This is a genomic window from Microbulbifer sp. JSM ZJ756 (genome assembly GCF_044383805.1).
Lineage (GTDB): Bacteria > Pseudomonadota > Gammaproteobacteria > Pseudomonadales > Cellvibrionaceae > Microbulbifer > Microbulbifer zhoushanensis.
The window spans coordinates 599144-829829 of record NZ_JBISER010000001.1 but is presented as its reverse complement, the minus strand read 5'-3'; the positions used below and the strand labels follow the sequence as shown (position 1 = coordinate 829829).

Here is a 230686-nt window from a genome sequence, read left to right as displayed (position 1 = left end):
TGCCGGGCTCGATGAGCAGTGGAGCGGGTTTATCCGGGTGATTACCGGTTACCGGGATGCAATTCTCTACCCGCTCAGCAATGGAGAATTTGAATGATCAGCGCCGATTGGGGACCCCTGCTGGAACAGGTGGTGGAAAAGCTCGAGCAGGACAGGGCCGCCGGCAATCGAGACAGTCGCCGGCTTTTCCACGGGCGCGGCCGTCGCTGGCCTGGGCTGGAGCAGGTGTGTGTGGACAGCTTCCACCCGGCAATGCTGGTGACCTTCTTTGAGCCCCATGAGAGCGAGGAGGCGCTCTGCCAGGCGTTATGGGCGCTGGCTGGGCCCCATGGCTACCGCGGTGTGGCCGCCCAGCGGCGCTACCAGCAGGGTGCGCCGGTAGAGTGGCCCTGTGGCCTGCCGGTGGCCGAGCCTGTGGCCCGGCGCGGCGAACTGGCTTTCCCACTCACCTTTGCACGCCAGAACGTAGGGTTTTTCCTCGATATCGAGCCCGGCCGGCAGTGGTTGGAGCAGCAGGTGCGGGAGCAGCTTGCGGCAGGCGCTGACCTGAAGATGCTCAACCTGTTCGCGTTTACCTGTGCTTTCTCGGTGGTGGCGCGGGCCTGCGGTGAACTGAAAGTGGTGAATGTGGACCTGAACGGCGGTGTCCTCAAGCGGGGCCGGCAGAACCATGCCTTCAATGACCTGCCGCAGAAAGGGATCCAGTTCCTGAAAATGGATGCGCTGCGGGAGTTCGATCGCTTTGACCGGCGCGGCCCATTCCAGCTGGCGGTGGTGGACCCGCCCACGCGCCAGAAGGGCCGCTTCGACGTCAATGAGCACTATGCAGAGCTGTTGCCCTTGCTGCCCGCATGCCTGGCAGACGAAGCCGATCTGTTGCTGGTGATGAATTCGCCCGGGCACAGCGAGCAGCTGTTCCGTGAGATGATCGAGCGTGCCGACGCACGCTACGAGATCGTGCGGCGTTTGCCACAGAATCCCGACTTCCCTGATCGCGATCCGGATGCGGCACTGAAAATGCTGCATGTGCGTTTTCGCCGCTGACCTTCCCTGTTGGCTTTCCCCTGAAGCCGGCCCCGCGTCAGAGCAGGGCCATCTCACGCATCAGGTGTTCCATCAACTCCTGTAGCTGGGGGGAGGAACCGCTGCGCACCACCTGGTCCAGGCGCTGTGCGTTGCTGATCCCGTCGCCGTCGCGGCGCACCAGCAGCAGGAAAGCGCTGTGGGTGAGACTCGCCTCCTCCACTGCCTCCTGGCGCACCAGCTGGGTGAAATGGATATAGCCACTCTGCTTCAGCCAGGTCATGGCACCCAGGCAGGCCAGGTGGCGCGGTGAGTGCAGGCCGAATTCGTCCGGGGTATCGGGCCCCGCAATATCCTCCACATACACCGTCGACGGTGCGGGAAACTGCAGGAACAGTGCCAGCAGGGTGCGGCCGGCATCGCGGTAAAAATCGTGTATGTGCAGGTCGTCCAGCATATCCAGGCTTCGGTTTATCCCGTGTAACGCTCGAGGAAGTTGCCCAGCCGGCCAATGGCGTCGGACAGGTCGTCGACGCGGGGCAGGAAGACAATGCGCAGGTGGTCGGGTGCGTCCCAGTGAAAGGCGCTGCCCTGTACCAGCAGGATTTTCTCCTGGCGCAGGAATTCCAGCACCAGTTGCTCGTCATCCTTGATGCGGTGGCGGTCCAGGTGTATCCGCGGGAAGAGGTAAATGGCTCCCTTCGGCTTTACGCAGCTGACCCCGGGGATGTCGTTCAGCATATTCCAGGCCAGGTCACGCTGCTGGCGCAGGCGGCCGCCGGGCAGTACCAGGTCGTTGATGCTCTGGTAGCCCCCCAGGGCGGTCTGCACGGCGAACATCGCCGGCACGTTGCCGCACAGCCGCATGGAGGAGAGGATATCCATGCCCTCGATAAAGCCCCCGGCCCGGTGGCGGGCACCGCTGACAATCATCCAGCCAGAGCGGAACCCGGCCAGGCGGTAGGACTTGGACAGGCCATTGAAGCTCAGGCACAGCACATCCTCGGCCAGGCTGGCCATGGGGGTGAACTCGGTGTCGTCGTACAGGATCTTGCTATAGATCTCGTCGGCGAAGATCACCAGGTCGTGCTGGCGCGCCAGTTCCACTATTTCTTCCAGCAATGCGCGCGGGTAGACGGCTCCGGTGGGGTTGTTGGGATTGATGACTACAATTCCCCGGGTACGCGGTGTTATCTTTGCCCTGATGTCGTCGATGTCGGGTAACCAGTCCGCCTGTTCGTCACAGCGGTACAGGACCGGGTTGGCGCCGGTGAGATTGGTGGCTGCCATCCACAGGGGGTAGTTGGGCATAGGCAGCAGGAGTTCATCGCCATCATTGAGCAGAGCCTGGGTGGCCATGGAAATCAGTTCGGATACACCATTGCCCAGGTAGATATCATCGATATCGACATTCGGGATCCCCAGGGTCTGGCATTCCTGCATGATGGCCTTGCGGGCGGCAAACAGCCCCTTGGATTCCACATAGCCCTGGGCGAGGGACAGGTTGTGAATGACATCCTGGATAATTTCATCGGGCGCGTCGAAACCGAACGGGGCCGGGTTGCCGATATTCAGCTTGAGGATGCGATGGCCTTCCTCTTCCATCCGGTAGGCGTGCTCCATGACCGGGCCACGGATTTCGTAACAGACGCCGTGCAGCTTTTCCGATTTCAGAATGTCCTTCATGGTGAGTCAGGTAATCCTTGGCAAGGTGCTAAACGTAGGATGTTGCTCACAGGCGATGATGATGGCCGGGGGGGCCGGCATCACCCGTATGCGGGGTTCCCACTGCGGTAACTGATTAGGGACAGGAGAGTATGTCAAAAGAGAAAGACGATAACTACTGGCGCGAGCGACTCACCGATGAAGAGTTCCATGTCTGCCGCAAGGCGGGCACGGAGCGGCCCTTCTCCGGTGAATACTGGGACTGTTTCGAGGACGGCACCTACCGCTGCCGCTGTTGCGGCGAAGTGCTGTTTCACTCGGAATCCAAGTTCGATGCCGGTTGCGGCTGGCCGAGTTTCGATGCCGCGATTCGCAGTGGGGCGGTCGAGGAGCGTCCGGACAATTCCCTGGGGATGCAGCGTATCGAAATTCTCTGCGCGAGCTGCAACTCCCACCTGGGACATGTATTCCCGGATGGGCCCACGGAAACCGGGTTGCGCTACTGCGTCAATTCGTTGTCGGTGAAACTGGACCCGGACAAGGGGGGCAAGGAATGAAACATACCCATTGGAGTCGTTGGCTGGTAAGGATCCAGCTACTCCTGATCGCCATCATCTTTATGGCCGGCCTGGCACTACGGCTGGAGCTGGTACATTTCCGGCCGGTGTTCCAGGTATTCAAGTATGCCGGCCTGGGGGCCCTGGGAATGGCGCTGGTCAGTATGCTGGTGTTTATCTGGGGTCTGGTGAAGCGCCACGCCGATGCCAGGCGGGCAGCACTTTGGGGGGTGGTGCTTGGCCTGCTGCCGGTGGCCGTGCCATTGCTGACAGTGGGCAAGGGCAACTTCGATGTGCCCCCGATCCACGATATCACCACCGACCTCAGTAACCCGCCGGAATACCAGGCAATCCTGTCGTTGCGTGAGGAAGGTGATAACAGCGCCGCCTACGATGGTGAGGCGGTAGCGCAGCAACAGCGGGAGGCCGATATCTACGAGGACATCAGGCCGCTGGAGCTGGACTTGCCGGTCGCAAAAGTGACCGGGATGGCGGCGCAGGTGGCGGAGGACCTGGGCTGGCGCATCGTGGCCAGGGACGACGAGACCGGTCACCTGGAAGCGGTCGATCGCACCGCCCTGCTGGGATTCAGTGACGACGTGGTGGTGCGGGTGACCCCGGCGGAGGATGGTTCGCGGGTGGATATTCGCTCCAGTTCCCGTGTCGGGGTCAGTGACCTGGGGGCCAATGCCCGGCGTATCCGGGAGTTCCTGGTGGAGCTGGAAGAACTCGCGGCAGAGCAGGGCCAGCAAGAAGGGTAGGGCGCCGCGGGGCCGCGGATCTGTGATTCGGGTAAGTGCCTGACTATAAAAGAAAAAAACAGGAAATTTTTTTCAATCGGGTGTTGACAGCTTCCCGGGTGCTCCATAGAATGCGCCCCACTTCTGAAGCACAGCGGATCACTGAGACGCCAAGAGTGCTGAAGAAGAAAGTTCTTGGGTCCCCTTCGTCTAGAGGCCTAGGACACCGCCCTTTCACGGCGGTAACAGGGGTTCGACTCCCCTAGGGGACGCCATTGCGGGAATAGCTCAGTTGGTAGAGCGCAACCTTGCCAAGGTTGAGGTCGCCGGTTCGAACCCGGTTTCCCGCTCCAGTTTCTTTCGTGGCGATGTGGTGCAATACCCTGTCGATGCGAAGTATACCAAGGGGCAACCCGAGGTAATGCCACGGCAGTGTGGTAGCGCATGGTGTAATAGCCTGTGCAAGTTTTCTGTCCCCATCGTCTAGAGGCCTAGGACACCGCCCTTTCACGGCGGTAACAGGGGTTCGACTCCCCTTGGGGATGCCAATACCGCGGGGTTGCAAATGCAGCCCCGCGTTACAGGATCGCGGGAATAGCTCAGTTGGTAGAGCGCAACCTTGCCAAGGTTGAGGTCGCCGGTTCGAACCCGGTTTCCCGCTCCAGATAGAAAAGCCGCTCATTTGAGCGGCTTTTTTATTTTCCGCTCCTTCCTTTCTTCATTCCGCCATCACTCCCTTTCCGGATACTGGAAACGAGCACCGCGCCAGCGGGAGCCATGCCTATACTTGCAGCCGGAGACGACCGCCCGGCGGTATTCACAAGGCCATGGAGGAAGGAGTGACAGTGCGCAGGGATGTTTCGGTCGCAGTGGTACGTATTCTGGTCGCCGGCCTCTTGCTGGCGTGTACGGCCTGTTCCTATATGCCTGAACAGGCAGTTCCGCTGGCGCGCTGGTCGCCGGAGCGGAATGCGGCGGCACGCGAGAAAATGACCGGTGACCGGTCCACCGAGATTGCCGTGCTGCTGGCCTTCTCCGGTGGTGGGACACGGGCTGCGGCGCTGTCCTATGGGGTCCTCAGGGAGCTGGACCGGACCCCGGTGCGAACCTCTGCCGGGGAGCGCACGATGCTGCAGGAGGTGGACATGATTTCCTCGGTATCCGGCGGCAGTTTCACCGCAGCCTATTACGGCCTGTACGGCGAACGCATCTTTGCCGATTACGAGGAGCGCTTCCTGCGCCGGGACGTGCAGGGGGAGCTGGTCCGGCGGGCCCTGAGCCCCTCCAACTGGCAGCGCCTCGCCAGCCCGACTTTCGGCCGCATCGACCTGGCGGCGGAATACTATGATGAGCTGCTGTTTGACGATGCCCCCCTGGGCGCACTGGTCAGGCCCGGTGTACCCAGGGTGGTGATCAACAGCACGGACCTTGCCACCGGTGAGCGCGTGCCATTCGTGCAGGAAATGTTCGACCTTTTCTGCCTGGACCTGGAAAGCTACCCGCTGTCCCGGGCGGTGGCCGCGTCATCGGCGGTGCCACTGGTGTTCTCACCTGTGGCAGTCCAGAGCCACGCCGGCAGCTGTGGTTTCCGGCAGCCCGCCTGGGTGGACCTGGCGCTGGAGGACGACCAGCTCACCTCCAGGAAGATTGCCGCGCGCAGTGTGAAGGCATACCTGGATCGGGAGCGGCGGCCGTGGCTGCACCTGGTGGATGGGGGGATCTCCGACAACCTGGGGCTGCGCAGTTATTACCGCACCATTACCCTCACCGCGGACCCGGCAATCGACTCCAGCCTGCTACCCCACCTCAACGCCCGCCATATCCTTGTGATACTGGTCAATGCCAATTCGCATCCCCATCGAGAGTGGGCGCAGGAGCCGCATTCACCTCCCTTCCTGGAGGTGGCGGGCAGTGTCAGCGGCAGCCAGATACAGCGCTTCAGCGACGACACCATACTGATCACCCGCAAGATGTTTGAGCAGTGGGTGGATGAGAGCTCGACACCGGATCGGCCGCTGACCTTCCACTTTGTGGAGGTGAGTTTTGACCGGGTGCGTAACGATGCTGACCGGCAGTACCTCAACAATATCGGCACCACATTCCGCCTGACGGATACAGAAGTTGACCGCCTGATCGCAGCTGGCCAGCAGGTCCTGGCCGATTCCCCGGCCTACCGGGATTTCGTGCGGCTGGTGCAGGGCGCCAGGTAGGGATCCCGGCCCTGCAGCAGTCTGGGCGGGCAGGCCGCTTGCCCCGGTCCCCCGTGGTAGGAAAAACCCCCATAGTTTGTCCGGTTGCAATATGGCAGCTAAGGGCGTTGAATATGCGCCCTTATCCGCAGGAGGATTCAATGACAGCTGCGCTTTCCATTCGCAACCTCGAAAAGACCTACGACAACGGCTTCCAGGCCCTGAAGGGCATCAGTTTCGATGTCCAGCCGGGGGATTTCTTTGCCCTGCTGGGGCCCAATGGCGCGGGCAAGTCCACCACAATCGGTATTATCTGCTCGCTGGTGCGTAAGACCGCCGGCAGTGTGTCGATATTCGGGGTGGATATCGACAAGGATTTTGCAGCGGCCAAGCAACTCCTCGGCGTGGTGCCGCAGGAATTCAATTTCAGCCAGTTCGAGAAAGTGTATGACATTGTCTGCACCCAGGGCGGCTTCTACGGCATGCCACGAAAACTGGCAGAAGAGCGCACCGAGAAGTACCTGAAGCAGCTGGGCCTGTGGGACAAACGCAGTGTGCAGGCACGTATGCTGTCGGGCGGCATGAAGCGCCGGCTGATGATCGCCCGCGCGCTGATTCACGAGCCGCGACTGCTGATCCTGGATGAGCCCACCGCGGGCGTGGACATCGAGCTGCGCCGTTCCATGTGGACCTTCCTGCAGCAGATCAACGCCGAGGGCACCACGATTATCCTCACGACCCACTACCTGGAGGAGGCGGAGAGCCTGTGTCGCAATATCGCCATTATCGACCAGGGTGACATTATCGAGAACACTTCCATCCGCTCCCTGTTGAAAACACTGAACCGGGAAGTCTTTATCCTGGATGTGCGGGAGCCGCTCGCTGAGTGCCCCGACCTGGGAGGCTTCGAAGGCCGGCTGCAGGACGAGACGAGCCTGGAAGTGACGGTTGAGAAGGGGCAGTCACTCAATGACCTGTTTACCCGGTTGGGGGAGCAGGATGTCGCTGTGGTGAGTATGCGCAACCGGGCCAACCGGCTGGAAGAGCTGTTTGTATCGCTGCTGGCGGATGCGAAGCAGGAGGGAGAGGGGTAATGTATTCAACCGCAATCTGGACTTCATTCTCCACCATCCTGCGTCGCGAGGTGCGCCGCTTCACCCGGATCTGGCCGCAGACACTGGTGCCGCCGGTGATTACCATGTCGCTGTACTTTGTGATCTTCGGCTCCCTGATCGGCAGCCGTATCGGCCAGATGGGTGGCTTCTCCTATATGGAATTCGTGGTGCCCGGCCTGATCATGATGGCGGTGATCACCAATTCCTACTCCAATGTGGCCTCGTCTTTTTACAGTGCCAAGTTCCAGCGCAACGTTGAGGAACTGCTGGTATCGCCGACCCCCAACTGGGTGATTATGGCCGGCTATGTGCTGGGCGGCGTATCGCGCGGGCTGATTGTTGGTTTTGTGGTGACATTGATCGCGTTGTTCTTCACTGACCTGGGTGTGCAGCATTTGGGTATGACAGTGGCGATCGTCTTCCTGGCCGCAGTACTGTTCTCACTCGCCGGGTTCATCAACGCCATTTTCGCCAACAGCTTTGACGATATCTCGATTATCCCCACGTTTGTGCTGACACCGTTGACTTACCTCGGTGGGGTTTTCTACTCCATCGACCTACTGTCACCGTTTTTCCAGGGACTGTCGAAGCTCAACCCCGTGCTCTACATGGTGAACGCCTTCCGCTACGGCGTACTGGGCGTTTCCGATATCAATGTGGCCTGGGCTTTTGTTGGGGTTCTGGTATTTATTGCACTACTGTTTGGCTGGGGACTGCACCTGATGTCCCACGGCAAGCGCCTGCGTCACTGACGACAAACATTACCTGGTGGCCGGGCGATCCCGGTACGTTATTGGCTGCCTGCCCGCAGGCCACTACCCTGGGCTCTGAGAATCAATGGATAGAGAAGACTGGCAGAACCTGCCGCTGGGGCAGGAGACCGAGTACGAATCGCAGTACAACCCCGAGCTGCTGCACCCGATTCCCCGCCATGTGTCCCGGGCCCACCTGGGTATCACCGAGGGGGACCTGCCGTTCGTGGGATACGACGAATGGTGGGGTTTTGAGCTGTCATGGCTGAACCGCAGGGGCGTGCCACAGGTGGCGGTGGGCAGGTTTCATTTCCCGGCCAACAGCCCGCAGATGGTGGAGTCCAAGTCTTTCAAGCTGTATTTGAACTCCCTCAACCAGACCGAGTTCGGTTCCCGGGAAGAGGTGCGGGACACCCTGGCCGCGGACCTGTCCCGCGCTGCCGGGGAGCAGGTAGGCGTGACCCTGTACGATGTGGCGAGCGAGGAGCTTGCCGTACACCGGCCGAAGGGCTACTGCGTGGACCAGCTGGACATCGAAACCCACCGCTACCAGCCGGATGCCGCGCTGTTGCGCCTGGACGGGGATGCCGAGGGCCGGATCGTCGAGGAGACCCTCTACAGTCACCTGCTGCGCAGCAACTGCCCGGTGACCGGCCAGCCGGACTGGGCCACGGTCTTTGTCCACTACCATGGGCCTGCACTCGACCGGGAAGGGCTGCTGGCTTACGTGGTTTCCTTCCGGGAGCACCAGGATTTCCACGAGCACTGCGTGGAGCGCATCTTCTGCGACCTGGAGGGGCTGGCTGAATTCAAGGAACTCACGGTCTGCGCCCGCTATACCCGTCGCGGCGGGCTGGACATCAACCCCCTGCGCGCCAAGAGGGCGGGTGCGGAGCTGCCGGGACGCCTTGCCCGCCAGTGAGCCCTGGGCCGGGTCGCTGGACCCGGCCTCACCCCCCCTGCCGCCTGCTTCCCTGCCATCCTCGGCTCGAATTTCCGCACAATACGCCGGCAGTGACAAAAGAATGTGCGCAGTATCCCGCTGAGGGTCTTTACTACTGGTACATCCATTGAGCCTGTTGGCTCCGGGAGGTAACCATGAGCGACACTGCGAACCCCGGGAAATCAATGACGCTGCTCGGCGTGATTACGGTCATCCTGGGAATCCTTGCAATTCTGGCCCCCAGTTTTACCGGGTTTTCCATCGCACTGCTGATCGGGGGGCTGGTTTTGGTCGGCGGGCTGTTCCGCATGTTCTGGGCGTTTCGCGCCGGTAGTGTAGGCAAGGGACTGCTCGGTTTCGCACTCGGCGTGCTGACTGTCCTGGCCGGCATTATCCTGCTCGCCAATCCCATTATTCTCTCGGGCGCACTGACCATCATGCTGGCGCTGTATTTCCTGGCCGACGGTGTGGCGGAACTGGCGGCGGGGTTCAGTGCCGCGGGAGCCGGAAGCCGGGGATGGCTGATTTTCGGCGGGGCAGTATCCATATTGCTGGGCATCATGCTCTGGGCCCAGTTCCCGTTTTCCGGTGTCTGGGCGCTGGGGATCCTGTTCGGGATCAAGCTGTTTTTCGTCGGGATGATCATGATTGCGGGCGGCAGGGCAGTGCGTGCCTAGCAGTTGCGCGCGTATCCATGCTGACGGCAGCTGGCCCCCACCCGGTATGATGTCATGCTACTGGGCAGGGCTCTGAGGTTTCTCGTTTGCGCTGCCAGTGGCGTCCTGCTGGCGGCTGTGGTGGGGCTGGTGCTCTATATCCAGCGTCTGCCCGACCTGCAGGTCTGGCATACCGCTGAACTGGATGCCGAATTCACCCGGGCATCCCCGGTAGCCACTTTCGAGGAATACCTGGTACTGGAGAAGCGCCTGTTTGCGCAGCTCGAGCGGGAGGTATATGCGAAAACCCGGCCCGCTTCCCCCAACACGATCAATCGCTACCGCCGCGGCAGTATGGCGGACCCTGGCCGTTGGCCGAAAAACTGGAATCACAGTTACCTCCTGGAAGCCGAGGACCCCAGGGCGTCGGTACTCCTCCTGCATGGCCTGACGGATGCCCCCTACAGCCTGCGACACCTGGGCCGGCGCCTGCACGCTGCGGGGGCGAATGTGCTGGGGCTCCGTATCCCGGGGCACGGTACGGCACCGTCGGGCCTGGTTTCGGTGCACTGGCGGGATATGGCCGCCGCGGTGCAACTGGCCATGCACCACCTGGCCGATGCCGGCGGCGGGCACCCGATCCATATCGTCGGCTACTCCAACGGTGCGGCCCTCGCCGTGCACTACGCACTCGCCGCCCTGGACGATAGCGGGTTGCCGCCGGTGGCAAGCCTGGTGTTGATTTCGCCGGAGATCGGCGTATCGCGGATGGCGGCGCTGGCAATCTGGCAGGCACGCCTGGGATGGCTGCTGGGCATCGACAAGCTCCAGTGGGACAGCGTGCACCAGCTGGAGTACGAGCCATTCAAGTACGGGTCTTTTGCGGTCAATGGGGGCACGGTCACCCATGAGATCACCGTCGAAATTCAGCACCGGCTGCGCGAACTTGCCTCCGGGGACGGCTTGCAGGCAATGCCTCCTGTCCTGTCTTTCTCGTCGGTCGTGGATGCCACAGTGGAGGCTACTGCGGTTGTCAGCAACCTGTTCAACCTGCTGCCTGCCGGTGGGCATGAACTGGTGCTGTTTGACCTTAACCGGCAGGCGGATATCGAACACCTCCTTACCTGGGATCCCCAGCCCATGATCGCCGCCGTGCGGGATGTGCCGCGCCGGCGCTATACGCTGACCCTGGTCACCAACGCCGGCCCCGAAACCCGGGAGGCGGTGGCCCGGCAATGGCCACCGGGTGCGAACCGCGACCGCCGGTGGCCCCTCGGGCTCAGCTGGCCAGCGGGGGTATATTCACTGTCCCACGTGGCGCTGCCGTTCCCGCCGTCCGATTTTATCTATGGCGGCAGCCCGGCCGGCCCGGGGCCGGGTATCCAGTTGGGCAACCTGGCTCTGCGGGGGGAGCGCGGTGCCCTGGCGATTGGCGCTTCGACGCAATTGCGCCTGCGCTGGAATCCCTTTTACAGTTGGCTGGAGGACCGGGCAGTGCAGTTTATGCAACTGGATTGATGCTGCCGGGGGTGTGATGGGGGGGAGGAGCTCTCGGCGGCGGGCGGCCGCCACGACTAGATAATGACCTTGTTCTTCAGGGTGTTGGTGGCTTTCTCCAGCGCCTGCAACACTTTGTCCTTGTCGTAATTGCGGATCTTGTCCAGGTCCATATGGATGGAGAAGCCGGGGGCGTGGTCCTCCAGGTAACTCTGCTGCCCGCCCAGGTTCTTGCGCAGGTCGGTGACCTGGTAAACCTTCACCGGGGTACTGAAGCCCTTCACCGTTACATGGCCCTTGTCGCGGCACATTACCGATTGCTTGATCAGCGCCCAGGTCTCGTGGCTGATCAGGATCTCACCCGGCTGGGCGGCACCCTCGAGGCGCGCCGCCAGGTTTACATGGGTGCCCATCACTGTATAGGACTGGTGGTTGGCAGTGCCGAAAATACCCACGGTGCAGTAGCCGGTGTTGATACCCATGCGTACCTGCAGCGGACGGGCGATGCCCTTGTTGTACCACTCCTGCTTCATTTCCCGCACGCGCTTGCGCATCGCCAGTGCCATGGCCACGCAACGCAGGGCGTCGGACTTGGGTCCCTTGCTCTCGTCATCACCGAACACCACCATCACCGCGTCACCGATAAATTTGTCGATGGTGCCGCCGTACTGCCCGGCGATCCGCGCCATTTCCGACAGGTAGCTGTTGAGTAGCTGGGTGAGGGTATCGGCCTCCAGCTCCTCGGTGAGCTGGCTGAAGTCCTTGATATCGGAAAAGAATACGGTAAGCAGCTTGCGCTCGGTTACCAGCTCTTCCTCTTTGCCGGTGGTAACAGCGCGCCACAGACGCTGGGGGAGGTACTTGGACAGCTTGTAGGTGCGCATCTTGGCCAGGTGCTGGTCGGCGGTCAGCGAGCGATTGGCGCGCTTCAGGTGGTCAATCTGGGAATGGGTATAAAACGCATAGGCACAGAAATAGGTAAAGACGCCGATCAGGCTGGCAACACTGATACTCAGGTCAGCGTTGATCACCAGTGCCGGGCGGTGCAGCATGTAGCCCACCGCGACACCCAGCAACAGGCCGGTATTGTGCTCGAACCAGCGTCGCCCGCCGCCCTGGGTCAGGGCATTGAACTGCACCATGGTAACGAACAGCATGGTGGGGAGCAGGCTGAAGTCGGCAAGGGCAATGGCAACGCCGATCAGGGTGGTGTCACAGAAGGACAGGCAGCGGCCGACAAAATCCGCATTTTCCGGACCCGTCCGCCGGTTGATCTGGAAGGCGACGCCGGTATAGAGCAGCAATATCACTGCCACGCCCGTGACCAGCATCTTGTCCGGTGTCCACGGCGACGACCACTCGACAGCATTAAACAGGGTGCCGGCGGCGGCAAAGCAGATCAGGGTGCGGAAATAGACCGGATACAGGGACTCCAGGTCACGCCTGGCCCCGGCGGTGGTCTCTGACTGGTCCAGCATCGACATTATGGTTTTCTATATGCCCTTGAACGAAAAGTAGCCAGCATTGTGGCTGGCGTTGTTCTTATTATCCGGCTTGTTATGACGCTTATCCTGTCCCCCAAGGACAGGAGTGCAGTGTACTCCGGAACAGTGAATAATGTGAAATCTTGTTGCCGCATTCGGTGTGACAGGTATGTCAGTTTAGAATAATGAGTGCGTCAGGTGAATCCGTTAGAATAGCCGCCAGTACAACAAGTCCCAGATTTTCTTGAAGCAGGAGACAACCATGGATGCGCTCTACGCCCTCCACAACCGGGTATCCGTAGGCAAGCTGAGCGAACCCGCACCCCCGGTGGAGCAGCGCGAGCGGATATTCCGGGCCGCACTGCGCGCCGCCGACCACGGCTGCCTGCGTCCCTGGCGATTCCTCCAGGTAGAGGGACCGGCGCGCGAAAAACTGGGCCAGGTTTACCTGGAGGCGATGGAGCGGGCCGAAGGCCCGCTGTCCGAGGCGAAACGAGAGAAGACCCTCGCCATGCCCCTGCGGGCGCCGCTGGTGCTGGTGGCCATCACCACCCTGCAGGATCATCCCAAGGTGCCCCATATCGAGCAGCGCCAGTCCACCGCCGGCGCCGTGCAGGCGATGCTCACCGCTGCCTTTGCCGAGGGCGTCGGTGCCTACTGGCGCACCGGCCCGCTGGCCAGCGACCCACTGGTCGCCCGGGGCCTGGGGTTGGCCGACAATGAGCGTATCGAGGGCTTCATCTATCTGGGCACCCCGGCCAAGGCACCCCGCGAGGCTCCCGAGCTGGCAGTAGAGGACTATTTCGGTCATTGGCATGGCAACTGAGTGCATGATCGGGGCCCAGAGAGCTGAATTTTCACTCTTTTTGCCCCCAAGGCTTGCGTCCCGGCCTGCGTTTATGTAAAGTGCGCGCTCGCTGGACGGGAGCTATGTTCCTGATTAGCAAGACAATTTTCCAAGCAAATGCCCCAGGGCAAGGAAAGTTGATGCAGGCGTGCAGAGGCAGCAACCAGCGCCCAAAACGCAACAAGCAGTTTCGGTGAGGTGTCCGAGTGGCTGAAGGAGCACGCCTGGAAAGTGTGTATACCGAAAGGTATCGAGGGTTCGAATCCCTCCCTCACCGCCATATTTAAGCGTAAGGCCCTGATTTTTCAGGGCTTTTTCGTTTCTGGATGTGCTTTTCTACACCATCTTCTACGCATTGGGCCCGTGCCGTAATGCGATACGAGGACCGTGGGACTTTGCTTGCAGCTCAATCCACCAGAGCGTTGTAGATCTGACTAGCGACCTCCTCGTCGTCCAGGTAGCCGGCAATCCCGTGTCGGTTCTTCGTGTGATTCCGAACGTCTGTCTTGTTCTCAATTGGAGGTGCGACCGGGAACGAGTCTGCGGTGAGTGGGTAAAGAGCCACGACATCACGTTCGTCCATGGCGTTAAACCAGCGGTCGACGCACGCAGGAAATCCGATCGGGCTTAGTTTGCGTTTGATAACCTGGAGGGCCAGCGGCGATCCCAGTGTGACGTGCAGAGGGACGTTCCAGCCCAGCGACTGCCCCTCGCGCCGCAGTAGGCTGTAGGCGACGACGGTACCGAGGGAGTGGCTTACCACCACTGTCTCCACGCTCGAGTCGATCGCGCTCCGGACGCCGCTATCGATCACGCTTTGGAGGCCCGGATTGGCTAGGTACTCGTATACATCGTTGGTGAAGAGCGCCACCGTTGCGCCGCTAGCGCCCGGTACGTACTGGTCTATCGCCTTGAGTATCGTCTGTACCCTCTCCCAGTTAAGAAATCCCCTTTCGATGACGTCGTGGCCACCAACCTCGCGCAGTTGGCTGTCCGTGATGTCAAATCGCTGCCGGATCTCTTCGAACACCGCGCCGAGAAACTCTGTTTTCTCTTGATCGGCGTCTTCGCCCTTGACGATCACCCTGGCTACGTCTTCTGCGGATTGCCCGGTTACGAGATCGTGCAACGTCTGCCCGTAGTAGGGGAACCGGATGTTTGATTCCGGGATCGGCAGGTCAAGACCGTTTTTCTTTAGGCCTCTGCGGAAGGCGTCAACCCACTCGGATTTTAAGTCCGTCGGGTTCTTGAACTGCTGCGCACGGCCGTGGACGAATACTAATTCTTTCACTGTTACACCTCCTTGTTCTGCATTGCCGTCCGGATACGGGCGACCCCATCCGCGTCGTACAAAGTCCATAGCGAGTTGGAATTGACGTGTGCGCGCAAGTGTTCGAGCGAGGGTGGCAGATTGATTCCGTGGGCGGGGAGCAGGGACCAACCCTGTGACAGGAGCGGAGCGAAGGGCAATACTTGGTCTGTATTGCCTTGGGCCGGGTCGTCGAGCATCTGGGAGAGCATCGCCACGTCGAATAAGCAGATTCCAAGGTCCCCTTGTTGGTAACTGGCCATCTCTTGGATACGGCTGCGATTGCCTTGATCTCGATATGCATACGCGGCGTACACAGACAGGGAAGGGTCCAATGACTTTTCGACCTGCATCGCCCGCGCGATCCTTTCGGCCTCCTCGTCATTGTTAATTCGGAAGGACCCCATTGCCGAGGATGCCGCGACAACTGCGCGCAAATTCTGCAGTATCTGTTGTTGAGTCTCAAAGTTTTTCCAGCGCCACGATGTATCCACTGGGTCGTAGTTCACGCTCACTAGTTCGCCGTTAAGAAAGGTAAGTGCGCCGATAAAATCTTGAATCGCGGGCAGGACAACCCCCGTGCCGTTCTCGAAAATCAGCAAGATATTTTCCGGCGTACCGGACTGCAGTCCGATGTGGACGAGATGTGAGTTTTCGCTCAAGATTTTGGTGCTCGCGTTTACTGCGAAAGTGTCTTTCACCTTAGCCCCGGAAACCTTGAATCCGCATTGCGTTTCGAACTGTCGTGGTCCGAAGGTTCGTGCGCTCGTCTTTACAATTTCCTTGAACATCCGGACCTCAGGGGGATCCAAATCGGAAGCCCTTCCTAGTAAGGGCCGAAGCTTGCTGTGTTTTACCTTGGTCGCGTTCAGAAAAGCACGCGCGGATAGTGATTCCAGCTCTGAAGAATTGGCCGTTGTCCGGGCGGGTGCAGAAGCCGAGCTGCGGCTCGCCTTAAATAAGGGGAGCCTGATGAAGCCCCTATGCCACCTGCCGGGCCGAATGCGCATAGGGGTTGGCGCTCGATCCTCAGAAGCTGCGCCGGATGGCAGCGTGGAAATCCAAGCAGAGGATAACGATGTAATGCGGGCATCGGGTTGCTGGCTCTTCTTAGTCCTGGCAAAGACGCGTTTCGGGACCTCGTCTGTGAGAAAATCCTTGAGAGGTCTGGGGCGGATCACTTTCCTTCCTAGTTGTTGGTCCATTTCGGCGATGCTCACGTGGGCCCCACGCAGGGCTTCGAGCAGGGTGTCCGTGTAGACTGCCTGATATCGTCCAGCTGAGTCGGTGACGTCCTTGATCTCAAGGGATGGGTGCCCAAGTATCGTTGCGAAGAAGAGGTCGACGTGCTTTTCAAGGCCCGTGACGTCAAGGCTCGGGAATATGGTCCCTCCCCTGATCCCTTGCGCTCGGATTCCTTCGGCCGCGGTGCGGCATGCATCAGAGACGAACACAATATGTGGGATACCGCAGTGCCGCGCGAATTCCTCGCTGTAAGTCACATTGACGGCATCATCTGGGTCGGTGGTGGCATCCGATAGGAGCCAGTACTCGTTCCGAGCGTTGTTGATCCCGTGCCCAGAGAAATAGACAATCAATTGCTCGACAGTATTGCTAAAGACTAACTCGCGTACTGCTCGCTTGATTCGTCCGATGTTAGTCGGCTCGTCCTCGTCGGTTATGATCCGGATATCTTCTTTCGAGACCCCTTGGGACTGCATCCACTCTGCCATACGCTCCACGCAGTCCCAAACAGCTTGGAGCTCAGGTAGAGGTGGCACCTTTTTTACCCCGATCAGAACAGCTGCACGCCTCATCTTGTCTTCTCCTCTTTGTCAGCTGAGTCTACAGGCCGTAAACCTAGTACCGCGCCGGCAGCAACCCGCTGCACCGAAGCCGGCACGATCAAATAATCCTGCTCAAGGTCGGTAGCTCAATTCTCTGGCCGTGATCATGCGATATCTTCCGGTACTAATACCCAGATTGGTTTCAAGGGCAGCTCGGCCTGCAGGCTGTCAGGCAGGCTGTCGTAGTGCTCCTGGACGAACCTGACTACATCATCCGAGTCCCACAGGCGCACCTCGAAAAATACCTTGGCCGCCTCCTTGAGGGTGGTGGACTTGAAGCCACCCCAGGATACGATCAGCCCGTTGTCGGCGCCGAAATTCCGCATTACTCCCTGGAGCTCCCGCAGCACGGTGACGTCGAGGGCGGTGTCACTGGACTTTACCTGTACGGCTAGCCGAGGGGCATCGAACCCCATCGGGCCCTTGCCGGCGATGATGTCGATACCCCCGTCCGCACCAGGAGGGGATTCCTTGGTTTTGAATCCCTGAGCTTTCAGGATCTCGGCCACCAGGCGGGAGAAGTCGTGACCGCGGAATTTCTGCCCGATGTAGCTTCGGATCTGGTCCCGGGCTATCTGCTCCAGGTCTGGATTGGAAACTTCCGCTTCCTCCTCTTCATCACCCTCGAGGTCATCGACGGTGTTCGCCGCCGCGACGGGAGGAATCCATGTGGAGGAACCGCCGGAGAGGACTGCGTTGATGCGCTCTTCGGCATTATTCCGCTTAATCTGGCAGACGGTGAGGAAGGCGCCGAAGGAGTAGAGGATGTCCTGGTCAAATCTGGAGCGGGGGAGGTCGGTTTCCAGCCACTCTACCGGACGTTGGTGCTCTCCGTCAGGGCTGCGCCGATAGGATCCTGTCACCCGGCCGATTGCTATTGAGGAGCGGCTCTTCAGCGGTAAAACCACCAGGTCGCCAATATCTATTCGCATGCAGAAGGACCAGATTTGCCCGGCCCAGTTCCTAATCTTACCGGCACCTGCGTCGGGGTAATTGGCTACCAGTAACTCCTTGAGGGTCTCCTTGTCCTGCACCGATGACAGGTCAGGCAACCGGAGCCAGCCAATCACGACACAATTGTTTTCCAGCGCGAAATCTTCGCGTTCCCCGGCGCCCCCGGCGCGAACCAACCAAACAGCCATCTTGCCGCTCCTTAAAGTCCCTGCTTGATTACGGCCAGCAACATCTCTGTCACCTGCCGTGCAATCCTCTCACTGGAGAGGAACTGTGTAGATTGTTCGCTGTGCGCCGTCATGCTCTCGATCACCGCATCCTGCACCGCCTTCGGGTAATCGCCCAGCATCGCTTGCTCCGCGGTGTTGTTGCGGACCTGGTCCATGACGGTCTCGTTTTCCGAGACCTTGTCCTTGAGCGTGTTGAACCAGTTGATTCGGTCTTTATCCGTCAGGTGCTCACTGACGAACAGGTCATTGAGGCGCTCCAGGATTTGCGATAGCAGCTCGGTCTCCTGATCCTTCGGCGTGTGTGAACCTACCGAGGTGATACCCCTGAGCTTGTAGTCACCTTCCTTCTCCCGAAGGCTCAGGCGCTGCTGGCGGGCCTCGTAGAGCTTGTAGTGAGTCATCTGTAGCAGGCTGAGGTCAATCTCGTCGTCGGTCTGTTCGATCCGCAGCAAGGGGTACAAGTGCTTGCAGTAGACGGCCAGCTGCTCCAGTTCTTCATCGTCGAACTCGACGACCTGGCTGCAGAATTCATAGAAGCGCACGAAGGCGTTGAGGTTGCGCTTGAAGGTATCGAGGACATCCTTCATCGCCTTGGCTTCTTTCAGGCGGGCGAGGGCATTGGCCTGGTCGGCCTCGTTGCCATTGGCCTCGGCATCCTTGACTGCCGTCCGCGCCATACGGACGGATTCCATCACGTCCCTGTAGCGGTGCTGGTAGCGGTCCATCGCCGGCTTGCAGTGCCGTGTCAGCGTGTCTTGAGAGGCCTTGGGGTCGAAGAAGGCGTTGGCGAGTGCTTCGACCTCGTGCCACTGAAAAAGGCGCTCTTCCATCAGACTGGTCTGGATCTCGTAGATCAGGTTGGGGTCGGAGACATTCTCCAGCTCGGCGGTCTGGTAATACTTCTTGAACTCGCTCAGCACGTCCTCAGGGTCGTTGACAAAGTCGAGGACGTAGGTGTTTTCCTTGCCGGGGTAGGTGCGGTTCAGGCGTGACAGGGTCTGGATGCAGTCGACGCCGGAGAGCTTCTTGTCCACGTACATGGCTACCAGCTTGGGCTGGTCGAAACCGGTCTGGAACTTGTTGGCCACCAGCATTACCTGATACTCGTCGGTATCGAAGGCCTTGCGCATATCGCGACCCTTGAGGCCGGGGTTCATGTTGCGCTCGGTAAACGGCTCGGGGCCGGATTCCTTGTCGACTACCTCACCGGAGAAGGCCACCATGGCGTTGATATTCGGGCAACCCTTTTCCTGCACGTACTTGTCGAAGGCCAGCTTGTAGCGCACCGCTTCCTTGCGGCTGCCGGTAACCACCATGGCCTTGGCCTCGGCATTCAGTTCGCGAGCGACGGTGCGGTAGAAGTGCTCGACGATCACCTCCACCTTCTGCGCGATGTTGTAGGGGTGCAGGCGCACCCACTTGGCAACCTGGGTGGCGGCGCGCTTGCTCTCGACCTCTGTGTCTTTCTCCGGGTTGGCGTGGGCCAGCTTGTAGGCCTGGTTGTAGGTGATGTAGTTCTGCAGCACGTCGAGGATAAAGCCCTCCTCGATGGCCTGGCGCATACTGTAGATGTGGAAGGCCACCGGCTTGTTGTCATCCGCTGCTGGGCGCGACATGTCCGGCCGGCGCCCGAACAGTTCCAGGGTCTTGGCCTTGGGGGTGGCGGTAAAGGCGTAGTAGCTGATATTGGCAGAGCCCTTGCGCGCGGCCAACGTGGCCGCCAGCACGTCTTCACCGCTGATCTCGTTGGCGTCATCGAGTTGCTCGGCCATCAGCACCTCGCGCAGCTGTCGGGCGGTGGCGCCTGTCTGGGAGCTGTGTGCCTCGTCCGCGATTACGGCGAAGCGCCGGTCTTTGAGCCCGGTGGATTCCTGGATGGCCTTCAGCACGAAGGGGAAGGTCTGGATGGTGACGATTATGATCGGTGTGCCCGCCGCCAGTGCCGCTGCCAGCTGCTCCGATTTGCTGCCGTCCCCTTCCTCGCGGTTGATGCGCGCAACCACCCCCTCGGCGTGCTCGAACTGGTAGATTGTGTCCTGCAGCTGGGAATCGAGTACGGTGCGGTCGGTAATCACGATCACCGAGTCGAATACCTGGTTGCTCTCCGGGTCGTGAAGGGAAGCAAGCTGATGGGCCAGCCAGGCGATGGAGTTGGACTTGCCGGAACCGGCGGAGTGCTGGACCAGGTACTTGTGCCCGGTACCTTCTGCTGCCGTGGCCGCCAGCAGCGAGCGCACGGCATCGAGCTGGTGGTAGCGGGGGAAGATCATGGTTTCTTTCTTGATCTTCTTTCCCTGCCAGTCCTCCTTCCACTCCTCCTGCAGGTGCATGAAGCGGCCGAGGATATTGAGCAGGCTGTCTCGCTGCAGTACCTCCCGCCACAGGTAGCTGGTGGCATAGCCTTCAGCCGGCTGGTCGTTACCGGCGCCGCCGTCGCTGGTACCGCGGTTGAACGGCAGGAAGAAGGTACCCTTGCCGGCGAGCTTGGTGGTCATGGCTACTTCATACTGGCTCACCGCAAAGTGTACCAGTGCGCCGCGCTTGAAGGTCAGCAGCGGTTCGGGCTGTTTGCTGGTCGGGTCCTTGGGTTGGCGGTCGCGCATGTACTGGAGCTTGGCGTTTTCCAGGCTCTGTTTGAAGGCCGACTTCAGTTCCAGCGTGGCCACCGGCAGGCCATTGACGAATAGGGCCAGGTCAATGCGGCCGTCGTAGCCGTGGGGGCTGTAAATCAGCTCCGGCACCACGCGCAAGCGGTTCTGCGCGTAGAGGGCGAGGGTATCCGGATTCTTGTCGTGGTCAGGCTTGAAGGTGCACACCCGTAGCTTGGCGCCGCGGTCGCGGAGTCGGCCACGAAGCGTTTTCAGCGTTCCGTCTTTCTTCAGTGCCCGTTTGGTAGTATTCAGCAAGGCAGTGGCAGGATCATCGGGATAGTTGCGGGCGAACTTGGCCCACTGCTCCGGTTGTGTCTCCTGCACGTAGGCAAGCAGGTCCTCCGGGTATAGGGCGCGCTCGCGATCGTACTTGTCGGACGTACCCAGCAACCAGCCGGCGTCGTTGAGTTCGCGAATTATGTCCTGCTGGAACCGTGTTTCCCTGCTGTCAGCCAATGTCTTCCCCTTTTATTTCTTTCGTTTACCCGAACCAAAGCTGCCGGATACGCGCCTCACCAGTGCATCGGTCGGAGGCTTGCCTCCCCGGCTCCATTTCTCCCGGTCGACAATTGGCGCGCGGCAGTACCGGCACAAGATCTGGGTGTCCCCGATATCTCTCTTGAAGCGCCAGCCGTCGAGATGCTTTGTCTTGCAGCGGTCACAGTGCACTATGCCCTTGACCTTGCCAGTGAAGTGGCCGGCATCGCGCTTTTCCTTGGGGACCTTTCCCTGCTTCGGGCGTTTCGGTTTCGGTGAGGCCTTCTTTTTCGGGTTGCCACTGGTGGCTGGCGCCGAGCGCCGGCGCTCCTCCTCAACCAGCTCCCGTTCACGCTGGGCCTCCAGTTCGTCAAGCTGACTGATTCGGTCCTCTTGAGCTACTTGCCGGTAACCATAATCCTGAAGCCTTGACAGGATGCGAGTAAGGTCGGGGGCAACCCGCAGGTCGACCTCCTTGGACCAGCTCTCAAACTCCTTCAGAGTGCTCAGCCATTGGCGCCAGTTATCTTTGGTTACCTTAGCCATTGTTGTTGACCCTATACCGCCACGCTCTCTGTCTCGGCGGTTGGGCACTTCGATTGCCACTGCCGCACGTCGATCTTGCCGGTAACTGCGGCGGAGATCAGTGCGGAACGCCGCTCTGATAGGAGGTTAGTACTCTCCTCGGCGCGCAGCAGCAGCTGGTCAATTTTTGCCATTTTTAAAGAAATCTTATCAAGCAGTAATTCAAGCTCTTCTAATGGGGGTACGACAATGGGAATGTTGCCCAAATCTTCCATCGATAAGTTCGGTTGGGCAGACTGCACAGCTCCAGTCCAGATAATCCGTTGCGCAAACTCAGTTGAGAGCCATTGAGCTATTAGCCTTGCATAGATACTTTTTCTAGGTCGGATAAAGCTAACAGCCTGATTCGTGTTCGCGGGAAGCAATTCAGCCTGAAGTATTGAAGCCATCCCAGTAGTGGCTCCTGCAATGATTACCAAAACGTCATTCTCTTCCAGGCGGCTCCGTGATAGTTGTCGATCGACTTCTTTAGATATATAGAACTCGGGTGCCGGGCTTACCCGAAGCGACTTTCCTATGTTTTCACCCTTTAAGAATCTGACTCCTTCATTGGTCAAATCTGCTCCTATAGTGCTCGGCGTCGTCCCCTTGGAGATGCTGGTTGCTAGGTTCTTAATACGTGCTACGCCCCAGTGCTCCGGCACCTCACCCAGCCACTCCACGCCGCTGTCTTTCATCCTCGCGTCCGGGTCCAGGCCCTTGGTAACCGCATGGGTAATCACTGCCTGGCGCTTTTCCTTGAGCAGCTCGATCAGGCGCTCCTGCTTGGCGATCAGCTGGTCGATCTTGCCGGTTTCGTGATCGAGAAAGCGGGCGATGGCTTTTTGCTCTGTCTTGGGAGGTACCGGGAGCAGGATTTCTCCGAAAGCCTCATAAGATATAGCTTTGCCGTCCCGGAGGCTGTCCGTGGAGGTTTGCAGTGCGGAAATATATCCGTATGACTTAAACAGGCGCTTGAAGTACGGTGTGTGAATATCCTTGGCTGCTCGTAGCACGGTGTAAGCGGGGCTGACGCAGCCGCTATAAGCGCTATGCTCGATGCCCCCCTGAAAACTCCGCAGGCTGATAACGAAGTCGTTTTCGTCGACATGCCGAAAGCTCTCGGTGCCTTTTAGGGCCTGAACAACGCGGCGGTCAGAATTCGCCATCAGCAGCTTTTGTGGCACGACGCCTTGATCTTGGGTTGCGGACAACTGTTCGTCCTCTGCACGAGAAGCTTCTCGGATACTTTTAAACAGTCTACGCCCTTTTACGAGGTCCCAAGTCGACGGTATTGCCCCCACCCAGGGCACACCACTTTCCGACGAACCAATGTAGCTTCGGTAGCGATCGGTCATCAGGAGTGTACCTCCTGCAGCAGCTCCAGAATCTCCGCCGTCACCTTATCTAGGTCAGCGTCGATGGCCTCAAGCGAGCGCGGCGGCACGTATTGGTAGAAGTGTCGGTTAAACGGAATTTCATAGCCGACGACACCCACCTGACCATCCTGCGGGTCGGTCTTGCCGGTGTCGATCCAGGCATCGGGTACGTGCGGCAGCACCTCCCGGGCGAAATAGTCTTCCGGGCTCTCGGTCAGCGGCACATTCTCGTTGTCGCGCAGGTCCGGGTTGGGTTCCGGCTGGCCCTTGGTGGTGCAAACCTCGGCGTCTTCGTCCTGCTCACCCAGGTGCTTGCACAGTACCTTGAAGAGCTGAGCGGTCAGTTTGACACTCTTCTCCTTGAGCTTCCCGGTGAGTTCTTTCTTGAAGGTGTCACGGGACAGATATTTTTCTTCGGCCATTTCTTTCAGGGCTTCGAGTACATGGTGCTGGTCGTACCGCTCGAGCTTTTCCCAACCCTTGTCCGCCTGCAGCGTCGCCAGCCGCTCCTCGTCGTGCGGGTACAGTGCCAGTTTCAGTGGTCGCTCGACCGTGATGCGGCGGTAGCCGAACTCCCGGTAGTCGAAAATCTTGCTGTCCGGGCCGGCCTCGAACTGGCCGTAGGCCCGCACCACCGCCTCGATGGCCTCCTCGGTCAGGTAGTTGCGCTTGGAGCCCAGGGACTTGCGCATCTTGGCGAAGTAGCCGTCACCGGTGGCATTCACGAGCTGCACCTTGCCCTTGCGCTCGGCCGGCTTGTGGTTGGACAGCACCCATATATAGGTGGCGATGCCGGTGTTGTAGAACATGTCGGTGGGCAGGGCGATGATGGCCTCCAGCAGGTCGTGCTCGAGGATATAGCGGCGGATCTCGCTCTCGCCGCTGCCGGCGCCACCGGTAAACAGGGGGGAGCCGTTCAGGATGATGCCGATGCGGCTGCCACCCTCGTCCCTGGGGCGCATCTTGGAGATCAGGTGCAGTAGAAACAGCAGGGAGCCATCGGACACCCGCGGCAGGCCGGGGCCGAAGCGGCCGTCGTAACCCTTGACCTTGTGCTCATCCAGGATGGCCTTCTGCACCTTCTTCCACTCCACCCCGAAAGGCGGATTCGAGAGCATGTAGTCGAAGCGCTCCAGTGGCAGCTGGTCGTCGGACAGGGTGTTGCCCAGCTTGATGTTGGATACGTCCTGGCCCTTGATCAGCATGTCGCCCTTACAGATGGCGTAGGACTCGGGGTTCAGCTCCTGGCCGAATGTGGCCAGCCGCGCGCCCTCGTTGACTTCGTGCAGGTATTCCATGCCGGAGGACAGGAAGCCGCCGGTACCCGCAGTGGGGTCGTAGATGGAGCGCACCACGCCGGACTTGGCCAGGGCCTCGTCGTCACCAGCGAACACCAGCGAGGTGGTCAGGCGTACGATGTCGCGCGGGGTGAAGTGCTCACCGGCGGTCTCATTGGAGGATTCGGCGAAGCGACGGATCAGGTCCTCGAAGATCAGGCCCATCTCATGGTTGCTGATGTGCTCCGGGGACAGGTCGATGGTGGCGAATTTCTCGGACACCAGGTACAGCAGGTTAGCGTCGTTCAGCTTTTCCAGGAATTCGCTGAAGGAGAAGTAATCGAAGATCTCCCGTGCGGCGGGGCTGAAGGACTGCACGTAGCTCTCGAGGTTGTCGAGGATCTGGGTGGTACCCAGCGCGCCCAGGTCCATGGCCGAGGTGTTATAGAACGGCTGCCGGGCGGCGTGCAGCAGCAGCTTCTCCTGTGCCTCCTCGGGCATGGCCTTGACCTTCTCGAACTGCTCCAGCACCTCAGCCTTGGTGGGGGCCAGCACCCACTCCAGGCGGCGGAGCAGGGTGAAGGGAAGGATCACCCGGCCATACTGGGATTGCTTGAAGTCGCCGCGCAGCAGGTCGGCGACGGACCAGAGGAAGGCCCCCATCTGAGTGAAGCTTTTATCCATAAGTTGATCGTTATTTAACCTAAGTGGGGTGGGGTCGAGCGCCAACACCATTTTGTATGTTATTTGTACAGCCCGGCCGGGATGCTAGAGCCAGAATACACCTGATTCTACAGCCGGGGGATTCCGTGCCGCAATTCGCAGCCCCCGTGGGAATGGTGCTGCCCTTAACCTCCCTTAGGGGGCCGGGGCATGGTCACTGGGAGTTTCCTTTACGCAAGCCTCCAGATCATGATTTGAATCGAATCTAGGTGCGCAAAATCCGCACAATTCGCAGAAATGGGCTCGGGGTACTGTTACTGCGAATTTTGCGGATTTTGCTCAAGGAGATTGGAAGTATCTTGGTTGGATGAAGCTCTGCTGGCCCATGGCTGGGATCAAACGAGCTGCAGGAGATCGGTAGCCCTTTGCATAACAGACACAACCGCGGCGTCATGGAGTCGTTTCAAGCGGGTGTATGTCCGCCAGTGCATGCCTTTCGGCTTACCCATTTCGCTGCAACAGAGAATGCCGGCGGGCCATCCTAGGCGTCTTCGGATCGCTTCTGCTCTTCGTGCCAAGCGCTCGTGGTCCTGTTCCCTCTGGCTATCATAGGCCAGGTTATGGCAGCTGCGGCAGGCGAACACGCCTTGCCGGAGAAAGAGTAAAGCAGCTCGAGCACCGCAGTGATTGGCTGGACACCGGAACCAGGGACGGCTGCCACCGTAGTTGCACCTGGTCCAGGCGATGGGAATGTCGCAGCGCATGCTCTGCCAGTCGTATCCCGGGTGGCGTGCGCGGTAACCTAAACGGACGTAGTCTTCATCGATGCGAACTTGAATGGATGCCAGGACCGTACCATCAGACAGCCAGCGCCAGTCGAATGCGTTGCCCCGATCGAGCAAGCCGTCCCGTGACCAGCGGCGGATATCGATGAAGAGGTAGTCATCAGTGGTATGTTTGGTACTGTCCCGCGCGGCGGGGCCGCTGCCAATTCCACCCATCGGACTCTCCTTTTTGACGAAATCAATAGGGAAGTTGGAAGTTTTAGCCAGTAGTATTATTGCTCGAACGGATCTTCCATTCCCTACCCAGGTGAAGGAGGTGAATCCCCTTACCGATCCTGGGTCGGGTTATGTGGCCGGGGAATCGGTTTTCCTTCCAGGCGGTTTCTGCACCAGGGGCAGGCGCTGACCCGGCCCGGGCGCCAGGACCAGATAGGCCCGCATTGTTCACACTCACCGACAGCAATGTAGTGGTCAGGGGGCCGCCCCCTTTCCATTACGAGCTGCTGGTTCAATGACCTGGCGAAGGCCTCCAGTGTTTGCTGGTTGATTTGCCCCGCTTGCCAGTCCTCCAGGTCTTCGCTGGCGAGGTTGGCTAGGACCACTTCTGGGGAGACCTCTAGCCACTGGCAAGGGGAATCAAGGCTTGCGACAAGCTGGTTGCGCAGTGTTTTGTCCTGCTCCTCCGCAGTATCCGCACTATTCGCAGAAATAACCTCGGGGGGGGATTTTTGCGGATTCTGCGAATTTTGCGGAGGTGCTATCGTCTGATTCCCTCTCAGGATATCCCGCCAGCTCATCTGGCGGCACCGAAAAGCCCTGGGCGCACAGTGATGAGGGGGGAGGGCGGCCGGCCACGGCCTTCACGCACTAACGGGGTGACCTTCACATACCCACGCTCCTCCAAGGTGGCTATTGCCTTGCGGAGCATCTCGACACGGGGAAAGGTACCTTTCAACGCGTTAAAGGCTTCCCGGATGCGGAAGTTGTCAAGTTGCCGCCGCTCTATCCACCTCAGGACTGTCTGGGCAGCAGCGACAGAATCATCGGCTCCCATCATATCCATGGCCGCAAGGCTGTGACGCGAAATGACGCTGGTTATTTCGCACGCGGCACCCACCGTCTCGGCCGTTATCTCTTCCTCCCATGGAACTCCATGCGCATGGATGATGCCGTGTAGCACGCCACTGATACGGGCGGCTGCGCCGGGGGCTTTGGAAGCCCAGTCAGTGATGGACTCGAACTCGCCGCCGGGCTTCATCTGGCGTTCAACTTCCATGGCAAACTCGTGCCATAACTCAAGAGCGTCGCGGCTTAGCCGGACTGTCTTGAGGGTAGCTTCCCCCGATATGGCTGCCGCCTGGCTTTGGTTAAGCATTGCTGCCAGCCCGGCACGGTAGTTATTACTAACTGCCGCGGGTACCGGCCGGTTTTCAAGTGACCGATAGCCCAGTGGCGAAGGAGGCAGCAGGTACAGAAAACGGCCTAACAAACCGCGGCCACGGAAGCCTCGTATGGATGCCAGTCCCCGCAACACATCAGGTTGGGGGCTCAGGCCAATACTGAGTCGGGGCTTACGCAGGTATACCGGCGGGCGGCTTCCCCGGTCAACACGCTCGGCGTCGCCGCTATGTGACTTGAGGATCAGGTCCAGGTTGGGGATACCACCGGAGTATCTACCTTGAAGTAGGTCAAAGACGCCGCCCTCTGACGACAGCCAAGCCATGCACTCATCTTGGTCAGCGAGCAGGTTGCCGAGGCGTTCCGGAGTCGCATCGGAGGTCCAGATCTGCGGCGCCACAGGGACGTGCGGGAGTTTGGCCTCGAGATCAGCCGCCTCCTTGGCCAGTTGTTTTGCGGCTTCCAGGTCTTCTTCGTTCGCGGCCTTCCTGCGGAGGCGGTTGGCCCGCGCCTCCATAGTCTTCCTGTCGCTGGTAGCAGCGTCAATCTCCGGCTGAAGCCGTTTGGCTTGCTCCCTTTCCCATTCCACCAGTGGGTGGGTGGCTGCAGACTGAATAGCGCTCTTGCGGTTACCTGGGGGCAGCGCGGCGACGATCCACAGGTTGCAGGGCTCGTGATACCCGGGCTTGACCCGCACGTCAAAGCTGCGTGCTGCAGCCGCCGCGCAGGTAACCAGCACCATCCCCATAGCCAGTTCCGGTGGAGTCTCTGTCGCGGCTGATATCGCAGTGGCGAATTCCCCAGCCCAGGAGGACAGGAGCCCGACGTCCAGCCGAGGCAGATCGGGTCGGTCAAACGGTACCAGGTCAGGCCATTCGTAGTTATCAGGCGTTGCAGGCGTCATTATTGGGCCTCTTCAAGAGCTTGTCCCGCAGCTGAACGGGAGTCGGTGTCGGCGGTGAGCTGCTGCCGTCTGAGGGCTAAATACAGCTGCTGAGCGAGATCTTCACGTACGGCTGCCGGCAGTAGGAGCGTTCCCTCAGGGCGCCACAGGTCATGCTTCCCGGTCGACCAGTCGCCGTAGCAACCACCGGAAGTAAAGGGGAACAGGAAGCGCCACCCGTCCAATCCTTCTGCCTGATCCCTGGCACCGGGGAAGGTATGGAGGATGCCTGGATTTATCAGTGCCGGTGGTTCCAGTCCACACTGGCGGATGGCATGGCAGAACCGCTCTACGGTCGTGAGGTGGGTGACGCCGGTGCCATCGGCGGGGGTAATCACACTCATGGCTCCACCCCTTCATTGACGAGTTGCATGATGTCCTCCGAGCGCCAGGCAGTGATGTTGCCGTGCAGGCGAACCGGCTGGGGGAACCGGCCAGACTTGACTCCGTTCCACCAGGTCGATGCGCAGACGGGGATTAGCGGTGGTATCCGTGGCCGCGGGCGTCGCGGACCTTTGCCTCGCTTTCGGTTGGCCGCTGCTTCGGCTTCCGTGACTTCATCCTGGCCGATAATCTGCGGCAGGCGCAGTAGAGGGTTGCTGGTGGGGGTGTAGCTCGTGGGCATCTTGTACTCTCCGTGTTGTGCGTTACACGAGGAAAGATGCCGTTGCTTCGCGTCGGAGTGAGAGACCTGATTCGGGACAGGTTTGTGCCCAATATCGGCCTCTTGACAGGTCTGTTAACTTGTGGTTATCAGTTTTTGAATCCGGGATCTGGTGCCGGCGTTGGGCGGCAAGAGCCAGTCGGCGATCTTGAAAAACCTGCTCTCCGGTTGAGCTGAGATGATTATTCCCCTTGACTCGCACTCGGATGCCGCCATGGACAGTATGTTGTCAACCCGCTGTGACCAGGGGAGTAAACAGGTGGCAGTCTGTATTCGAAGCTGCTCGTCAACGAGTTGCTTGAGGCAGTCGGAAATCTGGTATCCCCACAGGGCTTCACCATTCAGATCATGTAAATGTGTGTACGCGGCAACCGCTGGGTCGCTACTCTCCCGGGTAACCCTAAAGGTCTCGGGGCTGACATCTACCGAGTAGTCGGGTGGAGCGTCAGCAATGAAGACGGCGGTAAGCCCCGACCAAGCCTCTTCAAACCTGGCGAGTGCCTTATGCGCGCTCTTTGCTTTCCTGTTCACCGCCTTCTTGTCAGCAGCAGGGGTGCTGATATGCTCCATTGCGTCTTTGTGCCTTGCCAGGATCGCTCCCAGTGCCCGGCGTTCTTTTTCCGGTAGGGGCTCCTGGAACCTGGACAGCAGCTCAAAAGCCTCATCAATTGCAGCGTGGAATTTTTGGGTGCGAAACATGGTTACCTCGATATACGGTTGCTTGGTTCAGTCAGCTGGCCACCGCGGCGGTGACGCTATCCGTGTGCTTGGAAGGGCGCTCGGTTGCCAGGAAATTCATCCATGCGTGCATGAGTTCACGACGCTGTTCAAGGAGGTTGCTGCGCTGGTAGGCCGCTTCAACCTTGTCCTTGAGCTGGTGGGCGAGCGCGTATTCGACGGCCCTGACCGGGAAGCTGGTTTCTTCGGCGGCCCAGTCGCGAAAAGTGGATCGGAAACCATGCACGGTGTAGTCCGGATACCCGAGGGTCTGCTTTAGTAGCTTCAGCATGGTCATGTTCGAGATCGGGCGGCCGGTGCGGGCGCCGGGAAACAGATAAGGTGTCTCCTCGAATCTCGGCAGTAGCGTCAGCAGCTCAACAGCCCGGTCAGGTAAGGGAACCACGTGCTGTTTCCCTGCTTTCATCCGTTCGGGTGGTACCGTCCAGGTCCGTGAGGCAAGGTCAATTTCATCCCACGTGGCGCCAATGACCTCTCCTGTGCGCGCGGCCGTCAGGATCGTAAACTCCATGGCCATTGCCGCGACGGAATTGAGGTCTCGTAGTCGAGCCATGAAGCGGGGCATATCCTTTACTGGCATGGCCCCGTGGTGCTTGACTTTCTTAACCTTGGTTGGCGTGGGAAGGACCTCCGAGAGGTTCCCCTTCCAGCGGGCCGGGTTGTCACCGTGGCGGATCTGCATGACTGTCGCCCAGTCCAGCACCGCCTCGATCCTCTGCCTGACCCGCGTGGCGGTCTCTGTCTTGGATCTCCAGATCGGCTCAAGTACCTTTACCACTTCGGTGATGCCGATATCCGCCGCGGGAAGGTGACCTAGGAGGGGGCTGGCATAGGTATGAAGGGTGTTGCGCCATTGCTGGCGATGTTTGGCGTTCCTCCACTCGCTTGACCGCGCCGCAAGGTAGCTGTCCACGCATTGATCGAATGTGCGGGCCCGGTTACGCTCCAGCGCCTGGGCCACACGCTCGGCGTCGCGCTTGACCTTAGGGTCAGTACCCTTGGCTACTAGCGCCCGGAATTCGGCGGCGATCTCACGGGCTTCAGCCAGCGTGAGCGATGTGGCGCTACCGATACCGATTTCCCGGGCTCTCCCGGCGAAGCGGTAGCGAAACGTCCAGGACCGCTGTCCGCCAGACTGGATCTTCAGCCATAAACCGCCACCGTCACCGACGGTCTTGGTTGCGCTCTTAACTTTCAGTGCGGTCAGTTTGTGAATAGCAGGCATCTGTAGTCCGAATTCTTATACGCAATCTTCTACACATGGCACCTGGATTTACCTGGATGCACTTACAGTGGGTTGGACAAGATACACGAAAAATGCCCTGTGCATAGTGCTATTTTGCATTGGCTTGGACGTGATTCGATGCCGGTTAGGCGGACTCCCTCACCGCCATTAAACAAAAAAGCCCGGCAAACGCCGGGCTTTTTTGTTTAACCGCGTTGCGGGGAGGGTGAGAACCCTCGCGGTTCGACCAGCTCGCGTACGCGAGTTGGGACCGAGGCGTCCCGCCGAGCCCGCAGGGTCAAAACACGCTCAGCGTGTTTTGAGTCCATCCCTCCCGTATTTTTACTCCGATCTTGTTTTCCGCCTACTCCGGGATTTTTGTTTACAGCGGCGAGGGGGATTTGGGGGAGAAACCCGTTCGAGCCGGAGGCGCGTAGCGCCGGAGACCAGCGAGCGCAGCGAAGCTAATCCCGTTGGGAGTGACTTTCTCGCGAAAAGCTTATTGAGGTTCTGTCTGAAGCCCGGCAAATGCCGGATTTTTTTGTTTAACCGTGCTGTGGGGAGAAAAGGGCTCTTCTTTAATCCGGTCTCAGTCCCGCTCCTGTCCCTTGTTTTATGCCTTATCCAGTTTGCCCTTCGGCAGGGTTATGCTCTGCAATACCCCATCACGCCGGACCAGGCCGTGGTGAAGCGCGGCCCCGATATGTATGAGAACCAATACCGCAAGGCTTGCTGCGAGCGCACAGTGGGTTTCGCGGAACAAACCGTAAAGCTCCTGGTTTACCGGAAAGGCGGTGGGAATGGTCAACCAGTCGAAAACGTGAATAGGGCGGCCCGCGGCGCTTTGCATCAGGTAACCGGACAATGGCTGGGCGATCATAAGCACATATAACAGCAAGTGGCTGGACCTGGCTGCTGCACGCTGCAGCGGGTGCATCGCCTGTGGCAGTCCAGGGCTGGCGCTGTCCAGGCGCGCAGAGAGCCTGGTGATGACCGCGATGAAAGCAATGGTCCCGAGGGATTTGTGCAATCCCAGCAATGCGGGTTGCCAGGGCTCGAGGCTGCGGACCATGGTAAGCCCGGCCAACAAGAGCGAGAGCAGCAGAACGGCCATCCCCCAGTGGATGATGCGCACGGTGAAGCTGTAAGTTGCCACAGTATTATCCGGTTTCATTCTCCAGCCTCCCCGGCACGGCCCAACCAGTGTTCCCTTGCGCGGCGGCGATATGACTCGGCGTAGGCTGCGGAGCGGGCGCGCAGGATGGGGTCCCGGGTCGGTTCCATACCGTGCGGAAGAACCAGGGGATCAAAGCTGATTCCCTCGCAGGCGCCGCCCGCCTGGGGTGTCGCGCTATTAATGACAAGCTGGCCAGCCACCAGCTGTCGGCGGGATTGCGGCCATGGCCGGGTGGGGTCATCCGCGTCATCTTCCGGGGCGGCGAGGGTAAATACCAGGTCAAATTTTACCGGGCCCTGCCCGAGCCTGCGGAAGAACTCCCGGTGCAGCGCGTCCCTGCCCGGGGCCGGGCGGATGCCTGTTTCCCGGGCGACCGGTCGCGCTTGCCAGCGGACTGCCTGCCGCTTTCCACCCGAATTAACGAGATAGAACGCATTGATGCTGTGGTACTTCTCCGTGGCCAGGCTGCCAGTGGGCTGGTAGTTCGAGGCCCAGTCGGTGAAGGCCTTGCTTTCAGGGTGCTCGTCGAAAAAACGGCTGATCTTGCCCGGGTCGCGCTTGCCAGTTTCCCGGTCAGGTGCCAGTGCCGAGAGCTGCAGGAAAAAGTCTTCCGGTGTGCGAACCGCCATCACCGGTGGGGTATTCATTGCTGTGCGCCAGGCCACGCCTTTGCCCGGGTTGAAACTCAGGGCCAGGCTTCTTACCGGGGCCTTCAGGTCGGGCGCGGTCGGGTTGCTGCCGGCGATGGAGAGCCGCCCCACAAAGGGCGTGGTTTGGCTGGCGAAGAGCGTCGCGGTTGTGTGGGGTTCCAGAGCCCCGCTGGAAACGAATTCACCGGCCACACAAAAGCCCTTGGCGTGTGCCCGGCGAAACCCCGCATGCACAGTGTGGCCCTGTTGCAGGTCGACGAATTCCTGTGCCGTGACACCGGTCCCTCCCAGACCGCCTGCGGCGAAGGTCAGCAGCGCGGCCAGTCCGCCGACAATCGCGATGATCAATGCATATCGTGCAACCAGGAAAGGCGGGTTTTCCGTATTCATTGCCCGGGATACCTCGAGTTCCGGATTTTACCTTGAATTCAAGATAATGCATGATTGTCTTGAGTTCAAGATAGTAGGGCGATACCGGTATGGATAACCTGGACCGCATTCAGGAGCTTTGGGCGGCAGAAATGCCCGGGCTGGACACTTCGTCGATGGCCCTGATCGGCCGTTTACAGCTGGTCAATAAACAGATGACGCAGGCAATGTCGGCGACATTTCGCCGTCACGGATTGACTGACGCCGGCTTCGATGTCCTCGCCACGTTATTGCGCAGCGGACCGCCGTACACGCTCACTCCCTCGCAGTTGCTCGACCAGATGCTGGTGACTTCCGGCTCGATGACGAGCCGCCTGGACTCCCTGGAGAGGGGAGGCTTTATTGAGCGGGTGGTGAGCCCCGGGGACAGGCGCAGCAGGCAGGTAAAATTAACCACCCGGGGGCGGGCGGTGATTAGAAAGGCGATTGTTGACCACGTTGCGACCCAGGACAGGCTCCTGTCAGTCCTTACGGATACAGAGAAGTCAGGCCTAATCAAGTTGCTGCGCCTGTACCTGGCCCGGTCGGCGGCCGGTAATGAGTGAGCCATAGCCGTGATCAGGTTGGTCGTGGGCGAGGGGGGGGCTGCGCCGGATGGCAGTGGCATTCGCACTATAGGAGGGTGTGTCGGCAGTGCCAGCCGGTAAAGATGCCCGTGTCAGTACTGCCGGGAGAGTCGGGTCCGGCATACTGCAGGGTTGCCGCCTGGCAGGACTGGCTCCTGAATGAACAGGCCCGGCATATTGCCGGGCCTGCTCATTCAGTGAAGTTTCAGGTGGAAACCGCGTCTGGTCGCGCTCCAGTGATGTTGGCTCAGTCGCTGGCGGTATCGGCGCTGTGGTTCGGGCCTGCCAGCAGGGACTTCACCCTGTCCCTGGCACGACCGGTTGCCGCACCAATATCCACGCCGACCCCATAGAGCGCCGGTACCAGCAGCAGTGTCACGAAGAAGGCCACAAATACCCCGAATGCCAGTGCCACCACGATCGGCTGCAGGAATGCCGCCTGGATGCTGCGTTCCATCATCATTGGCATCAGGCCGACAATGGTGGTGACGGTGGTCAGCAGGATGGGGCGGAAGCGGGCCACACCGGCTTCCACGATGGCCTTGAGTGGATGCATGCCCTGGTCACGCAGCCGGTTGCTGTGATCCATCAGCACCAGGTTGTCGTTGACCACCACACCCGCGGCAGCAGCGATACCGAAGTAGCTGAAGATCGCCATGGTCATGCCGGTAACGGCGTGCCCGAAGATGGCGCCGACAAAAGCAAACGGAATGGCAACCAGGATCAGGATCGGCTGGGAGTAGCTGCGGAAGGCCACTGCCAGCAGGCTGTACATGGCGAAGAAGGCCATGGTGTACAGGCCCAGCACTTCCTGGATAAAGCGCTTCTCGCCCTCTGCCTGGCCCACGGCACCGCGGATGATACCCGGGTAGCGCTTTTCCCAGGCGGGGAAGAAGTTCTCGTTCAGGTCCTTCATGATCTCGCCGCGCACATCGTCCTTAAGGTCCGCCATCACGCGCGCGGCGCGGTTGCCGTTCCAGCGCTGGATGCGCTTGATGCCCGGTGCGTATTCCAGTTCTGCCACCGCCAGCAGGGGCACTTCTCGGCCATCGGCGGTGCGCACGCGGAAGTCCTTGAGGCTCTCGATGGAGCGGCGGGATTCCAGCGGGTAGCGCACCATTACTTTCACGTCCTGGCCGGCGCGGGGCAGGCGCTGCACTTCCTCACCGAAGTAGGCCTGGCGCACCTGGCGGTTGACGTCTGCCAGGGTCAGGCCAAGCTTGGCAGCGCCGGGCTGCAGGTCGATGCGGATCTCCTCCGATGCGCCCTCCAGGTTGTTGCGCACATCGTAGAGGCTTTCATAGCTGCGCAGCTGGCCTTCCAGTTCGGCCGTGGCCGCGCGCAACACCTCCAGGTCCGGGTGGCGGATGGAAAGCTCGAAGCCGGGCCCGTTGTTACCCATGGAATACTGTACCGAGACTTCCTTGGCATCCGGAATCTCGCCCAGCAGTTCCCGCAGGCGCAGCGCCGCATCCTTGGCGGACATCTCGCGCACTTCCGGCGGTGCCAGCTTGACGATGGCCAGTACGCTGTCCCGGCGGGAGCGGGTATACCAGTTCTCGATCAATACGCCCTGGCCGTCGGTGCGCTGGTTGACCTCCTCCACGAGGCGCTTTTCCGCGTCCTGCAGCTGGGCCAGCACTTCGAGTGCGCGGCTATAGGGCGCGCCCTCGGGCATCACAACGTTGACAATGACTTCGTCGGACTCGATCTCGGGCATAAAGCTCTTCTTCACCCAGCCACTGCCGAACATGCCGAAGCCAATCATCAGCACTGCGATAAAAATGCTCAGGGTCAGGTAGCGGCGGTCCACCGCCCACTGGCCGATACGGCGGTAGTGGTTCTGTGCAAAGTAAACGATGCGGTCGGCAATACCTTTCTGCAGGCGCCCGAAGCGGCCCATCTCGGTGCGTGGCTTCAGCTGGCGCAGGTGCGCCGGCAGGATAAACAGGGACTCGATCAGGGAGAACAGCAGCGCCAGGATCACCACCCAGGTGATATGGCGGGTGAAATCGCTGGTGGAGCCACTGATAAACAGCCACGGCAGGAATGCCAGGACAGTGGTGACCACGGCAAAGACCACAGGCTTGGCGACCAGTTGTGTGCCGAGCACCGAAGCCTTGAGCCCGGCATCGGGATGCCGGTAGTCAACATTGTGGGACTGGGTATGGATACTCTCACCCACCACGATGGCATCGTCCACCACGATCCCCAGCACCAGCAGGAAGGCAAAGGTGGACAGCATGTTCAGGGACACACCCACGCTCGGCAGTAGCACGAAGGCACCGGCATAAGCGGTGGCAATACCAATGGCCACCCAGAAGGCCACCTTCGGGCGCAGGCTGAACACCAGTACCAGTAATACCAGTAACAGGCCCTGGAAGGCGGATGAGCCAATGGTATCCAGGCGACCCTTGAAGTCCTCGGCGTTATCGGTCCAGAGAGTAAGCTTGGCGCCCGCCGGCATGGTTTCCTGCCGCTCGGCAATCCATTTGCGAATGGACTGTGATGCGGTGATGATGTCCATGGTCTCGGTGCTCATCACCTGCAGCAATACCGCGGGCTCGCCGTTGAGGGTGGCGAGGATTTCGTTGTCCTCGAAGCCGTCCACCACTGTGGCCACATCGCCCACGCGAATGGTGCCGCCGTCCGCCGTCTGGCGCACGATAATATTGGCAAACTCCTGTTCGGTGTCGGCCTGGTTACGTACCTTCAGCTGGTAGGCGCCTACCTCGGTGCGCACGGTGCCGGCGGACTGGTTGATGGAGCTGGCACGGATGGCATCGGCCACTTCCTGGAAAGTAATGCCGTAGCGGCGCAGGTCCAGTTCACTGACCTCGATGGAGACTTCCTCCATGCGGGTGCCGAACAGCTCCACCACGGAAATTGCAGGCAGGGTAGCGGCCTCGCGCCGCAGTTGCTCCGCCAGTCGTTTCAGTTCACGCTCGCCCAGGTCACCGTGTACCGCCACACGGATATATTCCTGGCGATTCACCCACTGGTGGACCTGCGGCGGTTCTATGTCCCGGGGAAAGGACGAGATGCTGTCCACGCGGATCTTCACGTCGTTCATAAACCGGCTGAAGTCCACTGAGGTCTCTGCGAGGATGTAGACTTCACCGAAGCCCTCGGACGAGGTTGAGCGGACCCACTCGATATTATCGAGGTCGCTGACCGCCTCCTCGATCCGGGCGACGATCTGCTCTTCCACTTCCTCGGGGGCGGCGCCGGGCCAGGCGACGCGAATTTCCAGGCCCGGGAAGCGCACCTGCGGGTCCATCTCCCGTTCCATCAGGCCGAAGCCGATAATGCCGGCGACGAAGATACCCACCATGGCCAGGTTGGCGGCGACACTGTTGCGGGCCCACCATTCAATCAATTTGTTCATGCGCGCACTCCGTTACTTGCGGGCCAACTGGGTAATGGGCTGTACGGCCATGCCGTCCACCACATTGGCGACGGTGGAGGTCACCACCCGCTCGCCATCAGCGACGCCAGAGGCGACCACGACCCGGCTTTCAGAAGTGGACAGGACTTCCACCGTGCGGATATCCAGGCGATCCTCTTCGTCGATCACGTAGACTTTGTCGGCATTGCGCAGGGCCTCCCGGGGGAGCACCGTGGCGTGGCGCTCCTGCACGCTCTCTGTCTCGGCAGTGACAAACAGCCCGACAGCGAGCGGGACGCCGTCACTGGCGCCCGCCCCATAGGGATCTTTCACTTCGGCCACGGCATAGATCAGACGTGTCTGCTGGTCCACCGCAGCCTGGGTGCGGACGATGTGTCCCTGCCACTGGCGCTGTTGCCGGCCCACCTGGGCTGACAGGGTTACCTGCGGGCCCGGGTTGTCGTTGCTGGCGACAAAGCCCATGGGCAGCTCCAGTTCCTGTAGTTGTGCATCGGTGAGTGGCAGGCGCACCTCAACGCGGTCGGTGGCAAATACCCGGCCCAGGGGCATGCTGGCAGTGACATACTGGCCCACGCCGATATCGCGGCTGATCACCCGGCCACGGAAGGGCAGCTTGATGCGGGTGCGTGCCAGGTTCAGTTTCGCATCGGTGAGCTCTGCCCTGGCGGAACGTAACCTGGCCTCGGCTTCCGCTACCTGGGGCTGGTTAACCTGCAGTGGGGTGGGCTTTTTGTTGGGATTGATGGATTCCCATTGCTTGCGCTTGATGTCGGCAGCGGCTTTCGCCTGCATCAGCAGGACCTCGGCCTGTCTTACGCCGGTTTCGGCTCGGGCCACCGCCAGGCGATAGTCGGCATCATCAAGCTGGATCAGGGTCTCGCCGGACTCAAAGCCGGCGCCCTCGGCAAAGTTTTCCGAGATGGCAATAATGCGGCCGGAAACCTGTGGTGTCAGGTCGATCTCAGTGTGCGCCCGCACTTCCCCCTGGGTGCTCACCGCGAGGTGTACCGATTCCTCCCGGGCCTCGCTGAACAGCAGCGATACCGGGCGCTGCTCTTCCTCTTTCTTTTCCGGTGCCGGCTTGGCGGCGGACATGAATTGTACTACCCCGAACCCCAGCGCCAGCACCATTACTGGTGCGGCAGCTTTCAAAACTTTCTTCTTCATTTGTCTCATCTCGCCAGATTCGCCGAAATCCTTGCCGGCGTCAGTTGGTGTGAGTTGGTATGGACCGTGTGCGATAAGATCACGAAACCCCAAGAGCGGCTACAGGTGCGAAGCCGGGTTGAGCCGGTCGAGCGATGAATTCCTGTTGCCAACGATTCTATTGACGGGATGGGGGAGTAGTTTGGATGCAGCCGGTTACAGATTTTATTGATCGACCGGAAAAGAGGCGCAGCAGTATGTTTAATTTAGCGCCAGAAGGGCCGGTGCAATAGCCAGTGCCCGGCCCCCGGAAGCCGATGGTTCACCATGTTGGCATGGGGTGCCAAGTGCAGGCGCGCGGATACCGGGAGCGACTGGCGTGGCGCCGGACTGCCGGTCAGTCCTGTCGGCACCGCGGTGCTTGACCTGCTGGGGCTACCTGCCGAAAATACTGGATATGTGTACAGTATTTTCTAACCCTGTCCCGTTATTGCCAGTCGCCGTGTCCGCCGGCTTCCCGTCACCGGCGGCAGCCTATGCCGCCCGGCCTCTGGTGCTGGATGACTGGCTGTGGCCCAGCCGCGCCAGTTGCCAGCTGGTTCCCCTGGGCGGGCATGGCCGGGTGCACCTTGTGCTGGACCGGTCCCTGCAGCCGGTGGCGGGCGACCGGGTATGGGTCGGCGCCGATGCGGAGCCGCTGCAGTGGCCGCCGGCAGGCGCGGAAACAGGGGAGGGGACGGGGGTCGTGATCGCGGCCACCATCGCCCTTTACCGGCGGCGGCCCGATCCCGGCCCCGCGCCCGGCAGTATCCACGACTGGCTGATCCGGCGGCCCCACGCCAGTTACCTGGTGCGGGCCGAGGGGCATTCCATGACCGGCTTTGGTATTCACCACGGCAGCCTGCTGGTGGTGGATCGCAGCTGCGAGTTGCACGATGGTGACATTGTCATCGCCGGGTCCGAAGAGGGCTTCCTGGTCAAGCAATACCGGGGCAACCCGCCCCGGCTGTTGGCGGGCCACGGGGACTACCCGGATATTGTCCTGGCGCGCTCGCCGCAGTTCGACCTGGACGGGGTGGTGATTGCCAGCCTCACCCGGCACAGGGGGAAACCGTGAAGCGCTGGGACCAGCAGCCCGACCAGGTCGCCCTGGTGGACGTCAATAACTTCTATGTGTCCTCGGAGCGCGCCTTCGACCCCCGCATCCGCCACCGGCCGGTGGTGGTGTTTTCCAACAACGATGGCTGCGTGATCGCCCGTAGTGGCGAGGTCAAGGCGATGGGGGTGAAAATGGGCGTGCCGGTGTTCGAGGTGCGCCAGCTGTTCCGCGACCGCGGCGTGGTGGTGCGCAGCAGCAACTACGAGCTCTACCACGATATGTCCACCCGCTTTGTGGCGTCGCTGGAACAATTCTGCCCGGATGTGGAGCAGTACAGTATTGATGAGAGCTTCCTGCACTTTGCCGGTTTCGGTGAGGGGCTGGCGGCACATTGCCAGCAACTGGTGACGTCGGTACACCGGTGGACATCCATGCCCTGCTGCGCGGGGATTGCCCCCACCCGCACTCTGGCGAAGGCAGCCAACCATTTCGCCAAGACCCTGGATGTCCCCGGGGGTGTCCTGCAGATCGGTTCCGAGTACCACCGCCAGCAGCTGCTCAGGCAGATGCCGGCCGGTGAAGTGTGGGGCGTCGGCCGCCGGCTGGCAAAGCGGCTGGCGACGCTGGACATCCACACCGCCTGGGACCTGGCGTCGTCCCATGTCCCCACTATCCGCAAGGCATTTGGGGTAACGCTGGAGCGCACCGTGCGGGAACTGCAGGGGATTCCCTGTATTGAACTGGCGCCGCTGGCGCAGGCGAAAAACGAGATCGTCTCCGGGCGTATGTTCGGCCGTTTGCTCGTGTCGTTTGACGATGTAATGGCGGCGGTGGCCAACCATGTGCAGCTGGCGGGAGAGAAGCTTGCCGCCCAGGATGGCGTCACCGGCCGGCTCACCGTGTCGGTCCAGACCCGGGCTGCCGGGCAGGAGTGGCGGCATGTGTCGGGGCAGGCGGAATTCCGCCCGGCAACGAAAGACAGCAGGGCGCTCACGTCTGCCGCCAGGGGCTGCCTGGAGGAGATATATGTAGCCGGGCGCGACTATCGCCGCGCTTCGGTCTGTTTTTCGGCTCTGGAACCGGCGCAGGAACAACAGGACGACCTGTTCGGCAATACCGGCGACGACGACAATGAACGACTGTCGGCTTGCCTGTCGGAAATCAACCGCCGGTTCGGGCGGGGCGGGGCGGTGCTCGCCAGTGCCCGGCTGTCGGACGAATGGCAAATGAAACGCGAACACCTGTCACCGGCATATACCACTGACTTCCGGCAGCTGCCGGTGGCGCGGACGGGATAGCAGGCAATTACCGGAAGGTGGGGCGATGCGGGGGCGGCGTTGTTGGGAATATGCAGGAGGTGGGAGAGTAACCGAATCCTCTCGCACATTGAGAGACATGTGGGCGTGATCACCGTCCCGAGCTGGCTTTGGCTGGCCAGGTTCAGGAAACAGGCTAAAGATATTCCGTGCCATCCCAGTCAAGTACTGGCAAGTCCTGTCCCTGTGCAAACTTCTCAGAGAGCACTTCCTCCGCCCTTGTGCCATCGATGGGAATGCCACTCCTCCACAAGTCGCCCGCCACGCCGTACGGCTTGCCGCCAAAGCAGGTGCTGCAGGTGACTTTATAGTAGTAGCCTTCGGTTACTTCGGCTTCCCTTCCGCAAATGACACACTGATCCATAATGCTTTCCGGTAATGGCGCTGATTTAGATGGGCGGGCTGTTAGTTGCCGCTAACACGATCTGCTGGCCCGCATTGAATGCCCGGCTTCTACTCATGTCGTTTGTCCGCAGTTCGCCGGGGCGCGGCGGCCTGCCGCGTACTCCCGGCTGAAAGGTAGTGCAATAAACACCCTAGCGGCCATACCAGGGGCACTTCAGGGCGGATGGTACATTCCATGGTATGGCAAAGCCCCAGCCGCCCAAGCCCGCCAGCACAGTGGCCCTATACAGCGCTGACACCGCCCGATCCGATGGCGTTCGGTTTGCCTGCATGCTCAGTGGGCAGGCGGGTAGGGCGATAGTGTCATCTAGACTGAGGACAGCTTCCAGGTCCCTGCGCTGCCGTGGGTGGGCAATGGCTGGAACGCGCCACAAGGCTTGGGTTACCCATGAATTACCAGAATGTCTGTATCCTGGCGCTGTTTGTATTTCTCTACAGCGTCATCGGCGGTCGTGCGGACCGGACACCGATCAACGGTGCCCTGGTATACACCCTGTTCGGGTTCCTGATGGGGGCCCAGGGCCTGGGATTGCTGGATCTCAATGTTGACTCCGGGGGGATGCGTACGCTGGCGGAGCTGACCCTGGCCCTGGTGCTGTTCACCGATGCCGCCAACGCGGACCTGGGCGTGCTGCGGCAGACGATCAGGGTGCCGCGGCGCCTGCTACTTGTGGGCCTGCCCCTGACCATTGTGCTGGGTGTTGTCGTGGGTGCTTTCCTGTTCGACGGGCTGAGCCTGTTCGAAGTGGCGGTACTGGCGACGATGCTGGCACCGACGGACGCTGCGCTGGGCAAGGCGGTAGTGACCAACACCGCGGTACCTCCCTATATCCGCCAGGGGCTCAGTGCGGAGAGCGGGCTCAATGATGGTATTTGCGTCCCGATATTGTTTGTATTCCTGGCACTGGCCTCTGGTGCGGTGACACCGGAGGCCTCCAAAGGACTGGGGCTGATGCTCGTGCTGAAAGAGCTGGGCCTGGGCTTGCTGGTGGGGCTGGGATTGACGCTTTTGATGGCGCACCTCCTCCGGGCTGCGTCAGGGCGTGGCTGGGTCACAGAGACCTGGGGCCAGGTCCCGGTACTGGCCATGGCGTTGGGATGTTTTTCCGCCGCGCAGTGGCTTGGTGGCAGCGGCTTCATCGCAGCATTTTCCGGCGGGTTGCTGTTCGGCTGGCTGGCCCGGGCAGAGAAAGAACCGCTCCTGACGGCCGCGGAGGAGACCGGGGATACCCTGGCCCTCCTGACCTGGGTCGCCTTCGGGGCTGGGGTGGTCGGGAATTATCTTCACCTGCTCTCCTGGCAGGTGTTCTGCTATGCGGTCCTGAGCCTGACGGTGGTGCGCATGTTGCCGGTTTTCCTGTGCCTTGCTGGCGTCGGTTCCTCGACGTCGGAAAAGCTATTCATAGGCTGGTACGGCCCGCGCGGGCTAGCGAGCATTGTCTTCGGCGTAATTGTACTGAATGAGAGGCTGCCCGGCGGAGGGACGATCGCAGTGACAGTGGTGTGTACGATCCTGCTGAGCGTCATTGCCCACGGCCTCACCGCCAACTCCTTTGTCCGCCGGCTGGCCGCCGGTGAGCCCAGCCGGCTCGCGCGCAGTGAAACCGACCACCACGAACGGTGAGCGGGGCAGGGGAGGACTTACCTTGATGCTGAAATTGCCCCCACTGAGCGTCGCTACTCGCGAATCAATAAAGACCGCCCTGGCGATGGTGTCAGTCTATGGCATTACCCTCAGCCTCGACTGGGGTAAGGCGGCGTGGGCGGGACTCGCGGTGGCAGTGGTGAGCCAGTCGTCGCTCGGTATGTCGCTCAATAAGGCAGCATTACGAATGCTGGGCACGCTGATGGCTGTGGTGGCCGCGCTGGTGATAGTGGCGCATTTTCCCCAGGACCGGTGGCTGTTTATGGCTGCACTGTCATCGTGGCTGGGAGTGTGCACTTATCTCTCGCTGGGGGCAAAAGACTCCTACTTCTGGCAAATTGGCGGCTGGGTCAGTGTGATCATCTGCGTCAACGCAGCCACCAGTCACAGCGGCGCCTTTGAAATCGCGATGCTGCGTACCCAGCAGACGGGACTGGGTATCCTGGTGTACTCCCTGGTGGCCCTGCTGATATGGCCACGCAACAGCAGAGGGGATCTCCGGGAGGCTTTCGAGCGGTTACAGTCTGCCCAGCTGGCGCTTTTTCAGGAGTGCCGGGCAGTGCTTGCCGGCGCCGGGCGAACAACGGCACTGGTGAACGCGCGCAGCGACCTTGTCCACGCGCAGTCGGCGGTCAGTCCGTTGCTGGATGCGGCCATTGCAGACAGCCACTTGGTCCACGAGAGACGCCGCGAATGGCAACAGCTGCTGGCATCGTCGACAGAGCTGACCGAGTTACTGGAGCGGCTGAGCGAAAGTCTCTACCAGGTGGATGACAGACTGTTGCGGGAACTGCTACCCGGTATCGACAGTTACTGCTCCGGAGTTGAAAGGCGCTTGCAGGCGCTGACGGGGCCCGTCGGAGAAATGCAGCCCGGCGAGCCACAAGAATACGGCAAAATAGCTGTCGAGGCGGCGCGCATTCCCGATTCCCGGCTACTGGATTCGGCTGTGGTTACCGTCCTCAGGAGGCTGTTGCAGCGGGTTTCCGAGCAGGTGGATAGCGTAGCCCAGGCCGCATGCGCGATTAGTAATGAAGCTAAGAGTCGCGGTAGTAAATTCCCGGCCGTGGCCGACACGGGTGCGGCGTCGAGGATGTTGGGGAACCTGATGCCCGATCCAGACCGGCTCGGCGGGGTTGCCCGGGTAATATTCACCATCTGGCTGGCTTACCTGGGTTACCTGTACGTTGACGGCCTGCCGGCAGGGCCACTGATCCTCTCCCTGGCCGCTTCACTGTCGATTGCACTGGCGGCAATGCCCTTTGTTGCACCGCGCAAAATATTCCTGCCAGTGTTGGTGGCCATTCTCTGTTCCGGGGCCATCTACCTGCTGGTGCTGCCGCACTTATCAACTTTCTGGTCGCTGGGACCATTGATCTTCGGCGTGACATTCGCCCTCTGCCTGCTGTTTTCCGGTCCCCGCAGGGCTGCCGGGCGGTCCATAGCGCTGGCATTTTTCGTGTCCGTGATGGGTATCAGCAACTCACAGGTTTACAGCTTCAGCGCTGTCGCCAACATGCTGGTTGTTGTCACCCTCCTGCTGATACTACTGTCCTTTGCTGCCTATATACCCTTCTCGCCACGCCCTGAGCGCATGTTCCAGCGCCAACTCGGGCAGTTTATGTGCAGCTGCGCGTGGCTCCTCACGGGCCGACCCACCGGTTGGCGCAGCCGCTATCACCGCAACCTGGTCGCCCGGATTCCTGCCAGACTCTCCCTGTTAGCGGGGGTTATTGAGCGGCGCTACCTGCCAGGGGATAGTGAGGCTAACTTGCGGGCTGTGGTTGCCCGGTGCGAGGCACTGGCCGCGCGTATCAATGCGCTCGTGGAGGCGCGCCTGCACGCCGGCGATGTTGCGGGCAAAAACGCTACAGGGGCGGCACTGGAATCCTGGCAGGGGGCCGCGGCTGATGCGCTGGAGCGATTGGCGGCTGTTACCCGGAAGGGGGAGCGTCCAGCCCCCGCCAATTCCAGCGCACGGGAAGGTGCACAACTGCGGGAAATCGAAAACCTGCTGCGCCAGTACCATGGCGCGACAGGGGCGCCTGCCGGTAGTCAGCCGGACGGGCGTCAGCTGGAAGGGGCACTATTACTGCTGGGGGTGTCCCGGAGTGTCAGTGAGCTACTGGCCTCCCTCACCGAGCAGCTGCGCGGGATTGACTGGCGAAAATGGAGTGAACCGCGTTTTTTCTAGCAAGGAACAGCAATTGCCAGGGCACAGCAACTCACGGAGTGATATACACGATGTTGCCAATACCTCATGAAATATCCCTGGGAGGGATTTACCTGCCCCCCCTGCTGCTTGCCGCTGTCCTGGGGTTCGGGGCGGCCACGATGACGGCACGAGCATTCGATCATTATCGACTTACCCGGTATTTTGCCAGTCCCCCACTGGTCCTGATTGGCATGGTGATCATATACACCCTGCTGTTCGGCATTTTTTTTATTGGCATCTGAAACATGAATGCCGCGAGAAATTACCTGTTTTCCGGGCTGGTCCTGCTGCTTGCAATGCTGGTAGCACTCCTGGCCGTATGGAAGTTTCTCGAAAACCCATGGACCCGAAACGGCCAGGTGCGAGCCTGGGTTATTCAGGTGACGCCTAACGTGACCGGGCAGGTAGTGGATGTACCGGTGAGTGATAACCAGTATGTGCAGCGTGGCGCGCTCCTGTTCCAGATTGACCCGCGCCCCTTTGAGACGGAACTGGCGCGTGCCCGCGCAGAATACGACAAAACCGGTGATAGCTACCTGGCCACCGAGCAGCAGGTACAGGTTGCGGCGGCGCAGGTTGAGGCGGCCGAGGCTGCTGTCTGGCAGGCTGAGAGCGCTATAAAGGAAATTGATGCCGAGATCGAGAAGAGCCGTGCCGAACTCCAGCGGCAACGACAATTGTTGCCGCAGCGCGCCACGTCACGAAAATCGCTAGAGCGCGCGCAGGCGGAACACGCCATTGCGCGGGAAAAGCGAAAGGGGGCAGAGGCGAAACTGGCACAGGCGCGGGCTTCGCTCGACGGGGCCCGTGCTGACCTGGAAGAGGCCCGTGCACGGCTGGGTACTGTCGGCGAGGCAAATGCCAGTATCCGGGCTGCGCGAGCGGCCGTCCGGCAGGCGGAACTCAACCTGGAGTTTAGCCGGGTAACTGCGCCAGTGGATGGTTACATCACCAACCTGAGGCTGCGCGATGGGAGCCAGGCTGTCGCCAATAAGGCCGCCCTGGCAATTGTCGACGCCGGCAGCTTCTGGGTAGAGGGTTATTTCAAGGAAACCAGCATTGCACGGATTGCGCCGGGAGATCGTGCCGTCGTTACCCTGATGGCATATCCGGACCGGCCACTGGCGGGGCGGGTAGACAGTATCAGCCGCGGGATTTCACAGCAGGATGGCAGCACCGGCAACGAACTGTTGCCTGCGGTGAGCCCGACCTTCGACTGGATTCGCCTGGCGCAGCGCGTGCCGGTGAAAATCGTGTTGGACAATGTGCCCGACGATGTCGAGCTGCGGGTAGGAATCACCGGTTCGGTGATGGTGAAAAGCGGCACCGCCGCCCGGGAAGAGAATGGACCGATATCCCCTGGAAAGTAGGTCCTTGCCACAGGCCGTGAGGACGCTTGAGAGCCTGTGGACCCTACTGGTACTGGTCTGTTGCCTCGCGGGCTGCACCCTTGGGCCGGACTATCGGCCCCCGCCGGTGCCGCTCGAGGACAGCTGGAGTGAAGAGCGCAGTGCGCGCCTGGACAGCGGCCAGCCAGTCGATCCGCTCTGGTGGGAGCATGCATTCAGCGACCCGGTTCTGGACCAGCTGGTGGCTATATCGCTGGACCGGAATCTCACACTTCGCTCGGCTGCCTTGAGGGTAATGCAGGCACAGCAGCAACTGGCAATTGCCGTCGGTAACCAGTACCCACAGCTGCAGGAATTAGCCGGTTCTGTCTCGCGTACCAAGGAGAGCGAGCTGATCATCGAGGAATACGATATTGGCTTCAATCTCAGCTGGGAGCTGGATATGTGGGGGAGATTCCGGCGCCAGGTGGAGTCCGCCAGCGCCGACCTTGGCGCCAGTGTGGCCGATTACGACGGTGTCCTGGTTTCGCTGGTAGCGCAGGTTGCCCAGACGTATGTGGCGATCCGAACCACGCAGGCACGGCTGAAGGTGGCCAGGAATAATATCGACCTGCAGGAAGAGAGCCTGCGTATTGCCCGGGCGAAGTTCGAGGCCGGGGAGGTCAGTGCGCTCGATGCCGAGCAGGCCGAAGCGCTGTTGTATAACACCCGCGCGGCTGTACCCAGCCTGGAAACCACGCTGCAGCAATTGAAGAACACGCTGGCGGTGCTGCTGGGAATGCCGCCCACGGCAGCCACATCACTGGCGGGGATGCCGGGCGCGATTCCGGTTGTCCCAGCACAGATTGCCATCGGTATGCCCCAGGACCTGTTGCGCCAGCGGCCGGATGTGAGGGCGGCGGAGCGACGCCTGGCGGCACAGGGACCGCAGATTGGTGTCGCCGAGGCTGAGCTGTACCCGGCCTTTTCCATCGGTGGCTCGATCGGCTCGCGCGCGATGGAAGCCGGTAGGCTGTTCGAGGGGGAAAGTGAAGCCTGGAACCTGTTCGGGGGCTTCCAGTGGAACCTGTTTAATTACGGCCGGCTGCGTAGCAATGTTCGCTTGCAGGATGCGCGCTTCCAGCAATTGTTGGAGGACTACCGCCAGGCCGTGCTGCAGGCCCAGGCTGACGTGGAGAATGCGATTGTGGCGTACCTGAAATCCCACGAACAGTTGGAAAGCTATCGCCGCGCCGCGGCGGCGTCGAGCCGCTCGGTGGCACTGTCGTCCGCCCAGTACACCAACGGGCTGGTCGGTTTCAACACGGTGATCAGTACCCTGACCGCTGACGCACAGCAGCAGGACCTGCTCGCCCGGGCCCGGGGTGCAGTGGCTGCCAACCTGGTGCAGGTATACCGGTCACTGGGCGGCGGCTGGGAGGTACGTGAGAGCCGCAGCGTTGAGCAGCTGCTGCCGGTGCCGGTCCGGGATGAGATGCTCGATCGTACCGGTAAGTGGAAGAAGGTGCTGCAATAGGGAAGGCGGGAAAGTAATGCTCAAGGTGATCCTGATCGCATCGGTACTAATCATCCTGACAACCATGGTTCACGCGGTTGCCATGATAATTGCCATTCACTGGACTCGCGCCCTCAACCAGTTGCGCCCGGGGCATCCGGTTCTGGTGCCCGGCCGCCCCGCGGTGGTCTCACTCACTGTGCTGCTGATGTTCCTGACCTCGACATTCGAGGTCTGGATCTGGGCCACCGCCTACCGCATGCTGGGAGCGTTCCGGGAACTGGAACCGGCCATGTATTTTTCGATGGTTTCATTCACCACCCTGGGATACGGCGATATTGTGCTGGGGGAAGAGTGGCGCCTGCTCTCATCATTGCAGGCAGCCAGTGGCATCATCATTTTCGGCTGGACCACGGCAATCGTGATCATGGTGGTCCAGCGCCTGTATACGAAGGATTCACTGGGCTCCCCTCGCGACCCTGAATAAGCTGGAATTAACGACTGGATAAGCGCACCGCGCTGGTTACAGCCTGGATGGGTGGCTGTGGCCCCGCCCCCGCCTCCTTGTGCGGCTTGTCGGTGACAAAGGCCTTGGCCGTCGCCACCCAGGCCGCACCAGCCTCGGGGAAGATCACCAGGGGCAGGGTGAACGCCATCAGCAGGAACAGCGAGCCGAGAAAGGTCGGCTTGTCGATGATTTCATTCCAGCTGCTCGATGACACGCTTGCCTCCATGATCCCATGGACCAGAATGCAGGCATCCGTATCCGGCCAGGTGGTTCACTCTGTGAACCGTTTACCAGCCATATGTTGAATTAAGCGTAAACAATCCTGTGCGTTTCATCGCCGCGGGCCGCCCCGGGGTGGGATAAGCTTGCCGAATGTAGAAATCGCCGCCTCAGGGGCTGCCCTGATGAGGGACTTTTGTCATTTCCCGGCTGTCTGTGTCGGTATCCGCTGGAAATGTCGATGCGTGCCCCCGAGCCGGGCGGACAGCGGCCCGACACTGCGCGGTTTTTCCTTGTGAACGGGAAAGATCTTCGGCAGAATAAAATATTCCATCCAGAAAGCCGTAGAATAATGGATTATCTCCCGCGATGAAGATTCCCAGCCTGTCCAGAATTGCCCGGCCCGCGGCCCTGCTGGCCGCCTTGTTCTCACTTTCCGCGTGCGACGACACTGAGGTGGCAGCCGTATCGGACCTGGACCTGCGGCAGAAAATTGCCCAGAAGATCATGCTGGACCTGCGTTATTACTGTGGGACGACCAACCGCGGAGATGGCATGCGGGAGAACTGCCGGCAACCGGTCACCGAGCTGCCGCCGGAATTGGGGGACTTGATTGCCCGCAACAGCCTGGGGGGGGTGATCCTGTTTGCCGATAACCTGCGGGACAGTGGCCAGATGGTGCGGCTGAATCACGCATTGCAACGGGCGGCACTTGAATCTGCTACCGGCTGGCCGCTGCTGCTGGGGATAGACCAGGAAGGGGGGCGCGTGAATCGCCTGCCCCGCAATGAGAGTGCGGCATTTGCCGGCAATATGGCCATCGGTGCCACCTACCCGAAGCACGGTGATGTGTTCGCGCGCCAGACCGCCCTGGCCATGGCAGAGCAGCTGAAGGTACTGGGGTTCAATGTCAATTTTGCCCCCACGGTGGATGTGAACAGCAACCCGGATAACCCGGTGATCAATGTCCGTTCCTATTCCGAGGATCCACAGGTGGTGGCGGAGCTGGGGACTGCCAGCGTGCAGGCTTTCCAGCAGGGCGGTATTGCCGCAACCCTGAAGCATTTTCCCGGCCACGGTGATACCTCGGTCGACAGCCACACCGGGCTGCCGCGGGTTGAGCGCAGCCGGCAGCAGGCACGGGCCACGGACCTGCTGCCATTCCGGCATGTGATCGGCGCCGCTGCGCCGGCACTGACCATGACCGCGCATATCCAGTACCCGGCACTGGATGACAGCACTCTGGTTGCGAAAAGCGGTGAGGAAATCGTCGTGCCCGCCACCCTGTCACGGAAAATCCTCACCGGAATTCTTCGGGACGAATACGATTATCAGGGGCTCATCATTACCGATTCCCTGCATATGGCCGGTATCAGCCACTACTTCACCCCGGAAGAGGCGGTGGTGCGCACTTTCGCCGCCGGTGCGGATATTGCCCTGATGCCGATCAAGGTGCGTTTCCCTGAGGACCTGGAAAAGCTGGACCAGCTGATCACCGACGTGGTGGCGGCAGTGGAGCGGGGCGAGCTGTCCCTGGCGGAAATCGATGCTTCGATCGACCGCATTGCCGCCCTCAAGCAGCGTGTGATCGATCGCGACTGGATTGGTGCGGGGGAGCGGGAGAAAGTCGCCGCGGCGCGACAGGTAATGGCCAGCCCGGGGCACCGGACAATTGCCCGTGAGCTGGCCGGTGCGGCGCTCAGCGCCATTTACCCGGTCGAGGCCGGGACGCTGCCGGTGATCGACCAGGGGGTGCAGACCATCCAGGTTGTCGCCCCATCGGAGGAGGTGGGCCAGGCTTTCCGCCTTTCGCTGGAGGCGGTTACCCGTGCCCGGATCGAGATAGTGCCACCGCAGGAAGCAGCGGCGCGGATCGAGGACCAACCCGCCGACCTGGTGATTGTCGCCAGCATTGTTCCCGGCGAGAGTGCGGTGGAATGGGGTGGCATGGAAGACTTGCCGGGACTGCGCCGCGCGCGCCTGCCGGTGCACGCACTGTACCGCGAGTATCGCAAGACCCTGGAACGCGCACGGGCGCGGCAATGCAAGACCGTGTTTGTCAGCATGCGCTCGCCGTACGAGGCCGCGGGCTTCCGTGAACTGGCGGATATCCATATCGCCAGCTTTGACTACAAGGCGTTTATCGACAATGACAACCGACTACATGGGCCGATTTATATGGCCCTGGCCGAGGCGCTGACCCGGAAAACCCTGCCCGCTGGTGCGGTACCGGTGACGGTATTGCCAGTGGAATCGCCCTTGCCGGCCGGCTCCCCGGGTAACCCCGGTACCTGATATAGCGGATGGAATGCGGCGCAATTACCCGGCTCGCCGGTGCTGCGCCGGCGGGCTGTTTTGGGATAACCTGTAGGGGAATTCCAGGGGATATGTACGGCCGGTGCCCCGTTATCCCGGGGTGCGGCGAGAGCAGGGAGTGGCCTTATGTTGCGGATCGCTGATTCCAGCGACGAATCCCTCACACTCTACCTTTCCGATGATTATGACGAGCGGACGCTGGCGCGTATCGCGCGACTGACCGCGCTGGTGCGCCGCGAGATGGGTGACCGGGTCACCGATGTGGTGCCCTCTTACTGCAGTGTCACCGTCTTTTACGACCTGTTGCGCAGTGAATACCGCGAGGTTCACCGGAAACTTGAAGAGTGTGCGGAGCAGGTATTGCTGGAGCCGGATGAGGTAGAGGCAGCCCCGCAGGGCCGGATGGTGGAGTTGCCGGTCTATTACGGCGGGGAAGCTGCGCCGGACCTGGAACGGGTGGCGGAATTTGCCGGCCTCACCACCGGGGAAGTTATCGATATGCATGCGGCGGAAGAGTACCGCGTGTACGCACTCGGCTTTCGCCCGGGCTTTGCTTTTATGGGTAAAACGCCGCAACCCCTGCGAGTGCCCCGGCTGGATTCGCCCCGGCCCAGGGTGCCTGCCGGTGCCGTGGCCATTGCCGGTGCGCAGGCGGCGGTTTACCCGGACAGCTGCCCCGGTGGCTGGAACCTGATCGGCCGCTGTCCGGAGACGTTGTTTGACCGCAGCAGCAACCCACCGCGCGTCCTGCTGGCCGTGGGCGACCGGGTGCGCTTTGTGCCGGTGACCAGGAAAAAGTTCGAGCAGCTGGGGGGCGAACTCGATGGGTGAATTCGCCACGGTGGAGCGTGCCGGGCCCCTGACCCTGATCCAGGACAGCGGTCGCCATGGCCAGCGGCACCTGGGCGTCAGTCCCGGCGGTGCCCTCGATCGGCACGCGGCTGGCTGGGCCAATAGGTTACTGCGCAATGCACCGGGGTATGCCCTGCTGGAGATCACCCTGGGTCCCTTTGCCATGCGCTTTTCCCACGCCACCACATTTTCCCTGGCCGGTGCCGAGTGCAACTGGCGCCTCGACGGCAGGCCGGTTGCCAACTGGGCTGCACACCGTGCTGAAAGCGGCAGCCTGCTGGAGGCTGAGGTGGCCCGCAGTGGTGTCCGCAGTTACCTGGCCCTGGCCGGGGGAATCCAGGCTGAACCGGTCTGGGGCAGCAGGGCCACAACGGTGGGCGAGCGGATTGGCGGCATTGCCGGCAGGTCGTTGCGGTCCGGCGACCGGTTGCCCTATATCGCCGCTGCCGAGACGCTCTTGGCCGGGGTGCCGCGCGAGTATATTCGCGAGTACGGCGGCGATATCCCGCTGCGGCTGGTGCCTTCCAACCAGTTTGAGCTTTTCTCTTCCGCGCACCGGCAAACCCTGCTGTCGCAGGCTTACCGGGTGTCGCCCCTTTCAGACCGGATGGGGGTGCGCCTGGAGGGCTCACCCATGACCGGGTTGCCGGGAAGTATGATTTCGGAGGCAGTGGCGCCGGGCGCAGTCCAGGTGCCAAGTAACGGGCAGCCGATCGTTTTGATGGCAGATTGCCAGACGATCGGCGGTTACCCGAAAATCGGCCATGTTTACAGCGTGGACCTGGACCTGTTGGCGCAGGCGCGCCCGGGGGCGACGGTATTATTCAGCCTCGGCACGCTGGAAGGGGCGCAGCAGGCCCTGCGGCAGCAGCGGCGCTTTTTCGAGTGCGAAACCGGTTAGCGAGGGTGATGGAAACGGGCGCATGAAGCGAGATAAACCAGTTGGGAGGCCGGCATGAAACTGAACTGTGACCTGGGGGAAGGCTACGGCCGCTGGCAGGTGGCCGGGGAAGCCGCGGTAATGCCGCATATCGACATGGCCAATGTTGCCTGTGGTTTCCATGCGGGCGACCCGCTGACTATCCAGCGTACCCTGCGCCTGGCGGCGGATCACCAGGTACAGGTGGGTGCCCATCCGGCTTACCCGGACCTGGCGGGATTCGGCCGCCGCTCGCTGCAGTGCTCCCCGGATGAGATTTCCGCGATGGTGCTGTACCAGATTGGTGCCCTCGAGGGGCTGGCCAGGGCAGTGGGCACCCGGGTGGAGTACGTCAAGCCGCACGGGGCCCTGTACCACGATATGCTGCGGGACGAGTCGGTGTTACGCGCAATTCTCGCGGCCGTGGCCAGTCACGGGCGCAACCTGCCGCTGATGCTGATGGCAACACCGGATGCCGAACGGCACCGGCAGCTGGCGGCGGAATACGGGCTGGATGTGCTGCTGGAAGCCTTTGCCGACCGGCGCTATACCCCTGCCGGGCTGCTGGTGCCGCGTAGTGAGGAGGGGGCGGTGCTGCACCGGCGAGACGAGATACTGCGCCAGGTACAGGAAATTGCTGCCGGTAGTGTCACCACCAGTGACGGCCGGCAGTATGCCCTGCAGGCGGACACCATCTGTGTGCACGGGGATAACCCGGAAGGTGTCGCCACGATTGTGGACATCCGCCGGGCGCTGGGTGAGCGGCGCTAGCCCCGGCTCCTTTTCCTGGCATCAGTCTTCCCGGCATCAGTCCAGTGCGTATGCCACGGCCCTGTCTGTATGGATGGCGGTGGTATCGAACAGCGGCACCGGTGTATCGGGCTGTTGCACCAGCAGTGAAATCTCCGTGCAACCGAGGATAACGCCCTCTGCGCCGCGGCCTGCCAGCCCGGCGATAATTTCCAGGTAGCGCGCTTTTGAGTCGGGGTTGGCCCTACCCTGGCACAGCTCGGTATAGATCACCCGGTGTACCAGCTCCCGCTCACCCTCGTCGGGGACCAGCACCTCAATCCCCTGTTGCCGCAGGCGCTCGCGGTAAAAGTCCTGCTCCATGGTAAATCGCGTGCCCAGCAGGCCAACTTTCCCGATTCCATGCCGGCGCAGGCTGTCGGCTGTGGCATCGGCGATATGCAGGAGCGGTATGCCGACCTGCGCCTGCACCTGGTCTGCGACTTTGTGCATGGTGTTGGTGGCGATCAGCAGGAAATCGGCACCGGCCGCCTCTACTCCCTGCGCGGCGCGGGCCAGGATCTCGGCGGTGGCTTCCCAGTTACCCTCGTGCTGCAACTGTTCGATCTGGGCGAAGTCCACACTGTAAAGTGCGATCCGCGCCGAGTGCTGGCCACCCAGTGCCTCGCGTACACCCTGGTTGAGCAGGCGGTAATACTCCAGCGTGGATTCCCAGCTCATGCCGCCCAGGATGCCAATGGTTTTCATGGCGTCCCGCTCCGGTCAAAGGTGTAATCCCGCTCGACCCTGCAAATCCGCGTGCTGAAAGCGGTATACCATTTTTCGCGGCCCAGCCGGCGGGCCTCGCAGTGCTCCGTGTGGTGCTTCCAGCGCTGGATGGATTCCAGGTCCCGCCAGTAGGAAACCGTAATGCCCACACTCTCGCGGGCGCTGTCGGCGCCCAGGAAGCCGGGCTGGTCCGTGGCGAGTTCCAGCATCCGTGCGGCCATGGTGCCGTAGCCATCGTCGATGTCGCTGCGCAGGCTGGTGAAGATGACCGCGTAGTAGGGGGGCTGCGGGGTTCGGGCAATGGTGTCCATACTGGTTCAGGCTCCCGTGTTTCTCCTGCGGGAATTCTACCCCGTCCCGGGGCAGGGAAGACACCCGGCGCGCGGCGAGCTCGGGCGTCCGTCATTTGCCCGCGGATTATTCGCGTTCCAGTTCGGCCAGCACGCTGGTATTGATTTCGGGGTAGCCGCTCAGTTTGCGAGGGAAGTATTTTTCCAGCAGTGCCAGCAGGATCGCGCGGGACTGGTTGTCCACTTCGCCGTCCACTTTCCAGGGGCGGAAATGGTACTGGAAGGCACGGGTATAGAGGCTGATGTCCTCGTCGGTGGCGGACTCCGGGTCAATGCCGTAGCCGTAGTCCGCGAGCCACTGGGCAAACCGGCGACGCAGGCTTTCCCGGTCACTGGAAGTATTGCCCTGCAGGTGTTCCAGGTGACGCTGGACGGTTTCTTCTTCGTACCAGGCGCCGATGCCGGCCTCGGCCAGCTGTTGCCACGGGAAGCGAGGGCCCGGGTCGATCTTGTACTGGGGAATCACGTCGCCGTGGCCAATGATATTGGTAGGCGTGATGTCCGGGTAGCGGGCGAGGATATCCTTCGACAGGGCGATCAGCAGCTCGATCTGGGCCGGGTCGAACTCGGGGAAAAAGCAGTTTTCATCGCCGACGGCTACTTCGCCACTTTCCACTGGTGTGACGCAGTGGCTCTTGTTGACGATCTCGATACCAATCGACTGGTCATTGACCTGGGTGCGGTCTTTCCACTTGCCCGGCCCCGCGTGCCAGGCCCGGCGATTCTCGTCCACCAGCTGGTAGACACGCAGCTCGTCGTGGGGGTAACTGGGGTCGTCGCTTTCGGGAATCAGGTAATGGGAGCTGACCGGTGCGGAGCTGGGCTGGGTGAGGACCCGCAGGGAAGTGCCGAAGTCGATGGCGGTAAAGTGCATCACCAGGAAGCGCACCCGCTCACTGGCATTCTGCGATTCCACCGTCTCGATACGATAGTCACTGCCGGGGGTGTGATTCATTCCTGCGCTGCTGCAGCCGGCCAGTGCTGAAGCTGCGACAGCGGCGGCAAGGATTCGTCGCCAGCCCGGTATGGTGGAACCTCTTGCATGGCCGGTGCTGGTCATAGGGTGGGAAAACCTGCTGGACGACGGGTTCACTGAGTGGGGACAGCGGCTGTCTTTATTAGTCATTTGTTCTTCATCCTGGTCTTTGCGGGATTGCGCGTGTCGTCGCTGGCGCCATTCACTACATCGGAAGCTTTACCCCCAGCTCCCAAAGCTGCACCAGTGTGCAATCCTGCCTATTAAACATAAATAATTCTTGACCGTCCAACCCTCGATTAATATTTTATTCCTTGAGACAGCGTTGTCTTCAAGGCGGCAGTGGCAGCCGTCGATAGGTGCGGGTGGTAAGTCCTCTCTCTTATCTCCCTGGCATGTGGGCTGGAGGTTTGGCGTCGGTTCGCATGATTTTCTCGTCCTTGTCATTGGCCGGCGCTCTGCGCCGGTTTTTTTATTACGAGATTATTCTTTGTTGCTGTGGTTGATTGAATAATGTATTCTTCTACCATGTCGGTTGTTGTGGTGATGCGCGTCAGTCCTGTTGGGGCAGGTACAGGATCCGTTATCCAGGCCACCGAATAACCGGATAATAAAAACACGGGGCCGAGGCATCCGTGACGACAACAAGGTAAGGCAGCGTTGATTCTCAAGGTTTCCCTTCACATCCTGATCGCGGGGCTCGTTTTGACGGGCACCGCACATGCTGGCGACCGGGCAGGTCCCGGGGCCGGCGGGGCCTCTCCCGTCTTTGTCAGTGACGTCCCCGGTATCTCTGAACAGATGCTCTCTGCCGACTACTGGGTGCAGCGGCTCGACGGCGATCCGTTGCGCATGGGCTCTGAGCAGGTCCATTCATTCAATGCCCGCAATTTCGCCCGGGGCGAATATCTGCACGACCTGCAGGCGCTGGGCGAAACCATGCCGGGTGAGCAGGTGCGCGATCTGCTCGACGGTATCAGCCGGCCGGCTTCCTCGCCGCGCTACTACCGCGATGGCCGCCAGGTGAGTGAGGCCGACTACGGGCGGATGCAGGCAGCTGTTCAGCGCGAGCAGGTTCCTGACGTCGTCGAACTGCAGTGGGGCGTGGTGGTGGAGCGGGCCAGTATGCGCAGCTTCCCGACCGGCGAGCGTATTTTCAAGGCACCCGACGACCAGGACCTGGACCGCTTGCAGGAGACCGGCGTGTTTCCCGGCCAGCAGGTGGTGCTCCTGCACGAGAGTGCGGATGGCGAGTGGTGGTTTGCCGTCAATTACCACTATGCTGCCTGGCTGCCCAAGTCCGCGGTGGCGGTGGGTAAGCGTGGGCAGGTGGAGCAATGGCTGGGCATGGCACCTCGCCTGGTGGTGACCGGTGCGCAGGTCAGTACCAACTTCAACCCTGTCGATACGCGCACATCCGAAAAGGCGCTGGACATGGGTGTTTCGCTGCCGCTGCTGAGTGCTGCGGAGGTGGGGCACAATGTGAATGGCCAGAACCCGGTTGCCAGCCATATCGTCAGCCTGCCGGTGCGGGGAGAGGATGGCCGGCTCGAATTCGAGCCCACCCTGGTGGCGCGCAGCCGTGACGTCAATGTGGGGCACCTGGAATACCGGCCCTCGCTGGTTCTGGAACAGGCGTTCAAGTTCCTGGGTGAACGCTATGGCTGGGGACACGACTACAATGGCCGCGACTGCACCGGGTTCGTGGGCGAGGTTTACAAATCCTTCGGGATCCTGATGCCGCGCAATTCCGGCCAGCAGGGCAAGGGGGCCTTTGCGCCGACACAGTTTTTCGAGCCGGGGGATGACCGGAAGCGGCTGCAGGCCCTGGACAACCTGACCGTTGGCGACCTCATTTATATTCCCGGCCATGTGATGATGTATATCGGCCACGCCGGTGGCGAGCCGTATGTGATCCACGATGTAACCGGCTTGAGTTACTTTACCCGGGGTGACGAGCTATATCGCGGTACCCTGTCCGGCGTCTCGGTGACGCCCCTGAAACCCCTGCAGCTGGGCCGTGAGCGCAGCTTCGTGGACAGCATCTACGCCATCAAAACCATTCAACCGGTGATGCCATGAAAATAGTTGACGTCAAGCTGGGCATGCTCAAGGTGCCCCTGATCACGCCGTTCAAAACCGCGTTGCGGACTGTCGAGTGCGTGGAAGATGTGATCGTTATGCTGGAGACCGATGACGGTCGCATCGGCTACGGCAATGCGCCGGCGACCGCCGTCATTACCGGCGATACCCACGCCTCGGTTATCGCGGCTATCCGCGAAATCTTCACCCCGCTGCTGCTCAACCGGGACGTGGGCGACCTGAACCAGCTGGCGCGCGAAATCGACGGCGCCATGGTCAATAACACCAGTGCCAAGGCCGCAGTGGAAATCGCACTTTACGACCTGTTCGCACAGGGCTTCGGTGTGCCCCTGTACCGTGCCCTCGGTGGTGGCGAGAACAGCCTCACCACGGATATCACGATCAGTGTCGACTACATCGACAAGATGGTGGCGGACGCCGAGAGCGCCGTGGAGCGGGGCTTTGAAATCCTCAAGCTGAAAGTGGGCAAGGATATCCGCCTGGATATCGAGCGCATCAAGGCAGTCTACGCGGCAGTGAAGGGCAGGGCGTTGCTGCGCCTGGATGCCAACCAGGGCTGGAGCCCCAAGCAGGCCGTGCAGGCCATCCGCAGCCTGGAGGATGCCGGTGTGTTGCTGGAACTCGTCGAGCAGCCGGTCAAGGCCCGCAACCTGGAGGGCATGCGCTATATCTCCGAGCGTGTGAAAACGCCGATCATGGCCGATGAGAGTGTTTTCGGCCCACTGGAAATGATGGATATCATCCAGGGGCGGGTTGCCGAGATCATCAATATCAAGCTGATGAAAACCGGCGGCATCACCAATGCCCTTAAGATGACGGACCTGGCCGGCCTGTACGATGTGGAATGCATGGTAGGATGTATGCTGGAAACAAGCATTGGTGTGTCCGCCGCCGCGCACGTGGCTGCGGCCCGCTCAGCGGTGGTGTCAAAGCTGGACCTGGATGTGCCATCCCTGTGCGAGTTTGACCCTGTCATTGGCGGGGCAACTTATACCGATGCCGATGTCATTCTCAATGATACGCCGGGGCTGGGTATCGAAAAGATTGAAGGGCTGAAATTACTGGCCTAGTGGTATGCGCCGGTGAGCTGCCACCGCTGGAACAGAAAGCGATGACCTGTTTACTGAAAATGCGCGCGATGCGCGAACAGATGTCGGTGAACGAGCGCAAGCTCGCCGATTTTATTCTGGACAATACAAAGCTGCTGCGGGACTACTCCTCCCAGCAGCTCGCCGATGCGGTTGGTGTGAGCCAGTCGAGTGTGGTGAAGTTCTCCCAGAAGCTCGGTTACAAGGGTTACCCGAGCCTGAAGCTGGCGGTATACGAAAGCTATGCCGGCGGCATCTCCAGCCCGGTCGGCGGCGATGATGCGCCGCTGCCTTTCGGTGGGGCCAATACACCGCTGAGCGAACTGGGCCAGAAAAAACTCGAGGTACTGGAAAACACCGCGGGCATCAATGACCTGGAACATTTGCGTGCGGCGGTCAAGGCGATACGCAATGCCCGTTGTATCCAGGTTTCCGCCTGTGATGGATCTGTGTCAGTGGCCCAGTACCTCACCTACCAGTTGCTTGAGCTGGGCTGCTGGGCCGTGTTCGACCAGGGTGGAATGCTGCAGCGCTCCATGGTGGATAGCCTTGGCGAGGAGGATATGCTGTGCATCATCTGCGATATGCACGGTGAGGAGTCCCTGGTTGAAGCGGCCAACCACGCCCGGGAAAAGGGCATCAAGGTGCTGAGCCTGACCCGCTACAACTACAACGCAGCCAGCATCCACGCCGACATACGCCTGTATGTCATGCCCTCCGAAGAAGAGCAGCCGCTGCAGCGCCTGTTGTTCCGCTCTGGCCAGCTGCACCTGATTGAGAGCCTGGTCAGCGGCCTGCTGGTCGCCGAGCAGTAAGCCGGCGACCTGTTTTCCCTCATTCCTTTCCCGTTCGCGCCGGTAGTGGTTGACCGAAAGGCGGGGCCAGCCGGGGTAGAGTCCCGGCTGGGCCGGTCTGGTTACCTGGTGGCCAGTGTGGATTTGTCGGCGCCCTCGATTTCCCACTCCATGTTGTAGTCCCACTGGTCGAAGTACAGGTTGCCGCCCTGCCACTCAACTTCACCGCGCTGGGAGTCCACAGTCTCCGAGCGGAAATGCTGTTTTTCCGGTGAGAAGGGGCGGCTGTAGTCCGTGTTGAAAATTAGCCGGTAGGCATCCAGCCCGCCCAGGTAGAACCAGGTCTCGGACTCATTGGCGCCGTCCAGCTTGCCGTGGGTGACATCCATTGGTAGCCAGCCATAGGGGGCCAGGTAGAACTCGCCCCAGTCGTGCATGGTGTCAAACGATTCCGGTGAAAATTCCCAGCCCGACTGCCAGCGTGCAGGGATGCCATTCATGCGCATCAGGGTCATCAGCAGCAGCGTCTGCTGGCCGCAGTCGGCGTGGCCGGCCCGGGCCGCGTACTGGCTGATATTGCGGATGGTGGAATATTCCCGCGCGCCGGCCCAGGGTATCTGGTCGACATGGGCAAAGAGTTTCTGCGCGATGCGGTAGGGGTGCTTCTCCTTTCCGACGATACGCTCGGAAAGCGCGCGCAGCTCCGGGGTAAACACCACATGCGGTGCGCGCTCGGATAAATAGGGTTCCAGGGCCGGGGTGAATTCCACTGGTTCTACCTGCTGTGGATCGATCGCGGTATGACGGGCGAGGCTGTCATAGCGGTAGCTGACGCGAAATTTAGTGGGCTCGCCGGCCCGGGCGGGCTGCTCGAGATAGACCGTGCGCTGGGCCTGGTCTGTCGGTGCCAGCTGGAACTCAGCCGGGGAGGTCGTGACCAGCTCGATATTTTCCTGCTTGCCGGCAATTTCCTGGGGGAAGGGAATCCAGGCCCGGACCATCTCCCCATCGGGGACCACGTCGGGATCGACGGTGAGCGTGTACTGGATGCGGATACGGTTGCGCGGCGGTGTGTCGGCGGCGATCACCTCGCGGTGGTGCGGGTGCAATGCATAGAGCGGTGCCTTGCCGGTAAAACGCTGGTAGTCATCCGTGCGTTGTGCCGCGGCATCTGAAATATGTACCAGGTTGTATGCGGTCTTGTTGAAGAAACGACGCTCGCCGTCGATTACCTTGGACTCAAGCAGGCCCTGCTGGTCCCAGGCGAGAATATCCTCGGCCGTGGCGTCGGGGATGTAGCGCTGGATAGATGGCAGCAGTTCATCACCGGTGAGCTGGAAATCCATCTCGATACGGCGCATGCGCTCATGCTCGAATTGCAGGGACGCGGCTTCACTGTCGGCGGGATCGCTTTCCAGCATCTTCCTGATCTCCTCGCGTGCTTTGCTGTAATGCCCCTGGTCGGCCAGTTGCTGCACCCGGGTCAATGAGCTTTCTGCTGCACTGCATCCCGCCAGTGCCATCGCCGCTACCAGTGCGGCGGGAATAAAAGCCTTGAAAGATGGGCGGCTCACCCGCACGGACAACATCGGGTTTTTTCTTCTCAAAAAGGTCTTGCGCACAGTGGGGCTCCGGGGTCGTTTGCCTTCGGTTTGAATAAATTATATTTACACGGCAAATTCGTATTGATAAATTATTCTGAAAATTATTCTAAACCAGTGCCAGCGTCAAGTCAGTCGAGGGCAAATGGAGCGCCAAAGGGTATGCCGCTTCGCCTGTGCCAGGCCTGTGGCGGCTTCGGCGATGTGCGTTTACTGCGAGTGGCTGGCGCCTGACGGCCGATTGGAGATCCGATGCGACCCACCTCCCTGAAGAAACGATTATTCCTGTCGGCTACTGGCCTGGCGGTAGTCACGCTGTTACCCGGCTGTGGCAGCGACCGCGATGCGGACCAGTCGCCCATAAACCCTGAAGCCCTGGTACAGCGGGTAATTGAGGAGGAGCGGGTGCCGGGGGCAGCAGTGGGGATCTGGCGCGATGGCGAGCCGGTGCTGGTCAGGGGGTTCGGTGTGACCAACGTCGACAGTCCGCGCCCGGTTGACCAGGAAACCCTGTTCAAGCTGGCTTCCACGACCAAGGCGTTCACCACCGCGGCGCTGGCGCTGCTGGTGGAAGAGGGCAAGCTGGACTGGGACAGCCGCGTGGCGGATTACCTGCCGCAATTTGCCCTGGGGGACGAGTGGATTACCCGCGAGTTCCAGGTGGTGGACCTGCTTACCCACCGTTCCGGGCTGGGTCCCGGCGCGGGCGACCTGATGCTGTGGCCGCAGCCCAACAGCTTCAGCCGTGCGGATATCCTGCAGGGGTTAAGGCACCTGCCGGTGACCGGCAGCTTTCGGGCCGACTACGCCTACGACAACCTGCTCTACATCGTTGCCGGCGAGCTGATCGCCGCGGTATCCGGAATGAGCTACGAGGAGTTTGTCCAGCAACGCCTGCTGGCGGAGCTGGGACTGGAACACTGTTACGCCGGACCGGTGCCGGAGGCGGCGCGGGACAACCTGGCCGACCCCCACCGGCTGGAGGGCGATCGCCTGGTGGTCGATACGCCCAACCTGGCGCCCGACCACCCGATTGTCCTCGCCGCTGCCGGGGGCATGCACTGCAGTGCCGGCGATATGCTGCGCTGGTTGCGCACATTGCTGGCGGGCGGTGTGAGCCCGGACGGGCAGCGCCTGCTGAGCGAGGAATCCCGCGATCGGCTGTGGCAGCCGGTCACCCTGATGCCAATGTCGCCCGAGCGTGCCGAGCGTGATGGTGGCCACTTCTATGCGTACGCGCTGGGATGGCGGGTGCAGGATATGTATGGCAAGCGGGTGATTCACCATACCGGTTCGCTGTCGGGCATGTATGCGTGGACGGCGATCGTACCGGAAGAAAAGCTGGCCATGGTGGTGTTGATGAACCGCAGTGCCGGTGTCGCACGCCAGGCACTGATCCACGGGCTGCTGAAGCCCTACCTGGGGGCCGAGCCGCGGGACTGGCTGGCGCACTTCCAGGAGCTTTGGGGTGGCGCCGCGGCGCCCAGCGAACCGGAACTGCTGCCCCGGCCCGAGAGCCGTGCACCGGTCGCCCGCAAGCAGGTTGAGGGGCGCTACCGTGATCCCTGGTTCGGGCCGATGGAGATCTACACAGGCGCGGCGGGCAAATTGCGCTGGCGCTCACTGAAATCCCCGCGGCTTGTGGGCACTATGGAATCCGCTGCACCGGGCGTCTGGAGCCTGCGCTGGGACGATCGCAGCCTGCAGGCAGATGCCTGGTTGGTAGCCGAACGGAGCGACGATGGCGAGCTGGTGGTCACCATGCAGCCCCTGTCCCGCGGGGTGGACTTCAGTTATGACTTCCCGGACCTGCGCTTTGTCCGTACCGGCCCGGCCGGGGAAAACGGCGAGGCGGTGGGTCTGTTGGCGCAGAAGAAACAGAAGAATAAGCAGTGACAGGAGTGAACGTGGACAGAAGAACCCTGATCAAGAGCCTGGTATCGGCGCCATTACTGGGCGCAATGGCCGGTGCCGCCACCCATGTCGCGGCCGCCGGGGAACAGCGGCCGCGTAGACCCGCCAGGCTGCGCAAGGGCATGACCGTAGGCCTGGTCACCCCGGCCAGCAACGCCTGGGAGGACGAGGATATCCGCTTCGCCATCGATGTGGTGAAGTCGCTGGGATTCCGGGTAAAGGAAGGCGAACACCTCTACCAGCGCACCCAGTACCTGGCCGGCCCGGACCTGGCCCGGGCCCAGGATATCAATGCCATGTTTGCCGATGACAGTGTGGATGCGGTGTTCTGCCTGCGGGGCGGCTACGGCACGCCGCGAATCCTGCCGATGCTGGACTACGACACCATTGCGGGGAATCCCAAGGTATTACTGGGCTACTCCGATATCACCGCGCTGCTGAATGCCATTTACCAGCGCTGCGGTTTCGTTACCTTTCACGGCCCCATCGCCGCGCAGAACTTTACCGATTACACCCTTGAGGAGTACCGCAAGGTGCTGGTGCGCGGTGAGTCCCCGACCCTGCTGGGCGCGCCGCCGCCCTTCGAGGCCCGGCCGGGCAGGGCGGAGCACCGCAACCGCATTACCCGCTTTCGCGGCGGGCGCGCCCGCGGTCGCCTGGTGGGGGGCAACCTGACCCTGGTGTGCAGCCTGCTGGGCACCGAGTTCGAGCCCGACTTCCGCGACCGGTTGCTGTTCCTCGAGGACGTGGGTGAGGCGCCTTACCGTATTGACCGGATGCTGACGCAGTTGTGGCTGGCCGGGAAGCTCGACCAGGTGGCGGGTATCGTGTTTGGCAAGTTCACGGAGACCGACACGGACGGCAACACCTTCAGCGTCGAGCACGTGTTGCGGGAGCGCTGTGCGGGGCTGGAGGTTCCCGTGGTGCGGGGCCTGATGATCGGTCACGTGGACGACCAGACGGTCGTGCCGGTGGGGGCCATGGCGGAACTTGACGGTGATGCCGGCACTCTGAAACTGCTCGAGCCGGTAGTTACGTGATCACAAAACCACTATGATGCGTTCTGCCGGGCCTGTCGCCCGGCGTCCGGGTGACCGGGCGATGCCTGCCGGATTGGCGGGAGCCGGGGGCTGGCCGGCGAAATCAATAATAAATAGAAGCCTGTATGACTGATTTGACCTGGATTACCCTGCTTCCCCCGTTTATCGCCATCGGCCTGGCCCTGCTGACCCGCCAGGTATACCTGGCCCTGTTTGCCGGTATCTGGCTTGGCTATTTCCTGCTCAACCAGTCCGGGGTGCTGCCCTCCCTGGCGGAAGCCCTCGACGGCGTGCTGGCGGTACTGGCCAACCCCGGGGATGCGCGCGTGGTCATGTTCACCCTGGTGATCGGTGCCTTTATCCTCACCCTGGAGCGCAGCGGTGCCGTTACCGGCTTTGTGCGCTTCCTGGAGCGCAGCCGCTGGGTCACCAACGGCAAGCGCGCCCAGTGGATGGCGTGGCTGGTGGGGGTGCTGATCTTTATTGAATCCAATATCACGGTGCTGGTCTCCGGCACCGTGTCGCGCCCGCTGTTCGATCGTTTCCGCGTGGCGCGGGAAAAACTCGCCTATATCATCGACTCCACCTCTGCCCCGATCTGCATGCTGATCCCCCTCAATGCCTGGGGTGCTTTCAACCTGGGCCTGCTTGAGGGACTGGATGTGAGCGACCCGCTGACAGTGCTGCTGTCCAGTATCCCCCTGAATCTCTACGCCATTACGGCAGTGGCCCTGACGGCTTTTACCATCTCACGCAATTACAACCCGGGCCCCATGGCTGCAGCGCAGGCGCGGACTGATGGTGGTGAAGTGGACGGGATTGAGCTCACCGCGTCGATCAAGGGTGAGAAGACCAGCAAGCCGCGAGCGGTCAATATGCTCCTGCCGATCCTGGTGCTGGTGCTGGCGATGCCGGCGAGCCTGTGGATTACCGGCAACGGCGAGATCTTTGCCGGCTCCGGATCCACCTCGGTGCTATGGGCCTCGCTGGCCGGGCTCGCGGTGATCTCGGTGCTGGTACTGGCGCAGCGGATCATGAAGCTGGACGAGCTCAGCCATACCTGGATGGAAGGTGCCGGGCGTATGCTGCCGCTGGCAGTGATCCTGGTACTGGCCCTGGCACTGGGATCGGTCTCCAAGACCCTGGGCACCGGGGACTATGTGGCCGGCATGGTGGGTGACGCGATTCCACTGTGGTTGCTGCCACTGGTGATTTTCCTGGTCTCGGGCCTGATTGCTTTCTCGGTAGGCTCCAGCTGGGGCACTTTCTCGATCATGCTGCCGATCGCGATTCCGGTCGCATCGGCACTGGGCGCTGAACCCGCCCTGTTCGTTGCCGCCGTGCTTTCCGGCGGTATTTTTGGGGATCATTCCTCGCCAATCTCGGACACCACGATTGTCTCTTCGCTGGCGTCCGGCACTGAACATATCGACCACGTCCGGACACAGTTGCCCTACGCGCTGCAGGCCGGTGCCATCAGCGCGGCGGGCTTTGTCCTGCTGGGTGTGGTCATGCTGTAACTGAATATGGGTTTGGAAATGGATTGTAAAGTTGTACTGGTTACTGCGGATGCCCAGTTCGGCCGCCGCTGGGTGAATGAACTGGCACAGGTAGCGGAGAGCGATGAGGGTTCTCCGCTGGGCCTGGTGTTCAATTACTGCGAACCTGGCCAATTGCTGACGGAACAGCTGGGCGATGGCGCCACCCAGGTGGTGGCGCTGGATGACGGCGCGCTCGATGCCGACTCCCTGGTGGAGTGCTACCGCGAACTGCGTCGCCTGCGGGCAGAGATCGACTGTGTGCTGCTGACCGCGTGTAAGACGCCGACCGAGGAACGCATCTATGAGTGCGTCATCTCCCGGGCCGAATCCAACTATGGTGTGGTTTACCGGACACTGCGGCGAATCCTGCTGGAGCGCATCGCCACCCCGTTTGCCGACGCCCTGAAGGAATATGTTTATGCCGCGCGGGACTCCTGGCATACGCCCGGTCACTCCAGCGGCGACAGCCTCAGCTCCAGTCCCTGGGTGGTGGATTTCTATCGCTTTATGGGTGAGCACATCTTCAACACGGATCTGTCGGTCAGTGTGAAAATGCTGGACTCGCTGATGGATCCCATCAGCGTGATCCGCCAGGCCCAGAACCTGACTGCGAAAACCTTTGGGGCGAAGCACAGTTACTTCGTCACCAACGGCACTTCCACTTCGAACAAGATTGTACTGCAGCACCTGTTGCGCCAGGGCGATCGCGTAGTGGTTGACCGCAACTGCCACAAGTCTGTCCACCACGCGATGATCATGAGCGGCGCAGTGCCGGTGTACCTGGAGTCATCGGTGAACCAGCACTACGGTGTCTACGGCCCGGTGCCGAAAGCGAGCATCTTCCGGGCAATCGAGGAAAACCCGTCGGCGCGCCTGCTGGTACTGACTTCCTGCACCTATGACGGCCTGCGCTATGACCTGAAGCCGATCATTGAATTTGCGCACCAGCACGGCGTGTACGTGCTGATCGATGAGGCCTGGTATGCGCACGGGCGATTCCACCCGGAACTGCGCCCCACGGCGCTGGAGTGCGGGGCGGACTTTGTCACCCAGTCGACCCACAAGATGCTGTCGGCGTTTTCCCAGGCGAGCATGATCCACGTGGGCGAGAGCGTGGAGAATTTTGATGCAGCTGGCTTCCGTGAAGATATCAATATGCACACTTCCACCAGCCCGCAGTACGGGATGATCGCCAGCCTCGATGTGGCGCGCAAGCAGATGAGCATCGAGGGTTTCAATGTCATGAGCCGCACGCTCGGGTTTGCGGAAGAGATCCGCAGTTTCGTGCGGGAGTCCACCGCCTTCCGCTGCCTGGGCGTCGATGACCTGTGCAGTGAGGAGGTGGCGCAGGACGGCATTCGCCTGGATCCCACCAAGGTCACCATCGATGTCGGCTGCGCCGGCCTGTCTGCGCCCGCGGCGCAGTACCGGCTGTTCAATGAGTTTGGTATCCAGGTCGAGAAAAATACCCACAATACCCTGTCTTTCCTGGTCACCATCGGCACCACCGAGAGCAAACTGCTGCGCCTGAAACAGGCGCTGCGCAAGCTGTCGGAGAGCGCCGGCGATGCCGCCGGGGCCGACCGTGGCCAATCGCTGCCGCCACTGGCGGATATCGTTGCGCTGCCGCGCACGGCCTATTACGCCCGCGGTGAGTTACTGCCGCTGGAGCGCGAGGACATGTCCGCGCTGGTAGGCCGGATTTCCTGTGACGAAATCGTTCCCTACCCACCGGGCATCCCGCTGCTGGTGCCGGGGCAGGAAATCACCGCGGAGATACTCGCGGCAATCCAGTCCTATGTCTTCGAACGTGAGGACCTGGAAATGCATGGCGTACGCCATACCGGGGGCAGGGTGGCTTTGCGGGTGATGACCGATTCCGAAGCACAGCCTGCACGCCGCGAACTGCAGGATATCTGATCGGGAGATTACCCATGGAAGGACATGACAGGGACAGTAGATTGAACGAGCGGCAATACCCCGGATCGCACGGGCCATTGCAGTGGAGGGCCGGCTGCCAGCCGGCCCTCAGGCCGCACCGAAAAAGGTTCCTGGCATGTTTCTCGCCGCTGATTCTCGCGCTGGCCGCCTGTGCGGGCGATGACGTCTGGGCTGACGCCGGTTTCCAGCCGGTATCGGTACAGGGGGATGGTATCCGGGTCGAAATGAAATATTTTACTGGCGATAACCTGGTGGGTGAGCCGCTCGACGGTTACCGGGCCAACCACTGCCTGCTGGTCCCGGTTGCTGCCGAAGCCCTGCAAAAGGTCGCCGATGACCTGGCGAGGCGGGGGCTGGGGCTGGAAGTCTTTGATTGCTACCGGCCCCAGCGCGCGGTGGATCATTTCGTCCGCTGGGCCGGCGCGCCAGAGGACTTTTCCACCAAGTCGCAGTTTTATCCCCGCGAGAAAAAATCACAGATGTTCGAGCGCGGCTATATTGCCGAGCGTTCCGGCCACAGTCGCGGGGCGACAGTGGACCTGGGTCTGTACAACCTGCAGAGCGGGGAATCGCTCGATATGGGTACCGGCTTCGACTTTATGGACGAGCGTTCCGCGACTGCATTCGCGCTGGAAAACCCTGAAGCCGTGCGCAACCGGCAGTTGCTCAAAGATTCCATGGCGGCGCACGGATTCGTCAATTACGCCCAGGAATGGTGGCACTATACCTACAAGCCGGAACCCTGGCCGGAGCAGTATTTTGATATTCCAGTGGAGTGACAGCGGCCCCACCGAATAAATTTCCCGGCGGGAATTCCCGGTAAGTTTCTGTATCAATAGTTCGACAGCAGGGGTATTGGAAAATGCAAAGGCAATGGTTTGGTCGACTCTGCCTGGTCCTGGTGGCGCTGGTGGCCAGCGGCTGCCTGCAGGCAGAACAGGAGAATCCCCTGCTCACTGGCGCTGAGCGCGCCGACGCCTACCTGCCGCTGCTGGGCGATGAGCGGGTGGGCCTGGTGGTCAACCAGACTTCCCGGGTCGGCGACCGCCACCTGATCGACTTCCTGCGCGACCGGCAGGTAAAAGTGCAGAAGATATTCGCGCTGGAACACGGTATCCGTGGTGATGTGGAGAATGGCGGCAAGGTCGAGGGTGGGGTGGATGGCCCCACCGGACTGCCGGTGGTCTCCCTCTACGGTGGCAGCTATGCCCCCAGTGAAGCACAGGTCGCGGACCTGGACTGGCTGTTGTTCGATATCCAGGATGTGGGCGTGCGTTTCTATACCTACATCAGTTCCCTGCATTACCTGATGCAGGCCTGCGCCGATTACGGCGTGCCGCTGCTGGTGCTGGACCGGCCCAACCCCAATGGGGATTACGTGGACGGCCCGGTGCTGGAGCCGGACTTTCGCAGTTTTGTCGGCATGCACCCGATCCCGCTGGTACACGGGCTGACTGTGGGTGAGCTGGCGCAGATGATCAACGGCGAGGGCTGGCTGGAGGGCGGCGCGCAGTGCGAACTGACCGTGATCCCGTTGGCGGGCTACGAAAAATCCATGGCTTATTCGCTGCCGGTAAAGCCCTCCCCGAACCTCCCCAACGACCTGTCGGTTCGCCTGTACCCGTCACTGGGATTGTTTGAAGGTACCAGTGTCAGTATCGGTCGCGGGACCGATTTCCCGTTCCAGGTAATCGGCCACCCGGCTGACACTGTGGGTAAATTCAGCTTTACCCCGCGGCCGGTGCCGGGTGCCAGCGAAAATCCCAAGCACCGTGGCAAGCAATTGAGTGGGCAGGACCTGCGTAGAGAGCCGCTGTCGATCCGGTTTAACCTGGAGTACCTGGTGGACTGGCAAAAGCGTACGGGCGAGGGTGGCGAGCAGTATTTTTCCCGCCCCGGTTTCTTCGACAAGCTGGCCGGTACCGATGAGCTGCGCCGGGCGATCCTGGCTGGCCAGGGGGCAGAGGAAATCCGCCACAGCTGGCAGCCGGATATCCGCGCCTACCTCGAGCGGCGCCAGCCCTACCTGCTCTACCCGGAGGGCTGAGGCATGTTGCGGCAGCATATCGACCGGATCATGGCACTGCAGCCGCAGGGGCGGCTGGTATCGGTGGACCTGCTGCGCGGACTCGCTATCGCCGCAATGGTGCTGGTGAATAATCCCGGCAGCTGGTCCTACGTTTATGCGCCCCTGGCCCATGCCGATTGGCATGGCTGGACCCCCACTGATGTGGTATTCCCGCTGTTCCTGTTTGTGGTGGGCATTTCCCTGGTACTGGCGAACGGCAGCCGCAAGGCGTTCCCGCCGGTGGGCTGGCCACAATGGTCGCGGACTTTGAAGCTGTTCGGGCTGGGGCTTTTCCTGGCGGTATTTTTTTACAATTTCCGCGATGCTTCTTACAGCTGGCTGGAGGACCGCATCGAGGGCATCCGCTGGCTGGGTGTCCTGCAACGTATTGCACTGGTATATATCGTCACCTGTTACCTGCTGCGCTGGTGTTCGCCGCGCGCGCTTGCCGGCGTTGCAGTGCTCCTGCTGGCGGTGCCCTGGGGCCTGATGCTGCTTGTCCCTTACCAGGGGGCCGGCGGCGAAATATTCCTGGGGCAGCTGGAGTTCGGCAATCATTTTTCCGCCTGGCTCGACCAGCAGTTGCTCGGCAGTGCCCATGTCTATTACCGCACCGCTGAGCCTTTCGCCTTTGACCCGGAGGGGCTGCTGACCACCCTGCCGGCGGTGGCCACCTGCCTGCTCGGGGTCTTCGCCGGGTTGCAGTGGCGAAAGGCCGGGAAATCCATGGCAGAGCAGAGAACCCTCTGCCTGCAGTGGCTGCTGGCTGGCCTGGCTTTGCTGGCGGCAGGGCAGCTGATGCATCCCTGGATTCCCATCAACAAGGCCCTGTGGTCTCCCAGCTTTGTCCTCGTGACTGGCGGTGTATCCCTCATGTTGCTGGCGGGCCTTTACTTCCTGGCTGACATCAATGGTCACCGCCGCACGCTCGCGCCCCTGGCGGTTTTCGGGGTCAATGCGATCGCGCTGTTTATGCTGGCGGGTGTGGTTGGGCGCCTGCTGATCATGATCCCGGTGGGTGACATGACACTGAAAGGCTGGGTGTTCAACACGCTCTACCAGCCCCTGTTCGGCGGTTACGGAGGTTCCCTGGCATTTGCACTGACCTGCCTGCTGGTCTTCTATTGGGTGATGTGGCAGATGTACCGGCGGCAGATAATCTGGAAGGTATAGAACCAGTAAAGGATTCACGGCATGACTGAGGGGCAGGGAGCACCGATCATATCAGCGCTGCGCCGCGCCGTTGGCGCAGGACGAGTACTGAGCCGGCGCGAACAGGTAGCACCATTCGAGTGCGATGCATTGCCCGTTTACTGTGAGCGCCCCGTGGCCGTGGTGCTGGCCCGCAGTGAGGCGGATGTGGTGGCGACGGCGCGCCTGTGCCACCAGCACAGTGTGCCACTGGTCACCCGCGGGGCCGGCACCGGCCTGTCGGCAGGGGCAAAGCCCTATGGGCGTGGCGTATTGCTGGTGACTGCGCCGATGAGTGAAATCCTCTCCCTGTGCCCGGACAGCTTGACCGCCCGGGTGCAGCCCGGTGCCATCAATGAGCAGATCTCCCGTGCTGCTGCGGCACATGGCCTTTATTATGCCCCCGACCCCTCGTCCCAGATCGCCTGCTCGATCGGAGGCAATGTGGCGGAAAACGCCGGTGGCGTGCACTGCCTGAAGTATGGGGTCACGGTGCACAATGTGGTCGCCCTGCGCATTGTGACAATCGAGGGAGAAGTGCTGTCTGTAGGCGGTGATACATTGGCGCGGCCCGGCTATGACCTGCTGGCACTGGTGCATGGCTCTGAGGGATGCCTGGGTATTGTTACCGAAGTCACCGTGAAGCTGACGCCCCTGCCGGAGCAGACCCGCACCCTGATGGCTGACTTTCCGAGCGTCCGCGCCGCTTCCGATGCAGTTTCCGCAATCGTCCGTGCCGGTGTGATCCCGGCGGCAATGGAAATGATGGATGCCCTTGCCATCTCCGCGACAGAAGAGTTCTGCCACGCTGGCTATGCGCTGGATGCGGCGGCGATCCTGATTATTGACCTGGACGGCGCACCCGATGAGGTGGAGGCCGAACTCTCCCTTGTACGGGAGGAGCTGGGCCAGTCCGGGGCCAGCCGGGTGCAACTGGCGGACAGTGAGGCCCAACGGGCATTGTGGTGGAAGGGCCGCAAGAGCGCCTTTCCCGCCATCGGCCGCCTGAGTCCCGATTATTACTGCATCGATGGCACGGTACCGCGACACCGAATCGGCGATGTTCTCGAGGCCATTGACGCCTTTTCCCACCGTTACAATCTCCGTGTCGCCAATGTGTTCCACGCCGGAGACGGTAACCTGCACCCGATCATCATGTTTAATGGTGAGGAAGCCGATGCCCTCAAGCGGGTGGAACTGCTGGCCGCAGATATCCTCGAGTACTGCATCGAGGTGGGCGGCACGATTACCGGGGAGCACGGCGTGGGTATGGAAAAGATCAACCAGATGGCGGTGCAGTTTTCCGATGCGGAAATTTCCCAGTTCCTGGCGGTCAAGCAGGCCCTCGACCCCAGGGGCCTGTTGAACCCGGACAAGCTGATTCCTACCCTGGCGCACTGCCAGGAATACCGGGCGATCCGTGAGCAGCGACGGGACACGGGCAATGGCTGAGCACAATATGAGTGAGCAACTACAGCGGGCGGTGCGCCAGGCCCTGGAAAATCCCGCCGGCAAGGGCCTGCGGATCCGCGGTGCCAATACCCGTGCGCACTTGTTGCCGGGGGACTACACGGATGAGGCGGTACCGGTGCTCGATAGCAGTGCCCATTGCGGCGTGATCCAGTACCAGCCGGATGAACTGGTTTTGCGCGCGCGCGCCGGGACACCACTGTCGGAGCTGGAGTCCCTGCTCGCCAGCCACGACCAGGAGTTTGCCGCGTCAATGCCGCAGCCCGGTCTGGCCAGTACCCTCGGCGGTGCCATTGCCTGCGGCTGGGATGGTCCGGCGCGCCCCTATGGTATGTCCCTGCGCGACGCGGTGCTCGGTTGCCGCATGATCAACGGCCGTGGTGACCTGGTAAATTTTGGCGGGCAGGTGATGAAAAACGTCGCCGGCTACGACCTGGCACGACTACAGGCTGGTGCACTGGGTACCCTGGGCGTGCTGCTGGACGTTAGCCTGCGGCTGTTGCCGCGCCCCGAGACCAGTGCCAGCCGGTTCTTCCGGGTGACACCGGAAGACCTGCCGGAGTGGTGGCGCCGCGCGCGGGCCCTCGGGCCCCTGCTGCGGGGGACCTGTTATCTCGACGGGGAGCTGCACCTGCATTTGCGGGGCCGCGAGCGGGCGGTGTCCGCCGCGCTTGCTTCCCTGGGCGGGGAGCAAAGCCACCTGGACTGGCTCGCAGTGCGCGACCTGCGCCACCCGTTTTTCTGTACCGACCAGCTCGCCTGCGTAAACCTGCCGCCGCGTTCGCAGTTCCGGCCCGCGACCGGGGAGGCAATGGTGGAGTGGGAGGGCGCACGAGTCTGGGTTCGTGGCGGGGACCATCTGCAATTACAGCGGCAGGCGCGGGAGCAGGGCGGTTTCCTGCAGGTATTGCGCGGCAAGGCGCTGGCACTGCCGGCGCCTGCCAGGGACTGGCAGCGACGGGTCCGCAATGCCTTTGACCCCGCGGGCCTGTTCAATCGTGCCCTCTATTCAACCCATTTCCACGGTGCGGGAGACTGACGCATGCAGGTCAACATCATCGACGGCCTGCTCACTCCCGGTGATGCGCAACGGGCTGAAAAAGTACTGAATGCCTGCGTTCACTGCGGGTTCTGCACTGCCACCTGTCCCACTTACCTGCAGGAATACAACGAGCTGGACAGCCCGCGCGGGCGAATTTACCTGATCAAGGAGATGCTTGAGACAGGTACCTCCAGTGATGTCACCCGCCTGCATCTGGACCGCTGCGTTACCTGTCAGAGCTGTGAGACAACCTGCCCCTCGGGTGTCGAGTACCACAAGCTGGTGGCCATCGGTCGTGCCACCACCGAGCGACTGGCGCCGCGCGGGCGTGTGGGTGACGGCCTGCGCGCTTTATTGCGGAAGCTGATGCTGACTCCCGGTTTGCTGTCCTCGCTGCTGCGCCTGGGACGGTTTGCCGCCCCGCTGATGCCGCCACGGTTGCGGCGGGTTTACTTCCCCCGGCAAAAGGCGCGCAGCAGCGCTGCCAGCGCCCCGCGGGTTTCGGCGACGTCAGCCGAGGGCGGGGCGGTGATCCTGTTGCCAGGCTGTGTGCAGCCCGACCTGCGGCCAGGTATCGACGGGTCGCTCAGGCGCATCCTGTCCCACTGCCGGGTACCACTGCTGGCGCCAAGGGCCGCAGGTTGTTGCGGGGCCGTCAGTGCCCACACCAGCGCCCCGGATGAGGGAAGGGAATACGCACGCAACAACATCGACACCTGGTGGCCGATGCTGGAGCAGGCGGAAAGTGAGGGTGGCAGGGGTATCCGGGCGATCGTCTCGACAGCCTCCGGTTGTGGGGTGCAGTTGAAAGATTACCCGACATTGCTGGCCGATGACCCCTACTATGCGAAACGCGCGCAGATACTGGCGGATAAAATGCGCGACCCGGTGGAAGTGGTCAGAGACCTCATCAGCGAGGGACGCCTGGGTATCGATGCCACAAAACTGCCGGCACGGGCGGTATTTCACTGTCCCTGCACACTGCAACACGGCCAGGGGCTGGCAGGCAGTGTGGAACAGGTTTTCCAGCAGCAGGGGGTGGAATTGCCGGCGGTAAAGGATGCCCACCTGTGCTGCGGTTCCGCCGGAACCTATTCCATCCTGCAACCAAAAATCGCGCGCGCGCTGCGCCGGCAGAAACTCGAAAACCTGGAAGCGAGTGACCCGGAGGAGATCCTGACCGCCAATATCGGTTGCCTTTTGTACCTGCAGGGCGGTACCCGGCGGCCCGTACGCCACTGGCTGGAGGCCGTGGCTGCGGCGCTGGATTGACGCTGAGTCGAAAAGGGGGCTACTGCTGGTTACCGGTCGCAGCTCCGCCAGTTAAAGGTAAGTCTGGCCCGGTGGCCGGGCCCGACGGGAGGTTTGTTAAGGCGAGAGAGCCGGGCGGCGGGTCAGCCGTTGACGGCTGTGCCGGCACCACCACCCGGGCCCCCGGGGTCGTTATCCGCTTTGCCCAGTTTCTGCAGGGCCAGTCGCAGGAATCCGTCTGCCTCATCGAGGGCCTGCCGCGCAGCCTCGGTATCCAGGTCTCCCAGGATCATCATTATGGCAAGCTTGGCGTTGTGGTCGCACTGGCCCAGTACCTGGTCTGCCTCCTCGTAAGAAACGCCGGTTGCTTCCATCACAATCCGGCGAGTGCGGCCCACCAGTTTTTCATTGGTGGCCTGCACATCCACCATCAGGTTGTGGAAACTCTTGCCCAGTCGCAGCATGCTGGCAGTGGTCAGCATGTTGAGTACCAGTTTCTGGGCGCTCCCGGCTTTCATGCGGGTGGAACCGGTGAGGATTTCCGGACCTACTTCCGGAAGGATGGCAATATCGGCCTCTGTGGCGATGGCCGCCGCCTTGTTGCAGGAAAGTGCCACGGTTGTAGAGCCGACCTGGTTGGCATATTCCAGCCCGCCCAGCACATACGGGGTGCGACCGCTGGCGGCGATCCCCACTACCACATCCTCGGCGCGCAAATTTATGTCCTGGAGATCCTTGCGGCCCATGGCGGGATCGTCCTCGGCGCCCTCCTGGGCGCGGTAAACTGCCGCATCGCCACCGGCGATCAGGGCAACCACCATATCCTCGGGAACGCCGTAAGTGGGCGGGCATTCCACTGCGTCCAGGATCCCCAGCCGACCACTGGTGCCCGCGCCCATGTAAACCAGTCGGCCGCCACTCTTAAAGGCGCTCACGATACTCTCGACCGCAGCGGCAATTTCCGGCAACACTTTACCCACCGCCTCGGGTACCTCGCGGTCAGCACGATTGATTTTTTCCAGCACCGCGGACGTGGGTAGCAGGTCAATATCCTGCGAGTCCGGATTGCGCGCCTCGCTGGTCAGGCGACTCAGTTCCTGAATCAGATTTTGCTTCATCGCTATGGCTTCCACCTGTGTTCCATTTTGCTGTGTTCCATTTTGGTCGCTTCTGGTAATGGTAATGGCCCGGTTACGGATTCCCCTGCCAGTGGAGGCGAAGTGGGCGTGTTGGCCGGGGCAGCTGAACGGGGCAGGTCAGGCATGTTCCCGGACCTCCTGGCGGGCGAGGGCACAGGCGCCATCGAGCGCACTGCCCCGGGGCGGGACCAGCCGCGCCCGCAGGTCTGCCGGAAAGTGTGGCGCCAGGCGATCTGCCAGCCCCCCGAGCAGGGTCAGCGGCAGGTCGTCGTCGCCGAGGGCAGCACGAACCAGGCGCTCCACCTCGGCCACACGCTCGGTTACGATCGCCCGCGCACGGGCGCAAGCGGGCAGGTGTTCGAAGACGGCAGGAGCCAGCGCCGCGTACTCGTATGACCCTGCAGTCTGCAACCACGGTAATATCGATGCGCGATCACCGCCCACGCGCTGCATTATAGTGCGGCAGAAATCACTTTCGGCCCGGCCGTGCAGGTCCAGCTCCCACAGCAGGGCGCGCACCGCTCCCTTGCCGATGGCGGCTCCGCTGCCCTCATCACCAACCGCCAGCCCCCAACCGCCAAACTGGCGGCTGGTACCGTCGCGGTTCAGTCGCATCACCACCGAGCCGGTTCCCACCGCGGCCACCACCACCGGGGTGCCGCCGGCCGCGCCGAACAGTGACGTTATGGCATCGGAGCAGACCCGGACACTGCGAAAGCCCATGGATTCCAGGTGGCCCTGAAGCGATTCGGCCGCGGCGCTGTTACCGGCCCCGGCCACGCCGCAGGCGAGTGCGACCTGTTCTGGCGCCAGCTGCCGCTGTGCCAGCAATTGCCGGCACAGCGTGGTGATATTGCCAATGGCGCCGGACTGGTCCTGGGTCAGCGACGCCGGTCCACCGCGGAGTTCCAGTGTTTCCCCGTTTCCCTGGAGCCGGGCCAGTGTCTTGGTGCCACCGCCGTCGATGCCAATGCTCCAGTCGCTCATGCGCTGGCACTCCGCATTGGCTCCGCGGCCTTTTCGACGGCCGGTTTGCCCAGGCAGCAAAGGGCGAAGGCGATGGCTGTACCCAGGCAGAGCTGCCAGGTAAAAGCCAGCGCCACCGGGTTCTCGTCGCCGGTATAGAGGCTGATCATCCAGGGTTGCTGCAGCAGCGTGGCGACAAAACCGGCCGCCAGTGCCAGGGCGGCACTGGTGCCATTGCCGCGGCGGGTAAACAGCACGGTAAAGAAAACCCCCAGCAGGCCGGAGTAGGCAAAGACCATCACCGACAGGGCGAAAGTGAGTAGTGGCAGGTCGCTGACCTGTTGCCAGTAGAAGCACAGGATGGCCATACCGCTCAGAGCTGCCGCAATTGCCGCCATGGACACACGCCCGGCAACGACAAAATGCCGTGCCGGTTTGTCCCCGCCACGCTTTTCCTGCCAGGGGCGATAAAGGTCCTCGGTCAGGACGCTGGCCATGGAATTGAGGCTGGAGTTCAGCGTCGACAGGGCGGCGGCAATCACACCGATGGTAACCAGGCCACGCAGGCCGGCTGGCATTTCGTTCAGTACATAGTGCATGAACACGGTGATATCACCGCCGGAGGGTGTGGATACCGCCATACCCCCCATCAGCTCGGGGCGCTGGTAGAAAACATACAGCAGCAGGCCGATACCCATAAAGACAGCCATGACCGGTGCGACCATTACCACCGAGGTAATCATTGCCCGGGCACCGTCGCGCTGGTTCTTACAGGTCAGCAGGCGCTGGGTGACATCCTGGTCCAGCCCGAAGGCGGCGATGTTCAGCAGTACGAAGCCGGTAAAGGTGGACCAGATATTGAAGGGATCACCCAGGTCCCAGCTGGTATCCACCAGTGCCAGTTTGGATGGCTCTCCCCCGGCGGGCTGGTTCAGTGCGGCGAATATCTCCGCGGGACCTGTGGGAATCTGCCAGAGCAGCACTGCGATCACCGCGAACGCGGCACTGACATAAACCATGCACTGGAGAACGTCGCTCTGGATCACCGAGCGCACCCCGCCGACAAAGGTCTGCAAAAGGCCCACCAGGGTCAGTAGCAGGACCGCGAGCACCACGTGGTCGGAGTCGATATCGTTGAAGAGGATCATGGAAACGGCTATCGCCGCCATGTAAAGCCGGGCGCCGCTGGCGAAGACCCGCCCCAGCAGGTACATCCCCCCGGCCTGGTATTTCGAATTGGCGCCGAAGCGGGATTGCAGCAGCTCGTAGACGGTGGTGACCCGCTGGGCGTAAAACCGTGGGATCAGGTGGCGTGCCACGACCAGGGCCGCTAGCAGTGCGCCCAGGTTGGTGAACAGGTAGGTGAGATCGCCGCGGTAGCCCAGGTCCGGACCGCCAAGGAAGGTTGCCGCGGACTGGGTGGTAGCCAGCGTGGAAATGGCCACCATCCACATGGGCATACTATTGTGGGCGAGGAAATAATCGCGGCTGTCGTCTGCTCTCTGCCGGCTGAAATACCAGCCACTGGCCACCAGCACGGCGCCATAAATCGCAAAGATGGCCCAATCCAGGGCGGTGAACTGGAGATTCATAACCGGCATACCTGTCGATTCATATACTGGCGGCCAGCCTGGTTGGCACGCCATTCACCATGCAGTGAGTAATTATTCCTTAGTTATACTCTTATTGGTATCATTTATTCCTTTGCGGCGCAAAGGCTGCCAACCGGGGACCGCCCGCGGGGCACTGGCATGTTATCGTTGGCATCTTTTTCACGTTCGGGTTAGCCCCTGCAGAGAGAAATGGTTATGGGCTCAATCGCCAAGATCCGCACGATGCGGGAATCCATGTCCAATCATGAGCGACGTATCGCGGACTTCCTCCTGGAAAATGTCGAGGAAGTTCGCAGCCATTCGTCCAAGTCACTGGCAGAGTCCGTGGGCGTATCCCAGTCCAGCGTGGTGAAGTTCAGCCAGAAGCTCGGCTACAAGGGCTATTCGGACCTCAAACTCTCACTGACTGAATCGCTGGCAAGGACGTCGCTGCTGCCGAAAGTGATTCACGGTGACATTTCTACTGACGATGATCTGTCGACGGTGGCGCAAAAATTGATTGCGCGCAAAACCGTGGCCCTGAACGAGAGCCTCACCGTAAACAGCGAGGAGCACCTGCAACAGGCTGTGGAGCTGCTGCACAGTGCCGACAGGATCCTGCTCGCCGGGGTGGGCGCCTCATCGCTGGTGGCGCGGGACCTGGCATTCAAGCTGATGAAGCTGGGTAAGGCAGTGCTCGCGGAGAGTGACAGCCATGTCCAGGTGGCCAACGCTGCGACCCTGGGCAAGGGTGACCTGGTGTTTGCCATTTCCGAATCCGGCCAGACCCAGGACGTCCTGCAGGTGGCGGAGAACGGCCTGAATTGTGGGGCCGATGTGATTTCCCTGACCGGCTTTTCCCGCAATGCGCTGGTGGAACTGGCCGGGATTAACCTTTTCTGCGTCTCTGATGAGTCGGAGGTGCGCAGCTCTTCAATTCTCGCACGCACGGCGCAGCACATGATTACCGACTTGCTGTTTATCCTGGTTTCGCAGCGAGATGGGCAGGCGAAGGAGCTGTTCGAGCGCAGCCGGGCAGCGGTAAATGTGTTCCGGCGCGGCAAGGGCGGCAAGCGTACCCGGTGAACAGCGGGGTCGCGACTAGATACGGCGACGCATCCCCGGTGAGTTGTGGGTGCGACTAAGCTGTCATTTGTGGCAGGTGTCCTGCCAATCATCCCTTTAATTTTGCAATTGCACCGCTTTTCAGTCGCAAGGGTTGATGCGGGCGTGTAGGAATAATATATTCTTATCTGTTCCGTAAGCAGTGATATTTGGTCACAGCATCGAGCCAGTGTTACTGCCGGGGACGCCGGGTTTTCCTTCCGTTTGCTTCATTGCGGGAAATCCGGATTTTCACCTTGAACTGTCCAATTCCGTATTCTTCCGAGGTCGGGTTGGGTTTGAAGCGGTGGGCGTTGCCCACCGCTTTTTTGTGGGCTGTGATTTTCCGGAGTGGAGGGTGGACTGCGTGGGGGCGGGAGGCAACCAGGGGTTCCGGTGGCATCATGTCGGCTATCCCGGATTGCGACCACCGAGCTTTTTTCCCAACCAGGCTTGTAGCCTTTTCAGCTTGTGGGACAGTCGGCCGCGTTTCGCCTTGCGCAGTTTCTCATCTGCGTTTACCAGCCAGGCCACCTGGATAACATGGCGTTCGCCCTGGAATGGCAGATGACCGTGGAAAGAATTATCGGCCCTTTTGAAGGCCGCCAGTGTGCCATATACGGGGGGGATTTCAGGTATGACGGTATCGTCAAAGTCATCGATCCGATTGAGGAACCGCAGGCAACCATCGCGGCGGCCTTTCCAGTCCTGATTCAGGTAGAGCAGGGCGGTGGCTACCTTGGACTTGCCGTCAGTGTGGATCTTGCCATGGCGCTTCTTCAGCGTGCGTGAAATCGACACGTAGGTAGGGTATTGCGCCAGGTTGTCGATACCAAGCCTGTCGCCCAGTGCATTGGCAAACTCGTGATCGACCAGTCGTGCGACCAGGGCATTTACACTGTCTCCACACTGTTCAGCTTCATAGGGCAGGTAGCCTGCGCCTTTAAGCTTTGGGAAGTGGGCCGACACTGAGTCCATCATGCCAGTCGGCAGTAGGTTCCTTGCAACCAGGAAGTGGAAGGGTTCTGACCTGACAAGCGGTTCTGCATTGTTCAGCGAGGCTGGGGTCAGCCACTCAGCACATTCTTCGATTACAGCTGTCATCTTATTATGTCCTCTATGAGGCTGCCAATCAGCCCGAGCAGACCTTTTCTTGACGAGTGTCCCGTAACCCTTGTCGCGATTATTGTTTTAAGTGATTCGCAATAAAAAATTTATCAGAAGCCTGGGAAGAAGCCAATTGTGATCTCTTTTGGTGCGGTTTAATACCGCGCCAAAACACCTGTTGGGATATTGAGGATGCCCCGGCAGTGACCTGCTTGATGGGCAGGAACGCGGTTTTGGCCAGCGGGAGGGGTGCGCCGGCGATTCGTGCATCGCCGGCGCCAGGAGCTAGAGTAACTTGAGCAGGGCTTCTGCAGCCGCTTCCGAGGAGGCGGGGTTCTGGCCGGTTACCAAGTGGCCATCCTTTACAATAAAGCTTTCCCAGTCGCTGCCGCGACTATAGTTTGCGCCTTTTTCCTTGAGCATATCCTCGACCAGGAATGGTACGACATCGGTCAGTCCCACAGCATCTTCCTCGGAATTACTGAACCCGGTCACATTCTTGCCCTTTACCAGGGGCTGGCCCTCGCTATTCCCGGTATGCCGGAAGATGGCCGGGGCGTGACATACTGCTCCCACCGGCTTGCCGGTGGCATACATGGACTCAATCAGCTTGATGGAGTCCTGGTCTTCCGCGAGGTCCCAGAGCGGGCCGTGGCCACCGGGATAAAATACCGCGTCGAAGTCCCCCGGGTTGACACCTGACAGCTTGCCTGTATTTGCCAGCTGTTGCTGGGCTTCCTGGTCTTTGGCAAAACGCTCAGTGGACTCTGTCTGGAAATCGGGGGCATCGCTTTTCGGGTCCAGGGGTGGCTGTCCCCCCTGCGGGGATGCCAGGGTGATATCGGCACCGGCATCTTTGAATACATAGTAGGGGGCGGCAAACTCTTCCAGCCAGAAGCCGGTTTTCTCGCCGGTGTCGCCCAGTTGGTCGTGGGAAGTCAGAACCATCAGGATCTTCATCGTTCGGTTACCTCGATACTTGGTTGCAATTGTGGCGCACGGGTCGCCCCGAACACGGCGCACACTCTGTTGGCAATCATAGGCTGCCTGAGGTTCCTTTATTCGTGTATTTCAGCTTTTGGATTACCCCGTTGATGATTTGTCTGCAAGTGCGGTCTGTCGGTGAACTCTTTCGCTACCCGGGCCAAAGTGGTACTAATAAATGCTGCAAACGTAAAAGAAAAAGGCGTCAACTCCCATGAAAAGAATGATCTCCCTGGCCGGTATCGTCGGTATGCTGCTGTGTGGCGTGGTGACGGCGGCGGAAGACCGCCCGCTCGCCATCGCTATTCACGGCGGTGCCGGTACCATCGAGAAAAGCAAGATGACTGCTGAGCGTGAAAAAGCTTATCGCGCCAAGCTGGAGGAGGCCCTGGCAAAAGGCTATGCGATCCTGGAGGCGGGGGGCACCAGCCTGGCCGCGGTGACGACGGCAATTAATGTGCTCGAAGACTCGCCGCTCTTCAATGCCGGCCGGGGCGCCGTCTATACCTATGACGGCACCCATGAACTGGACGCCTCGATTATGGATGGGCGCACCCGTCAGGCGGGCGCTGTGGCCGGGGTATCCCGCATAGCCAACCCCATTGACCTGGCGCAAATGGTGATGGAGAAGTCACCGTTTGTGATGCTGGCCGGCGAGGGCGCAGAGGAGTTTGCCCGGGCGCAGGGTATGGCCATGGTCGAGAACAGTGTTTTTGATACCGAGCACCGGCGGCGGCAGCTGGACGAGGCGAAGCAGAAGCTGGACCGCAAGGGTGGTGACCAGGCCTCGGTAAACGCGCTGCCAGTGCCATACCGAATGGGCACTGTCGGCGCCGTTGCCCTGGATCGCGAGGGCAATATTGCCGCGGGCACTTCTACTGGTGGTATGACCGCCAAGCGCTACGGGCGTATCGGCGACTCGCCGGTGATCGGGGCGGGAACCTTCGCCGACAATGATTCGTGCGCTGTTTCCGCCACCGGACATGGGGAATACTTTATCCGTTTCAGTGTTGCCGCGGATATCTGTGCGCGGGTGCAATACCAGGGCAAGACTGTCCGCGAGGCAGCAGAAACCGTCATCAACGATGTGCTCAAACCGGTGGGCGGCACCGGCGGAGTCATCGTCCTCGATGCGCAGGGGAATGTCGCACTGGTATTCAATACCGCCGGCATGTACCGGGGCAGCCGGACCAGCAGCCAGCCGGCGAGCGTAGCGATTTTTGGGGAGTAATTCCCGCCCCGCGTGACTTGCAGGCCCCGCGGCCGATGGCCGCGTCGCCCTGTGCTACATTTGCAGTGCATTCGTTCTGAAAGGGGGAGTCCGTATGACACGCAAAGCAACGCGACATCGCCGCAACCGCCAGGCAGAGCGCTCGGTGCGCATTTTCTGGGGCTGGGTATTGCTGGCGGGACTGTTTGCGGTCCTGCTGATGTACCAGGCTCTGGGCTAAAACGCGACTGGCAGGTGATTTCTTCGTGGACACTGCCGTGACCCCACTGGCCGCGCGGTGCCCCCATTCGTGCCACAGCGCCCAGCTTCGTCTATCTTCTTGGGATACTGGTTTCGAGTTGACCGGGCTCCTGTCGGGAGCCCGCTGCTGGGGTGTGCGTGCGGCTCTTACGAATTGGTCTCGCCTGTCTCTTGTTTATCCCCGCACTGGTGTTCGGGCAGGCCACCGATGATGAGGCTCCACACGATCACAAGGAGCCCAGTGCGCCGATAGTCGAGGAAGTGGCGGGGAAAAAGCGCCGTAATTACCCCCTGGACCCCCTCGACCTGGCCAGTCCGCGTGCCACCATCACCTCATTCCTGGCCGTGGGTGACCAGATGGGGCAATTCGCCAAGGGGCAGTTCTGGGGCGACCCGAGCCGTGAACTGGCTCAGAAGCTCGATGAAAAGCAGGCGCGGGTCAGGCGCATGCTGGACCTCAGTCGGATCCCACCGGCGGCGCGAGCCGACGTGGGTAACGATGCAGCAATTTACCTTTACGAGGTCCTGTCCCGCATCGAACTGCCGCCTCTTGAGGAAATCCCGGGCAGGGAGGAGGTGAACAGCCTGGCGAAAGTGGTTTCCGGAGCCGATGCATCTGCCGAAAAGCCGGTGACATCCCCGCTACCCGGGACTGGCAGCCAGGGGGATACGACCCAGGGGCAGTCCACCGGTATCGCCAGCTCGGTGAGCTGGACCATTCCCCACACGGATATCACCCTGGTGCGGGTAGCGGAGGGCCCGCAGAGCGGTGAATTCCTCTTTTCCGCCGATACGGTTGCGCGCGCGGCCGAGTTTTACCAGCGTGTGCGCCATCTTCCCTACCGGCGCGACGTGCCGATTCCCCATTACGCCGACATGCGTCCCTACCTGGCGATGCGCGGCTGGCTGGTGCCTCCCGAGCTGATTGAATCCTTTCCGGGTTGGATGAAGCGCAGCGTGTTCCGGCAGGCTGTATGGAAGTGGATTGCGCTGGTGGGGATTTTTTCCCTGTTTATTGCCGTCCTGTTTGTCGTTCAGCGCGCCATTACAAACTTCCGGAAAAGTCCCCACTTGCTGGTGAGGTTGTCCCGCTTTATCGTGCCACTGGCGGTGCTCCTGGTGATACAACCGTTGTCCGCTTTCCTGCACCAGCAGCTGACCCTGACGGACGTGATTGGCGGGGGAGTCTCATTGTTGGCGGAAGTGGTGAGTCACCTGGCCATGGCCTGGCTGGCCTGGACCCTGCCTCCGGCGCTGATGGAAATTTATATCAATCGCTCCAGCGTTCACGGTGAGAGCCTGGATGCCCACCTGCTGCGCTTTATTGCGCGGACGGTGGGAATCGCCGGGGTGATCGGGGTGGTCTTCCTGTTGAGTAGCCGCCTCGGGGCCCCGCTTTACAGCCTGTTGGCCGGTTTTGGTATCGGCGGTATCGCCATCGCCCTGGCGATGCGCGGTTCATTCGAGAATTTCATTGGTAGCCTCAACCTGTTTGGCGATAAACCGGTCAGGGTGGGTGACTTCTGTCGTTACGGGGAAGATTCCAGCGAGGATTTCCAGCGCGCGGGCACCGTGGAGAGTATCGGTATGCGTTCGACGCGCCTGCGGGGCATTGACAACAGCCTGACGACCATCCCCAACGCCGACTTCAGCCAGATGCATATCGTCAACTATTCCACGCGCAGCCATATCCTCCTGCGCACGATACTGACGCTGCGCTTTGAGACCAGCGAGGACCAGTTGCGCTACGTGCTGGTGAATATCCGTGAGATGCTGGTGGGGCATCCCCGGGTTGCCGACGATGAGCCCTCGGTGCGCTTTGCCGGCTTCGGCGACTCGGCATTGCTGGTGGAACTGCGGGTGGATGTCAGTACCAATGAGTACCCGGAGTTCCGTGCCATCTCCGAGGATATCTATTTCCGGGTTTTCCGGATCGTGCGGCGGTCAGGCACCGATTTCGCATTTCCTTCCCAGACCGTTTACTTTACCCGCGATGGCGGTATTGATGAGGAAGTCCAGAAAACAGCTGAAGCCCATGTGCGCGAGTGGGCCGCAGCACAGCAGATGCCATTCCCGAACTTTACCGCGGAACAGCGTGCGGCCCTCCGTAATACCGTCTACTATCCTCCCGAGGGCTCCCCAGGTTCGGAGGGCTAGGGCCGGCCGGGTCAGAAAGCCAGCATCAACTCGGTGTTGAATACGACACCATTGCCGCCGAGGGAGAAGGGCACGCTGTTGTAGCCTACTGGTGAATTATCCAGGTAGAGGAATTGTGCCGTCAGGCGCAGCTCGCGGCGTTTGAAGGGGTAGAAGTTGAAGCCCAGCGCCAGGTCCCAGGGATCGCCATACTCACCATTGATTTTCGAGCCGGCCACAAACATCTGCAGGGTCTTGGGCTTCAGCATGGTCGACCCCTGCAGCTGGAAGCCGTGATCCCAGAGGTCATCCACCGGCAGGCCGGTATCGGTATCGTTCAGGATAATAGTCCTGAAATCATTGACCTTGCGCCAGTAGTACTCCACGTCGAGAGAATAACCACAGTACTTGATGCCGCCGTTGACAGCTGCCATCTGGTACGTGGCGTCAGAGATATTAACGCCGACGTCAAAAGGGTCGGGAGAGAAAATCCGCGTGCCGTCCGACAGCCGGATCTGGCTGTTATCAAAGCTGTTTACCTGGGGCTGGCCCTGGGCGTCCTCGTCACTGCGGGTGTAGTGGATTCCGAACAGGGTGGCCGGCTCGGTATGGAACTCAAAATCGCCGAAGCCATTGGCGGGGCCGTACTCACCGGTGGTGGGCATCCACCACAGCGCGCCCGAGAGGGTGTTGAAATGGTCGTCCAGCTCATCGGCGTCCACGCCCAGCTGGCTCAGGTTGTTGCCAATCATGGCCCGGTACTCGATCTTGTCCGTGATCTCGCCCCAGGCCCACAAGCCAGTGGTGTATGAGCCACGGAAGAATTCATCGGCAATGGTGCGGTGGTCCACCTTCAGCCAGTTGGGGAAGGTGCCGTTGGTGGTGCGGTTGGTGGGCAGGGCATTGATGCCGGCGCCGAGCTTGAAATTGTCATTGAACAGGTAGCTCAGGTAACCGGCCACCACCACCTGGGCCGATTGGCCCTGGTTGGAGTTGCTGGTCCAGGTGTAAAAGCGATACTGGAATTTCGGGTCGAAAATCCAGCCCTTGAACGTGAGGTTGACCTTCTGCAGTTGCATCTGGTTGCGGATGCTGACATCGAAAGTCCTGTCGAAACTGTCGGTGTAGGTGTCTTCGAGGTTTTCCTGGTTCAGGTAGCGGACATAGCTGAAGATGCTGAAGTTCACCTCGCCCATATCCGAGCGCAACAGCACGAACCCCTTGCCGGGTTCGTAGGAGCCCCAGGCCGACGGCGGCGCCGGTGTGCCGCTGGGATAGTAGCTTGGCGCGGGGGCGCGATTCTCATCCGGGGCCGGTGCCCGGGGTGGGGCCTCGACTACTCGCTGGGCCAGTTTGGGCGTGTCGTGCCCGGTTGGGGGCGCGGGAGTATCCAGGGTCCCCGTCGACTGAGCTGTGAGCCCGGCGGCCGGGAGCACCGCGAGGCTGCCGGCAACCAGTGCGACGGCCGTACCATGCTTTATCACTTCGTTACCTTTTCCTTGTTTGTGACTCGTCCGGCATCCATTCCGGGCCCGCCCGCCTGGCGCTATAAGGACTGCGTTCAGGGCAGGTGCGCTCAATTGCCTGCCAGGGTATCGGGCGAGCACAGTCGGCACCGCTGGGCGAGAGGGCATTCGAGAGAATAGTCGACGAGTGCCAGCAGCGCTTTCAGGGCGTCATTTGGGGGCTGTAATTGGCAGCGTGGGCCTCCAGCGGCCAGTCCGGGGCGTGGGGCTGGTCGGGAGAGTGCCGCTGTTCAGCGGGAGGTTGGGTGGGGGAAATCGGCTTCCGGCGCAGAGTTGGCGCCCCCGGCAGGACTCGAACCTGCAGTGCGGACTTAGGAGGTCCGTGGTTTATCCTGTTAACCGACGGGGGCGTGAGGCCGGGTAGATCCGGGGATCGGGCGGCCTGGAGGGTCGGTATTCTAGCGCCTGTGGCGCCCAGTGTCACCGGTAGTAACAGGGGTGTTTCCGTGGCCCGGGCGGGGCGGGGAACATGGTTTCATATTCCTGACGAGAAATTGTCGCACGACGGTCACTTAAGACAGCTAATTTGCCGCCCCGGGTAGCCGGTTAAGGGGAAGTTTTCCCCGCCGGAACCCGGGTGTGTTACGACGGCGAAATAGCCGGTTTTGGGGATGCAAATTTTGCTTGACCAGCATCCTCGGAGCTGATTAATCTGCAGGTGCACAACAAAAACAACAAGGGTGAATCTGCCCTGGCAGATCGAAATATTGGAGTTTCGTATGAGCGGCAACGTTAGCGAAAAGACCTTCGATTTTGACTACGACGATATCCCCCAATTGGCAACAGAAGTATTGAAACAGGCAACCTCGCAGCCTCCCCGGGATGCCCGGCGAATGGTCGAGGACAAGCTGGAGGAAATACGACTGCAGCGCGAGTTGATGGATTACGATTTCGACTGACCTGCACCAGAAAGGCGCCCACTGGGCGCCTTTCTGCGTTCTGCAGGGACGATCGCTCGGGCAGGGTGGACTGCGGTAGTTACCCCCCCGGTCTGTTGTGTGCCGGTGGCGAGTTCCTGTCGGGGCACCCGGCTCTGCAGGTGGGTGCGTTGAGGTAAAACGGTTCAGAACCGTCCTGTTAAGGCTGTCGGGCAAACGTCGCCGGTCCGGTCCGGTCGTGCGATTACCCGCCCGGTGGATGGATGCTGTACCGGCAGGCCGCGTTCCACCGGTCGCGCCGGGTAAACGGGGATGAATAAGGAGATTCGCCATGCTGATGTTTGAACAGACAGCCTCCCGGGTTTCCACGCAATTGTCGGATGGCGGCGAAGCGCTGACCATTCGGATTGACGGGAACTTCGATTTCAATCTCCACAGTGAATTCCAGCGCGCGTACCGCGACTGTAACCCGGCACCGAAATCCTACAGCGTCGACCTTTCCGATACCCGCTACCTGGATAGCGCCGCGCTGGGAATGCTCCTGTTGCTCCGCGACCACAGCCTGGAGGGGCAGGATGATGGTGGCCAGCGACATACCGTTGAGCTGGTCAATGCCAACGACCATGTGGCCAAGGTGCTGGCGGTTTCCAATTTCGACAAGATTTTCACCATTCGCTAGTGGTGTCCTCTCCCTTTAATATTCTCGTTATCGAGCCCGGCGATGCCGACGCCCGGGAACTCTCCAGTCTCCTGGATAGCTGTGCGCCGCTGGATGCACGGGGTGAGTCCGGCCCGGAGTCCCGGGCCATGGATGTGGCAGTCCGTGTTGTGGGCAGTGTGCCTGCGGCGCTCGCCGCTTTCGATTGTATCCGCCCGCACCTGCTGGTATTCGGCCCCCACGCGGGTGCAGCTCCCGAACCCCGCAGTGTGCACCAGTTGCGTGCGCGGGCCGGGATGGAGCCGGTGCCGGTCCTGGCGGTGCTGGATGAGCACGCGCTGCCCGCCGATGGCGTCGGGGCTGGCTGTGATGATGTCCTGCGGCGGCCCTACAACCGGCACCTGGTGCGACTGAAGCTGGTCGCGTTGCGGCGCTACTGCCAGTTCAACCGTAACCTGATCGCCCAATGCAATCGTATGCGCCGCAGCCAGTCGGACCTGCTCAAGGAGCAGGCCGGGGCGCAGGAGATTTTCCGCAATATGGGGCGGGAAAGTTGCCTGGAACAGACTGATGCCATCCGCTATCACCTGTCGCCCCGGGCTGTGCTCAATGGTGATGTGCTGGCAGCTGCCTGGGCACCCGGTGGCAAGCTGATGCTGTTACTGGGGGATTTCACCGGTCACGGGCTGGCTGCTGCGGTGGGCGCGGTTCCGCTGACCTCGATTTTCTATTCGATGGTGCCCAAGGGGTTCACTCTCAGCCAGATCGCCCGCGAACTGAACCTGAAGCTGCACCTGGTATTACCCCGCAGTATGTTCTGTTGCGCGGTGCTACTGGAGCTCGACCCGCACAAGCAGCACCTGCGCGTGCTCAATGCCGGCATGCCCAGTGCCTGCCTCTGCCGGGCCGGGGGAAGCATTCAGATGCTTGAATCCCGTCACCTGCCCCTGGGAGTGGTACGCTGGCTGAATCTCGAGGAGGCGGTTCAGTATGTTCCCCTCGAGCCCGGTGACTGGCTCTATCTCTGGAGTGACGGTATCCACGAGGCGCGGGGCCCCTCCGGCGAGCTGTTTGGCGAGGAGCGACTGCTGGCCACTATCCGCAATGCCTTTCCGGCGGCGCGCTTTGAGAGGATCCTGGCCGAGATCAGTCGTTTCAGTGTCGGCCAGCAGGACGATCTCTCCCTGGTTGAGCTTTCCCTGGACCAGATCACTGCTGAGACCGTGGAAATCGGTGAGCCGCTTCCGGACCCGCCCGGCACGGGCCACTTCGGCGACTGGTCGTTCGGGGTCACCCTGGCGGCGGAGGACCTGAGGCAAATGGACCCGGTACCGCTGATGCACCGGGTGCTGGCACAGTTTCCCGAGTCCGGGCGTCTGCGCGACACGCTCTCCATCGTCCTGGGGGAGTTGTTCAACAATGCAATCGAGCACGGCTTGCTGCAGCTCGACAGCAGCCTCAAGCGCTCGGAGCATGGATTCGGTGAATACTACCGCCGCCTGGAGTCCGGCCGTCGGCAACTGCAGGATGGCTGGATCCGGATCCGCCTCAGCAGCTGCCGGGCAGGTGGGGACTGCGGGCTGCTGGTGTCGGTATCCGATAGCGGGCCAGGCCTGCCAGCGCGCACTGGCGCGGCCAATGCATACTCGGGCAGGGGACTGGCACTCCTGCAGAGTATCTGCCGCAGGGTGGAGTGGCAGCCGGGCGCGAGTGAAGTAAGGGCACTACTCAGCTGGGAGCAGGAGGAGAACAGTCCCTGGGAGCGGGAAGGGGCCCCCGCAAAGGTTTAATCCGGGCCTCGGAGCAAACAAGTACCATACAATTGGCGCCACAGCCGGTATAATGCCGCTCAGATTTTCATCAATTGCCTGTTCCCGAGGTTTTTGGCGGCACCGGTACTATGTCAGCGACTGCAAGTTCATCCCCCCTTATCCAGCTGCGGCGGCTCTCCTGTGAGCGGGATGGCCGGTGCCTGTTCGCCGGGCTGGACCTGGAGCTGGGAGCCGGGAAAGCCGTGCAGGTCGAGGGCGCCAATGGCTCCGGCAAGACAACCCTGTTGCGCACCCTGATCGGCAGTGCTTCGGACTACCGCGGAGAGATTCTGTGGCGCGGGGAGCCGTTGCCACGGGCACTGCCACAAATGCGCAGTGCGCTGCTCTATATAGGCCACCAGGCGGGAGTGCGCCGCGGCCTGACACCACTGGAAAACCTGGCCTGGTACGGCGCGACCGAGGATGAGGCCCTGGCCGCGCTGGAGCAGGTGGATCTGTACGGGTTCGAGTACAGTCCCTGCCAGCAGCTTTCCGCGGGCCAGAACCGCCGCGTGGCACTGGCCCGGCTCTACCTCCCCAATGCCCCGCAACTGTGGATTCTCGACGAGCCCCTGGCAGCCCTCGACGTAGCCGGCGTCTCCAGCCTGCAGGGGCAGATGGCCTGCCACCTGGGCCGGGGCGGGGCGATCCTGTTCACCTCGCACCAGCCGGTTGCCCTGGCAAACCTGCAACACGTGGACCTGGCGGATTACGCGCCGGCCGGGGAGGGCGAATATGTCCACGCCTGATACCCGTCACCTGCCCCCGGTCTCCGCAACACCCGCTGACCTTTCGCCCCGTGAGCGGCGCGGGCCGGGATTTGGCGCGCTGCTGCAGACAGAGTTACGGCTGGCGCTGCGACGCCGCTCCGATATCGCCAACCCACTGCTGTTTTTCGTGACGGTGCTGGCCCTCTTGCCCCTGGGAGTGGGACCGGAACCGGGGCTGCTGGCACGCTTGGCGCCGGGAATGATCTGGGTAATGGCACTGCTGGCCACACTGTTGTCGCAGGAGAGCCTGTTCCGCAGTGATTTCGAGGACGGCTCGCTGGAGCAGCTGACCCTGTCCCCGCAGCCGCTCTATTTTGGTGTGCTGGCGAAAGTGGCAGTGCACTGGCTGGTGACCGGCCTGCCACTGGCGCTGCTGTCGCCCCTGCTGGGGCTGATGCTCAACCTGCCGGCTGCGGGCTATGCCTGCCTGTTGCTGTCCCTGTTACTGGGCACCGCCAGCCTGAGCCTGATCGGCGCCGTGGGGGCGGGGCTCACTGTGGCGCTGCGTCGTCCCGGCCTGCTGCTGGCGCTGATTGTTATGCCGTTATACGTGCCCGTGTTAATCTTCGGCACCGGTGCGGTCCAGGCGGCCGTCGATGGTTACGCCTACAGCGTGCAGCTCGCCATCCTGGCGGCCCTGTTGGCGGCTGCCGCGGCGCTGGCGCCACTGGCGGCCGCCGGCGCCATCCGCATCAGTACCGATTCTTGAGGAGGTTTGCCCTTGGCCTGGCAATGGTTTCACCGCTTGGGTTCGCCGCGCTGGTTTTATGAGAAGACCAGCGCCTGGCTGCCGTGGCTGGCGGCTGCCAGCGCGTTGCTGCTGGCCGTGGGTATGGCCTGGGGGCTTGGGTTTGCCCCGCAGGATGCCAAGCAGGGCAACAGCTACCGCATTATCTTTATCCATGTCCCGGCGGCCTTCCTGGCGCTGGCGGGCTATTACCTGATGGCAATCAGTGGCGCCATCGGGCTGATCTGGAAAATGAAGCTCTCCTTCGTGGTGATGCGGGCTGCCGCACCTATTGGCGCCGCGCTCACGTTCGTATCCCTGTTTACCGGTGCGGTCTGGGGCAAGCCCACCTGGGGCACATACTGGGTATGGGATGCCCGTATTACCTCTATGCTGATCCTGTTCTTCCTCTACGTGGGGGTGATCGCCCTGTCCCGTGCCTTTGCCCGCGAGCAGCTGGCCGATAAGGCCTGTGCCCTGCTGGCGCTGGTGGGCACCGTCAATATCCCGATCATCTACAAGTCGGTGGACTGGTGGTTCACCCTGCACCAGCCGGCGACCATCAAGCTGACCGAGTCCAGCAGCATTGATCCGAGCATGTTCTACCCGCTGCTGACCATGATCATCGGCTTTTACTGTTTCTATGCCTGGGTGCTGATTCTCCACACCCGCACCCTGGTGCTGAAGCGGGAATCGCGAACCCAGTGGGTGCAGCAGCTGCTGGGGGAGGGACGATAAGATGGAATTCCAGTTTGCCGGCCTGGCGGATTTTATCGCCATGAACGGCCACGGCCCGTTTGTCTGGGTTGCCTATGGCGTGACCCTCCTCACCATGGCCGGGCTGGTTACCCAGCCGTTGCTGGAGCGCCGCAGGTTGCGCGCGGAGTTTCGCCGCGAACAGCGTATCCGCGAGCGCCGCGCCGCACGGCGCCAACCAGAGAGACCGGCAGCCGAGGCCGCGCTGGCCGAGTAATCGCGGCCCGGTCGTAACAGATTCATTACTTGACTTGATTTCCGGGGGAAATGACCGCTCATGCATCCCGCACGTAAACAACGCCTTATCCTGGTGCTGGTCCTGGTGGCCCTGTCCAGTGCCGCCGTGGGGTTTGTCACCTACGCCATGCGTAACAATATGGACTATTTTTACGCCCCCACTGCCTTTGCAGCGGGGGAGGTGCCGTTCGAGAAGCGAATCCGGGCCGGCGGCTGCGTGGTGCCGGGCAGTGTCCGGCGCAGCGAAGAATCGCTCGACGTTCACTTTGCGATTACCGATGGCGAGGCGGACCTGCAGGTAGTGTTCGACAAGATCCTCCCCGACCTGTTTGCCGAGGGTGAAGCCGCCGTGGTAACCGGGCAGTTGATGCGTGACGGCACCATGCGTGCTGACCAGGTGCTGGCCAAGCACGACGAAAACTACACACCGCCGGAGGTGGCCGAGTCCATGGCTGGTAACGCCACCTGTGGGGACGGAGCGAAAATATGACTCCGGAGCTGGGACACTTCGCACTGCTGGTGGGGCTGCTGTTATCGGTGGCCCTGACCGCGGTACCCGTGGCCGGGAGCTATACCGCCCGGCCCCTGTGGATGGAAGCCGGGCGCCCGCTGGCCCTGGGGGTGTTGGTGTTTACTGCCATCGCCTTCCTGTGCCTGACGGCGGCCTTTGTCCAGAGCGATTTCAGCGTCAATTATGTGGCGCAGAACTCCAACAGCCTGTTGCCCCTGCACTACAAGATTACCGCCGTGTGGGGCGGCCACGAGGGCTCTATCCTGCTGTGGCTGCTGATGCAGGCCGGCTGGGCCGCCGCCGTAGCCCTGTTCAGCCGCCAGCTGCCAGCGGAGCTGGTGGCGCGGGTACTGTCGGTGCTGGGTTTTGTGCTGGTGGGTTTCTTCCTGTTTATCCTGCTGACCTCCAACCCGTTTGACCGCACCCTGCCGTTTCCGCCCGTGGAGGGCAATGACCTGAATCCGCTGCTGCAGGATCCCGGCATGATCATCCACCCACCGTTGCTGTATATGGGCTATGTGGGCTTTTCGGTGGCTTTCGCCTTTGCCATCGCTGCGCTATTGGGTGGGCAGCTGGATGCGGCCTGGGCCAGGTGGGTACGCCCATGGACGGCGGTGGCCTGGTCCTTCCTTACCCTGGGGATTGCCCTTGGCAGCTGGTGGGCCTATTACGAGCTGGGCTGGGGCGGCTGGTGGTTCTGGGACCCGGTGGAAAACGCCTCGTTTATGCCCTGGCTGGTGGGCACGGCGCTGCTGCATTCACTGGCAGTAAGTGAGAAGCGCGGCCTGTTCAAGAGCTGGACCATCCTGCTGGCAATCTTTGCCTTCAGCCTCAGCCTGCTGGGAACATTCCTGGTGCGCTCCGGTGTACTCACCTCGGTGCATGCCTTCGCCACCGACCCCTTGCGCGGTGGGTTTATCCTGGCGTTCCTGGTGATCGTGGTGGGGCTGTCGCTGGTACTGTTTGGCCTCCGGGCACCAGCAGTCAGCGCGGGCAGTGTGTTCTCGTTCCGCTCCCGGGAAACATTCCTGCTGTCCAACAATATCCTGCTGGTATTGATTACCGGCGTGGTGCTGACCGGCACCCTGTATCCGCTGCTGGCCGATGCCCTCAACTGGGGCAAGATCAGCGTGGGCCCGCCGTTCTTCAACCTGTTTTTTGTGCCCCTGATGGTGTTTCTCAGCGTTGTGCTGGGCCTGGGCATTCATGCCAACTGGAAGGACAGCCGCTGGGACCGCCTGTGGAGTCTGTGGCAGTTGCCCCTGGCGGTGGCTGTGGTGGCGGGCCTGGCAATTCCGTTTGCACTGGGCGAGTTCCACTGGGGGGCGGCGCTGGGAATCTTCGTCGGAAGCTGGGTCACCGCATCCAGCCTCGCGGATATCCTCGGCAAGACCCGCAACGCTGACTCGTTACTGGCGGGCCTGCGACGCCAGCGGGCCAGTTACTACGGCATGCACCTGGCCCATGTCGGCCTGGCCGTGACTGCGCTGGGTGTGGCCCTGACCACAATCTACAGCGTGGAGGACGATGTCCGCCTGGGAGCAGGGGATACGCACCGGGTCGCCGGTTATGAATTCCGCTTTGACGGTGTGCGCCAGGTGCAGGGCCCCAATTACCGCGCGTTTGAAGGGGTAGTGCATGTCAGTCGCGGCGGTTCGCCGGTGGCGGAATTGCACCCGCAGAAACGCAATTACCTGTCCGGCGGCAATACCATGACCGAGGCTGCTATCGACACGGGGCTGTTCCGGGATATCTACGTGGCCCTGGGTGAGCCGCTGGACAAGGGTAACCCTAACGGGGACTGGGCCGTGCGCCTGCAGTACAAGGCCTTTGTGGTCTGGATCTGGCTGGGTGCGCTGCTGATGGCCATTGGTGGTGGCATCGCGGTGGCCGACAAGCGCTACCGCAAGGTCCGTGCTGCCCGTGCCGAAGCCATCGATGCGATGCCGGCGGGTGCCTGAGTCGCGGATAAGTAGAGGGAGATCGAAATCACCATGGCCAGACTCAAGCTGTTCCTGCCGCTGATTATTTTCGCTGCGCTGGCCCTGCTGTTCTGGCGGGGCCTCTCGCTGGACCCGCAGGAAATGCCCTCGGCGCTACTGAACAAACCGGTACCTGAGTTTTCCCTGCCGAAAGTCGCGGATAGTGAGGCCCGGGCCGGGCTGGCGGACCTGCCGGCCGAACCCCTGTTGCTGAATGTGTGGGCGACATGGTGCATCGCCTGCCGGGTGGAGCATCCCTACCTGAACAAATTGGCCAGCCAGGGCGTGCCCATCATTGGCGTCAACCTGAAGGACGACAACGCCGAGGCGCAGAAGTGGCTGGAGAAATTCCATAACCCCTACCTGTTCAGTGTCGCTGACCGGGAAGGGCGGCTGGCCCTGGACCTGGGTGTGTTTGGCGCGCCGGAAACATTCCTGGTGGACTCTGGCGGTACTATTCGCTGCAAGCATGTCGGAGTGGTAGATGACCGTATCTGGCAGACCAAGCTCCAGCCGCTGTACGAAAGATTGCAGGACCAGTCATGGGAAGAATTTGCCGGTGAGTTACCAGATTCCCTGCTCTCCCGTTGTCAGTGAGACGGAAGAGAAGAAGAGCCGCTTTATCTGCTGGCTGGGTCCGGCTGAAGACAAGGCGGCGTTCCTGCAGCAGTTGGAAACCGTGCGCAGCCAGTTCCCCGATGCCAGCCACCACTGCACGGCACTGGTGATCGGCAACCCGGCCAACCCGTTAGTCATGCAGTCGGATGATGACGGTGAGCCCGGCGGCAGTGCCGGCCGCCCCATGCTGGAACTCCTGTTGAAACAGGAAGTGGGTAACGTTGGTGCGATTGTCACGCGCTACTTCGGCGGCACCAAGCTCGGCGTCGGTGGCCTGATGCGCGCCTACCGCGGCGCGGTGGGGGCGGCACTCCAGCAGGCTGAACTGAAGCCATTCATTCCCTTTGTAAGCGCCTCTGTCTCCTGCGATTTTGCCCAGGAGTCGCGGTTGCGTTTCCTGGTGGGGCAGGCTGGTGGGCACTGCGACGAAGCGGCGTACGGCGAGGGAGTCACCGTGCCCATTGCGCTGCCGCAGGATCACTGGGATGCGCTGGCTGCGACCCTTGTTGCTGAGGGTTGCCGGGTACACCGCGACGGCAACTGATACCGGCCGGACGGCTGCCCCTGTCCCGAGACTTTTACCCTCCCTCCCGATCCGATATAAAGGTCACCGGAGGAGCCCGCTCGCCAGGCAGTGCCCGGCCAGCCGGAAAAACAAGAACCCTCACGGGGCGACCTGCCCAGGGAACTACAAGGGGAAAGGATTATGCTACAGGCGTTAATTGCCGGCGGTGTTGTTTACGGTTTGTTCAACTTACTGGAGCGCGGTCGCGACCGGGGGCTGGATGGATTCACCTCAATCACGTTTGTGCTGGTGCCGGCACTGTTGGTCTGGCTGGCGAGCATGGCGGTGGCATTCAGTGGCCTGCCCCAGCAACTGTTGCTTCCGCTGCTCACCCTGTACTTTGTTGTGCCTGCCCTGATGCTGCGACTGCAGTTTGATTTCAGCTGGAAAACCGCCTGCGGCTACGGGGCGCTGGTGTTTGTGGTTGCCATTGCGGTGGATATCCTGCTGGGTATCGGGCTGGCAGCGATAGGCAGCTGAAGCGGGATGGTGCCATCAACCTTCGCCGCCGGATAACATCCGCCTTTCGGGGACACCTGAAACCCATTACGTTCTGGCCGGCGCTGGCAGGCGTGCTGGTGGTGCTGCTTGTTACAGCCGTGGACCAGGAGGCCTTCGTCAAGATGGCCTCCGCGGCCAATGCGGCGGTTATCGAGCATTTCTCCTCGCTTTTCCTCTATTCAGCCCTGGGGCTTCTGGCCCTTTGCCTGGTGGTGTTTCTATTGCCGTTGGGCCGGGTGAGGCTTGGCGGGCCCGAGGCCGAGCCCATCTATCCGCCTTTCCGCTGGTTTGCGGTTTCCCTCACCACCGTGATTGCCATGGGGATTCTGTTCTGGGCGGTAGCGGAGCCTGTGGTGCATTTTCGCGAGCCGCCGGCATTCACTGGTATCGAGCCGGGCAGTGAGGCGGCGATGCGGTTCGCGCTTTCATCAGTATTCGTCCACTGGACCCTGGCACCTTATGCCATCTACACCGTGGCGGCCCTGACGTTTGCCCTGTGCTTTTACAACCTCGGATACGAGTTTTCCGTGGGGGCGATGCTGCGGCCGCTGCTGCGCGGGCATCTGGGCAATGTTGCGGGACAGGTGGTGGATGGCCTGGTGCTGTTTGCGGTGGTGGTGGGAATGTCGGGGGTACTGAGCGCCGGGCTGTTGCTGATCGGTGATGGCCTGCAGGTCCTGTTTGGCATCGCCAGGTCGCCGGTAGCCTACGCGGCAACCGCCGGTTTTATTGTCGCGGTGGCACTGTTGTCTGCTGCCAGCGGGCTACGCCAGGGCATTCAGGTGCTGGCGCGGGCCAATACCATCCTGTTTGTGGCGCTGATGCTCTACCTGTTGCTGGTGGGTCCATCTGGTTTTATCGCGGGGCTTGGTGCCGGCTCACTGGTCGATTACCTGGCCAACTTCTTTCCCCGCCAGTTACTGCTGAGTGAGCCGCAAGATAGCCAGTGGTCCGGCTGGTGGACCACTGCGTTTTATGCCAGCTGGTTCGCCTGGGCACCGCTGTCGAGCCTGTTCCTGGGGAAAATCGCCAGGGGCTACACAGTGCGGCAGTTTATCCTTGTGAACCTGCTGTTGCCGTCACTGTTTGGCGTTTTGTGGTTCTCCACCTTTGGAGGTGCCGCCCTTTACTTCGATAACCTCGGGGGCGGTGCCATGTACCAGGTGTACCGGGAACAGGGGCTCGCTGCGATGGCCTACCAGCTGTTCAGTTACCTGCCGGGCAGCACCCTGCTGAGCCTGTTTTTCATCTGCGGTTGCTTTATCTCCTTTATCACTGCAACGGATTCCAATACCGATGCTATTGGCGGGCTGTGCATGAAGTCGGTGACCGCTGCCCATATGGGATCGTCGTTTGGGGTGAAGTTGTTGTGGGCTGGATTGGTCGGCCTGGTGGGGTGGTGCAGTGCCAGCTTTCTCGGTAGCGACGGTATCAAGATGTTGGCAAACCTTGCGGGTTTGCCGGGACTGTTGATTGTGTTGGGGAGTGCGGGATCGCTGGTGGTTTTGTTAGTCCAGGGGGTGGGGGAGCCGCGTTGATTCTGCTATGGGGGGCAGGTTGCCTGGGTTGCAGTGCGCCGGTGTCCAGGTTCGTTCTTGGCGTATTTGTGATTCGCGGTTATGCCGCTAACCCTGCGGGCGCCGTGGCTTCGCTCTGGCGTCCAAAATTACTCTTGGCAATTTAGTGACTCGGGCCATCCATGGCCCTCGCCCTGCGGGCACCTCCGCTTCGTTGCTGCGTCCAAAATTGCTCCCGGCAATTTTGTCGAACGGGGGTTCTTGTACGCCGATCCAGCACATACAAAAAAGGCCCACACTTTCGTGTGGGCCTTTTTTGTATGTGGCGGACCGGACGGGACTCGAACCCGCGACCTCCGGCGTGACAGGCCGGCATTCTAACCAACTGAACTACCGGTCCGCATTCCTTGCTTCCCCGTTGTAACCTGCCGGGCAGGTGAGGGGAAGTGGTGGGTGGTACAGGGGTCGAACCTGTGACCTACGGCTTGTAAGGCCGTCGCTCTCCCAACTGAGCTAACCACCCTCGAAGGGCTGCGTATCTTACCGGTAAATCTTATTGAGTCAATGCCCTTTTCCAAAAATTCGGGAGGCGCGGCGGTGGTCGGCCAGTGCAGGGGTGGCGGGTTTTGCGGGGGAGCTACGTTTGGCATGGTTTGCCTGTGCGTAGCAGGAAGCCAGTCACTTTCCAGGTGGCCCGGGTGGGTTAGTATTGCGCAATCGGATTTCGAGGAGAATTATCATGACGCATCATTGGAAATTGGCCGTTGTCCTGGCCGGGGGATTGGTGCTGGCGGCCTGCCAGAATATGGAGGCGGTCTCGCCCTGGGTCGATGTCGGCAACCAGGTGGCCAAAAATGCCGGTTACGATACCGACTCAAGGCTTGCGCGGGGCATCAAGGAAACCCTGCGCACCAGCACTGACCGGGCCAGCAGCCGGCTGTCCCAGGTGGGCGCGTTCAACCTGGGCCTGCCTGCATCGGTCCGCCCGGTGGAAGATGGCCTGCGCCAGTTTGGTTTCGGCAACTATGTGGACCAGCTGGAGGATGCCATGAATCGCGGCGCGGAACAGGCGGTGGCTGAGGCGGCGCCGGTGTTCAAGCAGGCAATTACCGGAATGACGGTCAATGATGCGCTGGGCATTATCCGCGGCAGTGAGACTGCGGCCACGGATTACTTCCAGCGCCAGACCGAGAGCGCCCTGCGCATGCGCTACCAGCCGATTGTGGAAGCCAACCTGCGTAAGACCGGCTTTTACGGCCAGTATGAGAGCCTGCTTTCTACCTACGAGAAGTTACCCATCGCCAACAAGCCGGATATGGACCTGGAGCGCTACGTGATTGACCAGAGCATGATGACCCTGTTCAGCCGTATCGGTGAGGAAGAGGCCCTGATTCGCCGGGATCCTGTGGCCCGGGGCAGTGTGCTGATTGGCCAGGTGTTCGGGGCCGGGGAGGGCTGATAGCTCTCTTTGCTGATCCGGGGTAGTCGGGTGACCTTTCACTGTGTCGCGGGTGGAGGGTTGCCCCGTAGGAAAAAGCCCGCTCCCAGCGGGCTTATTTGTTGGGCTGGACTGGGCGGGGCTGGGTGTCGGTATCCCAGGGTGTCCCGGACGATTTAGTCGTACACCTACCCACTGGATACGCAAAGCCGCGCTCTCGCGTAGATCGCTCCTTGCCGACTGGGACTCGTGTAGCGGGACTGATTCGCGGCGTTGCCGCTCACCCTGCGGGCGCCGTCGCTTCGCTCTGGCGTCCAAAATTGCCGATGGCAATTTTGTCGAACGGGGGTTCTTGCACGCCGATCCAACAGATACAAAAAAGGCCCACACTTTCGTGTGGGCCTTTTTTGTATATGGCGGACCGGACGGGACTCGAACCCGCGACCTCCGGCGTGACAGGCCGGCATTCTAACCAACTGAACTACCGGTCCGCATTCCTTGCTTCCCCGTTGTAACCTGCCGGGCAGGTGAGGGGAAGTGGTGGGTGGTACAGGGGTCGAACCTGTGACCTACGGCTTGTAAGGCCGTCGCTCTCCCAACTGAGCTAACCACCCCGCGTCAGGAGCTGCGTATAGTAATGATATTTTTCGGTGCGTCAACGCTTTGTGAAAAATTTTTTTACCTTTCAATGAGTTAAGCGGTCCGGGGGAGCTGCGGGGGCGAGTGCGGGGGGTGGGGGAGGCTGTTATAATCGCGCAAATTTCCACCGCACGCATCGACGGAGAGAACTGGGTGAGAGAACGAGAAAGAAAGACCGGGTGGCATCACCGGGTCGTGGCCCTGGTGGGCGGCCTTTGCCTGTCGCTGGCCGCGGTAGCCGCCGTGGAGGTCGAGCCGTTGTCGACTGCGGAGCTGGAGGCGCGCTACCAGGTGCTGATCGAGGAGATGCGCTGCCCCAAGTGCCAGAACCAGAACCTGGCGGGGTCTGACTCCCCGGTGGCCCAGGACCTGCGCCGGGAGATCCGGCGACTCCTGGAAGAGGGGTTCACCGATCAGGAGATTACCGAGTACATGGTGGCCCGCTATGGGGATTTCGTCCTCTACCGGCCCCCGGTGCAGCGCAACACCATGGCCCTGTGGATTGCACCCGGGGTATTTGCCGCCTTTGGCCTGTTGGCGCTGGTGGTGGTGGTGATGCGCTCCCGCTCGGGCACAGGTGCGCGGCAGGATGATGCCAGTGGGGAGCTGACCGCCGACGAGCGGCAGCGCCTGCAGGCACTGCTGGGGGAAGAGGAATTGAAAGCGGATCGGGAGAGTGACCGTGGGGCCGGGCGTGATGACTGAATTGTGGTTGGGCGTGGCGGCCCTGGTTCTGCTGCTGGTTTTCGTGCTGCTGTGGCCGGCGCTTCGCGGAGCGGGGGCCCACCGGCGCGTGCAGGCAGAAGCCGGGCGCCAGCGGGCGGCACTGGCGACGCTGTACCGGGAGCAAAGGGCAGAGCTTGAGGCATCACGCGCCAGTGGCGCCATCGACGAAGACCAGTTTGCCCAGTTGGAGGTGGAAATGGCCCGCAACCTGCTGGCGGCAGAGCAGTCGGCAGCTGGCGAATCCCGCCAGGGCGGCCGTGGCCTTCTGCTGGGGCTGGCGGTAGTGCTGCCGCTGGCGGCGCTGGCGCTGTACCTGGACAGGGGGCACGTGGGGGATCTCGAGCTGTATCGCGATATCCTCGCCAGCCAGCAGGGCGAGACCGACCGGGCGACAGAAGAACGAATTACCCGTCAGCTACAGGAGCGGGCGGAGTCCCATCCTGATGACCTCACCAGCCGCTATGTCCTGGCGCAGCGGTTGATGGTTCGCGGTGACCTGGACGGCGCGGTGGCGGCATATCGCTACATAGTGGAGCAGCAGCCGGAGGCGGCGGGTGTGAAGGCAGAGCTGGCACAGGCGCTGTTTTTCCAGCAGGGCTCCCGCGTGACCGGGGAAGTCCGCAGGCTGGTGGGTGAGGCGCTGGAAGTGCAACCGGACAACGGTACCGCGCTGGGCCTGGCCGGCATCGCCGCCTTTGAGGAGCAGAAATTCCAGGTGGCGCGGGCCCTGTGGCAGCACGCCCTCAACCAGCTGGCGCCGGGTTCTGCGGCGGCCCAGGCCCTGGCCGCCGGTGTGGCGCGGGCAGAGCAGGCGCTGGCAGAGCGGGGCGAGGCGGTCGACAGTGAAGCTGTGGCTGAAGCCCGCGCGCCGGACGCTGGCGAGGGAGATGGTCCGGCGATCCGTATCAATGTAAGCCTGGCAGAGGCGGTCAAGGCACCGGCAGGGACGCCGGTATTTATCTATGCCCGTGGTTCCGATAGCCCCATGCCCCTGGCGATTGTCCGGCTCAGTGCCGGCCAGCTGCCGGCAGAGGTGGTGCTGGATGAGTCGCGGGCAATGATGCCGGGTCGCTCCCTGGCCGGGGTGGACCGGGTGCAGCTGGTGGCGCGCCTGGCGATTAACGGCGATGCCCGGCCGGCGCCCGGGGACTGGCAGGGCAGCATCGAGTCGCTGCCGCAGGCCGACTGGGACCAGCCGGTATCGATTACGATCGACCGCCAGTTGTAGGCGCCCCGGGGTTCCCCTTTGCCCCGTTCCGGTAGCGGGCGGGGGTGCCGCGCGGCCCCTGCGGGCAGCCGTTGCGGCATCCCCTAATCGAAAATTACCGCTGAAACGACCGACGCCGCCATGTACAATCGGCGGTTTGGTGCGGCCATCGCCGGCACGCTGTCGGGCGCCGGCGAATAACAAAATACCGAGTTACAAATACATGCGTCTGAAGTGCATCAAGCTTGCGGGTTTCAAGTCCTTCGTTGACCCGACTACCGTTCATTTTCCGTCCAACCTGAGTGCTGTGGTGGGCCCCAACGGCTGTGGTAAGTCCAACACCATCGATGCCGTGCGCTGGGTTATGGGTGAGTCGTCCGCGAAAAACCTGCGCGGTGACTCGATGACCGACGTGATCTTCAATGGCTCCAGCGGCCGCAAGCCGGTGGGCCAGGCCTCCATCGAACTGGTATTCGACAACTCCGAGGGCAAGCTGACCGGCCCCTATGCCGGTTTTGCCGAAATTTCGGTCAAGCGCCGTGTGACCCGCGATGGCCAGAACAACTACTACCTGAATGGCGACAAATGTCGCCGCCGCGATGTGACTGACCTGTTCCTGGGCACCGGCCTGGGCCCGCGCAGCTATGCCATCATCGAGCAGGGCATGATCTCCAAGCTGATCGAGGCCAAGCCCGAGGAGCTGCGGGTATTTATCGAGGAAGCGGCGGGTATCTCCAAGTACAAGGAGCGCCGCCGCGACACCGAGAATCGCATGCGCCGCACCAGCGAGAACCTGGAGCGCCTCACAGATATCCGCGATGAGCTGGAGCGCCAGCTGGCGCGCCTCGAGCGGCAGGCTGCCGCGGCTGAGAAGTACAGCCGCTTCAAGGAAGAGGAGCGCAGTCACAAGGCGCACCTGCAGGCCCTCAAGTACCGCGACCTGGATGACCAGGCCAAGGCCAAGCAGCAGCAGATCGGCGAGCTGGAGCTCACAGTCGAAGAACTGGTAACGCGGCAGGTGAGCTGTGACACCGATATCGAGCAGAAGCGCGTCGGTTACCACGAGCTGTCCGACGGCTTTAACGAGGTACAGGGCCGGTTCTACGCCATCGGCGCCGATATCGCGCGGCTGGAGCAGAGCATCGCCCATGCCCGCGAGCGCAATACCCGCCTGCAGTCCGACCTGCAGCAGACCGAGCAGGAATACCGCGAGGCGGAAACCGGCCTGGAAGCTGACCGGGAGAAGGCGGCGCAGTTTGAGGCCGAGCTGGAAGTGATCAACCCGGACCTGGAGATGGTCCAGGCCGCAGAAGAGGAGTCCGCCCTGGCCCTGCAGACCGCCGAGGACCAGATGCGCGACTGGCAGAACGAGTGGGACCAGTTCAACACTGGTGCCTCGGGTTCGCGCCAGAAAGCCGAGGTACAGCAGTCCCGCATCCAGCATCTGGAGACCTCTGCGCAGCGCCTGCAGGAGCGTATCAACAAGCTGCAGGAAGAGCGTGGCCGCCTCGCCGAGAGCGGCGATGACGACGATTTTGAACAGCTGGGCGAGCAACTGGCCGAGCTGGAGCTGCAGGCCGCCGAACGCCGCGAGGCCGTGGCGGAGAAAAATGAATCCCTGGCGGAGCTGCGTGCCCGCGAGAGTGACAGCGCTGCGGAGCTGGACCAGCTGCGCCTGCAGTTGCAGACCAGCCGCGGGCGCTTCGCTTCCCTCGAGGCGCTGCAGCAGGCGGCGCTGGGGCAGGGCAAGGCCGTGGATAACTGGCTGCAGCAGCAGTCGCTGGCGGACCGCCCGCGACTGGCCGACCAGATCAGCGCCCGGGCCGGCTGGGAAAAGGCCGTGGAAACGGTGCTGGGCACCCAGCTGCAGGCAGTCTGTGTGGACCAGCTGGAGAGCCTGAGCGAGGGGCTTGCCAGCCTCGAGAGCGGGCAGGCGATCTTTGTCGACGGCAGCCCGGTTCCCGCCACCGCTGGCGGCAGCCTGCCGGCGCTGGCGGAAGTGGTCGAGGGCCCCGACTCACTGGCTGGCCTGCTGTCCGGCATCTATACCGCTGAGGACCTCACCGCCGCGCTTGCCCAGCGGGAGCGGCTGCAGGCCCATGAATCCATCGTAACCCGCGACGGTCTCTGGCTGGGGCCTAACTGGCTGCGGGTCAGCCGTGCCTCCGACGCCGAGGCCGGGGTACTGGAGCGCAAGCAGGAGCTGGAAGAGCTGGAGGCATCGATAGCCGCCTGCGAAGAACAGATCGAGACCCTCTCGGAGCAGCGTGAAGAACTGCGCAACCAGGCCTCCGACATGGAGAGTGCCATTGAGCAGTCCCGCAATGAGCTGGAGCAGCTGAGTCGGCGCGAGTCCGAGTTGCGCAGCCAGCTGTCCGCCCGCCGTGCGCGCGCCGAACAGATGGGCGAGCGCCGCACCCGTGTTGAGCAGGAGCTGGCGGAAGTGCGCGAGCAGCAGGAAATGGAGGGCGAGTCCCTGTCCGAGGCACGCCTGCTGTTGCAGGAGGCGCTGGAGGCGATGAGTGATGACACTGACCGCCGTGAGTCCCTGCTGGCCCGCCGCGACGAGCTGCGCGAGGCGCTGGATGCGGCGCGCCAGCGCGCCCGTGAAGACAAGGACAAGGCGCATGAACTGGCCATGCGTGAGCAGTCAGTGCGGACCCAGATGATGTCGCTGGAGCGCACGCTGCAGGTGATGCGCGAGCAGCTGGAGCGCCTGCGCACCCGCCGCGAGCAGCTGCAGGAGCAGATGGCCGAGAGCGACGACCCGTCCCAGGATTTCCAGGCCGAGCTGGAGGAGAAGCTGGGCGAGCGCATGGAGGTGGAAACCGAGCTGTCCGAGGCGCGCAAGAAACTGGAGGAGGTCGAGAGCGGCCTGCGCGAACAGGAGCAGGAGCGCCACAAAGTGGAGTCGGCGCTGCAGGGCGTGCGTGCCCAGCTCGAGCAGGAGCGCCTGGGCGCCCAGACCCTCGAGGTGCAGCGCAATGGGCTGGTTGAGCAGCTGCGTGAATCCGATTACGACGTGGACCAGGTGCTGGAAGAGCTTCCCGGCGACCTGACCATTGGCCAGGTACAGGAGGAACTGGAACTGGTGGCCGCGCGTATCTCCCGTCTCGGCGCCATCAACCTGGCGGCTATCGACGAGTACAAGCAGGAGTCCGAGCGCAAGGAATACCTGGATCGACAGTACAGTGACCTGATGGATGCGCTGGAGACCCTCGAGAACGCCATCAAGCGTATCGACCGGGAAACCCGTACCCGTTTCAAGGAAACCTTCGACAAGGTCAACAGCGGCCTGCAGGAACTCTTCCCCAAGGTATTTGGCGGCGGCCACGCCTACCTGGAACTCACCGGCGAGGACCTGCTGGATACCGGCATCGCGATCATGGCGCGGCCCCCGGGCAAGCGCAACAGCACCATCCACCTGCTGTCGGGCGGCGAGAAGGCACTCACCGCCATTGCGCTGGTATTCTCCATTTTCCGCCTCAACCCGGCTCCTTTCTGTATGCTGGACGAGGTGGACGCACCGCTGGATGACGCCAACGTGGGGCGCTATGCGCGGATGGTGCAGGAAATGTCCGAGCACGTGCAGTTCATCTATATCACTCACAACAAGATTGCCATGGAGATGGCGCACCAGCTGCTGGGTGTGACCATGCACGAGCCTGGCGTTTCGCGACTGGTGACGGTGGACGTTGAAGAGGCGGCCGAGCTGGCATCCGCATAAGGGCGTGAAAGGAGAAACGCTGATATGGACAACTGGCTGATCACGATTCTGGCGCTGGTGCTGGTGCTGGCACTGGTGGATGGGGTGCGTCGGGCGATCCTGCGCCACCGCGATGCGGACCGCACCGCCGATAGCCTGAGTCGCGCCATGCACGGCAACCGGAATACCCCGTCCACTCCCGCCAGGCCGGGCCGGGCCACCGCTGATGAGGATGATTTCCTCGATCCGGAGGAGGCGGCAAAGCGTGCCCAGATTGCCCGTGAACTGCCGGGCAGTGTACGGGTGGTGCAACGCCGCGCGCTGGAAGACGCGCTGCAGGTAAACCGCAAGTTGCAGGAGGGTTTCCAGACCGGGCGTCGGCCGGCCGAGGCCAACAAGCAGCAGCAAAGTGAGGCTGAGCCACAACAGGCTTCCCTGAACCTGGAAGAGCAGGTGCCTACCCTGATGGACTCATTTGCCGATGCGACGGAAGAGGCCATTGGGGAAGACTTCCGTCGTGAGCCGGAACTCGACGAGGCTGACAGCCTCCAAGCCCTGAGTGAAACCGAACAGGAAGAGCGGGGCGAACCAGTGCTGAAGAAAAAGAAACCGCCGGAACCCGTTTCCGGTGGCAGCGAGACAATGCGCCAGTCGGGCAACACCCGGGGCGGCTCCCGGCACGACCGGCACCAGGCGGATGGCGCGGACAAGTCCCCGGTGGAAGAGGTGCTGATCATCAATATCATGGCGCGGGAGGGCGACCTGTTCGAGGGTAACGACCTGCTGCGGGCCCTGATGGCTGTGAACATGCGCTTTGGTGACATGGATATCTTCCATTATCACCTGGGCGGCAGTGACGACGGCCCGGTGATTTTCAGCCTGGCCAACATGGTGGTTCCGGGGGTGTTCGACCTGGGGCGTATGGAAGAGTTCGCCACCCCGGGTGTGAGCCTGTTCCTGGCGCTGCCCATCGATGGCGAGGCGATCAAGGCGTTCGAGTTGATGCTGTCAGTGTCACGGGAGATAGCCGAACAGCTCGGTGGCGAGCTGAAAGATGAGAACCGCAGCGTTTTCACCGCCCAGACCGCCGAGCACTATCGCCAGCGGGTGATGGAATACCAGCGCCGGCGTGCGCTGGCCCGGGCGCAGGCCTGACCCGAACCGGTAGAGCGTTGCGCGGCTGCCTGCCGCGTCCCCCGTGCGGCTGTCGCTGCGCTCGATGCAGCCGGCGGCCGCAATTCGTGTAAAATTCCCTCCCCATGACCTTTCCTTATTCTCTGCGAATAATCGATGACCAATAAGAATATCCCCACTGAAAAGCGTGAGCGGGCCCAGGAATTGCACGCCATCCTGTCGCGCGCCAACTACCAGTATTACGTGCTCGATGCGCCGGAGCTGCCGGACGCGGAATATGACCGTCGCCTGCGTGAATTGCAGGAACTGGAACAGCAATACCCGGAGCTGCTAACGCCGGACTCGCCCACGCAGCGGGTAGGCGCGGAGCCCCTGACTGAGTTTGCCGAGGTGCAGCACGAAGTGCCGATGTTGTCCCTGGACAACGCCTTCGATGACGATGAGCTGCAGGAGTTCGACCGGCGAGTGCGCGACCGACTGAACAGCAGGGAAGCGGTCGAGTATGCGTGTGAGCCAAAACTGGACGGAATCGCCATCAGCCTGCTGTACCGGGATGGCGTACTGGAGCGGGCTGCCACGCGCGGCGATGGCACCACAGGGGAGGATATTACCCAGAATGTGCGCACCATCGGCTCGGTGCCCCTGCGGCTGATTGAGAACGGCGTGCCGGCTGTGCTGGAAGTGCGCGGCGAGATTTACATGCCCAGGGCCGGATTTGCAGAGCTGAACGAGAAGGCCCGTGAAGCCGGTGACAAGGTTTTCGTCAATCCGCGCAATGCCGCCGCCGGCAGCCTGCGCCAGCTGGATTCACGCATTACGGCGCGTCGCCCGCTGGAGCTGTGCGTGTATGGCGTGGGCCTGGTGGAGGGGGCCAGCCTGCCGGACAGGCATACGGAGATCCTGCGGCAGCTGCACCGCTGGGGTTTCCGCATCAACAGTGAGATGGCGGTCGCTGCGGATATCCATGACTGTATCGAGTATCACCGCAAGCTGGGCGAGAAGCGCGCGGAGCTGCCTTACGATATCGATGGCATCGTGTTCAAGGTAAACAGTATTCCCCTGCAGCGCCGCCTCGGTTTTGTCGCCCGCGCGCCGCGCTGGGCGATGGCCTACAAGTTCCCGGCCCAGGAAGAGATGACGGTGCTGCGCGACGTGGAGTTCCAGGTGGGCCGCACGGGCGCAGTGACGCCGGTTGCACGACTGGAACCGGTGTTTGTAGGAGGGGTGACAGTGTCGAATGCCACACTGCACAACCGCGATGAAATCGAGCGCCTGGGAGTGAAAATCGGCGATACAGTGGTTATCCGCCGGGCCGGCGATGTGATACCCCAGGTGGTCTCGGTGGTTGAGAGCAAGCGCCCAGGGAACGCGCGAGATATAGTATTTCCCGACCACTGCCCGGTGTGCGACTCGCCGGTTGAGTCGACTCCCGGGGAAGCGGTGGCGCGCTGTAGCGGCGGCCTGATCTGTAGCGCCCAGCGCAAGCAGGCAATCAAGCATTTCGCCTCGCGCAAGGCCATGGATATCGATGGCCTGGGCGACAAGCTGGTGGAGCAACTGGTGGACGAGGGCCTGCTGCATTCAGTCTCCGGCCTGTATCGCCTCGAGGCGGAGCAGGTGGCGGGGCTGGAGCGGATGGGGGAGAAATCGGCACAGAACCTGGTGGATGCGCTGGAGCGCAGCAAGGACACAACGCTGCCCAGGTTCCTCTATGCCCTGGGAATCCGCGAAGTGGGGGAAGCGACTGCACGCAACCTGGCCCGGCATTTCGGTGATCTCGAACCGCTCATGCAGGCGGATGAGGAAGCGCTGCAGGACGTGGAGGATGTCGGGCCGGTGGTAGCCCATTTTGTCGCTGAGTTTTTTGAGCAGCCCCACGCACAGGAAGAGATCGAGGCGCTGCGCCAGGCGGGTGTGCACTGGGCTGCCGAGGAAACCGGTGGTGAAGAGCAGCCGTTTGCGGGGCAGACCTGGGTCCTCACCGGCAAGCTGGAGACACTGTCCCGCAGCGAGGCCAAGGATTACCTGCAGCGACTGGGAGCCAAGGTGGCGGGCAGTGTCTCTGCAAATACCCACACGGTAGTTGCAGGGCCCGGAGCTGGATCCAAGTTGAACAAGGCCCGTGAGCTGGAGATCCCCACGCTCGACGAGGATGAATTCCTGGAAATGCTGCGCGGGCGCGGGATCGAGATTTAAGCCTCCCACGGCCGTAATATGTCGCGTGCGTCCGCTGCGTTCGGGCAGCGGCGCTGGTGCGCATAAAATGCGATTGTCGTTATGGTATTTTCCAGCGGTGATCGTTAAAGTGGAGCGGCTAACACTCAACAGGCCGTGCAAAAATTGCGCGGCTGCGCTGTGCTGAGGGACACAATAGTGGTACAGGCTGATCAGGAATCCATCGTTTACGGGTGCATCAAGGACAGTAACAGCCTTGCCGGTGGTGCTGACCGTCGCCGTTGCAATCGCGAGGCAGTACTGGCCCTGCCCAGTGCCGACGAGTGGCCTTTTCTCTGCCGCGACATGTTTTCCATTCCCACCATCAAGGTGAAGCAGTCCCAGTACCAGACCGATGTGATTCATTTTGGTGCTTCCTACCGTGCGGTGGAGTACGAATGGAATCACTGGATCCTGAAGTTTGAAGAGCTTTTGCGCAGCATGTACTGGGTCTCTGCCACCGTGCACCTGGAGACTGAACTCTCGGGCACCCACTCCTTTACCTGGGAGGCCGCCGGGCTCTACCACGAACCCGGTAGCGGCGATATGCAGGTTCGTTGTGAGTGGACCCAGGAGGGTCGGGTCAGTATCTGAATCCGGTCGCTGCCGCCGGTCACTTGTCCTCAATGCTGGCGGCAAGCGGGGCGGGCTAATCCTCTAACCTGCTATGCTTGACTTACCTGTGTGCGTTGCATGCGGGGCGGGGGTAGTAGCGGCCGGAGGTATGAGGCGCGTGGAACCATCGGAGCTTGCAGCCAGCAGTGTCCCCGCGTTCGCGACACTCTATGCCCATATCCGTGTGATCATGGGGATTGTGATCGGGCTGGGCCTGACACACCTGCTGCGCAACCTGGCCCGGCTGGTCGAGGAGCCGAGGGAAGACCGGCTCTACTGGATGCACCTGGGCTGGGTCGCATTCATGGTGCTGTACCTGCTGTTTTTCTGGTGGTGGGAGTTTCGCTTTTCCCACACTGGCGTACATGACCTGGCCACCTATCTCTACCTGATCTGTTACACCCTGCTGCTGTACCTGCTTTGCGCCCTGCTGTTCCCGGAAAAGAACTCGGCCCCCAAGGACTATCGCTCGCTGTTCTTCCTCCGCCGCAAGTGGTTCTTCACTGTACTGGCACTGGTTTTCCTGGTCGATTTTGGGGATACCATCCTTAAAGGCGGGCAATACCTGGCAAACCTGGGCAGTGTCTATGTCTACCGCAACCTGGCATTTATTGTCGGCAGCCTGGTGGCAATTGCGACCTCCAGCCGAATTTACCACGGCAGCTTCCTGTTGCTGGGAACAGCTTTCCAATTATTTTATTTCTTTACGGAATATGATTCCCTGGTATAGGTGGTGTAGGTTTGGCGTTGCGCGGAAGTGGCGATAAGCTGTTAAATGATACTCGCGGCTTCGCGCGGGCCGCTGCGGGGTTCCTGCAATTGTATGCAGGCCTGCATACGGCAGCCCTAAGCATGCCGGGAATGCCGGCCAGGCTCTGGCGAGTAGGCCGGGAAATTCTTTACGCCAACTCAAGACGGGTGTCCGATGAGCGATGAATTCCGAACCGAGAAAGACAGCCTGGGCGAAGTGCGTGTGCCCGCGGGCGCTCTCTATGGTGCGCAGACCCAGCGTGCCGTCGACAATTTCCCGGTCAGTGGCCAGCCGCTGCCGGTGGAGTTTATTCGCGCGGTCCTGATGATCAAGAAGGCGGCGGCGCAGGCCAACTGCGAGCTGGGATTGCTCGACCAGGAGCGGGCGGAGGCGATTATCGGCGCCTGTGATGCAGTAGGTGATGACGAGCTGGCCGCGCATTTTCCCGTCGACATCTACCAGACCGGCTCCGGCACCAGCACCAACATGAACGTCAATGAAGTGCTGGCCAGGATTGTGGCGCGTGACAGTGGCATTGAGGTGAGCCCCAATGATCACGTCAACATGAGCCAGAGCAGCAACGATGTGATACCCAGTGCCATCCACGTGTCGGCATTGCTAGCCGTGCGGGACCAGCTGTTGCCGGCTTTGCGGCACCTGCACAGTGTGATGGACGAGAAGGCCGCGGGGCTGGCGGATGTGGTAAAGACGGGGCGAACCCACCTGATGGACGCGGTACCGATCACCATGGAACAGGAGGTCTCGGCCTGGGCAATGCAAGTGGAGCACAGTCGCGAAAGGATTCGCTCCACGCTGCCCCGGCTGGCGCAGCTGGCGCAGGGCGGGACAGCCGTGGGTACCGGGCTTAACGCGCACCCGGATTTTGCCGAACTGTTTGCACAGAAACTCAGTGCCAATACCACCCAGCAGTTTCGCCCGGCGGAAAATGCGTTCGCCGCAATCAGTAGCCAGGATACGGCGGTGGAACTCTCCGGCCAGCTGAAAGTGCTGGCTGTGGCCCTGATGAAAGTCGCCAACGACCTGCGCTGGATGAACAGCGGTCCGCTGGCAGGGTTCGGTGAAATAGAGCTGCAGGCGCTGCAACCGGGCAGCAGCATCATGCCCGGCAAGGTCAATCCGGTGATTGCCGAAGCGGTGGCGATGGTGTCAGCCAGGGTGATAGGTAACGACGCCACCATTACCGTTGCGGGGCAGAGCGGCAACTTCCAGCTTAACGTTATGCTGCCACTGGTGGCTGCGTCGCTGCTCGAGAGTATTCGCTTGCTAACCGGGGCCTCGCAGGTGCTCGCCGATAAAGCCATCGCCACTTTTACAGTCAACCGGGAAAACATCGAGCACGCACTGGCCCGGAATCCAATCCTGGTTACGGCGCTCAATCCCGTGATCGGTTATGGCAAGGCGGCCGAGATTGCCAAACGAGCCTATCGGGAGGGGCGGCCAGTACTCGAAGTGGCGACCGAAATGACAGAGCTGGGTGAGCAGGAGCTTAAACGCCTGCTGGATCCGGCTAAATTGGCGAGGGGCGGAGTGCCGGGAGGGGAGTGAGTCGCCGTGGGTTAGGCCTTTCAGGCAAACAGGATCAGGGCGACCACCAGAGTGCCTACCGCCAGTGTAAGGCATTCAAGCCATATGAAAATATGCCGTACGGTGACGCGATCTTCCCGACGATAGAGTAATCTCTTGCCCATGGAACCTCCTGCGGCGTTGACAGCGATGGGGCAATGCCTCACGATTCTGCGCCGCACCGGCTATCGTTGCCGATTCTTCAATGGTAGTGCCGGCCTCCGGCATGACCTACTGTTCACGCTTGTTAATCATTCTGGGTGCCCATGGCCAGTAAACGTCGCCGTTCCTTCCTCACCAGCCTTATCGCCTGTATCGGTTTTATCGTCGCCGCAGTCTGGGCCTGGGACCTGCCGGTCAGGGATGTCCTGGCATACCTGGTATTACTGCTCGGATTCCTGGTGGTCCTGATCGTAGCCGGCTTTGCCGGTGGAGCATTGTTGAGCTGGCTGCGCAGGCGCAAGAAATAGATGAGCGTGACGGAAGAGGATATCCGTATTCCCATCGCCTACCTCGAGCGCTTGCTGGAGGAGGCGGCCCGCCATGGCTGTGACCGGCAGGAACTGCTCAGTGCAGTGGGAATAGAGGAGCAGGAACTGGCGGGTGTCGCGGCATTCTCGGCCCTGAAATACGGCCGCCTTTACCAGCGGGTCATGTGGCAGGTGCAGGACGAATGGTTTGGCATGCTCAGTGGCGGGCGTGTGCGTTCTGGCTCCTTCCGCCTCCTGTGCCTCACCGTGGTCAACTGCGCGACTGTCCGCCAGGCCATCCAGCTCAGCGCTGAATTTATGGAGATCTGTCGCGGGTTCAAGGTAAAGCCGATCCTCGAGGATCCGCAGGAGGGGCGTGAGCGGGTTGCGATTCGCGGGATCAGCTCCCTGGAGGAGGGAGAGTTCGAGCGGCTGATCACAGAGACCAGCCCCGGGGTGATCCGCACCACACTGGCGGTCTGGCATCGTTTCTACTGCTGGCTGGTAGGGCGCGAAATCCCGCTGGCACGGCTGCACTTCTCTTTCCCGTGTCCCGAGGAGTTCCGGACGCTGGCACAGAGTGAGGCCGGCGAGCTGTTGTTTGAACAGTCCTCCAATGCGCTTGAGTATGACAGTCGTTATCTCGACTACCCCATCGTGCAGAATCCGCAGACGGTCGAGGATTTCATTCGCACTGCCCCCTATCACCTGGTCATCAGCGATGGCAGCGCCAACAGCATCAAGACCAAGGTAAAGACCATCCTCAACCGGGATGTCAGCGAATCCATGCCGGCGGCCGAGCTGGTGGCGGAACGCCTGAACATGTCGGTCACCACGCTGCGCCGCCGGTTGCAGCAGGAGGGCACTTCCTACCAGAAATTGAAAGACGAATGCCGCATGGAGGCCGCCTTTCACTACCTCAGCTGCCCGGACCTTTCCAACGGGCAGATCGCCGAGATGCTGGGCTTTGACGAGTCCAGTGCTTTCTTCCGCGCCTTCAAGAAATGGACGGGTATCACCCCCGGCGAATACCGCAAGAGCGGCCGTTCGGTCACGACAGCTGATGACTGATGGTCCGCTGTTTCAGGGGCCTGCCTTGTGCGGTTTTTGTCAGCGCTTTGGACGGTTTTCGCCATAGAGACCGGCGCGCACCTGCTACTATGATGAACCAATCGTGAGATCTAGTCACAAACCTGACCAGCCGGTTTCATCACCGGCTCGAGATAAAACAGCGAGAATTTGAGGGTAGCAGGATGACCGACGTCAAGATTCCATTGCGCGATATGCGCTTCGCCACGCGCGAATTGCTCGATTGGGACCAGCACTATGCTTCCCTGGGTTATGAGGAAGCCACACCGGATCTGGTGGACGCCATTCTGGAAGAGGGTGCCAAGTTCTGTGAAAACGTACTGGCCCCGCTGAATGCAGTGGGTGACCAGCAGGGCTGCACCTGGAAAGATGGCGAGGTCACTACGCCCGAGGGCTTCAAGGAAGCCTACCAGCAGTTTGTGGAGGCCGGCTGGCCGTCACTGGCGCACGGTGTTGAGCACGGTGGCCAGGGCCTGCCGCCCTCACTCGGCACACTGATGAGCGAAATGGTGGGCACCACCAACTGGTCCTGGGGTATGTACCCGGGCCTGTCCCACGGCGCCATGAATACCCTCGAGGCCCATGGTACCGAGGAGCAGAAAGCCACTTACCTGACCAAGCTGGTAGAGGGTACCTGGACCGGCACCATGTGCCTGACCGAGCCCCATTGTGGTACCGACCTGGGTATCCTGCGCTCCAAGGCGGAACCCAATGACGACGGGTCCTACTCCATCACCGGTACCAAGATCTTCATCTCCGCCGGCGAACACGATATGGCCGAGAATATCGTGCACATCGTACTGGCGCGCCTGCCGGATGCCCCGGCCGGCACCAAGGGTATTTCCCTGTTTATCGTTCCCAAGTTCCTGCCTGCCGCGGACGGCTCCGCCGGTGAGCGCAATGGCGTCGCCTGTGGCTCCCTGGAACACAAGATGGGTATCCATGGTAACGCCACTGCGGTCCTGAACTTTGATGGTGCCAAGGGCTTCCTGATTGGTCCGCCCAACAAGGGCCTGAACTGCATGTTCACCTTTATGAACACTGCGCGCCTGGGTACCGCCCTGCAGGGCCTGGCACATGCCGAAGCCGGCTTCCAGAAGTCCCTGGCCTATGCCAAGGATCGTCTGCAGATGCGTTCCCTGAGCGGCCCGAAAAACCCGGACGGCGCTGCCGACCCGATCATCGTGCACCCGGATGTGCGTCGTATGTTGCTGACCCAGAAGGCCTTTGCCGAGGGTGGCCGCATGCTGATTTCCCTGTGCGCGCAGCAGGTCGACCGCACCCACAAGGGTAGCGATGAGGAGAAGAAGGAAGCCGATGAGCTGCTGGCCTTCCTGACGCCGATTGCCAAGGCGTTCCTGACCGAGACCGGCTTTGAGGCCGCAAACCTGGGCCTGCAGTGTTTCGGCGGCCACGGTTACATCGCCGAGTGGGGCATGGAGCAGAACGTACGCGACGCGCGTATCGCCACCATTTACGAAGGCACCACCGGCATCCAGGCCCTGGACCTGCTGGGCCGCAAGGTCCTGATGAGCCAGGGTGAGCTGCTGCGCAAGTTCACCAAGCAGGTGCACAAGTTCTGCCAGGCGGAAATCGACACCGAAGCCCTGGCCCCGTTTGTCACCCGCCTGCAGGAGCTGAACAAAGAGTGGGGCGATGTCACCATGCATGTGGGGGCGCAGGCCATGGAGAACCCGGACGAGGTGGGTGCCGCATCCGTGGACTACCTGATGTACTCCGGCTACGTGGTGCTCGGTTTCCTGTGGGCCCGTGCCGCCAAGGTGGCCAGTGACAAGCTGGCGGCCGGCGAGGGCGAGGCCGAGTTCTACCGCGCCAAGCTGGCGACCGCGCGCTTCTACTTCGACCGCATCCTGCCGCGCACCGCGGCCCACGCGGCGGCAATGAAGAGCGGTGCCGCCAACCTGATGGATCTGGACGCCGAACACTTCGCGTTCTGAACCACGCAGTAACAAAAAACCGTCGGCCCTGCCGGCGGTTTTTTTATTCAGGGTATTTTATGCAGTTGCCAGATCAGGTGGTGGCGCGGCTGCGCCGCCTCTCTTGTTTGCACCCATGCACTCGGGTACAGTTCCGGCTACCGGATGCCAGCGATTTCTGCGTTGTTCTGTCGCAGGAACCCGGTGAACCCGCGGCGGTTGCCCGCCATGGGGAGGTTGAGGGTGCGGCCCTGATTCTGGAAATGTCGCAATCGACCCTGGACGCCGTCATGGAAGGGCGCCTCAGTGCCCGCCATGCATTTCTTCTGGGAGATATCACATACTCCGGTGACCGGGAACTGGCCGCCGCACTGGCGGACCTGTTTCCCGCAACATAAGCTTACGAAGAATAACGACACGTTCGCGCTCTCAGAGAGGGAATTTCGTCTATAAGAAACGAAACACGCGGACAAGCGACAACAACAGGACTGGGAGAAGACAGTTGGACATCGACCGCAGCATACTCGACGTATTTTCTAACGCCTGCGCCAAATACAGCGACAGGCCGGCATTTACCTGCCTGGGCCAGACGCTGACCATTGGCGATATCGATAAACTCAGCGCCAGGTTCGCCTCATACCTGCAGAATCATACCAATCTCGAGCCCGGCGACCGCATTGCGGTACAGCTGCCCAATGTCCTGCAGTACCCCGTCGTCGTTTTTGGCGCCCTGCGTGCCGGGATGGTGGTGGTAAACACCAACCCGCTTTACACCCGCCGGGAACTGAAGCACCAGCTGAATGACTCCGGTGCCAAGGCGCTGGTGGTGCTGGCCAATATTGCCGATACCGCCTCCCAGGTGATTGGGGAAACCGGTGTCGAGAAGGTGATCGTTTCCGAGATCGCTGACCTGCACAACCCGGTCAAGCGGGTGCTGATCAACAGTGTGGCAAAGTACATCAAGAAGATGGTGCCCGAGTTCTCCTTTGCCAACCAGGTGAATTTCCGTGAAGCCATGGGCCTTGGCGAGCAGAACCCGCACAAGGACGTCCAGTGCAAGCCGGAAGACGTCGCCGTCCTGCAGTACACCGGCGGCACCACCGGCGTTGCCAAGGGTGCGATGCTCACCAACCGCAACCTGGTCGCGAACATGGAGCAGGTCCGCGAGGCGCTGGGGAAATCCATCAAGGAGGGTGAGGAACTCTACGTTGCGCCGCTGCCTCTCTACCATATTTACGCCTTTACCATTCACTGCATGTGCCTGTTCGCCACTGGCAACCACTCGCTGCTGATTCCCAACCCGCGCGATATTCCGACCTTTGTGAAAACCCTCAAGGGGGTGCGGTTTACCGGCTTCTGCGGGCTCAACACCCTGTTCAACGGGCTGATGCGCAATTCGGATTTTGCCGAGCTGGATTTCAGTAAGCTGCACACAACGGCCTCCGGTGGTATGGCGTTGACGCGCGACACCGCCAAGCGCTGGGAGCAGATGACTGGCTGCACCGTCACTGAAGGTTACGGCCTGACCGAAACCTCGCCGGTGGTATCCTTCAACCCGGCCGAGGCTGTGCAGCTGGGCACCGTGGGGATGCCGGTGCCGGGCACCGAAGTGAAGGTCATCGACGAGAACGGCAATGACCTGCCTAACAACTCCCCCGGTGAACTCTGTGTGCGCGGCCCGCAGGTGATGAAGGGCTACTGGCAGCGCGAGGAAGCCACCGCCGAGTCCATCGACAGTGAGGGCTGGTTCCGGACCGGCGATATGGCCGAGATCCAGGACGATGGCTATATCAAGATCGTCGATCGCAAGAAAGACATGATCATTGTCTCCGGTTTCAATGTGTACCCGAACGAGATCGAGGATGTGATCAGTGGCCATGACAAGGTGGCCGAGGCAGCCGCTATTGGCATTCCCGATGAAAAGAGCGGCGAAGTGGTCAAGCTGTTCCTGGTGAAGGCGGACGACTCCCTGACCGAGGAGGAGGTCGTTGCCTACTGCCGCGAGAACATGACCGCCTACAAGGTGCCGAAGCAGGTGGAGTTCCGTGAGGAATTGCCCAAAACCAATGTGGGCAAGATCCTGCGCCGCGAGCTGCGCGACGAGGAGATGAAAAAGATCGAGGCCCTGGAAAGCGCCTGATTCCAGCAGCCGCTGCTGCTAACAAAGTAATAGCATTGAGGCCCCGCTGGAGACAGCGGGGCCTTTTTATTTCGGGTGCGGGCAGCGATGGCCTGCCGGGCGGATTAGTCGATATCCCCATGCTCCCGGTTGCTGTTTTCCCTGATGAACTATAACTGTGGTTCGACAGGGCTATTGGGGTTTTGGGGATGGAAGAGGGCGAGGATCGCAATCGACTGGTCCACCAGGAGCTGCCAGCGGAACACGACGACCCGCTGATCCGTGCTCTGCATGTGGTTATCCGCAGTTCCGTGCGATTGCTGGCAGTGCTGATGTCACTGGTAATCCTGTGGTCAGTGGCGGATGTGATTTACGTCCTCTACCAACGCCTGAGCACGGAGCCGGTGTGGCTGCTGAACTACAGGGACCTGTTCGATGTATTCGGTACAGTGATGTTGGTCCTGATCGCGATCGAGATCTTTATCAATATCCGCCTGTACCTGGGCTCCAATGTGCTTCCCATCCAGCTGGTAGTTGCGACAGCATTGATGGCAATTGCCCGGAAGGTAATCGTGCTGGATCTCGCCGATGTCGGCCCGGAACAGATTCTGGCGATTTCCGCGGCGGTGGCGGCCCTCGGTGTGACCTACTGGCTGGTGGCAAGGAAAGGCTGAGATCGGCGGCACAAACAAAAAAGCCCGGCATATGCCGGGCTCTCTTTTTCTGCTCAGGCGCTGGCGTTACTGGCGGCTGGCGCTGCTGGCATCGCGAATTGCGCGGAATTCGTTGCCCTCATACCAGTTCGGCCAGTCGCGGCTATTGGCCAGCTCCAGGCCAAGTTCCAGGCCCAGTCGCAGGTCCATGGCAGCACCTTTGAGGTTCCACTCGGGATCGTACTCGTCGCCGGGCTTGTGGTAGGCGTGGGCAGTATATTCCTCACCCTTCTCCTGTGCCCACTCGCGACCGTGCTCGAAGCTGTCGGTACCGGAGTCAAAGTACAGCATGGGTACGCCTTTCTTGGCCAGGCTGAAGTGATCCGAGCGATAGAAGTAGCCGCGCTCCGGGTGGTCTTCCGGTGCCAGGTAGCGGCCCTGTTGTTCCGCCGCTTTCTCCAGCTGCTGTTCCAGCTCGCTGTTGCCGTAGCCCACGACAATCACATCACGCATCGGCCCCAGTACGCCCATGGCATCGAAGTTGATACCGGCTACGGTCTGCTCAAGCGGTACTACCGGGTTGGCTGCGTAGTACTTGGAACCCAGCAGGCCGGACTCCTCTGCGGTTACTGCTACGAAGAGCATGGAGCGCTCCGGCTTTGCCTGTTGCTCGGAGAGCTGGCGCGCCATTGCCAGCAGGCCGGCGGTGCCGGTGGCGTTGTCGACCGCACCGTTGAAGATATGGTCTTCACCGGCAGCGTTCTTGTTCACGCCCAGGTGATCCCAGTGTGCGGTATAGATTACCGCCTCATCCGGGTACTTGCTGCCCGGCAGCTTGGCCACGACGTTGCGGGAGTCAGAGGTGCGCAGCTCGTTTTCCAGTTTGACGCTGGCGTTCAGGTTCAGGGCCTTGGGCTTGAAGTCCCGGGTCTTGGCCACTGCCATTTCCTCGGCCAGGTCGAGGCCGGCGGCCTGGAAAACGTCCTGCGCCGCGTCGCCGGTCATCCAGGCTTCCACCGCCACGCGATCGCGGTTTTTGTCTTCTGCAGCCAGGCTGATCTGGGCGCCCGACCAGCTGCCACTGACTACTTCCCAGGGGTATCCGGCAGCGCCAGTCTCGTGAATGATGATCGCGCCATCGGCGCCCTGGCGGGCCGCCTCTTCAAACTTGTAGCTCCAGCGGCCGTAGTAGGTCATGGCGTTGCCGTTGAAGAGGGCCTCATCCTGGGTGGCGTAGCCCGGGTCATTGACCAGGATCACGGCGGTTTTGCCGGTCATGTCGAGCCCGGCGTAGTCGTTCCAGTCGTTTTCCGGGGCGACGATGCCGTAGCCCACAAACACCAGCTCACTATTCTCGAGCGCGGCACTGTCAGTCTGGCGCTGGGTAAAGGCCACCATGTCGGACAGGGGCTGCAGTGACTTGCTGAAATCATTGCCTTCGATGGTCAGCGGGGTGGTGTCGATCTGCATTTCCACCACCGGTACCTGCTGGAACCAGCTGGGCTGGCCTTCCGCATCGACGGCGCCCGGCTCCAGGCCGGCTGCGGCAAACTGCTCGGCGAGGTAATTCACTGTGAGTTCTTCGCCCTCGGTGGCAGGTGCGCGGCCCTGGAACTTGTCGGAGGACAGTACCGAGACGTGCTTGTGCAGGTCCGCTGCGATCGCGTCCACCTGTGCCAGGCCGGCTTCGCTGAGCGAGGGTGTGGACGCACTGGCCTGCTCGACCTTTTTCGGGGTGGCGGCATCGGGTGCGGCCGCCTGTTCGCTGGCCGGGGTATCCTTGCCGCACGCGGCCAGGGCGGTGGTCACAGCCACGGCGAGGCCCAGGCGGTGCCAGGGGGTTGGTTTGTGCATGGTTGTTTCCTGTGAGTCTTATTCTGGACGGTTTAAATTAACAAAATAAGCGGCGCCAGCCGAGAGATTCTGTGCTGAAAAAGGCGGCATCCGCAGGGATTTTTGTTCCATCACGCCCTCCGGCGGGAGCCGCTTCCGTTGATACCGGCCGCGGCTGCCCGGGGAGGGCGGTCGGAGGAGGGGGCGTGACTCAGGCAGACCTGATGGTCTTGAGAGTCTCGCGGATCGGGAACAGGATATCGCGGGCCAGTTGCTGGCAGCGGGCCGGGGACCAGCCCTCGATCGGGTCGGGGAGGTTGTCGTTGTCCTTGAACGGCATTTCCAGGGTCAGTGCCAGGGTGCGGAACTGGTGCCCGCACCAGTTGGTGCCCACGGTCATGTTGGCCTTACCCGGCTTGTCCAGGTCGTAACCCCGCTCGGTCTGGAAGTCGGGGCTGGCGGCCACGAAGGCGCGCTTGAATGTCTCTTCCAGCTGCGCATGCCGCTCGTCATAGCCAGGGACGCCCTCACAGGCGGCGACAAAGTTGAAGGGCAGGGCCTCGTCCCCGTGAATGTCGAGGAAGATATCACCTCCAACCTCGAGCATCTTCTCCCGCACCAGGAACACTTCCGGGCTGCGCTCCATGCTCGGGTCCTGCCACTCGCGATTCAGGTTGGCGCCGGCCGCATTGGTTCGCAGGTGGCCACGTACACTGCCATCCGGGTTCATGTTGGGCACCACGTGGAAAACAGTGTCCTCCAGCAGTGTGCGTGCCGAGGGGTTGGCGTCGTCCAGCAGTGCCTCCAGGAAGCCCTCGACAAACCACTCCGCCATGGTTTCGCCGGGGTGCTGGCGCGCGATCATCCATACCCGGTTTTTGGCATTGTCCGCATCACCGATGGTAAGCAGGGACATGTCGCGCCCGTCCAGGGTTTGACCCAGGGTCTCCAGCGTCACCTGGTCGTGGCACTGGGCCCAGGCCAGCAGGTCCAGGTGGCGCTCCCAGGAGAAGGGGGCGAAGTAAGCCAGGTAGATCGCCGGTCGGTCCAGCTCCACGGTGAAATCGAGGGTGTTGCCGTCGTATTCCGCGGGAATCCGGAACCAGTCCTGCCGGTCGTAGGAAGCGCATACGCGGTAGTTTTCCCAGCCTTCGGGATAGGCGGCCTTGCCGGCATTCACGATGCGGAAAGGCAGAGACTCGCCCACCTTGCCCTCCAGGCGAAAGTGGAACCATTGATAGAAATCGGAGTTGTTGTCGCGACGGATCGCCAGTTCAACCGGCCGGCTGTCGCTGTTGATGACTTCGATATTGCCGCTGTCGAAAGCGCTGCTGATATGCATGGATATTGAGCTCCAATCCTGATGTGCGCGGCAAGGATAACAGGGCGGGCGTCGATTTATTACCGAGGAGGGGAGAAGTTGTTTTGCCGGCGCGCGAGGGGCGTACCGGGCGAGTAAAATAAAAGGGCACGACCTCAGTTCGAGACCGTGCCCCTGCCATCCCTGGCGGCACCTGAGCGACTACTGCTCCCTTCAAATTCCCGGTGGTGGTCGGGACGACCGCTGACTGTCCCGGCTTGCCACTAGCGCGCGATCCCGCACATCAGAAATTTTGTACTGCTCCCTTACATTCCGCGTCAGGTGCTGTCTAAAGTTTAGGCAGTGCGGGGGTGCGGGGGGCGTCCTCTGTACACATTGGCGTCAGATTGGTTAACTTGTGACCATTTTGTTTAGTCATAGTTCAATTCCGGGTCTTTCCAGAACTTGGTTCCCTTCAGGGTGGCCTGCAGGGCGATACCACTCTCGGTGAGCTGGTAGACACGCATGCCATCGACCACGACCTCGCGGCTCACTGCGGCGCCTTTATCCTGGGCCTTGGCGGCGGCATCGGCGTGGCCGCCAAAAGACCAGCCGCTCTCCACAAAACGCTGCATCACCTCCGGGGAGTCGAAGACAAACAGGGCACGGAAGTCTTTGACGCCAAAGCCCAGCCCGACACCCACCTCGCCCATCTTCATGTAGGTCCGCTGGCGATTGCGATTATCGACGGCCACCCCGTAACCGGTCGAGGCGCTCGCCAGCAGCAGGTTGACGTTGACGTTGCTGAAGACTGCGTAGCCCGGCGCAGCCGCCACTTCACCGCGCAGGTCCGGCTGCAGCCGGTAAAGCTCGGTCAGTACCTCACGCTCGGTGCGATCGATATGTTGCCGGCGGTCATCCCGTGTCTGGCCGGGCGCGGTGCAGGCAGAGGTGAGCAGGGCACTTATGACCAGGGTGCCGAGGGCGAGTCTACGCAACATGGCTGATTCCTCATTTTTATTGTGTTGGTCCATTTAAGCAGAGCGGCTGGCGGGGCTCGAGCAGTTAATGGCCGCTTTGCGACATGTCGCACACAGGTGGTAGAGTGCGCCACTTCCGGCGGCTGTCCCAATTGGGTAAGCTATGCGGCCGACTTTCTGACTCTGACAAATACGAGAGAGAGACCATGAATAGAACTGCCAAGCGCGGTATCGCCGCCAGCTGCCTGCTGGTAATGATGATGAACCTGACCGCCTGCGGTTACTTCCTGTACCCCGAGCGCAAGGGCCAGAGCGGTGGCCGGGTTGATCCCACCGTGGTGATCCTGGACGGTGCAGCCCTGTTGTTCGGTATTCTGCCGGGCGTGGTGGCCTTCGCCGTGGATTTCGCCACCGGCGCCATTTACCTGCCCGCAGGCAGCAGCTCAGCGGTGGATCGTCACGTGAGCGCAGCCGACGTCGAAGGCGCGGAAAAAGTTGTGGACCAGCAGGGCCAGGTCTGGCTGAAGATGCCGGTCAACAAGGTATCCGCCGATGCCGACAACCTCGAGCAGCTGGGCGCAACCCTGTCTTCCGCGACCGGTCAGCAGGTGGCGGTCAAGGATATCGTCTGGGTAGAGGATCTCGCCGCACTGCGGGCCGCCCGGGCTGAGCGCACTGCCGCACTCTGAGGTGATGGGGCCGCGCCGGCCCCTGCCCCCGGCCCGGTTGTGCCAGTGCGGTACTTCCGGGTCATTCCCACAGCAGGATAAAAGCTGCGCCGCGACTGGTCCCGGCTCCTGCGATCGCTACGCCCATCTGGGCGATCGGCTTCTCCCTTTCATCCCGTTCTCCCGCCAGCTGCTCAACAGGTTCTGTTGCCGGCCCGGCCTGTAATCCCCGTTGGATGACCGTCCAGGCCGGGCCCTGCCGGGTATGGCTTGTCCGCGTTCGGCGCGACTGTGGGATGCCGGCAGGCGCTTGGTGCCCCGGGTTACTGGCGTCCGGGGGGTGGGCCCCGGGATGGAAGTTATTCGCGGGCCGGTGACCCTCTGCAATCCCTGCGTGGCTGCTGTTCAGGCCGGTTCCTGTTCCCGTTGGCCCGTCATGCGCCAGGCTTTTGGCGAGGCCCCGGTCCAGCGCCGGAATGCCTTGCCGAAGGCACTCTCATCGCAGTAGCCCAGGGCTGCGGCGATTTCCGAATTATTCCTTTTCCCCTCGGTCAACCAGCGGCGCGCGTAGTGGCTGCGCACCTCGTCCTGTATCGCCCTGAAGCTGGCGTCTTCCGCGGTCAGCTTGCGGCCCAGGTGGCGGGGACTCATGCACAGGCGGCTGGCTACCTGCTCCCGGGTGAGTTGCGGTTCCTGCTGCAGCAGGTGGGCCACGCGCAGGTGCAGGCTCTTGTTGTTCAGGGACTTGAGCAGCGCATCGGCCTCCGGCTTCAGGCGGTTCATCACCTGGTGATCGGCGGCTACCAGTCGGGTGCGGAGATCCTCTGGCCGCAGCCGGATGGCCGATACCGGGGCGCCGAAGTGAACGGGAGTCTGTAGCGCCGCCTGGTACTGGTGTTGGATGGCCAGTGAGGGGGCAGGGTAGGCCAGCTGCAGGCTGTGGGCGCGCAATTGTCCCCCGGTCATCTCGCGAATCTGGGTCAGGCACGCGGCCAGCACCGTCTCCACGCGCAATTGTGCGCAGCAGACGTAGTTGGGCAGGTAGCACAGGTCGACATGCTGTGCTCCCCGGCGCAACTCGAACTGTCCTCCCTCGCCGACCAGGGGGTGGTACTGCAACAGCTGGTCGACGGCTTCGCCCAGGTTTTCCTGGGTCATCAGCAGGTATCCCACCAGTCCCAGCTGGCTGGCCTGGATCGCCTGGCCCAGCCGGATCCCCAGCAGGGGGTCGGAGTGGCTGTCCGCAAGGCACTGCCAGAGTTGCTCCTGGCGCTCCATCGGGACCCGTTCCTGCTGGTCAATATCGGCCAGAATGTTCCTGGCATCGAAAGGCAGGGGCTTGCCCATGCTATTGAGGGCCGAGGCAAGCGCGCGTGAATAGTTTAATGTGACACTTCTTGAATCTCTGGGTAACATACTGCTTGTCCGTAAATCACCAGTTATGGCCCGATTATGACGAACACCCGAAGGGTTGTCACTGTATATTGCGGTGACGTGCCGGGAAGATGCCCGGAGCCAACTGAACAGAGGTGACAATAACAATGAAACCCTACGCGGTGATTGGCGCCGGCCCCATGGGGCTGTGCACAGTGCGCAACCTGCGCAAACAGGGAATTCCCTGTATCGGTTTTGAGATTCACTCCGATGTTGGCGGCCTGTGGGATATCGACAGCCCGACCAGCACCATGTACGAATCTGCACACCTGATCTCGTCGAAAAAAATGACCGAGTTCGCCGAGTTCCCGATGGACGAACGGGTAGCTGACTTCCCCCATCACAGTGAGCTGCGGGCGTACTTCCGGGCCTATGCGCGGGAGTTCGGGCTGTATGACTGTTACGAGTTCAACACGGAAGTGGTGCGCTGCGAGCGCGATGGGGACGACTGGCTGATTACCACCCGCTGTCACGGTGAGGAGCAGACCCGTGCCTTTGGCGGCCTGTTGATTGCCAACGGCACCCTGCATCACCCGAACATGCCGCAGCTCCCCGGGGAATTCGATGGCGAGCTGATTCACTCCTGTGATTATCGCGACCCGGCCGTGTTTGATGGCAAACGGGTACTGCTGGTGGGCTGTGGCAACAGTGGTGCGGATATCGCTGTGGATGCGGCGCACCGGGCGCGCACTGTGGATATCAGCCTGCGCCGTGGTTACTACTTCCTGCCCAAGTTTATCGGCGGCAAACCCACTGATGCCGTGGGCGGCAAGATCCGCCTGCCGCGCTTCGTACAGCAGCGCATCAGTGCAGCCCTGGCCCGCCTGATGCTGGGTCGGCCGAGCCAGTACGGGTTGCCGGAACCGGACTACAAGATGTTTGAGTCCCACCCGGTCATCAACTCCCTCATACTGCACCATATCGGCCACGGCGACGTGCACCCGCGGGGGGATATTGCCAGTATCAAAGGCAACACCGTCACCTTTGCCGACGGCCACAGTGCCGAGTACGACATGATCGTGCTGGCAACGGGTTACAAGCTGCATTACCCGTTTATCGATCGCGAGCATCTCAACTGGCAGGGCATGGCGCCAAGCCTGTACCTGAACGCGTTCCACCCGGAGTACGACAACCTGTTCCTGATGGGAATGGTGGAAGCGGCCGGGCTTGGCTGGGAGGGGCGCAACGAACAGGCGGAGCTGGTCGCGCTCTATATCCGCCAGCTTGCGGACGGCGCCCGATCCGCCGCTGATTTCCAGGTCATCAAGCGCCAGCGGGCGACTGCCCGTGCTGATGGCGGCATGAAGTACCTGCAGCTGGAGCGCATGGCCTATTACGTGCACAAGGATACTTACCTCAAGGCGCTGCGCACGCACCGCCGCCAGCTGCAGCGCGACCTGCCGGCGCCGGTGGCTGCCGGTGGCCAGCGGAGCGTGGGGGCAGTCTAGTGGAAGGTACCCTGCAGGTAGCGGAAAGCTTCCAGATGTCGCCCGGTGCTTTGCTCGCCCTGAATACAGTGCTGGCGTTCATGATGTTCGGGGTGTCACTGGGATTGCGGCCGGCAGATTTTGTCGCCGTGTTGCGTCGTCCGGTGGCACCGGTGACCGGGCTGGTCGCCCAATTCCTGCTGCTACCTGCTATTACCTGTCTGGCGACCTGGTGGTTTGAGGTCAGCCCCGGACTGGCGCTGGGGATGATCCTGGTGTCGTGCTGTCCCGGCGGCACCTTCTCCAATGTAATGACCTGGATCGGGCGGGCCAGTGTGGCAACTTCAGTCAGCATGACCGCTGTGTCCAGCCTGGCTGCGGTGGTAATGACGCCACTCAATTTCGCCCTCTATGGCGGGCTCAATCCCGCCACCCGCGGGCTGCTGGAGGAGATCGCACTGCCGGCCGGCAGTATGGTGTTACTGGTGGTCCTGGTGCTGGCATTGCCGATGTTGCTGGGAATGCTGGTCGGGGCGCGTTTCCCCGGTTTTGCGGTTCGCAGTGAGCGGTTTTTTCGCAGCACGTCGCTGCTGGTGTTCCTGCTGTTTGTGGTGGTGTCTTTCAGCAAGCACTGGGAAACCGCGATGCAGGTGGCCGGCGCGGTATTGCTGCTGGTGGTGGCCCACAACGCGCTTGCATTCCTGCTGGGCAATGTCAGTGGCCGGGTGATGCGGCTGCCGGTTGCCGAGCGGCGGGCGGTGACCATGGAGGTGGGAATCCAGAATTCCGGCCTCGCCCTGGCCGTGCTCTTCACCTTCTACCCCGGCGCTGGCGAGATGCTGGTGGTCGCCGGGTTCTGGGGTGTCTGGCACCTGGTCGGCGGCCTGGCCCTGGCGGGCTACTGGAACTTTTCCGGACGCGGTGCGAACTGGCTGCGCCCCTCAACCGAAGAGACAAGAAAAGCTTTATGACGCGCAAAAAAGTACTGGTAACGGGTGCCTCGGGATATATCGGCAAGCAGCTGGGGGAGCGACTGGCCGGGGAAATGCCGGTGGTTGGGGTGGATATTCACCCCCGCCCGGCAACCTTCCCGATTTTCAAGTTGGATATCTGTGACGCCGCACTGGGCGAACTGATGCGCGCCGAGGCAGTAACCCACGTGGTTCACCTGGCCTCGGTGATGGCAGCGGGGCGCGACCGTGCCGCCGAATACCGGATTGATGTCGAGGGGACCGAAAATGTGCTGCGGGCCTGCCTGACCGCGGGCGTGGAGCATGTAACCGTGACCAGCAGCGGGGCGGCGTACGGCTATCATCCTGACAACCCGGAGTGGCTGGAGGAGCGTCACCCCCTGCGGGGTAATCCGGAGTTTGGCTACTCTGACAACAAGCGGTTGGTGGAGGAGATGCTGGCGGCCTACCGTGAGCAGTATCCGCAACTGAAGCAGCTGGTGTTCCGCCCCTGCTCCGTGATCGGGGCAACGACCAAAAGCAAGATTGCCGAGCTCTTTTCCGGTAGCGCGATCCTCGATCCGGGCGGGCACAACTCCCCGTTTGTCTTTATCTGGGACCAGGACGTGGTGCGGGCGATCGAGTTCGGGGTGGATCGCAATGCTTCCGGTATTTTCAATCTTGCCGGGGACGGTGCGCTGACGCCGCGGGAGATTGCCGCGCGCCTGGACAAGCCACTGCGCACACCGCCGGTATGGCTGGTCAAGATGTTGCTGGGAACCGGCTATACGCTGCACCTGACCGACAAGCAGCCAGAGCAGGTGAAGTTCCTGCAGTACCGACCGGTATTGTGTAATCGACGCCTGAAAGAAGAGCTGGGATTCATTCCGCAGAAGACCTCGGCCGAAGCGTTCGACTTCTTCGCCCGTGAGGCGCTCAAGTTGGAGCCGGTGCGGCAGCCGGTTGGGGATTCGGCATGAGTTCGGTGGCGGAAGGGCGGGTATTGGTTGTCACCGGCGCTGCCGGGGGGCTGGGGTGGGCCCTGGTGGAGGCCCTGGCGGGTGACCGGGATACGGAATTTGCGCTGGTGGACCTGGCCGGCAGCGCACTCGAGGACCGTGTGGCGGAATTGCAGCAACGTGGTATCCGGGCCCGGGCCTGGACTGCTGACCTCTCCAGTGAGCAGGAAGTGGCAGGCCTGGTAGCGCGGCTGAAATCGGCTTACGAGCGTGTAGATTTACTGGTTAACAATGCCGGGATTACCCATCGCAGCCTGGCCTGCCAGACCGACAACGCGGTTATCCGCAGGGTTATGGCGGTGGATTACCATGCGCCGGTGGAGCTGGCCCAGGGCCTGCTTCATGAGCTGCGTCGCGCGGGCGGTTGCGTGGTGAATATCAGCTCCATGGCTGGCTGGATGCCGGTGCTGGGGCGTGCCGGTTACTGTGCGGCCAAGAGTGCCCTGCACCAGTATTTCGAGACCTTCCGGGAAGAGGTGCGCGAGGAGGGAATCTCCGTACTGATGGTTTACCCCAGTTTCGTCGCCACCAATATTGACCGCAATGCGCTGTCCGGCGATGGCGGTAAGGCCCAGCACAAGCAAAGCACTGTCGGGGCGGTGAGAAGCGCCGACTGGATGGCAGCAAGAATTGTCACGGCATACCGCAGAGGGGAGGAGCGCCTGTTCCCCCGGGATATGACATTGCTCGGGGCTTATCTCTATCGCCTGGCGCCTCGCCTGTTTATGAGGCAAATGGTGAAGAACTTTCGCTCGGAGCTCGAGGCGGGCAAGGCGGTACCGTCGGGGACGCTGTGAGACCGCCGGGCGCCGGCCAGCAGGCCGGCCCCCGGGCAGGGGGCATCAGATGGCCCAGGTGAGGTAAACGGGCTCAATGCCACCATTCTGCCCCACCTCAATGCGGGCCCCCTGGGGGCGATCACCATTGCGGGCCTCGATGGTGTAAGTGCCGGCAGGCAGGTCCACCAGCAGCTGCGGGCCCGCGGTTTGTGTGTCCAGTACCGTGCGCCCACTTGAATCCCTGATTTCCACCCGGGCGCTGCCCAGGTAGTGCCCGGAATTGGCGCTAAGGTGGATCCGGGCATCGAACTCTTCATCCAGGGTGTTGCCCAGTGCATCCAGGGCCTGTCGTTCCTGTTTACCGATTCCGCCGGACACATAGCGAACCCCGTCCTCCTGTAGGACCTCCGGCGTCCTGGCGTCGACCTGCATGGAGATGGTTGCCAGCCCGGCCAGCATTGGAATCATAAATCGCATGCTGCGCATTGATTACCTCCCTCTGTCAGTCTGGAAATAGTGGTTATTGTTCGGGAGCGGCGTCCCTGTGCGTGAATCAGTTGTCGTCAGGCCGCTGTGCGGATATCGATGACGGTGCCCTGGTCCCGCGGCTCTGCCTTGCGCGGGAAGGTAATGGTAAGCACACCGTTGCGGCACTGGGCATCCACGCCATCCCGGTCGGTGTCCTCCGGTAGCGACAGCACACGCTGGAAAGCGCCGTAACTGCGTTCCAGCCGGTAAAAACTGGTGTCGTCGCTCTTTCTATGCTCGCGGCGTTTCTCCCCGCGAATCGTCAGGGTGTTGTCGGCGAGGCGGACTTCGATATCTTTTTCATCGATGCCTGGCACCTCGACCGAGATCAGGTACCTGTCTTCGGTCGCCGCAATGTCCACATTGGGTTTTAGCAACAGGCTCTCGACCGGCCCCGCACCGGCCCCGTCGGGGTTCGAGGACCGGTGGAACAGTTCCTCGAACATGCGGTCCAGCCGGTCCTGCAGGCGTGCAACCGTCGGGAACTCCAGGGCGGGCCTGCCGGCCTGGGCTAAGTGGGCGGATTCAGAGGCTTCCTCGTCCCTGAACCAGTTCCATGGTGCGAGCTTCTTCATATCCATGACTACCTCCACTGAGTTGCAGAAATTGTCATTGTCGCGGCCTGGCGGAAGATCACGCCGACCGCCGCCGTCACTACTCAACCTGAGGCGAGTCTGGGGCTTTTCAAGGGCCGTTCTGGAAGGAAAAGTTGAATTTGGTGCCCGCCGGCATCCTGTTATTCAAATGCCATTGGTATCACGCTGGCTGCCAACAGCAGGCCCATGGCGATATTGAAGCGGCGCAGGTGATCGCTGTTTGACAGCAGGCGCTGCATGCCCACCCCGAACAGCAGCCAGGTGACGATGCAGGGGCCGCCGATGAGGATAAAAGCCAATGCCACCCTGCTGGCGTCGAGCCACGCTTCGCCACCGGGGATTGAGAAGGCCGCCAGCGCGCCCACTGCCATTACCCAGCCCTTGGGATTGACCCACTGGAATGCTGCTGCCTGCAGGAATGTGAATGGGGGACGCTGGTCGGCACTGCTCACCTCGCGGGTGGTGCCAATAGCCCAGGCCAGGTACAGCAGGTAGGCGATGCCCGCCCAGCGGATCAGCTGGTGCAGGAAAGGGAACTCCGTAAACAGCGTGCCCAGGCCGAGTCCGATGGCCATGATCATTGCCGGGAAGCCCAGGCAGATACCCAGGAAGTGTGGCAATGAGCGCGCGACACCGTGGTTGAGGCCCGAGGTCATGATCATCAGGTTGTTGGGGCCCGGTGTGATGCTGGTGGTAAAGACAAACAGGGCCAATGGCAAAAGGGCTTCGAGCAAGGGGGGTCTCCGGCTTGGTGGCAGCACATTGTAACGGCAGCGGGCCCGTCAGTCTGCCCGTTATGCAGCCCGGCAACGGGGCTGTCCGCTGCGTGTTAAAATTGCCCGGTAACCCGATGGATTGACAGGCGCTCCGTGGAACTGATTGACAGCCATTGCCATTTCGATTTTGACGATTTCGCGCTCGACCGGTCCGAGGTCTGGCAGCGATGCTGCCAGCTTGGCCTCAAGGGGATGGTCATTCCCGGGGTCAGCATTGCGCAGTGGCGCACCCTGTTCGAACTGCTGCAGCGCCGGCCCGAGTGGCATGGTGCCGTGGGTGTGCACCCCTGGTGGGTGAAAGAGCTGGCGACGGATCACCCGGGGCCGGGTGAGGAATTGCAGGAGTGGCTGCTGGGCCAGCTGCTCCACTGGGGGCGCAACAGCCGCTGTGTGGCGATCGGGGAGTGCGGACTGGACAGGGCCATCGATACCCCGCTGGCGTTGCAGCGCGACATCTTCCGGGTGCATTTGCGAGCAGCGTGTGAGCTGCAGCTGCCGCTGATCATCCATGTGCATCGTTACCATGCCGATGTGCTCGCGCTGTTAAAGGAGTACCGCCCATTGCGGGGGGGAGTGATCCATGCGTTCAGCGGCAGTGAAGAAATCGCGCGAGAATACTGGAAGCTGGGTTTTTACCTGGGCATCGGCGGCACAATCACCTACCCCCGTGCGGCCAAGACCCGCAGGGCAGTAGCCGCAGTGCCCCTGGAAGCCCTGCTCCTGGAAAGCGATGCACCGGATATGCCCCTGTCCGGGCGCCAGGGCCAACGCAACAGTCCCGAGTTCCTGCCCGACATTGCCGCCGAACTGGCAAGCCTGCGTGCAGTCCCCGTAGAAGAAGTGGCGGTACAGGCACTTCGCAATACCAGGCAATTATTTTCCCTATGAGCCAGCCAACGTTTTCGCCGGAGCATTTCCGCAGCCAGTTCCCGCTGTTCGCACAGCCGGAGAATCTCGACCTGGTCTATCTCGATAATGCTGCCACCACGCAGAAACCGGACGTGGTAATCGAGGCCCTGGGCGACTTCTACCGGCACAGTAATGCCAATACCCATCGCTCCAGTCACCGGCTGGCCCGCCGGGCAACCGAGATGGTTGAGCGGGTGCGGGCGCAGGCTGCAGGCTTTTTTAATGCGGCGTCGCCGCGGGAAGTGGTTTTCTGTCGTGGCGCCACCGAGGCCCTGAACCTGCTGGCCTACAGTCTTTGCCAGGACCTGCAGCGCGGTGACGAGATAGTGCTGTCCACTATCGAGCATCACGCCAACATCGTGCCGTGGCAAATGGCTGCCGAGCGCCATGGGCTGAACCTGCGCTATGTGCCGCACACCGCCGGAGTGCCCCAGTTTGACCGGCTGCACGAAGTACTGGGGCCGCGCACCCGCATCGTCTCGCTCAGTGGTGGCTCCAATGCCCTGGGCCTGCGGCCGGACTTTACCCGCATTCGCCAACAAGTGAGGGAATATGACCTGCGCTGGGTGGTGGATGCCGCGCAGCTCGCAGCCCACGAGCCGCTCGACGTGCAGGCGATCGGCTGCGATTTCCTGGTCTGTTCCGCGCACAAGTTTTACGGTCCCACCGGAATCGGCCTGATATACGGGCGCGAGCAATGGCTGGCCGCAATGCCCCCCTGGCAGGGCGGTGGGGAGATGATTACCGGGGTGGGCCTGTATCACAGTGATTACGCCGGTTTGCCGCACCGATTTGAGGCGGGTACTTCGTCCCTCGCCGGGATCGCCGCCCTGGGCGCAACGCTTGAGTTTCTCGGGCAGCAGGACCGCCCGGGCATGGCCGCGCACGAACAGGCGTTGCTGGCGCGCTTGCACGAGGGGATCGCCGCGCTGCCCGGCCTGCGCCTGCTGAGCCAGCCGCAGCACAACCTGGGAGTGACGGCATTCGCACCGGAAACCGGCGAGGCCACCGACCTGATGCACTGGCTGGACGGGCGGGATATCGCTGTGCGCGTCGGCACCCACTGTGCCCAGCCTCTGCTGCGGGCGGCGGGCAGCGGGCCTACAGTGCGGGCCTCGGTGGCCGCCTACAATACGTTTGCGGAGATCGAGGCACTGCTGCTGGCGGTCGCGGACTACCTGCAGCTGGACCAGTCGCTGGTGAGTGTGGAAGGGGCCGGTTCCCGGTGGAGCGCCGACGAGCTGGGTGCCCTGCAACTGGAGCGGCTCGCGGCACAGCGCTCGTGGCAGGATCGCTACCGTGAACTGCTGCGTTGGGGCAAGTCGATCTCTGGTAAGCCTGAGATCCGCCGGCCGGAAAACCTGGTGCGGGGCTGTGAGGCGGATGCGTGGCTGGTCCACCGGGAGGAGGCTGGCCGGCACTATTTTGCCTTTGACAGCGACAGCCGTGTGGTCAAGGGCCTGGCAGCCCTGCTATTGTCACAGGTAAATGGTCGCGAGGCCGGGGAGATTCTCGGCCGGGACCTGTCCGGCCTGTTTACCGAGCTGGGCCTGGCCAGGCACATGAGTGAATCGCGCAGCAACGGCTTTCACGCGCTGCTGCAGCGGATTCACGCACAGGTCAGCGGCTGAGCTTCTTCTGCAGCAGGCGCTCGATAGCGCGCGAGGCGGCGACGAAGCCAAAAGTGCCGGTCACCATGGTGGCAGCACCAAAGCCGCCGCTGCAATCGAGTTTCACCCCGTCCTGCATGGCACTCTTGCGGGCGCACACCTGGCCATCGGGTTGCGGGTAGACCATCTGCTCCGGGGAATAAATGGCATCCACGCCGAACACCCGTTTGCGCGATTTCTGGAAGTTGTGGAATCGGTACAGGTGCTGGCGCACCTTGGCCAGCATCGGGTCGTTTACTGTGCGTCCCAAATCGTCCCATTCGATTCGGCGCGGATCCAGTTTGCCACCGGCGGAACCCACGGTCACCAGACGCAGCTTGCGCGCTTTGCAGTAGGCGATGAGTGCTGCCTTCACCCGCGCCGAGTCGATTGCGTCAATCACCACGTCGACAGGCCGGGCGTCCGGGTCAATCAGCTCTGCCAGGTTGTCCTGGGCAATGAAATCTTCTTCTTCATGCACCTGGATTTCCGGGTTGACCTGGCGCAGGCGCTCGGCCAGTACTGCCACCTTCTGCTGGCCGATGGTGTCTTGCAGGGCGTGGCTCTGGCGATTGGTATTGGTGATGCAAACGTCGTCGAGGTCGATCAGCGTAATTGTGCCCACCCCTGAGCGGGCCAGGGCCTCTGCGGTCCAGCTGCCGACGCCGCCAACACCAATCACAATGCAATGGGCACTGTGCAGCACGGGCAATGCCGCGTCCCCGTAAAGTCGTGCGATCCCGCCAAATCTCTGCTGGTACTGCTCACTCAGTTTCATTCGTCGATCGTTTCCAGAAAACGGTGTTGCTCCGCTGCGGCTGGTAGCCGGCAGTCATCCCGGCGCCCGAACAGCCGGTAGCGATTGCGCGCGATGATATCGTATACCGCGTCCCGGAGCACAAGTGGCAAAGCGCGGAGTAAACGCAGGTGCCGCGCTGCGCCCGGTAGCTTACCCAGTACCCGCAGGGCCGCCTCGCTCTTGAAGTGGGGCCGGTGCTGGCCGTTGGCCCGCTCCAGGTAAACCACGGATTCGTAGTCATCCAGTGGTAGGCCCAGCCCCTCAAGTAGCTTCTGGCCGGCCGGGGACTGGGCGCGGCAAAAGGTGAATAACCCTGTGCGGTCCCGCTCCAGCACAAAGTGCACCCAGCCATTACACAGGTTGCAGAGGCTGTCAAAAAGGATGATGCGATCGGGCAGGCTGGTCGCCATAGAGGTGCTGGCCATCGGTAGTGTCAGGGTCAGCTGGCAATGGTAGTCGGAGGGGAAATAAAAACGAAGGCAGGCAGTTCGGCGGCCCGGGGGCCGCCGGGAAAAGGATCAGTGCACGTGGCCGTGATCGATCTCTTCCGGAGTGGCTTCGCGTACGGAAACCACTTCAACCTCGAAGTGCAGCTCCACACCGGCGAGCGGGTGGTTGCCATTGATGGTGACGTTGTCGCCGTCGATTTCGATGATTTCGACTTCGATCGGCTGGCCCTCGGTGCTCTGGGCGCGGAACGCCATGCCCACTTCCAGCTTGTCGACACCGCCAAATGCGCTGCGCGGCAGGGTCTGGATCAGCTGCGGGTTCTGCGGGCCGTAGGCCTCTTCGGGCGGGATCACGGCAGTGAATTTGTCGCCGGCAGCCTTGTCCAGCATCTCTTTTTCCAGTCCGGGGATGATGTTGCCCACGCCCTGCAGGAACTTGAGCGGCTCGCGGCCCTCGGAGGAGTCGATAACGGTGCCGTCGGCGTCTTTCAGGGTGTAGTGCATCTCCACTACGGAGTGGTTGGCAATCTTCATGAAAAGTCTCTGAGAAAGGTGGGTGAATGAAGTAGCGCTTACCGCATGCGGAAGCCATGCAAAAAGGAGAGATAAGGCTTTGAAGGGCGTATTGTATTGACCGCCCGGGCCGGTCGCAACCATTGCCTGCCCGGGGGAAGGTCGGGGGAGGGTCAGCAGGCCAGGGACAAGTGGGCGTCGCAGTGGTCGTAGAGGCCCTCGGCTGCCTCCACCAGGTCGCTGCTGACGGAATGCGGGATGCCGAGTTCCACCAGCCGCGGCTGCAGGTATTCCAGCAGTGCCTCGAACAGTGGCCCGTTGAGCCCGCGAGCGAGAAAGCGGGCGCGGCTCGACCGAACGGGCTCGGGACTGCCGGCTAGGGCATTGCTGATAAACTGGGCCTGGCGCGCCTGCTGCTTGCAATGATCACGGGCGTCATTGGTGGACAGGTGGCGGCCGAGTGCCTGGTAGAATTCCGTGACGGTGCGATGGAGTACAGCGGTGCCTCCAATCTGGTCCAGCAGATTGCTCATTGGTTCCCCCCGGTATGGAAGTCGTGGAATAGCTGTTGTGGTTGTCCCGCGGGTACCCGTCCCCAGGGTGATGCCTGCCCGGCGGAACCAATTTATGCGGCGAGACTACGCGAACGCCCCGGAGCTGCCAACGGCCTGCCTCGAGATTGTCATCTTGTTCTTCGGGTGTTCCGCGCCGGCACCGGGATGACAAAATTGTGCAAGGAGCCAGGCGCCGAACTGGCAAGTCAGAACCACCTGGCCCCGCATCTAGCGAGAGGGGCAGTAAACAAGCTGCGTAATCCCATAAGGCTGGTAGACTGTCAGGCCTGACTGATAGGGCGGTTCCATTCGCATACCATTGCGGTGGTGCGTGTATTCATAAAGTGGCAAGGGGAGTTTTATGGCGAGTATTTTTACCCAGATTATCAATGGCGACCTGCCGGGACATTTCATCTGGCGCGATGAGCGGGCGGTAGCCATTATGACCATCAGCCCGATCAAGCCCGGCCATTGCCTGGTCATCCCGGTCGAGGAGATCAATCACTGGGATGATGTGCCCGAGGATCTGTCCGCGCACCTGATGCACGTGGCCCAGCGAGTGGCCAAGGGCCTCAAGTCGGTGTACCAGCCCCGCCGGGTGGGGGTGATGGTGGCGGGCCTGGAGGTTCCCCACACCCATATCCACCTGGTTCCGGTTGAGGCCCTGGACGACTTTGACTTCTCCAAGCAACGGCCAGCCGAGGCTGGGGAACTGGCAGCGGAAGCTAAGAAGGTGCGCAGTGCATTGACCGAGCTGGGCTTCGCCGAAGCCGCGATAGACTCCTGAGTCACTTGTTCGCGTGAAAAATCTCGCCAGCACTGCATCCACAACCCGTGTTTGCTGCGTCATAAGTGGGTAACAGGGGACAACTGAGTATCTGTGAGGATCAAATGGCCGCAAAATCTTTCCTGAAACGCCCGCTGGGGGGCCTGGCGCTGGTAATGCTGCTGGCCGTCTCGCTGGCTTCCCATGCTGAGGACGTGAGTAAACAGTTCCCGCTGGACGGGTTTACCCGCATCGAGCTCAAGGGCAACTCCCAGCTGGAAGTGGTCCAGGGGGACACTTTCGAGGTGATCGCCACCGGGTCGAAGGAAGTCGTCGAGCTGGCCGTGGCCGAAGTGCAGGGCGATACCCTGGAACTGTCGGTCCGGGACAAGCACCGCCGCTTCTTCGGTGTGGTCACGGTCAGTGACAGTGAGGGGGTCGATTACCGGGTGGTGCTGCCACGACTCGAGTCGCTGGAAGTAACCGGGTCGGGCGATGCCCGGGCGGAACTGCTGGAGAGCGAGACCCTCGACCTGGAGGTGACCGGATCCGGCTCGCTCAGGGTCAACAAGGTGGCGGCTGAATCCCTGCAGGCCGCGGTTACCGGCTCCGGCGACCTGACCCTGGGTACGGTCCTCGCAGTAGAGGCCAGGGCGTCCATCAAGGGCTCCGGCGATATCCGCCTGGACAGTGTTATCGGCGACTCTTTTGGCGCCGAGATCAAGGGCTCCGGCGATATGGTAGTGGGCGGCAAGGTCGCTTCGCTCTCCGTCAGCATCATGGGCTCTGGCGATTTCCTGGGGCGCAACCTTCAGTCCGATTCTGCAGAGGGCGCCGTCATGGGTTCCGGTGACGTGGTGCTGCGCCGACCGGCGAAGGAGTCCTTCTCGGTAATGGGATCCGGGGATATTGCCCTGGTGGACTGATCCCGTCGGGTGTCACCGCCCAGACAAGCGCACAGTAGCCCTGTGCGCTTTTTTTGTATCCGGGGCCGGCAAAACGATGGGTTGTTGCAGCATGACGGCAGGCCGATCTCATGCGGCGACGCAGGTTTTTCCATGACCTGTTATCCTTGCCGGGTCAGCAGTTTCTCCGGGGCGCTGGTGCCGCGGAGACAGCGAGGGAGCTCGGTCGTAGCATGAGTGAAGTGGAGCCAGGAAAAGGCAGAAAGCTGCGTGATAAAGTCCGCCGCTGGGGGAAGAAGGCCGGGGAGAAGTCCCAGTGGGCTGCTGAGCGGCTGCTGGACCGCCGTCTCTGCCTGGGCGTTACGGGGCTCAGTGGCGCCGGCAAGTCCACCCTCCTGACCAGCCTGATTTACCAGCTGAGCCATCCCCAGCGGGCCCAGTTGCCGGGCTTTGCGCCTGCGCTCAACGGTGACCTGCTGGGCGCAGAGATCCTTCCCGCGGTGGATTCCGGGCTGCCGGTGTTTGATTACCGCCATTGCCTCGATGCGCTGCTGTCACAGCCGCCACGCTGGCCCGAGAGCACTCGCGAGGTTTCCGCGATGGAGCTGCATGTGCACCTGCGCCACCGGCGCCGCCTGCGCAGCGAAACCACACGCACGCTGGTGATAGAGTTGCGCGATTACCCGGGCGAGTGGCTGATGGACCTGCCCCTGTTGGGTATGTCCTACCAGGATTGGTGCCGTCACCAGGCCCACCTGATTGGTACTGACTCCCGTGCGGGGCTGGCGCCGCGCCTGATGTCACAGTTGGCAGCGCTGGATCCCCGCGACCGCGCCGATCCCGCCCGCGTTGCGGACCTCTGGCGGGACTACCGGCAGTTCCTGCTGGAGTGCCGAAGTGAACGCCGCCTCAGTTACCTGCAGCCAGGTCGCGCCCTGACCGATGAGCTGTCCCACAATGTGTTGCCAATGCTCGATCTCCGCGGCCACCCGCCGGAGAGCCTGTCATCGCTGCCGGATGACAGTAACTTCAAAACCCTGGAGCGGTATTACAGTCAGTACGTGGAAGAGCAGGTGCAGCCGTTTGTCGAGCAGCAGTTTCGGCACCTGGATCGCCAGCTGGTCTTGGTGGATATGATAGGTACCCTGTATGCGGGTGAGCAGGCCCTTGACGACATGCGCCTCGCGTTCGGGCATATCGCCGATACTTTCCGCTATGGCAGTACAGGCCTGCTGCGCAAGTTATGGCGGCCGCGGGTGGATCGCCTGGTTTTTGCCGCCACCAAGGTGGACCAGGTACTGGCCGCTGACCATGACGCCCTGCGCCAGTTGCTGGGGCAGCAACTGCAGCAGGCTTTCTCCGGGGCCCGGCACCAGGGCCTGCCCCTTTTCTGTGAAGCGATTGCCGCGGTGCGTTGCTCCAATGAGAGCCAGCGCAATGGCCGCCGTATGCTTGTCGGGCATGACCTTCAGGGGCGGCACCTGGGGTTTGAGAATGCAGAGATCCTTGCCCGCCTTCCCGAGGAGGTAAACGACTGGGAACACTATGCCGGAGCCGCACCGCCGCAACTGCGGCCACCGACTGGAATGGCCTCCGGCGGCACTATTCCGCATATTCGCCTCGATGCATTATTGAACCTGTTGCTGGGAGACCGACTGTAATGAACGGTGAGCAGGACAAGACCCGCCGCAAGACCCGTATTGAGCCTGTGGACGAGCCCGAGCCGCGGACGAGTTCGCGGTCCTCGACCCGGGTTGAGGATATCAGCGATGCAGATGATGAGCTGCCGCGCTCGATTACCACCGGTGAATCACTCCCGGACAGGATTTCTTTTTCCGAGTTGAGGGTGCCTTTTTTCCGGTTGCGCTTCTGGAAGCCGGCACTGGCTGCGGGGCTGGCCCTTGCCGCAGCGGCAGTTGCCTGGGAACTGCACCAGTTATTTGGCTGGGCGATGGAGCGCCACTGGACCCTGGGGGTGCTGGCCGGCGTCATTATCGTATCGCTGGCGGCGACGATTGTTGCTTCCGTATGGGAGTTCTTCCGTGCCGGGAGGCCCCTGCGCCGCCTGCAGGAGACCCAGGAGCTGGCAGCGGAGCTGCGCGATTGCCGCAGTAACGAGGATGCGGAAAAATTCCGTGGCCAGCTCCAGCAGCATTTCGGCGGCAAGCCCCAGGGCGTGCTGCTGGCCAGGGTGCTGGACGAGGCGCCGGACTACTATGACAGCAGTGAGTTGCTGCAGCACCTGGAGGTCACTTTCCTTCAGGCGCTGGACCAGGAGGCCCTGCGGAGGATCGTCCGCCACGCCACCAGTACCGGCGCCCTGGTGGGGTTGAGTCCGTTTGCCACCCTCGATGTATTGGTGGCCCTGCGACAGTCGCTGCGAATGATCGACGATGTGGCACAGATCTACGGAGTGCGGCCGTCCATGGTCATCCGCTGGCGACTGTTCAAAAAGGTGCTGGCACTGGTGGCCTATAGCGGCGCCAGCGAGTACGCGGTAAGCGAACTGTGGCCGGAGCTGGTTGGCGACAGCATGCTCAGCAGCGTCTCTGCGCGCCTGGGGCAGGGGATGGGGGCGAGCCTCTTTATGGGCAGGATCGGACTTGCGACCTTGCAGGCCTGCCGCCCCGTCCCGTTTTCCGACAAGCAGCGGCCGCGCCTAGGCGCACTGACACGCCGTATTGCCGCCAGCCTCAAAGAGCGTGTACTGGGGGCCGGTGCGTCGGGCGCCAATGATCTGCAGCGTCAGCTGGGAGAGGCTGAACTGCGCGCGCGGGACAACCTGAAAAGATGAGCGGGAAGAACAGGAGCCAAGGGAATGCCAAGTAGACTGCGCAATGGAGCGGCTGCCTGGGCGCTGGCATTTGCCTCAGCTGCCCCGACCGCCGCGGTGCTGCACAGCGAAAGTGACGAATTTGTTATTCGCCATGAAGTCGAACTGGGCGTATCGAGTGATGTGGTTTTCGCCGGGCTCGCGGCATTGCCGAAGTGGTGGAGCGGTGATCACAGTTATTCCGGGGATGCGGGCAACTTCTCCTTTGACCTGGCCGCTGGCGGTTGCTTCTGCGAGCGCTGGGGTGGGGCTTCGGCCGAGCACCTGCGGGTGATCTATGCCGTACCGGAGCGCGAGGTGCGGTTGCGGGGGGAGCTGGGCCCGCTGCAGACCATGCCGGTGAGCGGCCTTATGCGTTGGCGCATAGTGCCCCGGGGCAGTGGCGCCACGCTGACCTGGGAGTACCGGGTCTGGGGTGCGGCAAGCGCCCAGCTGGACCGTGTTGCCGCTCCCGTGGACCAGGTGCTGGGTCAGCAGCTCTCGGCACTGGCGGCGTACCTCGGCGAGGAGCCCGGCCATCGCGCAGATGGCCGGTAACCTGGAGGGTGCAGTCGCTTACTGGAATTGCTTCTTCATCAGGAAGCGAGTGTGGTGTTCATCGACGTATTCTGCGAGTTGCTCGTAACGTTCCTTGATAAAGGGCGTAGGATTGTTCACGCCATTTTCGTCGGAGTATTCGACCCCATCACGCACGAGCTGCAGCTCCCGGGCGAGTGCATCGATTGCGCTGAGGATGTTGTCGGTGAGCGCGCGGTTGTAGAAGGCACTGCCGTTGGCGGTATCCTGCAGGTAGGCGTCGCACTCAGAGATCCAGCTGGACCGTTGCTTGAGAAAGTGGATGGTATTGCGAATGCCACCGCGATACTTTGGGTCGAAGTGGTCATTGACATACTTGCCCAGGCTGCGCATACCCGAGTCAACAAATTGTTGCACCAGGCCATCGCAGTATTGTGGCGTGAGGTAAGAGGGGTGCTCCTTGGCACTCGCTGCACTGGTAAACAGTAGCAGGCAGAGAAACCAGAAAACCCGCAGTGGTCTTGAGGATAAAGCGTCCATTTTGTCTGCCTATAGTTTGTTCTAGTCGTTAACAGGCTTCTTTTTGTGATAAACATCTCATAAGTATCGAATAGCGAGGCTAAAGTCAACGGCTATTAAGAAACAAAAGTCAATTTGGTTCGTTTTGGCGTTGAGTGGTAATCCCGGTAGCCTTGCGGTTTGTGGACGTACTGGGTGGGCCGCGCGTCCAGGCTCAGGAGTAACAGGAGTTTATTTTGTCGGAATATGATTTTGATCTTTTTGTCATCGGCGCCGGATCGGGTGGTGTGCGAGCCTCCCGGATGGCGGCTACGGCAGGTATGCGGGTGGCGGTGGCAGAGGATCGCTACATGGGTGGAACCTGTGTGAATGTTGGCTGTGTGCCGAAGAAGCTGTTCGTCTACGCCAGCGCCTTCAGCGAGGATTTTGAGGATTCGGTTGGCTTCGGCTGGCAACCCGGGAAGCCCTCATTCGACTGGGCCACGCTGCGGGATAACAATGCGGTGGAAATTGGCCGCCTGAATGGTATCTACCGCAACCTGCTGGCGAACTCCGGTGTGCAGACCTTTGATGCCCGTGCACGGTTGACCGGGCCACACACGGTGGCGGTGGGCGACCAGCAGTTCAGTGCGGAACGCATCCTGGTGGCAACCGGCAGCTGGCCCTTCGTGCCGGAGATTCCGGGTCGGGAATACGCCATCACCTCGAATGAGATCTTCTCCCTGCAGTCATTTCCCCAGCGCATCCTGGTGGTTGGCGGTGGTTATATTGCGGTGGAGTTTGCCGGTATTTTTGCCGGGCTGGGTGCGGAGACGCATCTCTCTTATCGTCGCGAGCTGTTCCTGCGGGGCTTTGATCGCGAGATTCGCGAGTTTGCCCGCGGTGAGATTGGCAAGAAAGGTGTTTGCCTGCATTTTAATCACCAGGTCACGTCTATCGAAAAACAGGACGATGGCAGCCTGCTGGTGCACTCCGGTGACGGTGCGCCGCTGAATGTGGATGCGGTGCTCTTTGCTACCGGCCGCAGGCCGAATACCGCGGAACTGGGGCTCGGTGAACTGGGAGTGGTCATGCACCGCGATGGCACGATTTCCGTGGATGATAATTTTTGCACCAATGTGCGCTCGGTATATGCCCTTGGCGACGTGACTGGAGAGCCCCAGTTGACTCCGGTAGCCCTGGCCGAGGCAATGGCCCTGGTGAAACACTTCCAGACTGGTGAAACGGCAGAGATCGATTACAACAATATCCCCACGGCGGTTTTTTGCCAGCCGAATATCGGTACGGTGGGCCTGTCGGAAGAGGAAGCCCGTGACTCCGGTCTGCAGGTAACCATATTCAAGTCGGAGTTCAGACCCATGCGTCACACGGTCAGTGGCCGGGATGAGAGAACCCTGATGAAGTTGGTTGTGGATTCGAGCACCGACCGGGTTCTGGGTGCCCACATGGTCGGCCCGGATGCGGGTGAGATCATCCAGGGCATTGCGGTGGCCCTGAAGGCCGGGGCTACCAAGGCGACCTTCGACCAGACCATCGGTATTCATCCCACCGCAGCAGAGGAGTTTGTCACCATGCGGACGCCGTCTACCTGATCCAGTGCACTCCCTGCCGGCTGGATAGCGAGGTCTGGCGGGGAGGAAACCTGAAGGGGAGTGGGAAAGCTGAACTGCCTATTCTGCCCGATGCTGTGCACCTGCAGCTGGAGTCATTGAGGCGGGGAAAGGGTAGGCCGGGTTCCCGAAGGTCACTCGGCAAAGCAGGCTTATTGATCGGCTGACGCGGGTTTGGGTGTCGGGGCCGGCGATCCTGCCAGCCCCGGTTGGCAATGCCTGCCCGGAACTCGGGCAAGGGTGCGAAGGCGGTGACTAGCTCGTCACTTGCTAGCCTGCCACTCCCTGGTGCCGCTGGGCAATACGCCGGTTACTGCGCTCCTTCAGGCAGCGTTCGGCAGATTCGAAAGCGGTTTTGATTGCCCGATGAATGGATTCGCTTTCGTTGCTGATGGTCACGGGAGTACCGCTGACGGCCAGTTCGACCGAGGCGCGGTATTGCCGGCCTTTGTTCTTGTGTTGGTGGGGGGCTTCGAGCACGACACGACTCTGGATGATGTCGCCGCAATAACGTTCCAGTTTATGCAGTTTTTTCGATACCGTATCTGCGAGAGCAGGGGACTTGTCGATATCGCGGAACACGATGTTATCGTTCGGCGCAATTTTCATGGGCACTTACCTCCGGTTATAGGAAAACCATGCAGGCCGCTTGTGCGGTTTGCCGGATAAAAGGAAGGGCGCCCTTTTAGGGAGTAGCTGAGAGCTTCGGGACCGGAGGCCAACGGATTCGCAACGATTATTTTGCCGCCGTGCGGCTCAAGGTGTTTTACGTCCGGGCTCCAATCTCATCGAGATCAGCTTTTTGCTCCCTGTTACCCATAATGCTCCCGCCAAGAAAAAAATCAAGCGTTGCGACGGTAAAAATGTCACAAAAATGTGACCCGAAATGGTGCCCCCGGGCAGCGAAAAGTTCCGTCGCGAGGTGAGTGTTTAGTGACCGACTGCAAGCCGCCAGTCGTTGCAGTGCCGGCGGGCGCTGCGTAGAATGAGAGCCCAGTGCCCGGCGTGGGCGCTCGGCAATTTGGGGAACAAATAAAGCGATTATCCGTGACGCACTTGCCTTCCAGCAGCTGGCCTGGTTATTGCAGCTGCTTTCCCTTCGGGGGCCCGGGCGGGGCAGGGTGCGTAAAACGAGAGCAAAATAGGTAACAGGTTCTTGATTATGGTGGTAGCGAGGTACTGCAAGTGGGTTGGGCTGGCGGTTGCATTGGGTTGGGGAGCGACGGCTGTTGCCCAGACCCAGGCGACCCTGAACGCGGAGAAGAACCGTCTTGCGCGGATGGAGCAGTCGCTGGAAAACCGCATGGTGGAAGCCGAGGACTTCGAGAATGAGCTCCTCGCCTACGACTACAAGCTCGGTGAGGCACGTGACTCCCTGGAAGAGGCGCGCGAAAACTATGAACAGAGTCGTATCGAGTTGACCCGTGCAGAGCGCGAGCACAAGCGCAACGCCGACACCAACTCCGAGCGCCAGCTACGCAAGGCGAAGCATGCCTTCAAGATGGCGCAGCGTGGCGTGGACAGTCGTTCCCGGAGGGTGGAGATCATCCAGTCCAATTACGAGGAGCTCAAGGCAGAGGAGCAGAGCGTCCAGCAGGCGATTGCCCGCAGCCGTGATCGAATCGCCGCCCAGAAGAGCAAGGTGGATGGACTGGTTGCAGCAATGCTGCAAAAAGCTGAATCGGCTCGCCGCGCAGAGAAGCTCGCGAAAAGCCAGCCCCCGGTAAAAAAACCGGAACTGCCGGAGCCGTCCATGGCAAAGGCGGCCGAGGCGCAGGATACAGGTTCTTCCGCGGCAGCCCAGGGCGAGGCGCTGGATGAAATCGATGAGGAGCTCCTGGCTTACGTAAAGCGGGAACAGGCACGCCTGAAAGAGTTGATGGCAGAGAAAGGCGAGGGGCAGGGTACGCACACCTTCAAATCCCTCACACTGGAGTCATCCCGGGGAGATCCCCATGATTTTGAGTTTCTGGGCCATAACCAGTATCGCGTCGTGGCCCCGGTAGAGGCCGGGCTGCAGACCTATGAGGTAAGTGGTTTCAGTACTCTCAAGTTCCGGCGGACCATCCCGGCAGAGGATGCGGGCAAAAACTACGTGTTTATCCTCGATGCACGCCGCCTGTCGCGGCCGCGGTTAATCATGTATCCCGAATACGCGCTGTCTTACCTGGATTGATTGCTGCAGGTGCCGGCCGGGGAATTCACCCAGGCCGTCTTGTAAAGAAGCCCGCTTTCAGCGGGCTTTTTTTTATGGTTGTCAGTTGCGGGCGGCATCGTCGCCCGGAGTCGCTCGCACTTCCAGTAAGGCCTCGAACAGCGGCGTGTACTGGCTTCCACCGGGTGCCATTTCACTGCGATATAGCACCAGGTTGTCCAGCTGCACCACGAAGTCCAGCTGCTCGGCGGGAAAGCGGCCGAATCCCCGGCGGTTACGCCCCAGTGTAAAGTGGGGGCGGAAAGCGGCGCTTTCGGGTTTCATGCCAAGATCGCGCATTAACTCCCGGCAGCCGTTGTGCAGCCGGTCCAGGCCCGGGTTGCTGATCATTTCCGCGGCCAGCAGGCCGGCCCGTGGGCGTGGGAAGGGGCCCAGGGACACGACCCTGGCCGAGCAGGCGGTGGCGTTGTCGGCGATCTCTACCAGGCCCCTCTCGATGGCGGGAACCAGCTCGGGAGAGGTCTCGCCCAGGAATGCCAGTGTCAGGTGGCGGTTGCTGGCACTGGTCCAGCGGGTTTTATCCCTTCCGGGGGGCAGCAGGCGCCGTGCGTGACCAACCAGTCCATCCAGGAAGTGCTGGGTGGCGCGGTCGGGTTGGATGCCGATAAACAGGCGAACCGAGTCGCTCCCTGGCTGCCCGGGCGCGTTCTTCTCCCCTTTCCGTTTCGACATAAAAATCCCTGTTTTCCAGTCTTGAAAAGCTTACGCATGCCCCTATATCAGTTGTACGGGCAGGGTGCTCGAATGAGGCTCTCCCGCAGCGCCCGGTCTTCGGACGGGCATATCGTGAATATTGCTCTGAATTGAGGATATGACAATGCGTAATTTTGATTTTTCCCCGCTTTACCGTTCCGCTATTGGCTTTGATCGCATGGCCAACCTGTTGGATACAATGACTGCGAGCGAGCAGAACCAGCCCGCATACCCGCCCTACAATATTGAGCTTACCGGCGAGGACAGCTACCGGATAAGCATGGCGGTTGCCGGGTTTGACAAGTCAGAACTGGATATCCAGGTGGAGCAGAATCGCCTCACCGTAAGCGGCAAGCAGTCTGATGAATCGGCTGATGGGCGTAAATTCCTGCACCGCGGTATCGCGGCGAGGGACTTCGAGCGGCGCTTCCAGTTGGCCGATCATGTGAAGGTGGTGGACGCGAACCTTTCCAATGGCCTGTTGCATATCGAGCTGGTGCGGGAAATTCCCGAGGCAATGAAGCCCCGTTCGATCGAGATCGGAGAAGGCCGGTTGCTGCAGTCAGACCGGAATACCACCGGTGAAGAGCAGGCTGCCTGACACTTTTCCAGTTGAACCAGGACTGTCCACTGTGCGGCCACAGCGCCGCACAGCCCTACCACACGGATAAGTATCGACCTTACTACCAGTGCGCGGAGTGCGCACTGGTATTTGTGCCTGCGGAATTTCATCTCGGGGCCGCGCAGGAGCGTGCCTACTACGACCTTCACGAAAACTCTCTGGAAGATCCGGGCTACCGCCGGTTCCTGTCCCGTTGTGCTGTCCCCCTGCTGGAAGCCTTGCCTGCGGCATCCCGTGGGTTGGATTTTGGTTGCGGGCCGGCTCCGCTGTTGGCGAAGATGCTCTCCGAAGCGGGACACTCGGTCTCCATTTACGATGCATTCTATGCCCCCGATACCAGTGTGCTGGAAGAAAGCTTCGACTTTATCGTGGCCACAGAGGTTGTTGAGCATCTTTCCGCGCCGGGCGAAATACTGGAGTTGCTCTGGTCGCGACTCAATCCCGGTGGGCTTCTCGCCCTGATGACCAAGCTGGTGATATCACCAGAGCGTTTTGCCAGCTGGCACTATATCCGCGATCCGACCCATATCTGTTTTTTCAGTGAAAGGACATTTGCATGGCTGGCGGATCGCCTGGGGGCCCGCATGCGGCTGGCTGACCGGGATGTGGTGTTCCTGCGTAAATAGAGACACAGCCGCGGCCGCAGCAGGCGGCAGCTGTGCTGCATCACCCGCCGTGCCCGGGCACAGGGTTGCCCTACGTGTTGACCCGAAACAGTTTCGCGCGGACCGTAGTGCGGTACTCGCTGGGTGTAGTGGCGAGAAACTTCTTAAACAGCGCAGTAAAGTGGCCCATGTCCTGGTAGCCCACCTTCTCTGCAATCTCGTTGACCGACAGGTTGCTCGACTGCAGTAATTCCCGCGCCATATCGACTCTGACATTCTGCAGGTACTGGAGTGGGGTCTGCCCGGTGGCCAGCTTGAAGCGTCGGTTGAAGGAGCGCACGCTCATGTCAAAGTGTTCCGCCACTTCGCTCAGGCGTACCTCTTCGCTGCAGTGTTCCTTGAGCCACGTCTGTGCCTGTACAATTTCCTCGTCCGGGTGCAGGTGCACCGAACCCTCGGAGTAGGCGATCTCCTCGAACGGCCGGCGGATTTCGTGGGAAAAGTTACGCTCAACATGACTGGCCACGGACGAGCCGTAGAGCTGGCGGATCAGGTGGACGGTTACATCGGCCAGCGCATTGACGCTGGCTGCGCAAAAAAGCTTTTCCGCCTGGGTGATGAAGTACTGCCGCTTGAGTTTCACCTGGGGGTAGTCACTGGCAAAGCGCTCAAAGTAATGCCAGTGCGTGGTTGCCGGTTTTCCGTCCAGTAGACCCGCTTCCGCCAGGAAGCATACGCCGGTGCCCACGGCGCTGATTGCGGCACCGCCGGCGGCCTGTTTCTCCAGCCACTCCAGCAGTGCCCCGGAGCGGCGCAGGGCCGGTCGCGGATTGCGCCACAGTGCTGGCAGGTAGATGATATCGCTGTCGGGGGCATCCGCCAGCGCCGCATCGGGGGCCAGCGGGAAGCCGGAGCGGGTTTTCACCGGTTTGCCGTCGAGGCTTACGGTGAGGATACGCATCCCGCTGTCACCGTCCCCGCCGTCCAGTCCCTCGGCGCGGGCGCGGCTCTGGGCGCCGCGAAGCATTTCCAGTGGCAACACGGTTCCGGTTGCCAGCATCTGGTCGATCAGTACAAAGGTGACGGTTCGCATTACTTCTCTGAACTCTGGATACCTGAAACAAGGAAAAGCAGGCCCCGGGGATGCCGCTGGCCAGATACTCAATTTTGCTGGCCAGTATGCCCATAACGAGGCCGATTCGCCACCCCCTAAACTGACCTACCGTCGAATTTAGTCAATTTCTCAGCCTTGCAGCTGGAGGTAAGGATGCAGCGCCTACCCGTCATCACCGCATTTGGCGGTTTCAACCCCGCCGGACGCAGTTCCTTTCACCGGGGCTATCACCGCCTGGTGCTCGACAGCCTGGGAGCGGCGGAGCGCGCCGATACCCTGGCGGACCTCGCCGCATTGATGGGCCTGCGCCAGGGCGAGGAAGCCGGGCAGCCCGTCGATGCTGCACTGGAGCGGCGCGTGCTGGACGGCACCCTGGTGCGGGAGCTGGAGCAGCGCTTCTACGACTACCGCAAGTGCCACTATCACCAGCCGGCAGAGCTCAGCAACACCGAGGGTTTCACCTTCGAGATGACGGCCCGCCAGCTGCCGGACCCGTTGCCGGAAGATTGGCAGGTTGAGTCCCTGGGCGAGGGCAGGGTGCGGGTCCACTGCAGCGGGCTGTCAGTGATGCTGGACAGTTACCGGGAGATCCCGGTGGCTTCGGCGGGGCAATTGCCCACCGGTTTTGAACCCTCCCGGGAATATAACTCCAGATTCCATCCCCGCGGCCTGCAGCTTGCGATCCTTGGCGCCTCCGATGCGGTGCAGTCCCTGGGAATCGACTGGGATACGGTGGTGTCCGCGGCGGGTCCCGACAAAATCTCGGTCTACGCCAGTTCCGCCATGAGCCAGCTTGACCCCTACGGTAATGGCGGCCTGTTGCAATCCCGCTTGCGCGGCACACGGGTAAGCTCGAAGCAGCTGGCGCTGGGCCTGACCAGTATGCCTGCTGACTTTGTAAACGCGTACGTGCTGGGTAGTGTGGGTACGACCGGCGCGGTTGCCGGTGCCTGCGCCACCTATCTCTACAACCTGCGTGCGGCAGTGGAGGATATTCGCCACGGGCGTGCACGCGTGGCCGTGGTGGGTGCCGCCGAGGCCCCGTTGGTGCCCGAGGTGGTGGATGGCTACACCACCATGGGGGCGCTGGCCAATGTCGACGGGCTGCGGAAGCTGTTCCCGGGGGAAATCGACTACCGTCGCGCGAGCCGGCCGTTCGGGGAAAACTGCGGTTTTACCCTCGGTGAGGGCAGCCAGTGGGCGATACTGATGGATGATGAGCTGGCCCTGGAGCTGGGTGCCAGTATCCACGGTGCAGTGGCCAACGTATTCGTCAACGCGGATGGCACCAAAAAATCCATTTCCGCCCCCGGGCCCGGTAATTACCTCACGGTAGCCCGTGCACTGGCGGAAACCCGGGCAATTGTTGGCGAGGAGAGCCTGCGCCGGCGCAGCTTTGTCCAGGCCCATGGATCCAGCACGCCGCAGAACCGCGTCACCGAGTCCGCTATTTTCGACCGGGTAGCCGGCGCTTTCGGCATTGAAGGCTGGCCGGTATGCGCGGTCAAGGCATACCTGGGGCACACAGTGGCCGCCGCCAGTGGCGACCAGCTGATCACCAGCCTGGGTATGTTCAGGCGGGGCATCCTGCCCGGGATCACCACCATCGACAGGGTGGCGGATGATGTCCATCACCAGCACCTGGATATCTCACTGGAGCACCGCGAACGGGCGCCGGAATCCCTGGATGTCGCTTTCCTCAACTCCAAGGGCTTCGGCGGCAACAATGCCACGGCGAGCGTGCTCGCCCCGCACCTGGTGGAGAAAATGCTGGCCCGGCGGCACGGGGAGAAAGCCCTGTCCGCGGCTCGCCAGCGCAATGAGGCAGTGCAGGAGCGGGCGATGGAATACGACCGCCGCGCTTCCCGGGGCGACCTGAATGCGATTTACCGTTTCGGCGAGGGGCTGGTGGACGAGAGTGCCATCGAGGTGTCTGCGGAGCGCATGACCCTGCCGGGCCTGGAGCCCGTAGAGCTCCCTGCTGACAATCCTTTTGATGATATGTGCTAAAGCCTGTTGCTGCCGGTTGCGAATGGCGTAGACTGATCCCACGCAACAGGCAGGTGGCTTATGGCGGAAAGCGAACCGGCGGTAAAGCCGCCGGACCTCAAGGATGGAGATGACGTCGGCTCGCGACTCAAGGCCGTGCGCAGTATGCATGGCTGGTCCCAGCGGGAGCTTGCCAAGCGGGCTGGCGTCACCAATGCCACAATCTCCCTGATCGAGCAGAATCGGGTAAGCCCCTCAGTGGGCTCGCTCAAGAAGGTGCTCGACAGCATCCCCATGTCGCTGGCGGAATTCTTTACGCTGCAGTTCGACGACTCCTCCCAGGTTTTTTTTCGTGCCGATGAAATGCCGGACATGGGTACCGGTGTGATCCAGTACCGGTTGGTGGGCGCGGGGATCCAGGGGCGCGAAATGTCCATTCTCTACGAGGTGTACCCGCCGGGCGAGGACACCGGTCCGGAGATGCTGAGCCATGCGGGCGAGGAGGGCGGGGTCATCGTATCCGGCCAACTGGAGGTAACGGTGGGCGCCGAGGTTGCCGTCCTGGGGCCCGGGGACGGCTACTATTTCAGCAGTCGCAGGCCGCACCGTTTTCGCAATCCCGGGGACTGCGACTGTATTCTCGTCACTGCCAATTCACCGCCCAGTGTCTGATCGGTCTCGCCATTGGCGCCGGTGCCTTTTGCCAGCGTCGATACTGGTTGGTGAATTTCTGAACTCTGATACTTGTGGGGCCATCCAATTTGTAAGAAATGGTATTCAAACGAATGTTTGAATCTGGCTATACTAGGGCTGGCTGACCGAAATGGAGTGAGGCGTCACTGCCTGGCGTACGCTTCACCCGGTCACAGAAAAACTTCGACCCCGGGCCGACCCGTGCCCTGAATCCAAGAGGTCAATCAATGTTATTTAAAGGCAAAGCGCTAACTGTGCAGATGCTGGACAACGGCATCGCCGAGCTCAACTTCAATCTTGAAGGGGAGTCTGTCAACAAATTCAATCGCCAGACTGTGGGGGAGCTCTCCGAAGCGCTGGACGCGATTGAGGCGGCGGACGGCCTGAAAGGCGTGCTGCTCACCAGTGGCAAGGGTGTATTCATCGTCGGTGCCGATATCACCGAATTTGGCGGCGCTTTCTCGGCCGGCCCGGAAGGCATCGCCGACCTGATGAACAAGAACAACGAGAACTTCAACCGCCTGGAGGACCTGGGTGTGCCCACCGTGGTGGCCATCAACGGTTTCGCCCTGGGCGGTGGTTTTGAGGTTTGCCTGGCGTGTGATTACCGGGTTATGGGTGACCAGGGCAAGGTTGGCCTGCCGGAAGTCAAGCTGGGCCTGATCCCGGGTTGGGGTGGCACCGTGCGCCTGCCGCGCGTGGTAGGTGTGGATGTTGCGGCCGAGTGGATCGCTGCCGGCAAGGAACAGAAACCGAATGCGGCCCTCACCGCCCACGCCGTGGATGCGGTGGTTGCCAATGACCAGCTCAAAGACGCTGCGCTCAAGCTGCTGGGTCGCGCCATTGACGGCGAGCTGGATTACCAGGCGCGCCGCGAGATCAAGAAATCGCCCATCCCCCTGAATGACACCGAGGCCATGATGGCCTTCTTCACCACCAAGGCTTTTGTTGGTGCGCAGGCCGGACGCAACTACCCCTCACCGGTGAAGGCGGTTGAGTCCATCGAGCAGGGCTACAAGGTGGACCGCGATGAGGCCCTGAAGATTGAGCAGCAGAAGTTCATCGAGTGCGCCCAGACCGATACCGCCGAATCGCTGGTGAACCTGTTCCTGAATGACCAGAAGATTGGCAAGGTTGCCAAGGGCTGGGAAAAGAAAGCCGATAAGAAGATTGAGCGCGCCGCCGTGCTCGGTGCCGGCATCATGGGAGGCGGTATCGCCTACCAGTCTGCCTACAAGGGCACGCCGATCAAGATGAAGGACATCGAGCAAAAGGGCATCGACCTGGGCCTGAAAGAGGCCAACAAGCTGTTGACCAAGCTCGTCGACCGCGGACGCATGACGCCGGCAAAAATGGGCGAGACCCTCAACCGCATCGAGCCGACCCTGAGCTACGACGGCTTCGACGACGTCGACGTAGTGGTCGAGGCAGTAGTGGAAAAGCTGAAGGTCAAGCACTCGGTGCTGTCCGAGGTGGAAGGCAAGGTCAGTGACGACACCGTGATCGCTTCCAACACTTCGACCATTTCCATCGACAAGCTGGCCGAAGCCCTGAAGCGCCCGGAAAACTTCCTCGGCATGCACTTCTTCAACCCGGTGCACAAGATGCCGCTGGTGGAGGTGATTCGGGGTGAGAAGACCTCTGACAACGCCATTGCCCGCGTGGTGGCGTTCGCCAACAAGATGGGCAAGAAGCCGATTGTAGTGCGTGACTGCCCCGGGTTCCTGGTGAACCGTGTCCTGTTCCCGTACTTTGCCGGCTTCTCCATGCTGGTCCGCGACGGTGCCGACTTCCAGGAAGTCGACAAGGTCATGGAGCGCTGGGGTTGGCCGATGGGTCCGGCCTACCTGATGGATGTGGTTGGCATCGATACCGGTGTCCATGCCGAGGAAGTGATGGCAGAAGGTTTCCCGGAGCGCATGGGCAAAACCTTCAAAGCTGCATCCGATGTCATGTACGAGGCCGGGCGCTACGGCCAGAAAAATGACAAGGGCTTCTACAACTACGAAGAAGACAAGAAGGGCAAGCCCAAGAAGGTGGCTACCGATGAGGCCTACGAGCTGCTCAAGCCGCATGTGGCCGAGCGCCGCGAGTTCGACAAGGACGAGATCATCGAGCGCATGATGGTCCCCATGGCTACCGAGCTGGCCCGTTGCCTGGAAGAAGGCATTGTGGATTCACCGGCCGAGGCCGATATGGCGTTGATCTACGGCATCGGCTTCCCGCCCTTCCGCGGTGGCATCTTTGCCTGGCTGGACAAGGTCGGTATGGATGAATTCGTGAAGATGGCAGACAAGTACGCCGAGCTGGGTGAGCTGTACAAGCCCACTGAGCGCATGCGCGAAATGGCCGCCAACGGCACTACTTACTACGGCGACAAGTGAGGAGAGTTTCGATGAGTTTAGATCCCAGAGATGCCGTAATTGTCGATTACGCCCGTACGGCCATGGGCCGTTCCAAGAATGGCGTTTACCGCAATGTGCGCGCGGACGATATGTCCGCGGAGCTGCTGAAGAAATTCCTGCAGCGCAACGAGAAACTGGATCCGGCTGAGATTGATGACCTGATCTGGGGCTGCGTGATGCAGCGTGATGAGCAGGGCTTCAACGTGGCTCGCTTTATCCTGCTGCGTGCCGGCCTGCCGCACACAATTCCGGCGCAGACCGTGAACCGCCTGTGCGGATCCTCCATGTCCTCACTGCACACTGCTGCCGCCAATATCCGTGCCGGCGTAGGCGATGTATATGTGGTTGGTGGTGTCGAGCATATGGGCCACCTCAATATGATGGAGCATGTCAGCCCCAACCCGATGCTGGGTCGCCATATGGCCAAGGCTGCCGGCTCCATGGGCATGACCGCCGAATACCTGGCGATGATGCACGGTATTCAGCGCCAGCAGATGGATGAATTCGGGGCCCGTTCGCACCAGCGCGCTGCCGCTGCCACCAAGGAAGGCAAGTTCAACAGGGAGATCATCGCCATCGAGGGGCACGACGAGGACGGCGTACCCTTCCTGGTGGAGACTGACCAGACCATCCGCCCGGATACCACGGCGGAGGGGCTGGCGCAGCTCAAGCCGGCGTTCGATCCCAAGCATGGCCAGGTGACCGCCGGTACTTCCTCGCAGATTACCGATGGCGCATCCGTCATGCTGGTAATGTCCGCCGAGCGCGCCAAGGCGCTGGGGCTGGAGCCTATTGCCAAGGTGCGCGAAATGACCCTGGCGGGCGTTGATCCCTCCATTATGGGATACGGGCCGGTGCCTTCCACCAAGAAAGCGCTGAAGCAGGCGGGCCTCACTATCGACGACATCGACAAGGTGGAGTTGAATGAGGCCTTCGCGGCACAGGCTCTGCCGGTGCTGAAGGACCTGGACCTGCTGGACAAGATGGACGACAAGGTCAATCTGTATGGTGGCGCCATCGCCCTGGGTCACCCGTTTGGCTGCTCCGGGGTGCGGATCACCGGTACGCTGTTGTCCGTGATGCAGAACGAGGGTGGTAACCTGGGTGTGTCGACCATGTGTATTGGTCTGGGCCAGGGCATCACCACGATCGTCGAGCGGGTCTGATAGATCCAGCCAGACGTAGAGAGGGCGCCTTCGGGCGCCCTTTCTGCATGTGGGGGCTGCGTGGCGGCCCGGCGAGGCCCCAATTTGTTGAAGCGCCCCGGTGGCTGTGGCACAATCTGCTCCCCCTGTCGCGGGGCCCTCGGGTCAATGCAGTAAAATGCATATATATCAATGAGTTAGCGGCAGTGGCCACGGGGACGTGGTGGAATTGGTAGACACGCCAGATTTAGGTTCTGGTGCCGCAAGGTGTGGGAGTTCAAGTCTCCCCGTCCCCACCAAGCAATGTTAAGCGCAGTCCGTTTGCCGGCCCTGGATCAGTGGCGAGGCGCGGGCTGTTTGTATTTGGCGTATACCGGGCCCGGTGCTCCCATGCTCCGGCCCGCGCCTGAGAGAGGTCGACCGGGTGAGCCCGGCGGCCATCACGAGCTGGCGCTGCGGCGCGACTACAGAGAGTCTCACGAGGATTAAGATGCAGGTTTCCATCGAAACAACTTCCGGCCTGGAGCGTCGTCTGACCGTCAACCTGCCGGCGGAAGTCGTCGATAAAGAAGTGGATAAACGTCTCCAGCAGGCGGCCAAAACCGTACGTATGAACGGTTTCCGCAAGGGCAAAGTGCCGATGAAAGTTGTTCGCCAGCGCTACGGTGCCGGTGTGCGCCAGGAAGTCCTGGGTGAGGTGATGAGCCGCTCTTTCTACGAGGCAGTGCAGCAGGAGCAGGTTAAGCCTGCCGGCCAGCCGAGCATCGAAGCCAAGCAGACCGCACCGGGTGAGAACCTGGAGTACGTGGCGACCTTCGAAGTCTACCCGGAAGTGGAGCTGGCTGACCTGGCCGAGATCACTGTCGAGCGTCCGGTAGCCGAAGTGACCGACAAAGATGTCGACAACATGATCGACGTACTGCGCAAGCAGCAGTCCGGCTGGAAGGAAACCAAGCGCAAGGCCCAGAAGGGCGACCGCGTTGTGATCGATTTCGTCGGTCGCAAGGACGGCGAGGAGTTCGAGGGCGGCAAGGGCGAGGATCACCAGCTGGTGCTGGGATCCGGCCAGATGATCCCGGGCTTCGAGGACGGCATCCTGGGCATGAAGCCCGGTGAAGAGAAAGAGATTGAGGTCACTTTCCCGGAAGACTACCAGGCGGAAGAGCTGCGCGGTGCTGAAGCGACCTTCACCATCAAGGTGAAGTCCTCCGAGAAGCCGGAGCTGCCGGAGCTGGATGAAGAGTTCTTCAAGGCCTACGGCGTCGAGGAAGGCGGCGAAGAGAAGTTCCGCGAGGAAGTGCGCAACAATATGGAGCGCGAGCTGAAGAACGCGGCTCTGAACAAGGTCAAGACCCAGGTAATGGACCAGCTGGCCGAGAAGCATGAGGTGGAGATCCCGGCTGCTCTGATCGCTGGCGAGGTACAGACCCTGCGCAACCAGATGGTTCAGCAGTTCGGTGGCCAGATCAAGGCTGAAGACGCGCAGAAGATGCTGCCGGATGCCATGTTCGAGGACCAGGCCAAGCGTCGCGTGGTGCTGGGCCTGGTAGTCGGTGAGATCGTCAAGCAGAATGAGCTGAACGTCGATGCCGATCGCGTGAAGGCCAAGGTGGAAGAGCTGGCCTCTACCTACCAGCAGCCCGAGGAAGTGGTCGAATACTACTTCAGCAACCGCGAGCTGCTGTCTGGTGTCGAGTCTGTCGTCCTGGAAGACCAGGTAGTGGACTTCGTCCTGGACAAGGCCAAGGTCGAGGAAGTGAAGAGCTCCTACGACGATGTGATCAAGCCCCAGCAGCAGGGCTGATCGACCCCTTTACCGGTGGTCGCATCTCGCGACCACCGGCTCCCTCCTTCCCCTTTTTCACCGACTGGCTTTCTTGCGCCCGACCGGTTAAGCTCAGAAAAACCCGATTTTCAGTGGCTGGTGGATTTCCCGCGCCAGTTGCGCATCTCGCCTTACACGCCAAAAAAGGAAGCGACGGTATTTATGGCACGTTTTGATAATTCCCATTCCGCGATTGAACCTTCAGCCTCCGGCCTGGTGCCGATGGTGGTAGAGCAGACTGCCCGCGGTGAGCGTTCCTTCGATATTTATTCCCGTCTTTTGAAGGAGCGGGTGATCTTTCTCGTGGGTCCCGTGGAAGACCACATGGCGAACCTGGTGGTGGCGCAGCTGCTTTTCCTGGAAGCGGAAAACCCCGACAAGGACATTCACCTCTACATCAATTCGCCGGGGGGATCGGTGACTGCAGGCCTGTCGATCTACGACACCATGCAGTTCATCAAGCCCGATGTGAGCACCATGTGCATCGGCCAGGCCTGCAGCATGGGGGCTTTCCTGCTGGCATCTGGCGCCACCGGCAAGCGCTTTGCGACTCCCAATTCGCGGGTAATGATCCACCAGCCCAGTGGCGGTGCCCAGGGGCAGGCCAGCGACATCCATATTCACGCGCAGGAAATCCTCAAGATTCGCCAGCGCCTGAACGAACTGATGGCGCACCATTCTGGCCGCAGCATCGACGAGATAGAGCGCGATACCGAGCGCGACAAGTTCCTGAGCGCGGATGAGGCCAGTGAGTACGGCCTGGTGGACGATGTCCTGTCCCGCCGCCAGGGGCTCGAAAAGTAGGGGTGACCGGGCGGCCGGCGATCTGGTCCGCCTTATCGTCCGTATTCCCGAATGACAAAAGGCTTGAAAAACGCGCCGAAAGGCAGCATCTTGCTATAGAACCACGTTAGAAGCCGGGTCACCGGCTGGCCGACTGAGCACGGAGTATTTTGATGACCGACCAGAGCAGTGGAGAAGACAACGGTAAACTGCTGTACTGTTCATTCTGCGGTAAGAGCCAGCAGGAAGTACGCAAGCTGATCGCGGGACCGTCTGTCTTTATCTGCGACGAATGTGTCGAACTTTGCACCGATATCATCCGTGAAGAGGTGCAGGAGAGTTCGGAAGGCCCCGAGGGTCGCCTGCCTACGCCCAAGGAGATCACCGAGATCCTCGACCAGTACGTCATTGGTCAGGAGCGCGCCAAGCGCGTGCTGGCGGTCGCGGTTTACAACCATTACAAGCGTCTCCGCAGCAAATCCGGGGTGAAGGGCAAGGACGAGGTTGAGCTGAGCAAGTCCAACATCCTGCTCGTGGGCCCCACCGGTAGCGGTAAGACCCTGCTGGCCGAGACCCTGGCCCGCCTGCTCAACGTGCCATTCACCATTGCCGATGCGACGACCCTGACCGAAGCCGGCTATGTCGGTGAGGACGTGGAAAATATTATCCAGAAGCTGTTGCAGAAATGCGACTACGACGTGGAGAAGGCGCAGCAGGGCATCGTTTACATCGATGAGATCGACAAGATCTCGCGCAAGTCTGACAACCCGTCGATCACCCGTGATGTTTCCGGTGAGGGCGTACAGCAGGCCCTGCTCAAGCTGATCGAGGGTACCGTGGCGTCAGTTCCGCCGCAGGGTGGCCGCAAGCACCCGCAGCAGGAGTTCCTGCAGGTGGATACCGGTAACATCCTGTTCATCTGTGGCGGCGCATTCGCGGGTCTCGACAAAGTGATTCGTGACCGCTCTGAGAAGGGTGGTATCGGTTTCAGTGCCGAGGTCAAATCCAAGGACAGCAACAGCAACTTCGGTGAAATACTGCTCGACCTGGAACCCGAGGACCTGGTGCGTTATGGCCTGATCCCCGAGTTCGTAGGTCGCCTGCCAGTCACCGCGACGCTGGAAGAGCTTGATGGCCCGGCGCTGGTGCAGATCCTGACCGAGCCCCGCAATGCCCTGACCAAACAGTATTCGAAGCTGTTCGAGATGGAAGGGGTGGAGCTCGACTTCCGGCCCGACGCCCTGGACGCGGTCGCCGCCAAGGCCATGGAGCGCAAGACTGGCGCCCGTGGATTGCGCTCGATCATGGAGTCCGTTTTGCTCGAAACCATGTATGACATTCCATCAATGGACAATGTCGCCAAGGTGGTAATCGACGAAGCGGTCATCAAGGGAGAATCCGCGCCACTGCTGGTGTACGAGAGCAACGAATCCACTTCACAGAAGGCGGCACCGGAAGAGTAACCGGTGCTGCAAGCCGAAAAGCCCCGTCCGGGGCTTTTTTTATGCCCGCTCGATTTGTGTGGTTAATTGATCCTGTCAGTACTGCAGTCCGTATCCCGACAAGTGGCTGCTGCGCGAGCAGGGTGGGTGGAATGACGCGAGGAGTTTTGCGGCCTGTGGGGAAGGGTGAGATATATTCCCGTTAATCGGCAACTATCCCTATATTATTAACGGTCAGGGCAAGCTGGTGGGCAGCCGGGAGTGGCTGGGGGAAATTTCCCCGTGACCGGCCCTTGTAATGTGGCCAACTTTACCCCATCTCTAGCCTATCCCGCTGAAAGGCGGACCAAGTTTTGCGTTGCAGCCATCCGTGGCGCGACTGAATAGCCAGTGATCGGGCCGAGAGGAGTTCTATGGATCAGCCATCCGACACCAAACAAGAGTTTCCGCTGCTGCCGCTGCGCGATGTTGTCGTCTATCCGCACATGGTGATTCCGCTGTTTGTGGGCAGGGAAAAATCTATCGATGCGCTGGAAGAAGCCATGCGCACCGACAAGCAGGTGCTGCTGGTCGCCCAGCGCCAGGCATCCGAGGATGATCCAGGCGCCGAAGACGTTTACCGCGTCGGCACTGTGGCGAGCGTGCTGCAGCTCCTCAAGTTGCCCGATGGTACCGTCAAGGTGCTGGTAGAGGGCAGTCACCGTGTCAATATCCTCGACATCACCGAGGGAGATGGGCACTACCGCGCCAGCGTAGAGACGCTTGAGACCGAGGAACTGCCGGAAGCGGAGGCGGAAGCCCTGGTTCGCTCTGCCATGGGGCAGTTTGAGCAGTACGTCTCGGTCAGCAAGAAGGTTCCGAATGAGGTAATCACCTCCCTGTCTGGAATTGACGAGCCAGGCCGGCTTGCCGACACCATTGCAGCGCATATGTCGCTGGAGTTGGGGCAGAAGCAGGAATTGCTGGAGACGTCCAGTGTGAAGGAGCGGTTGGAAACCCTCCTGGGCCTGATGGATTCCGAGATCGACCTGATCCAGGTAGAGAAGCGGATCCGTGGCCGCGTCAAAAAGCAGATGGAGAAGAGCCAGCGCGAGTACTACCTGAATGAGCAGATGAAGGCCATTCAGAAGGAGCTTGGCGAAATCACGGAAGAGCCGAACGAGATCGAGGAACTCGAACACAAGATTGCCGAGTCTGGCATGAGCGCGGAAGCGGAGAAGAAGACCCGCGCCGAGCTGGCAAAGTTGAAGATGATGTCGCCGATGTCGGCCGAGGCTTCGGTACTGCGCAGTTATATCGACTGGATGCTGAGCGTACCGTGGAAAAAGGCCAGCCGTGTCCGCCATGACCTTAAGAAGGCCGAAGAAATCCTGGACAAGGATCACTACGGTCTCGAGGAAGTAAAAGAGCGTATCCTCGAGTATCTCGCGGTGCAAAAGCGGGTCAAGAAAGTGAAGGGGCCAATCCTGTGCCTGGTGGGCCCGCCCGGGGTAGGTAAAACCTCGCTGGGTCAGTCAGTTGCCCGCGCCACCAATCGCAAATATATACGCATGGCATTGGGTGGGGTGCGCGATGAAGCGGAAATCCGTGGCCACCGCCGCACTTATATCGGGTCGCTTCCCGGTAAGCTGATCCAGAAAATTTCCAAGGTCGGGGTGAAAAACCCGCTGTTCCTCCTCGACGAGGTGGACAAGATGGGTATGGACCAGCGTGGCGACCCGGCGTCGGCACTGCTGGAGGTTTTGGATCCGGAACAGAACAAGACCTTCAATGACCATTACCTGGAGGTTGATTACGACCTGTCCGATGTCATGTTCGTCTGTACGTCCAACTCCATGAACATCCCCGGGCCGTTGCTCGACCGTATGGAGGTTATCCGGCTGCCCGGCTACACCGAGGACGAAAAGCTTAATATTGCCCAGCGCTACCTGGTGCCGAAGCAGCGCAAGGCCAATGGCCTGAAGGAAGACGAGTTGCAGCTGTCGGACGACACTGTAAAGGACATCATCCGTTACTACACCCGTGAGGCGGGTGTGCGCGGACTGGACCGGGAGATCGCGAAAATCTGCCGCAAGATCGTCACCGAGCATGTGCGGAAATCCACCACCAGCAAGGCAGTAGTACAGCCGGAGGAGCTGGAAGACCTGCTGGGCGTGCGTAAGTACGACTTTGGCCGGGCGGAAGAGGAAAACAAAATTGGCCAGGTTACCGGCCTGGCATGGACGGAGGTCGGTGGTGAGCTGCTCACCATTGAATCCTCTGCAGTGCAGGGCAAGGGTCGCGTAATCAAGACCGGCTCCCTCGGTGATGTGATGCAGGAGTCCATCCAGGCAGCACTGACAGTGGTCCGGGCCCGCGCGCAGTCACTGGGTATCGCGCCGGACTTTAACGAGACGCGCGACCTCCATATCCATGTGCCTGAGGGGGCCACACCGAAAGATGGGCCGTCAGCGGGTATTGCGATGTGTACGGCGGTGGCTTCGGTACTGACAGGTATCCCGGTTCGATCCGATGTGGCCATGACCGGCGAAATTACCCTTCGCGGTGAAGTGTTGCGAATCGGCGGGCTGAAGGAAAAGCTGCTTGCCGCCCGTCGCGGTGGTATCCGGACGGTATTGATACCGGCGGATAACGAGCGGGACCTCAAGGACATCCCAGACAATATCCTCGAGGACCTGGTGATCAAGCCGGTCAAGTGGATCGACCAGGTGCTGGACCTGGCCCTGGAGCACAAGCCCCAGTCCCTGACCGATGAGGAGTACTCAGCACTGCAGAAGCGCGCCGAGGAGCGTTCCCAGCGCCAGGTACAGACGCACTAAAAAATGTTCGCGAGGTGGCGCCTGAAGCCACCTCCGCGTTCGCTTAAAAAATAATCTGACTGCAGTTCAGTCGCCCCATTTTCATACCCAACTGCCCTGAAACCCGCGTGATTCCTTGACCCGCTATCGGGCAGTTGGTATAACACGTGGCTTATTGATCGGCGCGCAAATCGCCGATAGCCAAGGCTCGAACGCAGAGGGATCCCGGCATGGGGTCCCCGATACATATCTAGAAAAGAACAGAGGGATTAAGCGTGAATAAGTCCGAACTGATTGAAGCAATTGCCGCATCTGCAGATATTCCGAAGGCAGCAGCTGGACGTGCTCTGGACGCGATGGTAGACAGCATCACTGACGCCCTGAAGAAAGGCGATCAGGTTGCACTGGTAGGTTTCGGCACTTTCGCCGTTAAAGAGCGTGCTGCACGCACCGGCCGCAACCCGCGCACCGGCGACCCGATCGAAATCGCCGCTGCCAAAATCCCGAACTTCAAGGCCGGCAAAGCCCTGAAGGACGCAGTAAACTAAGAGGCCTGGGACCCCAGAGGTTCACAGCTTCAAGGAGGCGTATCGCTGGGATGCGCCTTTTTTGTTTCTGATTCATATAAATTTCACAGAGTTATTTTTCGGAGCTGAGCATGCTTCAGTCCATGCGCGACAACCTGAAAGGCACGGCGGCGATTATTGTTGCCGGTTTTTTCGGTTTTATTATGGTCATTGGGGGAATTGATTTTTTCACCGGTGCCAGTGGTGGTGCCACCGATGAAGTGGCGGAAGTCAATGGTGAAAAGATTACCAACCTGGATCTGCAACGTGCGATCCAGAATCGCCGCAATATGATCATGAGCCAGTATGGCGACAATGCCCCTGCGGACCTGCTTACCGACGAGCGCCTGCGTGGCCCCGTACTTCAGCAACTGGTCACCAGTTCGGTCCTGCGCCAGGCAGCCCAGGACAGTGGAATGGTCATGAGTGCCGCCGCTGTCGACAGGGAGACTGTGCAGATTCCGGCATTCCAGGTGAATGGCAAATTCGACCCGCAGGTGTTCCGGGATTCCCTGCGCCGGATGGGCTATAGCCCCGCCAACTTTCGCCAGGTGATGGAGCGTGACCTGGTCCTGCAGCAATATGCAGACGGTGTCAGCGGTACAGCCTTTGCCACGCGCGCCGACGCCGAGCAGGTGGTCGAGATTTCCATGGAGGAGCGCGATTTCGATTATGTGGTACTGCCGGTGGCCGGAATGCTTGAGGGCATTGAAGTAGCTGACAGCGAAGTACAGGAGTACTACGACCAGAACCAGGCTCAGTTCCAGCGGCCGGAGCAGGTTGCGATCGAGTATATCGAGCTGAAGCCCGAGGTTTTCGCCGGGAATATTGAAGTGTCGCCCGAGAATGTGCGTGCCCAGTACGAGCAGGAAGCCGCTACCTTCCAGGCCAGTGAGCGTCGCCGCGCGGCACACATCCTGCTGGAGGAGGCCGATGAGGCCAAAGTAGCGGAGATCCAGTCAAAGCTTGATGCTGGTGAGGACTTTGCCGAACTGGCCAGGACTTACTCTGATGACGTCGGCTCCAGCGAAGAGGGCGGCGATCTCGGGTTCACCGACGGCGAGGTTTTCCCGGAGGCTTTTGAGGAGGCACTGGCGCAACTGCAGGAAGGCCAGGTTTCCGGCCCGGTGACCACCGATGCCGGCACTCATTTCATCAAACTGCTGGAGATTGAAGGCGCCGAGCCCCCGACTTTCGAGGAGCGCGAGGCCGCCATTACCGCCCAGCTGCGCAATGCCGAGGCGGAACGCGAATTCGTTGCCGCGCTGGGCCGTCTGGCGGACCTGGCTTACAACGCGGAAACCCTGGCCGGACCCGCCGAGGAACTGGGGGTACCGCTGCAACAGGCACCGCTGTTTGGTCGCGAAGGTGGTCCCGGCGTCGCAGCCAACGAACAGGTGGTTGCGGCGGCATTCGCACCGGAAGTCATGCTCGATGGCAACACCTCGGATGTATTGAACCTGACCGAAGATCATTCTGTAGTATTGCGGGTTACCGAGCACCAGCCTGCCGGTATCTATCCGCTGGCGGAGGTTCGGGAGCAGATCGTGGACCTGCTGAAGCGTGAAAAGGCAAGCGCCCAGTTGGCGGAGAAGGCTGAGGCGATCGGCGAGGAGCTCCGTTCGGGCAAGCCATTTGACGAGCTCGCAGAAGAGCGCGAACTGGCACTGGAAACCAGCGACAAGACTCGCCGTGGTGGCTTCGGCCAGCGTGGTGAGATCGTCGAGGCGGCGTTTGCCATGCCGGAGTCCGGAAAGGTAAAGACCTTTGCCACCGGCAGTGGGGACCAGGTGGTGCTGCAACTGCGCGATGTGCGGGAGGGCGACCTGTCCCGCCAGAGCCCCGAGCAGCGCTCGGCGCTGCTGCAGCAGCTGGCGGCCATGAGTGGCAGTGCCGAGCTCGCGGCGGTGCAGAAGTACCTCGCCGAGCAGGCTGATATTGAACTGGTGGAGGCGTCGGACTGACGCCAGGGCAAAATCCTGCCAGTGTGAAAAACCCGGCTCCGGCCGGGTTTTTTTATGCCTGGAGGCCCGCCGGCTGTTGCGCTGTTGCGAATTGCTGCGCGAGTGGCATGCAATAAAAAACCCGGCCGGAGCCGGGTTTCAGTCAGTTGGCCTGGAGTGCTCAGCCGCTGCTGGCGCCGTTGACGAACAGGGTCAGCTGCTGGCCGGGCTGGAGATAGCTGGATCTGCTCAGCTTGTTCCAGCGCAGGATGTCATCGATCTCAAGGCTGAATTTCCTGGCGATGCGGTAGAGCGAATCGCCGCTGCGTACCCGGTAGGAAAGTTTCCGGGTAGCAGAGCCGCTGGATCCCGCACCGTTGTACGCCACCAGGTTGCGGCCCGGGCGCAGGGTCTCGCCAGTGGCCATATCATTCCAGCTGGCCAGCTGGCGCACGCTGACGCCCAGGGTGCGGGCAATGCCCCACAGGGTATCGCCGGGGCGCACGGTATAGTTGGTCTTGCGGCTGCCGGAACCGCTCTTGCCGCCACCCACACGCTGGTCCAGCGCGTAGGCGTACTGGCCGTTGGCTCCGGATGCCCGGGGGATCAGCAGGGTCTTACCCGCACGGATATTATTGCCGCGCAGGTTGTTGGCCTGGCGGATCGCCTCAATTGAGGTCTCGTAGCGGCGGGCAATAGTCGAGAGGTTGTCGCCACGCACGATGCGATAGCGCTCCCAGCTGACCCGTTGCTCTTCAGGGATCTCGGCCAGGGCGGCCACGAACTGGTCCCGTTTGGAGATCGGGATCAGCAGCTGGTGGGAACCGTTGGGGTCGGTCGCCCAGCGGCTGAAGCCCGGGTTCAGCAGCTGCAGCTCTTCAATTTCGATATCCGCCAGTTGTGCCGCCTGCGCCAGTTCGATCTGGCTGCCCACATCAACCGCGGTGTAGTAGGGCTCATTGGCGACGTCGTGCAGGGGGACCCGGTAGTGGTCGGGGCGGGAGATAACCTCCGCCAGTGCCAGCAGCTGGGGCACATATCGCTGGGTTTCCCGCGGCAGTGGCAGGTCCCAGTAACTGGTGCCCTTACCGCGACGGGCGTTGCGTTCACGGGCCCTGCGCACGGTGCCTTCGCCGGCGTTGTAGGCCGCCAGGGTCAGTGCCCAGTCGCCGTCAAACTTTTTGTTCAGGTAGGCAAAGTACTTGATGGCTGCCCGGGTCGATGCGGCCACATCACGCCGGCCGTCATACCACCAGTTCTGGTGCAGGCCGAAAGAGCGACCGGTGGCGGGAATGAATTGCCACATCCCGGAAGCGCTGGCATGGGAGTAGGCAAACGGGTCGTAGGCACTCTCGACAATGGGCAGCAGCGCCAGCTCCATCGGCAGGTTGGCGGCTTCCAGTTGCTCGGCAATATGGAAGATATAGCGCCTCGAGCGCTCGGTAACCCGGGCCATGTAGCCTTCGTTCCGCGAATAGTAAGCGATGTAGTCGCGGACTTTGGGATGCTCGGTGTGTCGCGCCAGGTTAAAGCCGCGCCGCAGACGGTCCCAGATATCGACCGGCGGCAGGGCCTTCTCCATTGTCGGCGTCGGGTCTATTGGTTCTGCCTGTACATGGGTTCCTTCCCATTCCTCTGGTGAATTCCCCTGCTGCGCATCTTGATCCTCAATTTGCGCGCAGGCCCCCATTGTTGCTGCCAATACAGCAACAGCCAGTTTTTTGTGAACCATGCCGGTTTCCGCAAGTTTTGTGCATTCTGAGAGCCCAGGCGTTTAAATTGCTATTGGACCTGAGCTTTTCTTTCTAATGTTCTGATTCTAAAGAGCTGTTTAGGTTTCGGTCAATGGAAACTGGCTAGTTTTTGCGCAAAATGCATTGATTAAGGAATAAACAAACTATTTTGCTGCCATATGGAAGGATCGGGTTGGTTAAAAATTATCCTTCCACTGGCGCAGGCTGGCAAACACTTCGACCTCGCCGGGGTTGTCGTCGGCGCCGTGATTGCTCGCGCAGCGAGCGAGGGCGGGAATATGGCAGCGCAGGAAGGGATTGGTGGCCAGCTCCTCACCGATCGTGGAGGGCAGGGTAACGCGATCGTGGGCGCGCAGGGACTCTGTCTCTGAGATGCGTTTCTGCAGGGTGCTGTTGCCCGGCTCGGCCGCCGAGGCAAAGCGCAGGTTGGCCAGGGTGTATTCGTGTGCGCAGTAGACCAGGGTCTCGGGTGGCAGGGCACCCAGGCGGGAAAGTGAGGCGTACATCTGTTCAGGCGTGCCCTCGAACAGGCGTCCACAGCCCCCTGCGAACAGGGTGTCGCCACAGAAGAGATGATGGTGCAGGCCGCCGCCAGTGTCGTCGTCCATCAGCAGTGCCAGGTGATCCAGGGTGTGCCCGGGTACGGAGATCACACGCACCGGGCAGCCCAGCACGCGGAACTGGTCGCCGTCCTCGAGGCTGTCGGTGACGCCCTCGATGGAGCCGGGCCCGAAAACCGGGCAGTCATAACGATTTTTCAGCTCTGCAACACCGCCGGTATGGTCCAGGTGATGATGGGTGATCAGGATACCTGCGAGACTGTTCGAGCCAAGGGCGTCGATGACCGGGCGTGCATCGCCGGGGTCCACCACCCAGTGCTCGCCGTCCCGTTCCAGGTGCCAGATGTAATTGTCATTGAACGCCGGGATGGGAGATATTGTGAGCATGGTTCTCGCCGGTTAATCTTGGATGGGTAACGATAACATAGTGTAACGGGTGTGCCGTGGCGATGGTGCCGAGCACACTGTTGTCGCAAATCCAGTTCTTCCGGGAACAGGTTGCGCCCTCTCAGGTCCTGTGCAAGCCTGTTGCGGCTGGCGTCCGGGACGGGAACCAGAAATGCACGCGGGGAACCAATGGGAAACAAGTCACGAGGCAGGCAGGGTACCGGGGCGAGCAGCCTGGCGCAGTCCTGCGCCGACGTTGCCCGGTGGTTCGAGAGTGGCCTGGGGCAGGAAATCCTCTCCCAGGAGCTGGCCCTGGCACAGCCGCTGGTAGAGGGCCTGTTTGGCTATCACCTGATGCAGGCGGGTGTGACAGATACTATCGACTTCGCCGCCTGCAGCCGTATCAATCACTGTTTCAGGCTGACCCCGACACCGCGCCAGCGCGGTGCCGCACTGGTGGAGTTTGAGCAGCTGCCGCTGCCATCGGAATCGATTGACGTTGCGGTGCTTCACCATTTGCTCGATTTCTCCGAACATCCCCACCAGGTACTCCGTGAGGCCGCGAGGGTACTGATACCCGGTGGCCACCTGGTGCTGTTGGGGTTCAACCCGTTCTCGCTGCTCGGGGCGTCACGCCTGATCTTTTCCCGCGCTGCCATGCAGCAGGGTAACCACCTGCGGGCCGCGCGGCTTGAGGACTGGATGAACCTGCTGGACCTGCAGGCAAGCAGGGTCGAGCGGGGCTTCTTCCGCCTGCCACTGCAGCACCGGGAACTGCTCGCCCGTACCGCCTGGATGGAGCGGCTGGGCGCGCGCTGGCACTTGCCTTGGGGAGGGTTTTACATCATAGTCGCGCGCAAAGAAGTGGCGCGCATGCGAACACTGCGCATCCAGTGGCGCGGTGAGCGCAAACCTGCACTGCGCCCAGTCCCCTCAAGCCCGCGTGTGGCCGCACGCCGGGGCCATTCGAAACGCTGAACCCGGAAAAAAACAGTCACATTGAAACAAGTAACAATCTATACCGATGGCGCCTGCAGGGGTAACCCTGGTCCCGGCGGCTGGGGCGCATTGCTGATTCATGGCGACGCGGAAAAAGAGCTCTACGGTGGAGAGGCCCATACGACCAACAACCGTATGGAGCTGTTGGCTGCAATCAAGGCACTGGCAGCCCTGAAGCAGCACTGCCGTGTCGACCTGCATACCGATTCCCAGTACCTGCGCCAGGGCATCACCAGCTGGATTAATTCCTGGAAGAAGAATGGCTGGAAAACCTCGGCCAGGAAACCGGTAAAAAATGCCGACCTGTGGCGCGCCCTCGACGAGGGAATTGCCGGGCACGAAGTGCACTGGCACTGGGTCAAGGGGCACGCCGGTGATCCCGGTAACGAGCGGGCCGACGAGCTGGCCAACCGCGGAATAGACGAACTGGAGAGTTGAGATGCGTCAGGTTGTCCTGGATACAGAAACCACCGGCCTTGATCCCAAGAGTGGTCACCGGATTATTGAAATCGGTTGTGTCGAGCTGGTCAATCGCAAGCCTACCGGGCGTCATTACCACCAGTACATCAATCCGGAAAGACAGGTGGATGACGGCGCGATTGAAGTGCACGGCATCACCAATGAATTCCTGCACGACAAGCCGGTGTTCGCCAAAATAGCTGACGAGTTCATGTCCTTCTGTGAGGGTGCTGAGCTGGTCATCCACAATGCCCCCTTTGACGTCGGCTTTATTGACTGGGAACTGAAGCTGCTGGGCAGTCCGCGCTGGCAGAGCGTAGCGGCGCACTGCGGTGTGCTGGATACGCTGACCATGGCGAGGGAAAAGCACCCTGGCCAGAAGAACAGCCTCGATGCACTGTGCAAGCGCTACTTCGTCGACAACTCCCAGCGAGACCTGCACGGCGCGCTGCTGGACGCGGAGATCCTGGCCGACGTCTACCTGACCATGACCGGTGGGCAGACGGACCTGGCCCTTGCCCAGGGCGGTGACCAGGGCACCGAAGGGGAAGCGGGGCAAGACAATCACCAGCTGGCTCCGGGGGCTATTCGCCGCCTGGCGGCCGACCGGCAGCCTCTCACAGTAGTTGCGGCGTCCGCGGAAGAGGTGCAGGCGCACGAGGAGATGCTTGCGCTGCTGCAGGATAGCGCCGGAACCCATTACTGGAAGTGATCCCGCTACCGGGAGCCGGATTACCGCGGCCGGCGGCTCAGCCAATAACCCAGACCATACAGGCCAGGGCCACCGTACTCAGTACCAGTGTGTAGGGCAGTGCCATCAATACCATGCGACCGTAGGACAGCCGGATCAACGGCGCCAGGACGGATGTCAGCAGGAACAGGAAGGCCGCCTGGCCGTTTGGTGTCGCCACGCTGGGCAGGTTGGTACCTGTGTTGATGGCGACCGCCAGTTTCTCAAAATGCGCACGGCTGATTTCGCCCGCCTCCAGCGCTCCCTTGACCTCATCGATATAGACTGTTGCCACAAAGACATTGTCACTGATCATCGACAGTAGGCCATTGGCGATAAAAAGCATGGATGGCTGTCGCTCCTCATCCATGGCCAGGACCCAGTGGGTGACCGGCTCGAACAGGTGTTGCTCGTGGATCACCGCGACGATGGCAAAAAACACCACCAGCAGCGCGGTGAAGGGCAGGGCTTCTTCAAAAGCGTGGCCGATACGCGGTTCCTGCACCACGCCGTTGGCGGAGGTAAGCAGCACAATAACCACCAGGCCGATAATGCCCACCTCGGCCACGTGGAAAGCCAGGGCGAAAACCAGCAATATGGCCACGCCCCCCTGTATCCATAGCTCCGCGACATCGCGCTTCGCGCGTTTCCTTTCCTGCTCGTGGGCGTACAGGTCCAGCACCTCCCGCACGGCCGCCGGCAGTCGTGCGCCGTAGCCGCAGATTTTCATATTCTCCACCAGAACGCAGGTTGCAAGGCCTGCGAACAGTGTGGGAATGGTTACCGGTGCCATCTGCTGGAAGAATTGCAGGAACTCCCAACCGGCCTTTTCCGCAATGAGCAGGTTTTGCGGTTCACCGACAATGGTGCACACGCCGCCCAGTGCGGTACCCACGGCACCGTGCATGATCAGGCTGCGCAGGAAGGCCCGGAACTGGTCCAGGTCCTCGCGATGGTACTCAACCACATGCTCGTCGGATGAATGATCATGGCTGTCGTGGTGGTGCGGGCGATTGCTTGCGACCCGGTGGTATACAGAGTAGAAGCCCACGGCAACCGCGATCAGTACCGCCGTGACCGTCAGTGCATCCAGGAACGCGGACAGCGCAGCCGACACACCGCAGAAAAGCAATGCCAGCAGGGTTTTCGAGCGGACCCTGAGCAGGATTCGGGTAAAGAGGAATAGCAGCAGGCTTTTCATGAAATAGATGCCCGCTACCATAAACATCAGGAGCAGCAGGACTTCAATATTGTCCATGACTTCATGAAAAACCGCGTCGGTGGACGTCATTCCCAGAACGACGGCCTCGATGGCGAGCAACCCGCCTGACGGCAGCGGGTAGCATTTCAGGGCCATTGCCAGTGTAAAAATAAACTCCCCGATCAACACCCAGCCGGTCACGAAGGGGCCGGCGAGTAACAGTAGCAACGGGTTGCCCAGCAGGAAGATGATAATAGTGAGCTTGTACCAGTCGGGTGCCTCGCCGAGGAAGTTTTCAGCGAAGGCGCGCCCGAGCCCGTCGCCGGTGTGACGCTTGGCGGGATCAGGGGCGCGGGCGGGCTGGCGGGTCATCAATCCGTATCCTTCCCCGGGCCCTGGCGTGTCGCAGGGCTGGTTGTTGCCGGGCTTTGAGAGCTTGTGCCAGTGACGCTGTTCGATGGCGACTGGCTGGGCGGCGAGATGCCCCGGGAATCCCGGAACAGCCTGATTTCACCAGGGGCTACTGCCTGTCAATTGATGCAGGGGCGGAAATGTCGATTGATCGATGGAAATAGCCACCCCGATAGTGGAATCTCGATGAGTTTAGTATAAATTGGCCAGCCACCACGGGCCGGGAAGCCTGTAGGCGGTCAGAAAATAATCATGTTGATGAGATAAAAGGCGACATTAAGCAGTGACAGAATCGCGCGAAATCAATGTAACCTCGGTGAACCTGGTTAAGGAAGAACTGGTGACGGCCGTCGACAGTGCCGCTGCGCAGCTGGACCAGTTTGCGGTGGACCCGGGAAACCGCCAGTCGCTGGAGTCCTGTATGGGGGCGGTGCGCCAGATTTGCGGCGTGCTGCAGATGGTGCAGCTCAAGGGGGCGGAGCTTCTCGCCCAGGAAATGCTCGGCGCCCTCAATGAGTTGGAGGCCGCCACCCAGCAGCCCCCTACGGAGGTGTTGGAAGCACTGAGTACCTCCTTCTATGTGATCACCCGTTATCTTGATTTTGTGCAGCACCGCGGTGTTGCCCGTCCGGAGCTGTTGATTCCCTACATCAATCACCTCCGGGCCGCCCGCAATGAGCCTCCTGTGCCGGAGAGCCATTTCTTCCAGTGCCGCCTGGAGGGCAATGTGCCGGGGGCGGTGTCGTCTGCCGTTATGTCAGAGGACCTGCGCAATTTCGTTCGCCGGTTCCGGCACATGTACCAGGTGGGCCTGCTGGCGCTGTTGCAGGGCAAGCCCTGCCAGCCTGCCTATACCATGATGGCCCGCGCGCTGCAGCGTGTCGCCAGCGTATCGGCGGGCCGGCCGATCGGTAAGCTGTGGGCGGTTGCCGGTGCGGCACTGGCCGGGATGGCTTCCAGCAAGATGCATATCAGCCGCTCGCGGGTAATGGTTTTCAGCATGTTTGACCGACGCCTGCGTGCCCTGCAGCGGGAGGGCGACAAGGCCCTGGACCAGGCACCGCCCGGGGTGTTGCTGAAGGAAAGCCTGTACTGGCTGGCATTATCTTCGCCGCGGGGGCAGGGCGGACGTATCCTGGAGGCGTTCAATGTGTCTCCGCTCGGTTACGGTGAAGCGGAGCTGGAGCGTGAACGCGCCAGCCTAGGGGGGCCCGGGGCCACTGCAATTGCCGCCGTGGCAACGGCGCTGGACGAGGAGCTCGCCGGCGTGCGCCGCATGCTGGATGATGTGGAGACCCTGGGCGTTGCCGGCCTGTGCGAGGACGAGGGCCTGATGGGCGACCTGCAGCGAATCTCCAGTATCCTGCTGATGCTGAACTTCCACAAGGTGGGTTCGGGCCTGGGCAAGGCCGTACAGGAGTTTCGCTCTGATGCCCGCGTCAGCGGAGCAGCGGGCGAGGCCGCGCTGCAGAAGCTGACCCAACAGGTGCTGCAGGTTGATAATGCCATTCGCGCGCTGCGCCAGAGTTCGAGCATTGATGTGGATGAGTTCGGCCATGCGGATGCCGCGGTGGAAATGAGCCAGCTGGCGGAAGCCGAGATGGCGGTCCTGAAAGAGGCCGAGGCCGGGCTCTCCCTGATCAAGCGTGCGCTGGCGTCCTACGCCGAGTCAGACTATGACTACGGGCATATCCGCAATGTTTCCACCACCCTGAACTCGGTTCGCGGCGGCCTGATCGTGCTGAACCTTTCCCGTGCTTCCGGTGTGACCGAGCGACTGATCGATTTTGTCGAGACAGTGATGCAGCAGCGCGAGGCGGTGCCCGAGATCGAGCAGGCACTCGATACCTTTGCCGACGCCATCATCAGTCTCGAGTATTACCTGGGTGAGGTGAAGATGCACCGCAAGGCTGATCCCGAATCACTGAAGCTGGCACTCGAGAGCCTCGAGGCGCTGGGTTACCCGGTGGAGGCGGCCTGAACGGTCGCGCGCAGTGAACCAAAGCTTTGTCCCCGCGGCCCAGCCGGGTCCCCAACCCCAATTGTCGTGCCATATCGTGGTTGCCGGCGGCCAGCTCCTGTGTGCCGGCAGCTCCTTTGTTCACGCCCACCTCGACCTGCCCGCAGACCTCTTGCTCGCCTCCCACTATCTCGGTGAATTGTCAGGACAAGCCTGTGGGGTCCACCTGCTCTCGGCCCGCATCGACGTGCCTGGTAGCGAGTGGCGTGGCCTGCGGTCCCTGCTCGGGATGGTCGATGAGGAAATGTTCTATCTCGCCGGGCGCGCGATGCAGGTGGCCAACTGGGATTCAGACCATCGCTACTGCGGTCGTTGCGGGTCGGCCACTACGCTGTCCCCGGGAGGGGAGCGCGCGCGTGTCTGCCCCGAGTGCCAGTTGTCGGTATACCCGCGGATCTCACCCTGTGTCATCATGTTGGTGACGCGTGGGGAAGAGTGCCTGCTGGCCCGGCATTCCCATCACCGGCATGGCCTCTTTACCGCGCTTGCGGGCTTTATCGAGCCCGGGGAAAGCGCAGAACAGGCAGTGGCGCGGGAAGTGCATGAAGAGGTGGGCCTGCGGGTTGGCCACCCATACTATATCGGCAGCCAGCCCTGGCCCTTTCCGGGGCAGTTAATGCTCGGTTACACCGTTCCCTGGGTGGCCGGCGAACTGGCACCGGACCTGGATGAAATCGCCGAGGCGCACTGGTTTCATTACCGTGACCTGCCGGCGGAGATACCGCCCCCGCAGACCCTGTCAGGGCAGCTGATCCGGGGTTTTGTCAGTGCGGCAAACGCGAAGTCAGATTAAACGGAGCATTGAAAATCATGTATATCGCCATCACCTTCCTGATTGCGCTGATCGCTTTGCTGCTGGTTTTCTGGGGTGGCAAGGTGCTGTTGAAGGGCACCTGGCTACTGGGCTTTATTCGCGGCACCGTGGGGCTGGCGCTGCTCGGCGCGGCCCTAATGATCGTGCTGGTGGCGGCGGACGTATACAGTTACCGCAACCTGGCCGATGAGCACAGTGTCGGCACCGTGTCATTTGAGGAACTCGAAGAACAGCAGTTCATGGTGAAGTTTGCCGACGCCGACGGCGTCACCCAGGAATTCCAGCTGAGCGGTGACCAGTGGCAGCTGGACGCGCGCATGCTCAAGTGGAAGGGGCCGCTGTCCCGCTGGGGCATCAAGCCGGCGTATCGCCTCGATCGCCTCAGCGGGCGCTACCTGACGCTCCAGGATGAACGCGAAAAACAGCGCACGGTACACCAGCTTAACGGCAGTAATTACGGGGTCGACGTCTGGAAGCTGCTGCGGGATATCGACCCGCGCCTGCCCCTTGTGGACACGGTCTACGGCAGTGCGACATTCCTGCCAATGGAGGATGGCGCTGTCTACGAGGTGAAGATTTCCCATACCGGGTTGCTGGCGCGACCGCTCAACAAGCAGGCCACGTCCGCCATGGAGCAGTGGCAGTAAACGGATTAATCTGGAGTTTCAGTGGAATTTCTCAGTGAGTACGGCCTGTTCCTGGCCAAAGTGGTAACGATCGTGGTGGCCCTGCTGGTCATCATTGGTTTTATTGTCGCCAACCGCGCCCACCTTAAAGAGCAGGTGCAGGGCCATATCAGCGTCACGCACCTCAACGATCGCTACGAGCAGATGAAAGAGGCCCTGCTGCACGCGGTACTGGACAAACACGCTTTTGCCCAGCGCAAGAAGCAGCAGGCCAAAGAGCAGAAGGCGCGTGACAAGGCACTGGCCAAAAAGCACAAGGCGGAAAAGAAAGGCAAGGGTGGCAATGCCCCGGAGCTTGCCGATATGCCGGAGCAGGCTGAGGCAGACGCGGAGGCCGGGCAGCCCGGGAAAGCTGCAGCCCCGGGTGCCGCGGCAGAGCCTGCGCGGGTTTACGTGGTGCATTTCGATGGTGATATCAAGGCCAGCGCACTGACCAACCTGCGCGAGGAAATTACTGCCATCCTGCAGGTGGCTGACAAAGGTGATGAGGTCGTGGTGGTGCTCGAGAGTCCCGGCGGCATGGTGGCCAACTATGGCCTGGCGGCCAGCCAGCTGGCACGGGTGCGCGCCGCGGGAATCCACCTGACCATCGCCGTGGACAAGGTGGCCGCGAGTGGCGGTTACATGATGGCCTGTGTCGCCGACCGAATTATCGCGGCGCCCTTTGCCATGGTGGGCTCCATCGGTGTACTGGCGCAGCTGCCGAATTTCAACAAGCTGCTCAAGCGCCACGATGTGGACTACGAGCTGTTCACAGCCGGGGAGTTCAAGCGCACCGTCACCATGTTTGGTGAGAATACCGCAGAGGGCCGGGAGAAGTTCCAGAGCGACCTGGAGGAAATCCACGCGCTGTTCCAGCATTTTGTGGCGGAGTACCGCCCCGGCCTCGATGTCGCAAAAGTGGCCACCGGTGAAGTCTGGTTCGGCCAGCGTGCGATTGACCTGGGCCTGGTGGATGAGCTGAAAACCTCCGATGAGTATCTCACCGGGCGCTCTGCGGACGCCGCGTTGTACGAGGTCGAATACAAGGAAAAGACCAATATCGCCAAAAAGATGGGGCTGGCTGCACAAAGCGGTGTCGAATCAGCGCTGATGCGCTTCCTGTCGCGGTTGGCAGCCTGGCGCCACCAGGCCCAGTAAGCCCCTGCAGCCGCTGGACCCGAGGAGGAGGGAGTAGCCCATGAACCAGCAAGCGCAATTCCGTGCGATCCGGGTGGAGGAAGTTGCCCCGGGCAAGTTCGACCAGCTGGTGGTAAAAAAAGCGGTCAGTGAGCTGCCGGCGCATCCGTTGCAGCTCGCTGTGTCGCACTCTTCCCTTAACTTCAAGGACGCACTCTCGGCCTTCGGCAGCCCCGGGGTTACCCGCGAGTACCCCCACACCCCGGGCATCGACGCGGTAGGTACTGTCGTGTCAGATCGCAGTGGCACCTTCAGTGAGGGACAGCAGCTACTGGTGACCGGCTATGACCTGGGCATGAACACCGCCGGCGGGCTGGCCGAGCGAATCGCCATCCCGGTTGAGTGGGCATTGCCCCTGCCGGATGGCCTCACCGCGCGCGAGTCGATGATCCTTGGCACGGCCGGTTTGACCGCGGGCCTGTGTGTGGAAAAGTTACTGGAAGCCGGCGCCCGTCCCGAGCAGGGCGAAGTACTGGTTACCGGCGCCACTGGCGGAGTGGGTTCTATTGCCGTCGCCCTGCTGGCGCACCTGGGGTTCCGGGTTGCGGCAGTCACCGGGAAACTCGAGTCCGCCGATTTCCTGACCGGGCTGGGGGCGTGGAAAGTGCTGGACCGCGAGACCCTGGCGCCCTTCGCCAACAAGGCAATGGCCAAGCCGTTGTGGGCCTGGGCGGTGGACACGGTTGGCGGTGAGACCCTCTTCAATGTCATCAAGTCACTGGCCTATGGTGGCGGGGTAGCAGCCTGTGGCATGGCCGCCGGTGCCCAGTTCCAGGCCAATGTGTTCCCGTTTATCCTGCGAGGCATCAGCCTGCTCGGGGTGGACAGTGTCGAGCTGCCCTTACAGAGGAAGGCGGCTGTCTGGGAGCGGCTGGCGAGCGACTGGTATATCGGTGAGCAGCTGGCGCGAATTGCCGAGGATATATCCCTGGAGCAGGCCCCGGAGTTTCTCGCCCGCCTGCACCGCGGCCACGGTATCGGGCGCTATGTTGTTGATATGGCGCTCTAGCCGCTTCAGGTTGCGGGTGCCAAGGTGACCGGTTGAGCCGGTCGGTAATCGAAATGCCGCGGCCGGCTGCTATTCTCTGTAGTCCGGCAGCATGAGCCAGGCGGCTGCCCATGAGCACCGTGAGGTTCGGCGGTAACTTTTCCCAGTTCGGGTTTATTGGTAAGCAGCGTTGTCCTCAGAGAAAGAAATTCCGCGTCTCACCCACCAGGCCAGTGCCCTGGTCCTGTCCGGCGGTGGTGCCCGCGCGGCCTACCAGGCCGGCGTGCTCAAGGCGCTGGGCGAGCTGGTGCCGGACGATACCCCGCACCCCTTCCAGATCATCTGTGGCACTTCCGCAGGTGGCGTGAATGCGCTCCTGCTGGCGTCACACCCGGGGACCTTCAAGGAGTCTGTAGACCGCCTTTGTGACCTGTGGCTGGGGCTGTCCGTGGACGATATCTATGGCAGCAGCTGGCGCAGCCTGCTCGGTAACATGTTTTCCATCACGCGTTCGCTCTTTAACCAGGGCGTGGGCCGGCAGAAGCCCCTGGCACTGCTGGATAACTCGCCGCTGCGGGAACTGATCGGGGAGGTTATCCAGTTCGACAATGTGCAGCGCAAAATCGATGAGGGGCAACTGCGGGCTGTCTGCGTCAATGCGATGTCCTACAGCGCCGGTGAGTCCGTCAGCTTCTTCCAGGGCGCCGACGACCTGCGCGAGTGGCGCCGTTTTCGCCGCTATGGTGTGCGCACCCGCCTGACGGTGGATCACCTGATGGCTTCGGCGGCAATCCCGACACTATTTTCCACCGTGAAGATCGGCAATGAGTATTACGGGGACGGTGCCGTGCGCCAGCTGGCGCCAATCAGCCCGGCCTTGCACCTGGGGGCCAACCGGGTGTTTGTCGTGGGGGTGTCGGACAATCGCTCGCCGGTGCACTGGGGCAAGCGCAAGATCAAGGCCCCGCGCCATTCACCGTCCATCGCCCAGATAGCCGGGCAATTGTTCAACGCGGCCTTTATCGACAGCCTGGAAGGGGACCTCGAGCACCTGGATCGCGTCAACCAGCTGCTGGAGTCCGTGTCCGACAGGGAGCTCGCAGGCCTTGCGCCGTTGCGACCGGTGGACTCTGCAGTGATCGAGCCATCGCAGAGTCTCGACCGGCTGGCGGGGCGTAAAGTCCGCTACCTGCCACCGGCGGTACGCTGGCTGTTTCGCGCCACCGGTGCTACCACTTCCGGAGGAGGGGCCTCAGCCGCCAGTTACCTGCTGTTTGAGAAACCTTTTATCGGCGAGCTGGTCGAGCTTGGGTACCAGGACGCGATGTGGGAGCAGGAAAAGTTGCGCCAGTTCCTGCAACCGCAGGTGGAAATGGCGGAGACTGAACGCAGGGGATTGTTCGGACTGAGAGTTAAACCGGCAACGGAATCAGCAAATGGCAATACGCACACATAAGAATTTTGTACTGATGGCACTTCTCGCCTGGATGGGGCTGTTGACGGCCTGCAGCGCACCCACTGGCGGCTCCGGTGATGGCGCGGCGCCCGCGGATACGGCGCCGTCCATGCCCCTGACGGAGTACGAGCGCCTGCTGGGCGAGGCCAAGAGCCTCTCCTTCACACTCGATTTCAATGCGTTGCGGCGGGCCTACGTCGAGTCAGCGGACTACAACCCCCATGGCGGGGTGCGGCTGGACGGCCTGGCGGAGGCCTACAGCGCCGTGGAAAAAGCCGAGTTTGGTGAGTGCCTCGGGCACGTGGACCGGGTGCTGGAAGGCAATTACATGAGCCTGGAGGCGCACATGATCGGTGTGCTGTGCAGTGGCCGCAGTTCGGATTTCGCCCGTGAGGACCGCCACCGCTACATGGTGGAGGGCTTGATGGAGGCGATCGAGAGCAGTGGCGATGGCCTCAGCCAGGAGAGTGCCTTCCACACCATCACCACGTCAGAACTGCGTGGCTATGTGCGCCTGAAGGGGCTCCAGGTGCTGGACCAGTCGATTGTCTACGACCGTCAGGGTGTGTATGACAAGATGCAGGTCCGCGACCCGGAATCCGGGGATGAATACGATCTCTATTTCAATGTCAGCCGCCAGTTCGCCCACACTGCGGCCAACAGCGGCAACTGACTAGCACCAACCAGCGCCAGGCGCCGGTTTACATCAGGAAGGGGGCCAGGCGCTCCCAGTCGAACCGCCGCGACTGGCTGTCGCTGAACAGTATCTCCACCCGGTCGTCTTCCCAGCGAACCACCCGCCCGTGACCCAGCTTGCGGTGTCGGATTCCTTCCCCCGCTTGCGGCCGCCGCACTGCTGCCGGTGGCGCCTCGATATCCGGGTTGTAGTCCATTGCCTCCATGTAGCGTAACGCCATCCGGGAGACCGGTACCGGGCTCTCCAGGGCCGGGGGCCGCAAGCGGAGGCCGCCGGCCACCAGGAGGCTCAGGGGTAACTGCATCTCCTCGATCATCAGTGACGGCTGTTGCTCGTCATTTTCTGTTCCCGTGCCGGGCCCGGTAGCGGCTTTCTTCCCATCGCGCTGTTCAATCACCGGTTCTGGCGCGAGCAGGTAGAGCTGTCGCCGGGCGCGGGTCATGGCCACGTACAAAAGGCGGCGTTCGCTTTCCAGTGAGGCGGGCGTGCTGAAGTCCCGCTGCGGCTGGTAGGGCATGTTGTGCCGGGTCAGGGAGGGGATGATCACCTGGTCCCATTCCAGCCCCTTGGCCTGGTGCATGGTGGTGATCTGGACTGCGTCGGCGGTACTCTGCGTGCCTTCCCGGTGCTGGCGCTGGAGTTCCTGCAGGTGGCCCAGGGCCTCTTCCGGTGGTTGCTTCAGCTGGTCCAGGTACTGGCAGAACGCCACTACCGTCTGCTGTCGTTCCTCTCCCTGCTGGGGGGTGAAGCTGTCGTCGGCAATGCCCGTGAGAAAATCCAGCGCCCCCAGTTGGCGGCGCAGCAGCTCACCGGCATGGCCGCGCCAGTTCTCTATTTCCGTTAACAGGCGGGCCCGCTGGTGCAGGCGCTTCAACTGCGGCTTGCTCAGGGAGTCCGGCTCCATGGCCAGCAGGTGGTTGCCCCAGCCGCTGGATTGCTGTGCCAGTTGCGCACAGAGCGGTTCGAGTACACGCCGGGCAATCCGGATATGGGGCGCGGTCAGCCATTCGTACAGCCCCTGGCGCCGCCGCTCGGGGGGGAGCGTGGCGAAGCGACCGGAAGCGATATTGAGCGCCCAGAACAGCGGGCGCAATTCCCGGCGCGACAATACGGTGTTGCGGGCACCCGAGCGGTAGGGAATGTTGGCTGCCAGCAGTGCCAGCTCGATCGGTGCCGCCACCGACCACAACCGTACCAGGATGGCGACTTGCTCGAGGGGCTCGCCGCGCTTGCGACAGCGGCGCAGGTGGTCCACCAGCCAGCGGGTTTCCTTTGCGGTGTTGACCAGCTCGATGTTGGTATCCCGCTCCCCGTCTGCAGAGATGCAGAAGATATCGGCGCGCTCGCGGTTGTTGCCAATGCAGTGGTTGGCAGCCAGCGACAGGGCGTGGCCGTAGCGGAAGGTGCGGCTCAGGCGGTAGACGTTGGAGGGAGGGAAATCCCCATCGAAATAGCTCAACAGATAGGCCGGCTTTGAGCCGCGCCATTCATAGATGGTCTGGTCGGGGTCGCCGATGGCTATCACGTTGCCGGACTTGCCGTAAAGCACCCGCAGCAGGAAGTGCTGCACCTCGTTGATGTCCTGGTATTCGTCCACCAGGATATCCTCATAGTGGCTGCCGTACTCTGCGGCGATCTCGGGGCTGAGGCTGAGCAGGATCGCGGGGTCGTAGACCAGGTCGGAGAAGGTGACAGCCTGCTGTTCGCGGCGCCACTCCTCGAAAGCGCGAAACACCTTGAGGAAGTACATGTACTCGTCGCCCAGTTTCAGTTCCTGGAAGGCGCTCAGGTCCCCGGTGAGAATGGTCTTGGTGTAGTCGATAAAGAATTCCGCTGCTTCCACCTCGGTCTGCTTGCGTGCGCGGATGTCCTCCAGTTCCTCCGGCGGGGCGCATGCCTCGATGGCCTTCCAGATCTGCAGTTGCACGGTGGACTGGGGCAGGGGCGAGAGATTGGCCGGGGCAATATGCCCCCGGGCAATCATGCGCTGGTACAGGCGGTAACCCAGGCTGTGGAAGGTCTGCACCCCGGGCACGGGTCCGTCCACCAGCTGCTGCAGGCGTGCGGCAAAATCCTCCCGCGCACTGCGGTTATACATCAGTACCAGCATACGCGCGGGGGCTACCCCGGCCTGCAGCCGGTTGCGTATATAGTGGAGCAGGGCGGTGGTCTTGCCCGACCCGGCCACGGCAATAATCTTGGCGTGGCCGCCGGGATGGTTGGCGATGGCCTGCTGTTCTTCCGTGAGCGATGTCGACATGAATACCACTGGCTCAAATACTGGATATTTTGCCAGTATCCGGCCGGTGGGTACAGGGCTCAGGCGGGGGCGGTGCTGCCGTCCTGCCGGTCGCGCCGGCGCAGTGCCAGTTCTGCGATGTAGGACGACAGGAATACACGCCCGCTGAGTTGCTCCAGGAACCGTGAGCGGCTCAGGCGATCCAGTACCGGCCCCTTTACTTCAGTCAGGTGCATATGGATATCCCGCGCGCGCAGGTCGCGGTTAATCTGCTGCAATCGCTCCAGCGCGGTACCGTCAATCCGGCTGACCGAGGACAGGATCAGCACCAGGTCGCGGGTGTCCGGGTTGCGCTTCAGCTCTGCCAGCAGGCGTTCTTCCACCGCATTGATATTGCTGAAGAACAGGCTTTCGTCGATACGCAGGAACAGGATACCGGGTTGCGTTTTCACCGTATGGCGCAACACATTGCGGAAATGCTCGGTCCCGGGCACGCGTCCCACAACGGCGATGTGCGGTCGGCTGGTCCGCCAGATCAGAGTGGCGAAGGACAGGCCGATACCGATGCCGATGCCCGCCTCCACGCCGAACAGCACCACGCCCAGAAAAGTCCCGGCCATGGCCACGCCATCGGTACGGTCGTAGCGCCAGTTATGCAGGAAGCCGGGCAGGTCGATCAGGCTGCTGGCCGCCACGATGATGGTGGCGGCGAGAACACTCAGTGGCAGCATCTCAAAGGGTGTGGTGGCGAACAGGAGCACCAGTGCCAGGATGCCGGCGGCGATCACCCCGCTCAGTGGCGACTTTGCACCGCCCTCATCGTTAATGGCTGTGCGGGCGAAGCTGCCGGTGACGGCAAAGCCGCCGGAGAAAGCGCTGAACAGGTTGGCGGCGCCCAGGCCGCGCAGCTCGGCATCGGCATCCAGCCGCTCGCGCCGGCGCAGGGCGATGGCGTGGGCGATGGATAGGCTTTCCACAAACCCCAGCAGCGCAATGATCAGCGCCGGCAGCAACAGGCGGTAGGTCATGCCCCACTCCGGTGCCGGCAGGCCGATTTCCGGCAGGCCCGAGGGAATGGCACCCACCACGTCCATCTGCCGGTCCCATTCCAGTAGCCACGACAGCGCGATTGCCACCGCCACCACCACCATCGGCGCCAGGCGCGCAATCAGTTTTGCGCGTTTCTTCTTCATCCCGGCACGCCGCAGCAGGTAGGACAGCCACAGGCGTGCCGCGCCCAGCAGGAGCAGGGCAACGATCCCCACCAGCGTGCCCGGTGAGACCACATACGGCAGCTGCTCGACGGTTTCCGGCATCATCTCCAGCGCCGTGTCACCTTCGGCCTCAATCCCCAGCAGGGGGCCCAGCTGGCCGATGATGATCAGTGTGGCGGCGCCGGATACGAAACCGTGGATGACCGGGTGGGAAAGCAGGTTGGCCAGGGCGCCCATTCGCAACAGGCCCATCACGAACAGGAAAATGCCGCTCAGTGCGGCGAGGGTGACCGCCCCGAGGATCCAGTCGGGACTGCCGGGTGACGCCAGCGGGGTGAGTGCAGAGGCCGTCATCAGCGCCAGTACCGCCACCGGGCCCACCGAGAGTGCGGAACTGGTCCCGAACATGGCGTAGCCCACCAGGGGCAGCAGGCTGGCGTAGAGGCCGATATGGGGGGGCAGGCCGGCCAGGGCGGCATAAGCCAGGGCCTGTGGCACGATCATCATGGTCGCCACCACGGCGGCGAGCGTGTCCCCCGCCAGCCACTGGCGCTCGTAGTTTCTCAACCAACTGGGTACGAGGGTGCTCGCCCGCATGTTGCCGCTGTTCCGTTATCTGTCGGTGCCGGGGAACGGGTACTGTACTCCAGACCCTCTGCAAAGATAGACCTGATCCCCGGCGGCGTTACGGGCGGACTGGCGGCCCGGCAGTTCCCGGCCAGGTGATCAGGCGGGCTGGGCCTGGCGCCGGAAAAGCCGGAAGGCAGTCATTCCCGCCAGCATGGCGACAGTAAACACCACCGCCTTCAACTCGCCAGCACCGGTGGCGACTACCGCGGGACCGGGACAGAAACCCGCAAGGCCCCAGCCGGCGCCGAAAAGCAGGCTGCCCACTACCAGCGGGCGGTCGATGGCATTGCTGCTTGGCAACTCCAGCGCCTCTCCCAGCAGGGATTGCTGCCGCCCCTTTGCCCAGGCGAACACCGGCAGGCCCACGGCGATGGCGCCCACCATTACCAGAGCCAGCGACGGGTCCCAGTTGCCGGCCAGGTCCAGGAAGGCCAGCACTTTCTCCGGGTTGGCCATCTGCGACAGTAGCAGGCCCAGGCCGAAGATAAGTCCGGCGACAAATGCGGTGATTGTGGTCTTGTTCATGGATCAGGCTCCCAGCAGGTGGCGGACAACAAACACGGTGACAAAGCCCGCGCCCATAAAACAGAGGGTGGCGACCAGGGATCGCGGCGACAGCCGCGACAACCCGCAGACCCCGTGGCCGCTGGTGCAGCCGGAGCCATAGCGGGTGCCGATGCCCACCAGCAGGCCAGCAGCCACCAGTACCGGAAGGCCGGCCTCGATACGAATCGGCGGCAGGTCCCGGAACAGCAGCCACAATGTTGGTCCGCCCAGCAGGCCCAGGGTAAAGGCCAGCCGCCAGCCGGTCTCGCCCGGCTGGCGGGCCAGCAGCCCGCCCAGGATGCCTGAGATGCCGGCAATACGGCCGTTGGCCACCAGCAGCAGGGCGGTCGCCAGGCCGATCAGTGCACCGCCGGCCAGGGCTGACCAGGGTGTGAATGCATTCCAGTCAATAGTCATGGATTGGGTTACTCCGCACAGTAGAGTTCATACAGGGTTTGTAGCAGCGTGAGGACCTTCGGGTCGGCAATGCGATAGAACACATGCTTGCCTTCCCGGCGGGTGGCCACCAGTCCCTCCCGGCGCAGCACGCCCAGCTGCTGGGAAAGGCTCGGCTGGCGAATATCCAGTCGTTCCTCCAGGTCGCCCACACAGAGCTCTTCCTGGCTCAGCTGGCACATCAGCAACAGCCGGTCCGGGTTGCCCAGTGAGCGCAACAGTGCCGAGGCATTGCCCGCCGAGGCGCGCATCTTGTCGAGGCTGATGGTCGATGTGTCGGGCATGGGAGGGTCCACCTGGCTGCCGCTATGATTTACAGGTTTATATTATATTGATTTATATAATATTGAAAAGTATATTGTGGCCGTAATTCAGAAGTTGGAGGCAAGCAATGACTGCCAGAACAAGCCGACCGCAGGTCAAATCCTTCCTGGACCGGGATACTGAAACCTGGAGCTATGTGGTGTACGACCATGCCGGGGGTTCCGCGGCTGTGGTAGATGCCGTGCTGAATTTTGATGCGCCCTCCGGCCGCACCAGCACAGGCGGTGCCGACGAGATCATCGAATTCGTACGCGCTGAAAAGCTGACGGTGGAGTGGATCCTGGAGACCCACGCACACGCGGACCACCTGGCCGCGGCGCCCTATATCCGTGACCAGCTGGGCGGTAAGATTGCCATCGGTGACCATATCCGTGAGGTGCAGACCATCTTCCGTGACGTGTTCAACCTGGAAAAGGAATTCCTGGTGGATGGCAGCCAGTTTGACCACCTGTTTCATGACGGCGATACCTTTACCATCGGCGAGCTGGAGGGACGGGTGATTTACTCCCCCGGCCATACGCCGGCGGATATGGCCTGGTTGATCGGGGACGCGCTTTTTGTCGGCGATACCCTGTTTATGCCGGATGTCGGCAGTGCACGCTGTGATTTCCCGGGCGGCGACGCGTGCAAACTCTACCAGTCAGTGAAAAACCTGCTGGAGCTGCCGGAAGAGACTCGCATGTTCATGTGCCATGACTACCCGCCGGAGGGCAAGCGTGAGCACCAGTGTGAGACCACGGTGGGAGAACAGCGGCGCAGTAATATTCACCTGCGCGACGGTATCAGCGAGGATGAGTTCGTCAAAATGCGCACCGAGCGCGATGCGACGCTGGGTATGCCGCGCCTGATCATCCCGTCGATCCAGGTCAATATCCGTGCCGGCGAAATGCCACCGGTTGAAGACAACGGCGTCGTCTACCTCAAAGTACCGATTAATATCCTCAGGTAAACGGGACAGTTGCCGGGGAAGAAACCGGTGAAAACAGCCTGAACAATAATTTCCGGCGGGCCGCGGGCCCGCCTGTGGAGGTATCGATGGAAATCAAGCAACTGGACCAGCAGGTCAGTGTATCGGACCAGTGCAGCCCCGAGGCCATGGCGCAGCTGGCCGCGGCAGGAGTGCAGGTGCTGGTGTGCAACCGCACCGAAACCGAAGCCGAGAACGACCCTTCATTTGCTGAACTGGAGCAGGCGGCGAAAGAGCAGGGTATGGCGTTTGTCGCCATTCCATTTATGCGCGGCCAGATGACTCGCGAGCATTGTGAGCAGTTCCAGCAGGTGCTGGCCGGCGGGCAGCGGGTGCATGCCTTCTGCCGTACCGGTAACCGCTCCACCAATCTCTGGGCCGGGGCAAAATGCCTGGGCGGGGACGAACCGCGGGATCTGGTCGATCGCGCCCGCGCCGCCGGTTTTGATGTGTCCGGCGTCGTGACAGCATTCGCGCCCTGAGCCGGGCGCGCAAGAGCAGTACTGATACCGGGTAATCTGGAATATGCAATTCAGGCCGAGCATCCTCACCAGGTCCCTGCCGATACTCGATTGGCTGCGGGATTACGACGGCACCACATTCAGCCGGGACTTTCTCGCGGCGGTGATCGTCACCATCATGCTGATCCCGCAGTCACTCGCCTATGCGCTGCTGGCCGGCCTCCCGGCGCAGGTGGGGCTCTACGCGAGTATGGTGCCGCTGGTGGCTTACGCGGTGTTCGGCACCAGCCGGACCCTGTCCGTCGGCCCGGTGGCAGTGGCGTCGTTGATGAGTGCGGCGGCCCTGGGCGAAGTGGCGGTGCAGGGCACTGGCGACTACCTGGTGGCTGCGGCAGTGCTGGCCCTCCTGTCGGGCCTGTTCCTGACCCTGATGGGATTGCTGCGCCTGGGGTTCCTGGCCAACTTCCTCTCCCACCCGGTCATCTCCGGTTTTATTACCGCCTCCGGCCTGCTGATCGCCCTGAGCCAGTTAAAGCACCTGCTCGGGGTCAGTGCGGATGGGGACACGCTGATGAAAATGGCGGTTTCCCTGGTTGGGGAAATTGACCAGGTCAACCAGTACACCCTGGGCACCGGGCTGGCGGTGATTATCTTCCTGTTGTGGTCGCGCCGCGGCGCGGTGCGATTGCTAGGCCGTCTGCCGCTGTCGTCGCACGCCGCGAGTATGCTGGTAAAGGCGGCACCGGTGGTGGGGGTGATTGCCACCATCGTGGTGGCGGCCAGCTTTGGCTTTGAGGGCAGGGGTGTTGCCCTGGTGGGGGAGATCCCGGGAGGGTTGCCCGAACTGTCGTTACCCTGGCCCTCGCTGGCCCTGGTGGAGGCGCTGCTGGTTCCCGCCATCATGATTTCCATCATCGGTTACGTGGAGTCGGTGTCGGTGGGCAAAACGCTGGCGGCAAAACGCCGGGAAAAAATCGATGTGAACCAGGAGCTGGTGGGGCTCGGCGCGGCCAACCTGGGTGCGGGCCTTTCGGGGGGGTTTCCGGTTACCGGCGGTTTCTCCCGCTCGGTGGTCAACTTCGACGCGGGCGCGGTGACGCAGATGGCCAGCATCCTCACAGCGATCGGCATCGCCCTGGCGGCACTGTTCCTGACGCCGTACCTCTACTACCTGCCCAAGGCCACTCTGGCGGCAACCATTATCGTTGCGGTCCTCACCCTGGTGGACTTTTCCATCCTGCGCAAGACCTGGAACTTCAGCCGCAGCGACTTCTTCGCGGTGCTTGTCACTATCGTGGTGACCCTGCTGTTCGGGGTGGAGGCGGGGGTTTCCTGTGGTGTGGGCGCGTCCATTGCCCTGTTCCTGTTTCGTACTTCGAAGCCCCATATTGCCGAAGTGGGCCTGGTGGAGGGCACCGAGCATTTTCGCAATATCCGTCGCCACAAGGTGCTCACGGTACCGGAGATCCTCACCATCCGTGTCGACGAGAGCCTTATGTTTTCCAATGCCGCCTTCCTGGAAGAGCGGATTTACGGTGACCTGGCGGTAAACCGGCAGGTGCGGCATGTGATCCTGATGTGCAGTGCCATCAACGAGATCGACTGGAGTGCGCTGGAAGTGCTGGAGGCCGTCAACCACCGTCTGGATGAGCTGGGTATCGGCCTGCACCTGTCGGAGGTAAAGGGACCGGTGATGGACAGCCTGAAGCGCACCGGCTTCCTGGCCCACCTGTCCGGTAAGGTTTACCTGACGCAGTTCCAGGCCTTTAATGCTGCCCGTGCCCAGGTGGTGAGGGGGTCGGCATCTTGCGATCTGGCCGACGCAGCGGCAGCGGGCTCCGAATCGGCCTGAAGCCGGGAGCCGCTGGCCACTGCAGCAGACTTGGCACTCAGCCGGGCTCGACAACCTTGTGGCCGGCTGACTGCCAGGCGCCCATGGAGCCCAGGAATACATCGACATTCTGGAAACCGGCGCGTAGCAACACCGACGCGGCGACAGTTGCCCGGGCACCGCTGGCGCACATGACGGTGTAATGCCGGTCCCGGGCAAGCCTGTCCATCTCCTGTGGCAGTTTGCCTACGTAGATCGTTTCGGCACCCTTGATGATGCCCTGTTCCACTTCGCCCTTGCCACGCACATCCAGCAGGGCCCAGTTGGCCTCTCCCTTGTCGATCCTTTTCTGCACGCCATCCGCGTCGATTACCTGCACGCGCTCGAAAGGGCGCGCGCCTGCCGCCCAGCCGGGCATGGCGGCATCCAGGTAGCCGAGGATGCAGTCGTAGCCAATACGCGCCAGGTTACGGGCCGCCTCTTCAGCCTGGGCCGCACTGTCCGCAACCAGTATCAGCTCATCGTTTTCATCCAGGAACCAGCCGGCAAAGGCCGTGATCATATCCACGGGCAGGGCGAGGCTGCCGGGAATATGGGCACCGAGGAAAGGCGCGATCCCCCGGACATCCACCAGCGTCCCCTTGCGGGACAGCTCCTCGAACGCCTGCATGTCCAGCACCCGTGGGGTAACGACGGATGCGACGGGCGCGGCGCCTTCGAGATTCAGGCGCTCCATCACACGGAAATAGGGCGGCTGGTAGTGGTGCTCATTGACTTTGCGCTTTACGAACTCGTCCCGCTTTTCAATTCCCAGCATCGGGTTGTTCCGGCGCTCGTAACCAATCGTGGAAAAATCCCGGTCAGCCATATTGTCGCCGCATACAGAACCGGCGCCGTGAGCGGGGTAGACAATCGCCTGGTCGCCAAGCCCTGTAATTTTCTTCAGACTGTCATAGAGGTTGCCGGCCACCTCCTCGGCGCGATCGGGATAAAAATCCGTGCGCCCGACATCGCCGACAAATAGTGCGTCGCCAGTGAAGACGCCCACTGCTTCATCGCCGAAGTTGTCGTCGTAAATTGCAAACGACAGACTGTCGTCAGTGTGTCCCGGCGTTTCCAGCACCGCAACTCGCATGTGGCCAAAGGTAAAAGAGTCGCCCTCTCGAACGGTATCGGCATAGACAACGTCATCTGCGGGATTGGGGCCGTGGTGGACCGGGGCGCCGGTGATGCCCGACAGGATGGGGGCGCCGGAAATGAGGTCCTCGTTGCGGTGGGTTTCGAAAATATGGGTAATTCGGCACCCCTTTTCGCGGGCCATCTTTGCGTAGATTTCGCAGTCGCGGCGCGGGTCGATGACAGCTGCTTCGCTGCCATCGCCGATCAGGTAGGAAATCTGTGCCAGGCCGGGTGACTTGATCGATTCGACAAACATTGGACCTCCAGTAAGTGGTCGGTGTCGGGTTCGCGGCCGGTGCGAACTCGCCCGCGGAGAATGTGCCCAGTAGCCTAATAAACTGCAGGGAGAATGTGCAAACAGGATGATTTTTCCAGAGAGTCGATGTAAAAGTTTAATTCAGGTATCGGCACATGCTGCGAACTACTGCCCTGCCGGCTTAAACCGCTGCTGGAGAGCGTCCCTCTATGGCCGCTCCCATACACCCGGTAATTAGGGCGATTGAAAAATACAATGAAAAGGGCCCGCCAGCATGACGGGCCCGAGGGACTCGTGCGGGAGCCTAGGAATGTTCCGGCGTGGAATTTTCGCTCGGTGAGGACGCCGCTTCCCCCGCGTCGATTTTCCGGAGGAACTCGAGCATCTTTTCGTTGACTGCTTGCGGCTGCTCCAGTGCCGTCAGGTGCCCGGCCTTGGCGATCATCTCCAGTCGCGCCCCCTCGATACTGTCGGCAATTTCCCTGGACAGGTGTGGTGGCAGGGAGCGGTCGTCGTCGCCGACAATCACAAGTGTCGGCTTCTCTATCAGTCCCAGTCGGGAAAGCAGTGAGTCGCGCCTGCAGAGGGCATTGACGCCGTGGGCAATGGTAGGCATTGGTACGCGGGCAAATTCTTCCTGCCATTCATTTACCAGGTCGCGCTTGTTGACGAGCGTGAAGTCACCGAACATCAGCTTGTTTACCTGCGGTAACAGCAACCGGATCCCGAAGATGCGCGCCGCGAGAACCATGAGGCGGTAGCGAAGCTGTTTGAGCATTTTTTCCGGCCCCGCGTGGGTATCCATAAGGATAAGGCCCCTGACCCGCTGTGGTGCCTTGACCGCCGCCCGTAGTGCGATCATGCCGCCGATGGAGAGGCCCGCCCAGATGGCGCTGTCGATCCCCTCACGGTCCAGCACCGCGAGCGCATCCTCCATCAGGTCGTAGATACTGAACGGTTGCTGCGGAACTGATGACTTGCCGTGGCCGCGAATATCCACGGTGATGACGGTGTAGTGCTCGGCAAGTGCCTCCACCTGCTCGCGCCACATGGCGCCCGAGCACAGGAAGCTATGGAGAAGTACCAGGGCGGGCCCGCTGCCCTGGATCTCGTAGTGAAGGGCGAGGCTGTCTCTCTGAACGACTGGCATGGCTGCATCCTTTCTCTGTGTGTTTTCGACATGATATCGGGTCCGGTTACCGGTTGCCTGTTCTCCTGCAGCCGCCGGTCCATTACCCGGAATCAGGGCACGGGCACGGCCGCCAGCAGTATCATGCCGGGACAGCCGCTGGGCATCTGCGAACGCCGTCGTGGTGGCGAAGCACCGGGTATTTGTGGCCTGCGCGGAAATGATGATTGGAGTGGCGCGAAAGCTCAAACAGCGACACGTGCCCACTCTGATGGCTGGCGCTCCAGGAGTGCGCCGGCGTCACCCCTCCGTTGCGACCGCATGCCAGCTGCCCGTGGCAGGGCCCGTAGTGCTTAATGTAGTTGACAGTTTCAGGCAGCAGGAAGCCTGTCAACGCAGCGAGCACCAAATACAGCAGTGCCCTGGTACCGGACCGCGTGCCGAGGACGATCCACAGCGCGGGCTGGACCAGTTGGCAGGGCACTTTGTGGCTGTTCAGGCCAAATGGTGATTGGCCGCGCCAGCGGAGAGCCGGGCAACTCAGTCGGCATCCGCGCGGCGCTATCGGGTCCGCTACTGTCTTATCTCCTGTCGGCGCATGGGCATGCTGTCGATACGTTCGAAGAGCCCCTCAAGGTCGAGTTTCCGGTAGCGCACCTTCACCGTCCCGTCCTTGCCGATCAGGACCACTGTGGCACCGGGGATTTCGTCGCCAAAATAGCGCTGTGCCAGTGCCTCTCCGAACCCGGGTGCCAGCGGTCCGGCATAGTTGGTCTCGATCGCCGGCGGCGTCAGCCGAAACCACACCAGGTCGCGCTCGGCTGTTTCGACGCGCGCCTCGCGCAGCCGCTGCGGGTAACCAGCAGTTGCGGGGACGCCACTGATCAGTAGTACCCGCTTGTGCGACACGAGCGACGACAGGTCCTTGAGCGGCGGGGGACTGGCGGCAGCTCCGGCTGCCAGCAACAGTGCCAGCACGGCGCCCATCAGTAAGATTGATTTGTTCACACCGCCTCCTCGCATAATAAGCTATCAGCGCTATGTTAGTCCCGGTCGCCTGCACTGCCCAGCGGGCGCACCGGCCGGTCCGGTTTGGCGTACTGCAGCCGGTCCAGGCGCCGGGTGCGGTGGTAGCTGTCCAGGCCGCTCACCGCCACCGTGCCCAGGCGTTCGATATCGATATAGCCATCATTGCGGACGGCCTCGCCCTCTACCTCCAGGTACTCGATTTCCCCGATAACCATCACGGTTCCATTTACCTGCAGGGTCTGGTGCTCTACCAGGCGGCAGGCGAAGCGCAGGCGGCTCTCGGCGACAAACGGGGCGGGGCACACCGGGCAGGTAGCCACGCCAAGGCCGGTGGCGTCGAATTCAGATACCTCCCGCGGGTAGCGGGCGGAAGTCTGGTGGGCCTTCTGCCACATGTCGTCATTGACCTGGTTGACGGTGAACCAGCCGGTGGCCAAAAGATTCTCCAGGGTATGGCGCTCGACACTGTCCGGCCGGTTGATAAAGGCGATCAGGGGCGGGTTGGCCCCCAGGTGCACTATCGAGCTGAACATCGCCAGGTTGGGGTGGCCGCTGGCATCGGCAGTGCCGATCAGGTTGGCGCTCTTGAAGCCGGAAAGGCTGTTGACCAGGTTTACCCGGTACAGTTTTTCCAGCTGGTCAAAATCGGCGCGGTGCCAGTGTCTGGTCTTTTGCAATGCGTCCCCCGGTCATTTGCAGTGGTCGTCGGGGCAGCGGCGCTCCCCGGTCAGTAGTTGAGCGACGCGGTCACGGTGCCGGGCAAAGAAGCGATAAGCCAGGTTGCTGAAGGGGCGGATCGGCCTCCAGCGCAGCCAGCGGACCCAGTGCCCCTTGCCTACACGGGACCAGGTCTCCACGGTCACATCGAGACCGGTGATCACACGTCCATCAGGTAGCTGCGCATGCAATACTGCCATTGCGCGTTCACGGTCGATCTGCGGATAGCGTTCGCTGAAGTCGGCCGAGTTGATGTCGATGAAATTTACGCGATGCCGGGTGTCCCAGCGGCGCAGGTGGCGGATTTCCCGCATGCACAGTGGGCAGCGACCATCGTAAAACATCGTGAATCGGTTATCGGCCAAGGTATCCCCGCGCTTTCCTGTTCTGTGCCGCTCCCATTGAGTTTATATACGCACGCGAGAGTAGCCGGGATCAACCCGCGCCTGGCGGCCTGCCGGCGCATCACGACTGGTTCAACAGGTGCGCGAAAGCGGCAAGCAGCACAATAATCATGGGCATCCACAAAACGGGCGAGGCCAGCCGGCGCAGCGGTTTGTTTGGGGCGTGCCGGAAGTTAGCCCGTTCGGACCAGCCATAGAGCCAGTAGCTGGCCACAAAGACGATGGCGCTGGCCAGTACGGTCAGTAGGGCGAAAGCTGGTTCGACAGAAATTTCACCTGCACCAAAGGCGGCGCTGGCAAGGTGCCCGGCCGCCGCGGCAATGGGGATAACCGCCATGGACAGTCCCCGCCTGATTTTCGACTGGGGGTGCACTTGTTCCTGTCGTTTTCGCATGGGCAAACCACTTTTCGTGTGAGGGGGCAGGACCCGCGAATTTACCAAAGCCCAGTGTAAGTAACCGGGTAGTTGATGGCAAAACCCGGGCCGGCTGCGTTGCTCCGGGCACATTCCAGCGTGCTGCGGGAGCAAACGTGCGCCAATGATCCCGGGATCGCGGGAACGGTGGCCATCCCGATCTAGGCTTTAGGTGTGGAACGCCAGTTGCACTCCAACTGAAGTAGGGAGATATCGGCGTATGGACAGGGCGGGCAGAATTGGTTGGCTGGGGCTGTTTTTGATTGTCGCTGCCGGGGGGGCGCCGCCCGTCACGGCGGAATCCCTGCTCGTGGACAGGCCCTGGATCATGCCGTTCGACGTGAACCAGCGCTTCCGGCCGCAACTCCCGGGCAATACACCGGCCGGTGACCCGAGCCAGCTGGATATCTATGAATTTGCCTGGCAGAGCTTTATTGCCCTGAACTGGCCCTATCGCGAAGGTGGCCTGCGCGGGGAACCGGATCCGCGGGCGCGCCTGGCCCCGATCTCGAATACCTACGATCCCGAGCGTGTCGTGGTATGGGAAACCTATATGTCGCCGGAGACCGTATTCGTCCACCCGCAGCAGTGGCCGGTGGAGTGGGGGCAGCCGGACTTTACCGGCCTGCAACGGGTGGCCCGCCCCCCATGCTACGTGGGGGATTACGCCTACGGTAAGCCCTTTGCCCCGGGTATCAACCAGCCATACACCAACGCCAATGTACCCACCGGCCCGGTGGTGGACCAGAACCGCCGCTACCTGCGGGTCGAGGTCACCCAGAGCCAGCCCTATTTCACCTATATCAAGCAGTTCGGTTACTACGATGCCGATACCCAGGCGCAGGTGGTGCAGGATTACATCGACTACGCCGATGCCAACAATGCCGCGCCGCCGCTGGCAAAACACCCGGGTGACCCGGCCCGGCGTTATTTCCAGCGGGTGCCGGAGGGAACCGAATTTTATATTGATGCATTGCCTCCCTGGGCACAGCAGGGCATGACCGAGGTGAAGGCGGCCTGGAAGGTACTGAAGACCGAGGGTGAGGATGCCGATATTCCCGGCCGCTATTTCCGCCGGGTGCTGCAGTTCCCGTTGCCGGATGGCTCCCTGAGCGAACCCACGTTGATGGGGCTGGTGGGGTTCCATATTCACCGGGTGACGCCGTTTGGTCACCTGCCATCCACTTTCGAGCATATCGATAACGTAAAAGTGGGCAGGAAGCTGTTCGATACACTGCCGCAACCGGCGCGCCCGGCCCTCAATCCCGGTGGGGTCAATGGCCGCCCGGCCCGCTATCCCAATGGCTACGAGGTGAACGGCGAGGGCGGGGTGGCCAATGTTATCCCGTTACCGTACAAGGCGGGCGAAGCATTGGTACCGCAGCAAGAGCGGGAAATGGTCAATGTCTCCAGGGTAACCCCGATCCCGCCGGATGTGCAGCTGGTGAATTACAAATACCAGGCGCTGCTGAAGGACAGCGTCTGGTCCTACTACCAGTTGATCGGGACCCAGAATAAGAACCTGCGTGAGCCCAACCCGCACCTGGGTCCCGGTATCCCGGGGCCGCAGCACTCCAATGTGCAGAACCTGGTGAACACCACCCTGGAAACCTATACCCAGAAGGGCTTCAGCTGTGCCCGTTGCCACCTGAACGCCTTCCCGCACGGCGTGGAGAGCTTCCCGCCCTACGAGGCGCGTTTCGAGAACCTGCACGTGATGAGCTTCCTGCTACTGAATGCCAAGCCCGGCAGCCAGCCCCCGGGAAACTTCCAGTGCCTGGAACCTGGGTATTGAGTGGACGCAGCTGGCAACCCGCTCAGGCGGGGCTGAGCACTGCGCGCACAGCCTCTTCAAGGTTTGCCACACAGGCCCGCGGCGTGGCCATCAGGGCATGGTAGGTAGTGTCCTGGCGCCTGACCCAGACTGCATTGAGTCCGGCTTCAATGGCGCCATTGGTGTCCCAGGCATGGGCCGCGACCAGGGTGGCCTGCTCCGGTGCAACGCCCGCCCGCGCAGCGGCCTGCCGATATACCTGTGCCATGGGTTTCCATACGCGAAATTCCTCGATGGAGACGATATCGTCCACCAGAGATTCGAGTCCCGCCTCCTGTACCAGCTTCTCGGTATTGTCACGTGAGCCGTTGGTCAGCAGTATCGCCCGGGTATCGGCGCTTGCCCGCACCCGCTCGAGCGCCGGGCGCACATCCGGGTGCGCGGGCAGCCGTGAGAATTCACCCAGGATGCGCTCGACCCGGTCATCGTTCACAGGACTGCCGGCGTTGGTGAGCACAACTTCCAGGGTCGCGCGAGCTATCGTCGGGAAGGGCTGGAACCTGCCGGCGGCCGACAGGGCAAAAGCATCCCGCAGCAACTGTGTGAAAAATAGCGGTGCTGTCTGCTCCGGCAGGCCCAGCTTGGAAAAGCGGTCGTGCAATGGAGCCAGAGAGAACAGGGTTTCTATCACATCAAAAAAAATAACGCGGCCGGACATTGTGGCTCCCGTTTTCCAGTTCACCTGGGTATTGCCCGGGCTTGACTGCAGCTACGCGGGCAGTGAGCAGGCTGGCAGGGCTTCCAGGCATGCCTGTCAGTCAAACAACCAGTGTCGAATGAGCTTTGTGTAGCGGGGCATGATCACATAGACCATCAGGAACACGATACTCCCGGTGAGCACGAAAGTGTCCAGTAGCCGGTTTTCGGGAGATCCTGCTGCACGCAATGCCGGCAAAATCAACAACGGCATGCCGAGTACCAGGGGATAGATTACCGACCAGGTCGCGAGGAACTGCTTCCAGCGGGTGGGTAACTGCGCCCTGGCGCCACTGGGGGTGAACCAGAAATCGAGACCACTGCTGATATAAAAATCATCGCCCTCCAGTAACAAAGGCTGGACCTGGTCTATCAGCCGTTGCCGATCCCCGGAGTCCATCCATGCCTGCAGGTGTGCCTTGGTGTCGAAGCGGATCACCACGGTAAAGGTGGAAGTGATTCCGGGGATCGGACGAATGATACTCCAGTCCAGGTGACCCGGATATGCTTTGCACTTGGGTGCAATTTCATCCAGCCACTGCTCATAGGCAGCCTGGTGTTCTTCGCACACACGGTGGGTGATTACTGCAGTTGCTCCCGGGTCCTCCGTATCTTTCGATCCTGATTCTATTTCCATTGGACGTTAAGCCCCGTTCAAGGTTCGTGGATTTGGGAGGCAATGTCCCGCCCCCGGGGAAAATCCTGACCAAACAGGGGGGAGCACAGTCGGTTATAGAGTGATTTTCCGGGGAGTTGCATGTAGCAAGGCCTGGCTCCCGTCCCACTGGGTACATATAGCAAGAATATGTCGCATCAGTAGCGTGTGGTGGCTCCCTGATGAATTAGCAGCCAGTGATGCTTTCCCGCAAATGCCGTATCGCTTCCGCCGATCGGCAACCAGGAAATTGCACTAAATTTGCTAGCAGGGCCGTGGGTTCTGCAGGTGCACACTTACCTGTCCCGCAGCGGAGGCGGGGGAAACAGGCGCCGGCAGGCACGGGAGATAGCTGTTGCCGATTACCGGGCCAGCTGGAATGACTCAGGCATCGGCCTTCTTCTGCAATTCCGCCAGTACTGCCTCCGGGCGGATCGGGATCTCGCGCATGCGCACGCCCACCGCCGCGAAAATGGCATTGCCGATTGCGGGACCTACTACCGTGGTGGCGGGTTCCCCCAGGCCCACAGCGGTTTCGGTACTGTCCACAAACTCCATCTCGATTTCGGGGACATCGCGCATCCGCAGCGGGGTGTAGGTGTTCAGGTTGTTATCCACCACGTTGCCATCCCTGAAGGTGGTGCCCTCGTAAAGGGCCATGCTCATGCCCCAGAGGGCTGCGCCCTCAACCTGTGCACGGGCGCCGTCGGGATGCACGATGGTGCCGGCATCGGTCACCAGGGTGAGTTTTTCCACCGTAGGGCGACCGCTCTCCCGGTCCACCCGGACGCGGGCCACACAGGCGGTCCAGGTGGGCATGTTGCGTTCCTGGCCGTAGGTGGTGGCCACACCGAGGGCGGTGTCCGCCGGCATCTCTTCGCCCCAGCCGGAGATTTCCCGTACCCGCCGCAGCACATTGGCCTGGCGCGCGGCACCGCCCACCGAATTGGGCGCGCTGCCGGCATTGCGGCCCTCGGCCTTCAGCCGCTGCAGGCGAAACTCCAGCGGATCCTCGCCGGCCTTGTGTGCCGCCTCGTCGATGGCACTCTCCAGTGCCCAGTTGACCCAGCCGGAGCCCACCGCGCGCAACCACCCCGGGCGGAAAGTATCGTTGGCCAGGTCATTGGGGATGGCCCTTACCCGGTGCCCGTCCATGCTGTACCAGTGCAGGGCGCCCTGGATGGCGAAGGGATCGTACTTGCCGTTGACCCCCTCGGCCATAAACCCCGGTGCCATCACCTGGGTGGGCCAGCCGGCGGTGGCGTGGTGCTCCATCGCCGTGATCCTGCCGTCGTCGTCAAAGGCCATGCGTACCCGTTGCACCGACGGCGAACGGATGGAATCGAACAGCGTGTCGTCCTCCCGGGTGAGGACCATTTTTACCGGCCGGCCCAGGGCCTTGGCCGCCAGGGCGGCGGGCACGGCGTAGTCCCCGTTCAGGCGCCGCCCAAAACCACCCCCCAGCATGTAGGTGCGCATGACGATACGGTCTTCGGGCACCCCGAGCGCCTTGGACAGCACAGGCAGAATCAGCGACTGCCACTGGTTGCCGGTATGGATCTCCCAGCGTCCGTCTTTTTCCCTGGCGACGGCATTGACCGGCTCCAGCTGGAAGTGCAAAACCCCGTGGGTGATATATTCGGATTCCAGGGTGTCCGCGGCATTGCTGAAGGCGCCGTCCACGTCTCCCTCGTCCAGCACCAGTACCCCCTGGTCGGCGGTACCGATGAGCTCGCGGCCGCGATCCAGCAGTGCCTGCTCATCCACACCGGCGGTCTTGCCGGCAGACCAGTTCACCTTGATCCGATCCACCGCCAGGTTGGCGGCATGGAAGCTGTCGGCGATCACCATTCCCCAGCCTGGCACGGTGCCGGAAGGGTCTTCCAGTGTAATCGTCTGGCGATAGCCGGGTATCTCCTTCGCGGCGCTGTCATCGATGCTCTTGATGGCGGACCCATAGCGGGTCGGGGGGATAATGGGGCGGCCGTAGACCATGCCCTCAAGGCTGGCGTCCAGGCCATATAGGGTGCTGCCGTCTGCCTTGCCGGGGATATCCAGCGCCCGGGTTTGCCCGCCGATAATGCGCCTCTCGGAGGCTGGCTTTATCGGCATCTGCTTGAGCTCCTCGTCGGTGAAACTGCGGCTGATATTGCCGCTGCTGACAAGGTCGGCATAACTGATGGAGCGGCCCCCGCCAATAACCCGGCTGTTGCGTGCCCGGCACTGATCCGGGGGAACACCGAGTTTTTTCGCCCCCTCTTCGATCAGTACCTGGCGTCCGGCGGCTCCGGCCCGGCTCAACGGGGTGAAACTCTGCCATACAGACCAGCTGCCGCCGGTCACCATGTAGCCCCATTTGGGGTCGCTGTCCACGTGGTGCAGTTCCACCAGGTCCCAGTCGGCCTCCAGTTCGTCGGCGACAATCCGGGCCAGCGCGGTGCCGATATGCTGGCCCATCTCGGCCTTGGCGATATTGACGATGATGCGCCCGTCCGGCTGGATCTGGTACCACACGGTGGGCTCGAAGGCACCATCGGCCACGGCCCTGGCCGGATTGGCGAGGCCCAGTGGCGAGCGGGCGAAGGCCAGAGTCAGGCCGGCACCGGCCATACCGATGATAAATCCCCGGCGCCCGGGGGAGGGCAGTTCGGTGTCCGCGTTATCCCTGGTATGCCCCGGGCCCTGCTGGTTCCTGCCGGTCAGGTACTTAAGCATGGCTGGCCTCCCGGTCTTCATCGTTACCCTGCGGCGCGGCGGCCCGGAGGCGACCTGCTGCCATCCTGATGGCCTCGCGGATGCGGATATAGGCCATGCAGCGGCACAGGTTGCCGCTCATCACCTGGTCGATCTGTTCATCGGTGGGATCGGGGAAATCGCGCAGCATGGCCGCCGCCTGCATGATCTGTCCAGGCTGGCAATAACCGCATTGGGGCGTCTGGGCCTCGACCCAGGTCTCCAGCAGGGGGTGGCCGTTTTCCGCCAGCCCCTCGATGGTGGTCACCACGGTATTCTCCACGCTGCTTACCGGGGTGATACAGGCGCGTGTGGCACGGCCATTGACATGCACGGTACAGGCACCACAGAGGCCGATACCGCAGCCGAACTTGGTACCGGTAAACCCGATATCGTCGCGGATGACCCAGAGGAGCGGGGTATCTGCCGGGACATCGACCGTCACCGGCTCGCGGTTGATCTTGAACTTGATAGCCATGCTTATTCCCCTGCCTGTTGCGCTTCGGTTACCTGCGACTGCCGGTGTAATTCGCGTAATTCTTCCACCCGCTGCCGGAGGTTTTTCCATTCCGGCAGGCCGGAGCGCCGCCGCAGGAACTGGGCCAGCGCTACCAGGTCGCTGTCGCTCAGGGCCGCATAGCCCGGCATCACCAGGACAGGGGTACCACTGTCTGTGCCAATGCCCTCGAGCACCACCCGGATCAGGTTAGTGGGGTCCTCGGCGGTTACTGCACTGTTGAGGCTGAGTTCTGCACGCGCTGCCATCGGTTTATCGGCAGCGTTGTAGTGGCAGGCGGCGCAGGCACCGACGTAGAGCATCTCGCCAGCGCTGTGGTCCGTATCGGCACGCTGTTGGGCCGCGGTGATGATTTCGGCGGGCTGAACCTGTTCGGTGCTGTTCTCTTCCCCCGAGAGGGAAACCAGGTAGGTCGCCAGCGCCCGGATATCATCGTCCGCGGCGCGGTTCAGGCCCCGGTGCACGACTTCACCCATGGAACCCACTGCGACCCCGTGATTCGCGGAGAGCCCGCTGCGCAGATACTGGTACAGCGCTTCCTCGTCCCAGTGCACCGGCACCGGCTGGCTCGCGTCCAGCGCCGGTGCATACCAGTTGTCCACCAGCGCCCCGGCGTAGGCCCGGTCCTTCTCCTCGGCGCCCATGGCGTTCCTGGGGGTGTGGCAGGCACTGCAATGGCCGAGGCCCTTGGCCAGGTAGGCGCCCCGGTTCCACTGGTCGCTCTGTGCCGGGTCCGGTTGCCAGGGCTCCGGATCGAAATACATCAGCTTCCAGCCCCACTGCAGGAACCGCTGGTTAAAGGGGAAGCGCAGGGCATTCTCCGGTGGGGTGTGGTCCACCGGCTCTCGCGTCATGAAATACGCGTAGAGGGCGTCCAGGTCCTCGTCGGTGACATTCTTGTAGTGGGTGTAGGGAAAAGCGGGATAGAGGTGCGATCCGTCTGCGGACACGCCCTCGCGCATGGCCCGGAAAAAATCCTCGCGGGACCAGCTGCCGATACCCTGTTGGGGGTGGGGAGTGATATTGGTGGAATAGAGTGTGCCGAACGGGGTGGGAAAGTCGACGCCGCCGGCATAGGGTTTGTCCGCTGACACCGTGTGGCAGGTACTGCAGTTGCCTATGCCGGCGAGTACCTCTCCCGTTTTTACCAGGGCGGGGTCAAACTTGCCTTGGTCTCGCTCGTCATTTGCCGAAGGGGGTGTCCGCCAGCTGGCGAGAGCAATCCCGGCAAAAAGAAAAATACACACCGCTAAAGACAGGCGCTTGGCCATGGTAAGTGCTCCCTGGCATCCGGGTATTCGATTGGACCTGATTCGCTTTGTGGCTCCCTGGCGGCCCGGAACCTAGTGGACCTTGCATCGTTTTATCAATATTTCCCGGGTTCGCTGGTGTCCGGGCCACTGCTACATCGTTACCGACACACGTAGCCGTAGATTGTTACGTCACCTTATAGCATGAAAACGGCAGTGGAAATGTCGTGTATGGGTCCATTCAAACTTCTGGCATCCATATCTACATGCTGCCCCTGTCCGTTGAACCGGGTGCCCGACTACACCAGTGTTGGTGTCATTGATTTAACCTATGACATTCATTGGCGTCTATTGCCGCCTGAATTTTCTTTTGCTGCTTCTTTCAGCTCTCTCGTCCGGAATCTTTCTTATATTTCTTACCGGTATGCAGTCTGCTATTCCGGAGGAGAACACCGCCATGTTTCATAAAACGATATCCCGTTGCGGGGCGTTTGCATTAGCACTCGCATTGCTGAACCCATACGGACCGGCACAAGCCCAGGATCCACCACAACCCGGGCAACCGAAATCCAACCAGTTCTGGTGGCCCGACCAGCTCGACCTGTCGCCCCTGCGAGCCCATGGTGAGGCGTCCAATCCATTAGGCGCCGATTTTAATTACGCCGAGGCGTTTAACAGTCTCGACCTCAAGCAGGTCAAAAGCGATATAGAAAAGACGTTGAAAACCTCGCAGGACTGGTGGCCGGCAGATTACGGCCACTATGGCCCGTTAATGATTCGTATGGCCTGGCACAGTGCCGGTACCTACCGCGTGGCGGATGGTCGTGGCGGCGCCGGCGGGGGCCAGCAGCGATTCGATCCCCTTAACAGCTGGCCCGATAACGCCAATCTGGACAAGGCGCGACGCCTGCTGTGGCCAGTCAAGCAGAAATACGGTGAAGCGCTGTCATGGGCCGACCTGATGGTGCTTACCGGTAACGTGGCACTGGAGTCCATGGGCTTCAAGACCTTTGGCTTTGGTGGTGGCCGCGAGGATGACTGGGAGCCCGACCTGGTGTACTGGGGGCCCGAAACAAAGATGCTGGAGCACAAGGAGCGCTTCAAGGATGGCGGGAAACTCCAGAACCCCCTCGCCGCCACTGTGATGGGCCTGATCTACGTCAATCCCGAAGGGCCGGGCAGCAATGGTGATCCGCTGGCTGCAGCCGAAAAAATCCGCTTGTCTTTTGGCCGCATGGCCATGAACGACGAGGAAACCGTGGCACTGATTGCCGGTGGCCATGCCTTCGGCAAGAACCACGGGGCCGTCAAGCCCGACTGTATCGGCCCCGAGCCCGCCGCGGCGCCCATCGAGGCGCAGGGCTTCGGCTGGAAGAACAAGTGCGGTGAGGGCAAGGGCAAGGATACCTTCACCAGCGGCCTGGAGGGCGCCTGGACAGTCAGCCCGATCAAGTGGAGCAACAATTACCTGCAGAACCTGTATAACTTCGAGTGGAAACAGGTGAAGAGCCCGGCCGGGGCAATCCAGTGGATTCCCAAGGATGAGAATGCCAAGAACCTGGTACCGGATGCCCATGACCCCAATAAGCGTCATGCGCCGGTGATGCTGACCACGGACCTGTCACTGAAAAGGGACCCTGCGTACCGCAAGATCTCCGAGCGCTTCAAGAACAACCCGGAAGAGCTGGAGGAGGCCTTTGCCAAGGCCTGGTTCAAGCTGACCCATCGCGACATGGGGCCCAAATCCCGCTACCTGGGCCCGGAAGTACCCGACGAAGACCTTATCTGGCAGGACCCCGTGCCCAAGGTGAATCACAAGCTGGTCAGTGACGGGGATATCCAACAGTTGAAAGCCAAAATACTCGATTCAGGGCTTACTGTTCCCCAGCTGGTCCGCACCGCCTGGGCCTCGGCCTCCACCTTCCGTGGTTCTGACCTCCGCGGTGGCGCCAACGGTGCCCGTATCCGCCTGGAACCGCAGAAAGACTGGCCGGTAAATGATCCGCAGGAGCTTGCCTCTGTGTTGAGCAAGCTGGAGAGCATCCAGCAGGACTTCAACAAATCCGCGTCCGGTGGCAAAAAGGTATCACTGGCGGATGTCATCGTGCTGGGCGGGAATGCCGCGGTTGAGCAGGCAGCTAAAAAAGCCGGCCATAACGTCACCGTGCCCTTCACGGCCGGACGTAGCGATGCCACCCAGGAGATGACCGAAGTGGACTCTATTGCTTTCCTCGAACCCAGGGCGGATGCCTTCCGCAATTTCTATGGCAAGGACAACAGTATGTCCCCAACCGAGATGATGGTGGACCGCGCCGACCAGCTGACGCTGACCGTACCGGAACTGACCGTGCTGGTCGGCGGGATGCGGGCGCTGGATGCCAACACCGGAGGCGTAAAACACGGTGTATTCACGGACAAGCCCGGTACCCTCACCAACGACTTCTTCGTCAACCTGCTGACCATGGATACCGAGTGGTCCAAGTCCTCGAAAGGGGAGGGCATCTACGAAGGCAAGGATCGCAAGAGTGGCAAAGTTAAGTGGACCGCCACCCCGGTCGACCTGATCTTTGGCTCCAACTCCGAGTTGCGGGCCGTGGCTGAGGTCTACGCCACGGAGAATGGCGAGAAGCGGTTTGTGAATGACTTTGTGGATGCCTGGGTGAAAGTGATGAACCTGGATCGGTTTGATAAACCGAAAGATGGTTCGCAGCAGACCGCAGGCAGGTGACTGCTGGGCGGGCAGGGGGCCGAAAGGCCCCTTTTTTGTTTCCTTGACTTTAGGGCGGCAGGTTGTAAACGCAAAAGGCAGCTGCGCTATTCCCGACTCCTTCTTGACGCGGCGGGAAGTCATAGCTTCCCGCCCAATGCTTTCCGCTGAATTTACCAATCGCCTTTATTGTCAATCCGGAGCAGTAAGCTGTTCGCGTGTCGGGACGGATAAAACCATGCCGCAAGTGCCACGGCCGTTAATTGGAAGTCCAATGCCTAAGTAACGCAGCTGCAACGTCGCTACTTTTTGCTAGATTGCTCAACATAAAGAACCAGGTAAAAGCCGCTGTGAAGCTGCCGCCGGCCATACACAGCCCGTCGGTTGTGGCTGGCGAGGGGAAACCAAACCCTGTTTAATTTCTGAACACGGTCACCGCTGGATACTGCCTGAGCGGACCGGCTCAATTCTGCTTGTATTCCCACCAAGTCAAGACTGCACTTTTATTGATATCTCATTAGAATGCGCGCCCATTTACCCGTTTGGAGACTTCTGAATGGGTGCCAGTGTTGTTGTTTGAGGTTGTATGATCGTATTTACCCTTATTAATGAAGTGACGGACGATGTCTGGGTTGGCACCGCGCGCGAGGGTGTGTCACCGGAAGCCCGGTTCAGGCAGTTTCAGGATGCGCTTGAGCTGGGGATTGACCATCCCTTTTATAAGGAACTAAAGGAATTTGGCCCGGATGCTTTCTCGGTGAACCTGTTCGCAGCGGCGGAAGATGCGGCAGAACTGAAGATGCTCCTGGAGGAGGCGCTGGAGGCCTATGGGGGGAAAAGCCTTGCGGGCATAAAAACGGTCCGACCCGGCACCACCAAAGCGGCCCTGGCGCCACGGCCCAAGCCCGGGTCCAGAACCTCCGCCTCCAGAAAGACCAAGACAGAAAGTAGCTCCAATTCCAAAGTTGCCACCAGGGTGGTCAAGGAAAAGCTGCCGAGTGGCCGTACCGGCAGCGCCGCCAAGGAAAAGAAGATCAGGGAGGCCATCGAGGCCGAGAAGGCGGCCATCGCAGCTGCCAGGGCAAAGCGGGCCGAGGAAGAGGCCGCTGAGATGAAAGCGATCCTGGCGGGACTTGACGCCCGGGGTTCAACCCTCAGGAAGCGTTGAGTTAGGTCTCAATGCCGGGGCCATGCCTGGGCCGCGGTCCTGCAGGCAAAAAAAAGCCCCGCGATGCGGGGCTTTTTCATTTCAGGCCAGGCTAGCGCTTAAACACTCACTTCCTGAATCTCGGTCGCGGCGATCCGCTTGCCTTCCTCGGCAGACTTCTGGAACTCCTCGATCTGGTCGAAATTCATGTAGCGGTAGATCTCTGCCGCCATGGAATTGATGTTGTTGGCGTACTTCATGTACTCGTCGGGCGTGGGCAGTTTGCCCAGGATGGCGCCCACAGAGGCCAGCTCCGCGCTGGTCAGGTACACGTTGGCACCGTCGCCCAGGCGGTTGGGGAAGTTGCGGGTGGAGGTGGACAGCACGGTGCTGTTGGCCGCCACGCGCGCCTGGTTACCCATGCACAGGGAGCAGCCCGGCATCTCGGTGCGGGCACCGGAAGCGCCGTAGATGTTGTAGTAGCCTTCCTCCATCAGCTGGTGCTCGTCCATCTTGGTGGGCGGAGCGATCCACATGCGGGTGGGGATGCTGCCCTTGTGCTGGGACAGCAGCTTGCCCGCGGCGCGGAAGTGACCGATGTTGGTCATGCAGGAACCCAGGAACACCTCGTCTACCTTGTCGCCGGCTACTTCGGACAGCAGGCGGGCATCGTCCGGGTCGTTCGGGGCGCACACGATGGGCTCCTTGACCTCGGCCAGGTCGATCTCGATCACCTCGGCGTACTCGGCGTCCTTGTCGGCTTCCATCAGCTCCGGGTTTTCCAGCCACTCTTCCATGGCGCGCGCGCGGCGCTCCAGGGTGCGGGCAGAGCCGTAGCCCTCGGCGATCATCCAGCGCAGCAGGGTGATATTGGAGCGCAGGTACTCGGCAATGGTGTCCTTGGACAGCTTGATGGTACAGCCGGCGGCGGAGCGCTCGGCAGAGGCGTCGGACAGCTCGAAGGCCTGCTCCACGGTCAGGTTCTCGAGGCCCTCGATCTCGAGGATGCGGCCGGAGAAGGCGTTCTTCTTGCCCTTCTTTTCAACGGTCAGCAGACCCTGCTGGATGCCGTAGTAGGGGATTGCATGGACCAGGTCACGCAGGGTAATACCCGGCTGCAGCTCACCCTTGAAGCGCACCAGCACGGATTCCGGCATATCCAGCGGCATTACGCCGGTAGCCGCGGCAAAGGCCACCAGGCCGGAACCGGCCGGGAAGGAGATGCCCATCGGGAAGCGCGTGTGGGAGTCGCCGCCGGTGCCCACGGTGTCGGGCAGCAGCATACGGTTCAGCCAGCTGTGGATGATGCCGTCCGCCGGGCGCAGGGAAACGCCGCCGCGGTTCATGATGAAGTCCGGCAGTTTGTGCTGGGTGTCGATGTCCACCGGCTTCGGGTAGGCGGCGGTGTGGCAGAAAGACTGCATTACCAGGTCGGCCTGGAAGCCCAGGCAGGCCAGGTCTTTCAGCTCGTCGCGGGTCATCGGGCCAGTGGTGTCCTGGGAGCCCACGGTGGTCATCTTCGGCTCGCAGTAGGTGCCCGGGCGCACGCCTTCCATGCCGCAGGCCTTGCCCACCATCTTCTGCGCCAGGGTGAAACCCTTACCGGTGTCGTTGGGCTGCTCCGGCTTGCGGAACAGGTCGGACGGCTCCATGCCCAGCGCCTCGCGAGCGCGGGTGGTCAGGCCACGGCCGATGATCAGGTTGATACGGCCACCGGCCTGGACTTCGTCCAGCAGTACTTCGGACTTCAGTTCGAACTCGGACAGGACCTTGCCGTCCTCGCTCAGGATCTTGCCGTCGTACGGGCGGATCTCGATGATGTCGCCCATGTTCAGGTCGTCGACCGGTGCCTCGAATACCAGTGCGCCGGCATCTTCCATGGTGTTATAGAAGATCGGGGCCACCTTGCCACCGATGCAGATGCCGCCGGCCTTTTTGTTGGGTACGCCGGGCATGTCTTCGCCGAAGTACCACAGCACGGAGTTGGTGGCAGATTTACGGGAGGAGCCGGTGCCGACCACGTCGCCCACGAAGGCGACCGGCATGCCCTTGGCTTTCACTTCCTCGATCTGCTTCAGCGGGCCGGTAACGCCCGGCTCTTCCGGCTCCAGGCCGTCGCGCTTCATCTTGTACATGGCCAGCGCGTGCAGCGGGATGTCCGGGCGGGACCAGGCATCCGGGGCAGGGGAGAGGTCATCGGTGTTGGTTTCGCCGGTTACCTTGAACACGGCAACCTTGATGCTTTCCGGTACTTTGTTGCGCTTGGTGAACCATTCGCCCTCGGCCCAGGACTGCATCACCTCTTTGGCGTGCTCGTTGCCGGCCTTGGCTTTCTCTTCCACATCGTGGAAGGCGTCGAACATCAGCAGGGTGCCTTTCAGTTGCTCGGCTGCCAGTCCGGCCAGGTCGCCGTCGTCCAGCAGGTCCACCAGGGTGGAGATGTTGTAGCCGCCCAGCATCTGGCCCAGCAGCTTGGTAGCGTGTTCACGGTCGATCAGCGGGGATTCTGCCTCGCCCTTGACGATGGCGGAGAGGAAGCCGGCTTTCACGTAAGCGGCCTCGTCCACACCCGGCGGTACGCGGTGGGTGATCAGGTCGACCAGTTCCTGTTCCTCGCCGGCCGGCGGGTTCTTCAGCAGCTCAACCAGCCCGGCCACTTGTTCGGCGTCCAGGGGCTTGGGCGGAATACCCTGTTCGGCGCGTTCGGCGACGTGTTTGCGATAGGCTTCAAGCACGGATAAGTCCCTCTTTGTGTGTGGGGTGGACCAACAGCTGGTGGAATTCACCGCAGTTATTTCAGTGCGGATTTTTCCGGTTTCTTGGCCGCTGGGGATGGGCGCGGATTCTACAGGAAAGCCCCACGGCTGTTAAGTTTATTGAAAAATCAATAACTTATGCGAATTGCCACTATTTGTCTGGTGAATTTTGGTCGTAAAATATGCAGCGACGGTCTGGCATCTTCCCATTGGAATGCAAACAAAATAGTCTACGGGCTCAATTTTACCGCCGCCCGGCCACCGGCCCGTGAAAACTTCGCGCAACTTCTGGTTAATTGATGTACAAGAAAGTCCGCACTCCCTGTATTGGCGTCTGCTCCACCGGTATCGGTGACGATGTCTGTCGTGGCTGCAAGCGCTTTGCCCACGAGGTAATCGACTGGAACGCCTACACCGAGGAGCAGCGCCGTATTATTGCCGAACGGCGCGAGGGATACCTGGCCAACGCGGTGCGCAGCCAGTTGGAGATTGTCGATCAGCGCCTGCTGGAGGCCCAGCTGCGCCACCAGCAGATCCGATTCGACGAGCAGCAGAATCCCTATTGCTGGGTGTTCGAACTGCTGCGCGCCGGCGCCAGCCAGATCAGCGACCCGGCCGACTACGGCCTGCAGCCGACGGTGCAGGGCCGGGATGCTTCCCTGGTGGAGTTGCGCCGGCGGATCGATGAGGATTTCTACGCGCTGTCGGTTGCCTATTACCTGCGTTTTGTCACCCCGGGCCTGCAAAGCGCCTGACCGGTCGCCCGGCGCCTGGCCTAGAATCGGAAGAAGCGCGCGGCCGGGCCCGCGCAGTGAACAGGAGTTCTGCCTATCAGCCAGATGCCGTCGGCGCCCCTGCGCGCGCTGCTCGTCCTGAACCCCAAGAGTCGCAGTGGCTCCAGTGCCGACCTGGATGCCGGGCTGGCGCTGCTGCGCGATGCCGGCATGGAAGTGGAGGAGGTTGCCTCCAGCAGCCCCGAGGAGACGCGCGAGGCTATCCGCAGCCGCTGTGGTGAATTTGACCTGGTAATCATCGGCGGTGGGGACGGCACCATCAGTTCCGCTGCCGGGGTGCTGCTGGAATGCAAACTGCCCCTGGCAATCCTGCCGCTGGGTACCGCCAATGACCTGGCGCGTTCCCTTGGCATAGGTAATGACCTGCAACAGGCGTTTTCGGTTATCGCGGCCAATCACCGCAGGCAGATTGACCTGGGCGAGGTGAACGGCAAGTACTTTTTTAATGTCGCCAATATCGGGCTGGGCGTTATGGTGACGCGGGAGCTGTCGGACGAGGTCAAGCAGCGCTGGGGTGTCTTCAGTTACCTCCGGGCCCTGGGCCTGGCCCTGGCCCGCAGCAACCAGTTTCGCGTGCGGCTGATGATCGACGGCCAGAAGAGGGTCCTGCGCTCCATCCAGCTGGCGATTGGCAATGGTCGCTTTTATGGTGGTGGTAACGTGGTGGATGACGATTCGACCATTGATGACGGGTTACTCAATCTTTACAGCCTGCGTCCGCAGCGGCTCTGGGAATTGTTGACCCTGGCGCCGCTGCTACGAGGTGGCCGCCACGACCTGGCCCGACGGGTCTTCAATACATCGGGCCGGGAGATCGAGCTGGTGACGGTCCCTGAAGGGATGGAGGTGCATGCCGACGGCGAGCCGGTGACACGCACGCCGGCGATGTTCAGGGTGTTGCCCCGGGTGTTGGAGGTGGTTGTGCCCCGGGATGCGCCCGGGCTTTCCGCTAACGGGCCGGAAGCGGCGGAAAATAATTTGAGTGGGCAATAACAGGGAGAAAGGCTTAGATGGCTCTGATTCGCGATGATGTACAGGTGGCCCTGCACGACCTGCATGTGGCACTGAAACACAGCGCCGATAGCTACAGCCACGCGGCTGATTTCCTCAACGATGCGGGCGCCAGCAATCGCTGCCGGAGCATTGCCAGTGAGCGTGACAAGCTGGCCGCCCTGGTGGCTGCAGCGGTCCGCGAAGCCGGTGACCTGCCGGCGGTTCCGGACAGTGAGCGCGAGGTGGGCGAGCAGTTGCTGCAGCGATTGGAGTCCCTCTTTTCTGCGGACCAGGCGCGGGAGGTCATGGCGCAGCGCCGTGAGGCGGACCGGGAGCTGCTGACCTGGCTGGAGGGTGAGGATCTATCGCCGCTGGAAAAAGGCTACAGCGACCTCCTGTTGCGTTGCCGGGCGAGTGTGAGCGACACGCTGGCGCATTTCGACAGCGAATAAGCCTCAGTGCCGGTTGGGCGCTCAGCTCCCGCCGCGCAGGTGCACCCGCAATGCCGCCAGGAAAGGCTCGCGGGGCAGGGCCAGGTCACGGCGCTGGCGGCGCCGGCCGGCGCCGGGCTCGTGGTCCACGCGACTGAAGTCGGGCAGGCGGCCCGCTGCATCCGATCTCACCAGTACCGGCATGGCCGCGTACCCCACCTGGCGATAGCTTTCTCCCGCGCTCCCATCACTCGAACCCTGCCCATTCACGTCTTCACGGAAAATCTCCGCCACCTGGAGGTTGGGGCGGCTCTGTACCTGCACCTGGCGCAGGTCGTCATGCCGGTTCCGAGGCAGGTTGGCCAGTAGCTGGCGCTGGTACTGGATACCCGGATCTGCTCCCTGTGGATCCATGGCTACGAGCTTTCTATCGCACCAGCTGACCGTGACCTTGCGGATCGACTTGCGCGCCTTGATCCAGCTCAGCGCAATAGCGTCGGGATGGGTGGGGCAGAGCAGCACCCGGCGGTAACACTGCCGCAGGTGCGTGCGCGGATGGCCGACTTCTGCAAACAGGTCGCGCAGGCGGCGGTCCCGTTCCGGGGCAGGGCGGTCTTCGACTGCGTGGCGGAAAGCACTCACGGCCCCGGCAAAGCTTTCCTTGGCCCTGTTGAGTTCCGCCGCTGCGCTGATCACATTCTCCGGTACTGCCAGTACCCCGGGAATTTGCAGGGTGCCGCGGGCGTCCCCGCCCGTGAGATCGGTGTGTTCCAGGGCGGAATAAAGCGCGCCGGCAAGGGAGAAGGGACGCTCGAAACTCCCGCCAAGCTGCTGTGCCGCGTCCTGCGCAAACGCCGGCTGCAGCAGGTAATGCTCCCACTGCCGGGACGACGCCTGCATGCGCTCCAGATCGCCCTGCAGCACATGCGCGCAATGATGCAGCCTCTCCAGTTGCGGCCCGACCTTTCGCGCCAGCTGGGCGATCTCGCGCTGTTGTTGCGGCCTGGTCTCGTTCGCCATGAAAAAGCTCCTGTTGGGATAACCAGATAATAGCCATGTAATAAGTCGTTATCAATTTATCGTTTTTTGTATGGTCCCATCCTGGCCTCGTGCCACCATCGACGGTTAGCCAGGCAGGGCGATTACCCGCCGGGACCGCTGCGCCCTAATATTCCCGGCTATGAACCGAACTGAATTCAGGGATTCCCTGCTGCGCGTTATGGAGCGCAAAGTGCACTGGTCCGACCCGGCAGTGGAGCATGGCCAGCTGCCGCCCGACCGGCTGCACATCCTGCTTGAGCAGGAATATGCCACCTGGGTGCGGGACTACGGCATATTCCTGGGGAGAGCCTATACACAGTGCCCGCTGCCAAAGGTCAGGCGGGAACTGGCCGAGAGCCTCTATGAAGAGGAGACCGGCAAGATCAGTGGCTCTGGGCCCCATGCACAGCTGTTCCTGGAAATCCCCCGGGGCCTGGGGATGAACGTGGACCGTTTTCGCCACCCGCAATTGCTGCCGCAGGCGGCCGCATACCGCGCCGTACTGGATGAGGCCACGGGAGAGAAAGGCTGGGCAGTGGCTTCTGCGGTTACCACCCTGTTCCTGGAGGGGTCACGCCACGAGCGGTGGGTAATCGAGCCGGGCCAGGAAAAGCCGCCCGTGCCCCGACCGCACCACCACCCCCTGGTAAAGCACTACGGCCTGCCTGTGGGCTGCCTGGCTCTAGAGCGCGCTCAGCGCGCGGTCAACAGCGCGCACCGCAAGGCCGCCTGGCACCTGATGCTGGATTTTGTCGATGAGCGGGAGCGCCCCGCGGTGCTCACGTGGATGGGCCACGTGCTCCACGCCTGGATCCATTACCGGGATGAGCTGGCCGGGCAGTGTGGCCTGGTGACCGGTCATGTCCGGGCGGCCGGGTAGGGCCCGGGACTCCTGGTATCCTGGCCTCCCGGAGGTGTGGCTGTAGTGGCCTGGTGTTCGCCGGCGCGGGCCTGCTGCGATTCACGGGAAGCGGTGACGCCGCTATAATCGCGCCCCCTGATACTGCCAGCCCGATGATGTGTGCCGATGACTGACAAGACTGCCCAGGTTCCCGACCTCTCTGCCATTCACGATTTCCTGCTGTGTCCCACGCCGGATGCTTGGGTCGAGGCAGCCCTGGCCGAGCCCGAACTTATGCTGGTGGACCACGCCAACTGCGAGAAAAAGGCAGCCGGCACGGCCCTGAACCTGATGTTCCGCTATCTGGACAATTTCGATTTGCTGAACAAGATGTCACGGTTGGCGCGGGAGGAACTGCGACATTTCGAACAGGTGCTGTCCATCATGCAAAAGCGCGGTATCGCCTATCCCCACCTGAGCGCCTCGCGATATGCGGCGGGTCTGCGCGAGCAGGTGCGCAGTGCCGAGCCGGGGCGCCTGGTGGATACGCTGATCTGTGGCGCCATCATCGAGGCGCGCTCCTGCGAGCGCTTCGCCCGTATAGCGCCACAGCTGGATGACGAGTTACAGAAGTTTTACCTTTCACTGCTCAAGTCCGAGGCGCGGCATTTCCGTGATTACCTGACGCTGGCGCAGGGAGCCACGGAAGAGGATATAGCGCCGCGTGTGCAGGAGTTGCTGGAAGTGGAAAAGTCACTGGTGCAGGACGTCGATGGTGAGTTCCGCTTCCATAGTGGGGTTCCTGCCAAGGGCTAGGGCTGGTTTGCGTCCAGTACGAGGTGCGTTCGAATCCCCGGGAAGTGGGCCGGTTCGGCGCGAGAAGCCTTTATTTATCCAGCTTCTTCAGCAGTTCGACAAACTCCCCCAGTTCGTGCGCGTTCTTGTAGTCCACCGTGTACTTGTTATGGAAGAACACGGTGAGCCTTACTTTTGGTGAACTGATCAACACGGTGTAACCATCGAAATCGGTTTCCGCGGTCAGTCCCCGGTAGTGCCAGCCATCGTCGCGTTTTTCTCCCTCCCGCGTGATCCGGTCAAACACACGCAGCGCCTGCTTCACGTCAATCTTGTGTTCCTGTTCCACTGGGACTCCCGGTTTTGTATGGACTAAGCTTGGACTGCCACCTGGCGGTGCGCACAATTGCAGCTTGTCAGCTTAGACCACATGACTCAAGGCAGCGAGACAATAACAACCCCAGCCCCCAGTACCCGCCTGTTCAATATGCTGGCCTATGCCGGTGTTGCCCCGTTTGTGATCGGTATCCTGATGGAGCTGGCGGGGGTGGAGGTAATGGGCGTGGGCGGCCTTTTCCTGTTCGTGGCCTACAGTGCCTGCATCCTGAGTTTCCTCTGTGGCATCTGGTGGGGTGGGGCTTTGAACCGGGGCGCGCACCCGCATCGTATCCTGCTGGGGATACTGAGCAATGCTGTATGTCTTGGAGCCTGGGTGGCGCTCCTGTTGTTCCGCTCGCCAATGGGATTGGCGCTGCTGCTATTTGGGTTCGCCTTTACGCGCTGGGCGGAAGCGCGGCTCAATCCCAATGTGCCGGGGCTCTATGCATACTTTCGTACACGCAGCCGGGTCAGTTATATCGTAATGGGCTGCCACGTGGTGATGTTGGCCTTGTTGCTGATTCGCCAGCCAGTAATCAGCTGAAGATATTTCGCGGGCTTCAGTTGCAAAAATGGAAACCGACTGACAGGAGATGTTTATGGGCCATTCGCTTTCACAGCATGCGCTGGAGCAGTTGTTCACCGAGGCGCGTACCCACAGCCACTGGCTCGAGCGCCCGGTGACCGACGACACCCTGAAAAAGCTTTACAACCTGATGAAAATGGGGCCCACCAGTGCCAACTGTTGCCCCGCGCGGGTCTTGTTCCTGCGCAGCAGGGAGGCCAAGGAGCGCCTGCGCCCGGCCCTCAACGAGGGCAATGTGGACAAGACCATGGCGGCCCCGGTGACGGCGATTATCGCCTACGATATGCGGTTTTATGATTACCTGCCGAGACTGTTTCCCCACGCCCCGGCGCGCGACTGGTATGTCGATAACGCTGAGCTGGCTGCAGCCACGGCATTTCGCAATGGCTCGTTGCAGGGCGGTTATTTTATCCTCGCGGCGCGCTCCCTGGGCCTGGACTGTGGCCCCATGTCGGGCTTCGACAACGGCAAGGTAGACAGTGAGTTCTTCAGTGATGAGGGTGATGGCATCACCTTCCAGCAGGAGCATGGGCCGGGCTGTCACATCAGGTCCAATTTCCTGTGCAACCTGGGTTATGGCAACCCGGAGATGCTGCATCCCCGCAGTCCGCGGTTCGACTTTGACGAGGTCTGCAAGGTTCTCTGACTGCGACGGTTCGTGCGGTTGTCAGAAGGCGGGCTTCATTACCATCAGGAATACGATCGCGACCATCAGCGGTAGGGCCAGTGCACCCAGCAGGTACCAGCAAACCAGCAAGCGCCGGATGCCCGGGGCGGCTTCGCGGGCGGGCGCAGTTCGCAGGCGCCTGCGGATGTTGTACTGGATAAACACGACCGGTACCCAGAGGCAAAACACCAGAAATGTCAGGAACGCGGAGAGGCGCAGCCAGGGCATTTCCAGAAGAGTGGGGCTGGCATACAGCATGCCGCTGGCGCTGCCCAGCAACAGCAGAATCGCGGCGGCGGTGAAAATCCAGTCAGCCGCCACGGTCTCGGCACTGATCCATTGCATGATATGAATATCGCCGGTGCGCCAGCCACGGAGCGCATACCATGCAATGCCGATTCCCGTGCCGAATACCACCATCGCGCCCAGTACATGCAGCGCCTTGAATACAAGGTATGCATTCATACCTGGAAATCCGGCAGCACCTGCCGGCCACAGGTTTCATCCAGTCGTTCACAGGCACTGATCACCGAGAAGCGGTTCAGCTCCAGCAGAATGTCCCGCAGGTCCAGCAATTGCCAGCAGGCCCGGGCCCCACTTTCGCTGAATGTGCCATCGAGGATCTTGCGGGCCATGGCGGCCGCCGGGGCGGCCGGGATCCAGGTGCCATCGCCACCCAGGCCCAGCACCTGCCAGCGATAGCCCAGTGGGGCCTGCTGGTGATCGAGCCCGCCGATATGCACCACCATGCCGCCATGGGGCGATCCCCCGGGCCAGCGGGCAGCCAGGCGATGTCCCTGCCGGGCGAGCCACGGCATTGATAGTGGCAGGTGAGCACGGGCCAGCCGGGCGCAGAGCGCCAGGCCCAGCTGTAGTGTTCGGGGCTGGACCCCGGTACCGAAACGGGCATTTTGCAGCCCGGGCAGGGCGCGGGGCCACAGCTCGAGGTCGGGGACATCGAAGTCGCACAGCCAGCGGTCCCCCACCGGGTGGGCCAGCTGGATCTTGCGCAGCTGGGCGCCGGTGTAGGACTCCCGCCACTGTCCTTCCTGCAGGGCCGGGAAGCCCTGGCCCAGGGATTCGAATCCGGCGCGCACGGTGGCCAGGCCGCGGTCGATACGGTGTGCAGGGGCAATGGCGATATCGACGGAATCAATGCGGCTGAACTCGTCACGCAACTCCGCCAGCACTGCCGAGCTGAGGGCGGGCAGTGAGCTGGCACCGGAGACCAGCGGCACACCGGCGTGCTCGGCGGCGGGGGAGAGTCGATGGAAGTCACACACGAAACGGCGCGCGTCGGCGATATCGAGATAGGGGGTGCGGGAATCGATACAGGCCCGGGCTACCCGGTAATCCTGCTCCTGGAAGGGGCCCGCGCAGTGAACCAGGAGATCCAGGTGCAGTGTCTGTAGCTGCGCTGTGAGATTGACTGAGTCCCGCTCCAGCCGCAGGCCTTCGGCCGGGCCGGGCAATTCCGCAGCCAGTTGTTCTGCCTTTGACCTGTGGGGCCCGGCAATAATGAGCTGCAGGTCGTCCCGGTCCGACAGCAGCCGGGCAATGCGGGAGCCAAAGGTCCCATAACCGCCGAGAATCAGTACGCGTTTTTTGAGGTTCCTGACCAAACTGCCACTCCGTTCGGCCCCGGCAGAAACCGGGGCTGGCCGTTTCCGTGAATCATTTCCAGATTCGATCTCAGGAAATCATGCTATGGGCCAGTGGACCAGATCAAGGGAATTCTTGTCCGCGCGGATGCACCAGCCGTTTTCCCCCCAGTCGCCGAGCACGATGCGCTGCGCAGCTTCGCCATCGACTTCCAGGTCGTGAGTGGCCGGGCGGTGGGTGTGGCCGTGCACCAGGGTGCGGACACCGTGCTCGCGCATAACGGCCTCCACTTCGGAGGGTGTGACATCCATGATGTCTTCCGCCTTGCGGCTGTTCATGCTCTTGGATGCGGCGCGGATCTCCGCGGCGATCTGGCGGCGCTCCGCAAGCGGCTTGGCCAGTAGAGCCGCCTGCCAGTTGGGGTCGCGGGCCTGCTGGCGGAAGGCCATGTATTCTTCGTCGCGGGTGCAGAGGCTGTCGCCATGCATCAGCAGGACCTTGCGGCCGGCCAGGGTGACCAGACTCGGGTCGGGCAGCAGCACCGCGCCGGCCCGGTGGGCAAATTCCTCGCCCAGGAGGAAGTCACGGTTACCGTGCATCAGGTACAGCTCGGCGCCGGTGCCGCTGTAGCGGCTGAGCTCGTCGGCTACCTCGCGGGCGAGGGGGGCATCGTCGTCGTCCCCGATCCAGACCTCGAAAAAGTCCCCGAGGATGTACAGGGCCTCTGCGCCGGCGGCCCGCCCGCGCAGGAAGTCAAAGAAGGCCCGGGTAATCTCCGGGCGGTTCTCATCGAGATGCAGGTCTGAAATCAGGTAACTGGACAAAGTGACGCCCTTTCGTCTGCTTTACTTATCGGCGTAGTCTTCGGAAATGGTTACACCGGTGATCTCGATGGTTTCCAGCGGCACGTCCTGGTGGAAGCCCTTGCTGCCGGTCTTGACGCCCTTGATCTTGTTGACTACGTCCATGCCCTCGACAACCTTGCCGAATACACAGTAGCCCCAGCCCTGTGCGTCCTTGCTGCGGTGGTTCAGGAAGTCGTTGTCGTTGACGTTGATGAAGAACTGGGAGCTGGCGGAGTGCGGGTCCATGGTGCGGGCCATGGCCAGGGTGCCGGTGTCGTTCTTCAGGCCGTTGTCAGCCTCATTCTCGATCGCGTCGCGGCTGGCTTTCTGCTCCATGTCCGGGGTCATGCCGCCACCCTGGACCATGAAGTTATCGATCACCCGGTGGAAGATGGTGCCGGTATAGAAATCGTCGCGACAGTATTGCAGGAAGTTGGCGGCGGTCTTCGGCGCCTTGTCGAAATCGAGTTCAATGGCAATATCGCCGTGGGTTGTGTGTAGGGTGATCATAAAACATCCTAATCAGGGTGAAGTTGGGGCGGCATGATACCTGTTCGCTGGTAGCTGTGAAACGGGCTTTCGCTGACTACCGTAGCAGTGGTCGAAAAGTGATCGCGTCCGGGCTGCAGGGTTCGTTTTGCGCAAAAATCGACCAGTGCGCGGTCGGTATTCCCGGCGCCAACTAGGCTATAATCCGCCGCTTAAGTTTGCACAGCTGTAAGAGAAGATTATGACATCCGAGAGCAAGCCCGCTCACTTTCTGCAGAACATCATCCGCGAGGACCTGGCCGAGGGCCGGGTGTCCCAGGTGGTCACGCGTTTCCCGCCGGAGCCCAACGGCTACCTGCATATCGGCCATGCCAAGTCCATCTGCCTGAACTTCGGCCTGGCGCAGGAGTTCGGCGGCATGTGCAACCTCCGCTTTGACGACACCAACCCGGCAAAGGAAGAGGCCGAGTACGTGGCCTCCATCAAACGCGATGTGGAATGGCTCGGGTTTGAATGGGCTGGCGACGTGAAGTACACCTCCGATTACTTCGACCAGCTGCACGACTGGGCCCTGCACCTGATCCGGGAGGGCAAGGCCTATGTCTGTCACCTGAACCCGGAGCAGGCACGGGAGTACCGCGGCACCCTGACCGAGCCGGGCAAGAACAGCCCCTATCGGGATCGCAGTGTGGAAGAGAACCTGGCGCTGTTCGAGCAGATGAAGAACGGCGAGATGGAAGAGGGCGAGTGCAGCCTGCGCGCCAAGATTGACATGGCCGCGCCCAATATCAACCTGCGGGACCCGGTCATCTACCGGATCAAGAAGATGGCCCACCACCAGACCGGCGACAAATGGTGCATCTACCCCAGCTATGACTTTGCCCACGGCCAGTCCGATGCTGTCGAGGGCATCACCCACTCCATCTGCACCCTGGAGTTCGAGGACCACAAGCCGCTGTACGACTGGTTTATCGAGAACCTGCCGGTTCCGGCCCGCCCGCGCCAGTATGAATTCGCCCGGCTGAACCTGAACTACACCGTGGTTTCCAAGCGCAAGCTGAAACAGCTGGTGGACGAGGGGCACGTGGACGGCTGGGATGACCCGCGCATGCCGACCCTGTCCGGGCAACGCCGCCGTGGTGTCACACCGGCGGCCATCCGCAACTTCTGCGAGATGATCGGCGTAACCCGCTCCGACTCCGTGGTGGATGTGGGGATGCTGGAATACTGCATCCGCGATGACCTGGACAAGAAGGCCCCCCGCGCCATGTGCGTGCTGGAGCCGCTCAAGGTGACCCTGACCAACTACCCGGAGGGCCAGGTGGAGACGCTCTCGGCCCCGGGGCACCCGGTACGGGATGACCTCCCGGCGCGGGAGCTGCCGTTCAGCCGGACCGTGTACATCGAAAAGGAAGACTTCCGCGAGGAAGCCAACAAGAAATACAAACGCCTGGTATTGGGCAAGAAAGTGCGCCTGCGCAATGCCTACGTGATCCAGGCCGAGGAAGTGATCAAGGACGATGCCGGTGAGATCGTTGAGGTACTCTGCTCCGTGGACCTGGACACGCTGGGCAAGGACCCGGCTGACGGCGTCAAGCCCAAGGGCGTGATCCACTGGGTGCCTGCCGATCGCCATGTGGATTGCGAGGTGCGGTTGTACGACCGCCTGTTCGACGACCCTGCACCGGATTCCGGCGGCAAGAACTTCCTCGAGCACGTAAACCCGGAAAACCTGAAAGTGCTTTCCGGCTGCAAGGCGGAAATCGGCCTCGCCAATGCCGAGCCTGAGCAGGGCTACCAGTTCGAGCGCCAGGGTTACTTCTGTCGCGACAACAGCTACGGCAGTGCCGACAAGCCGGTGTTCAACCGTACCATCGGCCTGCGGGACAGCTGGGCGAAAGAGCAGAACAAGTAATAGCCCGTTGAGCGGCTGTAGCACTGGGTTCCGGCGCTGGCCGGAATCCAGCGCCCACTGAGTGCGCCAGATGGTGCAAAACAAGATTCAGGCATTGAAGGAAGTTATGGCACTCCAGCTCTACAACACCTTTTCAGGCACGAAAGAACCCTTCCGGCCGCTGGTGGAAGACCGCGTGCGCATGTACGTTTGTGGCCCCACGGTCTACAACCGGGTCCATATCGGCAATGCGCGCCCTGCGGTGGTATTTGACACCCTGTACCGGTTGCTGAAGGAGCAGTTCAGCGACGTTGTCTACGCGCGCAATATCACCGATATTGACGACAAGATCATGAAGGCCGCCCGAGACCAGGGTGAGGAGATCGGGGCCCTGTCGGCCCGTTTCTCCCAGGCCTATTTCGAGGATATGGCCGCGCTCAACAACCTCGAGCCGGATATCATTCCCTACGCCACCCAGCACCTGCCGGAGATGATCGAGATGATCGAGGCCCTGCTGGAGAAGGGCAACGCCTATGTAGCCGAGGGTCATGTCCTGTTTGCGGTGGAGTCCATGCCGGACTACGGCAAGCTGTCCAGGCGCTCCCTTGACGACATGCTGGCCGGGGCGCGGGTAGAGGTTGCGCCGTACAAGAAATATGCCGGCGACTTCGTATTGTGGAAACCGTCAAAAGACGATGAGCCGGGCTGGGACAGCCCCTGGGGCCGCGGGCGCCCGGGCTGGCACCTGGAGTGCTCGGCGATGATCAAGAAGCACCTTGGCGAGACCATCGATATCCATGGCGGTGGCCGGGACCTGACTTTCCCGCACCACGAGAATGAGCGTGCGCAGAGTTGCTGCGCCAACGGTACCGACTTCGTGCGCTACTGGATGCACAACGGCTACGTCAATATCGAAGGCGAGAAAATGTCCAAGTCGCTGGGCAATTTCCGTATGGTCAATGACCTGTTGCAGCAGTACCCCGGTGAGGTCTTGCGCTTCGCGCTCCTGTCGGCACACTATCGGTCTGAGCTGAATTTCAGTGCGGACCTGCTGGACCAGGCCTGGCGCAGCCTCGATACGCTCTACGGTTTCCTGCGTGATGTGGAGCAACTGGCGGTTGACGGTGACGCGTCCGCGGATGCGGCATTCCTTGAGGCCCTGGACGATGACCTCAATACCCCTGTCGCCATCGGCGAGCTGCACCGTATCGCCCGCGAGCTGAACAAGGCAGAAGAGGCGCAGAAACCGCGTCTCAAGGCTGCCCTCCTTGCGTCCGGGCAGCTGCTGGGCATTTTGCAGCAGGACCCCGAAACCTGGTTCAAGCAGGCGCGCGGTGGGGAATCAATTTCCGAGGAAGAGATCGAACAACTGATTGCCGAGCGCCAGCAGAGCAAGAAGGATAAAAACTATGCCCGCGCCGACGAGATCCGCGAGGAGCTCAAGGCCCAGGGGGTAGTGCTCGAAGACAGCCGCGAAGGAACCAAGTGGCGGCGTGAATGACACCTGCCGGTTTTCCCTTTGCCTGCGAGCGATGGGAGCCGGCAAAGCCTACTCATATATTCGATAACAAGGCCGTACAACAAAGCCCTGATAAAAAGGAACAGTTCCATGAAAAAACTCTTTACCCTGATTTTCGCTGCAAGCGCCCTGGTTACCCTGACTGCCTGCGAGCCCGAGCGCGGTTCCGATGCCTGGTGCAAGAAGATGGATGACGTTCCCAAGGCCGAGTGGACCCTGCAGGACGCCGGCGATTACACCAAGTACTGCGTGCTCAACCAGAAGCCGGGCGAAGACAAAAGCGGCCAGTAACCGGACCTGACCGCGTTGTTTTTCGATGACCCCTACCAGCACTTCTTCCGCCCGCTCACCGGTAAGTACCGGGAGCAGGTGGTGGAGTGCCTGCGTTTGCTCTACGAGCGGCTTTACACCGCCAAGGCGGACTATGGTGAGTCGCTCGGGCGCGAGCAGATCCTCGAGATTTTTTCCGAGGCGCTGACCCGTGCGCCCCAGCTCGATGGGGATGACAGGGGAGAGGCGGGGACTCCCGGGAACCATGCGTCTGCCACCACCAGGGAGCATCGCTTTCGCAACCTGCGGGAGCAGGCTGGCTGGACCCTCAACAGCCTGCTCGAGGCCGGCTGGCTGGAGAAGCAGGTGGACAGCGCCACCCTGACCGCGACTTACCCGTTCAGCCGGCGGGGCCGTCTTTTCACCCAGCCGCTGGTCGAGGTAAACAGTGCCCGGGTGCGCACGCGACACCGCAACACCCGCAATACCCTCAACGCCCTGGAAGCCTTTGCCGCACGCGGCGAGATCCACGACCTGATCGATGCCTGGGAGTACTCCGAGCGTATCGTCGCCGACTTCACCGATATGATTGCCGAGCTCGAAGAGCGCAAGCGCGAGCTGGTCCGCGAGGTGGAGGCACAGTTGCTGGTGCAACAGGCCACGGACGAATTCTTTTCCTTTATGGAGAGCCGGTTCCAGCCGGACCTGGCAATCCGGCTGTCTGCCGACAGTGTGGAGAAGCACCGCGATGCGATCGGTCGGGTGATTACCCGTATCCGGCGCAAGGATCGGGAGCGCAAGGCAGAGTGGGAGCGGCGTCTGCGGCAGTTGCTGCCGGAATTTGTGGAAGAGGGCCGGTCGCTGCTGTGGTTGATGCTCGACACCATCGAGGATCGCATGCGCCGCGCCTGCGAGGTGAAACTGCCGGCACTGCGCCGTGCACTGCAGGGTTTTACCAAGCGTGCCGATATCATTATTCGCCAGCTCAGCTATATCAACAGCCAGGCCGAGGGCCAGTTTGCCGACCTGAGCCAGCAGCTGGGCGAGCGGGACGACCGGGATAAGTTATTGGGCAGCCTGGGCGATCAGCTGGGAGGATTCCAGCTGCGCCTGTTTGACCCCAAACAGACGCAACTCTGGCAGCGCCAGCGCCGCGAACCGGTCAACACCCGTGTGGAAGAGGCAGTGGAGCTGGGCGAGGACAATCGCCGGGATATCCTGTTGCAGCAGATGCTGGACCAGGCTTTCAATTTCAATAGCGCTGACCTGCGCGACTACCTGGCCCGGGCCCTGCGGGGCGGCCGCCGCGTCCACAGCAGCGAACTGCCGCTGGAGAGTGCGCGCGACCTGCTTGCCATGAGTCACGCGCTGGAGGCCGCCGCCGTCAGCCAGGGTGGCGGTCCGGCAGTGACGGTGGAGTTTACCGGCGAGACCGCCAGTAACGATTATTTCGCCGCGTACGATGAATATTACCTAGAGCTGAAAGAAAGTGATTGAACAGGCCCTGGAAGAAGCGCTGGCACAGAGCCGCGTGACAAGAGCGGAATTTTCCGAGTTGCTGGTCCGGTTGCTCGATTACGGTGTCATCTGCCGGGACGAGAGCCAGGTAGAGACCCAGCTGTACGACCGTTTCCTGCGCTGCGAGCAACTCCTGCGCGAATGGCTGGCGCCGCTCGGCCTGCGCCTGCAGCATGACAGCCGCTTCCAGTTTATCCGGGTCTATCCCCCGGGCGCCGAGGTGCCGGGCATGCCGGACCAGGAAGAGCCGCACCATGGGGGCTTCCGCGCGCGCCTGACGCAGCAGGAGGTGGCCGCAATCCTGGTGCTGCGGGTGGAGTACGACAAGGCACTGCGTGAAGGCCAGGTCGATGAGCATGGCTGCGTGGCGCTGTCCCTCGAGGCCCTGGAGCTGGGGTTGCGCAATCTGCTGAAGATGTCGCTGCCGGACAAGCTGGCCGAGCGTCGCAGCCTGCTGCGCCGCCTGCGGCAACTGCGGCTGGTACAGCTGGCCGGTGAAGAGTCGGAATCGGTGGCGGAAGTGTGGCTGAGGGTGCGGCCGACCATCGCCCACTTCGTGACTGAAGCCGCACTGCAACAACTGCTCGAACCCGGGAATGACCAGGTGATTGGCGACCCGGCTGGCTCCACCACAGCGGACGGGGCCCAGCCTGGCGCGGGCGAGCCCGCAGTCTCCACCGGCAGTGATGAGCGCCTCACGCCGGAGAGCGAGGACCACAGCCTCTTCGCCGCCAACGAATCATAACCAGACCACGAATTTAAGAACTGCAGGCGCGGGCATTCCACGGGGACCGCTCCCGGCCGGACCGCCCCTGCAGGGCACTATTCAGCATCAACGCTCTGTTCAGGCACTGGCGCCAGATAAAAATATGTTTCTAAAAAAACTGATACTGATTAACTGGGGCAATATCCCGCAACTCGAATACGACTTCGGGCCGATCAATCTTTTTTCCGGGGGCAATGGTTCCGGCAAGACCACCGCTGCCGATGCCATCCAGACCCTGATGACGGCTGCCCACGACACCCTGTTTACCTTCAACCCGGGCCAGGATGAAACCACCCAGCGCGGGCGAGGCGGCAAGCAGGTGCGGACGCTGGCTTCCTATGTGCTGGGTTGTGACGATGGCAGCTATGCGCGCCTGCAGCCCACCGATTGCTACATTGCCGGAATTTTCCACCCTACTGAGGGTGAAGACGGTGAGCCGTTTACCGCGGTGATGGCAATTCGTGCCCACCTGGACAGGAGCAGCCGCCCGGCCCAGGCGCGGCAGGATGACCTGCGCTTCTTCCTGTTCCCCGGCGAGCAGCTGGCCATGGGGGACTTTGTCCGCGAGTACAAGGACGGCAAGCACCTGGTCCCGCTGGACAAGTTCTACCCGGTGCTGGGCAAACAGTTCGGCAAGGTGGAGCAGTACGACAAGAAAAAGGCTTACCTGCGTCGTCTTTATGGCGCGCTGCGGGGGCGCCGGGATGCTGTCCCGGATCGCGAGGCCATGCATGCCGCGCGTACTTTCGCCAACTTCATGGCCTACAAGCCGGTCAAGAGTATCAATGACTTTGTCGCCCGGGAGGTGCTGGAAAAGCGTGACCTGGGGGAGGCCATCCGCTCTGTCTCGGAGCTGATGAAAACCATTCATTCCATGGAGCAGGAAGCGCGTCAGATCGTCGATCGTGTCGCTTCCCTCGACCAGCTTGCCCAGTGTGCCGGGCTCTACCGTGAACAGTGGCTGGAGCTGCGCCTGCAGGAGTACCGGCGGGCGCGCCATCGCCACGGGCGGGTGCAGAAAACCTACCTTGCCGGCAAGAACAGCCAGCAGCAGCTTCAGGCGCAGCAGCGGGATAACGAACGTGAAACCCGGGTGGCTGCGGAGCGGGTCGAGCAGCTGGGGCAGCAACTGGTGGAACTGCAGGCACAGCGGCTTGGCGTCGGCGCACTGCGGGACAAGGACCAGCTGGAGCAGCGTATCGAGCGCGCGCACCAACAGCTCTCCGGTCTCGGGGCGCCACTCTCGGCCCAGGAGACGCGCTGGCAAGGCAACCGTGAGGCCGCCGGCGAGTTACTGTCGCTGCTGAACGGTTCCGCCGCTGAGCTGGAGCTGCCGGCGCTGCGTGATCCTGCGCTGGTGAAAACCATCAAGCAGGTCGCCCGGGAGGAGAGCCTGCCCGACCTGCAGAAGTTGCTGGGCAAGGACTGGATCGACCTGGCAGCGCTGGAGCCGTTGCGGGAGGGGGCCGCCTCCATTGAGGTATTGCACAATCGGCTGTGTTCGCTGCTGTCCGGTTCCGGTTCCGCCGAGGTATCCCTGCGGGAGGAGTTGAACCAACAGGTTTCCCGCTGGGAGCTGCGGGTCCAGCAGACACAGAAGCAGTTGCACCAGCAGGAGAACCGTATCCAGCACCTGCAGGCCAATCGGGTGCGCTACCCGCAGTCGGTTGAGCTGGCCCTGGCAGCCATCCGTGAGCAGTGCCCGCAGGCTGATCCCCGGGTCCTTTGTGATTATGTGGAGATCATCGACGAACGCTGGCAGATGGCGGTCGAGGGTTACCTGGGCGGTGCCCGCTTTGCGATCCTGGTGGAGCCGGAGCACGAGGCCACGGCGATCCGAATCGTGCGGGGCCTTTCCGGCCGTGGCAGCCGGGCCCGTGTGATCCAGGGGGACAAGGCGCGTCGCGACGCCGAACGCGCATCCACTGCCCAGGGTTCGATTGTCGACCTGATGGCGTTCAGTCATCGCACGGCGGAGGACTACCTGCGGGCATCCTATGGTTCCGTGCTGCAGGTGCGGGATGCTGAGGAGCTGCGCGGTACCCGCCGGGGCCTGACGGCCGACGGTCTAGCCAGTGGCAGTTACTCCATGTGGCGCTGCGATATTGACGAGGGCGAACTGGTATTCGGCCAGGGCGCGCGGGCACGGGCGCTCGCTGCCCAGCAGCAGGCCCTGGAGCAGTTGCTGGTTGAGGCGCAGCAGGTCAATGGCCAGCATGCGCTATATCGCCGGGTTGCCCGTTCGGTTCGGGAGCTGGAGGAACTCGACCTGGTGTCCCTGGTGGATACCGCGTTGGCGGCGCAGCGGGACTGGCGCAGCGCCGAAACCGCACTGGAGAACCTTGACCTGCAGGACAGTGAGCAACTGGAGCAGCAGGTGGCTGACCTGAAAGCCCAGCTGCAAGGGCAGCAGCAGGCGCACTCGGCGCTGTTGCAAGCGGCGGGCAAGCTGGAGCGCGACCTTGAGAATACCGCGAAGCAGCTGAAGGCGCTGGCGACAGAGCTGGATGTGCTGGATGAGGAGCTGACGGACAGCGAGGCTGCAGTACGCAGGGTGGCCGCTATTTACCCGGATTTTGACGCCGAGGTGGCCCTGCAGCGCGCCGATGACCAGGTGGCGCAGGCCGGTGACACCTTCGACTTCGCTGCTGAGATCGAGGAATGGCAGGGGCGGCTGGAAAAATACAGCCGCCAGCTGGACCGGGCAGTGATGGACTACAATGCCGCCACCGCGGCCGGCGATACCCTGGTATTCGAGCCGGATCCGGGTGCAGGGCACGGCGAGCCGACCTTCAAGCTGGTCTGTGGCCTACGCGACCAGGTAGATACGCTGCACAACCGGCTGAAGAACAACATGCTGGTGGAGCGGCACGAGCAGTTGCAGGGGCTGAAAAAGTCTTTCAACACCACATTCGTTACCCACCTGTGCCATGCGATTTACCAGTCAATCAACGATGGCAAGCGGGTGCTGGACGACCTGAACAGCGAGCTGGAACACCACCGGTTTGGCGCCGACCGCGAGCGATTCCGTTTCGCGTATAGCTGGGTGCCGGAATTCCGTGAGTACTGGAACTTCTTCAAGGCGGTCATTGAATTGCCGAACCTGGGCGAGGAGCAGAGCCTGTTCGATGCCGACCTGCCGGCCAAGCACCAGCGGGTGCGGGACCGCCTGCTGGATATGCTGCTGACCGAGGACGAGCAGCTGGCCCGCCGGGAGCTGGAGCGCATCAGCGATTACCGTAATTACCGCAGCTACGAGATCTACAAGGAGCCGGAGGGCAAGGAGCCGATCGCCCTGAGCCAGTACGGCACCGGTTCCGGTGGCCAGCTGGAGACGCCGGCCTATATCATCCGCTCGGCAGCTGTGACCTCGGCGTTCCGTTTCAACGAGGGCAGCTCACACCTGCAGATGGTGCTGGTGGACGAGGCATTCTCCAAGATGGATGAAACCCGCTCGCGAGAGGTGATTCGTTACCTGACGGAGACACTGGGCCTGCAATTGCTGTTCATCATGCCCAGCAGCAAGTCGGGGCCATTTATGGACCTGATCTCGAACCAGTTCGTGTTCAGCAAGTGTCCCAGCAGCCAGCCTGTGGGCGAGTTGAACACGCGGGTTTTCGTGGACCGCAAGGTCTGCAACCGGGAGAGAATTGCCGAGCTATGGGCCAATCACCGCCGCACCATCCGCCAGCAGGCGTCGCTGGACTTTATGGAACTGGTGGATGCCTGACCCGGGCCCTGGCGGCCGGGGGAGGGCGACTTTGCGACCGGAAATTGAGCTTCCGGTCACAAAAATCTGCCCGGGTAGCTTGCGGGACTTGCGCTGATTCGCAGAAGATAGCCCCACGTTGATTACATAATTGGAACAGTTGTAATAAAGGGACTTATCGGGGGGATAGTATGCGTTATTTTCCGATTCTGGTGTTTTTCGTACTGGCATTTGGCGGTGCGGCGGTCTTTTACGAGAAAGAAAGCCGCAAGGTAAAGGGTGTCCTGAGCCAGATCACCGACCTTCAGGCGAAGGTGGGCGATCTGCAGGCAGAGGTCAAGCAGCTCCGCAGTGAACTGGAAGCCTCGCAGGTAGCCGAGCGCCGCCGGCCAAGCCTCAGGAATATCTCCCAGGCGAGCGCTCGTCGCTCCCAGGCGACCCGGCCGGCCGAGACGCGCCAGGCTCGCACAGGGCAGTCCAGTGACAGCGGCCTGGTGGCCTCGGATGTGACCTCCGCGGGACCGGCAATCAGCAGGGAGGCCGAGGACGACGAATGGGCCCGCCCGACAATGGACGCAGATGAGTATCGCCCCGAGGGCGAGGCGGATACTGACGCGGAGCCAGTCACCGATCCCTACCAGTAATCCCATTTGCCATCAGCGGCGCCCCGCGCCTTGAAAGCCGTGGCGCCGCCCCCAGATACAGCGCAGTGAGAGGCGCTGTATCCGGGCCGGGAGCATTCCGGCCCGGCTTGCCAGTTGCCTCCCGGACACGATTTCCCGGCTGAGGTCAGACCCATGTCTTCCAGTGATTTCTATTCCTCCCTCGCTGCACAGCTCGAGGGCCTGCTTTCCGGTGAGCGCGACTGGCTCGCCAATACCGCCAATGCCAGTGCGCTCCTGTTCATGGAGCTGCCGGACATTAACTGGGCGGGTTTCTACTTCCTGCATGGGGATGAACTCCGGGTCGGCCCCTTCCAGGGCAAGCCGGCATGCACGCGTATTCCGGTAGGTGCGGGTGTCTGCGGCACCGCCGTCGCTACCGGGGAATCGCAGCTGGTGGAGGATGTGCATGAATTTCCCGGACATATCGCCTGTGATGCCGTGTCGGCGTCGGAGGTGGTGATTCCGCTCTATAACGGTGACCAGTGCCTCGGGGTGCTGGATGTGGACAGCCCCAGCAAGTCGCGCTTTACCCGGGAAGACCTCGCCGGGCTGCAGTCGTTTGCCCGTGTCCTGCTGGCCCAGTCCGACCTGCCCACCGGCTGATGGCCCTGGTCTGGGAGCAGCACCTTGAGGGGAACCATTACCAGGTGCGTAGCCACGGCGCCAGCGTGCGGCTGTACACCAACGGTGTCTTCCATAGCCAGTGGAATCCCCGTGACCCTCTGAAGGGGTCCCTGTGGGAGCTGTTGCTGCTGCCGGCATTTTTCCGTGATGCGCGCCAGCTGCGATCGGTGCTGGTCCTGGGGGTTGGCGGTGGGGCGGTCATTCGCCTCCTGCAACGCTTTGTCGGCCCTGAGCGCATTGTCGGCGTTGACCTCGACCCGGTGCACCTGGATGTAGCCCGTAACTATTTCGGTGCCGGCTCCGGTACCGGCCAGATCGAGCTGGTATGTGCGGATGCCCGTGAATTCATGGCAGACACGACTTCCCGGGCCAGTCAGTACGACCTGGTGATCGATGACCTGTTCGGCCATATCGATGGCGAGGCGCGGCGCACGGTGCCCGTGGATCCTGCCTGGTGCCATCGATTGCTGGGCTCTCTCAGCCCCGCGGGGGTCCTGGTCGGCAACTTCGGCAGTCGCCGTGAAATGCTCGCCAGTGGCTGGCGCTCACCTGGGATACGCCGGGTCCTGCAGGGAAGCTGGAGCGCCGAACTGCCAGGCTACGAAAACTGTGTCCTGGCAGTCAGTCGGGCACCGCTGTCCCGGGCTGAACTGGTTGCCCGTGCGCCCGCCGCCATCAATCCCGCCAGTGCCTCCAACCGACTTCACTGCAAACTGGGCCGTCTGCGCGGTTAGGTTTGCCCGGGTGCCGGGGCGCCCGGATTTTCTCCCTGTCTGATTTGGCGTCATTTACGACTAGCTGTCTATACTCAATGGAAACACGGTCATTTCCGGGGTTGGTGCATGCGTTACAAAACCGTCGAGGATGTTATCCAGGAGGGCAGGGAGTTCCACCAGAAGTTGGCCCGGCAGTATGGGGAGTACGAGCAGCTGGCGGGGGATCGCCGGGTGGTCTTGTTACTTGACCAGCTGAAGCGGCGTGAAAATGAAATGACTCACACGCTGGAGGAATTCCTCATGGATGTGTCCCCGGGGGCCCTGCATACCTGGGTTCAGTTTGCGCCCGAGGGGCGGGAGCCTGAATTCCTGCAGCGCCTGCGGCAAATTGACCTCCACGACGCGGACGGCATCGCCAAACTGGCAATGGACATCGATATGTATCTTGTCGACCAGTATCGCGACCTGTTGCAGGATGCGGATACGCCCTCGGCGAAGGACGCCTTCAAGAGGCTCCTGGAGCTGGAGGAGCTGGACGAGCACCACCTGTCAATGAACCTCTACAACCTGCGCGACTACTGATGATTGCCAGCTGCTGGGCAACGCTGGTAATCGGTGAGTCGCGGTGATGGGATAATGTGCGGGAGTGGCTAACGTGCCAGCCGGAAGGTACGGAATCCATCCCGATGTTCCAGGGGCGTAATCCCGCTAAAGTAGGCAGTCGCCTTTTTTTGCAGCGGAATAAACTCGTTCACCACGAAGAGTGCCATACCGTCACTCTTCAACAGGCGCGCCGCATTTTCCAGGAAGCGCCCGGTGAGATCACCCTCTACCTGGAAACCCTGGTGGAAGGGCGGGTTGCAGATCACCAGGTCGGCGAACCCGGACTGCAGGTCCCGGCCGGCATCGGATGGGGTTACCACGCCGGCAATTCCCGCTTCATGAAAGTTGCGTTCGCACGCGACCAGCGCAGCGGCATTATTGTCTGTGGCGGTAAAATGAAACTCACCCAGCTTTGCCAGTTGGCAACTCAGGTAGCCGTAGCCACACCCCAGGTCAACGATATTTGCACCGGGCCCGGGCAGGTGGGTAAGGAACTGGGCAGCCAGCAGGGCACTGCCCCGGTCAATTTTATTCCAGCCAAACAAGCCCGGTTTACTGTACAGGCCTGCCAGCGAATCCAGCTGGCGTAAGCGGGGATAGTCCTGGTCATCGAGCAGCTCTCCGCCGTCATGGTGTAAAACCAGTGTGCTGGTATATTCCTGGCCGTGTTTGTCCAGGTTCTTGCCACAACCAAGTCGAACCGCAGCCTTCGTGGCATAGGTCTTGATCCCGCTTTGCTTGCCTCCCAGTAGAACCAGCTCACCGCCCTCGCCAAGAATCCGGGGAACGCAGTTGATGATGTGGTGTACCACGGCTTTTTCCTTGGAAACAGGGAAAACGACCCGGCGGTAGTGCCGCCCGGCCTCCGTGAAATGGAAGTCACTGAAGAAGCTGCGATTGCAGCGACCGTCTGCGAGGTGGGCGATATCCCAGCGGTTGGTGATCAGGTCCCCGGCAAAAGTGAAACCGGCCTGCAGCAGGGCCTTACTGTTTTCGTCTGCGATCCACAGGGTCTCGCGTGGATTTTGCTGTAGCAGCTGTTGGAGCAGGTGTGGCATGGATTTCAGTATTATTCCCTGTTCCCGGCAATAGTCACTTCACCGAGCTGATTTCTTCCGGGGTCAGGGAGCGGTAATCGCCCTCGACCAGCTCCTCGTCCAGGAGGATATCGCCAATACGTTCCCGGTGCAGTTCCAGCACCCGGTTTCCCAGCGCCGCGAACATGCGCTTGACCTGGTGGTAGCGCCCCTCGTTCAGCGTGACCCGGGCCTCGTTGGCAAACAGGATTTCCAGTCTGGCGGGACGGGTACGTTTTTTCTCGCTGTCTAACCACAATCCCTTTTCGAACTTGGCGACTGCCTCTTCCTCTATGCGATCGGCCAGGTGCGCATAATAGGTTTTGTCGCAGTGGTGGCGCGGGGAGGTGATCCTGTGGGACCACTGGCCATCGTCGGTGAGCAGCACCAGGCCGGTGGTGTCGATATCGAGCCGGCCGGCAATATGCAGCTGGTGCTTGTTGGGCTCGTCGATCAGGTCGAGCACGGTGGGATGCTCGCTGTCCTTGGTGGCGCAGACGTAACCGAGGGGCTTGTTCAGCATAAAGTAACGAGGACCCGGCTCACCGACGGGCTCGCCGTCGAGGCAGATCTCGTCGGTTTCCACAATCTTGGTGCTGGTGTCGGAAACGGGTTCGCCGTTGACGGTAATGCGCCCGGCGCGGGCGGCACGTTTCACATCGGCGCGGGACAGGTCGGTAACCTGGCTGACGGCTTTGTCGAGTCGCATGGGAATGATATCTCCCTGGTCCTCCCGGTGAGGGAGGTTTCAGTCAGTGATGTGGGCTTTGCTCCCCCGGTGCCGTAATGCCCGCGGGGGAGCGTAAGGGCACGGATCAGCGCCCGATCTTGCGCTCACCGGAATCAACAGACTGGTAAATCAGGGTATTGATGGTCATGGGGCCGACACCGCCGGGCACTGGCGTATAGGCGGCGACCCGGTCGACCAGCGGGGCAAGTTCGATATCGCCCAGTCCGCCCGGGTGGTAACCGGCATCCACCACCACGGCGCCGTCCTTGATCCATTCCGCCTTGATAAACTCCGGCCGTCCCACCGCACCGACAATGATATCTGCCCGGCTGATATGTTCCGCCAGGTCCTGTGTACGGGAGTGGCAGATGGTGACGGTGGCGTTGGCATTCAGCAGCATGGCGGCCATCGGCTTGCCCAGGATCGGGCTGCGACCCACCACGACAGCGTGCTTGCCGGCGATGTCGATCTCATAGGCTTCCAGCAGGCGCATGATGCCCTTGGGAGTGGCGCAGCCATAGGCTTCCTCGCCCATGGCCATGCGGCCGAAGCCGAGGCAGGTGACCCCGTCCACATCTTTGTCCAGGCTGATGGCATCGAAGCAGGCCCGCTCATCGATCTGCTCCGGCACCGGATGCTGCAGCAGGATGCCATGCACGTTGTCGTTGGCGTTCAGTTCTTCGATCTTGGCCAGCAGTTCTTCCGTAGTGGTGGAAGAGGGCAGCTCTACCTGCATGGAATCCATGCCGATGCGCCGGCAGGCGTTACCCTTCATCTTTACGTAGGTGGCGGAAGCGGGATCATCACCTACGAGGATGGTGGCCAGGATAGGGGTCTGGCCCCCGCTCTTTTCCTTCAGGGCCGCCACGCGGGCCGAAAGCTCTTCCTCGGTCTTCTGTGCCAGGGCTTTGCCGTCCAGAACCAGTGCAGACATACAGTATTCTCAACTTAACCGTCAGTGTGGGACCGCTGGTGGCGGACCCGCTTGGGAAATCATCCGGACGCCGCAGTCTGCAGGATAATAAATGGCGTACCTGCAGGGGCGCCGGGCTCAGGGCGCGCTATTTTCGCACAGGCCGAGAATAATTTCGCCATGTGGTCACCGTTCCCGGCTGCGGTCGCTGGTCATCGGGTAAACTTCTGCAAAAAGAATAGCTTAGCGGCGTTGACTCCCCCGGGGGGTGTCAGTATTATGCGCGCTCTCGCAGGGGAGGCGGCAGCTGACCGGTGAGATTCGGGGCATTTTTCGGGCCCGAACAGCCTGCGAGTCGGGCTGGCGCAGGCCCGGGTTGTTGCTCCGTGATACAGTTAGATGATGTATCGGGGCATAGCGCAGTCTGGTAGCGCGCCTGCTTTGGGAGCAGGATGTCGGGGGTTCGAATCCCTCTGCCCCGACCAGACATAGACCGGGTTTCCTTGCGCCCGTAGCTCAGCTGGATAGAGCATCCGCCTTCTAAGCGGATGGTCGCAGGTTCGAGTCCTGCCGGGTGCGCCAACCTTTAAAAGGTGGTCATAGTCAGGCAGTCTCGACTTAGTCC

Annotated in this window: 202 protein-coding genes and 13 tRNA genes (1 of these 215 only partly in view); 136 read left to right on the top strand and 79 right to left on the bottom strand. The window is 61.6% G+C overall.

Annotation, left to right across the window (positions count from 1 at the left end; all coding sequences use genetic code 11):
- Positions 1–97: the end of an ATP-NAD kinase family protein gene (locus tag ACH6CX_RS03760; protein WP_233005662.1), read on the top strand. It extends 1043 nt beyond the left edge of the window; only the last 97 of its 1140 coding nucleotides appear in the window; the start codon falls outside the window, past its left edge; its stop codon occupies positions 95–97.
- The gene (locus ACH6CX_RS03755; protein WP_233005661.1) at positions 94–1044 is read left to right on the top strand and encodes a class I SAM-dependent methyltransferase; all 951 of its coding nucleotides are present in this window, start codon (positions 94–96) and stop codon (positions 1042–1044) included. Before ACH6CX_RS03760 ends, ACH6CX_RS03755 begins: the two co-directional genes overlap by 4 nt.
- Before the next feature lie 37 nt (positions 1045–1081).
- Here ACH6CX_RS03755 and ACH6CX_RS03750 read toward each other — a convergent pair whose 3' ends face one another.
- Together ACH6CX_RS03750 and ACH6CX_RS03745 are read right to left on the bottom strand one after the other, a co-directional pair.
- On the bottom strand, positions 1082–1480 hold the full coding sequence (locus tag ACH6CX_RS03750; protein WP_233005660.1) for a hypothetical protein: 399 nt from the start codon (positions 1478–1480) through the stop codon (positions 1082–1084).
- 14 nt (positions 1481–1494) lie between these two features.
- A complete protein-coding gene (locus ACH6CX_RS03745) occupies positions 1495–2709 on the bottom strand; it encodes a pyridoxal phosphate-dependent aminotransferase (RefSeq protein ID WP_233005659.1) in 1215 nt (404 codons plus the stop codon).
- A 131-nt stretch (positions 2710–2840) separates the two neighbouring features.
- Between ACH6CX_RS03745 and msrB the strand changes: the two genes are divergently transcribed.
- From msrB to ACH6CX_RS03685, 12 genes are all read left to right on the top strand, one after another.
- Complete coding sequence (msrB, locus tag ACH6CX_RS03740; protein ID WP_233005658.1) at positions 2841–3245, top strand: peptide-methionine (R)-S-oxide reductase MsrB; 405 nt, start codon at positions 2841–2843, stop codon at positions 3243–3245.
- Positions 3242–4006, top strand: a complete 765-nt coding sequence (locus tag ACH6CX_RS03735; protein ID WP_233005657.1) for a DUF1499 domain-containing protein — start codon at positions 3242–3244, stop codon at positions 4004–4006. Before msrB ends, ACH6CX_RS03735 begins: the two co-directional genes overlap by 4 nt.
- Positions 4007–4184: 178 nt before the next feature.
- Positions 4185–4260 (top strand) — tRNA-Glu (locus ACH6CX_RS03730).
- A 2-nt stretch (positions 4261–4262) separates the two neighbouring features.
- Positions 4263–4338, top strand: a tRNA-Gly gene (locus ACH6CX_RS03725).
- A 119-nt stretch (positions 4339–4457) separates the two neighbouring features.
- Positions 4458–4533, top strand: a tRNA-Glu gene (locus ACH6CX_RS03720).
- A gap of 40 nt (positions 4534–4573) precedes the next feature.
- A tRNA-Gly gene (locus ACH6CX_RS03715) sits at positions 4574–4649 on the top strand.
- Between the two features lie 181 nt (positions 4650–4830).
- Complete coding sequence (locus tag ACH6CX_RS03710) at positions 4831–6195, top strand: patatin-like phospholipase family protein (RefSeq protein WP_233005656.1); 1365 nt, start codon at positions 4831–4833, stop codon at positions 6193–6195.
- Between the two features lie 140 nt (positions 6196–6335).
- Complete coding sequence (locus tag ACH6CX_RS03705; protein ID WP_233005655.1) at positions 6336–7268, top strand: ABC transporter ATP-binding protein; 933 nt, start codon at positions 6336–6338, stop codon at positions 7266–7268.
- Positions 7268–8041 (top strand): ABC transporter permease, encoded by a 774-nt coding sequence (locus tag ACH6CX_RS03700; RefSeq protein WP_233005654.1) that lies wholly within the window; start codon positions 7268–7270, stop codon positions 8039–8041. Before ACH6CX_RS03705 ends, ACH6CX_RS03700 begins: the two co-directional genes overlap by 1 nt.
- A gap of 85 nt (positions 8042–8126) precedes the next feature.
- On the top strand, positions 8127–8963 hold the full coding sequence (queF, locus tag ACH6CX_RS03695; protein WP_237061823.1) for an NADPH-dependent 7-cyano-7-deazaguanine reductase QueF: 837 nt from the start codon (positions 8127–8129) through the stop codon (positions 8961–8963).
- A 176-nt stretch (positions 8964–9139) separates the two neighbouring features.
- Complete coding sequence (locus tag ACH6CX_RS03690; RefSeq protein ID WP_233005652.1) at positions 9140–9661, top strand: HdeD family acid-resistance protein; 522 nt, start codon at positions 9140–9142, stop codon at positions 9659–9661.
- Positions 9662–9715: 54 nt separating this feature from the next.
- Positions 9716–11158 (top strand): carboxylesterase, encoded by a 1443-nt coding sequence (locus ACH6CX_RS03685; RefSeq protein WP_233005651.1) that lies wholly within the window; start codon positions 9716–9718, stop codon positions 11156–11158.
- 56 nt (positions 11159–11214) lie between these two features.
- Here the strand turns inward: ACH6CX_RS03685 and ACH6CX_RS03680 are convergent, their stop codons facing one another.
- The gene (locus ACH6CX_RS03680) at positions 11215–12621 is read right to left on the bottom strand and encodes an adenylate/guanylate cyclase domain-containing protein (protein ID WP_233005650.1); all 1407 of its coding nucleotides are present in this window, start codon (positions 12619–12621) and stop codon (positions 11215–11217) included.
- A gap of 262 nt (positions 12622–12883) precedes the next feature.
- On the opposite strand from ACH6CX_RS03680, the gene ACH6CX_RS03675 reads away from it, so the two are divergent.
- The gene (locus ACH6CX_RS03675; RefSeq protein ID WP_233005649.1) at positions 12884–13447 is read left to right on the top strand and encodes a nitroreductase; all 564 of its coding nucleotides are present in this window, start codon (positions 12884–12886) and stop codon (positions 13445–13447) included.
- Between the two features lie 213 nt (positions 13448–13660).
- A tRNA-Ser gene (locus ACH6CX_RS03670) sits at positions 13661–13748 on the top strand.
- A 126-nt stretch (positions 13749–13874) separates the two neighbouring features.
- Here ACH6CX_RS03670 and ACH6CX_RS03665 read toward each other — a convergent pair.
- From ACH6CX_RS03665 to ACH6CX_RS03605, 13 genes are all read right to left on the bottom strand, one after another.
- Positions 13875–14759 carry a hypothetical protein gene (locus ACH6CX_RS03665; protein WP_396674834.1) on the bottom strand — a complete coding sequence of 295 codons (885 nt, stop codon included), beginning with the start codon at positions 14757–14759 and terminating at the stop codon, positions 13875–13877.
- A gap of 2 nt (positions 14760–14761) precedes the next feature.
- Entirely contained in the window at positions 14762–16594 is a 1833-nt protein-coding gene (locus ACH6CX_RS03660) for a caspase domain-containing protein (protein ID WP_396674832.1), read from the bottom strand.
- A 134-nt stretch (positions 16595–16728) separates the two neighbouring features.
- Positions 16729–17766, bottom strand: coding sequence for a restriction endonuclease (locus ACH6CX_RS03655; protein ID WP_396674830.1), 1038 nt, complete (start codon positions 17764–17766; stop codon positions 16729–16731).
- Between the two features lie 11 nt (positions 17767–17777).
- Entirely contained in the window at positions 17778–20915 is a 3138-nt protein-coding gene (locus ACH6CX_RS03650) for a type I restriction endonuclease subunit R (protein WP_396674828.1), read from the bottom strand.
- A 12-nt stretch (positions 20916–20927) separates the two neighbouring features.
- On the bottom strand, positions 20928–21482 hold the full coding sequence (locus ACH6CX_RS03645; protein ID WP_396674826.1) for a hypothetical protein: 555 nt from the start codon (positions 21480–21482) through the stop codon (positions 20928–20930).
- A gap of 11 nt (positions 21483–21493) precedes the next feature.
- Positions 21494–22858, bottom strand: coding sequence for a restriction endonuclease subunit S (locus ACH6CX_RS03640; RefSeq protein ID WP_396674824.1), 1365 nt, complete (start codon positions 22856–22858; stop codon positions 21494–21496).
- A complete protein-coding gene (locus ACH6CX_RS03635) occupies positions 22858–24840 on the bottom strand; it encodes an N-6 DNA methylase (protein ID WP_396674822.1) in 1983 nt (660 codons plus the stop codon). The genes ACH6CX_RS03640 and ACH6CX_RS03635 overlap by 1 nt, the downstream gene beginning before the upstream one ends.
- A gap of 1557 nt (positions 24841–26397) precedes the next feature.
- Positions 26398–27906: a YfjI family protein gene (locus tag ACH6CX_RS03630; protein ID WP_396674820.1), complete on the bottom strand. Its 1509-nt coding sequence runs from the start codon at positions 27904–27906 to the stop codon at positions 26398–26400.
- Positions 27906–28289, bottom strand: a complete 384-nt coding sequence (locus ACH6CX_RS03625) for a hypothetical protein (RefSeq protein WP_396674818.1) — start codon at positions 28287–28289, stop codon at positions 27906–27908. The genes ACH6CX_RS03630 and ACH6CX_RS03625 overlap by 1 nt, the downstream gene beginning before the upstream one ends.
- 395 nt (positions 28290–28684) lie before the next feature.
- Positions 28685–29308: a hypothetical protein gene (locus ACH6CX_RS03620; RefSeq protein WP_396674816.1), complete on the bottom strand. Its 624-nt coding sequence runs from the start codon at positions 29306–29308 to the stop codon at positions 28685–28687.
- A gap of 31 nt (positions 29309–29339) precedes the next feature.
- A complete protein-coding gene (locus tag ACH6CX_RS03615; protein WP_396674814.1) occupies positions 29340–30572 on the bottom strand; it encodes a tyrosine-type recombinase/integrase in 1233 nt (410 codons plus the stop codon).
- Between the two features lie 613 nt (positions 30573–31185).
- A complete protein-coding gene (locus ACH6CX_RS03610) occupies positions 31186–31746 on the bottom strand; it encodes a cytochrome b (protein ID WP_396674812.1) in 561 nt (186 codons plus the stop codon).
- Positions 31743–32789, bottom strand: a complete 1047-nt coding sequence (locus ACH6CX_RS03605; protein ID WP_396674810.1) for a catalase family peroxidase — start codon at positions 32787–32789, stop codon at positions 31743–31745. Before ACH6CX_RS03605 ends, ACH6CX_RS03610 begins: the two co-directional genes overlap by 4 nt.
- A gap of 89 nt (positions 32790–32878) precedes the next feature.
- Between ACH6CX_RS03605 and ACH6CX_RS03600 the strand changes: the two genes are divergently transcribed.
- Entirely contained in the window at positions 32879–33373 is a 495-nt protein-coding gene (locus ACH6CX_RS03600) for a MarR family winged helix-turn-helix transcriptional regulator (protein ID WP_233005646.1), read from the top strand.
- Between the two features lie 268 nt (positions 33374–33641).
- On the opposite strand, the gene ACH6CX_RS03595 is transcribed toward ACH6CX_RS03600, so the two are convergent.
- Together ACH6CX_RS03595 and ACH6CX_RS03590 are read right to left on the bottom strand one after the other, a co-directional pair.
- Positions 33642–36782 (bottom strand): efflux RND transporter permease subunit, encoded by a 3141-nt coding sequence (locus tag ACH6CX_RS03595; protein ID WP_237061808.1) that lies wholly within the window; start codon positions 36780–36782, stop codon positions 33642–33644.
- 12 nt (positions 36783–36794) lie between these two features.
- Positions 36795–37970: an efflux RND transporter periplasmic adaptor subunit gene (locus ACH6CX_RS03590; RefSeq protein ID WP_334079039.1), complete on the bottom strand. Its 1176-nt coding sequence runs from the start codon at positions 37968–37970 to the stop codon at positions 36795–36797.
- Positions 37971–38406: 436 nt separating this feature from the next.
- Between ACH6CX_RS03590 and ACH6CX_RS03585 the strand changes: the two genes are divergently transcribed.
- From ACH6CX_RS03585 to ACH6CX_RS03550, 8 genes are all read left to right on the top strand, one after another.
- Positions 38407–39066 carry a LexA family transcriptional regulator gene (locus ACH6CX_RS03585; protein ID WP_233005643.1) on the top strand — a complete coding sequence of 220 codons (660 nt, stop codon included), beginning with the start codon at positions 38407–38409 and terminating at the stop codon, positions 39064–39066.
- The gene (locus ACH6CX_RS03580; RefSeq protein ID WP_396674807.1) at positions 39063–40346 is read left to right on the top strand and encodes a Y-family DNA polymerase; all 1284 of its coding nucleotides are present in this window, start codon (positions 39063–39065) and stop codon (positions 40344–40346) included. Before ACH6CX_RS03585 ends, ACH6CX_RS03580 begins: the two co-directional genes overlap by 4 nt.
- A gap of 811 nt (positions 40347–41157) precedes the next feature.
- Positions 41158–42393: a cation:proton antiporter gene (locus ACH6CX_RS03575; protein ID WP_396674805.1), complete on the top strand. Its 1236-nt coding sequence runs from the start codon at positions 41158–41160 to the stop codon at positions 42391–42393.
- Positions 42394–42418: 25 nt separating this feature from the next.
- Positions 42419–44608, top strand: coding sequence for an FUSC family protein (locus ACH6CX_RS03570; protein ID WP_334079037.1), 2190 nt, complete (start codon positions 42419–42421; stop codon positions 44606–44608).
- Positions 44609–44658: 50 nt separating this feature from the next.
- Positions 44659–44871 carry a DUF1656 domain-containing protein gene (locus ACH6CX_RS03565; protein ID WP_396674802.1) on the top strand — a complete coding sequence of 71 codons (213 nt, stop codon included), beginning with the start codon at positions 44659–44661 and terminating at the stop codon, positions 44869–44871.
- Positions 44872–44874: 3 nt separating this feature from the next.
- Complete coding sequence (locus tag ACH6CX_RS03560; protein WP_396674800.1) at positions 44875–45999, top strand: HlyD family secretion protein; 1125 nt, start codon at positions 44875–44877, stop codon at positions 45997–45999.
- A gap of 4 nt (positions 46000–46003) precedes the next feature.
- Positions 46004–47494 carry an efflux transporter outer membrane subunit gene (locus ACH6CX_RS03555; RefSeq protein WP_396674798.1) on the top strand — a complete coding sequence of 497 codons (1491 nt, stop codon included), beginning with the start codon at positions 46004–46006 and terminating at the stop codon, positions 47492–47494.
- A 16-nt stretch (positions 47495–47510) separates the two neighbouring features.
- Positions 47511–47960 (top strand): potassium channel family protein, encoded by a 450-nt coding sequence (locus ACH6CX_RS03550; RefSeq protein ID WP_232942984.1) that lies wholly within the window; start codon positions 47511–47513, stop codon positions 47958–47960.
- A gap of 7 nt (positions 47961–47967) precedes the next feature.
- Here ACH6CX_RS03550 and ACH6CX_RS03545 read toward each other — a convergent pair whose 3' ends face one another.
- Positions 47968–48195, bottom strand: a complete 228-nt coding sequence (locus tag ACH6CX_RS03545; protein WP_334079035.1) for a hypothetical protein — start codon at positions 48193–48195, stop codon at positions 47968–47970.
- A gap of 374 nt (positions 48196–48569) precedes the next feature.
- On the opposite strand from ACH6CX_RS03545, the gene ACH6CX_RS03540 reads away from it, so the two are divergent.
- From ACH6CX_RS03540 to ACH6CX_RS03525, 4 genes are all read left to right on the top strand, one after another.
- Complete coding sequence (locus ACH6CX_RS03540; protein WP_232942982.1) at positions 48570–50495, top strand: glycoside hydrolase family 3 protein; 1926 nt, start codon at positions 48570–48572, stop codon at positions 50493–50495.
- Between the two features lie 147 nt (positions 50496–50642).
- Positions 50643–51347 (top strand): 5-oxoprolinase subunit PxpB, encoded by a 705-nt coding sequence (gene pxpB, locus ACH6CX_RS03535; protein WP_396674795.1) that lies wholly within the window; start codon positions 50643–50645, stop codon positions 51345–51347.
- A complete protein-coding gene (locus ACH6CX_RS03530) occupies positions 51340–52269 on the top strand; it encodes a biotin-dependent carboxyltransferase family protein (RefSeq protein WP_396674793.1) in 930 nt (309 codons plus the stop codon). Before pxpB ends, ACH6CX_RS03530 begins: the two co-directional genes overlap by 8 nt.
- Before the next feature lie 54 nt (positions 52270–52323).
- Entirely contained in the window at positions 52324–53058 is a 735-nt protein-coding gene (locus ACH6CX_RS03525; RefSeq protein WP_232942979.1) for a 5-oxoprolinase subunit PxpA, read from the top strand.
- Positions 53059–53094: 36 nt separating this feature from the next.
- Here ACH6CX_RS03525 and ACH6CX_RS03520 read toward each other — a convergent pair whose 3' ends face one another.
- From ACH6CX_RS03520 to ACH6CX_RS03510, 3 genes are all read right to left on the bottom strand, one after another.
- Positions 53095–53784 carry an aspartate/glutamate racemase family protein gene (locus ACH6CX_RS03520; protein ID WP_396674791.1) on the bottom strand — a complete coding sequence of 230 codons (690 nt, stop codon included), beginning with the start codon at positions 53782–53784 and terminating at the stop codon, positions 53095–53097.
- Complete coding sequence (locus ACH6CX_RS03515; protein WP_232942977.1) at positions 53781–54116, bottom strand: antibiotic biosynthesis monooxygenase; 336 nt, start codon at positions 54114–54116, stop codon at positions 53781–53783. The genes ACH6CX_RS03520 and ACH6CX_RS03515 overlap by 4 nt, the downstream gene beginning before the upstream one ends.
- A 106-nt stretch (positions 54117–54222) precedes the next feature.
- Positions 54223–55110: an N-acetylmuramoyl-L-alanine amidase gene (locus ACH6CX_RS03510; protein WP_237061798.1), complete on the bottom strand. Its 888-nt coding sequence runs from the start codon at positions 55108–55110 to the stop codon at positions 54223–54225.
- Positions 55111–55836: 726 nt separating this feature from the next.
- Between ACH6CX_RS03510 and ACH6CX_RS03505 the strand changes: the two genes are divergently transcribed.
- Genes ACH6CX_RS03505 through ACH6CX_RS03495 form a run of 3 tightly spaced genes read left to right on the top strand, consistent with a single transcriptional unit; the run spans position 55837 to position 59137 of the window.
- Complete coding sequence (locus ACH6CX_RS03505; RefSeq protein ID WP_237061796.1) at positions 55837–57213, top strand: SH3 domain-containing protein; 1377 nt, start codon at positions 55837–55839, stop codon at positions 57211–57213.
- Complete coding sequence (locus tag ACH6CX_RS03500) at positions 57210–58304, top strand: dipeptide epimerase (protein WP_232942974.1); 1095 nt, start codon at positions 57210–57212, stop codon at positions 58302–58304. Before ACH6CX_RS03505 ends, ACH6CX_RS03500 begins: the two co-directional genes overlap by 4 nt.
- 41 nt (positions 58305–58345) lie before the next feature.
- The gene (locus ACH6CX_RS03495) at positions 58346–59137 is read left to right on the top strand and encodes a MurR/RpiR family transcriptional regulator (protein WP_232942973.1); all 792 of its coding nucleotides are present in this window, start codon (positions 58346–58348) and stop codon (positions 59135–59137) included.
- Between the two features lie 101 nt (positions 59138–59238).
- Here the strand turns inward: ACH6CX_RS03495 and ACH6CX_RS03490 are convergent, their stop codons facing one another.
- The gene (locus tag ACH6CX_RS03490; RefSeq protein WP_396674787.1) at positions 59239–60738 is read right to left on the bottom strand and encodes a transglutaminase family protein; all 1500 of its coding nucleotides are present in this window, start codon (positions 60736–60738) and stop codon (positions 59239–59241) included.
- A 231-nt stretch (positions 60739–60969) separates the two neighbouring features.
- Between ACH6CX_RS03490 and ACH6CX_RS03485 the strand changes: the two genes are divergently transcribed.
- The 10 genes from ACH6CX_RS03485 (at position 60970) to glcF (ending at position 74196) form a co-directional block, all read left to right on the top strand.
- Complete coding sequence (locus ACH6CX_RS03485) at positions 60970–62613, top strand: serine hydrolase (RefSeq protein WP_396674785.1); 1644 nt, start codon at positions 60970–60972, stop codon at positions 62611–62613.
- A gap of 11 nt (positions 62614–62624) precedes the next feature.
- Entirely contained in the window at positions 62625–63671 is a 1047-nt protein-coding gene (locus ACH6CX_RS03480; protein WP_232942970.1) for an LD-carboxypeptidase, read from the top strand.
- A gap of 125 nt (positions 63672–63796) precedes the next feature.
- The gene (locus ACH6CX_RS03475) at positions 63797–65191 is read left to right on the top strand and encodes a Na+/H+ antiporter NhaC family protein (RefSeq protein WP_232942969.1); all 1395 of its coding nucleotides are present in this window, start codon (positions 63797–63799) and stop codon (positions 65189–65191) included.
- An 18-nt stretch (positions 65192–65209) separates the two neighbouring features.
- On the top strand, positions 65210–67132 hold the full coding sequence (locus tag ACH6CX_RS03470) for an aminotransferase class I/II-fold pyridoxal phosphate-dependent enzyme (RefSeq protein ID WP_396674782.1): 1923 nt from the start codon (positions 65210–65212) through the stop codon (positions 67130–67132).
- Between the two features lie 131 nt (positions 67133–67263).
- Positions 67264–67932 (top strand): M15 family metallopeptidase, encoded by a 669-nt coding sequence (locus tag ACH6CX_RS03465; protein ID WP_396674876.1) that lies wholly within the window; start codon positions 67264–67266, stop codon positions 67930–67932.
- Positions 67933–68015: 83 nt separating this feature from the next.
- Positions 68016–69200, top strand: a complete 1185-nt coding sequence (locus ACH6CX_RS03460; RefSeq protein ID WP_237061789.1) for an exo-beta-N-acetylmuramidase NamZ domain-containing protein — start codon at positions 68016–68018, stop codon at positions 69198–69200.
- A gap of 3 nt (positions 69201–69203) precedes the next feature.
- A complete protein-coding gene (locus tag ACH6CX_RS03455; protein ID WP_237061787.1) occupies positions 69204–70394 on the top strand; it encodes an acyltransferase family protein in 1191 nt (396 codons plus the stop codon).
- Positions 70395–70415: 21 nt separating this feature from the next.
- Positions 70416–71864 (top strand): FAD-linked oxidase C-terminal domain-containing protein, encoded by a 1449-nt coding sequence (locus ACH6CX_RS03450; protein ID WP_237061785.1) that lies wholly within the window; start codon positions 70416–70418, stop codon positions 71862–71864.
- Complete coding sequence (glcE, locus tag ACH6CX_RS03445) at positions 71857–72921, top strand: glycolate oxidase subunit GlcE (RefSeq protein WP_237061783.1); 1065 nt, start codon at positions 71857–71859, stop codon at positions 72919–72921. The genes ACH6CX_RS03450 and glcE overlap by 8 nt, the downstream gene beginning before the upstream one ends.
- Before the next feature lie 3 nt (positions 72922–72924).
- Positions 72925–74196, top strand: a complete 1272-nt coding sequence (gene glcF / locus ACH6CX_RS03440; RefSeq protein ID WP_237061781.1) for a glycolate oxidase subunit GlcF — start codon at positions 72925–72927, stop codon at positions 74194–74196.
- Between the two features lie 122 nt (positions 74197–74318).
- On the opposite strand, the gene murQ is transcribed toward glcF, so the two are convergent.
- The 3 genes from murQ to ACH6CX_RS03425 all read right to left on the bottom strand — a co-directional run bounded on the left by murQ (position 74319) and on the right by ACH6CX_RS03425 (position 77872).
- Positions 74319–75293, bottom strand: a complete 975-nt coding sequence (gene murQ, locus ACH6CX_RS03435) for an N-acetylmuramic acid 6-phosphate etherase (protein ID WP_237061779.1) — start codon at positions 75291–75293, stop codon at positions 74319–74321.
- A gap of 138 nt (positions 75294–75431) precedes the next feature.
- Positions 75432–76301, bottom strand: a complete 870-nt coding sequence (locus ACH6CX_RS03430; RefSeq protein WP_237061778.1) for a BadF/BadG/BcrA/BcrD ATPase family protein — start codon at positions 76299–76301, stop codon at positions 75432–75434.
- A complete protein-coding gene (locus tag ACH6CX_RS03425; RefSeq protein ID WP_232942959.1) occupies positions 76298–77872 on the bottom strand; it encodes a sodium:solute symporter in 1575 nt (524 codons plus the stop codon). Before ACH6CX_RS03425 ends, ACH6CX_RS03430 begins: the two co-directional genes overlap by 4 nt.
- Positions 77873–78088: 216 nt before the next feature.
- Here ACH6CX_RS03425 and ACH6CX_RS03420 point away from each other — a divergent pair, with 216 nt between their 5' ends.
- The gene (locus ACH6CX_RS03420) at positions 78089–78958 is read left to right on the top strand and encodes an SIS domain-containing protein (protein ID WP_232942958.1); all 870 of its coding nucleotides are present in this window, start codon (positions 78089–78091) and stop codon (positions 78956–78958) included.
- 429 nt (positions 78959–79387) lie between these two features.
- Here ACH6CX_RS03420 and ACH6CX_RS03415 read toward each other — a convergent pair whose 3' ends face one another.
- Positions 79388–80080: a 2OG-Fe(II) oxygenase gene (locus ACH6CX_RS03415; protein WP_232942957.1), complete on the bottom strand. Its 693-nt coding sequence runs from the start codon at positions 80078–80080 to the stop codon at positions 79388–79390.
- Between the two features lie 288 nt (positions 80081–80368).
- On the bottom strand, positions 80369–81043 hold the full coding sequence (locus tag ACH6CX_RS03410; protein WP_232942956.1) for a type 1 glutamine amidotransferase domain-containing protein: 675 nt from the start codon (positions 81041–81043) through the stop codon (positions 80369–80371).
- A 238-nt stretch (positions 81044–81281) separates the two neighbouring features.
- Between ACH6CX_RS03410 and ACH6CX_RS03405 the strand changes: the two genes are divergently transcribed.
- The 3 genes from ACH6CX_RS03405 (at position 81282) to ACH6CX_RS03395 (ending at position 84695) form a co-directional block, all read left to right on the top strand.
- Positions 81282–82298 (top strand): isoaspartyl peptidase/L-asparaginase family protein, encoded by a 1017-nt coding sequence (locus tag ACH6CX_RS03405; protein WP_232942955.1) that lies wholly within the window; start codon positions 81282–81284, stop codon positions 82296–82298.
- A 94-nt stretch (positions 82299–82392) separates the two neighbouring features.
- Positions 82393–82518, top strand: coding sequence for a hypothetical protein (locus ACH6CX_RS03400; RefSeq protein WP_255701151.1), 126 nt, complete (start codon positions 82393–82395; stop codon positions 82516–82518).
- A gap of 158 nt (positions 82519–82676) precedes the next feature.
- Entirely contained in the window at positions 82677–84695 is a 2019-nt protein-coding gene (locus tag ACH6CX_RS03395; protein WP_237061777.1) for a mechanosensitive ion channel family protein, read from the top strand.
- 11 nt (positions 84696–84706) lie between these two features.
- Here ACH6CX_RS03395 and ACH6CX_RS03390 read toward each other — a convergent pair whose 3' ends face one another.
- Positions 84707–86158 (bottom strand): hypothetical protein, encoded by a 1452-nt coding sequence (locus tag ACH6CX_RS03390; RefSeq protein WP_237061776.1) that lies wholly within the window; start codon positions 86156–86158, stop codon positions 84707–84709.
- Positions 86159–86474: 316 nt separating this feature from the next.
- Positions 86475–86550: transfer RNA gene (locus tag ACH6CX_RS03385), tRNA-Arg, on the bottom strand.
- Between the two features lie 369 nt (positions 86551–86919).
- Between ACH6CX_RS03385 and ACH6CX_RS03380 the strand changes: the two genes are divergently transcribed.
- The 13 genes from ACH6CX_RS03380 to ACH6CX_RS03320 all read left to right on the top strand — a co-directional run bounded on the left by ACH6CX_RS03380 (position 86920) and on the right by ACH6CX_RS03320 (position 97752).
- Positions 86920–87099: a PA3496 family putative envelope integrity protein gene (locus ACH6CX_RS03380; protein WP_232942952.1), complete on the top strand. Its 180-nt coding sequence runs from the start codon at positions 86920–86922 to the stop codon at positions 87097–87099.
- 310 nt (positions 87100–87409) lie between these two features.
- A complete protein-coding gene (locus ACH6CX_RS03375) occupies positions 87410–87757 on the top strand; it encodes an STAS domain-containing protein (RefSeq protein ID WP_232942951.1) in 348 nt (115 codons plus the stop codon).
- A gap of 2 nt (positions 87758–87759) precedes the next feature.
- Positions 87760–89526: a SpoIIE family protein phosphatase gene (locus ACH6CX_RS03370; protein WP_396674775.1), complete on the top strand. Its 1767-nt coding sequence runs from the start codon at positions 87760–87762 to the stop codon at positions 89524–89526.
- Between the two features lie 110 nt (positions 89527–89636).
- Positions 89637–90296: a cytochrome c biogenesis heme-transporting ATPase CcmA gene (ccmA, locus tag ACH6CX_RS03365; protein WP_232942949.1), complete on the top strand. Its 660-nt coding sequence runs from the start codon at positions 89637–89639 to the stop codon at positions 90294–90296.
- Positions 90283–91026, top strand: coding sequence for a heme exporter protein CcmB (gene ccmB, locus ACH6CX_RS03360; RefSeq protein ID WP_232942948.1), 744 nt, complete (start codon positions 90283–90285; stop codon positions 91024–91026). Before ccmA ends, ccmB begins: the two co-directional genes overlap by 14 nt.
- 12 nt (positions 91027–91038) lie before the next feature.
- Complete coding sequence (locus tag ACH6CX_RS03355; protein WP_334079032.1) at positions 91039–91782, top strand: heme ABC transporter permease; 744 nt, start codon at positions 91039–91041, stop codon at positions 91780–91782.
- Position 91783: 1 nt separating this feature from the next.
- Complete coding sequence (gene ccmD, locus ACH6CX_RS03350; protein WP_232942947.1) at positions 91784–92017, top strand: heme exporter protein CcmD; 234 nt, start codon at positions 91784–91786, stop codon at positions 92015–92017.
- Between the two features lie 60 nt (positions 92018–92077).
- Positions 92078–92527, top strand: coding sequence for a cytochrome c maturation protein CcmE (ccmE, locus tag ACH6CX_RS03345; RefSeq protein WP_232942946.1), 450 nt, complete (start codon positions 92078–92080; stop codon positions 92525–92527).
- Positions 92524–94509: a heme lyase CcmF/NrfE family subunit gene (locus ACH6CX_RS03340; protein WP_232942945.1), complete on the top strand. Its 1986-nt coding sequence runs from the start codon at positions 92524–92526 to the stop codon at positions 94507–94509. Before ccmE ends, ACH6CX_RS03340 begins: the two co-directional genes overlap by 4 nt.
- A 33-nt stretch (positions 94510–94542) precedes the next feature.
- Positions 94543–95127 (top strand): DsbE family thiol:disulfide interchange protein, encoded by a 585-nt coding sequence (locus ACH6CX_RS03335; protein ID WP_232942944.1) that lies wholly within the window; start codon positions 94543–94545, stop codon positions 95125–95127.
- Positions 95090–95692 carry a YigZ family protein gene (locus ACH6CX_RS03330; RefSeq protein ID WP_237061775.1) on the top strand — a complete coding sequence of 201 codons (603 nt, stop codon included), beginning with the start codon at positions 95090–95092 and terminating at the stop codon, positions 95690–95692. Before ACH6CX_RS03335 ends, ACH6CX_RS03330 begins: the two co-directional genes overlap by 38 nt.
- 162 nt (positions 95693–95854) lie before the next feature.
- Positions 95855–96193: a hypothetical protein gene (locus ACH6CX_RS03325; RefSeq protein WP_237061774.1), complete on the top strand. Its 339-nt coding sequence runs from the start codon at positions 95855–95857 to the stop codon at positions 96191–96193.
- On the top strand, positions 96097–97752 hold the full coding sequence (locus tag ACH6CX_RS03320) for a BCCT family transporter (protein WP_334079056.1): 1656 nt from the start codon (positions 96097–96099) through the stop codon (positions 97750–97752). Before ACH6CX_RS03325 ends, ACH6CX_RS03320 begins: the two co-directional genes overlap by 97 nt.
- A gap of 302 nt (positions 97753–98054) precedes the next feature.
- Here the strand turns inward: ACH6CX_RS03320 and ACH6CX_RS03315 are convergent.
- Together ACH6CX_RS03315 and ACH6CX_RS03310 are read right to left on the bottom strand one after the other, a co-directional pair.
- Positions 98055–98131, bottom strand: a tRNA-Asp gene (locus ACH6CX_RS03315).
- Positions 98132–98178: 47 nt separating this feature from the next.
- A tRNA-Val gene (locus ACH6CX_RS03310) sits at positions 98179–98254 on the bottom strand.
- 216 nt (positions 98255–98470) lie between these two features.
- Between ACH6CX_RS03310 and ACH6CX_RS03305 the strand changes: the two genes are divergently transcribed.
- On the top strand, positions 98471–99190 hold the full coding sequence (locus tag ACH6CX_RS03305; protein WP_232942940.1) for a DUF4197 domain-containing protein: 720 nt from the start codon (positions 98471–98473) through the stop codon (positions 99188–99190).
- Positions 99191–99583: 393 nt separating this feature from the next.
- Here the strand turns inward: ACH6CX_RS03305 and ACH6CX_RS03300 are convergent.
- Together ACH6CX_RS03300 and ACH6CX_RS03295 are read right to left on the bottom strand one after the other, a co-directional pair.
- Positions 99584–99660, bottom strand: a tRNA-Asp gene (locus ACH6CX_RS03300).
- 47 nt (positions 99661–99707) lie between these two features.
- A tRNA-Val gene (locus ACH6CX_RS03295) sits at positions 99708–99783 on the bottom strand.
- Between the two features lie 178 nt (positions 99784–99961).
- On the opposite strand from ACH6CX_RS03295, the gene ACH6CX_RS03290 reads away from it, so the two are divergent.
- From ACH6CX_RS03290 to ACH6CX_RS03255, 8 genes are all read left to right on the top strand, one after another.
- Positions 99962–100513, top strand: a complete 552-nt coding sequence (locus tag ACH6CX_RS03290; RefSeq protein ID WP_232942939.1) for a cytochrome c-type biogenesis protein — start codon at positions 99962–99964, stop codon at positions 100511–100513.
- Complete coding sequence (gene ccmI, locus ACH6CX_RS03285) at positions 100506–101762, top strand: c-type cytochrome biogenesis protein CcmI (protein ID WP_396674874.1); 1257 nt, start codon at positions 100506–100508, stop codon at positions 101760–101762. The genes ACH6CX_RS03290 and ccmI overlap by 8 nt, the downstream gene beginning before the upstream one ends.
- Positions 101763–101964: 202 nt before the next feature.
- Positions 101965–105468 carry a chromosome segregation protein SMC gene (gene smc / locus ACH6CX_RS03280; protein WP_396674769.1) on the top strand — a complete coding sequence of 1168 codons (3504 nt, stop codon included), beginning with the start codon at positions 101965–101967 and terminating at the stop codon, positions 105466–105468.
- A gap of 24 nt (positions 105469–105492) precedes the next feature.
- Complete coding sequence (gene zipA, locus ACH6CX_RS03275) at positions 105493–106602, top strand: cell division protein ZipA (protein ID WP_396674767.1); 1110 nt, start codon at positions 105493–105495, stop codon at positions 106600–106602.
- 135 nt (positions 106603–106737) lie between these two features.
- Positions 106738–108777, top strand: coding sequence for an NAD-dependent DNA ligase LigA (gene ligA / locus ACH6CX_RS03270; RefSeq protein WP_396674765.1), 2040 nt, complete (start codon positions 106738–106740; stop codon positions 108775–108777).
- Positions 108778–108954: 177 nt separating this feature from the next.
- Positions 108955–109389, top strand: a complete 435-nt coding sequence (locus ACH6CX_RS03265; protein WP_232942935.1) for a hypothetical protein — start codon at positions 108955–108957, stop codon at positions 109387–109389.
- 139 nt (positions 109390–109528) lie between these two features.
- Positions 109529–110140 carry a hypothetical protein gene (locus ACH6CX_RS03260; RefSeq protein WP_232942934.1) on the top strand — a complete coding sequence of 204 codons (612 nt, stop codon included), beginning with the start codon at positions 109529–109531 and terminating at the stop codon, positions 110138–110140.
- Positions 110141–110335: 195 nt separating this feature from the next.
- Positions 110336–111727, top strand: a complete 1392-nt coding sequence (locus ACH6CX_RS03255) for an aspartate ammonia-lyase (protein ID WP_237061754.1) — start codon at positions 110336–110338, stop codon at positions 111725–111727.
- A 20-nt stretch (positions 111728–111747) separates the two neighbouring features.
- On the opposite strand, the gene ACH6CX_RS03250 is transcribed toward ACH6CX_RS03255, so the two are convergent.
- Positions 111748–111870: a hypothetical protein gene (locus ACH6CX_RS03250; protein WP_255701150.1), complete on the bottom strand. Its 123-nt coding sequence runs from the start codon at positions 111868–111870 to the stop codon at positions 111748–111750.
- A gap of 141 nt (positions 111871–112011) precedes the next feature.
- Between ACH6CX_RS03250 and ACH6CX_RS03245 the strand changes: the two genes are divergently transcribed.
- The 6 genes from ACH6CX_RS03245 (at position 112012) to ACH6CX_RS03220 (ending at position 118034) form a co-directional block, all read left to right on the top strand.
- A complete protein-coding gene (locus ACH6CX_RS03245; RefSeq protein WP_232942932.1) occupies positions 112012–112215 on the top strand; it encodes a hypothetical protein in 204 nt (67 codons plus the stop codon).
- Positions 112216–113286: an AraC family transcriptional regulator ligand-binding domain-containing protein gene (locus tag ACH6CX_RS03240; RefSeq protein ID WP_396674762.1), complete on the top strand. Its 1071-nt coding sequence runs from the start codon at positions 112216–112218 to the stop codon at positions 113284–113286.
- A 182-nt stretch (positions 113287–113468) separates the two neighbouring features.
- Positions 113469–115262 carry an acyl-CoA dehydrogenase C-terminal domain-containing protein gene (locus ACH6CX_RS03235; RefSeq protein WP_237061750.1) on the top strand — a complete coding sequence of 598 codons (1794 nt, stop codon included), beginning with the start codon at positions 113469–113471 and terminating at the stop codon, positions 115260–115262.
- Between the two features lie 59 nt (positions 115263–115321).
- On the top strand, positions 115322–115639 hold the full coding sequence (locus tag ACH6CX_RS03230) for an SCP2 sterol-binding domain-containing protein (protein WP_232942929.1): 318 nt from the start codon (positions 115322–115324) through the stop codon (positions 115637–115639).
- 104 nt (positions 115640–115743) lie between these two features.
- Complete coding sequence (locus ACH6CX_RS03225; RefSeq protein ID WP_232942928.1) at positions 115744–117381, top strand: AMP-binding protein; 1638 nt, start codon at positions 115744–115746, stop codon at positions 117379–117381.
- 188 nt (positions 117382–117569) lie between these two features.
- Positions 117570–118034 carry a phosphate-starvation-inducible PsiE family protein gene (locus ACH6CX_RS03220; protein ID WP_232942927.1) on the top strand — a complete coding sequence of 155 codons (465 nt, stop codon included), beginning with the start codon at positions 117570–117572 and terminating at the stop codon, positions 118032–118034.
- A 66-nt stretch (positions 118035–118100) separates the two neighbouring features.
- Here ACH6CX_RS03220 and ACH6CX_RS03215 read toward each other — a convergent pair whose 3' ends face one another.
- From ACH6CX_RS03215 to ACH6CX_RS03205, 3 genes are all read right to left on the bottom strand, one after another.
- Entirely contained in the window at positions 118101–119867 is a 1767-nt protein-coding gene (locus tag ACH6CX_RS03215; RefSeq protein WP_237061748.1) for a M28 family metallopeptidase, read from the bottom strand.
- 190 nt (positions 119868–120057) lie between these two features.
- Positions 120058–121188: a M14-type cytosolic carboxypeptidase gene (locus ACH6CX_RS03210; RefSeq protein ID WP_232942925.1), complete on the bottom strand. Its 1131-nt coding sequence runs from the start codon at positions 121186–121188 to the stop codon at positions 120058–120060.
- A 389-nt stretch (positions 121189–121577) separates the two neighbouring features.
- Positions 121578–122147, bottom strand: a complete 570-nt coding sequence (locus ACH6CX_RS03205) for a YSC84-related protein (protein ID WP_232942924.1) — start codon at positions 122145–122147, stop codon at positions 121578–121580.
- A 185-nt stretch (positions 122148–122332) separates the two neighbouring features.
- Here ACH6CX_RS03205 and ACH6CX_RS03200 point away from each other — a divergent pair, with 185 nt between their 5' ends.
- A complete protein-coding gene (locus tag ACH6CX_RS03200) occupies positions 122333–122815 on the top strand; it encodes a hypothetical protein (RefSeq protein WP_232942923.1) in 483 nt (160 codons plus the stop codon).
- Positions 122816–123199: 384 nt separating this feature from the next.
- On the opposite strand, the gene ACH6CX_RS03195 is transcribed toward ACH6CX_RS03200, so the two are convergent.
- Positions 123200–124210: an AraC family transcriptional regulator gene (locus ACH6CX_RS03195; protein WP_232942922.1), complete on the bottom strand. Its 1011-nt coding sequence runs from the start codon at positions 124208–124210 to the stop codon at positions 123200–123202.
- Between the two features lie 125 nt (positions 124211–124335).
- Here ACH6CX_RS03195 and ACH6CX_RS03190 point away from each other — a divergent pair, with 125 nt between their 5' ends.
- Genes ACH6CX_RS03190 through ACH6CX_RS03175 form a run of 4 tightly spaced genes read left to right on the top strand, consistent with a single transcriptional unit; the run spans position 124336 to position 128421 of the window.
- A complete protein-coding gene (locus ACH6CX_RS03190) occupies positions 124336–125676 on the top strand; it encodes a flavin-containing monooxygenase (protein WP_396674757.1) in 1341 nt (446 codons plus the stop codon).
- The gene (locus ACH6CX_RS03185; RefSeq protein WP_232942920.1) at positions 125676–126626 is read left to right on the top strand and encodes a bile acid:sodium symporter family protein; all 951 of its coding nucleotides are present in this window, start codon (positions 125676–125678) and stop codon (positions 126624–126626) included. Before ACH6CX_RS03190 ends, ACH6CX_RS03185 begins: the two co-directional genes overlap by 1 nt.
- Complete coding sequence (locus tag ACH6CX_RS03180; protein WP_232942919.1) at positions 126623–127585, top strand: SDR family oxidoreductase; 963 nt, start codon at positions 126623–126625, stop codon at positions 127583–127585. The genes ACH6CX_RS03185 and ACH6CX_RS03180 overlap by 4 nt, the downstream gene beginning before the upstream one ends.
- Positions 127582–128421 carry an SDR family NAD(P)-dependent oxidoreductase gene (locus ACH6CX_RS03175; protein ID WP_396674754.1) on the top strand — a complete coding sequence of 280 codons (840 nt, stop codon included), beginning with the start codon at positions 127582–127584 and terminating at the stop codon, positions 128419–128421. Before ACH6CX_RS03180 ends, ACH6CX_RS03175 begins: the two co-directional genes overlap by 4 nt.
- 45 nt (positions 128422–128466) lie before the next feature.
- Here the strand turns inward: ACH6CX_RS03175 and ACH6CX_RS03170 are convergent, their stop codons facing one another.
- The 3 genes from ACH6CX_RS03170 to ACH6CX_RS03160 all read right to left on the bottom strand — a co-directional run bounded on the left by ACH6CX_RS03170 (position 128467) and on the right by ACH6CX_RS03160 (position 130261).
- Positions 128467–128889, bottom strand: coding sequence for a hypothetical protein (locus ACH6CX_RS03170; RefSeq protein ID WP_334079024.1), 423 nt, complete (start codon positions 128887–128889; stop codon positions 128467–128469).
- Between the two features lie 77 nt (positions 128890–128966).
- The gene (locus ACH6CX_RS03165) at positions 128967–129512 is read right to left on the bottom strand and encodes an Hsp20/alpha crystallin family protein (protein WP_232942916.1); all 546 of its coding nucleotides are present in this window, start codon (positions 129510–129512) and stop codon (positions 128967–128969) included.
- Between the two features lie 155 nt (positions 129513–129667).
- The gene (locus ACH6CX_RS03160; protein ID WP_237061738.1) at positions 129668–130261 is read right to left on the bottom strand and encodes a LysE family translocator; all 594 of its coding nucleotides are present in this window, start codon (positions 130259–130261) and stop codon (positions 129668–129670) included.
- A gap of 135 nt (positions 130262–130396) precedes the next feature.
- Here ACH6CX_RS03160 and ACH6CX_RS03155 point away from each other — a divergent pair, with 135 nt between their 5' ends.
- Together ACH6CX_RS03155 and ACH6CX_RS03150 are read left to right on the top strand one after the other, a co-directional pair.
- Entirely contained in the window at positions 130397–131191 is a 795-nt protein-coding gene (locus ACH6CX_RS03155; protein WP_232942914.1) for a TatD family hydrolase, read from the top strand.
- On the top strand, positions 131188–132843 hold the full coding sequence (locus tag ACH6CX_RS03150) for an aminotransferase class V-fold PLP-dependent enzyme (protein ID WP_232942913.1): 1656 nt from the start codon (positions 131188–131190) through the stop codon (positions 132841–132843). The genes ACH6CX_RS03155 and ACH6CX_RS03150 overlap by 4 nt, the downstream gene beginning before the upstream one ends.
- Here ACH6CX_RS03150 and tcdA read toward each other — a convergent pair.
- From tcdA to ACH6CX_RS03130, 4 genes are all read right to left on the bottom strand, one after another.
- Positions 132833–133639, bottom strand: coding sequence for a tRNA cyclic N6-threonylcarbamoyladenosine(37) synthase TcdA (gene tcdA, locus ACH6CX_RS03145; RefSeq protein ID WP_396674751.1), 807 nt, complete (start codon positions 133637–133639; stop codon positions 132833–132835). The genes ACH6CX_RS03150 and tcdA overlap by 11 nt on opposite strands.
- The gene (locus ACH6CX_RS03140) at positions 133636–134085 is read right to left on the bottom strand and encodes a DCC1-like thiol-disulfide oxidoreductase family protein (RefSeq protein ID WP_334079020.1); all 450 of its coding nucleotides are present in this window, start codon (positions 134083–134085) and stop codon (positions 133636–133638) included. Before ACH6CX_RS03140 ends, tcdA begins: the two co-directional genes overlap by 4 nt.
- Positions 134086–134178: 93 nt before the next feature.
- Entirely contained in the window at positions 134179–134643 is a 465-nt protein-coding gene (locus tag ACH6CX_RS03135) for a peptidylprolyl isomerase (protein ID WP_232942910.1), read from the bottom strand.
- A 152-nt stretch (positions 134644–134795) separates the two neighbouring features.
- The gene (locus tag ACH6CX_RS03130; RefSeq protein WP_232942909.1) at positions 134796–135155 is read right to left on the bottom strand and encodes a hypothetical protein; all 360 of its coding nucleotides are present in this window, start codon (positions 135153–135155) and stop codon (positions 134796–134798) included.
- Between the two features lie 382 nt (positions 135156–135537).
- Between ACH6CX_RS03130 and ACH6CX_RS03125 the strand changes: the two genes are divergently transcribed.
- From ACH6CX_RS03125 to ACH6CX_RS03105, 5 genes are all read left to right on the top strand, one after another.
- On the top strand, positions 135538–135963 hold the full coding sequence (locus ACH6CX_RS03125) for an HIT family protein (protein ID WP_232942908.1): 426 nt from the start codon (positions 135538–135540) through the stop codon (positions 135961–135963).
- Between the two features lie 104 nt (positions 135964–136067).
- Positions 136068–136868 (top strand): GIN domain-containing protein, encoded by an 801-nt coding sequence (locus tag ACH6CX_RS03120; protein WP_396674747.1) that lies wholly within the window; start codon positions 136068–136070, stop codon positions 136866–136868.
- Positions 136869–137080: 212 nt separating this feature from the next.
- Complete coding sequence (locus tag ACH6CX_RS03115) at positions 137081–138508, top strand: YcjX family protein (protein ID WP_232942906.1); 1428 nt, start codon at positions 137081–137083, stop codon at positions 138506–138508.
- Complete coding sequence (locus ACH6CX_RS03110) at positions 138508–139641, top strand: TIGR01620 family protein (protein WP_232942905.1); 1134 nt, start codon at positions 138508–138510, stop codon at positions 139639–139641. The genes ACH6CX_RS03115 and ACH6CX_RS03110 overlap by 1 nt, the downstream gene beginning before the upstream one ends.
- A 24-nt stretch (positions 139642–139665) precedes the next feature.
- Positions 139666–140217: a hypothetical protein gene (locus ACH6CX_RS03105; RefSeq protein WP_232942904.1), complete on the top strand. Its 552-nt coding sequence runs from the start codon at positions 139666–139668 to the stop codon at positions 140215–140217.
- An 18-nt stretch (positions 140218–140235) separates the two neighbouring features.
- On the opposite strand, the gene ACH6CX_RS03100 is transcribed toward ACH6CX_RS03105, so the two are convergent.
- A complete protein-coding gene (locus ACH6CX_RS03100; RefSeq protein ID WP_232942903.1) occupies positions 140236–140736 on the bottom strand; it encodes a hypothetical protein in 501 nt (166 codons plus the stop codon).
- Between the two features lie 215 nt (positions 140737–140951).
- Here ACH6CX_RS03100 and gorA point away from each other — a divergent pair, with 215 nt between their 5' ends.
- The gene (gene gorA, locus ACH6CX_RS03095; protein WP_396674744.1) at positions 140952–142307 is read left to right on the top strand and encodes a glutathione-disulfide reductase; all 1356 of its coding nucleotides are present in this window, start codon (positions 140952–140954) and stop codon (positions 142305–142307) included.
- 288 nt (positions 142308–142595) lie between these two features.
- Here the strand turns inward: gorA and hpf are convergent, their stop codons facing one another.
- Positions 142596–142934 carry a ribosome hibernation-promoting factor, HPF/YfiA family gene (gene hpf, locus ACH6CX_RS03090; RefSeq protein ID WP_232942901.1) on the bottom strand — a complete coding sequence of 113 codons (339 nt, stop codon included), beginning with the start codon at positions 142932–142934 and terminating at the stop codon, positions 142596–142598.
- 553 nt (positions 142935–143487) lie between these two features.
- Here hpf and ACH6CX_RS03085 point away from each other — a divergent pair.
- On the top strand, positions 143488–144501 hold the full coding sequence (locus tag ACH6CX_RS03085) for a hypothetical protein (protein ID WP_232942900.1): 1014 nt from the start codon (positions 143488–143490) through the stop codon (positions 144499–144501).
- An 81-nt stretch (positions 144502–144582) separates the two neighbouring features.
- Here the strand turns inward: ACH6CX_RS03085 and thpR are convergent, their stop codons facing one another.
- A complete protein-coding gene (gene thpR, locus ACH6CX_RS03080; protein ID WP_232942899.1) occupies positions 144583–145212 on the bottom strand; it encodes an RNA 2',3'-cyclic phosphodiesterase in 630 nt (209 codons plus the stop codon).
- Positions 145213–145357: 145 nt separating this feature from the next.
- Between thpR and ACH6CX_RS03075 the strand changes: the two genes are divergently transcribed.
- Both ACH6CX_RS03075 and ACH6CX_RS03070 read left to right on the top strand, forming a co-directional pair.
- Positions 145358–145834 (top strand): Hsp20 family protein, encoded by a 477-nt coding sequence (locus tag ACH6CX_RS03075; protein WP_232942898.1) that lies wholly within the window; start codon positions 145358–145360, stop codon positions 145832–145834.
- Between the two features lie 11 nt (positions 145835–145845).
- Positions 145846–146481 carry a class I SAM-dependent methyltransferase gene (locus ACH6CX_RS03070; RefSeq protein WP_237061723.1) on the top strand — a complete coding sequence of 212 codons (636 nt, stop codon included), beginning with the start codon at positions 145846–145848 and terminating at the stop codon, positions 146479–146481.
- 70 nt (positions 146482–146551) lie between these two features.
- On the opposite strand, the gene ACH6CX_RS03065 is transcribed toward ACH6CX_RS03070, so the two are convergent.
- On the bottom strand, positions 146552–147553 hold the full coding sequence (locus ACH6CX_RS03065; RefSeq protein WP_232942896.1) for a GlxA family transcriptional regulator: 1002 nt from the start codon (positions 147551–147553) through the stop codon (positions 146552–146554).
- Positions 147554–147727: 174 nt separating this feature from the next.
- On the opposite strand from ACH6CX_RS03065, the gene ACH6CX_RS03060 reads away from it, so the two are divergent.
- The 11 genes from ACH6CX_RS03060 (at position 147728) to ACH6CX_RS03010 (ending at position 163184) form a co-directional block, all read left to right on the top strand.
- Positions 147728–149584, top strand: a complete 1857-nt coding sequence (locus ACH6CX_RS03060) for a beta-ketoacyl synthase (RefSeq protein WP_232942895.1) — start codon at positions 147728–147730, stop codon at positions 149582–149584.
- 60 nt (positions 149585–149644) lie between these two features.
- Positions 149645–150235, top strand: coding sequence for a cupin domain-containing protein (locus ACH6CX_RS03055; RefSeq protein ID WP_232942894.1), 591 nt, complete (start codon positions 149645–149647; stop codon positions 150233–150235).
- 248 nt (positions 150236–150483) lie between these two features.
- The gene (gene fadB / locus ACH6CX_RS03050) at positions 150484–152640 is read left to right on the top strand and encodes a fatty acid oxidation complex subunit alpha FadB (RefSeq protein WP_232942893.1); all 2157 of its coding nucleotides are present in this window, start codon (positions 150484–150486) and stop codon (positions 152638–152640) included.
- 11 nt (positions 152641–152651) lie between these two features.
- Entirely contained in the window at positions 152652–153827 is a 1176-nt protein-coding gene (gene fadA / locus ACH6CX_RS03045) for an acetyl-CoA C-acyltransferase FadA (protein ID WP_232942892.1), read from the top strand.
- A gap of 193 nt (positions 153828–154020) precedes the next feature.
- Positions 154021–154105: transfer RNA gene (locus ACH6CX_RS03040), tRNA-Leu, on the top strand.
- Between the two features lie 191 nt (positions 154106–154296).
- Positions 154297–155610 (top strand): trigger factor, encoded by a 1314-nt coding sequence (tig, locus tag ACH6CX_RS03035; RefSeq protein ID WP_232942891.1) that lies wholly within the window; start codon positions 154297–154299, stop codon positions 155608–155610.
- Positions 155611–155793: 183 nt separating this feature from the next.
- Positions 155794–156435, top strand: coding sequence for an ATP-dependent Clp endopeptidase proteolytic subunit ClpP (clpP, locus tag ACH6CX_RS03030; RefSeq protein ID WP_232942890.1), 642 nt, complete (start codon positions 155794–155796; stop codon positions 156433–156435).
- A gap of 152 nt (positions 156436–156587) precedes the next feature.
- Positions 156588–157877: an ATP-dependent Clp protease ATP-binding subunit ClpX gene (gene clpX / locus ACH6CX_RS03025; protein WP_232942889.1), complete on the top strand. Its 1290-nt coding sequence runs from the start codon at positions 156588–156590 to the stop codon at positions 157875–157877.
- A 392-nt stretch (positions 157878–158269) separates the two neighbouring features.
- Entirely contained in the window at positions 158270–160675 is a 2406-nt protein-coding gene (gene lon, locus ACH6CX_RS03020; RefSeq protein WP_232942888.1) for an endopeptidase La, read from the top strand.
- A 254-nt stretch (positions 160676–160929) separates the two neighbouring features.
- Entirely contained in the window at positions 160930–161202 is a 273-nt protein-coding gene (locus ACH6CX_RS03015) for an HU family DNA-binding protein (protein WP_010132873.1), read from the top strand.
- A 110-nt stretch (positions 161203–161312) separates the two neighbouring features.
- A complete protein-coding gene (locus tag ACH6CX_RS03010) occupies positions 161313–163184 on the top strand; it encodes a SurA N-terminal domain-containing protein (RefSeq protein ID WP_232942887.1) in 1872 nt (623 codons plus the stop codon).
- 160 nt (positions 163185–163344) lie between these two features.
- On the opposite strand, the gene ACH6CX_RS03005 is transcribed toward ACH6CX_RS03010, so the two are convergent.
- Both ACH6CX_RS03005 and gloB read right to left on the bottom strand, forming a co-directional pair.
- On the bottom strand, positions 163345–164895 hold the full coding sequence (locus ACH6CX_RS03005) for a LysM peptidoglycan-binding domain-containing protein (protein ID WP_396674737.1): 1551 nt from the start codon (positions 164893–164895) through the stop codon (positions 163345–163347).
- Between the two features lie 198 nt (positions 164896–165093).
- Entirely contained in the window at positions 165094–165864 is a 771-nt protein-coding gene (gene gloB, locus ACH6CX_RS03000) for a hydroxyacylglutathione hydrolase (protein ID WP_232942885.1), read from the bottom strand.
- A 189-nt stretch (positions 165865–166053) separates the two neighbouring features.
- Here gloB and ACH6CX_RS02995 point away from each other — a divergent pair, with 189 nt between their 5' ends.
- The 3 genes from ACH6CX_RS02995 to dnaQ are packed head-to-tail and all read left to right on the top strand — an operon-like array spanning position 166054 to position 168034.
- Positions 166054–166842, top strand: a complete 789-nt coding sequence (locus tag ACH6CX_RS02995) for a class I SAM-dependent methyltransferase (RefSeq protein ID WP_232942884.1) — start codon at positions 166054–166056, stop codon at positions 166840–166842.
- A 21-nt stretch (positions 166843–166863) separates the two neighbouring features.
- The gene (rnhA, locus tag ACH6CX_RS02990; protein ID WP_232942883.1) at positions 166864–167301 is read left to right on the top strand and encodes a ribonuclease HI; all 438 of its coding nucleotides are present in this window, start codon (positions 166864–166866) and stop codon (positions 167299–167301) included.
- A 1-nt stretch (position 167302) separates the two neighbouring features.
- Entirely contained in the window at positions 167303–168034 is a 732-nt protein-coding gene (dnaQ, locus tag ACH6CX_RS02985; RefSeq protein ID WP_232942882.1) for a DNA polymerase III subunit epsilon, read from the top strand.
- 37 nt (positions 168035–168071) lie between these two features.
- Here the strand turns inward: dnaQ and nhaB are convergent, their stop codons facing one another.
- Entirely contained in the window at positions 168072–169625 is a 1554-nt protein-coding gene (gene nhaB, locus ACH6CX_RS02980; RefSeq protein WP_237061717.1) for a sodium/proton antiporter NhaB, read from the bottom strand.
- A 322-nt stretch (positions 169626–169947) separates the two neighbouring features.
- On the opposite strand from nhaB, the gene ACH6CX_RS02975 reads away from it, so the two are divergent.
- The 7 genes from ACH6CX_RS02975 to ACH6CX_RS02945 all read left to right on the top strand — a co-directional run bounded on the left by ACH6CX_RS02975 (position 169948) and on the right by ACH6CX_RS02945 (position 177480).
- Positions 169948–171645 (top strand): hypothetical protein, encoded by a 1698-nt coding sequence (locus ACH6CX_RS02975; protein WP_232942880.1) that lies wholly within the window; start codon positions 169948–169950, stop codon positions 171643–171645.
- Positions 171646–171658: 13 nt separating this feature from the next.
- Entirely contained in the window at positions 171659–172477 is an 819-nt protein-coding gene (gene nudC / locus ACH6CX_RS02970; RefSeq protein WP_237061715.1) for an NAD(+) diphosphatase, read from the top strand.
- Between the two features lie 17 nt (positions 172478–172494).
- On the top strand, positions 172495–173145 hold the full coding sequence (locus tag ACH6CX_RS02965; protein WP_232942878.1) for a cation/multidrug efflux pump: 651 nt from the start codon (positions 172495–172497) through the stop codon (positions 173143–173145).
- Positions 173146–173166: 21 nt separating this feature from the next.
- Positions 173167–174324, top strand: a complete 1158-nt coding sequence (sohB, locus tag ACH6CX_RS02960) for a protease SohB (RefSeq protein WP_232942877.1) — start codon at positions 173167–173169, stop codon at positions 174322–174324.
- Positions 174325–174364: 40 nt separating this feature from the next.
- The gene (locus ACH6CX_RS02955; protein WP_237061714.1) at positions 174365–175372 is read left to right on the top strand and encodes a YhdH/YhfP family quinone oxidoreductase; all 1008 of its coding nucleotides are present in this window, start codon (positions 174365–174367) and stop codon (positions 175370–175372) included.
- A 169-nt stretch (positions 175373–175541) separates the two neighbouring features.
- A complete protein-coding gene (locus ACH6CX_RS02950) occupies positions 175542–176807 on the top strand; it encodes a patatin-like phospholipase family protein (RefSeq protein ID WP_232942875.1) in 1266 nt (421 codons plus the stop codon).
- The gene (locus ACH6CX_RS02945; protein ID WP_232942874.1) at positions 176788–177480 is read left to right on the top strand and encodes a DUF4919 domain-containing protein; all 693 of its coding nucleotides are present in this window, start codon (positions 176788–176790) and stop codon (positions 177478–177480) included. The genes ACH6CX_RS02950 and ACH6CX_RS02945 overlap by 20 nt, the downstream gene beginning before the upstream one ends.
- Before the next feature lie 28 nt (positions 177481–177508).
- On the opposite strand, the gene ACH6CX_RS02940 is transcribed toward ACH6CX_RS02945, so the two are convergent.
- The 5 genes from ACH6CX_RS02940 to ACH6CX_RS02920 all read right to left on the bottom strand — a co-directional run bounded on the left by ACH6CX_RS02940 (position 177509) and on the right by ACH6CX_RS02920 (position 182873).
- Positions 177509–179764 carry an ATP-dependent helicase gene (locus ACH6CX_RS02940; RefSeq protein ID WP_232942873.1) on the bottom strand — a complete coding sequence of 752 codons (2256 nt, stop codon included), beginning with the start codon at positions 179762–179764 and terminating at the stop codon, positions 177509–177511.
- A gap of 59 nt (positions 179765–179823) precedes the next feature.
- The gene (locus ACH6CX_RS02935; RefSeq protein WP_232942872.1) at positions 179824–181554 is read right to left on the bottom strand and encodes a SulP family inorganic anion transporter; all 1731 of its coding nucleotides are present in this window, start codon (positions 181552–181554) and stop codon (positions 179824–179826) included.
- A gap of 129 nt (positions 181555–181683) precedes the next feature.
- The gene (locus tag ACH6CX_RS02930; RefSeq protein ID WP_232942871.1) at positions 181684–182112 is read right to left on the bottom strand and encodes a DUF6691 family protein; all 429 of its coding nucleotides are present in this window, start codon (positions 182110–182112) and stop codon (positions 181684–181686) included.
- A gap of 3 nt (positions 182113–182115) precedes the next feature.
- Positions 182116–182550: a YeeE/YedE family protein gene (locus ACH6CX_RS02925; RefSeq protein WP_232942870.1), complete on the bottom strand. Its 435-nt coding sequence runs from the start codon at positions 182548–182550 to the stop codon at positions 182116–182118.
- Between the two features lie 8 nt (positions 182551–182558).
- Positions 182559–182873 (bottom strand): metalloregulator ArsR/SmtB family transcription factor, encoded by a 315-nt coding sequence (locus ACH6CX_RS02920; protein ID WP_255701149.1) that lies wholly within the window; start codon positions 182871–182873, stop codon positions 182559–182561.
- A 107-nt stretch (positions 182874–182980) separates the two neighbouring features.
- Here ACH6CX_RS02920 and ACH6CX_RS02915 point away from each other — a divergent pair, with 107 nt between their 5' ends.
- The 3 genes from ACH6CX_RS02915 (at position 182981) to ACH6CX_RS02905 (ending at position 186193) form a co-directional block, all read left to right on the top strand.
- Entirely contained in the window at positions 182981–183862 is an 882-nt protein-coding gene (locus tag ACH6CX_RS02915; protein WP_232942869.1) for an MBL fold metallo-hydrolase, read from the top strand.
- A gap of 86 nt (positions 183863–183948) precedes the next feature.
- Entirely contained in the window at positions 183949–184362 is a 414-nt protein-coding gene (locus tag ACH6CX_RS02910; protein WP_232942868.1) for a TIGR01244 family sulfur transferase, read from the top strand.
- A 43-nt stretch (positions 184363–184405) separates the two neighbouring features.
- Positions 184406–186193: a sulfate permease gene (locus ACH6CX_RS02905; RefSeq protein WP_334079011.1), complete on the top strand. Its 1788-nt coding sequence runs from the start codon at positions 184406–184408 to the stop codon at positions 186191–186193.
- 37 nt (positions 186194–186230) lie between these two features.
- Here the strand turns inward: ACH6CX_RS02905 and ACH6CX_RS02900 are convergent, their stop codons facing one another.
- From ACH6CX_RS02900 to ACH6CX_RS02875, 6 genes are all read right to left on the bottom strand, one after another.
- The gene (locus ACH6CX_RS02900; protein WP_334079010.1) at positions 186231–187607 is read right to left on the bottom strand and encodes a rhodanese-like domain-containing protein; all 1377 of its coding nucleotides are present in this window, start codon (positions 187605–187607) and stop codon (positions 186231–186233) included.
- Positions 187608–187911: 304 nt separating this feature from the next.
- Positions 187912–188757: an alpha/beta fold hydrolase gene (locus ACH6CX_RS02895; protein WP_237061708.1), complete on the bottom strand. Its 846-nt coding sequence runs from the start codon at positions 188755–188757 to the stop codon at positions 187912–187914.
- A 552-nt stretch (positions 188758–189309) separates the two neighbouring features.
- A complete protein-coding gene (locus ACH6CX_RS02890) occupies positions 189310–189744 on the bottom strand; it encodes a DUF4174 domain-containing protein (RefSeq protein WP_237061706.1) in 435 nt (144 codons plus the stop codon).
- 35 nt (positions 189745–189779) lie between these two features.
- Complete coding sequence (locus ACH6CX_RS02885; protein WP_237061705.1) at positions 189780–190442, bottom strand: flavin reductase family protein; 663 nt, start codon at positions 190440–190442, stop codon at positions 189780–189782.
- A gap of 12 nt (positions 190443–190454) precedes the next feature.
- Entirely contained in the window at positions 190455–190847 is a 393-nt protein-coding gene (locus tag ACH6CX_RS02880) for a thiol-disulfide oxidoreductase DCC family protein (RefSeq protein ID WP_232942862.1), read from the bottom strand.
- A 100-nt stretch (positions 190848–190947) separates the two neighbouring features.
- Positions 190948–191280 carry a hypothetical protein gene (locus tag ACH6CX_RS02875; RefSeq protein ID WP_237061703.1) on the bottom strand — a complete coding sequence of 111 codons (333 nt, stop codon included), beginning with the start codon at positions 191278–191280 and terminating at the stop codon, positions 190948–190950.
- 241 nt (positions 191281–191521) lie between these two features.
- On the opposite strand from ACH6CX_RS02875, the gene ACH6CX_RS02870 reads away from it, so the two are divergent.
- Positions 191522–193096, top strand: coding sequence for a hypothetical protein (locus tag ACH6CX_RS02870; protein ID WP_396674727.1), 1575 nt, complete (start codon positions 191522–191524; stop codon positions 193094–193096).
- A gap of 22 nt (positions 193097–193118) precedes the next feature.
- Here the strand turns inward: ACH6CX_RS02870 and ACH6CX_RS02865 are convergent, their stop codons facing one another.
- From ACH6CX_RS02865 to ACH6CX_RS02845, 5 genes are all read right to left on the bottom strand, one after another.
- Positions 193119–193793 carry a haloacid dehalogenase type II gene (locus tag ACH6CX_RS02865; RefSeq protein WP_334079009.1) on the bottom strand — a complete coding sequence of 225 codons (675 nt, stop codon included), beginning with the start codon at positions 193791–193793 and terminating at the stop codon, positions 193119–193121.
- Between the two features lie 96 nt (positions 193794–193889).
- Entirely contained in the window at positions 193890–194468 is a 579-nt protein-coding gene (locus tag ACH6CX_RS02860) for an antibiotic biosynthesis monooxygenase (protein ID WP_232942858.1), read from the bottom strand.
- A gap of 402 nt (positions 194469–194870) precedes the next feature.
- Positions 194871–197201, bottom strand: coding sequence for a molybdopterin cofactor-binding domain-containing protein (locus ACH6CX_RS02855; RefSeq protein WP_334079007.1), 2331 nt, complete (start codon positions 197199–197201; stop codon positions 194871–194873).
- Positions 197194–197697, bottom strand: coding sequence for a (2Fe-2S)-binding protein (locus tag ACH6CX_RS02850; RefSeq protein ID WP_232942856.1), 504 nt, complete (start codon positions 197695–197697; stop codon positions 197194–197196). Before ACH6CX_RS02850 ends, ACH6CX_RS02855 begins: the two co-directional genes overlap by 8 nt.
- Positions 197698–197699: 2 nt before the next feature.
- On the bottom strand, positions 197700–199007 hold the full coding sequence (locus tag ACH6CX_RS02845) for a cytochrome c (protein WP_334079006.1): 1308 nt from the start codon (positions 199005–199007) through the stop codon (positions 197700–197702).
- Between the two features lie 436 nt (positions 199008–199443).
- Between ACH6CX_RS02845 and katG the strand changes: the two genes are divergently transcribed.
- Together katG and ACH6CX_RS02835 are read left to right on the top strand one after the other, a co-directional pair.
- Positions 199444–201714: a catalase/peroxidase HPI gene (katG, locus tag ACH6CX_RS02840; protein WP_396674723.1), complete on the top strand. Its 2271-nt coding sequence runs from the start codon at positions 199444–199446 to the stop codon at positions 201712–201714.
- 565 nt (positions 201715–202279) lie between these two features.
- Positions 202280–202861 carry a hypothetical protein gene (locus ACH6CX_RS02835; protein ID WP_232942853.1) on the top strand — a complete coding sequence of 194 codons (582 nt, stop codon included), beginning with the start codon at positions 202280–202282 and terminating at the stop codon, positions 202859–202861.
- A gap of 98 nt (positions 202862–202959) precedes the next feature.
- Here ACH6CX_RS02835 and acnB read toward each other — a convergent pair whose 3' ends face one another.
- Positions 202960–205575, bottom strand: coding sequence for a bifunctional aconitate hydratase 2/2-methylisocitrate dehydratase (acnB, locus tag ACH6CX_RS02830; protein WP_232942852.1), 2616 nt, complete (start codon positions 205573–205575; stop codon positions 202960–202962).
- A gap of 320 nt (positions 205576–205895) precedes the next feature.
- Between acnB and ACH6CX_RS02825 the strand changes: the two genes are divergently transcribed.
- The 3 genes from ACH6CX_RS02825 (at position 205896) to ACH6CX_RS02815 (ending at position 207835) form a co-directional block, all read left to right on the top strand.
- Positions 205896–206351 carry a DUF1289 domain-containing protein gene (locus ACH6CX_RS02825; RefSeq protein ID WP_232942851.1) on the top strand — a complete coding sequence of 152 codons (456 nt, stop codon included), beginning with the start codon at positions 205896–205898 and terminating at the stop codon, positions 206349–206351.
- Between the two features lie 84 nt (positions 206352–206435).
- The gene (locus ACH6CX_RS02820) at positions 206436–207383 is read left to right on the top strand and encodes a lipid kinase (RefSeq protein WP_237061694.1); all 948 of its coding nucleotides are present in this window, start codon (positions 206436–206438) and stop codon (positions 207381–207383) included.
- Positions 207384–207400: 17 nt separating this feature from the next.
- Positions 207401–207835: a hypothetical protein gene (locus ACH6CX_RS02815; RefSeq protein ID WP_232942849.1), complete on the top strand. Its 435-nt coding sequence runs from the start codon at positions 207401–207403 to the stop codon at positions 207833–207835.
- Between the two features lie 21 nt (positions 207836–207856).
- Here the strand turns inward: ACH6CX_RS02815 and ACH6CX_RS02810 are convergent, their stop codons facing one another.
- Positions 207857–208834, bottom strand: coding sequence for a hypothetical protein (locus ACH6CX_RS02810; RefSeq protein WP_396674720.1), 978 nt, complete (start codon positions 208832–208834; stop codon positions 207857–207859).
- Between the two features lie 160 nt (positions 208835–208994).
- Between ACH6CX_RS02810 and ACH6CX_RS02805 the strand changes: the two genes are divergently transcribed.
- Both ACH6CX_RS02805 and ACH6CX_RS02800 read left to right on the top strand, forming a co-directional pair.
- Entirely contained in the window at positions 208995–209735 is a 741-nt protein-coding gene (locus ACH6CX_RS02805; RefSeq protein ID WP_396674718.1) for an iron-containing redox enzyme family protein, read from the top strand.
- Between the two features lie 147 nt (positions 209736–209882).
- A complete protein-coding gene (locus tag ACH6CX_RS02800) occupies positions 209883–210512 on the top strand; it encodes a tRNA-(ms[2]io[6]A)-hydroxylase (RefSeq protein ID WP_232942846.1) in 630 nt (209 codons plus the stop codon).
- 70 nt (positions 210513–210582) lie between these two features.
- Here the strand turns inward: ACH6CX_RS02800 and ACH6CX_RS02795 are convergent, their stop codons facing one another.
- A complete protein-coding gene (locus tag ACH6CX_RS02795; RefSeq protein WP_396674716.1) occupies positions 210583–210840 on the bottom strand; it encodes a DUF3081 family protein in 258 nt (85 codons plus the stop codon).
- An 81-nt stretch (positions 210841–210921) separates the two neighbouring features.
- On the opposite strand from ACH6CX_RS02795, the gene ACH6CX_RS02790 reads away from it, so the two are divergent.
- Positions 210922–211413, top strand: coding sequence for a DUF3429 domain-containing protein (locus ACH6CX_RS02790; protein ID WP_232942844.1), 492 nt, complete (start codon positions 210922–210924; stop codon positions 211411–211413).
- A 55-nt stretch (positions 211414–211468) separates the two neighbouring features.
- Positions 211469–212101, top strand: coding sequence for a malonic semialdehyde reductase (locus ACH6CX_RS02785; protein ID WP_232942843.1), 633 nt, complete (start codon positions 211469–211471; stop codon positions 212099–212101).
- A gap of 21 nt (positions 212102–212122) precedes the next feature.
- Here the strand turns inward: ACH6CX_RS02785 and ACH6CX_RS02780 are convergent, their stop codons facing one another.
- The 4 genes from ACH6CX_RS02780 to ACH6CX_RS02765 form a co-directional block, all read right to left on the bottom strand.
- Positions 212123–212587: a DUF2269 domain-containing protein gene (locus tag ACH6CX_RS02780; protein ID WP_232942842.1), complete on the bottom strand. Its 465-nt coding sequence runs from the start codon at positions 212585–212587 to the stop codon at positions 212123–212125.
- Positions 212584–213744, bottom strand: coding sequence for a saccharopine dehydrogenase family protein (locus tag ACH6CX_RS02775; RefSeq protein ID WP_232942841.1), 1161 nt, complete (start codon positions 213742–213744; stop codon positions 212584–212586). Before ACH6CX_RS02775 ends, ACH6CX_RS02780 begins: the two co-directional genes overlap by 4 nt.
- 78 nt (positions 213745–213822) lie before the next feature.
- Positions 213823–214548 (bottom strand): UDP-2,3-diacylglucosamine diphosphatase, encoded by a 726-nt coding sequence (locus ACH6CX_RS02770; protein WP_232942840.1) that lies wholly within the window; start codon positions 214546–214548, stop codon positions 213823–213825.
- A gap of 21 nt (positions 214549–214569) precedes the next feature.
- Positions 214570–215079 carry a peptidylprolyl isomerase gene (locus tag ACH6CX_RS02765; RefSeq protein WP_232942839.1) on the bottom strand — a complete coding sequence of 170 codons (510 nt, stop codon included), beginning with the start codon at positions 215077–215079 and terminating at the stop codon, positions 214570–214572.
- 220 nt (positions 215080–215299) lie between these two features.
- Between ACH6CX_RS02765 and ACH6CX_RS02760 the strand changes: the two genes are divergently transcribed.
- From ACH6CX_RS02760 to ACH6CX_RS02715, 10 genes are all read left to right on the top strand, one after another.
- Positions 215300–216973: a glutamine--tRNA ligase/YqeY domain fusion protein gene (locus ACH6CX_RS02760; protein WP_396674712.1), complete on the top strand. Its 1674-nt coding sequence runs from the start codon at positions 215300–215302 to the stop codon at positions 216971–216973.
- A gap of 106 nt (positions 216974–217079) precedes the next feature.
- Positions 217080–218453: a cysteine--tRNA ligase gene (gene cysS / locus ACH6CX_RS02755; RefSeq protein ID WP_233006759.1), complete on the top strand. Its 1374-nt coding sequence runs from the start codon at positions 217080–217082 to the stop codon at positions 218451–218453.
- A 108-nt stretch (positions 218454–218561) separates the two neighbouring features.
- Positions 218562–218762, top strand: coding sequence for a DUF3012 domain-containing protein (locus ACH6CX_RS02750; protein ID WP_232942837.1), 201 nt, complete (start codon positions 218562–218564; stop codon positions 218760–218762).
- Positions 218763–218777: 15 nt separating this feature from the next.
- The gene (locus ACH6CX_RS02745) at positions 218778–220238 is read left to right on the top strand and encodes a Wadjet anti-phage system protein JetA family protein (RefSeq protein WP_396674709.1); all 1461 of its coding nucleotides are present in this window, start codon (positions 218778–218780) and stop codon (positions 220236–220238) included.
- Positions 220231–221004 (top strand): DUF4194 domain-containing protein, encoded by a 774-nt coding sequence (locus tag ACH6CX_RS02740; protein ID WP_232942835.1) that lies wholly within the window; start codon positions 220231–220233, stop codon positions 221002–221004. Before ACH6CX_RS02745 ends, ACH6CX_RS02740 begins: the two co-directional genes overlap by 8 nt.
- A 124-nt stretch (positions 221005–221128) precedes the next feature.
- Positions 221129–224755: an ATP-binding protein gene (locus ACH6CX_RS02735; protein WP_396674707.1), complete on the top strand. Its 3627-nt coding sequence runs from the start codon at positions 221129–221131 to the stop codon at positions 224753–224755.
- A gap of 170 nt (positions 224756–224925) precedes the next feature.
- The gene (locus tag ACH6CX_RS02730) at positions 224926–225378 is read left to right on the top strand and encodes a hypothetical protein (protein ID WP_232942833.1); all 453 of its coding nucleotides are present in this window, start codon (positions 224926–224928) and stop codon (positions 225376–225378) included.
- A 153-nt stretch (positions 225379–225531) separates the two neighbouring features.
- Positions 225532–226002 carry a GAF domain-containing protein gene (locus ACH6CX_RS02725; protein ID WP_232942832.1) on the top strand — a complete coding sequence of 157 codons (471 nt, stop codon included), beginning with the start codon at positions 225532–225534 and terminating at the stop codon, positions 226000–226002.
- Positions 226002–226757 carry a spermidine synthase gene (locus ACH6CX_RS02720; RefSeq protein ID WP_237061679.1) on the top strand — a complete coding sequence of 252 codons (756 nt, stop codon included), beginning with the start codon at positions 226002–226004 and terminating at the stop codon, positions 226755–226757. The genes ACH6CX_RS02725 and ACH6CX_RS02720 overlap by 1 nt, the downstream gene beginning before the upstream one ends.
- Positions 226758–226865: 108 nt before the next feature.
- Positions 226866–227321: a hypothetical protein gene (locus ACH6CX_RS02715; RefSeq protein WP_396674704.1), complete on the top strand. Its 456-nt coding sequence runs from the start codon at positions 226866–226868 to the stop codon at positions 227319–227321.
- 68 nt (positions 227322–227389) lie between these two features.
- Here the strand turns inward: ACH6CX_RS02715 and ACH6CX_RS02710 are convergent, their stop codons facing one another.
- From ACH6CX_RS02710 to folD, 3 genes are all read right to left on the bottom strand, one after another.
- The gene (locus tag ACH6CX_RS02710) at positions 227390–228400 is read right to left on the bottom strand and encodes a class I SAM-dependent methyltransferase (RefSeq protein ID WP_237061677.1); all 1011 of its coding nucleotides are present in this window, start codon (positions 228398–228400) and stop codon (positions 227390–227392) included.
- Positions 228401–228434: 34 nt separating this feature from the next.
- A complete protein-coding gene (gene rsuA, locus ACH6CX_RS02705; protein WP_396674702.1) occupies positions 228435–229127 on the bottom strand; it encodes a 16S rRNA pseudouridine(516) synthase RsuA in 693 nt (230 codons plus the stop codon).
- Positions 229128–229233: 106 nt separating this feature from the next.
- The gene (gene folD / locus ACH6CX_RS02700; RefSeq protein ID WP_232942827.1) at positions 229234–230082 is read right to left on the bottom strand and encodes a bifunctional methylenetetrahydrofolate dehydrogenase/methenyltetrahydrofolate cyclohydrolase FolD; all 849 of its coding nucleotides are present in this window, start codon (positions 230080–230082) and stop codon (positions 229234–229236) included.
- 387 nt (positions 230083–230469) lie between these two features.
- Here folD and ACH6CX_RS02695 point away from each other — a divergent pair.
- A tRNA-Pro gene (locus ACH6CX_RS02695) sits at positions 230470–230546 on the top strand.
- A 20-nt stretch (positions 230547–230566) separates the two neighbouring features.
- Positions 230567–230643: transfer RNA gene (locus tag ACH6CX_RS02690), tRNA-Arg, on the top strand.
- Positions 230644–230686 lie beyond the last annotated feature (43 nt).

Coding starts and splice junctions, on each gene's coding strand:
- ACH6CX_RS03115 (WP_232942906.1), top strand. CDS start 137,081: ATGAGTGAAGTGGAGCCAGGAAAAGGCAGAAAGCTGCGTGATAAAGTC.
- glcF (WP_237061781.1), top strand. CDS start 72,925: ATGCAGGTCAACATCATCGACGGCCTGCTCACTCCCGGTGATGCGCAA.
- ACH6CX_RS03305 (WP_232942940.1), top strand. CDS start 98,471: ATGACGCATCATTGGAAATTGGCCGTTGTCCTGGCCGGGGGATTGGTG.
- ACH6CX_RS03120 (WP_396674747.1), top strand. CDS start 136,068: ATGGCCGCAAAATCTTTCCTGAAACGCCCGCTGGGGGGCCTGGCGCTG.
- ACH6CX_RS03565 (WP_396674802.1), top strand. CDS start 44,659: ATGTTGCCAATACCTCATGAAATATCCCTGGGAGGGATTTACCTGCCC.
- ACH6CX_RS03450 (WP_237061785.1), top strand. CDS start 70,416: ATGACTGAGGGGCAGGGAGCACCGATCATATCAGCGCTGCGCCGCGCC.
- ACH6CX_RS03475 (WP_232942969.1), top strand. CDS start 63,797: ATGACTGATTTGACCTGGATTACCCTGCTTCCCCCGTTTATCGCCATC.
- ACH6CX_RS02750 (WP_232942837.1), top strand. CDS start 218,562: ATGAAAAAACTCTTTACCCTGATTTTCGCTGCAAGCGCCCTGGTTACC.
- ACH6CX_RS03240 (WP_396674762.1), top strand. CDS start 112,216: ATGAGCGTGACGGAAGAGGATATCCGTATTCCCATCGCCTACCTCGAG.
- ACH6CX_RS03110 (WP_232942905.1), top strand. CDS start 138,508: ATGAACGGTGAGCAGGACAAGACCCGCCGCAAGACCCGTATTGAGCCT.
- ccmB (WP_232942948.1), top strand. CDS start 90,283: ATGTCCACGCCTGATACCCGTCACCTGCCCCCGGTCTCCGCAACACCC.
- ACH6CX_RS03745 (WP_233005659.1), bottom strand. CDS start 2,709: ATGAAGGACATTCTGAAATCGGAAAAGCTGCACGGCGTCTGTTACGAA.
- ACH6CX_RS03655 (WP_396674830.1), bottom strand. CDS start 17,766: ATGGCTGTTTGGTTGGTTCGCGCCGGGGGCGCCGGGGAACGCGAAGAT.
- ACH6CX_RS02760 (WP_396674712.1), top strand. CDS start 215,300: ATGACATCCGAGAGCAAGCCCGCTCACTTTCTGCAGAACATCATCCGC.
- ACH6CX_RS02720 (WP_237061679.1), top strand. CDS start 226,002: ATGGCCCTGGTCTGGGAGCAGCACCTTGAGGGGAACCATTACCAGGTG.
- ACH6CX_RS02765 (WP_232942839.1), bottom strand. CDS start 215,079: ATGATCACCCTACACACAACCCACGGCGATATTGCCATTGAACTCGAT.
- smc (WP_396674769.1), top strand. CDS start 101,965: ATGCGTCTGAAGTGCATCAAGCTTGCGGGTTTCAAGTCCTTCGTTGAC.
- ACH6CX_RS03530 (WP_396674793.1), top strand. CDS start 51,340: ATGGGTGAATTCGCCACGGTGGAGCGTGCCGGGCCCCTGACCCTGATC.
- clpP (WP_232942890.1), top strand. CDS start 155,794: ATGGCACGTTTTGATAATTCCCATTCCGCGATTGAACCTTCAGCCTCC.
- ACH6CX_RS03520 (WP_396674791.1), bottom strand. CDS start 53,784: ATGAAAACCATTGGCATCCTGGGCGGCATGAGCTGGGAATCCACGCTG.
- ligA (WP_396674765.1), top strand. CDS start 106,738: ATGACCAATAAGAATATCCCCACTGAAAAGCGTGAGCGGGCCCAGGAA.
- ACH6CX_RS03130 (WP_232942909.1), bottom strand. CDS start 135,155: ATGAGCAATCTGCTGGACCAGATTGGAGGCACCGCTGTACTCCATCGC.
- ACH6CX_RS03605 (WP_396674810.1), bottom strand. CDS start 32,789: ATGAATACGGAAAACCCGCCTTTCCTGGTTGCACGATATGCATTGATC.
- ACH6CX_RS02915 (WP_232942869.1), top strand. CDS start 182,981: ATGACTGCCAGAACAAGCCGACCGCAGGTCAAATCCTTCCTGGACCGG.
- ACH6CX_RS03500 (WP_232942974.1), top strand. CDS start 57,210: ATGAAAATAGTTGACGTCAAGCTGGGCATGCTCAAGGTGCCCCTGATC.
- ACH6CX_RS02850 (WP_232942856.1), bottom strand. CDS start 197,697: ATGGCTATCAAGTTCAAGATCAACCGCGAGCCGGTGACGGTCGATGTC.
- ACH6CX_RS03590 (WP_334079039.1), bottom strand. CDS start 37,970: ATGAAGAAGAAAGTTTTGAAAGCTGCCGCACCAGTAATGGTGCTGGCG.
- rsuA (WP_396674702.1), bottom strand. CDS start 229,127: ATGCGACTCGACAAAGCCGTCAGCCAGGTTACCGACCTGTCCCGCGCC.
- ACH6CX_RS03415 (WP_232942957.1), bottom strand. CDS start 80,080: ATGACAGCTGTAATCGAAGAATGTGCTGAGTGGCTGACCCCAGCCTCG.
- ACH6CX_RS03215 (WP_237061748.1), bottom strand. CDS start 119,867: ATGCACAAACCAACCCCCTGGCACCGCCTGGGCCTCGCCGTGGCTGTG.
- ACH6CX_RS03125 (WP_232942908.1), top strand. CDS start 135,538: ATGGCGAGTATTTTTACCCAGATTATCAATGGCGACCTGCCGGGACAT.
- pxpB (WP_396674795.1), top strand. CDS start 50,643: ATGTTGCGGATCGCTGATTCCAGCGACGAATCCCTCACACTCTACCTT.
- ACH6CX_RS03735 (WP_233005657.1), top strand. CDS start 3,242: ATGAAACATACCCATTGGAGTCGTTGGCTGGTAAGGATCCAGCTACTC.
- ACH6CX_RS02965 (WP_232942878.1), top strand. CDS start 172,495: ATGTATATCGCCATCACCTTCCTGATTGCGCTGATCGCTTTGCTGCTG.
- ACH6CX_RS03660 (WP_396674832.1), bottom strand. CDS start 16,594: ATGAGGCGTGCAGCTGTTCTGATCGGGGTAAAAAAGGTGCCACCTCTA.
- ACH6CX_RS03645 (WP_396674826.1), bottom strand. CDS start 21,482: ATGGCTAAGGTAACCAAAGATAACTGGCGCCAATGGCTGAGCACTCTG.
- ACH6CX_RS02865 (WP_334079009.1), bottom strand. CDS start 193,793: ATGTCCGGCCGCGTTATTTTTTTTGATGTGATAGAAACCCTGTTCTCT.
- ACH6CX_RS03460 (WP_237061789.1), top strand. CDS start 68,016: ATGCAAAGGCAATGGTTTGGTCGACTCTGCCTGGTCCTGGTGGCGCTG.
- ACH6CX_RS02825 (WP_232942851.1), top strand. CDS start 205,896: ATGTACAAGAAAGTCCGCACTCCCTGTATTGGCGTCTGCTCCACCGGT.
- ACH6CX_RS02715 (WP_396674704.1), top strand. CDS start 226,866: ATGCGTTACAAAACCGTCGAGGATGTTATCCAGGAGGGCAGGGAGTTC.
- ACH6CX_RS03630 (WP_396674820.1), bottom strand. CDS start 27,906: ATGACGCCTGCAACGCCTGATAACTACGAATGGCCTGACCTGGTACCG.
- ACH6CX_RS03510 (WP_237061798.1), bottom strand. CDS start 55,110: ATGAATCACACCCCCGGCAGTGACTATCGTATCGAGACGGTGGAATCG.
- cysS (WP_233006759.1), top strand. CDS start 217,080: ATGGCACTCCAGCTCTACAACACCTTTTCAGGCACGAAAGAACCCTTC.
- folD (WP_232942827.1), bottom strand. CDS start 230,082: ATGTCTGCACTGGTTCTGGACGGCAAAGCCCTGGCACAGAAGACCGAG.
- ACH6CX_RS03635 (WP_396674822.1), bottom strand. CDS start 24,840: ATGGATAAAAGCTTCACTCAGATGGGGGCCTTCCTCTGGTCCGTCGCC.
- ACH6CX_RS02780 (WP_232942842.1), bottom strand. CDS start 212,587: ATGAATGCATACCTTGTATTCAAGGCGCTGCATGTACTGGGCGCGATG.
- ACH6CX_RS03620 (WP_396674816.1), bottom strand. CDS start 29,308: ATGTTTCGCACCCAAAAATTCCACGCTGCAATTGATGAGGCTTTTGAG.
- ACH6CX_RS02810 (WP_396674720.1), bottom strand. CDS start 208,834: ATGGCGAACGAGACCAGGCCGCAACAACAGCGCGAGATCGCCCAGCTG.
- ACH6CX_RS02935 (WP_232942872.1), bottom strand. CDS start 181,554: ATGCGGGCGAGCACCCTCGTACCCAGTTGGTTGAGAAACTACGAGCGC.
- tcdA (WP_396674751.1), bottom strand. CDS start 133,639: ATGAAACTGAGTGAGCAGTACCAGCAGAGATTTGGCGGGATCGCACGA.
- ACH6CX_RS02925 (WP_232942870.1), bottom strand. CDS start 182,550: ATGACTATTGACTGGAATGCATTCACACCCTGGTCAGCCCTGGCCGGC.
- ACH6CX_RS03255 (WP_237061754.1), top strand. CDS start 110,336: ATGAGCGATGAATTCCGAACCGAGAAAGACAGCCTGGGCGAAGTGCGT.
- ACH6CX_RS03685 (WP_233005651.1), top strand. CDS start 9,716: ATGCTACTGGGCAGGGCTCTGAGGTTTCTCGTTTGCGCTGCCAGTGGC.
- ACH6CX_RS03325 (WP_237061774.1), top strand. CDS start 95,855: ATGCTACAGGCGTTAATTGCCGGCGGTGTTGTTTACGGTTTGTTCAAC.
- ACH6CX_RS03680 (WP_233005650.1), bottom strand. CDS start 12,621: ATGTCGATGCTGGACCAGTCAGAGACCACCGCCGGGGCCAGGCGTGAC.
- ACH6CX_RS02905 (WP_334079011.1), top strand. CDS start 184,406: ATGCAATTCAGGCCGAGCATCCTCACCAGGTCCCTGCCGATACTCGAT.
- ACH6CX_RS02860 (WP_232942858.1), bottom strand. CDS start 194,468: ATGGAAATAGAATCAGGATCGAAAGATACGGAGGACCCGGGAGCAACT.
- ACH6CX_RS03625 (WP_396674818.1), bottom strand. CDS start 28,289: ATGAGTGTGATTACCCCCGCCGATGGCACCGGCGTCACCCACCTCACG.
- ACH6CX_RS03410 (WP_232942956.1), bottom strand. CDS start 81,043: ATGAAGATCCTGATGGTTCTGACTTCCCACGACCAACTGGGCGACACC.
- ACH6CX_RS02735 (WP_396674707.1), top strand. CDS start 221,129: ATGTTTCTAAAAAAACTGATACTGATTAACTGGGGCAATATCCCGCAA.
- zipA (WP_396674767.1), top strand. CDS start 105,493: ATGGACAACTGGCTGATCACGATTCTGGCGCTGGTGCTGGTGCTGGCA.
- ACH6CX_RS03425 (WP_232942959.1), bottom strand. CDS start 77,872: ATGAATCTCCAGTTCACCGCCCTGGATTGGGCCATCTTTGCGATTTAT.
- ACH6CX_RS03200 (WP_232942923.1), top strand. CDS start 122,333: ATGAATAGAACTGCCAAGCGCGGTATCGCCGCCAGCTGCCTGCTGGTA.
- ACH6CX_RS03135 (WP_232942910.1), bottom strand. CDS start 134,643: ATGAAGATTGCCAACCACTCCGTAGTGGAGATGCACTACACCCTGAAA.
- ACH6CX_RS03060 (WP_232942895.1), top strand. CDS start 147,728: ATGCAGCGCCTACCCGTCATCACCGCATTTGGCGGTTTCAACCCCGCC.
- ACH6CX_RS02855 (WP_334079007.1), bottom strand. CDS start 197,201: ATGCTTAAGTACCTGACCGGCAGGAACCAGCAGGGCCCGGGGCATACC.
- ACH6CX_RS02875 (WP_237061703.1), bottom strand. CDS start 191,280: ATGCGAAAACGACAGGAACAAGTGCACCCCCAGTCGAAAATCAGGCGG.
- ccmD (WP_232942947.1), top strand. CDS start 91,784: ATGGAATTCCAGTTTGCCGGCCTGGCGGATTTTATCGCCATGAACGGC.
- ACH6CX_RS03430 (WP_237061778.1), bottom strand. CDS start 76,301: ATGAGCGACTGGAGCATTGGCATCGACGGCGGTGGCACCAAGACACTG.
- ACH6CX_RS03610 (WP_396674812.1), bottom strand. CDS start 31,746: ATGAAACCGGATAATACTGTGGCAACTTACAGCTTCACCGTGCGCATC.
- ACH6CX_RS03210 (WP_232942925.1), bottom strand. CDS start 121,188: ATGCATATCAGCAGCGCTTTCGACAGCGGCAATATCGAAGTCATCAAC.
- ACH6CX_RS03375 (WP_232942951.1), top strand. CDS start 87,410: ATGCTGATGTTTGAACAGACAGCCTCCCGGGTTTCCACGCAATTGTCG.
- ACH6CX_RS02845 (WP_334079006.1), bottom strand. CDS start 199,007: ATGGCCAAGCGCCTGTCTTTAGCGGTGTGTATTTTTCTTTTTGCCGGG.
- ACH6CX_RS02710 (WP_237061677.1), bottom strand. CDS start 228,400: ATGCCACACCTGCTCCAACAGCTGCTACAGCAAAATCCACGCGAGACC.
- ACH6CX_RS03340 (WP_232942945.1), top strand. CDS start 92,524: ATGACTCCGGAGCTGGGACACTTCGCACTGCTGGTGGGGCTGCTGTTA.
- ACH6CX_RS03575 (WP_396674805.1), top strand. CDS start 41,158: ATGAATTACCAGAATGTCTGTATCCTGGCGCTGTTTGTATTTCTCTAC.
- ACH6CX_RS03420 (WP_232942958.1), top strand. CDS start 78,089: ATGGGCTCAATCGCCAAGATCCGCACGATGCGGGAATCCATGTCCAAT.
- ACH6CX_RS03100 (WP_232942903.1), bottom strand. CDS start 140,736: ATGGACGCTTTATCCTCAAGACCACTGCGGGTTTTCTGGTTTCTCTGC.
- ACH6CX_RS02730 (WP_232942833.1), top strand. CDS start 224,926: ATGCGTTATTTTCCGATTCTGGTGTTTTTCGTACTGGCATTTGGCGGT.
- ACH6CX_RS03550 (WP_232942984.1), top strand. CDS start 47,511: ATGCTCAAGGTGATCCTGATCGCATCGGTACTAATCATCCTGACAACC.
- ACH6CX_RS03105 (WP_232942904.1), top strand. CDS start 139,666: ATGCCAAGTAGACTGCGCAATGGAGCGGCTGCCTGGGCGCTGGCATTT.
- ACH6CX_RS03755 (WP_233005661.1), top strand. CDS start 94: ATGATCAGCGCCGATTGGGGACCCCTGCTGGAACAGGTGGTGGAAAAG.
- ACH6CX_RS03560 (WP_396674800.1), top strand. CDS start 44,875: ATGAATGCCGCGAGAAATTACCTGTTTTCCGGGCTGGTCCTGCTGCTT.
- glcE (WP_237061783.1), top strand. CDS start 71,857: ATGGCTGAGCACAATATGAGTGAGCAACTACAGCGGGCGGTGCGCCAG.
- ACH6CX_RS03705 (WP_233005655.1), top strand. CDS start 6,336: ATGACAGCTGCGCTTTCCATTCGCAACCTCGAAAAGACCTACGACAAC.
- ACH6CX_RS02870 (WP_396674727.1), top strand. CDS start 191,522: ATGGACAGGGCGGGCAGAATTGGTTGGCTGGGGCTGTTTTTGATTGTC.
- ACH6CX_RS03140 (WP_334079020.1), bottom strand. CDS start 134,085: ATGGCCAGCACCTCTATGGCGACCAGCCTGCCCGATCGCATCATCCTT.
- hpf (WP_232942901.1), bottom strand. CDS start 142,934: ATGAAAATTGCGCCGAACGATAACATCGTGTTCCGCGATATCGACAAG.
- ACH6CX_RS02800 (WP_232942846.1), top strand. CDS start 209,883: ATGACTGACAAGACTGCCCAGGTTCCCGACCTCTCTGCCATTCACGAT.
- ACH6CX_RS03595 (WP_237061808.1), bottom strand. CDS start 36,782: ATGAACAAATTGATTGAATGGTGGGCCCGCAACAGTGTCGCCGCCAAC.
- ACH6CX_RS03085 (WP_232942900.1), top strand. CDS start 143,488: ATGGTGGTAGCGAGGTACTGCAAGTGGGTTGGGCTGGCGGTTGCATTG.
- ACH6CX_RS02940 (WP_232942873.1), bottom strand. CDS start 179,764: ATGTCGACATCGCTCACGGAAGAACAGCAGGCCATCGCCAACCATCCC.
- ACH6CX_RS02900 (WP_334079010.1), bottom strand. CDS start 187,607: ATGTTTGTCGAATCGATCAAGTCACCCGGCCTGGCACAGATTTCCTAC.
- dnaQ (WP_232942882.1), top strand. CDS start 167,303: ATGCGTCAGGTTGTCCTGGATACAGAAACCACCGGCCTTGATCCCAAG.
- ACH6CX_RS02805 (WP_396674718.1), top strand. CDS start 208,995: ATGAACCGAACTGAATTCAGGGATTCCCTGCTGCGCGTTATGGAGCGC.
- clpX (WP_232942889.1), top strand. CDS start 156,588: ATGACCGACCAGAGCAGTGGAGAAGACAACGGTAAACTGCTGTACTGT.
- ACH6CX_RS03380 (WP_232942952.1), top strand. CDS start 86,920: ATGAGCGGCAACGTTAGCGAAAAGACCTTCGATTTTGACTACGACGAT.
- ccmA (WP_232942949.1), top strand. CDS start 89,637: ATGTCAGCGACTGCAAGTTCATCCCCCCTTATCCAGCTGCGGCGGCTC.
- ACH6CX_RS03190 (WP_396674757.1), top strand. CDS start 124,336: ATGAAACCCTACGCGGTGATTGGCGCCGGCCCCATGGGGCTGTGCACA.
- ACH6CX_RS03570 (WP_334079037.1), top strand. CDS start 42,419: ATGCTGAAATTGCCCCCACTGAGCGTCGCTACTCGCGAATCAATAAAG.
- fadA (WP_232942892.1), top strand. CDS start 152,652: ATGAGTTTAGATCCCAGAGATGCCGTAATTGTCGATTACGCCCGTACG.
- ACH6CX_RS03170 (WP_334079024.1), bottom strand. CDS start 128,889: ATGCGCAGCATGCGATTTATGATTCCAATGCTGGCCGGGCTGGCAACC.
- ccmI (WP_396674874.1), top strand. CDS start 100,506: ATGACTGAATTGTGGTTGGGCGTGGCGGCCCTGGTTCTGCTGCTGGTT.
- ACH6CX_RS02820 (WP_237061694.1), top strand. CDS start 206,436: ATGCCGTCGGCGCCCCTGCGCGCGCTGCTCGTCCTGAACCCCAAGAGT.
- ACH6CX_RS03525 (WP_232942979.1), top strand. CDS start 52,324: ATGAAACTGAACTGTGACCTGGGGGAAGGCTACGGCCGCTGGCAGGTG.
- ACH6CX_RS02895 (WP_237061708.1), bottom strand. CDS start 188,757: ATGCCAGTCGTTCAGAGAGACAGCCTCGCCCTTCACTACGAGATCCAG.
- ACH6CX_RS03245 (WP_232942932.1), top strand. CDS start 112,012: ATGGCCAGTAAACGTCGCCGTTCCTTCCTCACCAGCCTTATCGCCTGT.
- ACH6CX_RS03005 (WP_396674737.1), bottom strand. CDS start 164,895: ATGGTTCACAAAAAACTGGCTGTTGCTGTATTGGCAGCAACAATGGGG.
- ACH6CX_RS02725 (WP_232942832.1), top strand. CDS start 225,532: ATGTCTTCCAGTGATTTCTATTCCTCCCTCGCTGCACAGCTCGAGGGC.
- ACH6CX_RS02920 (WP_255701149.1), bottom strand. CDS start 182,873: ATGCCCGACACATCGACCATCAGCCTCGACAAGATGCGCGCCTCGGCG.
- ACH6CX_RS02955 (WP_237061714.1), top strand. CDS start 174,365: ATGAACCAGCAAGCGCAATTCCGTGCGATCCGGGTGGAGGAAGTTGCC.
- lon (WP_232942888.1), top strand. CDS start 158,270: ATGGATCAGCCATCCGACACCAAACAAGAGTTTCCGCTGCTGCCGCTG.
- ACH6CX_RS03540 (WP_232942982.1), top strand. CDS start 48,570: ATGAAGATTCCCAGCCTGTCCAGAATTGCCCGGCCCGCGGCCCTGCTG.
- ACH6CX_RS03675 (WP_233005649.1), top strand. CDS start 12,884: ATGGATGCGCTCTACGCCCTCCACAACCGGGTATCCGTAGGCAAGCTG.
- ACH6CX_RS03515 (WP_232942977.1), bottom strand. CDS start 54,116: ATGGACACCATTGCCCGAACCCCGCAGCCCCCCTACTACGCGGTCATC.
- ACH6CX_RS03335 (WP_232942944.1), top strand. CDS start 94,543: ATGGCCAGACTCAAGCTGTTCCTGCCGCTGATTATTTTCGCTGCGCTG.
- ACH6CX_RS03220 (WP_232942927.1), top strand. CDS start 117,570: ATGGAAGAGGGCGAGGATCGCAATCGACTGGTCCACCAGGAGCTGCCA.
- ACH6CX_RS03075 (WP_232942898.1), top strand. CDS start 145,358: ATGCGTAATTTTGATTTTTCCCCGCTTTACCGTTCCGCTATTGGCTTT.
- ACH6CX_RS03495 (WP_232942973.1), top strand. CDS start 58,346: ATGACCTGTTTACTGAAAATGCGCGCGATGCGCGAACAGATGTCGGTG.
- ACH6CX_RS03470 (WP_396674782.1), top strand. CDS start 65,210: ATGGATTGTAAAGTTGTACTGGTTACTGCGGATGCCCAGTTCGGCCGC.
- ACH6CX_RS03230 (WP_232942929.1), top strand. CDS start 115,322: ATGCAGTTGCCAGATCAGGTGGTGGCGCGGCTGCGCCGCCTCTCTTGT.
- ACH6CX_RS03010 (WP_232942887.1), top strand. CDS start 161,313: ATGCTTCAGTCCATGCGCGACAACCTGAAAGGCACGGCGGCGATTATT.
- ACH6CX_RS03065 (WP_232942896.1), bottom strand. CDS start 147,553: ATGCGAACCGTCACCTTTGTACTGATCGACCAGATGCTGGCAACCGGA.
- msrB (WP_233005658.1), top strand. CDS start 2,841: ATGTCAAAAGAGAAAGACGATAACTACTGGCGCGAGCGACTCACCGAT.
- ACH6CX_RS02930 (WP_232942871.1), bottom strand. CDS start 182,112: ATGAACAAGACCACAATCACCGCATTTGTCGCCGGACTTATCTTCGGC.
- ACH6CX_RS02945 (WP_232942874.1), top strand. CDS start 176,788: ATGGCAATACGCACACATAAGAATTTTGTACTGATGGCACTTCTCGCC.
- ACH6CX_RS03485 (WP_396674785.1), top strand. CDS start 60,970: ATGCGACCCACCTCCCTGAAGAAACGATTATTCCTGTCGGCTACTGGC.
- ACH6CX_RS03205 (WP_232942924.1), bottom strand. CDS start 122,147: ATGTTGCGTAGACTCGCCCTCGGCACCCTGGTCATAAGTGCCCTGCTC.
- ACH6CX_RS02815 (WP_232942849.1), top strand. CDS start 207,401: ATGGCTCTGATTCGCGATGATGTACAGGTGGCCCTGCACGACCTGCAT.
- queF (WP_237061823.1), top strand. CDS start 8,127: ATGGATAGAGAAGACTGGCAGAACCTGCCGCTGGGGCAGGAGACCGAG.
- murQ (WP_237061779.1), bottom strand. CDS start 75,293: ATGAAGCAAAATCTGATTCAGGAACTGAGTCGCCTGACCAGCGAGGCG.
- ccmE (WP_232942946.1), top strand. CDS start 92,078: ATGCATCCCGCACGTAAACAACGCCTTATCCTGGTGCTGGTCCTGGTG.
- ACH6CX_RS03405 (WP_232942955.1), top strand. CDS start 81,282: ATGAAAAGAATGATCTCCCTGGCCGGTATCGTCGGTATGCTGCTGTGT.
- thpR (WP_232942899.1), bottom strand. CDS start 145,212: ATGTCGAAACGGAAAGGGGAGAAGAACGCGCCCGGGCAGCCAGGGAGC.
- ACH6CX_RS03175 (WP_396674754.1), top strand. CDS start 127,582: ATGAGTTCGGTGGCGGAAGGGCGGGTATTGGTTGTCACCGGCGCTGCC.
- ACH6CX_RS03165 (WP_232942916.1), bottom strand. CDS start 129,512: ATGGATATGAAGAAGCTCGCACCATGGAACTGGTTCAGGGACGAGGAA.
- nhaB (WP_237061717.1), bottom strand. CDS start 169,625: ATGACCCGCCAGCCCGCCCGCGCCCCTGATCCCGCCAAGCGTCACACC.
- ACH6CX_RS02790 (WP_232942844.1), top strand. CDS start 210,922: ATGACTCAAGGCAGCGAGACAATAACAACCCCAGCCCCCAGTACCCGC.
- ACH6CX_RS03150 (WP_232942913.1), top strand. CDS start 131,188: ATGAGCCAGCCAACGTTTTCGCCGGAGCATTTCCGCAGCCAGTTCCCG.
- ACH6CX_RS03250 (WP_255701150.1), bottom strand. CDS start 111,870: ATGGGCAAGAGATTACTCTATCGTCGGGAAGATCGCGTCACCGTACGG.
- ACH6CX_RS02910 (WP_232942868.1), top strand. CDS start 183,949: ATGGAAATCAAGCAACTGGACCAGCAGGTCAGTGTATCGGACCAGTGC.
- ACH6CX_RS03180 (WP_232942919.1), top strand. CDS start 126,623: ATGACGCGCAAAAAAGTACTGGTAACGGGTGCCTCGGGATATATCGGC.
- tig (WP_232942891.1), top strand. CDS start 154,297: ATGCAGGTTTCCATCGAAACAACTTCCGGCCTGGAGCGTCGTCTGACC.
- ACH6CX_RS02995 (WP_232942884.1), top strand. CDS start 166,054: ATGGGAAACAAGTCACGAGGCAGGCAGGGTACCGGGGCGAGCAGCCTG.
- ACH6CX_RS03690 (WP_233005652.1), top strand. CDS start 9,140: ATGAGCGACACTGCGAACCCCGGGAAATCAATGACGCTGCTCGGCGTG.
- ACH6CX_RS02835 (WP_232942853.1), top strand. CDS start 202,280: ATGATCGTATTTACCCTTATTAATGAAGTGACGGACGATGTCTGGGTT.
- ACH6CX_RS03455 (WP_237061787.1), top strand. CDS start 69,204: ATGTTGCGGCAGCATATCGACCGGATCATGGCACTGCAGCCGCAGGGG.
- ACH6CX_RS03235 (WP_237061750.1), top strand. CDS start 113,469: ATGACCGACGTCAAGATTCCATTGCGCGATATGCGCTTCGCCACGCGC.
- ACH6CX_RS03600 (WP_233005646.1), top strand. CDS start 32,879: ATGGATAACCTGGACCGCATTCAGGAGCTTTGGGCGGCAGAAATGCCC.
- ACH6CX_RS03195 (WP_232942922.1), bottom strand. CDS start 124,210: ATGTTACCCAGAGATTCAAGAAGTGTCACATTAAACTATTCACGCGCG.
- ACH6CX_RS03615 (WP_396674814.1), bottom strand. CDS start 30,572: ATGCCTGCTATTCACAAACTGACCGCACTGAAAGTTAAGAGCGCAACC.
- fadB (WP_232942893.1), top strand. CDS start 150,484: ATGTTATTTAAAGGCAAAGCGCTAACTGTGCAGATGCTGGACAACGGC.
- ACH6CX_RS03750 (WP_233005660.1), bottom strand. CDS start 1,480: ATGCTGGACGACCTGCACATACACGATTTTTACCGCGATGCCGGCCGC.
- ACH6CX_RS02785 (WP_232942843.1), top strand. CDS start 211,469: ATGGGCCATTCGCTTTCACAGCATGCGCTGGAGCAGTTGTTCACCGAG.
- katG (WP_396674723.1), top strand. CDS start 199,444: ATGTTTCATAAAACGATATCCCGTTGCGGGGCGTTTGCATTAGCACTC.
- ACH6CX_RS03640 (WP_396674824.1), bottom strand. CDS start 22,858: ATGACCGATCGCTACCGAAGCTACATTGGTTCGTCGGAAAGTGGTGTG.
- ACH6CX_RS03055 (WP_232942894.1), top strand. CDS start 149,645: ATGGCGGAAAGCGAACCGGCGGTAAAGCCGCCGGACCTCAAGGATGGA.
- ACH6CX_RS03400 (WP_255701151.1), top strand. CDS start 82,393: ATGACACGCAAAGCAACGCGACATCGCCGCAACCGCCAGGCAGAGCGC.
- ACH6CX_RS03585 (WP_233005643.1), top strand. CDS start 38,407: ATGTGTACAGTATTTTCTAACCCTGTCCCGTTATTGCCAGTCGCCGTG.
- ACH6CX_RS03700 (WP_233005654.1), top strand. CDS start 7,268: ATGTATTCAACCGCAATCTGGACTTCATTCTCCACCATCCTGCGTCGC.
- gloB (WP_232942885.1), bottom strand. CDS start 165,864: ATGCTCACAATATCTCCCATCCCGGCGTTCAATGACAATTACATCTGG.